This window comes from Curvibacter gracilis ATCC BAA-807 (genome assembly GCF_000518645.1).
Taxonomy (GTDB): Bacteria; Pseudomonadota; Gammaproteobacteria; order Burkholderiales; family Burkholderiaceae_C; genus Curvibacter; species Curvibacter gracilis.
In genome coordinates this window covers 1-225,191 of record NZ_JADZ01000004.1, presented here as the reverse complement: position 1 = coordinate 225,191, position 225,191 = coordinate 1, and the positions used below count along the sequence as shown (strand labels likewise).

Sequence of the window (225,191 nt, the reverse complement as noted above, 5' to 3'; positions counted from 1 at the left end):
CCATGCCATTCGAATACCAGAACGCCTCGCGCCAGTTCGAGCAGTTCATGATCGATGCGCGCGACTGCGCCGGTTTGGCCACCACCAACATGAGCTGGAACATGGTCATCGGTGTGCTGCACACCTTTCGCAGCCGCTTGCCGGTAGAGCAAGCGTTGGCGTTTGCCGACGCCTTGCCGCCGGTGCTGCGTGCCCTCTTTGTGGAGCACTGGGATGTGAGCCAGCCGGTGCGCTCGTTTGGCACGCCGGAGGAACTGCTCGACGAAGTGCGCTCCGTGCGGCGGCAACACAACTTTGCGCCGCCTCACGCCATCCGGGCCGTGGCTGAAGCCCTCCGAAAGAACATGGACCCCGAGGTGCACCAGCGCGCCATGAGCAAGCTGGCGCCGGCTGCACAAGCCTATTGGGGCTATCAGTCTTCCTGTTGAGCCGGGCCACAGGTCGAACTGCTCGCACCCCACGCCCACCGAGGGAGTGAAAGGCATGGTCTGGATACGCTTCAGCCAACCCATTCAATTGCCAAAAGAGACATTAATTAATTTTCAAAATCTCTTTTGTTGCCATTTTAGGAATAGCCAATTGCCTGGAAAGCCGTTTTTCTGATCAGTCGATCTCTCTAAACTTCGGCCACGCGCTCCATCCGGCTCTGGGCCGGAGACGAGCGCTGCGCCCATCCCGCCCACTGTGGTCTCGAGACTTGGGCGCCAGAACCCCAGCCCGCCCCATCCAACGCTCGCCTCATGAATCGTCTGCTCAGCATGCAGGTCTTCTGCCGTGTGGTCGACTGCCAAGGCTTTGCCTCGGCGGCCCGTACCCTCGACATGTCGCCGCCCGTGGTCACCCGCCTGATCTCTGACCTGGAAACCCATCTTTCGGCGCGCCTGCTCAACCGATCCACCTCCCGCAAACTGGTGCTGACCGAGGCCGGCCGCATCTACCTCGACCAGGTGCGCCGCATCCTGGCCGACATCGAAGAAGCCGAGGCCTCCGTGCAGTCGGCCACGCAGCGGGTGGGAGGCCGGCTCAAGGTGCTGGCGCCGCCCTCGCTGGCCACCTACGAGCTGGTGCGACTCATCCGCAGCTTCAAACAAATCCACCCCAAGGTGACGATCGAGCTGACGACCAACGCCCAAGCCGAAACCCTGGACGAAGATTTCGATGTCTGCCTGGTGATGAGCCATGCGCGACCCCTGAACGGCGACTTTGTGGCCCGGCGCCTGGCGCACTCGCAGCTGGTGCTGTGCGGCTCACCAGACTACCTGAAGGCCCAGGGCCGCCCGCAGCATCCCAAGGACCTGATGAACCACGCACTGGTGACCCTGCCCTTTGTGCACGACCTGACCTTTCGCCGCCCCCCCGCCAGTGCCCGGGACAGCCAGCCCGATGACAGCTATGCCATGGCCTTCACGCAAGTCGCGCTCAGCACCACCCAGCTGGAGACGGCCCGCTCGGCCGCGCTGCAAGGCCTGGGACTGGTGGTCTTGCCGTCCTTTGTGGCGGCCCCGGCCTGCGCCAGCGGCGAGTTGCAAAGCGTGCTCACCGACTGGCGTCTGCCGGCCCTGAGCATCCATGCCGCGATCCCGACGCGCGAGCATGTACCGGCCAAGACCAAGGCCTTTCTGGACCACCTGGCGCAGGCTTTTCCCGACAGTGAAAAGGACCCCTGGCTGACCCGCTGTACCGCCAACGCCGATTGACCCGCCACAGCGGCGTGCTGACGCCGCTGCCCCACGAAAGAACCCATGACAATGCCCAGCGGGCGGGAATGGCTGTTTTCCGTCAAAACCTTTGCGGCCTCGATGCTGGCGCTGTACATCGCGCTGGCGCTGGGCATGCCCAGGCCCTACTGGGCCATGGCCACGGTGTATGTGGTGTCGCACCCGCTGACGGGCGCCACCCCGTCCAAGGGCGTTTACCGGGCTGGCGGCACCCTGCTGGGCGCCAGCGCCGCGGTGCTGCTGGTGCCCTGGCTGGTGAACCAGCCGGTGCTGCTCAGTGCAGTGGTGTCGCTGTGGACGGGCAGCCTGCTGTACCTGTCCCAACTGGACCGCACGCCCCGCAACTACCTCTACATGCTGGCCGCCTACACGCTGCCCATGATCGCCTTTGGCGCCGTGGGCTCGCCGGCCGAGGTGTTCAATATCGCCGTGGCCCGCACCCAGGAAATTCTGCTGGCCATTGCCTGCGCCAGCACGGTGGCCGCCCTGGTGTTCCCGGGCCGAGTGGCCCCGGTGCTGGACCAGCGCATGGGCGTGTGGTTGCGCGACGCTGCGGCCTGGGCCACCGAAGCCTTGCAACCTGGCCAGGTGCCGGGCGCCAGCCGCCACCAGTTGGCTACCGACATCCTGGCCCTGGACCAGTTCATCGGCCAATTGGCCTATGACACCGCCAGCGTGGACGTGGTGCGCCATGCCCGCGAGCTGCGCTGGCGCCTGAGCCTGCTGCTGCCCATGCTGTCGTCACTGCAGGCCGCGCTGGCCGAGCTTCGCCAACTCCCGCAAGGCCTGCCGGCGGGGCTTGAGCAAGCCCTGGCGCAGGTCGCCGACTGGATGCAAAACCTTGACGCCCAGGCGGCCCCCCTCACTGGGCTCCATTGGCAAAACCCCGATGGGAGTGGCCCGGCCGGCTCTGATTGGCCGGCGGTGTTGACGCAACACACGCTGGCCCGGCTACACACCCTGGTCTGCCTGTGGCAAGACTGTCTGGCACTGCGCCAACGCATCGCCCGCAACAACCATGGCCGCACCGGCTTGGATGACTGGGCACCGGCCTACCGCCGCCAGCACCTGGACAGCCAGGCCCGCCATGTGGACCACGGCATGGTGGTGTTCTCAGCCCTGTCGGCCTCGGCGCTGAGCTTTGTGCTGTGCCTGCTGTGGATCGAAACCGGCTGGCAGCAGGGCGCCAGCGCGGTGATCATGGGCACCATCACGGCCTGCTTCTTTGCCGCCCAGGATGAACCGGCCCGGGCCCAACGCGGCTTTTTTGGCTGGACCTGCGTGGGCATGCTGCTGACCAGTGTGCTGCTGTTCTACGTGATCCCGGCCACCCATGATTTCGAAACCCTGGTGCTGGTCCTGGCCTTGCCCTTCCTACCCCTGGGCACGCTGGCCTTGCGCCCCAGCTTTGCCCCCATGGCGATGACCTTGACCGTCTGCACCGCCTCGTTTCTGGGCCTGTCGGGTGCCTACGACGCCAATTTCGCAGACTTTGTGAACAGCAACCTGGCCGGCATCGCGGGGGCCTTCGGCGCGCTGGTGTGGACGCTGCTGACCCGACCCTTTGGCACCGGCCTGGCCCTGCGCCGCCTGGTGCGCAGCCTCTGGCGCGATCTGGTGCGCCACGCCTGGGGCCGCCATCAGACCGAACACGCCGCGCTGGGTGCCATGGGCGATCTCATGCTGGATCGCCTGAGCCTGCTGCTGCCGCGCCTGGCCGCCAGCGCCCATGACCGGGTCACCGATGGCTTCAGTGAGTTGCGGGTGGGCTTCAGCGTGCTGGACCTGCAAGGCAGCGGCGCGCCCGCCAGCCCGGTTGGGCAACCCTTGCGCCGGGTGCTGGGGGCCGTGGCCGCCCACTACCGGGCGCGCCTGAACCAGACCCCCCACCCCCACGCGGCACAGGCCCTGGGCCAGCGCATCGACCGGGCCCTGCACACGCTGGCCAGGCAGGACAGCCCGCAGGCCCGGCAGGCCCGCCATGCGCTGGCCGAGTTGCGCATCACGCTGTGCCCTGGCCGGCCGGCACCCGCACGGGCCCTGGTCACGCCCGAACCCACACGGAGCCCCACTGCATGAATGCCGAAATCGACCTGTACGGGGTGTTTGTCCCCAGCGTGCTGCTGCTGGCCGTGCTGGCCCTGGGCCTGACCGCTGGGCTGCGCCTGGGGCTGGCGCGACTGGGCTTGTACCGGCTGGTATGGCACCGCTCACTTTTCAACTTCTGCCTGTTCGTGGTCGTGTTGTCGGCCTGCGTCCAAGGCAGCATCTGGTGGAGACCCTGATCCCATGACACCCTTGCCCCTCTTGCACACCCTGAAGCACCGAGCCATCCCGGTGGCGCTGACCCTGCTGATGGCTGCCGCCGCGGCCAAGACCGGCCAACACCTCTGGACCTATTACAACGACGCCCCCTGGACCCGCGACGGCCACCTGCGGGCCGATGCCGTGCAGGTGGCGCCCGATGTGTCGGGCCTGCTGACCGAGGTGCTGGTGCACGACAACCAGGCCGTGCACCGGGGCGAGCTGCTGATGGTGGTGGACCGCGCCCGCCACGAACTGGCGGTGCGCCAGGCCGAAGCCGCCTGGCGCGCGCAGCGTGCCGTGGTGGCCCAGGCCCGCCTGGAGGCCGAGCGCAACCACCGCCTGAGCGACCTGGTGGCACGTGAAAGCCAGGAACAGGGCGACGCCCGGCTGGAACAGGCCGAGGCCCAGTTGGCCAGCACCGAGGCCGCCCTGGCGCTGGCCCGGCTCAACCTGGCCCGCACCCGCATCACCAGCCCGGTGGATGGCTTTGTGAACGACCGGGCGCCCCGCGTAGGCGACTACGTGAGCACCGGCCGACCCGTGCTGTCGGTGCTGGACCGAGCCTCGTTCCACGTTGACGGCTACTTTGAAGAAACCAAGCTCGACCACATCCACCTGCAGCAGCCGGTGGAGATCCGCATCATGGGCAGCGCGCTGCGCCTGCGGGGCCACGTGCAAAGCATGGCCGCCGGCATCGAAGACCGCGACCGCAGCAATGGCGCCAGCCTGCTGCCCAACGTCAACCCCACCTTCAACTGGGTGCGGCTGGCCCAGCGCATCCCCGTGCGCGTGGCGCTGGACGAAGTGCCGCCCAACTTCCACCTGATCGCCGGGCGCACGGCCACGGTGTCGGTGCTCGATGAAGCGCCCGCCGCCCATGGGGCTGAACCCAGCACGGGAGGACACTCATGATCAGGCAAGCTGGCACCGTCGCTGCCACCGCGACCCCTCAACGCTGGCGCCAGAGGGCCCTGGTGCTGGCCTGCGCCAGCGCCCTGGCCGCCTGTTCGCCCCTGCCGGCCACCCCGCCGCTGGCCGACCAGGCCGTGGCACGGCAAGCCTTAGCCCAGGCCGGCTTCGAGCAGGCTCATGGCCCGGCGGTCTCACTGGGGCCGGTGCCCGATCACTGGTGGCAGCTGTATGCCGACCCTGCGCTGGACAGCCTGGTGCAGCAGGCCTTGCAGGCCAACACCGGCTTGCGCGAGGCCCGGGCCCACCTGCAGCGCGCCCAGGCCGTGGTGCAGGCGGTGGAGGCCGAGGCGGGCCCTCATGCCAGCATCGAGGCCGCAGGCAAACGCGCCCAGGAGGCCGGCGAAACCTTCTTGCTGAAAGAAAAGCTGCCGGTGATGAACGAGGGCAACCTGGGCTTCAGCGTTTCCTACCAGATCGACTTGTTCGGCCAGCTGGCCCGGGCCGAAGAGACCGCCCAAGCCAGCCAGCAGGCCACGGCGGCCGCGCTGGATGTGGTGCGCGTGAGTGTGGCCGCCGCCACCGTGCGCGCCTATGTGCAGGGCTGCTCGGCCACCCGCGAGTTGCACCGCGCCGAGGCCGCCCTGGCCGTGCAGCGGCGCCGGCTTGAGTTGGCGCGGCGCCTGGCCGAGGCCGGCCGCAGCCCCCGCACCGCGGTGCAGGCCGCCCAGGCCCAGACCCTGGCCTTGCAGGCCCAGCTGCCGGCTTATGCCACGGCCCAGGATGCGGCCCACTACCAACTGGCAGCCCTGCTGGGACTGCCCCCCCAGGCCCTGAGCCGCGAGCGCACCCATTGCGAGGCCTCGCCAAAACTCGCACAGCCGCTGCCGGTGGGCGACGGTGCCGCCCTGCTGCAACGCCGCCCCGATGTGCGTGAGGCCGAACGCCAACTGGCGGCCGCCACGGCGCGCATCGGCGTGGCCACGGCCGCGCTCTACCCCAGCATCCACCTGGGCGCCTCGGCGGGCCTGAGCGGGGTGTTGGGTGACCTGGGCAACGCTTCCACCGCGCGCTGGGGCCTGGGCCCGCTGATCAGTTGGCAGATCCCGGACAATGCAGCACGTGCGCGCGTGCAGGCCTCGAAAGCCGATGCCCAGGCCGCCCTGGCGCACTTCGACGGTGTGGTGCTGAACGCGCTGCGCGAAACCGAAACCGCCCTGAGCCACTATGTGCATGACCTGGACGAGCAAGCCCGCTTGGCACAGGCCCGCGAGCAGGCCGATCAGGTGGCCCAGGACAACCATCGGCTTTATGAGAGTGGCCGCGCACCCTTGCTCAGCCAGCTGGAGGCGCAAGGCGCGCTGAGCCGCCTGGACCAACAAGTGGCCCAAAGCCAGGGCCAGACTGCGCGGGATGAAGTCGCCCTGTTCCTCGCCCTGGGCGGCGGGTGGCAGCAACAGGCTACCCCACCCGGCAGCGCGCACTGAGCCAGCGGCTGGCGCATGCTGGCGCGGCAGACAACGCGCCCCCCCTCAGCCCACGCCAGCCCGCCCCCATCCACACCAGCGCTGCGGCCCCCACGCAAAAAAGCCCCGCCACACTGAAGTGACGGGGTCAACGCAATGGAGAAAAACCGCTGGGGTGTCAGGCGCTCACGCGCCCGGCATCAGAAACGGTGCTGCAGGCCGAAGGCCACACCGGTGTTGTTGCTTTTGCCGCTGGCGGTCTGGGCCGCCGTCACGCCATTGGCCTTGGTGTAGTCGAGTTCGGCGTACACATCGGTGCGCTTGCTGAGGGTGTAGCGGGCGCGGGCCACGTAGGTGTCGTAGCGGTTGGACGACAGGCCGTCGGCCGAGTACTTGGTGTTGTAGTAGGCACCCACCACCTTCACCAGGTCGCTCACGTTGAAGGTTACGCCCACATCGGCCACCTGGGCCTTGAGGCCGGTGGTGCTGGCACTGGCCCCATTCAGGAACTTGTACAGCGAGGTGCTGGCGCTCGAACTGGTCAGGATCGAGGTGTTGCTGTTGGCAAAGTTGGCGTCGGCCTGCATCTGGGTGTAGCCGGCGGTCACGCGCAGGCCATTGAACAGGTAGTTGCCGCCCAGGGTCCAGGTGGTCTGATTGCGGCCGGCCACGTCGCGCAGGCGGTCGTAGGCGGCGCCCACTTGCACCGGGTTCACGTCGTACTTGAGCATGGCCTGCACCGACGAGTTGGCGGCCGTCGAGCCCGCCACGTTGCCGAACGAATAGGCCAGGCCCAGCGAGGTGCCGGCGATCACCGGGCTCTGGTACTTGACCATGTTGTCACGGCGCGAGGTGTCCAGGCTGCCGCCCACCAGGGTGCCCAGGGGGTTGACGGTGGTGGCGGCCACCGCGGCGTACTGCTTGTTGTTGGTCAGCTCCTGGCCCAGCGGGTCGTTGATGTAGCCGGCCTGCAAGTCGTAGTTGAAGGTGGTGTTGCGGCCCAGGTCAATGCGGCCCCATTGGTTTTCCAGGCCGACGATGGCACGGCGATCAAAGATGTTGCTGCTGCTGGAGGTGGCGCCATTGGCGGTGTTGAAGCCCGACTCGAGGTTGAAGTTGGCGCGCAGGCCGCCCCCCAGGTCTTCCGTGCCCTTGAAGCCGAAGCGCGAGGTGTTCAGCACGCCCGAGGAGAGCTGGGTTTGCGAGCCGGTGGCACCGGTGCTGGACTTGACGGCAGCGCTGTCGGTGCGCACGCCCGCATCAATCAGGCCGTACAACTGAAGGCTGGAGCCCGATTCGGCATGGGCGGCCAGGGAGCCGGTCAGTGCGCTCAGCGCAGCCAGGGCGATCAGGGATTTTTTCATCTTGGTCATGGGATGGAGGTGGAGAAATGAGAAGGACTCGACGCAACGGTGGCGCGTGCTCAGAAGCTGGCTTCACCGTGCGGCAACAAGCCGGCCCGGTTGGCGGCGGCCGCTGCAGCACGCACGTCCTGCCGGCTCACAGCCGACTTGACGGCGGGCAGACCCTGGGACATCGGGTCCACATCGGCCCCATGGCGGGCGGCTTGCACGGCCTCGGTGCGCACTTCGACCCGGCTGCGCTGCGCCACGCTGGGGGCGCTCAACTGGTCTCGGTAGGTGTCAGCTTCGCCTGCGGCAAAGCTGCTGGAAGCGGCGAGGGTGGCAACGGCCATCAAGGCGGCAGAGAAAAGTGTGCGGGGCATGGCGAGGTTCCTTGAATGAGGTTTCAGGCCGGGGCTTGGCCCGGCGGGTCGGGGAAGGCACAGCGTGCCTGCGTGTCCGATGCGTGACTTTAGACCGCCATGATCAGCAATAAAACACGTTTTTCAGGAATTGGTAATTTCTAATTCAGAAACAAATACGACACGCGCCGGTGCCGAAGGCCAGCCCCGGCGGGTTCATCCCGCACCGTCACTTGTTTCGTTTTTGGAAATTTCCAATTTCTATTTGACTGCTTTTATTGTCATTTCAGGAAGAATAAAGTTCAGCCATCGACGAACCAGACCGCAGGCCAGCCGCCACGGCAGGTTCACCGAATGCCGGCTGCAAAGGCACCCGACAAGCTCTCTTGATCACCCCTGAAAGGACACCAAAATGAACCGCTCCCTCATCGCCATGGCCCTGTTGACCGCCAGTGCCGCCCTGACTGCCACCCCCAGCTTTGCCACCGGCGAAGCCGACACCTACAAGGAGCAATTCGCACCCGTGGTGTCGCAGCGCAGCCGCGCCGAGGTCAATGCCGAAGCCGTGGCCGCCGCCCAGCTGAAGATCGCTGACCCCAGCCTGCTGGAAATGTCGCGCGTGCAGCCCCTGCTGAAGTCGACACTGACCCGCGCCGAAGTCAGTGCCGAGGCCGCCCGCGCCAACCGCCTGGGCCTGATCCCGCACGGCGAACTGACTTACTGATCAGTAGGCCCTGGCAGACCGTGGCGAGCTGAGGTCAGCGATCTGCAAACAGCTCGATCAGCAACTGCCGCAACCACAGATTGGCGGGGTCGCGGTTGAAGCGCCCGTGCCAGAACAGATTGATGGCAATGTCGGGCAGGCGCACCGGATGCGGTGAACTGACCAGCCCGAAGGGCTGTTCGCAGCGCAGCGCAAAGCGCTGCGGCACGGTGGCGATCAGATCGGTGCTTTGCAGGATGTGGCCGACCGCGATGAAGTGCGGCACCACCAGGCGCATGCGCCGCTGGATGCCGGCGCGCTCCAGCTGCCCATCGACCTCGCCATGCCCCGTGTGGGCGGCCACCACCCCCACGTGCTCCAGCTCGCAGAACTGCTTCAGGCTCATGGGCACACGCGCCGTGGGGTGGCCCTGGCGGAACATGCAGACGTAGCGATGGCGAAACAGCCGGCGCTGAAAAAACCCGCCCTGCAGCTGCGGCAGCAGGCCCAGGGCCAGATCGACCCGGCCCTGGGCCATGTCCTCTTTCAGATCACCCGTGTGCGGGCGCAAGGTGCTGATGCGCAGGTGCGGGGCACGCTGGGCCAGGGCCTCCATCAGCGGCGGCATGAAGTACATCTCGCCGATGTCGGTCATGGCCAGGTGAAAGGTGCGGGTGCTGCCGAGCGGGTCAAAGGCATCGCGCGTGGCCAGCGCCCCCTGCAGTGTGTTCAAGGCCTGGGCCACCGGCTCAGCCAGGTGCAGCGCATAGGGCGTGGGCGACATGCCATGCGAGGTGCGGGTGAACAGCTCGTCGCCCAGGCCGGCGCGCAGGCGCTTGAGGGCATTGCTGACCGCGGGCTGGGTCAGGCCCAGATGCTCGGCCGCGGCCGAGACGCTGCGGTCCAGCAGCAACTGGTGGAACACCACCAGCAGGTTCAGGTCGAGGTGGCGCAGGTCCATGGTGGGCGGGGGTTGCGGGTGGGGTTGCGGGCAGGTGGTGCGGGTGGAGGTTGGCCCCAGGTACCCCGAACTTAGCAGCAGTCGCGTCTCAACGCACCGGCGCGGCCGGAAGCCAGCGAAACACCGTCGCGCCCATCAGCAGCAGCGCCGCAATGCACACCAGAACCCCCGCATAGGGGTCGCCCCCCAAGGCGGTGGACCACGAGGCAGCAAAGCCGCTCAGGCTTTGCACGATGGCCACCCCCAGAAACATGGACATGGTGAACACCGACATGGCACGCCCGGCAAACTCGGCGCCATAGGACGCGCGCACGTTGGCGTATTGCAGAACACCGGCCCCCGACAGCACGGCCATGGCCACCATGCCACCCACACCAACCCAGGCAGAGGGAACAAAGGCCATCGCCCCGGACACCGCGGCCATGAGCGTCACGGCGCACACGATCCACTGGCGCCGCCGCGCCGGACCCGGATCAAAATGCCCGAACACGGCGGGGGTGAACAGCGATATCAAGGACACCAGCAAGGCGACGTTGCCTGTCTGCAGCAAGGTCATGGCGTGGCGGTGCATCAGCATGGGCCCCAACCACAGGCCACGCAGCGTGAGGAATGAGGCGTAATTGACCCCCGCCAGGGCCAAGATGCCCCAGGTCTGGGGCAGCAGGAAAATGACGCCAAAGCCCCGCAGGGCGCTGACCAGGGTTTCTGGGCGCTGCTGGGTGGCGGCCAGTCCCTCGTGCAGTTGGCGATAGACCAGCACCCAGGAAATGCAGGCCAGCCCGGTCAGCACGGCAAAGCCCCCACGCCAGGAACTGGCGTGGATGAGCCAGGCCAAGGGGGTTCCCGTGAGGATCAGCCCCAGCCCCCCCAAGCCCATGGCCGTGCCCGAGACGGCGGCAAAGCGCTTCACCGGAAAGCGCCTGCCGATGAACAGCGTGCACACCACAAAGGCCGGCGAGCAGCCCATGCCGATCAGGGCCTGCCCCAGCACCAACACGGAGAAGTTAGGGGCCAATGCAGAGATGAGGGCCCCCAGGATGGCCAGCGGAAAAGTGCACAGCCAGGTGCGGCGCAGCCCGTAAAAGTCGAGCGCAATCCCGACCGCAAACTGGGTCAGTCCGAAGGCGAACGCAAAAGTGGCGGCAAAAAGGCCCAGGTCCTGCGAGGACAGTGCGAACTCCTGCTGCAGACCGGTCGCCATCATGGCCGTGACCGTGCGAAAGGCCTGGCTCAGCGCGAAGGCACTGACCAGGGTCAACAGGGTCATCCAGGGCAGGGCGGTGTCGGATTCAGCGGGAGATCCGGTGGGTGGCTCAGCAGGTGGCTTGGTGGGGGTCGGGTTCAACGCGGACATCGTTTTTCTGATCGGGTGCAGGTCCATCACCCGTCGGCTGCGCGCCATGCCGGGGATGTGGGCTGCATTTTGACTTGGCACGGACCGCCACAATGTCGCGCAGGTTCGGAGGCCGATCGCCGCACAAAGGCGGGCCGACCCCCCTTCGCTGGTGTCGAGCACCCGTCAGGGCCAGAACAAGACCAGACACTGGCGACTGCCTTGGAGGGTTGGCGTCGCGTGAAGCCAGCCCGGGCTTGATGGGCTCTGTTATTCACATCCGTGATTCGATCTATGCATCTGGCTGCATGGACTGATATCACCCCGCTGCGCAGAATGGCACCACACAAGAGACAAGCCTGCCCACCCGCAGGCCAAGCACCATGAGCCAACCCCAAAGCGCTGCGACGCCCGCCTGGCCGGGCCCCGACACCAGCCGCATCCCCTTCTGGGCCTACACCCGGCCCGACCTCTATCAGCGTGAGTTGGAGCGCCTGTTCTACCAAGGCCACTGGTGCTATGTGGGGCTGGAGGCCGAGATCCCGCAGCCGGGCGACTTCAGGCGTTCGGTGATCGGCGAGCGCTCGGTGATCATGGTGCGCGACGCGGACGGCGGCATCAACGTGGTCGAGAACGTGTGCGCCCACCGCGGCATGCGCTTTTGCCGCGAGCGCCACGGCAAGGCTCAGGATTTTCTGTGCCCCTACCACCAGTGGAACTACAGCCTCAAGGGCGATCTGCAAGGGGTGCCGTTTCGCCGCGGCGTGAAGCAGGACGGCCAGGTGCAGGGCGGCATGCCCAAAGACTTCAAGCCCGAGGAGCACGGCCTGACGCGGCTCAAGGTGGCGTGCCGCGGCGGGGTGGTGTTTGCCTCGTTCGATCACGCGGTGGAGTCGCTGGAGGACTACCTGGGCCCCAACATCCTGCCCTGGTTCGACCGCGTGTTCAGCGGCCGGCCGCTGAAGATCCTGGGCTACCGGCGCCAGCGCATTCCGGGCAACTGGAAGCTGATGCAGGAGAACATCAAAGACCCCTACCACCCTGGGCTGCTGCACACCTGGTTCTCCACCTTCGGGCTCTGGCGGGCCGACAACAAGTCGGCGCTGAAGATGGACGCCCACCACCGGCATGCCGCCATGATCTCGACCCGGGGCCAGGGCGGGCAGCCCGCAGCCGCGGCAGCCGAGGTGGTGGCCGGCGTGGACAGCTTCAAGGCCAGCATGCAGCTGAACGACCCGCGCCTGCTCGACATCGTGCCCGAGCCCTGGTGGGGCGGGCCCACCGCGGTGATGACCACCGTGTTCCCCAGCCTGATCATCCAGCAGCAGGTCAACAGCGTGTCGATGCGGCACATCCAGCCGCATGGCACAGGCTCCTTCGATTTTGTGTGGACGCATTTCGGCTTCGAGGACGACAGCCCCGAGATGACGCAGCGCCGCCTCACCCAGGCCAATCTGTTCGGCCCGGCGGGCTTTGTGTCGGCCGACGACGGCGAGGTGATCGAATGGTCGCAGCAAGGCTTCGAGCAGAAGCCCGAGCACCGCACCCTGGTGGAGATGGGGGGGCGCGACATGGCCGACAGCGAGCACATGGTGACCGAGACCCTGATCCGCGGCATGTACGCCTACTGGCGCCAGGTGATGGAAGAGTGAGTGAGGAATGCGCCCCATGCAAGCCCTTGATTTCGACACCTTCCAGCAGCTACTGGCCCTGCACACCGACTACGCCCTGGCCTGTGACTCGGCCGACTGGGAGCGCTGGCCCGATTTCTTCACCGAAGACGGCAGCTACCGCCTGCAGCCGCGCGAAAACCACGAGCAGGGCCTGCCCCTGTGCCTGCTGGCCCTGGAGAGCCAGGCCATGATGCGCGACCGGGTGTATGGCGTGAAAGAGACCCTCTACCACGACCCCTACTACCAGCGCCACATCGTGGGCCTGCCCCGGGTGCTGCGCAGCGAGACCGGGCCGGATGGCCGCGTGAGCGCGCTGCACACCCAGGCCAATTACGCCGTGTTCCGCACCAAGCTTGACGGCGAATCGACCGTGTTCAACGTCGGCGTGTACCACGACCACATGGTGAGCACCCCCGCTGGCCTGAAGCTGCGCGCGCGCCTGTGCGTGTACGACAGCGAAATGATCGCCAACTCACTCATCTACCCCATCTGAGAAGCCCCATGACAAGCCTGATGACAAGCGCCATGACAGGCCCCTGGACCGACGCCCTGGCCCGAGACGATGTGTTCGAAGGCGAAGTGCTGGGCGTGCGCATCGCCGGGCGCGACATCGCCCTCTACGAGTGCGAGGGCGAGGTGTACGCCAGCGACAACCTGTGCACCCACGGTGCCGCCCGCCTCAGCGACGGCTTTCTGGAAGGGCGTGAGATCGAATGCCCCCTGCACCAGGGCCGCTTCGACATCTGCACCGGCCAGGCCCTGTGCGCGCCCCTGACGCAAAACCTGCGCACCTACCCGGTGCGCATCGAAGGCGATCGGGTGTGGCTGATGCTGGAGTGATCGCTGCCCGCCTCAGCGCCCCAGCAACGCCGCCCCCAGCCCCAGCACAAGCAGCGCCAGCAGCAGGCTGAGCACCTTCCAGAACACCACCGGGTTGCGCTCGATGAGGGGGGCCGCGCGGGCCGTCTGGTAATGCGCTGCGGGCTGGTGCAGGTCATGCACGAACTCGGACAAGGCCTCCTGGCGCCGCGCGGGTTGCGGGTGCATAGCGCGGCGCAGCACGGCATCGAGCCAGGGCGGCAGATCGGGGCGCAGTTCGCGCACCGACACATAGCGCAGCGTGCGCAGATCGGCGCTGGAGCGCAGGCGCGTGACCTGAAGGCCATAGGGCAGTTGGCCGGTGAGCATCTGGTAGGTGACCACGGCCAGCGAGAACAGCTCGGACTGCACGCTGCCCGTGCCACCCACAAAGTACTCGGGCGCGCTGTACTGCAAAGAGCCCATCAGGGCTTCGGGGCGGCCGTCGGCCTGCCCCTCGGTGAGGCCGGCCACATGGGTGGAGGCAAAGTCGATGATCTTGAGCGTGCCGCCAGCGGCGATCATGAAGTTCTCGGGCCGCAGGTCCTGATGCAGCATCTCCTTGCGGTGAAAAGCCTGCAGTCCCGCTGCCGCCTGCTCGACCAGGCGGCGCACCTCACCCAGATCGGGCCGTGGGTGGTCACGCATCCACTGCGCCAGGGTCTGGCCTTCCACGTACTCCAGGGCCACGAACAGGTGCTCACGCCGACGTTCGGCAGCAAAGGCCTTGACCACATGCGGGCTGTCCAGGCGGCGGGCAATCCACTCCTCCAGCACAAAGCGGTCCAGGTAATCGGCGTTGTCGCGCAGGTCCACCGAGGGCAGCTTGAGCGCCACACACTGGCCACTCGTCTCGTCCTGCGCCAGAAACACATGGCTGCGCGAGCTGGTGTGCAAGGCCCGCAGCAGCAGGTAACCCTCGAAGTGCATGCGGGCCTGCAAGGGCGGCGGCAAGCGCAGGTCCTCGCGTTGGGCCAGCAGGCGTGGGGCCGCGGCCAGGGGCAGCTCATCCACCCGCACGATCTGCACGGTGAGGTTGTCCTGGCTGCCGCGTGCCAGGGCCAGCGCCACCAGGGCCGCCGCAGCGGCATCCAGGTCGCTGGGGTGGGCGGCCAGGGCCTCATGCACGGCTGCAGCGTCCAGGTACTCGTAGGCGCCATCGGTGGCCAGCAGGTAGACCTCGCCCGGCTCGGCATCCCATTGGCGGTGGTCGATCTCGACCGCGGGGCCCGTGCCCAGGGCACGGCCCAGGCAGGTCTGGCCCGAGGACACGCGCACCCGGTGGTCCTCGCTGAGCTGCTCCAGGGCCTGCGGGTGCAGGCGGTACACCCGGGCATCGCCCACATGCAGCAGGTGCACCTGGGTCTCCTTGAAGACCAGGGCGCTGAAGGTGCAGACGTAGCCGCGGTCGAGGTCAAAGCGCGCATCGCTGCGCTGGGTCTGGGCATGCAGCCACGAGTTGCTGGCGCTCAGCACGCACTGGGCCGAACGCCGCACCGACCAGGCCTCGGAGGTGCAGTAGTAGTCTTCCAGAAAGCCACGCACCGCAGCCGCGCTGGCCACCTGGCTGACCGCGCTGCTGCTGATGCCATCGGCCAGCGCCAGGGCGATGCCCTTGCTGTCCAGCAGGGCGGGCGGTGGCACCACGGCGCCATGGAAGTCCTGGTTGACGGGCTTGCGGCCCGCCTCGGAGTGCTGACCCAGCGTGAGGCGCAGACGCGTGCTCATGGGGCAAGGCTGCTTCAGGCGCGCTTGGGGGCCGTCTTGTAGTGGGTGGAGTACAGGGTGGCCCCCACAAAGGTCAGGCCACCCAGCGCGTTGCCCAGCACGGTGGGGATCTCGTTCCAGATCAGGTAGTCCATGATCGTGAAATGCCCACCCAGCATCAGGCCCGAGGGGAACAGGAACATGTTCACGATGGAGTGTTCGAAGCCCATGTAGAAGAACACCAGGATGGGCATCCACATGCCGATGACCTTGCCCGACACGCTGGTGGACATCATGGCCGCCACCACGCCGGTGGAGACCATCCAGTTGCACATCACCCCGCGGATGAACAGGGTCAGCATGCCGGCAGCGCCGTGGGCCGCATAGCCCACGGTGCGACCCTCACCGATCGAACCGATCTTCTGCCCGATGGCATTGGGCGCCTCGGAAAAGCCGAAGGTGAAGATGATGGCCATGAAGACGGCCACCGTGAGCGCGCCGGCAAAGTTGCCCACAAAGACCAGGCCCCAGTTGCGCATCACGCCGCCCCAGGTGGCCCCGGGACGACGGTCGAACACGGCCAGCGGCGCCAGCGTGAAGACGCCCGTCAACAGATCGAAGCCCATCAGGTAGAGCATGCAAAAGCCGACCGGGAACAGCAGCGCCCCAATCAGGGGGTTGCCGGTGTTGACGTTGACACTGACCGCGAAGGCCGCGGCCAGGGCCAGGATGGCACCGGCCATGTAGGACCGGATCAGCGTGTCGCGGGTGGACATCAAGAGCTTGGATTCGCCAGCGTCGACCATCTTGGTGACGAATTCGGCAGGAGCGAGGTAGGCCATGGCACTTCCTTGAAAAGCAGTGTGAAAGCGGGATCGAAGGCGCGGAAAAAAAATGGCGTCGCCGTGGGATCACCGATCAGGGTCGGGATTCACGGGACGCCATCATCCGCGGGGTCTGGGCTCACACCCGGCCGGGGCCGGTGTGGCGGGATCAAGCCGCCATTAGCTTGCTCATGCAAGGACAAGCAGTTTTTGTGCCTGCAGTTCGGTCCACAAGAGGTGCCCAATGCACCGCCTTGGTGCCGCATGGTCGTTGAGGGGGCAGCACCGCCCTCACGCCTTCACCAGGGCGGTGAAGTCCGACCATTGCTCGATGCGGAAGGCTCGGATGTCGCGCACCGATTTCGGAAACCAGGGCTTGGCCTTCAGCGCCTGAATGGCCAGAAAAAGTTCTGCCATGTCTTCGTTGTCGGTCACGTACAGACTGCCTTGCACGCGACGAAAGCCCAGCTCGATCAGAACGGATCCAATGTCGGTATATGCCTGTGTCACCCCTTTGGGGTGGTGCTTCTCTGTGTCGGCCACCACCAGATCGAAGGCCAGTGCGTACATCAGTGCGCATCCGGGTCATTGCGCAAGCGCGTCCATCGATAGGCCACCTTCTCGCCTGTTTCAACCAGCGTGACCTCTACCATCCAATCCCCGTCGTCCAGGGGATTCAAAGCCTGCCCGACTTCGTACTGAGGCCCCAAAAGGCCGAAACTCTTGATCTTGCCCACCGGGACGGCGGGCGGTGCAACAACAGCGTGCATGACAGTGCTCCCGTGGAGAAATCCACCAAGATCATAGGTGAACCCGGTGCAACGGCAACATCACAAAGGTTTCCAAGTGGTCGCCGCTAGGCTGTGCTCAAGGCCGCACACCACGCTGCGCCGGTGCCACCATGTCGGGCAGGCTGAGCGTGGCTTCGGCCACGTCGAGCAGGCGGCGGTTGTGGTCCATGGAGGCTTTTTGCAGGGCGCGGAAGGCGGCCTCTTCGGTGAGGCCCAGGCGGGCCATCAGGGCCCCCTTGGCGCGCTCGATGATCTTGCGCTCGTGCAGGGCACGGCGCGCCGCATCGAGCTCGACCTCCATGCGCGCCAGCCGCTCAGACTGGGCCTGCAGCAGGCCGGCCAGCGAGGCGGCCGAGCCGGGGTCGGCCGCGCCCGCGCCGGCCTCAGGGATGGCGGGCTGGGCCAGGCCACTGGGCTGAAAGAAGCGGTCCGCCTCGTGGGCACGCGGCGGCGGGTTGTCGCGCAACTGGCGCAACAGGCCGGCCGAATCCTGCAAGTCGCTCTGGGCGCGCTGGATCTGGCTCTCGCAGGCCTGGTGCAGGCAGTCGAGCAAGCCCTGTTGCAGTTGCCACAGCTGGGCGATGCGCTCGCTGGCCACCTCGAACCAGGTCTCGCTGAGAGAGGGCTCCAGGGCGGCGCCGTCGCGGGCCATGCACAGGCTGCGGCGCAGGCGCTCGAGCATGGCCGTGTTGGGGCTGAGCTGCAGTTGCTGCCAGCGCTGGCGCAGCTCGGGCTCGGCAAACTCTTCGAACAGGCGCAGGCTGCGCTCCTGCGCGTCAATCAGGTGCACCAGGCGTTGCTGCTGCTCGTCGCGGCACAGGCCCGAGGCAAACAGCTGCGCTCCCACGGCCCGCTCCTGGCCGGCCGTCTCCTTGCCCTGCACCAGGTGCACAAAGGCCACCAGCAGGCGCGACACCTCGGGGTAGGGGGCCGCATCGGCCATGTAGAACACCAGCTCCAGCAGCCCGGCAATCAGGCGGCTGTAGGCGCCCACGGCATCGCTGGCGCTGAAGGCCCGGCGCTCGATCTGGTAGCGCAGCGCGGCCAGGGCCTCCAGGTCGAGCAGGGCCCAGGCCATCAGCGACAGCAGGCGTGCCGAGGCGCCCTGCTCGGGCGCCATCTGGGCTTCGACCTGGGCGCGCAGCAGGGCCTCCAGGGGTTGGGTGACAGCGCAGGCGGCCTCGCGCTCGGCGCCGAAGCGCGCGCCCTCCGAGGCCAGAAACACGCTGCTGGCCCCGCGCTCGCGCTGCAGGGCGTCGATCAACTGGCCGACGATGCCAGCCAGCTGGACACGGGCCTCCAGGTGGCGCAGGGCCTCGATCTCGAGTTGCTTGGCTCGCAGGACGAGCTGAGAAACGGACTGGTGCATGGAGCCATATTGTGTTGCCAAAACAGGGGGCTCGACAGGGTTCATCTCAGCTTTGTGGGGCTTGAACAAGGTCACGCTCAGGCCGCGGCCAGCAGCACCCGGTCCTGCTCCACGCGCACGGCATAGGCACGCACCGACAGGGCCGGGTCTTCCAGGCACTCGCCGTTGCGCAGATCGAAGTGCTGCTTGTACAGCGGCGAGGCCACCACGGTGCGCTCGCCCAGGCTGCCCACCAGGCCGCGCGACATCACGCTGGCATGCGACACCGGGTCGATGTTGTCGATCGCATACAGCGCGTTGTGGCCCACGCGGAAGATGGCCACATGGTGGCGCCCCAGGCGGGCACACACGCCGGTGTTGGGCAGGATGTCGTCCACCGCGCAGACGGCGGTCCAGTTCAGGGTTTCGGTGTTCATGGCTGAGGATCTCCAGTTCAAGGGTGGGCCCACATCAGGCCGGTGTGCCGGTACGCTCTTCAGCGCGGGCGGGCCGGATCTGGCCGCGCTCCTCGACGAACACGATGTGCTCGTCGGGCTGATCGCTGTTCACGAAAGAGCGGAAACGCTGGCGCGTGGCCGGGTCGGTCACGGCGGCCTTCCATTCGCAGGCATAGGTGTCGACCACCTGCTGCATCTGGGCTTCGAGTTCGGCGCCCAGGCCCAGGCTGTCTTGCAACAGCACGTCTTTCAGGTAGGCCAGGCCGCCCTCCAGGCTTTCGCGCCAGGTGCTGGTGCGCTGCAGGCGGTCGGCGGTGCGCACATAGAACATCAGAAAGCGGTCGATGGTGCGGATCAGCTCGTCCTGGCTCAGGTCGGAGGCCAGCAGCTCGGCGTGGCGCGGCTTCATGCCGCCGTTGCCGCACACATACAGGTTCCAGCCCTTGTCGGTGGCGATGACGCCCACGTCCTTGCCCTGGGCCTCGGCGCATTCGCGGGTGCAGCCCGAGACACCGAACTTGATCTTGTGCGGCGAGCGCAAGCCCTTGTAGCGGTTCTCCAGCAGCACGGCCAGGCCCACGCTGTCGCCCACGCCATAGCGGCACCAAGTGGAGCCGACGCAGCTTTTCACGGTGCGCAGCGACTTGCCGTAGGCATGGCCCGACTCGAAGCCGGCGGCGATCAGCTCCTCCCAGATGGCGGGCAGTTGCTCCACCCGGGCGCCGAACAGGTCGACCCGCTGGCCGCCGGTGATCTTGGTGTACAGGCCGTACTTCTTGGCCACCTGCCCCACGGCGATCAGGCCGTCGGGCGTGACCTCGCCGGCCGGCATGCGCGGCACCACCGAGTAAGAGCCGTCTTTCTGGATGTTGCCCAGGTAGTAATCGTTGCTGTCTTGCAGGCTGGCCAGGTCTTTCTTGAGCACGAACTCGTTCCAGCACGAGGCCAGCATGTTGGCCGCCGCGGGCTTGCAGATGTCGCAGCCCAGGCCCTTGCCGTGGGCCGCCAGCAGCTCGTCAAAGCTGCGGATCTTGCCGACACGGATCAGGTGGTAGATCTCCTGGCGCGAGTAGGCAAAGTGTTCGCACAGGTGGTTGTTCACAGCCAGGCCCTGCTTCTTCATCTCCAGCTTCATGACCTGGGTGGCCAGGGGCACGCAGCCGCCGCAGGTGGCGCCGGCCTTGGTGCAGGCCTTGAGCTCGCCGATGCTGGTCACGCCGCCGGCCACGGCGTCGCAGATCTGGGCCTTGGTCACGCTGTTGCACGAGCAGATCTGGGCGCTGGCGGGCAGCGCGTCCGGGCCCAGGCCGGGCTTGGCCTGGCCCTCGCTGCTGGGCAGGATCAGGAACTCGGGGTTCTTGGGCAGTTCGATGCCGTTCAGGGCCATCTGCAGCAAGGTGCCGTACTCATCGGCATTGCCCACCAGCACCGCGCCCAGCAGGCGCTTGCCGTCTTCGCTGATGACGATCTTCTTGTAGACCTGGGCGATCTCGTCGCTGAACTGGAAGCTGCGGCTGCCCGGGGTCTTGCCGTGGGCGTCACCGATGCTGGCCACATCCACACCCATCAGCTTGAGCTTGGTGCTCATGTCGGCACCCACAAAGGCCACATCGTCCTGCCCGGCCAGGTGGCGGGCGGCCACGCGGGCCATGTCGTAGCCCGGGGCCACCAGGCCGAAGGTCTGGCCGTTCCAGGCGGCGCACTCGCCGATGGCGTAGATGTCCAGATCGCTGGTGCGGCACTCGCTGTCGATCTCGATGCCGCCACGCGGCCCCAGGTTGAGGCCGCTGGCACGGGCCAGCTCGTCACGCGGGCGAATGCCGGCGGAGAACACGATCATGTCGGCTTCGAGGTGGCTGCCATCGGCAAACACCATGCGGTGGCGCGCCGTCTCGCCGTCGATGATCTGCAGCGTGTTCTTCTGCGTGTGCACCTGCAGGCCCAGGGCCTCGATCTTGTGGCGCAGCACGCGGCCACCGCCCTCGTCGACCTGCACGGCCATCAGGCGCGGGGCAAACTCGACCACATGGGTCTGCAGGCCCAGGTCGCGCAAGGCCTTGGCACACTCCAGGCCCAGCAGGCCGCCACCCACCACCACCCCGCTTCGGGCCCGGGCACCGCACTCGGTCATGGCCTCCAGGTCTTCGATGGTGCGGTAGACAAAGCAGTCGGCCCGGTCATGGCCCGGCACCGGGGGCACGAAGGGGCTGGAGCCGGTGGCCAGCACCAGCTTGTCATAGGCCAGCACCTGGCCATCGACCAGGGTCACGGTGCGGGCGTTGCGGTCGATGGAGGCAGCGCGTGCCGCCAGGCGCAGGCTGAAGCCGGTGCGCTCGAAAAAGCCGGGCTCGACCAGCGACAGATCCTGCGCCGACTTGCCGGCAAAGAACTCCGACAGGTGCACCCGGTCGTAAGCGGGGCGCGGCTCTTCGCACAGCACGGTGACCTGCGCACCCGGCAGGCCGGCTTCGGCCAGGCTCTCGAGAAATTTGTGGCCCACCATGCCATGTCCGACGACGATGATTTTCATGTTGCGTGCTCCTGAATGAAGTGCGCGGCGCGGCGCACCGGCGGGCCGGGCGTGAAGTGCCGAGCCTGCCATGGATGGAAAAATCAAAGGGGGTGTTGCCGTGTCGGTGCAGGCAGCCGGGGCATCAAGCTCAGGCTGCAACCGACACGTGTCCGCCGTCGTTAGCGGTGCAGAAAGGGCCGGCGGAGCGTCGATGCTGCCGGCCACGACAAGGCATAAGCAGCTTCCGTGCCTGGCCCAGCCCTGTCAGAACGGGGCAGGATCAGGCCTTTCAGGGCCTGCCGGCGCCATGGACGGGGGCCAGGCCGGCCCAGGCCGCACCAGTTCAGATCAGGTGGGCACCGTGGCGGTGCACGCCCTCAGTCCTCGCTGCCATCGGCCACCCGGCCGCCGCCCAGGGCCTTGGCGCGGTACATGGCCCGATCGGCGCAGGCGGTCAGGGCTTCGGCACTGCTGGCATCGCGCGGGTAGAGCGCCAGGCCCAGGCTGACGGACAGGGGCCAGAAGGCGGTACCGATGTCGCAGGGCAACATCAGTGCGGCCATCACCTTGTCGGCCAAGGCCAGGGCATCTTCCGGCTGGGCCAGTTCGGGCAGCAGCACCAGGAACTCATCGCCGCCATGGCGACATACGGTGTCCGACTGGCGCACGCAGGCGGCCAGCCGGGCCGCCACGGTCTTGAGCACGGTGTCGCCCGCGGCATGGCCATGGGCGTCATTGATCTGCTTGAAGCAGTCGATGTCGATGAAGAACAGGGCCAGCAAGGCGCTGTTGCGGGAGGCGTGTGCAATCGCCTGGGCCAGGCGGTCCTGCATCAGGGCGCGGTTGGGGATGCGGGTGAGTGCGTCGCGCTGGCTCTGCCGGGTCAGGGCCTGCAGCTCCGACAGGCTCAGCGCGGCCCGCGTCTGGGCTTGCAGGGCCGCCAGCACCAGGTGCTCGTTGGCCGCGAGCAACTGGGCCGCCTGGCGGGCATCGGCCAGGGCCTGGGGCATCTCGGCGTGCAGGGCGGCCACGCGCGCCTCCAGGCGCCGGGCATGGGCGGCCAGCAGGACCAGCGAGCGGGCGGTCGAGGGCCCTGGGCTGAGTCGGCGCGGCGGTGTCATGGCAGCATCCCGCCTTGTGCGTCCGCCGCAGGGGACCAGACCCCGCCGGACTGCATCGAGGCCCGCCACGGCAGCGGCCATTCGGCCAACCCCATCAACGACTCGCAGCACTGCGGCCCCAGCAGTTGCCAGGCCACGCCGCGCAGCACCGGCCGCAGGGCCCGGGTTTCGCCATCCACCGCCGCCAGCCACCAGGCCAGCACCTCGTCACTGGGCTGCGACTGGGTCAGCAGGCGTATCACCGAGCTGACCTCGGTGCCCACCTCGGTGCCCTGTTCCAGACACAAGGCCAGGCTGCGCTGCACCAGGGCCCGCGTACCACGGGGCCCGATCACCAGCCCCAGGCCGGTCAGCAACTCGCGCCAATGGGTGGCGCTGGCCAGCACCGGGTCGGTGCTCAAGCGCGGCCCTGCCAAGGGACGCTGCATGGAGCCTGGGCCCCTGCCGGTCGCACCCATGTCAGGGGGCCAGCGGCGCATCGCCGGCCGGGCTCAGGTAGATCTCCACCCGGCGGTTGGCCCGCCGGCCATCGGCCGTGTCGTTCGAGGCCGCCGGCTGGCTGTCGCCCCATGCGCGTGTGCCCAATCGGTCGGCGGCCACGCCCAGAGCGACCAGGCGCTGGCGCACCGCATCGGCCCGCCGCAGGGCCAGCGCCTGGTTGCTGCCGTGGCTGCCATGGCTATCGGTATGGCCTTCGATGGTGGCGCGCTCGGCCGGGTTGGCGTTCAGCACCAGCGCGATGCGCGCCAGCTCTTGTTGCCCCTCGGGTGACAAGGCCGAATGCCCGGGGGCAAACCAGCCCTCGCCCAGCTCCAGCATCCAGCCCCGTTCGGTGTGTTGCGAGGCAATGCCATGCAATTGCAGCTGCAAGGTGGCCAGGCGCACATCGCGCTGCGCTGCCGTGTCCATCGGCCTGTTCAAGCCAGGGTGGGGATGGGCCGGATCGCTGGCCGGGGCCCCCTGCAGGCGCTCGCTGCGGGCCAGCCCAGCCTGCGCACGCAGGCGCTCATGTTCGGCACGGGACGCATCGATGGCGGCCCCTGCCTGGGCGCTGGCCGCCGCCTCGCGGGCCAGGGTAAGGGTCTGCGCGGCCAGGTAGGCGGCATGGTTCAGTTCCACCGGCGTGGCACGCCCCGCGTCCACGCGGTCGGCCGTGTCCAGGGCGCGCTGCCGGGCCTGCTGGGCACGGGCCCAGGCCTCGGGGGCGCGGCGGGTCGAAGCCAGATCGGCCTCGGCCAGGGCGTAGCGCTGGTTCAGGGCCAGCAGGGCCGGGTTCTGGGCCGCGGCCCCCGGCTCGCGTGGGCCGGCGCAGGCGCTCAGCAGGCTGGCCGCCAACAGCGCCGATGCGGCACTGACATGCCTGTGGCGCCACTTCCAGCAGGGGGGGGTCATGGTTGGGCTCCCGCAGAGCGTCCGGCCCCCTGCAGGTTCAGGGTCAGGGCCCTGGCGGTGTTCTCTTCGCGGCGCAGGCGCACGCGCTGCGCATGGGCCTCGGCCACCTCGGCGTCCAGCTCGGCCTGCTCGGCCAGGCGTTGGGCCATGGCCGCATCCTGCACGCCCAGGGCCTGATGGGCCCGCTGCAGCTTCTCGCGGGCCAGGCCCAGTTCGATCGGGGCATCGGCCTGCACGGCGGGCTGGTCGGCCCGGCGCAGGGCGGCCTCGGCCCGGCTCCACTGGGCCTGGGCGGCTCCCAAGCCGCTGCAGGCAGCCAGACTGCAGGCCACAGGCCAGGCCAGCCATGACAAGGGACGCCAGGGGCGCCAGCGGGGCAGGCCAGAGCAGGGAGACAGCAGCCGCGACGGTGGCCGTGACAAGGACGGTGAAGGCATGGGGTCTCCTGGTGAGTAGGCACACGAAATGGGCAAACCGGGCCCGGTGGGCCATCGCAGGCAAAACGGCAACCAGGGCTGGCGCTCACGCCTCGCCCGCTGCGACCTGGGTCCGACCGGGTTCGCGCTCCATCAGTGTCGAGGCCCCCACGCCCGGGGTCTGTATGGCAACGCACAAGCGGCAGTGCCCGCCCTGCTTGTGTGGTGCAGCGCACCGACACAGCCCGCCGCTGGCCCGATGCTGGGCCGGTGCCCCTGGAGCCGCCCGCACCCCGTGCGGCCTGCGCCGCGTGCACCCGGCCATGCGCAGCCCGGCGTCCGCACGCCCCCAGGGGTCGAGGCGCCGGAACACGCGATGCCGGCCCCTCCTCCTGACCTTGAAAGACCTGAACCATGATCCTTCACCCCACTCTCACCACCAGCAGCCGCCGTCTGGGCCTGGCCTGCGCCTTCACCCTGAGCCTGCTGCTGGGCGCCTGCGCCGCCACGCAGCGCACCGAAGGCACGGGCGAATACGTGGACGACACCGCCATCACCGCCAAGGTGAAGGCGGCCATCTTCAACGACCCGACCCTGAAATCGGCCGAGATCAATGTCGAGACCTTCAAGGGCCGCGTGCAACTGAGCGGCTTCGTGAGTTCGCAAGGCAACGTCGACCGGGCTGTGCGCCTGGCCCGTGAAGTCAAGGGCGTGAACACCGTGAAGGACGACATGCGCCTGAAATGACCCCAGGCCCCCGGTGTGCGGGCCGGACCACCCGCGCCCGCGCACAGGTGCCTCCACGCCAGCGCCCATCCACCCGCCCACCTTTCATGACCGAACGGATTCCCCATGCAGGTCGACCCCGCTGTACCCCCCACTCCCGTGCCCGACCCCCCACTGGGTGAGGCCTTCTTCCACGAGCCCTCGGACACGGTGCGCTTTCAGGTGGCCCAGGCCGGCGCGGCGGTCCATGCCAGCGTCTCGCGCCAGGCGCTGCGTCACCACTTCGGAGCCGGCGAGAGCCAGGCCGATCTGTTGACCTGCTTCCAGGCGCACAGCCGGCAGATCCACGCCGTGGTGCTGCGCCGCCTTGGCGAAGGGGCACTCGAGCCCGTGATGCTGCGCGAGGCGCACTTCACCCTGCCCTGACGCGCCTCGGTGGCCCTCATCACCGTAGCTCACCCGCCCACCCACCGCATTCCCACCCCAGGAGCCCCCATGTCGCACAAACAAAACGGCAACAAAGAAGTCAAGAAGCCCAAGCAGGTGAAAAAGCCCGAGCCCCCACCGCCGGCCGTGGCCCCCGTGCCACCGCGCAAGAAATAGCCTGCTGCCCCGCTTCGTCTCCTTCTGGCGCCCCCGCGCGCACTGCCCATGCCCCCAACGCCTGCCTTTCTGCGCGCTCTGCTGCGCCACCTGCCCGGCCTGCCACACGCCGCCGCGCCGGCCCAGGCGATCTTTGCCGCCCCCCCCTTGCAGGCCGACCTGTTCAACAGCGAGCAGATGGAGCGGCACGGCAAAACCCTGGCGCAGCGCCACCGCGGCAGCCTGCACACCGGCCCCGACCTGCTGCTGGCGCGCCTGGCCGACAACGAAAAGGTGCTGGACCAGACCTACGCCCAGTTGCGCGAGGCGGTGGACGGCCAGAGCGCCGTCCCGCCCGCAGGCGAGTGGCTGCTGGACAACTTCTACCTGATCGAGGAGCAGATCCGCACCGCCAGGCTGCATTTCTCCAAGCGCTACAGCCGCGCCCTGCCCTTGCTGGGCAGCGGCCCCTCCAAGGGCTGCCCGCGGGTCTATGACATGGCGCTGGAAGCCATCTCGCATGGCGACGGCCGCCTCGATCTGGACGCCCTGCGCCGCCTGATCCAGGCCTACCAGGGGGTGGACCTGCTGCGCCTGGGCGAGCTGTGGGCCATCCCCATCATGCTGCGCCTGGCCATGCTGGAGAACCTGCGCCGTGTGGGCGAGCGCATCGCTGCCGACCTGAGCCAACGCAGCCGCGCCACGGCCTGGGCCGACCAGCTCAGCGCCGCCGCCCAGACCGACCCCAAGCACCTGATTCTGGTGGTGGCCGACATGGCCCGCACCGACCCGCCGCTGGCGGGCGCCTTCGTGGCCGAACTGGTGCGCCGCCTGCGCGGCCAGGGTGCCACCCTGGCCATGCCCCTGAACTGGATCGAGCTGCACCTGGCCGACAGCGGCCTGTCCATCGAACAGGTGGTGCAGGTCGAGACCCAGCACCAGGCCGCCAGCCAGCTGTCGATCAGCAACAGCATTGCCAGCCTGCGCCTGCTGGGCGCCACCGACTGGCGCGATTTCGTCGAAGCCATGAGCGCCGTGGAGCACACGCTGCAGGACGACCCCGGCGGCCTGTACGGCCGCATGGACTTTGCCACCCGCGACCGCTACCGCCACGCGGTCGAGCGCCTGGCCCGGCGCAGCCACCTCAGCGAGGTCGAGGTGGCCCGCCAGGCCGTCACCCTGGCCCGCCAGGCTGCAGCCCTGCCCGCCGAGCCAGGTCGGCCTGCGCCAGGTCGGCTCTCGCACGTGGGCTACTACCTGATCGACCAGGGCCTGCCGCAACTGCAGCAACTCAGCACGCCCCACCCGGGCCCCAACCCGAATGAAGCTGTGTCCAAGGCAGCGAGTCTCCCCTCCAGACTGCCCCTGCTGGCCCGCCCCAACGCCATGCTGGCCCTGTACCTGGGCAGCATCGCCGTGCTCACACTGCTCACCAGCGTGCACATGCTGGCCGGCACCCGGCTGGCCGCAGGCGGCCCCGTGCTGCTGATCCTGGCCAGCCTGGGCATGGCCCTGGGCTGCAGCCAGCTGGCCGTCACCATCGTCAACTGGTGCGCCACCCTGCTGGCGCGCCCCCAGCGGCTGCCCCGCATGGACTATGCCCACGGCATCCCTGCCGAATCGCACACGCTGGTGGTGGTGCCCTGCCTGCTGGGCTCCGAGGCGGGCGCCGACCGGCTGGCCGAATCGCTGGAGTTGCGCTTTCTGGCCAACACCGACCCCCAGCTGCACTTTGCCCTGCTCAGCGACCCGCCCGACGCCACGCAGCAGGAACTGCCCGCCGATGCCCCCGCCCTGGCCCGCCTGCGCCAGCGCATCGAGGCGCTGAACCTGCGCCATGGCCAGCCCGCACAGCCCCAGCCCTTTGGCCTGTTCCACCGCCCACGCTGCTGGAACCCCGCCGAGCCCGCCTGGATGGGCTTCGAGCGCAAGCGCGGCAAGCTGGCCGCGCTCAATGCCTGGCTGCTGGGCGGCGACGGGGGCGACTTCTCGCTCATCGTGGGCGACACCACCGCCCTGCGCGGCGTGCGCTACGTGATCACGCTGGACACCGACACCCAGCTGCCACGCGATGCGGCCCAGCGCCTGGTCAGCACCCTGGCCCACCCTCTGAACCAGGCCCAGTACGACCCGCTGGCCCAGCGTGTCACCCAGGGCTATGGCCTGCTGCAGCCCCGCATGGCCGCCACCCTGCCCAGCACCAACCGCAGCCGCTATGCACGCCTGTTCGGAGGGGACCAGGGCGTGAACCCCTACACCGGCGCCGCCTCGGACGTCTACCAGGACCTGTTCCAGGAAGGCTCCTACATCGGCAAGGGCATCTACGACGTGGCCGTGTTCGAGCAGGCCCTGAGCGGGCGCTTCCCCGACAACCGCATCCTGAGCCATGACCTGCTGGAGGGCTGCTACGCGCGCTGCGGCCTGGTCAGCGACGTGATCCTGTACGAAGACATGCCCGCCCTGTACCTGAGCGACGTGAAGCGCCGCCACCGCTGGATCCGGGGCGACTGGCAGGTGGCGGCCTGGGCCTGGGCCCGGGTGCCGCTGGCCCGCGGCGGACGCGGGTTGAACCCGCTGAGCCCCCTGTCGCAATGGAAGCTGCTCGACAACCTGCGCCGCAGCCTGGTGGCACCGGCCCTGCTGGGCCTGCTGCTGGCGGGCTGGGCCCTGCTGCCCCAGGCGGTGGGCTGGACCCTGGGCGTGCTGGGGATTCTGTTCTTCCCCGCGCTGGCCAATGCCGCGCTGCAGGCGGTGCGCAAGCCCGACGAGGCCACCGCCGACCAGCACGCCACGCTGATCTTCGAGGCCCTGCTGCAGCGCTGCCGGCAAGGCCTGTTCACCCTGGCCTGCCTGCCTTTCGAGGCCTGGTACAGCCTGGACGCCCTGCTGCGCACCCAGGTGCGCCTGCACCTGAGCCACCACGACCTGCTGGAATGGCAGGCCAGCCACGAGGCCCCAGCACCCGTGACCGGCGTCGCCACCCCGGCCGTGACGGCGCAGGCCCGCCCTCGCATCGCCTGGCGACCCACCTGGCAACCCATCTGGCAAGGCCTGTGGCCGGCCCCGGCCCTGGCCGTGTTGACCGCCACCGCCCTGGCCTTGTACCGGCCAGCCGCCCTGTGGGTGGCCGCCCCGGTGCTGCTGCTGTGGGCCCTGGCCCCGCTGGCCAACGCCTACCTGAATCGACCCCTGCGCGAGGAGCAGGCCCCCTTGAACCCGGCACAGGCCCGCTTTCTGGGCCGCCTGGCGCGCCGCACCTGGCACTTCTTCGAGACCTTTGTGACCGCCACCGAGCATTGGCTGCCGCCCGACAACCAGCAGGAGCAGCCCCAGGCCAAGCTGGCCCACCGCACCTCGCCCACCAACATCGGCCTGTCGCTGCTGGCCAACCTGGCGGCCAACGATTTCGGCTACCTGAGCACGGCCGGCCTGATCGAGCGCACCCGCAACGCCCTGGCCACCCTGCACACGCTGCCGCGCCACCAGGGCCACTTCTACAACTGGTACGACACCCTGAGCCTGCAACCGCTGCCACCGCTGTATGTGTCGTCGGTGGACAGCGGCAACCTGGCCGGCCACCTGCTGACCCTGCACGCCGGCCTGCTGGCCCTGGCCGAGGGCCCCTGCCTGAGCCCGCGCCTGCTCGACGGCCTGGGCGACACCCTGGGCGTGCTGCAGGAGCAGGCCGATGCCCATGCCCCAGCAGGCCCGCCCGCCCTGATCCAGGCCCTGCGCAACCTCCAGCAGCGCCTGGACCAGGCCCTGGCCGCCCAGGGTGCAGCCGGCGAAAGCGGATCCGACGCCGTGGCACCCGCCAGCCCTTCGACCCTGTTGACCAGCCTGCAGCGCCTGAGCGAGGCCTGCGTCTCGCTGCAGGCCCAATGCCTGGCCCCCGGGCCCGACAACCCGGCCCCTGACGCCAGCCACAGCCCCCACGCCGAGATGCACCACTGGGCCGGCGTGCTGCTGGCCCAGATCCAGGACGCGCGCCAGGAACTGCAGACCCTGCTGCCCTGGTGCAGCCAAGCCGACGCCCTGCTGCCGCACCGCCTGTTGAGCCTGCCCAGCCTGGGCGAGCTGGCCGAGCTGGGCGCGGCCTTCGCCACCAGCACCGACACCGCACGGGGCCCCTACCCCGGCAGCGCCGCCGCCATCGGCGCCCTGCCCGATGTGCGCGCCCTGGTGGGCCTGGCCAGCCAGCGGGCCCAGTTGCGCCAGGCCGAACTGCACGGGCTGGCCGCCCAGGTGCTGGCCCTGAGTCACATGCAATGGGCCTTTCTGAGCCACCCCACACGCCACCTGCTGGCCATCGGCTACGACGTGGAGCAGCACCGGCTGGACGAGGGCTGCTATGACCTGCTGGCCTCCGAGTCGCGCCTGGCCAGCTATGTGGCCATCGCCCAGGGCCAGCTCTCGCAAGAGCACTGGTTCGGCCTGGGTCGCCTGCTGACCTCGGTCGGGGGCCCGCCCATCCTGCTGTCCTGGAGCGGCTCGATGTTCGAGTACCTGATGCCGCTGCTGGTGATGCCCAGCCTGGCCAACAGCCTGCTCGACCAGACCTGCCTGTCGGCCGTGCAACGCCAGGTGGCCTACGGTGCCAGCCGAGGTGTGGCCTGGGGCATTTCCGAATCGGGCTACAACGCGGTGGATGCCAGCCTCAACTACCGCTACCGCGCCTTCGGCGTGCCGGGCACCGGCCTGAAGCGGGGCTTGGCCGAAGACCTGGTGGTGGCCCCCTACGCCACGGCCCTGGCCCTGCTGGTGAGCCCCCAGGCGGCCTGCCAGAACCTGCAACGCCTGGCCGGCATGGGCCTGAACACCCGCTACGGCCTGTACGAGGCGATCGATTTCACCGCCGCCCGCGTGCCCCGCGGCAAGACCAGCGCCACCGTGCAGTCCTTCATGGCGCATCACCAGGGCATGAGCCTGCTGGCCCTGGGGCACGCCTTGCTGGGCCAGCCCATGCAGCGCCGCTTCATGGCCGTGCCGGCCCTGCGCGCCAGCGCTCTGCTGCTGCACGAGCGCATTCCCAACCCGACCCGGCTGCAGCACGAAACCGCGGCCAGCAGCGCCACCCGCACACCCTCGACCGGGCCGGTGCTGCCCATGCGCATCATCACCGAGCCCGAACGCCAGGCCCCCGAGGTGCAACTGTTGTCCAACGGCCGCTACCACGTGATGCTGACCCACAACGGCGCCGGCTACAGCCGCTGGAAGGACCTGGCCGTGACCCGCTGGCGCGAAGACCCCACCCGCGACCCCTGGGGCCAGTTCTGCTACCTGCGCGATGTGGCCAGCGGCGAGTTCTGGTCGGTAGGGCACCAGCCGACCTGCCGGGAGCCCGGCAGCTACCAGGCGATCTTCTCGGAAGGCCGGGTGGAGTTCCGCCGCCGCGACCTGAACTACGACGTGCACGCCGAGATGGCCGTCTCGCCCGAGGACGACATCGAACTGCGCCGCCTGCACATCCGCAACAACGCCAGCGAGCGCCGCACCCTCGAAGTCACCAGCTATGCCGAGGTGGTGCTGGCCCCGGCCGGTGGCGACAGCCAGCACCCGGCCTTCAGCAAGCTGTTCGTGCAGACCGAGATCGTGCCGGCGCGCCAGGCCATCGTCTGCACGCGCCGACCGCGCGCCAGCGCCGAAGCCGCCGTGTGGCTGATGCACCTGGTGGTGGTGCACGGCGGCACCAGCTCGCAGACCAGCTTCGAGACCGACCGCCGCCGCTTCATCGGCCGCACCCGCAGCCTGCAGTCGCCCCAGGCCCTGAACAGCCACGCCCCGCTGTCGGGCAGCGCCGGTGCGGTGCTGGACCCGATCATGGCGATCCGCCACCGCATCACGCTGGAGCCGCAGCAGACCATCACCCTCGATATGGTCACCGGCATGGCCGACACCCGCGACCAGGCCATGGGGCTGATCGACAAATACCGCGACAAGCACCTGGCCGACCGGGTGTTCGACCTGGCCTGGACGCACAGCTGGGTGAACCTGCAGCAGATCAACGCCAGCGAAGCCGACGCCCAGCTCTATGGGCGGCTGGCCGGCGCCGTGCTGTATGCCCAGCCGGCGCTGCGCCCGCCGGCCGAGGTGCTGCTGCGCAACCAGCGGCGCCAGTCCGGGCTGTGGAGCTACGCCATCTCGGGCGACCTGCCCATCGTGCTGCTGCAGATCAGCGATGTGGCCCACATCGGCTTGGTGCAGCAGCTGGTGCGCGCCCATGCCTACTGGCGCCTCAAGGGCCTGACGGTGGACCTGATGATCTGGAACGAAGACCGTGCCGGCTACCGCCAGGTGCTGCAGGAGCAGATCCTGGGCCTGATCGCCTCGGGCCTGGAGGCCAACCTGGCCGAAAAATCGGGCGGCATCTTTGTGCGCGTGGGCGAGCACATCTCGCCCGAAGACCGGCACCTGTTCCTGAGTGTGGCGCGGGTGGTGCTGAGCGACACCGGGGGCACACTGGCGCAGCAGGTGGCCCCGCCACGCGGCAAGGAGCTGCGGCGCAGCAAGGCCCCGCGCCTGTTGAGCGCCAACCCGGGCCCCGATGAGCGCCAGGGAGACGGGCCCGCCGCTGTGGCGGGCCTGCAATTCGACAACGGCCTGGGCGGCTTCGCGGCCGATGGTCAGAGCTATGTGATCCGCCTGGGCAGACCGGGGCACCCGGGCACGACACCTGAACCCTGGGTCAACGTGATGGCCAACGAGCAGCTGGGCTGCGTGCTGTCGGAAAGCGGCGGCAGCTACACCTGGTTCCAGAACGCGCACGAATACCGCCTCACCCCCTGGAGCAACGACCCGGTGGGCGACAACTGCGGCGAGGCCCTGTACCTGCGCGACGAAGACAGCGGCCGCTACTGGTCGCCCACGCCGCTGCCCTGTGGTGGGGGCGGGGTCACGGTGGTGCACCACGGCTTTGGCCACAGCCGCTTCGAGCACGCGGCGCAGGGCATCCACAGCACGCTGAGCGTGCATGTGGACGCCACGCTGTCGCTCAAATGGTCGGTGCTGACACTGCACAACCGCAGTGCCCGGGTGCGGCGCCTGTCCGTCACCGGCTATGTGGAGTGGGTGCTGGGCGACCTGCCATCCCACACCGGCCAGCACCTGGTGACCGAGCGCGACCCCGCCACCGGGGCCCTGCTGGCGCACAACCCCTACAACAACGATTTTGCCGGGGTGCGGGTGTTCTTTGACGCCGGTGCTTCGGGCCTGCAGCCCGGCGTGAGCTGGAGCGGCGACCGCACCGAGTTTCTGGGGCGCCAGGGTTCCTGGCGCCAGCCGGCGGCCATGAACCAGGCCCAGCTGTCGCTGCGCCTGGGTGCGGGGCTGGACCCCTGCGCGGCGCTGCGCGTGCCCCTGGAACTGGCACCCGGCGAAAGCCGGCAGATCGTGTTCCGCCTGGGCGCCCTGCAGGGCCTGGGGCCCGAGGGGGTGGCCGGGCCACGGGACGCCGCAGCAGCTGAGGCCTCGTTGTGCGCCGTGGTACAGACCTGGGAGCGGGTGCTGCAGCCGGTGCAGGCGCACACCCCCGACCCGGGGCTGAACCTGTTGTTCAACGGCTGGCTGCTGTACCAGACGCTGTCGAGCCGGCTGTGGGGGCGCAGCGGCTTCTACCAATCTGGCGGCGCCTTCGGCTTTCGGGACCAGTTGCAGGACAGCATGGCGCTGGCCCACAGCCAACCCGCCCTGGCCCGGTCCCACCTGCTGCGGGCCGCGGCGCGCCAGTTCCAGGAGGGCGATGTGCAGCACTGGTGGCACCCGCCCACCGGCCGCGGCGTGCGCACCCGCTGCTCGGACGACTTTCTGTGGCTGCCCCAGGCGGTGAGCCACTACCTGCAATTGACCGGTGATGTGGGCGTGCTGGCCGAAACCCTGCCCTACCTGAAAGGCCGGCCGGTGCCGGGCGACGAAGAGGCCTATTACGACCTGCCCGAAGCCTCAGGCGAGAGTGGCAGCCTTTACCAGCACTGCTGCCGCGCGCTGGCGCACGGCCTGCGCTTGGGTGCCCACGGCCTGCCCCTGATGGGCTCGGGCGACTGGAACGACGGCATGAACCGGGTGGGCATCGAGGGGCGCGGCGAGAGTGTCTGGCTGGCCTTCTTCCTGCACGACACGCTGGGCAGGATGGCGGAGATGGCCGCACTGGCCACGGGCCAGGGCGACCCGGCCCAGGCCAGCACCTGGCGGGCCCAGGCCGCCACCCTGGCCGAGCAGACCGAGCAGCACGCCTGGGACGGCGACTGGTACCGGCGCGCCTACTTTGACGACGGCACGCCGCTGGGCTCGGCCAGCAACACCGAATGCCAGATCGACGCCGTGGCGCAGAGCTGGTCGGTGCTGGGTGGGGCCTCCACCCCCGCGCACCAGCGGGCCGCCATGCAGGCGGTGGGCCAGCGCCTGGTCAACCACCATTTTGGCTATGTGGCCCTGCTCGACCCCCCGTTCGACCACGGCGGCCTGGACCCGGGCTACATCAAGGGCTATGTGCCCGGCGTGCGCGAGAACGGCGGGCAGTACACCCATGCCGCCATCTGGTGCGCCATGGCCTATGCCCGGCTGGGGCAAGCCCAACAGGCCTGGGAGGTGTTCGACATGGTGAGCCCGCTGCGCCACACCGAAACCGCAGCGGCCGTGGCCCGCTACCAGGTGGAGCCCTATGCCGTGGCAGCCGACATCTATGGCGCACCCCCTCACCAAGGGCGTGGCGGCTGGACCTGGTACACCGGCTCGGCCGGCTGGGCCTACCGGCTGGTGCTGGAGTCGCTGCTGGGCGTGCAACTGGCCCGGGGCCGGCTGCAGCTGCGGCCCTGCCTGCGCCCGGGCTGGACCGGCTTCAAGCTTCAGTACCGGCGCCAGGGCACGTGCTACGACATCGAGGTGCAGGCCGTGCCCGAGAGGCCGGGCCTGCACGAGCTGTTTTGCGATGGCCTGCTGCAGGGCGCCGAGGGCATTGCCCTGCAGGCCGACCAGGGCGTGCGCCAGGTGCTGCTGCGCCTGGGGCCGGGGCCGGAAGAAAGCCTGCCGCCACCGGCCAGTACCGCCTGAAAGCCACGCAGCGCAACCGGCACGGTGCGCCAGCGCAACCGGCAAGGTGCGCCAGCGCACAGGCAGGCCGGCGCCCAGGGCACACACTGGCAGAAACCCCCTGGGGGTGAGGAGTTGAACATGAACCTGGGTGCCATCCTGCTGGTGATTCTGGTGCTGATGGTCGTGGGCGCCGTGCCCATCTGGCCGCACAGCCATGCCTGGGGCTACCTGCCCAGCGGGGGCCTGGGGCTGCTGCTGATCGTGCTGCTGATCCTGTGGCTGACGGGGCGGCTGTGAAACCCCACCCTCGGCCCGAACCGGCCCCCCGGCCACGCCCCGGTCAACGCAGCACGCTGTCGCTTCACACAAGCCAAGCCCACGACGACCCTGCCGTCAGCCAGCGCGCCAGCGGTCGGTTGGCGCCCACCCCGATACAGCATGAACACCCGGGAGAGGCGCGGCCCGGCAGCGAGCCGCGCCCTGGCAGCATGGCCGCCCAGCACCCCGACTTCAATCCCGAGGCCGCGCCACCACGCCGCTGAGCAGGCGCTGCCGGGCGCCCGCCGCAGCAACGGCCGGGTAACGGCCAGTTCAGCCCGCCCCGAAGCGGCTGGGGTCGGCCGTGAGGCGCAGCAGGATGTCGGCGTACCAGACGCAGTTGAGGCCCAGCGACTCGTCCTGCAGCAGATCCCGGTTGCCCATGTCCATGCGCGAGGAGTGCACGCCCAGCAGCCGCCAGGGCAAGGCCTGTTGCTCAGGGCTGGGGTGCTGGCGGCGCGACACCACCGGAGCGCCACTGGTGCCGCGGTGGGTGCGGGCATCCGTCAGGAAATAGCCCTTGCCCTGAAAGCGGATGCCGTAGGGCGAGGCCACCATGGCATAGCGCAGAACCGGCAGGTGGTGCACCGCATCGTGAAAGCCCAGCGGAAAGCCCACCACCACCAGGGGCTCGCCCACCGGCACTTCGGCAAAGTCGTGCACCAGGTGGGCCGGCGTGAAGGCCCGGATGACCACCGAGGCCGGCAGCTTGCGGCGCTCGATCTCCAGCACCGCGACATCGATGTCACCCCCGCCGTCATGGCCCTGACGCCACACGGCCTGGCCTTGCACATAAAGCGGGATGGAAAAGCCGGTGGACCGGGTCAGGTTGGTGCCGTCCAGGTGCAGTTCGATCTCCAGCCGATCGGGCACATGGCGGGTGGCCTGGTCGAACACCACATGGCGGCTGGTGACCAGGTACAGGCGCCCATCACGTTGAAAGTAGAAGCCGCTGGCCTGCGTGAGCCCACGTTCGCCGGCCAGGGTGGAGACCCGGGGCACGGAGAAGAACAGCGGGTCGACCGTGGGGCTGTGGGCCGTGGTCTCGTCCGGCGCAGGCGCCGGCAAAGACTCCGTGCCACGGCCGGCACTGGTCCAGCCCGAGGGCCCGCTCAGGGGAGGGGCGCCGTCAACAGACTCTGGCGCGCCGGAGGCGGGCACGGCCAAGGCCGTGTCAGAAGTGGTGGCCTGCATCATCGACGCGGCGAAAAGGCCAGGTGCCAAAGACGCGGCAGGGCCATCAGGCAACCCCCGGCCAGCACCGCCAGGGCCACGGCGGTGAGCGGGCGATCCTGGATCTGTCGCTGCACCTGGCGGCGCGCCTGCTCGGCCTGGCTGCGCAGCTCCCGCGCCGAATCGCGCAGCACACGCATCGGCTCGCCGGGTGGTACGGCGCTGGCGGCCAGCCAGGCCATGGCATGGGCCTCCTGGTCCTGCAGCAAGCCGTTCAGCGCATCGAGCGGGTGCGGAGCGGCGCGCACCGGGTGGTGGACCAGGGTGGGGTCGACATCGCCGGGGCCGGCGCCTTCATGGGCGCGGCCATCGCCGTCATGCAGGGGTTTGGAGTGGTTCATGGCAAGGTGTCCTGAGTGGCAGATCAAAGCGATCCAGGGCCCGGGCAGGGTGGCCCCCGCGCTGGGCGCCGGGCGCCATGGTCGGGCCAGCAGCCAGGGTGACACCGCCGGCTGGCGCTGTCGGTGCGATGGCAGACGCTGACAGCGGCCTGAAACAATATGTTCGCCAACGAACATATAAATCTCCCAAATGGCTCTACGCTGCGGTTGGGCACCACTGCGCGGGTGCCACATCCGGCCAACCCGCGCATCCAACCAAACCAACGGTGCCCGGGAGGAACACACATGACCCATGACCCACCTGCGCCTGCTGAATACAGGAAAAACCACCTTCTGGAGGCCATGGACACACCCGAATTCGCCCCTGTCCTGGCCCAGCTGGAGCCGGTGGATCTGCCCCTGGGCATGGTGCTGTACGAGTCGGGCGTGGCGATGAACTACGCCTACTTTCCCACCACCGCCATCATTTCGCTGTTGTATGTGATGGAAACCGGTGCCTCGGCCGAGATTGCCGTGGTGGGCAACGAGGGCATGGTGGGGGTGGCCCTGTTCATGGGCGGCAACTCCACACCCAGCCGGGCCGTGGTGCAAAGCGCCGGCAAGGGCCTGCGCCTGCGTGCCTCGACGCTGAAAAACGAGTTCGACCGGGCCGGGCCCTTTCTGCACCTGTTGCTGCGCTACACCCAGGCCTTGCTCACGCAGATGTCGCAGACCGCCGTGTGCAACCGCCACCACTCGCTGGACCAGCAGCTGTGCCGCTGGCTGCTGCTGAGCCTGGACCGCTTGAGCGGCCCCGACCTGATCATGACCCAGGAGCTGATCTCCAACATGCTGGGCGTGCGGCGCGAAGGCGTGACTGGAGCCGCGCTGCAGCTGCAGGCTGGGGGCCTGATCCGCTACGCCCGCGGTCACATCACGGTGCTGGACCGACCCGGCCTGGAGAAACGCACCTGTGAGTGCTACCAGGTGGTCAAGCGCGAATACGACCGCCTGCTGCCCAACCTGCCGGCACGCTGATCCCCACCCGGCCAGGCCAGGGCCGATCAGGGTTCGACAGCGCACAGACCCGACGCTGCGGCGGCGCCAAGCTGAGGGCTCGCACCCCAGCCCGCAACCCGCCAAAGGAAACCCATGGCCTTCTTGAACCTGGAGCACAGTGCCCGGGCCTACTACGCCGACCTGGTGTTCTATGGCGCCGCGTCCATGGGCCTGAGCCTGTGGCTGGCCTGGGCCGTGCCCCCGGCGCAGCGCCTGCCCGGCGTGCTGCTGTTTGCCCTTGGGGCCCTGATCTGGACCCTGCTGGAGTACCTGCTGCACCGCTTCGTGCTGCATGGCTTCGACCCGTTCCGGCGCTGGCACCAGATGCACCACGACCGGCCGGCAGCGCGCATCTGCAGCCCCACGGTGATCAGCGCCTCGGCCTTCGGGCTGTTGGTGCTGCTGCCCAGCCTGGCCTGGCTGCCCGCCTGGCAGGGCCTGCCCCTGGCCGCCGGTGTGCTGGCCGGGCTGTTCGTGTACTCGCTGGCCCACCATGCGCTGCACCACCACCGCCCGCAACGCCCCTGGGCCCGCCGCTACAAGCACTGGCACGCCAGCCACCACCAGCCGGGCCAACACCACCGCTTTGGCGTGACCACCTTCTTCTGGGACGGGGTGTGGGGCACGGCCGGCCCCGCCCTGGGCCCACTCAAGCGCCAGCCCGGTGCAAGCCCCCCCCGTGGCGCCCCGGCGGACACCTCCAAAACTTCACACCAAGGACCTTCACCATGACACCCGACAAAAACCTGCAAGCCGCCGTGGCCGCCGAATTGGCCGGCGACCCCTCCATCAACTCGGCCCACATCGGCGTGGGGGTGAACGAGGGCGTGGTCACCCTGAGCGGGGTGGTGGACAGCTTCTCCGAGAAATGGGAGGCCGAGCGCGCCGCCAAGCGCGTGCAGGGCGTGCGCGCCCTGGCCGTGGAACTGAAGGTGCAGCTGCAAAGCACGGCCGAGCGCAGCGACTCGGACCTGGCGCGGGCCGCCATCTCGGCCCTGCAATGGACGCGCCAGTTGCCCGCCAAGGCGCTGCATGTGCTGGTGGAAGACGGCAACATGACCTTGAGCGGCGTCGTGCACTGGGATTTCCAGCGTGAGGCGGCCCTGGCCACCGTGCGCCACCTGCAGGGCCTGCGCAGCCTGACTGACGAGATCGCGGTCAAGCCCCAGATCAACTGCTCGGCCGTGGTGGCCGACATCGAACGCGCCCTGCAGCGGCGCGCCCATGGCGACGCACGCCGCATCTCGGTGGCGGTGCAGGGCGCCACGGTCACCCTCAGCGGCGAAGTGGACAGCTGGGCCGAGCACGGCCTGGCCCTGCAGGCGGCCTGGAACACACCCGGTGTGCGCCATGTGCACGACGAACTGCGCTTTGACTGAAGCCCGGCCCGCAGCCCCCTCCCACAGGACACCTCATGAACGACCACCTTGCCCCCGGCTTCATCTTCGCCACGCACCAGGAGGCCGAGTCTGCCCTGCAGACCCTGGGGCGCGCCGGCATCGACCTCAAGACCCTGTCGCTGCTGGGCAAGGGCTACCACAGCGAAGAGCACCCCACCGGCTTCTACACCGTGGGCGACAAGATGAAGGCCTGGGGCGCCACAGGCGCTTTCTGGGGCGGTATCTGGAGCCTGTTGCTGGCCCCTGCCGTCTTCTTTCTGCCCGGCATCGGCGTGCTGGCCATGGCCGGCCCGGTGGTGCTGACCCTGGTCGGCGTGCTGGAGGGCGCCGCCCTGGTGGGTGGGCTGTCGGCCCTGGGCGCAGCGTTGACGCGACTGGGCGTGCCGGCCGACGCTCAGATCAAGTACGAGACCGCGCTCCAGGTCGACCAGTACGTGCTGGTGGTGCACGGCAGCCTGGAGGAAGTGGCCCGCGTGCGCGAATTGCTGACGCCGCCGAGCAACAGCAGCCATAGCCCGGTGGGCGCTGTGGGCGCTGTGGGCGCGATGGGCGCGATGGGCCCCATCGGCGCCACCCGCGCCGCCGCCTGAACCCTGGCCTGGCCCACAACGTGGCCCAGGGCACAGACAGAGTGCACAGCCCGGCCCATGCTGGGGTTCCGGGCCCAGGCGCCGGGCCGCCCCGCGGGGTGGCACGGGCAGGGCCTTCATCAACCCGAACAGGTGAAACACATGACTTTCCTCTCTCAAAAATCCCTGGCCCTGTCGGCCAGCACCCTGGTTCTGCTCAGCCTGGGCGCCTGCAGCGGCATGTCGGGCCGGCAACAGGACACCGCGGTCGGGGCCGGCGTGGGTGCCGTGGGCGGCGCCATCCTGACCGGGGGCAGCGGCATCGGCACGGTGGGCGGTGCAGCCGTGGGCGCGGTGATCGGCAATGAGGTCGGCAAGAACAAGCGCTGAACACGGACAGGCCGCCAAAAGCGGCCTGCCCTCCCCCCCCCACGGCAGCCTGGCTGCCCGGCTCACGGGGTCATGGCCACCCCCGGATACGAGGCCAGTGACTGGGCCAGCAAGGCGTGACCGACGCCACCCAGCGGCACGCGCAGGGTCAGAAAGTCATCCACCCATGCGGCCTGCAGCAGCTCGGCCAGCCCGGCCTCGTTGCCCCGTGTGGCCAGTTGGATGAAACACAGCGCTTCGCGCTGCCCCCGGTTTGACAAGGTCATGATGCGCAGATAGGCCACTGGGCCAAATGCAGCGCATACCTGCGCCAGCGTGGTGGCCAGGCTTTGCACATCGTCGCAATCGGCCAAGGTGGCTGCGATGGAATTCATACCCTCTTCTCCCTGCTGTTGACGATGGGGCAATTTGCAACAGCGCTGCCAGGGGGTCTGTGCGTCAACCCACACTGATCCGCTCACACGGCGCTTGGGGTGCCGCCGCACAGACGGCCACACGCCCTGGCCCCATGGTGAGGGCTGGACGTTGAGTGGACCCCGCCCTGCTCCTGCCTGAAAGGCTGATGCCGCGGGGCCCACCGACGCCACACCGACCTGATGCCCCGGTGCCCGGCCAACCAGCAGCCCCATCAAGGTTGCACCCCGCCAGCGCGCCCTGCGCTCCGCTGCGGGCTGCCTTCACAGGAGTTCCCCATGAACACGACACGCACTTTTCTGACCCTGACGCTGGCCACCGCCGCCCTGGCCCTGGCGGGCTGCTTCTCCGTGCCAGCCGGCCCCGCCGGCCCGGCAGGCGCCACCGGAGCGACAGGCTCGATGGGGCCGGTTGGCGCCTCGGGCAACACCGGTAACACCGGCTATACCGGCGCCACGGGTTACACCGGCGCCACCGGGGCCACAGGCGCCACCGGTGGGGCAGGGGCCACCGGCGCCATGGGTGGCACAGGCGCCACGGGCGATACCGGCAGCACCGGCAGCACGGGTGCCACCGGCGCCAAGGGCAACACCGGGGCCCGTGGCACCAGCGCGCCAGCCGATGGCGTGCTGTACGTGCCTGCGCGCTGAAAGCCCCACCGCGTGGCCCCGCCCGGGGCTGCGCGGAGCACTCCCCCTGCCCTGCCCCTTCACCTCAACTGCAAAGGCACTGCCATGACCGAATCCCTGCAAGCCCCGCTGGACCTGGGCGCCTTGCGCCAACGGGCCCGCCAACACCTGGAGCAAGGCGCCGTGACGGCCGGCTACCAGGCCGACCGCGAACAGCTGCTGCTGCAGCTCAATGCTGCGCTGGCCACCGAACTGGTGTGCGTGCTGCGCTACCGCTACCACCACTTCATGGCGCGCGGCATCCACGCCCAGGCGGTGGGTGCCGAGTTTCTGGCCCACGCCAATGAAGAGCTGGCCCATGCCGATCTGCTGGCCGAGCGCATCGTGCAGCTGGGCGGGCGCCCCGACTTTTCGCCCGCCACCCTGCTGGCGCGCAGCCACGCCGAGTACGTGCCCGGTGAGGGCCTGACCGACATGATCCGCGAAGACCTGGTGGCCGAGCGCATCGCCATCGACAGCTACCGCCACCTGATCGGTGCCCTGCACGGGCAGGACCCGACCACGCGCCGCCTGCTCGAAGGCATTCTGGCGGTGGAAGAAGAACACGCCGACGACCTGGCCGATCTGCTGCAGCACGCCCCACAGGCCGCGCTGGCGCCCGCGCGCCCAGCCCTGCTCGCGCTATGACAGACCGCCCCACCCTCTCAGGAGCCACGCCATGACCCTCGGAACCTTGATGCTGTTCATTCTGATCCTGCTGCTGCTGGGCGTGGTGCCGGCCTGGCCGCACAGCCGTGGCTGGGGCTATGCGCCCAGCGGCGGCGTGGGCCTGGTGCTGGTGGTCGTGCTGGTGTTGATGCTGCTTGGGCGCATCTGAGGCCCCTCAGCCAGCAGAGGCCCTCGGGGGCTCACAACAAGCGCGCCAGCCGGCGCGCGCCCCACTCCTTGAGCCGCCACGACAGCGGCCGTTGCTGCCATTGCGCCCAGGTGATGGGCGTGGCCGCCAGCAGATCGGTCTCGAAGGCCTGCTGCAGGGTGGCGGCAAACGCCTCGCCCAGCAGCACGGCATTGATCTCGTCATTGTCCAGTGCGCTGCGCCAGTCCAGGTTGCTGGAACCGACACAGGACCACAGACCATCGATGACAGCCGTCTTGGCGTGCAGCAGCACGCTGCGCATCTCGAACACCTCGACACCGGCCTGCAACAGCTCGGTGTATTCGGAGCGCCCAGCATGGAAGGCCAGGCCCGAATCGGATTGCCCCGGCAGGATCAGCTGCACCTGGACGCCGCGCGCCGCCGCGGTGGTGAGCGCGGCCATGAGCTGGTGATCCGGCACAAAGTAGGCCTGGGTGATCCGGATCTGCCGCTGCGCCTGGCCCAACGCCGCCAGCAGGCTCAGGTACATCAGGCTGTAGAGATCGTCGGGCGAGCTGGCGATGGCACGCACCACCTGCGGCCCCATCGGGGGCACGACCGGAAAGTAGTTGCGCGCGGCCAGCACCGGCCCACGCTGGCGCTGCCAGCTTTGCAGAAACAGGCGCTGGAACTCGGCCACGGCCGGACCTTCAATGAGGATGTCGGTGTCGCGCCAGGTCAGCGCGGGCACCGCGCCGTTTCCGCCACCGGCTTTGCCTCCTTGCTCGGCGCCCGAGGCTTTGCCCGGCCGGTGCCTGAGCCCACGCAGCGATGAGCCACTGGCATACACCCCGCTGATGTTGACGCCCCCCAGAATCGCCAGCCGGCCATCCACCACCAGCAGCTTGCGGTGGTCCCGGTGGTTGGGCGCCCACGGCGCCAGCGCCACCCAGGGCTGCAGCGGGTTGAACTCCAGCACCTGCACGCCGGCATCGCGCAGCCGCTCGAAGAAGGCCGGGTCGGTGCCCCAGGCGCCCACGCTGTCGTACATCAGATTGACCTGCACGCCCGCACGCTGGCGTGCCAACAACAGTTCGGCGAAGCGCTCGCCCACCGCGTCGTCGTCGAGGATGTAGGACTCGAGGTTGATGTGGTCCTGCGCCTGGGCGATGGCCTCGAACATGGCCTGGTAGGTGGCGGCCCCATCCTGCAGCAGACGGGCCCGATTGCCCAGCACCAGGGGCCGGCCCACGATCATCTGCTCTTGCGCAATGCGCTCGTCCAGCCCCGAGGCATCACCCCAGGTACCCTGCAGTCGCTGTACCAGGGCCGCGCTGCGCTGGGCCGACAGCTGGCCCCAGGCCGCCTGGAAATGCGGTGTGGCACTGGGCTGCACCTGCCAGCGCCACACCGGCAGCTGACCGCAAGCCGTCAGGGCCAGCACGCAGCCCGTCAGACACAGGACCTGTCGCAGCCGGGCGGCGGCGCATCGGCTCATGGCGTGGCGCCGAGGCGGCGCAGACGGGCCGGCCCCGAAGTCACCGGGCTGAATTCGGTCGCCCGCGCGGGACCCGGTGCCAGGGCACCTTCGCTGGCGCTGATGCGGGCTTGTTCCGCGGTGTCGTGCGGGTAGTGGGGGCCGGCGTAACGCCGTTGGTAGTCGGGCAATGGCGCGGCGGGGGGCGTGGTGCGCCGGTTCCAGCGCTGCCAACCCAGCGGCAAGGCCTGCCAGCCCTGGCCCCAGTGCTCGTCCCAGCGGGGCGCGGTGTCCGGCGGGCCGCCACGCAGTTCGTCGGGCGGACGGTGGTCATAGCGCAGGGGCACGCGCAGCAGGAACAAAGGCACCTCGTCACGCCACATCAGTTGCCAGGGCCCGCCGTACCACCGGCTGCGGTACCAGCGCTGGTCGCGGAAGAACCAGAACGCTCCCTCATAGAAGAAGTAATTGGCCCGCCCGCCAGGCTGGTAATACACCGGGTACCCCGGCACGGGTACCAGGCGGGGGTAGGCCGACAGGGTCAGGCCGATGCGCTCGCCAGCCAGCCACGCATCGGCTTCGGCCACCACCGGCTTGACCACAGGCAGCGGCCACTGGGCTTGCGCGGCGCACGCCAACGCTCCGCCCCACAAGGCCCAGGCAGCCCAGCGCGGCCTGACGCGCACGCCCACAAAGCCCTGAGATTCAGCGTTGTTCACCATCGTCGTCCCGCACCCCCTGGGCGCCCAGCCAGAAAAGGCAGGCCGCGGTGACGCCTTGCAGACGCCCGGCCAGCCACCAGCCCACCAGCCTGCGCCCCCTTGCAGCGTGTGTCGGTGCGGCGGAGCACGTGGAGAGGCGCCCGCAGCAGGCCGAAGAACCGCCATCCCGTCGCCTCTGTGCCCAGGCGCACAGACCGGCCGCCAAAGCGCAGCTCAGCATGGCTTGATGCCTGCCGGCCCGCCGTGGCCCATTTCAGGGCCCGGCGCTGGCGGGCACCCGTCTTGAAAGCCCCCATGGAACTCCACCCACACGACCTCGGACACCTGTTTCAGCAACTGGGCCTGCCGGCCGATCCAGCCGAGCGCGATGCCTTTGTCCGTACCCATCGATTGCCAACGGGGATGCGTCTTTCCGAAGCGCCGTTCTGGAACGCCTCACAGGCCGAATTTTTGAAGAAATCACTCGCCGATGACTCCAGCTGGAGCGCCCAGGCCGATGAATTGGCGGCGCTGCTCAGTGCCGAACCACCCGCTGACGAACAGGATTGACTCCCTGGGGCCGTGTGCGTGAACGCACTGACGCCTCCCAGAGCCGCCCCCACAGTGACACGCGGGCGGGCCCGACCCGCTCTGAACGATTTCAAGACGAACTCATCACGCGTCGACCCAGGAGAACCCCATGAACTTGCGCCCCGCCTTGCTGAGCCTGATGCTGGCCTGGGCCATGGCGGCCCGGGCCGCCGACCTGACCGACGCCAGCCATGGCCAGTTGCTGTACGACACCCATTGCATCAGCTGCCACGGCACCCAGGTGCATTGGCGCGGCCAACGCCTGGCGCACGACTGGCCCTCCCTGCGGGCGCAGGTACAGCGCTGGCAGAGCAACTCCGCCCTGGGCTGGCGCGAGGCCGATGTGCAGGATGTGGCGCGCTACCTCAGCGACACCATCTACCACTTCGAGCCTGGCGCCTCGGCGCAAGGGCTGACACCCGCACTGTCGCGACTGCAGGCCCTGCCATGACGCAGCCCCGGACAGCTGCCCCAGCTGCCCACCGCCCCCGCCGATCCTGGGGCGCGTGGCTGGCCGGGGTGCTGCTGGGTGTCCTGCAGGTCCCCTGGGCGCTGGCCGTGGACGTATTGCTCATTGGGCCGGTCTGGGCCTCGACCCAGCCCGCTGTGCGTCAGCACGCCGGTCTTCAACGATGGCCGCCAGCCCCACCTCTTTTGTCTCCACTTGCCTCATCCGAAAGAAACCCATGAAAACCGCATTGAATGTCTGGACCCTGGCCTGCGCGCTGGTCGCCGGCCTGGCCCTGAACCCCTTGCCCGCTCTGGCGCAGGACGCCTCGCCCAAGCCCATGATGCAGGGCGGGGGCCACCAAGAAGGCCACACCGGCCCCAGGCACGGGGCGGGCCCGGAGCATGGCGGCACCCGCCATGCCGGGGTGGAGCAGCACATCCAGACGCTGCAGCAGCGCCTGCGCATCACGGCCGCCCAGGCGCCGCAATGGGATGCCGTGGCACAGGCCATGCGCGAGTCGGCACGCGAACTTGACACCGCCATGGCACGCCGAGGGGCGCAGGTGCAGGCCGGGCCCGTGGCGGCCACCGACTCGCTGAAAGCCTATGCCCAGATGGCCCAGGTGCATGCTGACAGTGCCGGGCGTCTGGCCTCTGCGTTTGCGCCGCTGTACGCGGCCATGAGCGCCGAGCAGCAGAAACAGGCCGATGAGGTGTTTGCCCAGCGCATGCGACCAGGCCCCAGGTGAGCCGGCCCCATAACGTGATGACGATGCAAGGCGCCCCCATGAACCGCATTCCACCCCGCCACCTGGCCTCAGCACTGGCGTTGGGCTTGTTGCTGGCCTGCACCAGCCCCCTGGCCCAGGCCGAGCTGAGCATCAGCATCGGCCTGAACCCCTACGGCTACGTGCCCTACCCCGGCCCTGTGTCGGTCTACCCACCGGGCCCGGTGTACTACCCACCGCCAGTGATCTACCTGGGCAATGGCCGCTGGGGCCACGACGATGACGACGATCGCCGCCACCCAGGGGCTTGGCCGCCACCCCGGCCCAACCCCAACCACGGCCATGCCCAGCCGGGTGGCGGTGGCCCCCACGGCGGCGGTCGCAGGCACTGAGCCGGCCCGGCCGTGGCCTGCACTGAGCGTGCGCCAACGCACGGAAAGCGCCGGCCACCGGGCGCCATACTGGCCCATGAACACTCACCACCCAGCCGCCCCCCCAGCCGACGCGTTCGGCATGCATTCTTGCGGCAGCGCCCGCCCCACCCCGACAGGAGCCCGGCCATGACCTACCAAGGCGCCCGGGCCCAACCGGTGCTGGACGAAACCCACAAGGTGTTCGAACTGTCGGCCGCCCACTGGGATGCGCAGGACCAGATCAGCCATGTGCGCTGGGTGGAGGTGCATGCCGAATCGAACCTGGACGTGGGCGCTTCCAGCGTGGTGCCGGTGGCCGATGTGATCGACGCGCTGCACGATGGCGCTCGGGTGATGGCGGTGTTCTCAGCAGCGTCTGGCCTGCCACGCGGCTTGCAGTTCGAGGTGGTGGAACACCCGGACGGCCACGAGACCATTGCCCTGGCCTCCCACGCAGGCACCGAGACCCATGCCAGCCCCGGCTTGCACGCGCTGAGCAGCCTGAGCGCCACCGAGCTCGACACCCAGGCCGGGCCGGTGCCCACAGCCACGCCGCAGCCCACGCATGCGGTGTCGGAGGTGGCGCTGGACGCGGACGGGCGCGTCACCGCCGTGCGCTGGGGGATGGTCGATGTGCAGCGCAACGATTGGGCCGGCAACCAGCAGCACGCCGATGTGGCCCGCGTGGTGCGTGCCCTGCATGCGGGGCACGCGGTGTTTGCGCTGTTTCCGGCCACCCACGGGCATGTGCACGAGCGGGAGTTCAGGGTGGTCCACTATGGCAACGGCCTGCAGACCATTGCCTTGCACGGCCCCAGCACGCACGAGCGCGAGATCCACGACATGACCCATTTTGTCTGGCCCCTGCTGGCCCGGAACTGAAATACAAAGCCGGCTCCACCGCCACACCAAAGACCACCATGTGCTGTTGCCTTGCAGGGCCCCGACCGCTCCATGGCCCCGCCATGAGCGTTGGCGCAGGCCTTGGCTGCGGGGCCTGCGACCTGCTTGCGTTGACACGGCCAGAGGCCACGGATTTCAACCGTGCCCAAGCGCCGGGGGCGGGGCCGTTCGGGCCGCCCCGGCTGCTTGCTCTGGCCCGGGGGGCCGTCCTGTTCCGCCAGGGCGACGCCTGCCGCGCCGTGTACGCGGTGCGTGCGGGGGGGCTGAAGTCCGAGGTGGTGTCAGCCGACGGACGCCACCAGACCGTGGGTTTTCACCTGTGCGGTGAGTTGGTCGGCCTGGCAGCGCTGGGGCTGGGCCGCCAGATCGGTGAAGTGATGGCGCTGGAGGATTCACAGGTCTGTGTGCTGCCCCTGCGCCACCGCCCCGATCCGATGGCCTTGCCTGCGCTGCTGCAGCAGCGGCTGCTGGCCGAACTGGGCGAGGCCTTGCAGCAGGCCCACCAGTTGCAGATCCTGCTGGGCTGCAGCAGCGCCCAGGTCAGGCTGTGCAGCTTTGTGCTGGAGCTGAGCCGGCGCGCGCGCCTGCAAGGCCTGTCAGCCACCCGGCTGCGGCTGCCCATGACGCGCCATGACATCGGCAGCTACCTGGGTCTGACCGTGGAGACCGTGAGCCGCATGCTCTCGCGCCTGCACGATGCCCGGGTGCTGGAGGTGCATCGGCGCGAGCTGCGGGTGCTAGACGCGCCCACCCTGCAAAGCCTGAGCGCCACCCCCGAACGCGAACGGATGGCCGGCAGGCACCGGCCCCAGCACACCGTGCCGCCCGCCCTGCCCCGCTGGGAAGCGGGGCAGACCCGAGGCCCGGCGCGTGGCCTCGGCCCCGAAGCCGGCGTGTGATCAGGACGTAGCACTCAGCGCAGCACGTGCGGCAGCCCCCAGGCCACCCTCAGGACTTCAACACCCTGATGACCTCCTTCACAGCGGGCGAGGTTTCGCCGACGTGGTGCAAGGCCCCCAAAGGAGGCAGCGCGATCGATTGCCGCAAAGGCAGCTCGATCAGTTCGCCGCTTTCCAGCCAGGGTCCGGCAATCGACCTTGGCAAGGCGGCCAAGGTGTGGTCATCGCTGGTCACGGCCACCAGCAGCATGGCCGAGATGCTCTGGACAGGCGCCTGCTCGGGTGTGAAGCCGGCCTGATCGCAGGCCTGCATGAAGGCATTGAAATTGACCGACACCCCGATGGGCAGAGAAAAGGGATAGGCCGCCAGCGCATCCAGGCTCAGGCGCTGTTGTGGGTGCCGCGGGCGCGCCGGATGCCGGGGTGAGGCCACCACCGCGATCTCGTCGGCGCACAGTTCGGTGAACACCAGGCGACGGTCCAGCGCCGTGGCGGGCTTGCGCACCAGAGCGATCTGGGTCAGGCCCGAGTGCAAGGAGGCGGCCATGTCATCGGGCATGCCTTCGTGCAGATGCAAGCGCCAGTCGCGCAGGGCGGCGCGCAGGGCGGCTATGCGCGGACGCACCAGTTGCGAGAGTGCCGACGGTATGGCCCCGATGTGCAAAGGCCGGGCCACGCCCAGGGCGGAGGCCGCCAGGGCCTCGGCTGCGTAACTGACACTGCCCAGCATCTGACGCGACTGATAGGCCATGAAACGCCCGGCCTCGGTGGCCCGCAAGCCTTTGGCATGGCGCTCGAACAAGGCCACTTCGAGCATGTCTTCCAGCTCACGCAGCGCCTGACTGGCCGCCGGCTGGGTGATGCCCACCGCTTCGGCGGCTTCACGCAAGGTGGTGCTGCATTCAAGCGCTGCCAGCAGACGCAGATGGCGCAGGCGCAAGCGCCCGAGCATGCGTTCATTGAGCACATGGGCACTGGGGTTGGGTGGACGCGAAGCGGACATGAAACCTCATCCTGGACAAATCACGGGGGCCACGAGCGATAAGCAATGCTTATGCCGGCATGGTTTTCTGACTGGTTCGCCGCAGCCGGCCTGCTTAGACTGGCCTCAGCCAAAACCGGTACCAGCGTACCGCCCCTGAGAGTTTCACAGGGATGGCCGCAGACCTCTGCAAGCAAGAACTGGAGCCTCCATGGACGACACACCGATCACCCTGCCAGTGTACGAAGCCATCGTGGATGTGGCCCCTGTCATGGAGCTGGGTCATGGCCCGTTGGGACTGCGTCGCCTGGTCAACATCACAGGGGGCGAGTTTGAAGGTCCGCGTCTTCGCGGTCGTGTGTTGCCTGGCGGTGCCGACCGCCAACTGGTCCGGCCCGACGGGGTACGGCTGCTGGATGCCCTTTATGAAATGCAGACCGAGGACGGCACGGTGCTCACCGTGCACAACCGGGTCAAGGTGATCGAACGCCCCGGGCTGGGGCGTGAAGCCCTGTCGCATGTGGACATCACCGCTCCTGCCGGCCCACACGGCTGGCTCAACGAAGCCGTGCTGGTCGGGCGCGCATCGCCCTTGCTGGCCCATCGGCAAGCCGTGCGCATCTGCGTCTATCAGCTGCGCTGATTCACCCCGGCCTTGGCCCCTCATTTTTCACCCCCTGGAGTACCCCATGATCCGACGCTCAATGCTGCTCGCCCTGGCCCTGTTGTCCTGCCTGGGCCAAGCCCAGGCCGAGAATTCAGCCAGCAACGGCATCGTCACCCTATATGTGCCGTATCCGGCCGGTGGCACATCCGATGTGTTTGCCCGCGCGCTGGCCCCTGGCCTGGCGGCCCAATTGCAGCGCACCGTGGTGGTGGAGAACCTGTCCGGCGCCAGCGGCAGCATTGCGGTCAGCAAGGTGCTGAGCCGTGGCGCCACGGGCGATTCGCTTCTGCTGGGTTCGCCGACCGAGGCCATCCTGGCGCCAGCCACATTGAAGGCGGTGAAATACAACCCGAATGAGCTGCGTCTGGTGCACGTGCTCAGCAGGCCAACCCTGGGCGTCTATGTGCGGGCCGACCTGCCCGCCAACAACATCGACGAACTGGTGGCCTTGGCCAAGGCGGCCAAGGACAAGCCTTTGAGCTATGGCAGCGTTGGAATAGGCTCGGTGTACCACCTGGCAGGCGATGCCTTCGTGCAGGCGGCCGGGCTGAACCTGACCCATGTACCGTATCGGGGCGGCACCCCGCTGCTGCAGGATCTGATGGGTGGACAACTCGACATGGCCTTCTTCCCCGTCGATGGAAACCTCATCAAGATGGTGTCGGGGGGCAAGATGCGCATCATCGGCGTCACCGGGCCGGCACGCTCGCCCCTGGTGCCAGGGGCCGGTACCTTTGCAGAAAGCAAGACCCTGCCGCGCTTCAGCACCGTCGATGTCTGGGGCGGGGTGTTCGTGCCCAAAGCCACCCCCGAAGCCATGGTGCAAAGCCTGCACCGCGCAGCCCAGGAGGCCGTCAACCGACCCGAGGTGCGCAAGAGCCTGGAAACCGCCGCCGGAGTGCCACTGATGCCCCCGATGACGCTGGAGCAATTGACGGCGTTCTACAACAATGAGATTGCACAGTACCAGGACGCCACCCGTCGCGCCCGTCTGGAGGCCAACTGATGAACGCACAGCTGCTGCCACCCGCCCTGGACGAAATCCGGGCCCATGAAGACGAAATGGTGGCTTTGCGCCGCCAGATCCACGCCAACCCTGAACTGGGCTATGAAGAACTGACCACCAGTGATCTGGTGGCAGAGCGCCTGGCCCGCTGGGGCTGGGAGGTGCACCGGGGGCTCGGAGGCACCGGGGTGGTGGGCACCCTGAGAGCCGGCCAGAGCGGGCGCCGCATCGGCTTGCGCGCGGACATGGACGCCCTGCCCATGAACGAGACGTCAGGCCGCCCCTGGGCCAGCAAGGTGTTCGGCAAGATGCACGCATGCGGCCACGACGGGCACACGGCCATGCTGCTGTCGGCAGCCCGGCACCTGGCGGCCACGCGTCGCTTCGATGGCATCGTGCACGCGGTGTTCCAGCCTGCCGAGGAAGGCCTGGCCGGGGCACGCAAGATGTTGGAGGACGGGTTTCTGGACTTGTTTCCCTGCGACGCGATCTTTGGCATGCACAACGCACCCGGTCTGCCCGAAGGCCAGTTCATGGCGGTGCCGGGCTCTGCCATGGCCAGCGTGGACCACTGCATCATCAAGGTCGAGGGCGTCGGTGGTCACGGCGGTTTGCCACAGAGCACGGTCGATCCGATCGTGGCCGGCTCGGCCATCGTGATGGCCCTGCAGAGCATCGTGGCACGCAACGTGCCCCCGCTGCAAATGGGCATCGTGTCGGTCGGCGCCTTTCTGGCCGGTGGCGCCCCGAATGTGATCCCGGGCACGGCCGAACTTCGACTGACCGTGCGGGCCCTGCAGCCCGAGGTGCGCGATCTGCTGGAGCGGCGCATCACCGAAGTGGCCCAGGCGCAGGCAGCCACCTTTGGTGCACGGGCCGAGGTCCATTACCAGCGGCGCTACCCGGTGCTGCGCAACAGCCCCGAGCACACCCGCTTCTGCCTGGATCTGGTGCGGGATTGGCTGGGAGACGCAGGCCTGGTCGAGCAACCGGAGCCCGTCACGGCCAGTGAGGACTTTGCCTTCTTTCTGGAGAAAATCCCTGGCTGCTTCATCAACATCGGCAACGGTGTGGGGCAGCTCGGGGGCTGCTCGGTGCACAACACGGCGTACGACTTCAATGACCGGGTACTGTCCACAGGCGCCAGCTACTGGGTGAAGCTGGTGGAGCGCTGGCTGGCCCCGACGGCTTGAGCAACGGCCGGGCGGGCAATCCAGCGGGTGCTGCCCGATCGGAGGCAGGGGGACTTTCTTGAACTCGGCAGCATGCCGACCCTGTTCAGGTCAGCCTGCAGCGGCTGGCACAGACGGTGCGCCAGCCCACCGATTCAGGGCTTGAGCATGTGCTCGTAATCGCTGCGCTCCAGTGCGTAGCAGTCGCAGCTGGCGCGCTGCAGGCCGGGTCGGTCGAGCACCAGGATCTGGCCGCGGCTGTACTGGATCAGCCCCAGGTCCTGGAACAGGCCAGCCTGCTGGGTGACCCCGACGCGGCGCATGCCGAGGGCGGCGGCCATGGCCTCGTGGGTCATGCGCAGGTCGGCACTGCGCATGCGGTCCTGGCACATCAGCAGCAGGCGCGCCAGCCGTTGGGCCAGCGAGTGAAAACGCCCACAGGTCGCCATGAGCCCCATCTGCGACAGCTCGAAATACAGGTATTGGATGAACAGCCGGTTGAGCCCGCCATGGCGCAGCGTGAGCTGCTGCAGACGCAGAAGCTCGACACGCCAGGCCCGGCCTGGGCCGGTCACCACAGCATCAAAGGCGCAGGCCGACACGCCCAGCGCCTGACCGGCCCCCAGCATGCCCTCAAAGCCGATCAGGCCGATCTCGAAATGGCGCTGCCCCAGCGGTCGGGACAGCAGCGAGACCATGCAGTCGACGGGAAAATACACCCATTCCAGAGGCTGGCCGGCGTGACCAAGCTGCTGCAGTTCGGTCACCTCCACCAGCTCCGCGCCGGTCAGCAGGTTGTGGCGTGCGGCCTCATCCAATAGGGCAAGCAAGCGGTTGGCAAGGCGTAGATCGATGACGGACTCCGGGGGTGTGCCCGAAAGGGCTTTCTGATTGTGGGTAGTCATGGCTTTGGGATCCGTCTGGTAACGAACACGGACAAGGCCCAGCCCAGATGCGAACGGCCCTTTTTGTCACACCCGCTGCGCTGAGTGGAGTACTTTGGTCGGTTCATCCATCGTCCTGGCTGGCCACCGCCGCGCGGCCATGGCTGCATGCGCCCGGCAGACCGGTGTCCGTCCGGCGAGCAATGGCGCCGCCACGCCCACCGGACCGGCATGCACCGCTGCCGCCCCTAGCGCGACGCAGCATGCCGTTTTGTCACGTCACCCCATTCTGTGGAAATACCGGTCCCGATTCGCGCAGGGTACGCTGCCGCACAGAGACCACCGAATGACACCGGATGATCTGGGCAGCAGCGGTCGAGAGCAGGGTCATGCCGGCCCGCACACTCACACGTCAATCGCCGACGGCGCGGCCTGGCGGATCAGTTCAATGAAGCGACTCAGGCGCGCCGGAACCAGCCGGCTGTAGGGATAGACCAGGTACACCGGCAGGGGTGGGGCCTGCCACCCTGGCAACAGCCGCACCAGCCGGCCGGCAGCGATGTCTTCGTCCACCAGCCAGTGCGAGAAGATGCCCAGGCCCAGCCCGCGCAAGGCGGCGTTGCGCAGGGCGTACAGGCTGTCGGTGCTGAAGCGTGGGCGGATGGCAAAGCTGAACGATTCGCCCGTGGTGCGCTGGTTCAGCAGCACCTCGTTCTGGTAGAAGGTGCGCACCGCCATCCAGGGCAGGTCTGCCAACTCACGCGGGTGGCTGGGCGGCGCGGAGGCATCCACCCATTGGGGGGCGGCCACCACCACGCGCCGCACCTCACCCAGCTTGAGCGCCACCAGGTTGGGGTCTTCGACCGTGCCCACGTGGATGGCACAGTCCACCCCCTCGGCGATGAAGTCGGGCAGCCGGTCATGCAGCAGCCATTCGAGCGACACCCCGGGGTAGCGCGCCAGGTAGTCGGCCACCGGGCCGATCAGTTGCTGCTGGCCGAAGGCGTGCGGCGCCAGCACGCGCAACGTGCCCTGGGGCTGGGCCGCCTGGCCGCGCAGGCCCTCGTCCATGGCCTGCCAGGTCTCCAGCAGGCCCCGCGCCAGCATCAGGCAGCGCTCGCCGTCTTCGGTCAGCTTCATGGCGTGGGTGCTGCGCTGCAGCAGCTTGAGGCCCAGTTGCTGCTCCAGCGCCGTGAGACGGCGGCTGATGGTGGGCTGGGTGCTGCCCATCTGGCTGGCTGCCGCCGACAGGCTGCCCGCCTCGACGATGCGCACAAAGGTGTCGAACAGCTCGATGCGGTCGACCTGACGGCTGGCAGGCAGGGTGTTTTTCATACGCCAAGCGTATATCAATTGTTCAAATCGGGACACTACCAAGGCGGCAAGGGCTTCCCTACAGTTCAGCACATCGATCCTGACCGGAGAAACCCATGACTTCCATACCCAATGTGCATGAACCCGAACGCCAGACACCCGCTGCACCCGCGGTGCCCGCGCTGAGCCAGAAACACCTGGCCTTGCTGGCCGCAGGCGCGGGCTTCAGCGTGGCCTCGCTTTACTACAGCCAGCCGATTCTGGGCGTGCTGGGCGCCGACCTGCAGGCCAGCGCCAGCCGCATCGGCCTGGTGCCCACGCTGACGCAACTGGGCTATGCCCTGGGCATCCTGTTGCTGGCGCCGCTGGGCGACCGGCTGAACCGGCGCCGCCTGATCCTGACCAAGGCGCTGGCCCTGACCGCCGCCTTGCTGCTGAGCGCCTTCGCCCCCTCGGTGCCCTGGCTGCTGCTGGCCAGCCTGTTGATCGGCCTGTCAGCCACGGTGGCGCAGGACATCGTGCCGGCCGCCGCCATCCTGGCGCCCGAATCCAGCCGGGGCAAGGCGGTGGGCACGGTGATGACCGGGCTGCTGCTGGGCATTCTGCTGTCGCGGGTGGTGAGCGGCCTGCTGGCCGAGCAACTGGGCTGGCGCGCCGTGTACGGGGCGGCTGCGGCCTCGGTGGCGGTGCTGGCCGTGGCACTGTGGCGCGGCCTGCCCGACTTTGCCCCCACCACCCGGGTCTCGTACACCGCCCTGATCGGCTCGATGGGCCAGCTGTGGCAGCGCTACCCGGGGCTGCGCCACGCCGCGCTGGCCCAGGGCCTGCTGGCGGTGGGCTTCAGTGCCTTCTGGTCGACCCTGGCGGTGATGCTGCATGCCGAGCCCTTCCACCTGGGCAGCGGCGCGGCCGGTGCCTTTGGCCTGGCGGGCGTGGCCGGTGCCCTGGCCGCACCGCTGGCCGGCCGCATCTCGGACCGTCGCGGCCCCGAGCTGGTGACCCGCCTGGGTGCCGGCCTGAGTGCCCTCGCCTTCGCCAGCATGGCGGGCGCCGCCCTGCTGCCGCCGCAAGGCCAACTGGTGCTGATCGTGCTGAGTGCCGTGGCCTTCGACTTCGGCGTGCAGGCCACCCTGGTCGCCCACCAGACCCTGGTGTATGGCCTGGAGCCTGCAGCGCGCAGCCGGCTCAACGCCTTGCTGTTCGTGGGCATGTTCGTCGGCATGGCCACCGGCGCCTGGCTGGGCAGCCTGGCCCTGGCCCAATGGGGCTGGCTGGGGGTGGTGGGCCTGGCCACGGTGGCGGCGCTGGGGGCCCTGGCGGTAAGGCTGGCGGTCCGCCAGAGCACCGTGCCCGTGGCTACGCTGGCCCAAGGCCAGGGCTGAGCCCAGACCCGACGGGTAGGTGTCACCGCAGCTCACCGGCCCTCGCTACGCCGCACCCGCATCACGATGCGGTTCAGGCCCACCGGCGTCAAGGCCAGGTAGCGGGCCAGGTCTTTCTGGGGGATGCGGGCTTCCAGTTCGGGGTGGGCCGCACGGAACGCCCGGTAGCGCTGCTCGGGGTTCAGGGTGAGCAGTTCGCGTTCACGCTCTTCCTTGCGGGCTGCGAACACCAGGGTCAGGGCCTGCAGCACGCGCGCCCAGGCCAGGTGGCGATCGGCCAGATCGGTCAGCAGCGCATAAGGCAGGCGCTCCAGCACACTGGGCTCCAGGGCCTCGACCATGAAATGGGTGCGGCCACCGGCGGGCAAGGCGGCCAGGCTCGCAAAAAAGCGGCCCTCATGGGCAAAAGACTTGACCCACTCGTCGCCTTCATCGTTGAGGTAGCAGAGCTTGAGCAGGCCAGAGCGCACGGCGTACACATGGGGGTGCTCCACCCCTTGCGCAAAGACCACCTGCCCGGCCGGCACCCGGAGGCTGTGCAGGCTTTCGGCCACCTGATCCCACTCGGGCAAGCGGGTGCCTTGCGCCGGATGGAACAGCGATTCGAACACCGACGACGGCACAAACGTCCTTTCAGGGCTTAACCCGGGTTAATGCAGGCCAAGGGCGGGCGACCTACAGTGGCGCGGCCTCGGGGCCAGCGCAGCGGCACAAGACCCGCATCGCGCCGGACGCCAGCGCCCCCCCCACTTCTGGCACATACCAACGGACCTTTGAATCATGACGCCTGCCTACACCTACTTCATCTTCCTGCGCGCCACCCCGGCGTGGTTGCGCCTGAGCCGCAGCGAGCGCGACCGCCTGGCCCGGCAGCACCTGACGCCACTGCTCGGCGAGCCCGAACACCTGCGGATGCGCTTCTTCGACGCAGAGGCCTTCAGTGCGTTTTGCAGCGATGTGATGATGATCGAGACCGACGATCCAATGCGACATTACTTCTTCATGGAGGGTCTGCGCGACACGCCCCTCATCCATGCCCCCTATTTCGAGGTGTTGCAGATCGTACCGGCCTTGGAGGATGGGTTCCGGGCCTACGAAAAGCACAAGGGCCCGCAGACCGATGTCTCTCAGCCGCGCTGAAGCGCCGCCTCCAGCATTTCGATGAAAGCCCGGGTCTTGCTGGGCATCAGGCGCCGGCCCAGAAACACGGCCCAGGCGGGCTCGGGGGGCAGGCACCAGGCGCTCAGCACACGGCGCAGTTCACCGCTTCGCACACGGGCCTGGGCCATGGTGTCGGGCACGGCCACGATGCCGCAGGCGCCCACCGCCATCTCCAGCAGCAGGCCAGGGGCGTTGGCCACAAAGCTGCACGGGGGGGCGCCTTCCCAGCGGGTGTCGCCATGCAGCAGCGTCCAGCGGGCGGGCTCGAGGTTGCGCTTGAGCAGCAGCACGCTCTTGTGCTGGGCCAGGTCCTCAGGCGTCTGGGGGTCGCCATGCTCGGCCAGGTAGGCCGGTGCGGCGTACAGGCCGATCGACAGCGTGGCCAGGCGGCGCGCGGTGAGTGAGCCATCGTCCTGCAGCTCGCCAAAGCGCAGGGCCAGGTCAAAGCCCTCGCCCACCAGGTCGACCCGGCGGGGCGACAGGTCCAGCTCCAGCGTCACGGCGGGGTGCAGGGCCACAAAGGCAGCCAGCATGTCGCGCAGCAACAGTGTGGCCACCTCGGGGGGCATGGACACGCGCAGCCGCCCCGTGGGCTGCAGCTGGCGGTGTTCGCTCAGGGCGGTGACGGCGTCGACCTCGGCCGCCACCTGGCGGGCATGCTCCAGCAGCTGCAGGCCGAACTCGGTGAAGGTGGAGCGTCGGGTGGAGCGCGACATCAGGCGCTCACCCAGTTGCTCTTCCAGGTGGGCCACGCGGCGCGACACCGAGGACTTGGGCAGGCCCAGGCGCTCGGCCGCCTTGCTGAAGCTGCCCGCCTCGGCCACCCGGGCGTAGATCAGCAGATCGTTGGGGTTGAGGGATTCCATCGGCGGCGCGCGGGGGCAGGCCTCAGCCCGCGGTGGCAACGAGCGCCGACTCGATGTGGATCTCGCCACTGAGCAGGCGGTGGATGGGGCATTTGTCGGCGATCTCGAGCAGGCGCTGGCGATCGGCATCCGTCAGCGTGCCTTCGATGGCGATGCGCCGCTGCAGCTGATAACGCACGCGGCCATCGGCGGCCTTGTCTTCCACATGATCGACCGTGACCCGCAGGGCCGTCACCGCCAGCTGCCGGCGGCGGATGTACAGCTCCAGCGTCAGCGTGGTGCAGGCGGCCAGGGCCGAGTCGAGCAGGTCATGCGGATCGGGCGCCCGGTCTTGCGAGCCCAGGGTCTTGTCGATGTCCGAGTTCCACACGTGGCGGCCGTTGCTGAGGGTGGTGAGCGCGCCGTTGGCACGCTGCAGGGTGGCTTCGATGGTCATGGCGGGTCTCCGTTCGGTTCAGAAAATGGGCTGCTGTGGTGCTGCTTCAGGCGGCTTCAGGCGGCCTCAAGCCGCTTCCTCACCCAGGCGGCCGTCGCGGAAATCGTTCAGGGCCTGGTAGATCTCTTCCTTGCTGTTCATCACAAAGGGGCCGTACTGCACGATGGGCTCCTTCAGGGGCTGGCCGGCAATCAGCAGCACGCGGGCATCGGCCGTGGCCTCGATGACCACGCCATCGGCCTGGGCCTCGTTGCGCAGAATGGCCATGCGTTGCAGCGGCACGGCCTGGCCGGCCACCGCCACCTCGCCCCGGTACACATACACAAAGGCATTGTGCTGCGCCGGCAGAGCCTGCTCAAAGCGCGCGCCCTGAGGCAGGTGCAGGTCGAGGTACAGCGGCTGGGTGATGGGGCGCTGTACGGCACCTTGCACACCATGGCTGCTGCCCGCGATCACGGTCACCGCCACGCCTTCGGGGGTGACGAAGTGCGGCAGGTCGGCGGCCTGGAAATCGCGGTACCAGGGGGTGTTCATCTTTTCGCTGCTGTGCAGGTTGAGCCAGAGCTGAAAGCCCTCCATCACGCCCTCTTCCTGCTGCGGGATCTCGGAGTGGATCACGCCCTTGCCGGCCGTCATCCACTGCACGCCACCGTTTTGCAGCAGGCCTTCATGGCCGGCGCTGTCGCGGTGCAGCATGCGGCCGGCGATCATGTAGGTGACCGTTTCAAAGCCGCGGTGCGGGTGGTCGGGGAAGCCGGCGATGTAGTCGTTGGGGTTGTCGCTGCCAAAGGCATCGAGCATCAGGAAGGGGTCGAGCCGGTGCTGCAGCGGCTGGGTCAGCACCCGGCTGAGCTTGACGCCCGCCCCATCCGAGGTGGCCTGGCCGCGCACCAGTTGCTCGACGCTGCGCGATTGGGTGACCGGGGTGATCTGAACAGTGCTGGAGGACATGGTGGGCCTTTCGGTGGTGAAGGGTTGAATCGAAGACCTGACTTTATTGTTGCTCCATATTTTATGGAATAGCGTATTGAGCGCCTCTTTGTTGCTCATACGGAACAATGGCGCCGCCACTGACCCAGGCAGACCGGGCACCGGATTCTTTTCAGGCGCGTTCAGTGGGGAACAGCGGATGACGGCTCAAGCAATCGGTGCAGCGCGGCGGTCACCTCCTGAGCCTGCGCCTGCAGGCACTGCACCAGGGCCTGGGTTTCTGACATGGCCGGTCGGTACAAGGGGCGCAACAGGGTGATGCTGAAGGGGATGGAGAACGCCAGCCTGCGCAACACAAGCCCCGACCCCGCCATGGCCAGGGCGGTGAAGGGGTTGACGATGGCCAGCCCCAGACCTTGCTGCACCATGGCGCACACAGCCACTGCACTGTGGGTTTGCAGGTGCAATTGGCGCACCACGCCTTCCTCGGCAAAAAGCTGGTCTATTTGACGGCCGTAAGGGTCATCGGCAGCCAGACTGATGAACTGCTGGCCTGCAAAGTCCTGCAAACGCAGTACCGCTTGCGCAGCCAGCGGATGCCCGGCTGGCAACACAGCCACTTCATCCAGCGTCAGCAGCGGAAGGGCCTGCACACCCACCGGCGTACCGGGCTGCTCGCTCAGGCCCAGGTCAAAGCGCTGGGCGCTCATCCATTCCTCCAGCAACGGAGACTCTTGCGGGGTGATGGACACACGCAGATGGGGCTGCGCCTGAAGCAGCCGGGCCATGGCGCCAGGTAACAAAGCATGGGCGAGGGCCGGCAGGCACAGCACCGAAAGCTGTGCCTCCTGCGATTGCCCCAGGGCCACGGCCCGCTCCACGACGCGCTCCAGCCCCCGCCATGAGACTTGCACTTCGTCCCACAGCGCCAGAGCGCGGGCATTGGGGCGCAGACGGCCCTGCGAGCGTTCAAACAGTGGGTAGGCCAGCAAGTGCTCAAGTCGTGCCAATTCGCGGCTGACTGTGGGCTGAGAACTGCTGAGCAAAGCGGCAGCATGGGTCACGCTGCCAGCGGTCATCACCGCACGAAAGACTTCGATGTGTCGGTGGGTGATGAGGGCGCTGCGGGTGCTGGGCAGGTCGTTGCTGGAGGGCTGGATCATGCCAAGAGCATATCGAATGTGAATGCCTGATGGACAAATATCCATTGGACCGAATAGTCCCGCTTCGACAGAATTTCAGCGGTGCCTCGCCTTGACAGCAGGCCATGGCGTCCTTTTTCTGTTTCTCATTCTTTTTGAAGCCCCACATGTCCGCTCTCTTTACCCCCGCCCAGTTGTGGTCACTGGCCAAGCAGTTCGGTACACCGCTTTGGGTGTATGACGCCGCCACCATCGGCCAGCGCATTGCCCAGCTTTCCAACTTCGACACGGTGCGGTATGCACAAAAGGCCTGCTCCAACATCCACATCCTGAAGCTGATGCGCGGGCAAGGCGTCAAGGTCGATGCGGTTTCACGCGGCGAAATTCTGCGGGCCCTGGCTGCGGGGTTCAAGGCAGGCGGTGAGCGCTCAGAGATCGTGTTCACTGCCGACTTGTTCGATGCCGCCACGCTCGACTGCGTGGTAGAGCACGGCATTCCCGTCAACGCGGGCTCCATCGATATGCTGCACCAGTTGGGGCGTCGGTCCAAAGGGCACTCGGTGTGGCTGCGCATCAACCCCGGCTTTGGCCATGGTCATAGCAACAAGACCAACACAGGCGGCGAGCACAGCAAGCACGGCATTTGGCACACCGATGTGACATTGGCACTGCAAACCATTCGTGAGCAGGGTCTGACGCTGGCGGGTCTGCACATGCACATTGGCTCGGGCGTGGACTACAGCCACCTGTCCAAGGTGTGTGACGTCATGGTGGACTTGGTGCGACAGGTGCACTCCCAAGGGCATGACCTGCGTGCGATCTCGGCCGGCGGTGGGCTGTCCGTCCCCTATCGCGAAGGCGATCCCGTGATCGACACGCAGCATTACCACGGCATATGGGACAGGGCGCGTCAGCACGCCGAGACCCTCGTCGGCCATGCGCTGGGGCTGGAAATTGAGCCTGGCCGCTTCCTGGTGGCCGAATCAGGCGTGCTGCTGGGTGAAGTGTGTGCCACCAAAAAGGCGGGCAACAATCACTTTGTGTTGGTGGACATGGGGCTCAACGAACTGATGCGCCCCTCCATGTATGGCAGTTTCCATGCCATCAGCGTGCTGCGCCGGGATGGCAGCCATGGCCCCAGCCAACCCACGGTGGTGGCTGGCCCGCTGTGCGAGTCGGGCGACGTGTTCACTCAGGGCGATGGCGGCGTCGTATTGCCTCGCGACCTGCCGGCGGCGGAGGTGGGTGACCTGCTGGTGATACACGACACCGGGGCCTACGGCGCATCCATGTCATCCAACTACAACACCCGCCCGCTGGTTGCCGAAGTGCTTGTCAACGGCGCAGAGCCCCGCCTGATCAGGCGCCGCCAGACAGTGGATGAGTTGCTGGCGCTGGAATTGGGGCTGTAAAGCCAGCAGCCTGAGCGCCCAAACGCATCCCTGGTGACACGCTGGTCATCGGCTCGACCGAGCCCTCAATGGCAGCAGCCCCCACTGGCTGATGCGCCAGCAGCGAGCGGACCCGGCCCACCAGCGCGGCCCGGTTTGCCACGCGCAGTTTCTTGAAGGCATTGGCCAGATGGAAACGGACGGTCGGATACTCCAGCCCGAGCCGCCGCTGGATTTCCTTGTCGGAACACCCGCAGCTCACCAGCCAAGCCACCTGCGCCTCACGCCGGCTCAAGCGTCCCTCCCGCTGCAGCGTGGCTTCGGCACATTCGCCGTCGTCCGGCGTCGGTGGCTGGTCCTTGAGGCCCAGACGACTCAGCGCGGCGGTGATGGCGGGCTCCACCATCCGAAGAATGCTCAACTCACTGGTGTCGAAGTTTCCACGCTCCCGGTTGCGCCAGATGCGCACGTCGCCGACGCATTGGTCCTGGTCATAAAAGTAGACATTGACGCCCCAATACATGCGGTCGCGCAGCAGAAAGTCGTTGAAGAACTCGGTGCGAGACAGGTCGGTCTGGCACATGACCTGGGTGGCGACGGTCGGCTTGCGGCGCTGCATCATGGGGAAGGTCAACGGGTCCACGAACCGGAAGTGCTCGTCCCACGAACGCAGACTGTCATCCGACATGTTGAGCGCGGTGACGCGATCAAAGCGTTGCCGCCCGCCGTCCCACACCATCGACACGTAGGTGTCGGCACGCAACAGATCCAGCAGGGGCAGCGCCATGCGCGCGCGCAGCTCATCGCCGTCGGTGGCATCTGCGATCAGCTTCATGAGGTCGGCGAGCGCCCGGGTCTGGCCAGTGGAGAGGTGCATGCGGGAATCCAAGCAAGGTTCGTGCGCGAGGACCTGATGCTAAGGACGGCCCTGCAGTTTCCCCGTCCGGTCAGACCCTAGTTTTGGCGACCCACCAGGGGACCCCCTAGCGATTCCTATAGGTGAAGGCCAGACCGCCGCTTCGTAAATTGGGACCCATCACCACGGATGGATGACCCCATGCACGCATTTGACCTCCCTCTTCACGAACAACGACGACAGCTGGACGCCCAGACGGTGAGCAGCCAGGAACTCGCCGACATCTGCATTGCCAGGGCCGCTGCCAGCCAGGACATCAACGCCTGGGTGAGTTTCAACCCCCAAGCCCTGCGCGATGCGGCACGCGACGCCGATCTGCGCATCGCGGCCGGAGAACGGCTGCCACTGCTCGGCATCCCCATCGCCCTGAAAGACAACATCGAGGCCATCGGCTTCCCCTGTGGTGCCGGCACAACCGCACTGGCGGGCAAGATGCCGCAGGCAGACGCCGAGGTCGTGACCCGGCTGAAGGCCGCTGGCGCGCTCATCGCGGGCAAACTCGGCATGCACGAACTGGCCATGGGCATCAGCAGCCACAACGCTGTCACAGGTGCAGTCCGCAATCCCTGGGACCGCAGCCGCATCTCGGGAGGCAGCAGCGGGGGGTCGGGGGCCGCCGTAGCGGCCCACCTGGTGCCAGTGGCGCTGGGGACCGACACCGGCGGGTCGATCCGGATTCCCGCCGCGTTGTGCGGAGTCACCGGATTCCGCCCCACGGTGGGGCGGGTCTCGAATGTCGGCATTGCCCCGATCTCGGGCACCAGGGACACGGCCGGCCCGTTGGCCCCGACCGCGGCGGATTGCGCCCTGCTCGACGCCGTTCTGACCGGGGTGCCGATCATGCCAACACGCATCGATCTGAAAGGTGTGCGCATCGGCCTACCGCGTAAGGCGTTCTGGAGCGACCTGGAGCCCGGGGTGCAGAAGGCCTGCGAGGAGGCGTTGAAGGCGCTGAGCAAGGCAGGCGTCGAGTGGGTGGAGGTCGAGTTGCCACGCCTGACCGACCTGTGCGCAGCCGCGAGCTTCCCTATCGTCCTGCACGAATTCGTCCGCGACATGGGCATCTATCTGCAGGAGCGCAAGCGCGGCGTGACGCTCGAAGCGCTGATCGCCGATGTCGCCAGTCCCGATGTCCGCCATATCGTCGGCCCGCTACTGAGCAATGGTGCCATTGCGCCGGCTGTCTATCGGTCTGCGCTCACGGCACGAGCCGAACTGCAGGCGGTCTACGCCAGGGCTTTCGAAACAAACGGGGTGCAGGCCTTGGCGTTCCCGACGACAGCACGCACGGCCGCGCTCATTGGCGAAGACGAGACGGTCGAACTCAACGGCGTCCAGATCCCGACGTTCAGCGCCTTCATCCGCCAAACAGACCCGGGCAGCACGGCCTCACTGCCCGGCATCTCGCTGCCGGCCGGACTGTCCAACGGGCTGCCCGTGGGCTTGGCCCTCGACGGCCCCTTCGGGTCCGACCGGCAGTTGCTCGCCATCGCCGAGGCCGTGCAGGCAGCCCTGCCAGCCGCTGCTGCAACCCCCATCCCCAACTGAACCGGAGGAAACCTCATGGACCGTCGATCATTCCTGCAAAACACCTTGGCCGCCACCGCCGCCGGGATCGCCACCTCGTCATTCGCGGCCAACCCACTGAAGGTGGCCGTCATGATTCCTCAAAGCGGGCCGGCCGGGCTGTTTGGCCCGTCCTCCAAAGCCTGCGCCGACATGGCGGCCGCGGCGCTGAATGCCCGCGGGGGCATTCTTGGGAGGCCGCTTGAGCTGCTTTTTGGGGACGCCGGGCTCGCACCGGCCGAGTCCGCGCAAACCGCCTTGAAGCTGTGGAAAGGCCAGCGGGCCGAAGTCTTCATCGGCATGCACGACAGCGCGGTGCGCGGTGCGCTGGTCGGTCTGTTCAAAGGGCAGCTGCCCTATTTCTACACGCCGGTGTACGAAGGCGGCGAATGCGCCCGTGGCACCTACGTGAAAGGCGAGACCCCCCAACAGCAGCTCGAGCGTGTCATCCCCTGGCTGGCCACAGAGCGCAAGCCCACCAAGTGGTACCTGATCGGCAACGACTATGTCTGGGGCCGCAACACCAACGCAGCGGCCAAAAGGTACATCGAGAAGACGGGCGCCAAGGTGGTGGGCGACGAGTACCTGCCCTTCACGGTGGACAACTTCGACGCCAGCCTGGCCCGCGTCCGTGACAGCGGTGCGGATGCGGTGCTGGTCTCGCTCGTCGGGGGCTCCTCGGTCACCTTCAACAAGGCTTTCGCCAGCTTTGGCCTGGCCGACAAGGCCTTGCGCCTGGGTACCTTGATTGAAGAGAACACCCTGGCGGGCATCGGTCTGGGCAACGCCCGCAATCTGTACGCCAGCTCGGGCTACTTCGCCAACCTCGACACGCCGCCTGCCAAAGCCTTTGCCGCAGACTATGCCAAGCGCCTGGGCGCCAATGCGCCCGCACTGAACGGATTGGCCGAGTCGACCTACGAAGGCTTCCTGATGCTGGAAGCCCTGGCCAAGAAGGCAGGTAGCCTGGAGGTGGCCAAGATGGACGCGGTGTCCGAGGGCACCAGCTACAGCGGACCGCGCGGCACGGTGACGCTGCAGAACCGCCATGTCGAACAGGACATCCATGTGGCCGATGTCACCGACAAGGGCTTCCGGGTCATCAAGACCTTTGCCAAGGTCGGTGCAGGCCAGAGCTGCAAGGTGTGAACCATGGATGGCGCCACTGTCCTGCATGCTCTGAACCTGGCGTACGAGCTGGCCACGCTCGCACTCACCACGCTGGGCCTGGCCATCGTCTTCGGCTTGCTGGGGGTCATGAACATGGCCCACGGCGAGTTCGTGATGATTGGCGCCTACTCTGCGGTGACCGTACAAGCGTGGGGTCTGCCGCTCGTCACCGCGGTGCCCCTGGCCATGGGGGTTTGCGGGGTGCTTGGCTACGCGGTCGAACGGTGGCTGATCCGACCGCTCTACGCCCGGCCCTTCGATACGCTGCTGGCCACCTGGGCGCTGGCCATGCTGCTGCGCAAGCTGGTCGAGGCACTCTTCGGCCGCGGGTACCGCAACGTCGAATCGACGCTGACGCAGCCAGTCATGGTCCTGGGCTCGCCGTACCCGGTGTACCGCCTGGCCCTGATCGTCCTCACACTCATGGTGATGGCGGCTCTGTTTGTCTGGTATCGGCAAAGCGCGGCCGGATTGCGCGTGCGTGCGATGACGACGAACCCGGTCCTGGCCCAGGCGCTGGGCATACCGACCCGACGGCTCGCGTCGCAAGCTTTCGTGATCGGCGTGATGCTGGCCGGCCTCTCAGGGGTGCTGCTGGCCCCCCTGATCCGGATCGAGCCAGGGATCGGGGTGGACTATCTACTGGACGCCTTCTTCGTGCTGGTGGTGGGCGGACTGGGCACGCTGGGAGGCCTGTTCGGTGGTGTCGGCATCATCGGTGGCGCCCAGGCCATCACCAGCAGCATTGCGGGCCAGACCAGCGGATACGCGGTCGTGCTCATGCTTTCCATTGTCTTTTTGTGGTTGAAACCCGATGGCCTTTTTTCGCGACGCTAAACCAGCGGCTGCACTCGCAGTCGTGCTTACGGGCCTGCCCTTGGTCAGCAACGATTTCACGGCTTATCAGATCGCCTTGTTCCTGGTCTACGGCATGGCCGCCCAAGGGGTTGCGCTTTGCTGGGGCCGGCTCGGCTTTCTGTCGCTGGGGCATGCGCTGTTCTTCGGCTTGGGGGCCTACCTGTGCGGCGGGGTGCTGCGGGCGGCGAACAGCGAGGCCTTGTGGTACCTGATGCTGCCGTTGGCCCTCATCACCCCTGCGCTGCTGGCCTACCTGATCGCCCGCGTGGTGTTCGCGCGCAGCACACGAAGCGGACCCTACTTCTCGCTCATCAGCCTGGCCCTCACCATGCTGGGCTTCCTGGCGGCTCAGCAATGGAGTGGCCTGACTGGCGGCTTCAATGGCCTGTCCGACATCCCGGAACTTCCCGGCACCTCGCGCTACGAGACGCTTTACTGGGTGATTGCAGCATGCGCAGTCGCGTCGACGCTGGCACTGTCCCTGCTGGTGGCGCGCCCCATCGGGGTCATCTGGGAAGCCATTGCCCAGAACGAGGAAAGGCTGCAGTTGCTGGGCTACGCCACCGACCGGATCAAGGCCCGGGCCTTCGCGGGCTCGGCCCTGCTGACGGCGCTGGCCGGCGCCCTGTTTGCGGCTCACCAGGGCATCGTGACGCCTCAGTCCATGAGCTTCGTGCTGTCGACGGAACTGGTCATCTGGGCTGCAGTCGGGGGCAAGGCCAGCGCCATCGGGCCGCTGCTGGGCGCCACCATCATCGGCTATGCATCAGCCGAACTGCGGGAGCAGTTCCCGTACTGGGAGGCCGCCGTCGCGATGCTGTTCATCGCGGTCGTGCTCTTCCTTCCCAACGGGGTGGCCGGTCTGATGCGCCGTGGCCAAGTGCCACGGCGCGCGTTGGCCCGGAATGCACCAGACCTGCGCCGACCGCCTCCGCCATCGGTCTCACTCACCCTGGCCGGGGTCAGGACAGCGCAATCGGGAGTGTCCATCCTGGACGGGTTGTCACTTGCACTGCAGGGCCCAGGCATACGCAGCATCATCGGTCCGAATGGAGCAGGCAAGACATCGACATTCAATCTCATCACGGGACGGCTGCCGCTTCTGGGTGGCAGCGTCAGACTGAACGACGAAGAAATAGGCGACCAGCCGGCCTGGCGAGTGGCGCGCCACGGGATCGGGCGGAAGATGCAGGTCCCCTCCGTCTTCCCGGCACTGAGCGTGCGGGAAAACCTCGGGCTGGCGGTGTGGGCCGGTCGCGCCCAGGCAACGGACCTGCTGCGCCTGGCCACCCTGGGCTGGGAGACCGGCCTGCTGGCGGACATCCTGCATCAATTCCAAGTACTGAAAGAGCAACTGGACAGTCCGGCCGGTACCCTGGCGCAAGGGCACCGACAAGCCCTGGAACTGGCCATGACGCTGCTGCCAGAACCTCGCCTTGTCTTGCTCGACGAGCCCTGTGCCGGGCTTTCGCCGGCGGAGACCCAGCACATGATCAAAGCCATCAAAGCACTGGTGGAACGCATCGGGGCGGCGGCCCTTCTGATTGAACACGACATCTCGGCGGTGGAGGCCATGGGGGGCGAGGTCTATGTGTTGCACCAGGGCCGCCTGCTGCAGCAGGGGCCGTTGTCGCAGATACAGGCCAGCCCGGCCGTTCGAGCCATCTACGCCGGAGGCCGGAAATGAACCTGACCTTTACAAACATCGTTTGCGGTTATGGCGACACGCTGGTCGTGCGGGGCGTGTCCGGCCAGGTGCAGGCCGGGCGGGCGCTTGCCATCGTGGGTCGAAACGGGGTCGGCAAGAGCACCCTGTTGAAAGCCCTGGCCGGCCTGTTGCCACTGGCCCAGGGCCAATTGATCTGGGGTGGGCGGGACATCACTGGCAGTGCACTTCACACCCGGGTGGCACAAGGCATGGCCTACACGCCCCAGGACAACGTGGTGTTCGCCGACCTGAACGTGGCCGAGAATCTCTGGCTGCACCTCGACGATCGCGACGCCGACCGCTACACGGATCTGTTCGAGCAATTTCCCTTGCTGGCCCGACGGCTGAGCCAACGCTCGGGCTCATTGAGCGGCGGAGAACGCAAGCTGCTGGCGTTCTGCCGCACCCTGGGCCTGCGCCCGAAGCTGGCTTTGCTTGACGAACCCAGCGAGGGGGTTCAGCCCGAAAACATCGACCGCATGGCCCGATTGATCCAGCACCGCAAATCCACAGGTGCGAGCTTCATCATCGTCGAGCAGAACCTGGAATTCGTATCGGCCTTCGCCGACGATGTCATCGTGCTGGACCATGGCGAACAGGTACTTCAAGGGGCATTTGCCGAGCTGGGCCGCGAACGCATCGAGCGGCACCTGGTGGTCTAGCCTGGCAGCCCACCCGCATCCCGGCCCGTGTTTCGGCGCCTGCCGTCGGATCCCCCCGGGGCGGGTCGCCTCTATGCCGTCCGCGGCCCTCACCGCACTGGCCCCCTGTCGAACCGAATGAGCTGGGCACCGAACGTCTTCAAGTTGTCATACAAGTTCGGAAGAATCGCCAGCCTTCTGTCACTCCACCTCCATGGCGACCCTGAGCCTGAAATCGACCTGGGCATTGCGCCCCCTGATCCTCGCCCTGTCCACCACCACCTTGCTGATCGCATGCGGCGGCGGTGGCTCCGAGCTGAGCCTGCCCTTGCCGGCCGAACCGGTCGGGGTCGGTGCCGCGGACACGGCCCCGGTGCCTGCGGCCACGGCCTATGTCGACACAGGTGCCACCAACAGCCGCAGCAACCCCTGCAACGTGACGCTGGCCACCAATGCCGGTGCCCGGGTGCTGCAAGGCTTTCTGGACCTTTGGACGCCCAGCACCCTGCTCGTCGACGCCGGTGTGACCCTGGCGGCGGCCAATGGCTGCCCCGCCGTCACCGCGTCGACCTGGACCGGCATCCCGGGCGACAGCACCGACGGCACGGTCAAGAACAGCACGGTGCATGCCGGCAACATCAATTACGTCAAGACAGCCACCCAGAACCGCAGCACGGCACAGGCCCTGGCCGCCTACCTGGATGACCGCCGCAACAAGGGCTACAGCGTGAGCGATGGCCTGGGCCCGCTGACCAGCCTGTGGCGTCAAGGAGCCCAGCAGACCAGCACCATCGCCAGCGTCGATCCGACGCAGGCCGTGAGCCCGGCGGTGAGCGACAACGGCAACAACCTGGGCGTGGGCTCCAGCGCCAATGCCGACCTGGGCCTGGCGGTGGACTTCATCGGCGGCCTGGCCGATGGCTCCACCGAGCCGCCGAAGCGCTTCTACAAATACGCCCGCCCCTGGCGCTGGAGCAGTGACGTGAAGGTGGTGCCGGCCCTGGAATCGGCCAAGAGCAGCACGCCGGCCACCGATGGCGGCTTTCCCAGCGGGCACACCGCAGAGGCCTGGCGCGACACCCTGGCCATGGCCTACCTGGTGCCGCAGCGCTACCAGGAGCTGATCAGCCGCGCCATGGAAATGGGCGAGAACCGCATCCTGGCCGGCATGCATTCGCCACTGGACGTGATGGGCGGCCGGGTGCACGCCACCGCGGTGGTGGCCTACAACCTGGCCAACGTGGCCTACTACACCAGCGCCGTGAAGAGCGCAGCCTACAACCAGGCCCAGGCCTACCTGCGCAGCAAGACCGGCAGCGCCGACTTCAACGCGCTCAACACCTACGCCCACACCGCCAAGACCACCGACAGCAGCAGCGCCGACTACGACCGTTTTGCCAGCTACAGCAGCAACCGCGCCAGCTACTTCCAACGCCTGACCTATGGATTCAGCCAGATCAATGCGGCCGGCCAGACCAGCACCGTGCCCAAAGGCGCCGAAGTGCTGCTGGAAACCCGCCTGCCCTACCTGTCGGCCGACCAGCGTCGCGTGGTGCTGAAAAGCACCGCCCTCGATTCGGGCTACCCGCTGGGCAATGACGGCGAAGGCTGGGGCCGCCTGAACCTGTTTGCTGCGGCGGATGGCTACGGCAACTTCAATGGCGATGTGGCCGTGACCATGGATGCCAGCCTGGGCGGCTTCAACGCCCTGGACAGCTGGCGCAACAACATCGCCGGCAAGGGCATGCTCAGCAAGCTGGGCAGCGGCAGCCTGCGCCTGACCGGCGCCAACAGCTACAGCGGTGGCACGGTGCTGAGCGCCGGCACGCTGGGCGCTGATTCAACCGCCGCGCTCGGCACTGGCGACGTGTTTGTGAAGGGCGGCACGCTGGAGTGCACGGCCGCCGGGGCGCTGGCCATCGGCGGTGCCTACAGCCAGTCGGCGGGCACGCTGGGCCTGGTGATGAAGTCGGCCTCGCAAGGGGTGCTGAACATCCAGGGCAATGCGGTGATCAAGGGCGGCGATCTGAAGATCAGCTTCTCGGGCTACACCCCCGCCGTCGGCACCACGCTGACCGTGCTCACGGCCGGTGCCCGCTCGGGCCAGTTCAGCAGCGTGAGCGTGGCTGGCTTCAGCAAGGTCACGCCGCTGTACCAGGGCAACAGCGTGCAGATCCGCCTGGACGGCGTTTGAGCCACGGCGGCGCTGAGCGCAACTGAATCGCGTCTGGGCCGAGCCCGCGAGCGCTGGCCCCGGCCCGTGACCCGCCCCTGACCTGCCTCTGATCCGCCCCGCTTCGGCGGATCTGATCCGGCACAGGCCGGGGCGGCGTTTCCATACTCGGCGGCATGCAAACGACGACGCCCTTCATCTCGGCCCCCAGCCCCTCACCCCAAAACGACCTGGACCACCTGCGCCGCCTGGACCTGTTCAGGTGTGCCGTGCCCGCCCGTTATGGCGGCCTGGGTGGGGCGGCCCATGAGTTGGCCGAACGGATGAGCGAGCTGTGCCAACACTCGATGTCGGCGGCCCTGCTGTTCTGGGGGCAGCGCATGGCCATCGAGTTTCTGCTGCAGTCGGCCAATGGTGCGCTGCGCGAATACCTGCTGCCCGACTTGCTGAGCGGCGAGCGTGCCGCCACCGTGCCCCTGCCCATGGGCCTGCACCGGCTGCAGGCACAGGACACGGGCCGGGGCTGGCAGTTGAGCGGCCAGGGCCTGCAGGCCGTGAACGCGCCGCCCCAGGGCTTCTCCTTCGTGGCCCCGGTGCAGATGGGCCCAAGCGCAGGTTGGTGCCTGCTGCGCAGCGAGGAAGACGGCTTTGACGTGCACACCGCCTCGGCCTCGCCATCGCCATCGCGGGCCTGGACGGCCCGCATCGACCTTCGCCAGGTCTTTTTCCGCGAAGACGAATGGTTGGGTGACAGCACCCTGGAGAGGGCCGTGCACCCCGTGCGCATGGCCCTGGGCCGCGTGGCCGAGCACCTGCAGCAGCATGTGGAGCTGATCTGAAGGCCAGGGCGAGGTGCCTCCAACGCCCTGCCCTGGCGGCCGCGATCAGGCAGCCAACGCCTCGTGCTCGCGGCCCTGCGTTGCCGCATCGGCCCCCGCTTCACGGCTTGCAATCACATCGGCCAGGTACTGCGCGTCTTCGGCAATGCCCAGGAAGCGGCCCGAGCCCCAGGTGTTGAGCCAGGGCAGGCCCAGGAAGTACAGGCCCGGCACGGGCGACACGCCGCGCTCGTACTTCGGGTGGCCGCGGCCATCGAAGGCGGGCAGCTCGATCCAGCGGTAGTCGGGGCGAAAGCCGATGGCCCAGATGATGGTGGTGATGCCGGCGGCCTCGGCGTCCAACGCCAGCACCTCTTGCTCGGGGCGCCAGGCCTTGACGAAATCGGGCTCGACCGGGGCGTCGATGCCCTGGGCCGCAATGTAGCGATCGATGTCCCTGCGGATGCCCACGTAGACCTCATCGGCATCGTCCAGGTTTTTTTCCAGATCGGGCAGGAAGCGCAGCGTGCTGCCTTCGATGTCGGCCATGCTGCCGTACAGCTTGACGCCTTCCAGGGCAAACTTGCGCAGATCGATTTCATGGCCGCCGTCGCGCCCGGTCATGTAGTGGTTGGTGCGCTCGCGGGCCTTCTCGCCCAGGGGGTGGCGATCCACCGTCAGCTCATACACGCCCATGTCCATCAGCCAAGCGGTGGACTCGCGCCCCCGGTACACCCGTGGCGAGCGGGGTGCCGGGCCCACGCACAGGTGCACCTTGCGGCCCGCCAGGTGCAGGTCTTCCATCAGCTGCACGCCCGACTGGCCCGTGCCCACCACCAGCACCTCGCCCTCGGGCAACTGCTCGGGGTTGCGGTAATCGACCGAATGGATCTGCTTGATGTGCTTGGGCAGGCGCTCGGCGTAGGCCGGGATGATGGGCAGGTCATACCCACCGGTAGCGACGATGACGTGGCGGGTGTGGAAGTCGCCGGCGCTGGTCGCCACCAGCAGGTCACCACTCTTTTGTCGGCTGACGTGGTTCACGCTGACCCCCTCCACCACCGGCGGGCGGGTCTTGAGCGCAAAGGCCTGCACGTACTCGACGATCTGATCCTTGAGCATGAAGCCTTCGGGGTCCTCGCCCGCATAGGGGAAGTCGGGCAGGCGGCACTGCCAGTTGGGGGTGACCAGGCAGAAGGTGTCCCAACGGTCCTTGGCCCAGGCGTGGGCGACGAACTTCTTCTCGAGCACGATGTGCTCGATGCCTTGCTGCTGAAGGTAGTAGCTGACCGACAGGCCGGCCTGGCCGCCACCGACCACCACCACGGGGTAGTCTTTTTTGTTGAGCAGGTGGTCCTGGTTCTTGAAGAGGGTGGACATGGGTGGTTACTCCTTGGAAAAATCAACGGGATCCGGGGGTGAAGGCCAGCACCTGCACGCGGGGCGCAGCGTCTGACTCGAAGGCCTGGGCACGGTGTTTGATCTGGCCCAGCTGGTCGATGGCGCTGGAGCAGAAGTAGCCGTACTTCTGCTGCACGCGCTCGGAGGCCTCGCTCAAGGCCGCATCGCAGCGGGCCACGAAATCGCCCAGCGCGTAGTCCGCACCCACTGCCAGGTGGTCGGTAATGACCAGCGAGGGGGAGTAGCAGCGCTCCTGGGCGCCGTCGGGCCATTTCACGGTGAAATACATTTCAGGCATGGGAATCTCCTCAGCAAAAAGACGGTTGGGAAAGCAGTCGGCAAGGCTGTGCCAAAGCCGCATACAGGGCGATATGGGCCCGGGCGGCGGCGGCCCAATCAAAGCGGCGCGCCAGCGCCAGGCCCCGCTCACGCAGCGCCTGGGCCGTGCCCTGGAACAGCACCTGCATCAGGGCCTCGGTCATGGAGGGCGGTGAGTACGGGTCCACCCACAAGGCGTCGTCAGGCCCCAGAAAATCGGTGAAGGGCTCCTGCCGGGAGACGATGACGGGCACCCCGCTGGCCATGGCCTCGACGATGGCCAGGCCAAAACCTTCCAGCAGCGATGGAAACAACAGCGCCGTGGCCAGCCGGTACAGGGCGGGCATGTCGGCATCGGCCAGCACGCCGCTCAGCACCACGGGCTGGCCGGGCCCGGCCTGCAGGCCGGCCTGGGCCAGAACCTGCTCAAAGCGCTGCCGGTAGGGGCCGTGGTCCAGCAGGCTGGCGCCGCCGGCAATCAGCAACTGGGCCTCAGGAACACGGGCTCGCAGCTGCACAAAGGCCTGCAGGGCGCCCACGGTGTTCTTGCGCGCCTCGATGCCGCCCACCATCAGGTAGACCGGGCCGGTGCCCAGGCCCAGGCGCCGGGCCAGATTGAGATCCCTGTCGGCATCGGTGGCCTGCGGCACGGGGCTGAAGCGGCGCAGATCCACCCCGTTGTGGATGACCTGGGCCTCGCGCCCAAAGCGCTCGCGCAACTTGGGTGCCCACGATTCGCTGACGCAGACCAGGCGGTCGGCCTGGCGGATGCTCTGCTCCTCCCAGGCATCCACCACCGGGTCGCCAAAGCCGGCATCCACATGGTGCACCGTGCGCACATAGGCCCCGACCTGCCCCTGGCGGCGCAGCGCCAGCAAGGCGTTGGCGCCAATGCCATCGTGGGCATGGAACACATCGAAGTCAGGCCGCCCGGCTTCCGAAAGGCCCTGCACAAAGCTGTGGATGCGGGCCTGAACCACCTCGCGCAGGCCGGGGCCCGAGGCCGGCACGGGCAGGATGCGCACGGCGGCCCGGCTGCTCCGAAACAGGGGCTGGCCGGGCAAACCGGGGGCATGCACCGTCACCGCATGGCCCTGGGCGCAGAGCGCGTCGGCCAGCTCCAGACAGTGGACCACCCCGCCGCGCGGGTTGGTGGAATGGGTGAGCAGGGCAATGCGCAGCGGATCTGCCCTCATGCAGGCGCTCATGCCAGGCTCCCGAGCTCAAGGCCCCGTGCCGGTGTGCCCTGAATGAAAGGCTGCTCGGCCAGGTTCCACAACAAGGCCCATTCAGGGCCCTGCTGCACGATCAGCTGCCGCGCGGCCTTGACCTCGCCCACCGCGGCACAGGCCAGGCCCCGCGCCTCGAAGCGCTGCCGCACGGCCGCCACATGCTCGGGCCGCACACTGAGGATGAAGCCATAGCTGGGGAACGCGGTCAGCCAGCGCAGCAGGGGCACGCCCGCGGGCCGGGGGATGGCATCCAGATCGACGATGGCCCCCACGCCCGAGCACTCCAGCAGCATCAGGGCCGTGCCCAGGGTGCCGGCCATGCTGATGTCCTTGGCGGCCTCGCACAGGCCCGCCTCGGCGATCTCGGGCAGCAGCTCCAGGTCGGCACGCAGGCGCTCGGCGGGCGCCTCGGTGGAGGCGTTCCAGTACGGAAACGGCTCCTGCCACTGGCCGCGCAGGTCCACCGCCATCAGCAGTTGATCGCCCGGGCGGGCCAGGAAGCTGCTGAGCAGCTTGTTGGCGTGGCCGAGGATGGAGACCGCCAGCTGAGGCCGTTCGGAGCGCAGGTTGCTGTGCCCGCCCACGATGGGCACGCCATAGCGTTGCGAGGCGGCCGCCATGCCGGCCAGCATCTTCTGGGTCTCGGCGCCCGCCCCCTGCCCCCACAGCGCGTTGACCACCGCCGTGGGCCGGCCGCCCATGGCGTAGATGTCGCTGATGTTGACCATCACGCTGCTGTAACCGGCAAACCAGGGCATGCGGGTGATGAAGTCTTCCACCAGCCCCTCAATGGCCAGCAGTTGGTAGCCGCCTTGGCCATCGGGCAGTGCGGCACAGTCGTCACCCAGGGGCACGGCCTGGTCCATCTGGCCCACACCCTGCACAAAGAGATCGTCAAAGCAGTTCACCACGGCGCTGATATCGCGCTTGTGGGCAAAACCGCGGCTGTCGCGCAGCGCGGCCACCAGCTCGGGCAAGGCACTCATGATTGACCTCCGGCTTCGACAAAAAAGCCCATCAGGGGGTCGTGGCAAGGTGGGTAGTGCGCCAGGTCGGCCTGCATCAGGTGGTGCTCGCGGCCATGGGCCAGGGAGGTGTCCAGCGAGCGCCAGTGCAGCTTCTCGAACAGGGGCACGTTCTGCACCTGCACGTGGGCCAGAAAGGTTTCGCAGCCCAGGCCATGGGCGGTGCAGACCGCCAAGCGGATCAGCTGGGCGCCCAGCCTGGCCTGACGGCGCATGGAGCGTTGCACCGCCAGCCGTGAGCCCCACCACAGGCCCGGCGAGGCTTCGTGGATGCGCACGGTGCCCAGCACGCTGCTGTGGGCCTGCTGCACGTCATAGGCGGCAGCGATCAACAGGCGGGCCTGCAGGTCGATGTCGTCACGGTCGCTGCCCGTGAAGATGCCCTGCTCGTCGCAGAACACGGCGCGGCGCAGGGCCATGGCCTGCGCGATCTCTTCGTCGAGCACGGCCTGGCGCACATGGAAGGCCGGCCAGGCGGGAGCCGGGGCCCGTGCCCCGGCGGGGTGGGTGGATGGGGGGGTGATCAGGCTGCTCATGGGGCCTCCGCAGGTGCTCTGCTTTGTTCCGGTTCAGGACTCGGTTCAGGACTCGTAGACCGACATCGACGAACAGGCGCCGCATTTGCCGCAGCCCGCCTTGATGTCGCTGGAGCGCAGCCCGGCCTCGCGCACGATGTGGCCCAGGGGCTCGAGCACCGAGCGCATGAACTCGGGGCTGGGCGCGGGGTGGCTCTCCAGCGGGGTGCCGCTGATGGGCACAAAGGGCACCACGAAGGGGTAGACCCCCAGCGCGGCCAGGCGGGCGCTCATGTCCAGGATGGCCTCGCGGCTGTCGCCGAGGCCGGCCAGGATGTAGCTGCTGACCTGGCCCCGGCCGAAGACCTGCACCGCGGCCTCGAAGGCGCTCAGGTAGCGCGCGATCGGCACCGAGGCCTTGCCCGGCATGATGCGTTCGCGCACGGCGGGCGTGACCACCTCCAGGTGCATGCCCAGGGTGTCGATGCCGGCCGCCTTCATGCGGGCGAACCAGGCGTCGTCATCGGGCGGCTCGCACTGCCCCTGGATGGGCAGGTCGACCGCGGCCTTGATGGCCCGGGCACTGTCGCACAGGATGGCCGCGCCCCGGTCGGTGGCGTTCGGCGTGCCCGTGGTCAGCACCATGTGCTTCACACCGTCGAGCAGCACCGCCATGCGGGCCACCTCGGCCAGTTGCTGGGGCGTCTTGTGCGCGATGGTGCGGCCTGCCGCCAGCGACTGGCCGATGGAGCAGAACTGGCAGGTCTTCTTGCGGCTTTCATAGCGGATGCAGGTCTGCAGCACGGTGGTGGCCAACACGTCGGCGCCGTGCAGGGTGGCGATGTGCGAGTAGGGCACGCCGTCCAGGGTCTGCAGCCCATAGAAGCGTGGCTGCCTCGGGAAGCTGACGCTGGCAATCGGGATCGCATCGCGGGTGATCACGCTGCGGCCCTGGGCATCGGGGGCCTGGGCCACAAAGGGCGAAGACCAGGCCGTGGAGGTGTGCACGGGCACCATGATGGTGTGGCCATCCACCGTCACGGCCTTGTGGTCGGACGGGCCGGCACCGCCGCGCCGGCTGGCCACGCCGGCCGTGGTGTCGACCAGGCGCAGGCCCAGCGACTGCAGCTCACTCATCAGGTGCCGGGTGTCCGGCGCGGGCATCAAGGCGGCTTGAGGGCTCATGGTGGATCACTCCTGAACAAGGGTGGAAACGGGCGCGGGATCGGCGACTGGCGCAGCGGCGGTTGCCGAAGCGGCGGGCTGGGCACCCGGCATCTCGAAATGGGTCTGGGCCGGGCGCCGGTTGATGGCCAGGCTCAGCAACTCGGGGCGGGCGTAGTGGCCCACCGAATCCATCATTCGCTTGCGCTTGGTGACCAGGGCCAGGTCCAGATCGGCAATCACCATGCCCTCGCCCTCGGTCAGGGGTTCGGCCAGGTACTTGCCTTCGGGCGAGACGATGGCGGTGTGGCAGCCGCCGCGCAGCGCGCGTTGCAGGCTCACATCCGGGGTCACGGACTCGATCTGGGCATCGGTCAGCCAGCCGGTGGCGTTGACCACGAAGCAGCCCGACTCGAGCGCGTGGTGGCGGATGGTCACGCCCATCTGATCGGCAAAGATGGGGCCCACCAGCGAGCCCGGGAACTGGGCGCAGTGGATCTCTTCGTGCTCGGTCATCAGCGCGTAGCGGGCCAGCGGGTTGTAGTGCTCCCAGCAGGCCAGGGCACCGACGCGGCCCACGGCCGTGTCGACCACGCGCAGGCCCTGCGCATCGCCCTGCCCCCAGACCATGCGCTCGTGGTAGGTGGGGGTGATCTTGCGGCGCTTGAGCTTCAGGGCACCATCGGCATCGAAGATCAGCTGCGTGTTGTACAGGCTGCCATGGTCGCGTTCATTCACCCCCAGCACCACCACCACACCGCGGGCCCGAGCCCGCTCGGCCACGGCCTGGGTCACCGGGCCGGGCACCACCACGGCACGCTCGTAGAGCTGCAGATGGGGCGCGCCCTGCTGGCAAGGCGGCAGGACGAACGAAAAATAGGGGTAGTACGGAACAAAGGTTTCGGGGAACACCACCAGCTCGGCGCCCTTGCGGGCGGCCTCATCGATGGCATTGCAGACCCGGTCCAGCGTTCCGGTGGGGGTCTCCAGATCGGGTGCGATCTGGACAGCGGCGGCACGGACGATTCGAGCTTGGGTCATGGTGATGTTCCCCACTCGACTCAGACGGTCCAGGTGTCGATGATCAAGGCACCCTCTTTGCGGTGCAGCAGCTTGATGTCGAGCACATCCAGCGGGCTGATGGGGCGGATGCCCGGGATCAGCGAGCCTTCGCCATGGCCGTACAAGGCCTGCAGCGCGAAGCGGCAGGCATAGACCTTGCCACCTTCGGCCATGAACTTGATCAGCTGGTTGTTGTGGTTTTGATGGCCGGGGAAGGCCTCGTCGCCCAGGGTGGGAAAGCCGCGTTGCAGGCCCAGGGTGACACCGGGGCCATACAGCAGCACCGAGGTCTCGAAGCCCTTGCGCAACAGGCGGGTGGCCTGCAGCAGGTTGACGAAGCCGATCGAGCCTTCGAAGGCGACGGTGTGGAAGGTGACCAGGGCTTTCTCGCCCGGGGCGGCCTTCACATCTTCAAAGACTTTCTCTTCGTAGTCGACAAGGAAATCGCCTTTCTGGTGGGCGGGTTGGGTGACTTTAGGCATGTGGCTGCTCCATGAAGGGTTGGTGGGTAGACACCGGGCTGAATGCCCCGTGTCTGCCTTCTTCATTGCAGGCCACATGCCCGTTTGGGCCTGGCCGATGCGATCAATCTGCGATCAAGCGCCTGGGCCTTGCCCCCGGGGCCAGCGAAAAAATGGCACCCGGCATCCTGGCCAGCCACAGCCGCCTGAAAGCCCCGGAAAAGCCTTGATTTACCGTGCGATCAATGCACTCCATCATTGGCCGGCCCGGCACCAAAGGCGATCAGCCGGCCTGCCCGGGCAGCCGCTTTGGTGCGGCCTGGGCGCGCGATGGCTCGGCCCGCGTGGCATGCTTGATGCAATCAATCCGGCAGCCCACCCCACCCATCCGAAAGCCCCCCATGCCCATCAACGCCACCCGCTGGCGCAAGCGCCTGAGCCAGGACAGCCGACCGGCCTACCTGATGATGGCCGAGCTGATTGCCGAAGACATCCAGCGCGGCGAGCTCAGCACCCGCGAGCGCATGCCGACCCTGCGTGAGCTGGCCCAGTTGCTGAAGCTGAACTACACCACCGTGGCCCGCGGCTACAGCGAAGCCAAGCGGCGTGGCCTGATCGATTCGCACGTGGGCATCGGCACGGTGGTGCGTGGCCGCATCCCGGGCCTGCCCCTGCGCTCGGGCAGCAGCGCCGAGATGACCATGAACCTGCCGCCCGAGCCCCAGGCCCATGCCCTGGTGCAACAGATGCAGCAGCAGGCCGGCGAGGCCCTGGCCAATGGCGGCCCCCATGGCTACTACGAACTGATGCGCTACCAGGACTTTGGTGGCAGCAACGAGGCCCGCGATGCGGGCGCCCTGTGGTTGCGCAGCCATGTGCCGCAATGCAGCGCCAGCCAGGTGCTGGTGGGGCCGGGCATCCACGGCGTGCTGCTGGCCCTGATCACCCTGCTGTGCCGGCCCGGCGAGGTGCTCTGCGTCGAAGCCCTGGCCTACCCCGGCATGAAGGTGATTGCCGCCCAACTGGGCGTGAAGCTGCAGGCCTTGGCCATGGACGACGAGGGCGTGAGTGCCGAGGACTTCGAGCACGCCTGCAAGACCATGCAGCCCCGCGCCCTGGTCTGCAACCCCAACATCCACAACCCCACCACCGTGAGCATGAGCCTGCAGCGGCGCCGCGAGATCGCCGACATCGCCACCCGCTACAGCGTGCCGCTGATCGAGGACGACGCCTACGGCAAGCTGCAGTCCAAGCCCCTGCCCACCCTGCTGAGCCTGGCCCCCGATCTGACCTACTACATTGCCGGCTTATCCAAGAGCCTGGGCGCGGGGCTGCGCATGTCTTATGTGTGCACCCCCAACCCGCGCCTGCTGCAGCGCACGGCGGGCGCCCTGCGCGCCACCACGGTCATGAGCTCACCCTTCACCGCCGCCCTGGTCACACGCTGGATCCAGACCGGTGCGGCGCCGGCCATGCTGGCCGCCATCCGGGAGGAATCCACCGCGCGCCAGCACCTGGCCCAGCGTTACCTGGCCGAGCACGGTGCGCAGGCCGACCCGCAAGGCTTTCATGTCTGGCTGCCGCTGCGCGAAGACTGGAACCCGATCGAGGTGGCCACCAGCCTGCGGGCCCAGGGCATCGCCTGCGTGGCCAGCGCGGCCTTCTCGACCGATGCCGACCCACCACCCGCGCTGCGCCTGTGCCTGGGTGGCTCGATCGGTCGCGAGGACCTGCAGCACGCGCTGCGGCTGCTGTCGTCCGTGCTGGACCAGGCCCTGCCGCCGGCCTCGGTCTGAAGCGAGGCAATTCGAGGGGATTCGAGGCGTTCAGGTGGTGCAAGGCAGCTGAATGCCCTTGGCCGTGCGCCGGGCAGGGCCAGGTGTTTCGGTCATCGACCGGCTTTTTGATGGCACCAATGTAGATCTGGACGGACACATAATGTTGATTTAGACGGAGAATCAATGTCGTTTTGGACGGTATATTAATGTTGGTTTGGACGGTACCATGATGCATAATCAGACGCATCTCCCAACCCCCACCTGGATGCGATGCCCACACCACCGGAGCTGATCCACCGTCACTTGACTGCGCAAGTCAGCGTTGCGCTGCAGGATACGCCAGCCGTGTTGGTGAACGGCCCCCGCCAATGCGGAAAAACCACCTTGGTCAGGCAGTTTGCACAAGGGAGACCGCCTCTGTCCCCAGATGATCCGGTGCTGCAGAACCCGCCAGAACGGATGACCTACCTCACGCTGGACGATCCTGCGGTTTTGGAGGCCGCGCGGGTCGACCCGGTGGGGCTGCTGCGCCAACTTGACCGGGCCATCATTGACGAAGTGCAGCGTGCGCCCGAGTTGCTTCTTGCGCTCAAGCTGTCCATCGACCAAGACCGCCGCCCCGGTCGGTTTCTGCTCACGGGTTCCGCCAACCTGCTGGCCCTGCCCTCGATTGCCGACAGTTTGGCAGGCCGCATGGAGGTGCATACCCTGCTGCCTCTGTCACAAAGTGAGTTGCAGGGGCGACAGAGCGACTTCCTGCGTCGCGCGCAGGCGCATGACTGGCCCCTCTCGCACCCCAGCTGGGTGGCACCTGAAGTGAATGGGCAGCGTGACATGGTTTTGAACGTCCTGGCTGGGGGGTATCCCGAAATGCGCTCTCGCGCCACCCCTGCGCGGCGCAGCGCATGGGCCAAGGCCTATATCCAGGCCCTGGTGGAGCGGGACGTGCAGGACATTGCCCAGCTCGAGCATCTGAGCCACATCCCTCGTTTGCTGGAGGTGGCGGCAGCCCACTGTGGCCAGCTCTTCAATGCGACGCAAATCGGCGCTCAGCTCTCGATGGACGCACGCACGGTGGAGAAATACCTCGGAATTCTCGAAAAGCTGTTTCTGGTGCAGCGCTTGCCTGCCTGGGGCCGCAATGAGCTGGTGCGCCTGATCAAGACGCCGAAACTGCATTTTCTGGATGCGGGCCTCCAAGCGGCCCTGATGCGACTGACCCCCGCCATGCTCAGCAAGCACCGGGAGCGCTGGGGCGCGGTTCTGGAAACCTGGGTGTACGCCGAGCTGCGCAAGAACCTGGCCTTGAACGACGACCCCTGGTACCTCGCCCACTACCGCGACAAGGACCAGGTGGAGGTGGATTTCGTTCTGGAGTCTCCCCTGCGCGAGGTGCTTGGCATCGAGGTCAAGGCCGCAGCCACCGTGTCTGCCGCCGATTTCAAGGGGCTTCGGCGGCTCAAGGAGCACACGGGCCGTGACTTCATCGCCGGCATCGTGCTCTATGACGGGGACAAGGCGCTTTCCTTTGGCGAAGGGATGTGGGCCGTCCCGTTGGCCGCGCTGTAGGCACCCCGGTCTGAGCGGTGTGCCGAGCCGCACCGGATAGAGCCGCAGAGGGGCTCAGGCCGGCGCATAAAGGCCTTGGGCCACCTCCATCAGATGCGTCTTCAAGCTCTGCAGCGCCGGGTCGCGCAGGCTGCTGCTGCGCCAGGCCAGTTCGATGGAATAGCGGGGCAGCTCGATCGGGCAAGGCAGGCACACCAGAATGCCCAGCGCCGCCAGGGCCCGGGCCGCGTGCTCGGGCAGGGTGGCCAGGGCCGTGCTGCCGCGCAGCAGGTGGGGCAAGGCGGCAAAGTGGCTGGTGGAGGCCTCGATGTGCCGGCTCAAGCCCTGGGCGGCCAAGGCCTCGTCCACCACCCCCACAAAGCCGCCCGATGAGATCAGCAGGTGCGGGCGGCGCAGGTAGTCCTCCAGCCCCAGGGGCCCGGCCGGGGCCTGTGCAGGGTCCATCACGCAGGCATAACGGCCGGTGCCCAGCACCTGGCGCGCCAGGGTGCGTGAGCTGCCCGTGCCGGCGCCCAGGCTGAGGTCGATGCGCCGGTCCATCAGCATGTCGGCGGCCAGGCCGCTGTGGGTCTGGCGCAGCACCAGACGCAGGCCGGGTGCTGCCTGCTGAAGGCGGTCGATGAGCCTGCGCCCCAAGGCCATCTCGTGGTCGTCCGACAGGCCCAGCACCACGGTGCGCCCGGCCAGGCTGGTGCCCCCGGGCTGGGCCAGGGCCAGGCTTTGCCGCAGCTTTTGCAGGGCATCGGCGATCAGGGGGCGCAGTTCCTCGGCCTTGGGGGTGGGGCGCAGGCCGCGGCCGGTGCGCTCGAACAAGGGGTCGCCATACAGGGCGCGCAGCCGGCCCAGCGCTGCGCTGACGGCCGATTGCGTGACCCCCAGCCGGATGGCGGCCCGGCCGGCCGTGCCCTCCTCGTGCAAGGCCTGCAACACCTTGAGCAGGTTCAGGTCGACGCTGTCGATATTCATGTCGTTCATATCAGCTTGTCTGATCATCGGTTGATTGATGATCGCCAAAGGCCGAGGATGACGCAATCACCTTGTTGTTTCGAAAGCGAGTTCACATGACCCGATCCACTGTTGCCGCGCTGCAAATCGGCGCCCACCCCGAGGGCAAGGCCGCCACCCTGGCGCAGATCCTGTCGCATGAGGATGCCATCCGCGCCGCCGGCGCCAGCCTGGTGGTGATGCCCGAGGCCTTGCTGGGCGGCTACCCCAAGGGCGAGGGCTTCGGCACCTACCTGGGCTACCGCCTGCCCGAAGGACGGGAGGCCTTCGAGCGCTACTACAACAACGCCATCGATGTGCCCGGCCCCGAGACCGAGGCGCTGGCCGGCCTGGCCGAACGCTGCCAGGCCCACATCGTGATCGGCGTGATCGAGCGCGCAGGCAACACCTTGTACTGCACCGCCCTGTTCTTCGCCCCTGAAGGGGGGCTGGTGGCCAAGCACCGCAAGCTCATGCCCACGGGCACCGAGCGGCTGATCTGGGGCCAGGGCGATGGTTCCACCCTGCCGGTGCTGGACACGCCCGCCGGCCGCGTCGGCGCCGTGATCTGCTGGGAGAACCACATGCCCCTGCTGCGCACCGCCATGTACGCCAAGGGCGTGCAGATCTGGTGCGCCCCCACCGTGGACGCGCGCGACATCTGGCAGTCGTCGATGCGCCACATCGCCCACGAGGGGCGTTGCTTTGTGATCAGCGCCTGCCAGGTGCAGCCCTCACCCCAGGCCCTGGGCGTGAACGCCCCGCACTGGGACCCCGAACTGCCCCTGATCGGCGGCAACAGCATGATCGTGGGCCCCCTGGGCGATGTGTTGGCCGGCCCGCTCAAGCACGAAACCGGCTTGCTGGTGGCCCAGATCGACACCGCCGAGCTGACCCGTGCCCGCTACGACTTCGATGTGGTGGGCCACTATGCACGGCCGGACGTGTTCTCGCTGACGGTGGACGAGCGCCCGCGGCAGAGTGTGGTGTTCAAGGCTTGAGGCTGTCGATGGATCAGGTCAAAAATGGGCTCAGCTGTTTTGCCGCCGGTACAAGGATGGTGACACCCCATGCCAGCGCTTGAAGGCCTGGGAAAAGCTCGACAGGTCTGCATAGCCCAGCCGTTCGGCAATGGCCGAGATCGACAGCGATCCGTCGCCCAGCAATTGGGCCGCTTCGTTGGACTGCGCTGACGCCATGAGGGCCCGAAACGTGGTGCCCTCGCCACGCAGGCGGCGCCTCAGGGTGCGTTGGCTGGTGCTGGTGATGTCGGCCAGGCGGCTGATGGTGGGGCGCTCGTGCTGTGGCGTACTGGCCATCACCTGGCGCACCAGGGTGGCGGTGCCGGCGCGCACCCTGCGGCGTTCGAGCAACTGGGTGCACATCTCGTCGCACATGGCGGCAGAGGTGGGGTTGGCGCTGGGCAGCTTGAGCGCCAGCCACGCCGCGTCGAACGCCAGACCGTAGCCGGTCGCCCCATAGGTCAGGGGCGCCCCACCCAGGGCGGTGAGGCTGGCCGAGGGCCGAAACGCCCGCCCCCGCCCGGCGGGCAGCTCGATGCGGCGCAGCGAAAAGTGGGGGCCGCCCAATTCGCACATCAGCGTGGCGGCAGCGGCCAGGTCTCGCTCCACCAGGAAGCGGCTCAAGCCGGTGCCCAGCTCGGGGGGACGCAATCGCAGCCAGCAGGTGTCGGCCTTGGTCCCCGGCTGGAGGCCCTCCTCGATGACCGAGTAGGCATAGGTGAGCTGCACAAAGCGCAGCGCACGCGACAGGGCCTCGCCCAGGGTCGCGCTGCACACCAGGCCGTAGCCCCACAGCCCGAAGGTGGAAAAGCGGTAGCACTGCCCCACCTCCAACCCCAGCCCGGGTGGGTGGCGCAACAGGCGCAACAGGTTCTCGACCACCTTCAACTCCTGGGTGGCTGCGAGCTCGGTGTTGGGGTCGTCGAGTTGGCTGGGGGAGATCTTGCTGCCCGCCAGCAACTCATGCGCTGAAAGCCCCCGATGCTGGCCGAAGTCGAGCAGCAATCGAACACTTGCCGGCCCGCGGGCGAAGTTCCAGAAGCTCATCAGGTGTTTCCCGTAGCCAGTTGCCAATGGCCGAAATAATAAAGTTTCTGGCCGAAGGAAGCATGGGCATTTGCCGGGTTGACGCCGAACATGGCGCCACCTTGGAGGCACATCGAAGCCCCATGGGCACGCCGCACCGCCAACAACAAAGCCCCCGGAGACACACCATGACCTCGCCTGACAGCCGCAGCACGCCCCCTCTTTCCGCCCTCATCATCGGCACCGGCTTTGCCGGCCTGGGGATGGCCATCGCCCTGCGCAAGGCGGGGATCCACGACTTTCTGATCGTGGAGAAGTCTCAGGACGTGGGCGGCGTGTGGCGTGACAACGCCTACCCAGGTGCGGCCTGCGATGTGCCCTCGCACCTGTACTCGTTCTCTTTCGAGCCCAACCCCCATTGGTCACGCGTGTTCGCGCCCCAGGCCGAGATCCATGCCTATCTGCGGCACTGCGCCACCCGGTACGAGCTGCATCCACACATCCGCTTTGGCTGCGAAGTAGCCTCGGCCACCTATGACGAAGGGGCTTGCCTGTGGCGGGTCACCCTGACCGATGGCCGGGTCTTCGACTGCACATGGCTCATCAGCGGCACCGGCCAGCTGAGCCGCCCGGCCCTGCCGGCGCTGGAGGGCATGGCGAGCTTCAAGGGGCCCAGCTTTCACTCAGCGCACTGGGACCACGCCGTGTCGCTGGCGGGCCGACGCGTGGCCGTGGTGGGCACGGGGGCCTCGGCCATCCAGTTCGTGCCGGCCATCGCGCCACAGGCAGGCAGCTTGCATGTGTTCCAGCGCTCACCGGCGTACATGATGCCCAGGCCGGACCGGCCCTACAGCCCCCTCGAAAAGCAGTTGTTCCGCCTGCTTCCCGGAGCGGCAGCGTTGCACCGGGCCTGGATCTACCTGAAGTACGAGTCGCGGGCCCTGGCGTTCACGCGCTTCAAGGGCTTGATGAAGGGGGCCGTGGGCGCGCCCTTCCAGCGCATGCTGATGGCCCAGGTGCCTCAGGCCGATCTGCGCCAGCAACTGACGCCTGACTACCCCATCGGGTGCAAACGCATCCTGCTGAGCAGCGAGTACCTGGCCACCATGGCCCGACCCAACGTCAAGCTGCACACCACAGGCATCCGGCGCGTGCACCCGGACAGCATCGAGACCCTGGACGGCCAGCGCCACCCGGTCGATGTGATCGTGTACGGCACCGGCTTTGCCGCGACCCAGTTCCTGTCGCCCATGCGCATCACCGGCAAGGCCGGCCTGGACCTGAACGAGGCCTGGCGCGACGGCGCGGCGGCCTACCTGGGGATGACGGTGGCCGGGTTCCCCAACTTCTTCATGCTGTATGGGCCCAACACCAACCTGGGCCACAACTCGATCGTCTACATGATCGAGAGCCAGATCGCCCATGTGATGCGCTGCATCCGCGCCGCGCGGCGTGTGGGGGCCGCCGCCATCGAGGTGGATGCCCGCCGCTACCGCGCGCATGCCCTGCAGATGCGGGAGGCCCTGCGTCGCACGGTGTGGAACGGCTGCACCACCTGGTACACCGATGCCAACGGCCACAGCACCACCAACTGGCCCGGCTTCACCTTCACCTACCGCTGGCAGACGCGCCATTCCAGCCTGGGGGCCTACCGCTTCGAACGGCCACGCGGCCCCGGCCTGGGTGTGGCCGTGGCGCCCCCGCAAAGCGCTGTCGAAAGCCTCCAGGCCCACTTGCTGCGGAAGTTCTTGCAGCTCAGCTTCCGCACCCTGATCGGCCCGCCTTTTGGGCCCAAGGTGCAGCGCGGCGTGGTGGCCCTGTTGTCGCCCCTCATGCCGGGCGTGGGTGGGGTGCTGAGCGAGCGGCACACCTTGGGCGGGGTACCCACCCAGGTGTTGGCGCCCCAAAGGGATGACAGGGGCACCGCAGTGCTGTACCTGCACGGCGGGGCCTTTTGCCTGGGCGGCCCGACAAGCCACCGCAGTATCACCACCCGCCTGGCACGCGATGGCGGCTTCACCGTTCATGTGCCGGACTATCGCCTGGCGCCTGAGCATCCCCACCCTGCCCCGCTCGAGGACGCGCTTGCCGCTTACGAGGGCTTGCTTCAGCAGGGTTGGCCGGCCCAGCGCATCGTGCTGGCGGGCGACTCGGCCGGCGGTGCCCTGGCGCTGTCACTGGCACAGGCCTTGAAGCAACGCGGCCAACCGCTGCCTGCGGCCATGCTGCTCATCTCGCCCGTGGTCGACGCCACGCTGGCCACCGCCAAGGCGGCCGCCCCGCACGTGCACGACCCCATGCTGAGAATGGGCTGGCTGGAACAGGGCTTGCGCTGGCATGGCGCGCCCCCCGCGGCGCCGAGCGTGGACGACCTGGCCGGGCTGCCGCCCCTGCTGCTGCAGGTCGGCGATCAGGAACTGCTGTTGGCGGATGCCGAACTGCTGGCCAGGCGCGCCCAAGCCGCTGGCGTGGCGTGCACCCTGGAGGTCTACCAGGGGCGCTGGCATGTGTTCCATCTGCAGGCCGCCTACCTGGCTTCTGCACGGGCCGCCTTGCAGAGCATGATCCGGTTTGCCCAGGCCCATGACCAGGCGTGCTGAGCCAGCAACCCTTTGGCGGGGGACGCTTTGGAGGCGAAGGCCGAGGTCGTGAGCCCTGCCGCGATCAAGCGCTGGCCAGCAGCTGACTGAGCCCCTGCTGCTGCAGGGTCTGGTAGAGCGATAGCGCCTGTTGGGTGGCGTTGAGGGTGGTGCTGGCGGGGGTGGTCGAAGTGGAATCCGATGAGGAGTCCGACCCCGACGACGTGCTGCTGCCCGCATCGCTGCGGCCAGCCAGGCCCAGATCGCTCAGCGAGCGCTGGTTCTGGTACTGGGTGGAGAGATCGGCTAGGCTGCTCAGCAAGCTGCCGGAATCGACCCCCAGCGAGCCGAGCAAGGTGGAGGTGCCCGCCAGATCGGTGTTCTGCACGGACAGGTTGGTGCTGTTGGACAGGCCCAGCGCCGCGCTGGCCACGTCTGCCAGCGCCTGGCCGCCACTGTTGCTGCCCTGGCCCGAAGCCTGGAGAGCCAGCGCATCGAGCTGTTGCAGGGCCTGCGGCAGATCCGCCCCCGCGCCGGTGGCGCTGCCCAGCAAGGTGGCGTTGTCTTGCAAAGCCAGGGCCTGGTCGGAAATCTGCACCACCGTGCTGGACGTGCCGCCAGACGTGGCCGAGCCGCCCGAAGCGGCGGTGCTGCCGCTGTTGGCTTTGGCCAAGGTCAGCAAGCCCGACTGGTACAGGGACTGCAGGTAGGGCAGCTGGCTGGTGGCGCTTGAAGAGGCTGACGACAGGGTCGTGGTGGCGTGCAAAAGACCGGCCTGCGCCAGGGCAGCACAGGTGGCTTGTTCAGCCTAGCCGAGCGGGCCAGCGTTTTCCAGCAACTTTACGCAAACCAAGGCCGCCGCCTTCAACCGCGGCTCAAACCCGCGAGCGATCGAGCGAATGCGTGCGGTGCCTGCACCGATCTGCCGGGGCCGCTCACGAAGCGGCTACTTTCTGCGAGATCTCAAAAACCTGTTGATGAACTTGCCCAAGGCGACCCCACCAAGCGCGAGCAGGGCCGTGATCAGGACCACGGTCATGGCGCTGACCCTCCTGGTCTTTGGCCGGGGTTTGGACGCCTCCTCCTCTGGAAACAGTTGGGATGGAATGGTGTCTGGATGCACTGTTCAGCCTTCCGATGCGTCACGTGCCGTGCTGGGCTTGAGCCACTGGGCAACGTTGATAAAACGAAGACTCCCTGGGTGAAATACGACGGCACGCCTTCCGCACAAAGGAGTGCATGCGTGCCGGGTTTATAGCGCATCGGCAGCTGGTCAGCACCTGGTCAGTAAACGAAAAGTAACGTATCGGCTACAAACCCTGTCGGCCCCCTCTGCCATGAAATTGCCCGCTCAACCCCTGTTCAGCGATTCGGACATTGCCCGCGAAACACGCTCTGGCGAGCTGGCCCCGCTGGAAATTCATGGGCGATACACGGCGCATGGCGTGGGGCCTGGGCAGCGCCGAACCCAAGCCCAAGCGGGCCTGCGGGCGCGGGTGAAGCGGCTCTGGCAGCGCTTGACCCAGGGCTCGACCCAGCGCTCGACCCAGGGATTGACCCACGACTCGACCCAGGGCTTGCCCTGAAGCCCCCCACCCCAGCCAAACCAATCCCAAGGAGACACGATGCATAAACTGCACTACAGCCTCTTGCTCACCCTGCCCCTGATGGCCTGTGCCGTCCAGACTGTTCCAGCCCAGCCGGCGCCTCAGTTCACGCGGGTGCAGTACCGCGCCGAGCACCCGGCCTACCTGCATGCCCTGAGCGATCTTCGCGCAGCGCGCTGGTTGCTTTCGCACCGCCCGGGCGACTTGCGGGTGACGGTGGATGAGGAAGCCGCGGTTGACCGCATCAACGAAGGCATCAACGAGATCAAGCGTGCCGCCTTCGATGACGGCAAGAACCTGGACGACCATCCCCCCGTGGACCAACGCCTGGACGGTCGTGGGCGACTGAACCGGGCCATGGAGCTGCTGCGCAAGGCGCGCAATGACATCGCCCGTGAAGAAGACTATGCCGATGTCCGTGGGCTGCGCGATCGCGCCATCCGCCATATCGATGAGGCCATCCATGCCACCGATCTGGCCCTGCGTGACGCCAGCCGCAGCCTGTAAAAGCAGGCGCCAGCCGGCCCCCTCGGCATCGATTCATGAAAGGAACAGCCATGCTGACTGATCACGAAACCCCGTCGGTGGCCGACGCAGGCCGTTTGCCGCCGGCCCCCCCGGGGGCGCACCCCGAACGCCGCATGGGCGCGCTGGCCGGATCGGCTGCCCTGCTGGCAAGCCTGACGGCCTGCGGCGGTGGTGAGGGGCCTGCAGGGCTGGTGAACTCGGCCGTTGGCAGCAAAAGCGCGGCGGTGGACGCGGCGACTGCGGGCACCAGCGTGAGCGATGCGGGCCGGTTCCTGAGCCAGGCCACCTTGGGTTACAGCCGTGCCGACCTGAACGCGCTCATGGCCAGCAACTATGCCGACTGGATCACGGCACAGTTCAATGCACCGACCAGTCAGGGCCACTGTGACTGGCTCAAGGCCAACGGCTATGCCGACACCAGCTTCATCAACAGCACCGCCGGGCTGGACAACAGCCTGTGGCGCAAATTCATCAGCTCGGCCGATCCGCTGCGGCAACGCATGGTGTTGGCTCTGTCTGAGATCTGCGTGGTGTCGGTGCTGGGCGTCAATGCGCAGTGGCGGCAGTTTTCGGTGGGCCACTACCTGGACATCCTGGAGGCCCATGCCTTTGGCAACTACCGCCAGTTGCTGCAACAGATCACCCTGAGCCCGGCCATGGGCTACTACCTGACCTACCGGGGCAACCTCAAGGCCAACCCGACGACGGGCAGCGAACCCGATGAGAACTATGCCCGCGAACTGATGCAGCTCTTCACCATCGGCTTGTATCAACTCAACGCCGACGGCAGCATCAAAACCGGCAGCAACGGTGCCGGCCTGGAGACCTACCACCAAGCCGATGTCAGCGGGCTGGCCCGGGTATTCACGGGCTGGAACGTGGATGTCTCGGGCCTGACAGCGCCTTACCCACCGGACTACCAGATGCGCGAAATGGTGAACCGCGCCAGCAATTACGAAACAGGGAGCAAGGTCTTTTTGGGCACCACCATCGCGGCCGGCACCCCTGCCCTGGATGCACTCAACACGGCGCTGGACACCCTGTTCAACCACCCCAACCTGCCGCCCTTCATAGGCCGGCAATTGATCCAGCGCCTGGTGACCAGCAACCCCAGTGCGGCCTATGTCTCACGGGTTGCCGCTGCCTTCGCCAACAATGGCGCTGGCGTCCGGGGTGATCTGAAAGCGGTGCTGCGGGCGATCCTGTTGGACACCGAAGCGCGCGATGCCAAACTGGCGGCCAGCCCCAGCTATGGCAAGTTGCGCGAGCCTGTGGTCCGGTTCCTGAACTGGGCACGCGCTTACAACGCCACCTCACCCTCTGGCAAATGGGCCATCGGCGACACCTCGGACCCGGCCACCCGACTGGGCCAGAGCCCCATGCGTTCGGGCTCGGTGTTCAACTTCTTCCGCCCTGGCTATGTTCCGCCTGGGACCGCGTTGGCCAGCCAGAGCCTGTTCGGGCCAGAGTTCCAGATCACCAACGAATCCTCCGTCGCAGGCTATGTGAACTGGATGCAGCGCGTGGTGGCCGGCAGCGGTGCCGGCGATCTGAGTGCCGACTACAGCACCTTGCTGCCCCTGGCCAGCGACCCCTTGGCCCTGCTCACGGAGATCAACCAGGTGCTGGCAGGCAGCCAGGTGTCGGCGGCCACCTTGAACCTGATCCAGAGCGCGGTTGCCACCATCCCTGCGGCCACGTCGGCAGGGCAACTCAGGCGTGTCGAAGCGGCCCTGACCCTGGTGTTGGCCAGCCCCGAGTACATCACTCAAAAGTGAGGACGCCATGCATCACTTCCCGAACATCCAGCCCGACAATGCCTCACGCCGGGCGTTCTTGAAACGCGGCGCCGCCCTGTCTTTGGCGGGCAGCGCCACGCCCTTCGCACTGAGCCTGGCCGCCATGGGCGAAGCGGCGGCGGCCAACGCGACTGACTACAAGGCCCTGGTCTGCGTCTTCCTGTACGGGGGCAACGACTACGCCAACACCTTGGTGCCCTATGACGCACCCAGCTACGCCGCCCAGCTTCAGTACCGCAGCAACCTGGCCATTGACCGCAACAGCCTGACCCCCTTGCTGCTGAACCCCGCAACCGCCCTGCCCGATGGCCGGCAATACGCGCTGGCGCCTGGCCTGGATCCGCTGCTGCCCCTGTTCAACGCCGGAAAAATGGGCGTGCTGCTCAATGTGGGCACCCTGGTACAGCCCACCACCAAGGCCCAATACAGCGCCGGCTCGGTGCCCCTGCCGCCCAAGCTTTTCTCGCACAACGACCAGCAGTCGTTCTGGCAGTCGGAGTCACCCGAGGGGGCCGCCTCGGGCTGGGGCGGCCGCATCGGAGACCTGTTTGCCGCTGGCAATGGCAACGCAACGTTCACGGCAATCAGTGTCGCAGGCAATGCGGTCTACCTCTCGGGCAAGACGGCCGTGCAATACCAGATGACCCCCACCGGCTCGGTGCCTGTGGCCGGCTTGCAGTCGCCCCTGTTCGGCTCTGCCGCCTGCAGCAGTGCCTTGAACCAACTCATGACCGCCACCCGAGTCAATCTGTTTGAAAACGAATATGCCCGCGTCAGTGCCCGCTCCATTTCAGCCAACACCCAGGTCAGTTCGGCCCTGAGCAGCGTGAGCCTGACCACACCGTTCCCCACCAACAACAACCTCGGGGACCAACTCAAGATGGTGGCCCGGCTGATTGCCGCCCGATCCAGCCTCGGAGCCAAGAGGCAGGTGTTTTTCGTCTCCATCAGTGGCTTTGATACCCACGACAGCCTGCTTGCCGTCCACCCCGGCTTGATGAAAACCGTGGGCGATGCGATGGGCGCCTTTCACCAAGCCACCGTCGAGCTGGGGGTGTCAAGCCAGGTGACGGCCTTCACGGCCTCCGACTTCGGCCGGACCCTGGTCAGCAACAACGATGGATCGGACCATGGCTGGGGCAGCATGCACTTCGTGGTGGGCGATGCGGTCAAGGGGCAGCGCTTTGTCGGCACCGCCCCCGTGATCGCCAACAACGGCCCCGACGATGTGGGCCAGGGCCGGCTGCTGCCATCGACCGCCGTTGACCAGTACGCCGCCACCTTGGCGACCTGGTTCGGTGTGTCCGCCACCGACCTGGCCAGCGTTCTGCCCAACATCGCCCACTACAGCACCCGCGACCTGGGCTTCATGGCTGTGTGACGGGACTGGGCTTGAAGCCTGCGCAGTGAGCTGCTACTCCGGCCACTGCTCCTTCACCTTCAGCACCTCGGGCAGCAGTTCGATGAACAACTGCACCAGCGCCGGATCGAAGTGCCGGCCGGCCTCGTTCTGCAGCAGCTCGATGGCCCGCTCCACCGGCCAGGCCGCCTTGTAGGGGCGCGCGTTGGTCAGGGCATCGAACACATCAGCAATCGCCACGATGCGCCCCTCCAGGGCGATGTCCTCCCCTTGCAGGCCATGCGGGTAGCCGCTGCCGTCCCACTTCTCGTGGTGGCTCAGGGCCACACGGCGGGCCATCTGCAGCAGGCTGGAGGCGTGCTCGCCGATGATGGCTGCGCCCATCTCGGGGTGGCGACGCATGATCTGCCACTGCTCGGCATCGAGCGGCCCGTTCTTGAGCAGCACCGCATCGGGGATGCCGATCTTGCCCACATCGTGCATGGCTGCGGCGTGCAGCAACTCGTCCGCGTCTTCCGGCGTGAAGCCCAGGGCCAGGGCCATGAGGCGGGCGTAATGGCTCATGCGGATCACGTGGCGGCCGGTCTCGTTGTCTTTGTACTCGGCCGCGCGCCCCAGGCGCTGCACGATCTCGAGCCGGCTTTGCTTGAGGTCTTCCACCCGCACCAGGGACAGGTGGGTGCGCACCCGGGCCCGCACGATGGGCGGGCTGACCGGCTTGGTGACATAGTCGACCGCGCCGGCCTCGAAGCCTTCGGCCTCATGGCTTTCGTCGGCCAGCGCCGTGACAAAGATCACCGGGATGGCGGCGGTGCCGGGCTGGGCCTTGAGCTGGCGGCACACCTCCAGGCCGCTCAGCCCAGGCATCATCACATCGAGCAGGATCAGCTGGGGCTGCTCTTGCGCCGCCAGCTGCAGGGCTTTTTCGCCGTCGCGGGCGAACAGCAGGCGGTAGTCGGCCTGCAGGATCTGCTTGAGCACCTGCAGGTTGGTGGGCTCGTCGTCCACCAGCAGCAGGCGGGGGCGGCGATCGGGCAAGGGGCAGGCTGAGTTCATGGCTGGGCTCCGGGTTCGGAGAGGGGCTGTTGCTGCAGCAAGGCCTCGACCAGGCCCAGGGCCCGGTCGAAGTCAAAGCTGTCCACCGCGGCCTGCAAGGCCTCACAGGTGTCGGCGCTCACGGCAGCGCACACGCGCCGCAGGGTCTCTTCGGCCAGTTCGCCGCGTTGCAGGTGTTGTTGCAGGGTGCGCAGATCGTCAGCTTTCAAGGCGGTTGCAGCGGGCTGCGAGGCAGCTGCCGTGACCGAGGCCTGGGGCAGGCGATCGAGCAACGCCTGCATCTCGGCGCGCAGGGCAGCCCAGTGTGCATGGGGCTGAGCCGCAACGCCCTGCTCCAGTTCGGCGGCCAGGGCCTGCAGCCGGGGCAGGGCCAGGTTGGCCGCGGCGCCATGCAGGCGGTGTGCGGTGGCCCGCTGGGCTGGTTCATCGCCGGGTGGGCCCTCAGGGGGCAGGCCCTGCAGGGCCTCGGTCAGAAACTGTCGGATGCGGGTCTGCAGGGTCTGCACATCGCCCCACATCTCGGCGCCACGCACCCAGTCCACGCCTTCGTTCCGGTCAGGGCTGGCATCGGTGCCGCCATTCGACGACGGCCCCCCCTCCAAGCTGGCAGCGTGGACCAACCCGGTGACGCGCGCGATCTCGGCCAGCAGGCGTGGCAGCTCGACCGGCTTCACGGCAAAGCCGTTCATGCCCGCGTCCTGGGTGGCGCGCCGGTCTTCCTCCAGCACGCTGGCGGTGAGGGCCACCACAGGCACGGGGGGGCGCCCGGTCTGGCGCTCCCACTGGCGCAGGCGCCGGGTGGCGGCGAGGCCATCGAGCAAGGGCATCTGCACGTCCATGAGGATCACATCAAAGGCCTGGCTTTGCGCCAGGGCCAGCGCCTGTTCGCCGTCGGAGGCGGTGGCCAATTGATGCCCCAGACGGCCCAGGCGCAGGGTGAGCAGCTCCAGGTTCTGGGCCACGTCGTCAGCCACCAGGATGCGCAGCGGCGGCAGACTCAGGCCGGCGGCCGCATCGGCCGCATCGGCCGCTTGCGCCGGCGGCTGGCCCAGCGGCAGTGGCACCTGCACGGTGAAGGTGCTGCCCTGCCCCAGCGCGCTGCTGACGCTGATCTCGCCCCCCATGAGTTGCACCAGCTGGCGGGCAATGGTGGTGCCCAGGCCGGTGCCGCCAAAGCGGCGGGTCATGGAAGCGTCGGCCTGCGAGAAGGGATCAAAAATGCGCTCCAGCCGGTCGGCCGGGATGCCGATGCCCGTGTCGACCACGTCCACGCGCAGGGTCTGGCCCTGGTGGCGCACCACCAGGCGCACCTGGCCCTGCTCGGTGAACTTGATGGCGTTGCCCAGCAGGTTGAGCAGCACCTGCTGCAGGCGCAGCGCATCGCCCAGAAAGAACTCCGGCAGCTCGTCGGGGTAATCGAGGGCCAGGCCCAGACCTTTGGCGGCCGCCCCCAGGCGCAGCGTGGCCAGCAGGTCACGGCACAGCTCGCGCAAGGAGAAATCGCGCGGCTCCAGCACCACCGAACCGTGCTCCATCTTGGCGGTGTCGAGGATGTCGTTGAGCAGCCCCAGCAGGGACCGCGCCGAGCGGTTGATGGTGTTGAGGTGCTGGCGCTGTGCCTCGCTGAGTTCGGACTCGAGCACCACCTCGGTGAAGCCGATGATGGCGTTCATGGGCGTGCGGATCTCGTGGCTCATGTTGGCCAGGAAGGTGCTCTTGCTGGCAGCCGCCTGCTCGGCCTTGTCCTTGGCCAGGCGCAGGTCCAGCTCCATGGCGTGGCGCTCGCTCAGGTCGTTGACGAACTTGATGATGCGCCGTGGCGCCCCGTCGGCATCCAGGATGGGGTTGTAGGTGGCGTGGATCCAGATGTCCTTGCGGTGCTTGCCCAGGCGGTGGTATTCGCCACTGCGGAACTCGCCCCGCCGCAGGGCCTGCCAATGGGCCTGGTACTCGGTGCTGTCCACCTCTTCGGGCAGGCACAGCAGGCGGTGGTGCTGCCCGATCAATTCGTGCGACTCATAGCCCACCAGCTGCAGAAATTTGTCACTGGCGCTGAGGATGCGGCCATCCAGGTCGAACTCGATCACCACCAGAGCCCGGTTGATGGCCTGCACCACGCTTTCGAAGTCGGCATTGCGCAGCTTGGCCTCGGTGATGTCCATCAGGATGCCGTCCACCCAACGCTGGCGGCCTTGCGCATCGCGCACGGCGGCCGAGGTTTCGGACACCCAGTGCTCCGCGCCGCCGCGGCTCAGCACCCGGTACTCCAGAGCGCATGCCCCCGTCCCGGCCAAGGCCTGCTGGCGCAGGCGCTGCACCCGCTCGCGGTCGGCGGGGTGGATCAGGCTCTCCAGTGTCACCTCGCCTGCGGTGAAGGCAGTCACCGGCCAACCTGTCACCCCCTCGGCGGCATCGCTGATGAACACCAGCTCGCCCCAGCCCTTGTCGCGCCGGTAGGCACAGCGGAAGGTGACACCGGGGATGTTGGCAATCAGGCTGCGGTGCTGATGCTCGCTCTCGGCCAGCGCGTTCTCGATGCGCTGGCGCTCGGTGAGGTCGGTCACAAAGGCCACCCAGAGCGACTCTTCGGCGTCGGCGGCCTGGCCCAGGGCCAGCCGGATGGGCAGCAGGCGGCCATCCAGGCGCTGGGCCGTCAGTTCTCGCACGCCCGGCACCAGCCCCGGATGGGTCTGGCCCTCGGCCTGATCACCATCGCCATGCAGGTCGGGCAGCAGCAGCTTGATGGAGCGGCCCGTGAGCTGGGCCGCAGGCGCACCAAAGATCTGCTCGGCCGCCGGGTTGAGCGCCAGGATCACCCCTTGGGGGTTCATGCTGATCACGCCATCCGCCGCCGTGCTCAGGATGGCCTGCAGCCGCGCCTGGCTGCGCGCCAGGTGCCGGTAGACCTGACGGTAGCGCAGCGCTGCATTGACCGCCGCCGTCATGGCGCAAATCAGCAGGGTGATGAGGGCGATGGTGAGCGCCAGGCTGCTGTTTCTGCCCAGATCGGCCACAAAGCCGGGCTCTTCCTGCCCCACAAAGCGGGCTGCCGCCATGGCGGTGTAGTGCATGCCCGAAATCGCCAGGCCCATGACCATGCCGCCCAGTGCCACGGCCTGCCCCGCTGTCAGCCGGCGGCGCCGCGCCAGCTCAAAACGGATCCACAGCGCCAGCACCGCCAACGCCACGGCCACACCCAGCGAGGCCGCAAACCACAGCGGGTCGTAACGCAGCACCGGAGCCATCTCGAGCGCGGCCATGCCGCCGTAATGCATCAGGCCGATGCCCACCCCCACCAAGGCCCCACCCAGCAGCAGTTGCCCTCGCTGGACCTGGCGCCGCGACAGCACCCAAAGCGCCACATAAGAAGCCCCCAGGCTGGGCAGCATCGAGCCGATGGTGATGGCCGGCGAGTAGCGCACCGTGGTGCACAGCTGGAAGGCCAGCATGCCGATGAAGTGCATGGCCCACACCCCGGCGCCCAAAGACAAGGCCCCCGTGCCCAAGGCAATGCGCGCCAGCCCCAACTGGCTGCTGCGCCGCGCAATGCCCGCCAATTGCAAGGCCATGGCCGACGCCAGCATGGCCACCAGCACCGACAGCAACACCAGCCAGGGCTCGTGCTGACCTTGCAAAATACCCGCGTCGGCCGGGCCAAGGTAGAAAAAGGACGAAAGCAAAGCGGGCCCGTTACAAATTCAATTGTTCCATTTTGGCAAATTGCGATGGGTCTGTGGGCCCTGGGGGCACTGCCTTTGAAACCTGGCGATCAATAGCCTGACAGCTGCGGAGGGCAAGACCCGGGGGCCGGACAGCGTGGCCTTGCTGCGTCCTGAAGGGACCGAGGATGGGTAACGGCAGACAGCGGGGTCTCACTGTTCTCTGGCCATTCATGTCAGGCTGGCGGCGGCGGTCGTTAACCCCTCGCCCAGCCCGCCGCCTTCATTTGGCGAATGGCACTGCCATGGGGGCTCGCGCTCGCCGGCCTCTCAGGACATTCGTACTGGTATCGGCCTGTGAATCGACCTGATGGCCGTGACCTGCGGCCTTCTCGATGATCGAGACCACCGCATCCGGATGACTCAACATCGACATGTGGCTGGAGCCCACGCTCTGGGTGGTCGCCCCGATGGCCTTGGCGATGTTGTGCTGCACCGAAGGCGGCAAGGCCTTGTCGTTTTCGGTCAGCAGGTACCAGCTGGGCTTGTTGCGCCACGCGGCCTGGCTGAGCTTGTCGGCCATGGCGCGCACGGCCAGGGGCTGCTGGGTGGCGGCCTGCACGGCGGCCTGGGCAGGTGGCACATCACCGGCCATGACCTGGCGGTAGGCCACGGGGTCGTCAAGCCAGAGCAGGCCGTCCTTGTCGGGCACCATGTCCGGCATGGGCGCAGCGAGGCGGCCCAGCAGGTCGGCCGCAGATTCACCGGCGTCAGGGACCAGGGCCGACAGGTACACCACGCCCTCGACGTTGGGTGCCGTGCCCGCTTCGGTCACCACAGCCCCACCCCAGGAGTGGCCGACCAGGATCACGCCGCCAGGCTGTCTTTCGAGAACACGCCGCGTGGCAGCCACATCGTCAGCCAATGAGGTCAGCGGATTCTGCACCGCGGTCACGTGGTAGCCCTTGCGCTGCAGGCGTGTGATCACGGGCGACCAACTGGAGCCATCGGCAAACGCGCCATGCACGAGCACGATGTTGCGCACCGCCGGCACGCGGTCCTGTGCGTTCGCTGCCTGCGTGGCCAGAGCGGCCACCAGCAAGGCCAGCGCGCAGCCCAGCCGGCGCAAAAGGTGATGTCGATGGAACATGTTGCCCCCGGTCATTGAACGGCCTTGGCGCCCGGCGCCCAGTCCGATGGGAAGGCTTCGCTGCGCAGGGCCGCTTCGAAGCCTTGGACGCGGGGCTCCACCACCTGGTGCACCACAAATGAATCCAGCGCGAGCATGCGGTTGAGTTCTTCGCGGCTGTCGCTGCGCGCCAGCACGAATCCGCCGGTGCGGTCTTCCAGAGGTCCGGCAACAAGGATCTTGCCGGCCCGCGTCTGCTGGGCAAGCCACACACGGTGCGTATCGAGGTGCGCATTCACCTCTTCGATGGGGCGAAGGTAGTTCAGAGTGACAAGGTAGAGCATGTGTTTCTCCTGTGCTTGGTAGGGGGGCAGGCCGAGGCTCAAACGCGCGCGATGCCCGCAATGGTGGCGATGGCGGCATGCGCCGCGCGCAGCGATTGCGCCCTGGCGTCCGGGCCCCTCGAAAGGTTCTCGGCGCGCACAAATTCAATCTGGGTGATGCCGATGAAGTTGAAGACGGTCCGGAGGTAGTCCTCTTGAAAATCCATGCCCATGGCAGGCCCGGAGGAATACGCGCCACCGCGCGTCGATGCCACGATCACGCGCTTGCCCTGGGTCAGGCCCACAGGGCCCGTGGCGGTGTACTGGAAGGTGCGCCCAGGCTGCACGACGCGGTCGATCCAGGCCTTCAACTGGCTGGCCACTGAAAAGTTGTACATCGGCGCGCCCACGACGATGACGTCGCTGGCCAGCAACTCGGCGACCAGCGCCTCCGAGCGGGCATGTTCTGCGCTCACGTCCTGTGACACAGGGCTGCCCGGAACCGGCCTGAAGCCCGCTGCGATGGCCCCATCCAGATGAGGAATCGCTTCGGCGACGAGATCACGGTAGATCACCCGGGAAGCCGGGTGCTCGGCTTGGAGTCTTTGGACGACGCTGGCGCTCAATGCGCGCGAGGCGGAGGCATCCGTCAGGATGCTGGAGTCGATGTGAAGGATTTGCATGGTGGTACCTCAGAAAAACAGGCGGGTGGTGGAAATCACAACAGGGCTCACGGTTTGGCCGGGTAGGCCAAGGGCAGGTAGATGTCGAGCAGCGCTGCACCGCCCAGGTCGGGGTAGGCCTGCAGCAGTTGGGCCTTGTAGTCAGCCCCACCGGTTGCCGATCGGCGAATGCGATCGACGGTGTCGAGATAGGCCAGGTTCCGGCCAATGACCTGCCTGTCAGTCGGCTGCCCGTGGCCGACCAGGAAGGTGGTGTAGCCGCTCTCGGCCTGCAATCCGGTCAGCGCCTTGCGCCAGCCCTCGGTGCTGCCGGGCAGCCACAGATGCACGCCGTTGTAGAGCAGGTCCTGGGCGATGTAGATGCCGAGTTCGGGCAATTTGATCACCAGCGATTCGGCGGCTTCGTGGTCCTGCAGCGTGGCGAATTCGAGGGCGACCCCGTCCACCACCTCACGCCCAGCATGGGCATCGCGGGTGGGCAAGACCAGGTGTTGCGCCACCATCTTCGGGCCCAGCTTGGCGGTCCATTTGGCAATCTGCTCAGGGCCGTCCTTCTCAATATGCTGCCTGACGCCCGGCAGCGCATAGACGGTCACATCAGGGAACGCGTCGCCCATGCCCAGGTAATGGTCCGGGTGTTCATGCGAGATGTAAAAGCGCGTGACTGGCTTGCCCAGTTGGGTGGTGTAGGCCTTGAGGTCGGCCGCAAAAGGAGCAAAGAACTGCCCGTCGACGACAAACAGCTGGCTTTTGAACTCGATGATGTGGCTGGTGACGGAGAACACCGAGCTTGGCGCCACCAGGGTGTGCACGGTCACATCCGGCGTTGACTTGACGACCTGCACAAGGGCACGGGGTCGCTCATTGTCCTGCGCGTGAGCAGGAGCGGACCCGACGATGGCGGCGGTCGATAAGGACGCGATGAGAAGGCCGAGGGCCAGCAGTTTTTTCATGATGGTATGAGCAGAGTGGGTTCGGCCGCTAGGTTCCGCGAATCGGCGATTTGTGTCCAAGACGAAATGTGCGAGAGTTGAGACCTTCAAGGACTCAACCATGCTTGACCTGCGCCAACTCCGCTACTTCATCGCCGTCGCCGAAACCGAGAACGTCGGACGCGCCGCCGAGACGCTTCACATCTCGCAGTCGCCCCTGAGCCGTCAGATCAAGCAGCTGGAAGACCAACTCGGCGTGCTGCTGTTCGAACGCAGCAAGAAGCGCCTGCATCTGACCCAGGAGGGGCAGGACTTCCTGATGGAGGCGCGCGCCTTGATGAACCAAGCCTTGCGGCTCGAAGCCTTTGGCCGTCGCCTGGGGGCCGGTGCCGCAGGGCGCCTGGCGATTGCTTACGTCGAAGGGGCCATGCACGCCAACGTGCTGAGCCCGGCGTTGCAACGGTTCAGGCGCAGCAACCCGAAAGTCGCGCTGTCATTGCTGGCTTCAGGCACCGGCGAGCAGTTTGAGCGCCTGCGCCAGCGCACCCTGGACCTCGGCCTGGTCTATCGGGCCCCTGAAGAGGCGCCCGACCTGAGCAGCGCCGTGGTGATCGACGAGCCGCTGGTGCTGGCCCTGCACAAGGACGATCCGCTGCGCAAGGCCAAGGCCATCCAGCCAGCGCAACTGCATCAACGGCCCTGGATCGCCGTGGTGCGCCAGCCGGTTGACACCGTGCGGGCCAGCTTGCTGTCGGGGCTCCAACGGTCTGGATTCACGCCCGACATCGCCTATGAGGCCTCGGATCCCCTGTCATCGCTGCAACTGGTTGGGGCGGGTCTTGGGCTGGCGGTGGTGCAGGCCAGCCTGGCCACCTCTGCCGCGACACCCGATGTCATCTTCCGCGAGCTGCCGTGGCTGGATCTGCGGGTCAGCGTCCACCTGGTCTGGCGCACGGATGACCAACGGCCGCTGGTGGCCCAATTTCGCAAGGCCGTGCTCGGAGTCAACGCCCGCGCGGGCCTGCTCCACAAGACGGGGTGAGCGGATGCGCTGGCCGTTGGATCCTGCGGCTTTGCACCAAGCCGGCAAGGCCCGTCGATGCAACGCCGCCACCAGGAAGATCAGGCTGCGGTGGATTGCCGTGCCACCACCCTGAAGCCCACGTCCACCCGGGTTTCTGGTGGCCGCTTGCCCCCGCAACGGTCCAGCAGCATCTGAGCCGCCTGGCGTCCGATCAAGGCGCCCTCCACCCGCACCGAGGTGAGTGAGGGGAAGAGGTGTTCCGCAAAGTCGGCATCGCCAAAACCGCACACAGCCAGGTCTTGCGGTATCCGCAGGCCCCTGGCCGCCGCCTCGACCATGACGCCCTGAGCCAGGGCATCCGAGCTGCAATACACCGCTTGCAGGCGCGGCTCTTGCGCCAGCAGGCCTGCCAGGGCTTGGCGGCCGTGGGCCAGACTGCTCGGTGCCGGGTTGACCACTGTGGGCACCGCGTGGCCCACGCGCTCCAGAAACCCGGCCAGGCGGCTCTGTGCCCGGTCGTCGTCGCCTGTGGCCACGGCCAGGCGGGTCAGCCCCCGGGCCAGCAAATGCTCGGCCACCGCCCGCCCCACCTGCTCATGCGAGAAGCCCACCACCATGTCCACCGGGTCGGGCATCAGGTCCCAGGTCTCCACCACGGGCACACCGACGGCACGCAGTTGCCGGCGCGCAGCGGCCGAGCTCAGTTTGCCGATGACGACAAAGCCATCCGGCCGCCGCGCCATCATGGTGGTGATGAGCTTGTCCTCCCGCGCGTGGTCGTAGCCCATCTGGCCCAGGATCAGTTGGTAGCCCTGCTCATCCAGTGCCTCGGTCAAGGCCCGCACGGTGGGCAGGAACTGAGGCACCGAGATGATGGGCACCAGGCCCACCACCGTCATGCTGCGCCTGGACTTCAGGCCGCCGGCGAGCAGGTTGGGGATGTAGCCGGTAGCCGCAACCGCTTGGCGAACCTTCTCCAGCGTTGCGGGTGACACCCGCTCGGGCGTGTTCAAGGCCCGGGACACGGTCATGAACGACACCCCGGCCACCTGGGCGACGTCGTGCAAGGTGTTGGCTTTGGGGGGCTGCGCTAGGGACATGGGCCAATGATCAGGGAAAACCACAGCCCTCCGAAGCGGTGTTAACGATAACATTGCGTTTGGATGGCCGTCGCCATCTTATTTTTTCTGCTTTTTGTTAACGTTAACAAGCACCATGAATTCACGTATCACCGAACTGCAGGTCTCGTCCTGCTACCTCCCCTTGGCCCAACCCATCAGCGACGCCAAGGTGCTGACCGGGCGGCAAAAGCCGATGACCGAAGTGGCCATGCTGTTTGTCGAGATGCAAACCGCCGATGGCCAGCGGGGTCTGGGCCTGAGTTACGCCAAACGGGCCGGTGGGCCCGGCCAGTTTGCCCATGCCTGCGAGGTGGCCCCGGCGCTGCTGGGCGAAGATGCCAACGACATCGGCAAACTGTGGGACAAGCTTTGCTGGGCCGGCGCTTCGGTGGGGCGCAGCGGCATGGCCACCCAGGCCATCGGGGCGTTTGATGTGGCCTTGTGGGACATCAAGGCCCGCCGGGCGAATCTGCCGCTCGCCAAGCTGCTGGGTGCCTACCGCGATTCGGTGCCCTGCTACAACACCTCAGGCGGCTTTTTGCACACCCCGACCGAACAGCTGCTGCTCAATGCCGCCGCCTCCATCGAGCGGGGCATCGGCGGGATCAAGCTCAAGGTCGGCCAACCCGATGGCAAGTTGGACCTGGCGCGTCTGAACGCCGTGCGCTCGCACCTGGGCGACGGTGTGGCCATCATGGTGGACGCCAACCAGCAATGGGACCGCCCGACCGCCCAACGCATGTGCCGTGCGTTCGAGCCCTTCAACCTGGTCTGGATCGAAGAGCCCCTGGACGCCTACGACCACGAAGGCCACGCAGCACTGGCACAGACCTTCGACACGCCGATCGCCACCGGCGAAATGCTCACCAGCGCGGCCGAGCACATGGACCTGATCCGGCACCGTGCGGCCGACTACCTGATGCCCGACGCCCCCCGGCTGGGCGGCATCACGCCTTACCTCAAAGTGGCCGCCCAGGCCGACCACGCCGGCTTGCTGGTGGCGCCGCATTTCGCCATGGAGCTGCACATCCACCTGGCAGCGGCCTACCCCCGCGAAGGCTGGGTGGAGCACTTCGACTGGCTGGAGCCCCTGTTCAACGAACGCATCGAGATCAAGAACGGCCGGATGCTGGTGCCCACCCGCCCAGGCCTGGGCCTCTCGCTGAGTGGCCAGGCCCGCCACTGGACGCGCCAACAGGCTACGTTCACGGCCTGAGGCCGCGCACCAGCGCCCCCATTCAAGGAGACAACATGAAAACACTGATGGCCGCAATCGCCCTGGTCTGCAGCACCTTGCTGGCCCATGCCCAGGCTCAGACGCAGCCCTGGCCCAACGCCAAGCCCGTCACCCTGATCGTGCCCTTCCCGCCGGGCGGCACGACCGACTCCCTGGCCCGCACGCTGGCCAGCCGCTTGCCCGCCAAATTGGGTGGCGGCACCTTTGTGGTACAGAACACCGCCGGGGCCGGGGGTGCCCTGGGGGCTGCCGCCGCCAAGCGCGCCACGCCCGATGGCTACACGGTGCTGGTGAGCTCGCTGGGGCCGCTGGTGATCGGCCCCCACCTGAAAACCGCCCAGGGCTACGACCCCTTGAAAGACTTTGACTACGTGACCGTGGCCGTGCAGGCCCCCAATGTGCTGGCCGTGCAAAGTGCCTCGGTCTACAAGACCGTGCCCCAGTTGCTGGAGCGCATGCGCGCCCAGCCAGGCAAGCTGACGTTTGCATCGGCCGGCAACGGCACCAGCGACCACCTCACGGCCGAGCTGTTCTGGCTCGAAACCAAGACCACCGGCCTGCACATCCCCTACAAGGGCGGTGTGCCCGCCATGCAGGACCTGCTGGGCGGGCAGGTGGACGCGTCGTTCATGAACATCAACACCGCGCTGCCGCACCTGCGCGCTGGCAAGCTGCGCGCCATGGCCGTCACCAGCAGCAAGCGCTCGACGCTGCTGCCCGACGTGCCCACGATGGAAGAGCTGGGCTACAAGGGGGCCACGGTCTATTCATGGCAAGCGGTGGCGCTGCCCAAAGGGGTGCCTGCCGAGCTGCGCACCCGTTTGCACGAGGCCGTGGTGTCGATCCTGAACGAGCCGGCCGTCAGACAGCCCCTGCTGGAGGTGGGCTTTGAGCTGGTCGGCAACACACCTGAGCAGTTCACCGAGTTTCAGGCGCGCGAGTATGGGCGCTGGAAGCAGGTCATTGAACTTGGGAAGATCAGCGCCGATTGAGAACTGAGCTCACGCCTGTGTTCGGGCTGTACGCACAGGCCTGGGATCGACTTGAAGCCAGGGCGGAGGCGGAGAGTTGCGCGATCAGAGCCTCGCGCGCACTTGGGGCCCATAGCGTGCCTAAGCAGCCCTCACACCACACGATCTGGCTTAAGAGACACCCTTGGCTTTCCAAGCCCCTGCTGCCCAAGTTCAAGGTCTTGCTCGGGCGAACACAGGCCTGACGCCTTGATCTGGCCTTACCCACCCCGCCCAGGCGGCTGACGTTCATGCAGCGACGGCCATACGCCTCCCCCACTCCGGTCGGGCCACTCTGATGCCGACTTGGCCGATCAGCCCCGCACCAAGGCTGGGCGCGGCTGCACCGCTTTCCGCATATCGACATCGGAAACCGTGCTAACGCGGTAGACCGGGGCTTTCTAGAATTTCCGAGTGCATCTCTGCGGCTGGCTTGCTGGCTTGCTATGCGCCCGTTCTCCTTGGCTTTCCCTCTCCCCTCACGCCTCCAAACGGGCCTGCCCGCAGGCCTGACACCATGAGCTTCACATCCCCCGCACCCACCGAACCCTCGACCCTTGCCGACCCGCGCCTGCGCATTGCCATTGACGTGGGCGGCACCTTCACCGATCTGGTGCTGCTGCACGGCGCGAACAAGCTGACCACCAAACTGCTGACGACGCCGGGCGCGCCCGAAGACGCGGTGCTGGAAGGCATTGGCGAGCTGCTGGCCCAGGCCGGCCAGCCCTGGCAGGCGGTGGATCTGCTGATCCTGGGCACCACACTGGCCACCAATGCGCTGATCGAGCGCAAGGGCGCCCGCACCGCGCTGATCACCACCGAGGGCTTTCGCGATCTGGTGGAGATCGGGCTGGAAGACCGTTTTGCGCAGTACGACGTGTTTCTGCAAAAACCGGCGCCTCTGGTGCCGCGCCAGTGGCGCCACGGCGTGACCGAGCGCTCGGATGCCAGCGGCCGCACCATCACCCCGCTGGACGAGGCCCAGGTGGTGGCGCTGGCCCAGCGGCTACAGGCCGATGGCATCGAGAGCGTGGCGGTGTGTTTTCTGCACGGCTATGCCCACCCCGCGCACGAGCGCCGCGTGCGTGAGTTGCTGCAGCAGCATGCGCCGGACCTGTGGGTGTCGCTGGCCAGCGATGTGTGCCCCGAGATCCGCGAGTACGAGCGCCTGTCCACGGTGTGCGCCAACGCCTATGTGCAGCCCCAGGTGGCGGGCTACCTGCGCCGGCTGCAGCAGCGGCTGCAAGAGCGCGGGCTGCGGCAAGAGCCGTTTCTGATCACCTCGGGCGGCGCCATCACCACGCTGGCCACGGGTGTGGCCGAGCCGGTGCGACTGGTCGAATCAGGCCCGGCCGGCGGGGCCGTGCTGGCCCGCCAGGTGGCCGAGCAACTGGGGGCACGCCGTGCGCTGTCGTTTGACATGGGCGGCACCACGGCCAAGATCTGCTACATCGACGACTACCAGCCCCAGATCAGCCGCAGCTTCGAGTTTGGCCGCGTGCACCGGCACCTGAAGGGCTCGGGCCTGCCGATCCGCATCCCGGTGATCGAGATGGTGGAGATCGGGGCTGGCGGTGGCTCGGTGGCGCGCATCAACCACCTGGGCGTGGTGCAGGTGGGCCCCGACAGCGCGGGCTCCAGCCCCGGCCCGGCCGCCTATGGCCTGGGCGGCAGCCACCCCACGGTGACCGATGCCCACGCCGCCCTGGGCCACATCGACCCGGCCCGCTTTGCCGTGGGCAAGGTGCAGTTGCAGCCCGAGCTGGCCCGCCAGGCCTTGCAGGCCGATGTGGCCGCGCCCGCCGGCCTGGCCCTGGAGCAGGCGGCCCAGGCCGTGCTGGACGTGGTGAGCGAGAACATGGCCAATGCCGCGCGGGTGCACGCCAGCGAGCTGGGCAAGGTGGCCGACGAGAGCACGCTGATCGCCTTTGGCGGCGCCGCGCCCCTGCATGCGGCCGCGCTGGCGCGCAAGCTGGGCATTGAGCGGGTGGTGATCCCCAACTCGGCCGGCGTGGGCTCGGCGCTGGGCTTTTTGTGGGCCCCCGTGGCCTACCAGGCGGTGCGCACCCTGCACCAGCGCCTGCGCCAGATCGACCATGCCGCCGTGCAGGCCCTGCTGGATGCACTGCGCGAGCACGCTCAGGCCGTGGTGCGCGCTGCCGCGCCGGGCTCGGCCCTGCGGGTGCAGGGCCAGGCCTACATGCGCTATGCCGGCCAGGGCCACGAGATTGCGATCGAACTGCCCGAGGGCCGGTTTGACACCGCGGCCAGCGCCACGCTGCTGCAACGCTTCGAGACCCGTTACACCGAGCTGTATGGCCGCCACCTGCCCCACATTGCGGTCGAGGTGGTGAGCTGGACGGTGTCGGTCGAGGCCGCCGACCGCCCCCGCCTGCAGGCCGATGCCCTGCCGCCCGACCGGGGCGCGGCGCAGCCCAGCGGCACGCGCCAGGTGTACGACGCCGAGCAAGACCAATGGGCGGCCGTGCCGGTGTTCGAGCGGCGCCAACTGCAGCCCGGCCTGTGGCTGAACGGCCCCGCCCTGGTGGTGGAAGACGAGACCACCACCCGGGTGATCGCCGGCTTTCAGGCCCGCCTGAGCGAGCAAGGTGCCCTGGTGCTGACCGACACCCTGGCCTCGGCAAAAGACGTGCAGGACGTACAGGGCAGCGCAGCATGAGCGCCCACGGCACCAGCGGCCAGCCCGGGCCCTTGAAGCAGGCCCAAGCCCTGCAGTGGCAGCAGCAGCTGGTGTGGAGCCGGCTGCTGGCGGTGGTGGAGGAGCAGGCCCAGACCCTGATCCGCACGGCCTTTGGCACCCCCACGCGTGAGGCCGGCGACCTGTCGGCCGGTGTTTTTCTGCCCGACGGGCGCATGGTGGCCCAGGCGGTGACCGGCACGCCCGGCCATGTGAACTCGATGGCCGATTCGGTGCTGCACTTTCTGCAGGCCTTCCCGGCCGATCAGATGGCCGAGGGCGATGTGTTCATCACCAACGACCCCTGGAAGGGCACAGGCCACTTGTTCGATGTGGTCATGGTCACGCCGGTGTTCCACCTGGGGCGGTTGGTGGCGCTGTTCGCGTCGACCGTGCACGTGGTGGACATCGGCGGCCTGGGCGCCGGGCCCGATGCGCTGGAGATTTTTCATGAAGGGCTGTTTCTGCCCATCCTGCGCTTCATCACCCGGGGGCGCATCGAAGACTCGGTGCTGGCCATCGTGCGCGCCAACGTGCGCGAACCCGACCAGGTGGAGGGCGACCTGCACGCGCTGGTGGCCTGCAACGAGGTGGGCGCGCGGCGCCTGCAGGCCCTGCTGCGCGAGTTTGGCCTGAGCGATCTGCAGGCCCATGGCGAAGCCATCATCGAGCGCTCGGCCCAGGCCATGCGCAGCGCCCTGGCCGACTGGCCGCAAGGCACCTGGCAGCACGCGATGACGGTGGACGGCTACGACCACCCGCTGCACCTGCAGGTGGCCGTGACCATCGGCCCCGAGGGCATCGCTGTGGACTACGCCGGCAGTGCGGGCACGGTGGCGCGCGGCATCAACGTGCCCAAGGCCTACACCGATGCCTACACCTCGTTCGGCATCCGCTGCCTGATCGGGGCCGATGTGCCCAACAACACCGGCTCGCTGGCCGCCATCCGCGTCAGTGCCCCGGTGGGCAGCATCCTGAACGCCCAGCCCCCGGCCGCCGTGGCCGTGCGCGCCGCCATCGGGCAGTTGCTGCCCGACCTGGTGTTTGGCGCGCTGCGCCAGGCCCGGCCCGACCGGGTGCCGGCCGAGGGGGCCTCGTCGCTGTGGAACATCCGCCTGGTGGGTGGCCAGGCGATCGAGGGCGGCCCCAACGAGGCGCTGCTGCGCTCGCAGCGCTTCGGCATCACCAGCTTCAGCACCGGCGGCACCGGGGCGCGCCCGGGGCTGGATGGCCTGTCGGCCACGGCCTACCCCAGCGGGGTGCGCAATGTGTCGCTGGAGATCCTGGAGAGCCAGGCCCCGGTGTTGTTCCGTCGCAAGGAGTTTCGGCCGGATTCGGGTGGCCGCGGCCGCACCCGGGGCGGCCTGGGCCAGATCATCGAGGTGCAGCACGCGCGCAACGAACCCATGCTGCTGGCCGCCACCTGGGACCGCGTGCACTACCCGCCACGCGGCGCCCTGGGCGGCGAAGACGGCGCGCCCGGCAAGGCCTGGCTCAAGCCCAGCGGCCAGCCCCTGCGCGGCAAAGGCCGCCAGCTGATCCCGGCCGGCCAGGTGCTGGTGGTCGAGACCCCCGGCGGCGCCGGCCTGGGCCCGGCCAGCGAGCGCAGCCCGCAGGCCCTGCAGGCCGACCTGGCTGCGGGGCTGGTCAGCGCGGCGGGCGCGCCCGCCCAGCCCCCAGTCCACGCCGATCCCCACTCCGATCCCCATACCGAAAGCCTCGCCCCATGAGTCAACCCAGCCCGCAGCACACCCTGCGCTACCAACTGGCCTGGAACCGCCTGCTCTCGGTGGTCGAAGAACAGGCCCAGGTGCTGATCCACACCGCCTTCGGCACCCCCACGCGTGAGGCCGGCGACCTGTCGGCCGGCGTGTTCCTGCCCGATGGGCGCATGGTGGCCCAGGCCGTCACCGGCACGCCCGGCCATGTGAACTCGATGGCCGAGGCGGTGAAGCACTTCATCCACGCGTTTCCGCCCGCGCAGATGCAGGACGGCGACGTGTACCTGACCAACGACCCCTGGAAGGGCACGGGCCACCTGTTCGACATGACCATGGTCACGCCGGTGTTCGAGGGCGGCCGCCTGCTGGCGCTGTTTGCTTCCACCCTGCATGTGGTGGACATCGGCGGCCTGGGCTCCAGCCCCGACGGGCTGGAGATCTACCACGAGGGCCTGTTCCTGCCCATCCTGAAGTTCATCCGCCAGGGCGAGATCGACCCTGCGGTGCGCGCCATCATCCGCGCCAATGTGCGCGACCCCGAGCAGGTCGAGGGCGACCTGTTTGCCCTGGTGGCCTGCAACGAGGTGGGCGGGCGCCGGCTGCGCGCCCTGCTGCGCGAGTTCCGCCTGGACGACCTGCAGGGCCTGGGCGAAGACCTGATCCGCCGCTCGGCCCACGCCATGCAGGTGGCCCTGCGCGACTGGCCGCACGGCACCTGGCACAACACCCTGGTGTCGGACGGCTACGACGCACCCATCACCCTGCAGGTGGCCGTCACGCTGCATGACCAGGGCATTGAGGTGGATTACAGCGGCACCTCGCCCAGCGTGGCGCGCGGCATCAACGTGCCCAAGGCCTACACCGATGCCTACACCTCGTTCGGCATCCGCTGCCTGATCGGGGCCGACGTGCCCAACAACGCCGGCTCGCTGGCGCCCATCCGCGTCAGCGCGCCACCGGGCTCGATCCTGAACGCGCTGCACCCGGCGGCCGTCACGGCGCGCCATGTGATCGGCCAGTTGCTGCCCGATGCGGTGTTTGGCGCGCTGCGCCAGGCCCGGCCAGACCGGGTGCCGGCCGAGGGGGCCTCGTCGCTGTGGAACCTGCAGCTCACCGGGGGCGACAGCCTGGCTGGCGCCAGCGCCGCCGACAACGCGGCCCTGCTGCGCGGGCCGCGCTTCAACGCCATCAGCTTCAGCACCGGCGGCACCGGCGCACGCCCCGGGCTGGACGGCCTGTCGGCCACGGCCTACCCCAGCGGGGTGCGCAATGTGTCGTTGGAGATCCTGGAAAGCTCGGCCCCGATCCGCTTCCTGCGCAAAGAGTACCGGCCCGACTCGGGCGGGCGCGGCCAGCAGCGCGGCGGCCTGGGCCAGCTGATCGAGGTGCGCCACGCGCAAGACGATGCCGCCCTGGTGATTGCCGCCGCCTTCGACCGCGTGGACCACCCCGCCGTTGGCGCCTTGGGCGGCCTGCCGGGCGCGGCCGGCGAGCTGCACCTGGGCTCGGGCCAGCGCCTGCGCGCCAAGGGCCGCCAGGTGGTGCCCGCGGGCGACACGCTGCGCGTGGGCACGCCAGGCGGAGGTGGCCTGGGCCAGCCAGCCCAACGCCCGGCCGAGCAGCTGGCTGCCGACATCCGCCAGGGTCTGGTCACGCACTGGCCCGAGCTGCCAACACCACAAACACCACAGACGGCGCCCACCAAGACGGTCTGAGGGCCTATCGGCCGCAGCACGCCAGCCTCTTCCACCCACCTTTTCATCTGGACCTTGCCATGCCTCATTTCATCCCACGCCGCACTCCCCGGCCCGCCACCCGCGCGGCCATTGCCGCCCTGCTGCTCAGCCTGCAGCTGTGCGCCCAGGCCGCGCCGCCCCAGCACGAGGGCACGCTGACCCTGCTGCTGCCCAGTGAGCCCACTTCGCTGGTCACCATCAACAACGTGGCCACGCCCATTCTCAGCGTGAGCGCCAAGGTGACCGAGGGCCTGCTGAAGTACGACTACGACGTGAACCCCCAACCCCAGCTGGCCACCAAGTGGGTGATCAGCCGTGACGGCCTGAGCTACACCTTCACCCTGCGCCAGGGCGTGAAGTGGCACGATGGCAAAGACTTCACCTCGGCCGACGTGGCCTATTCGATCGAGCTGCTCAAGAAGATCCATCCGCGCGGGCGCAACACCTTTGCCAACCTCAGCGAGATCGAGACGCCCGACAAGCACACCGTGGTGCTGCGCCTGTCCAAGCCCGCGCCCTACCTGATCCGCGCCCTGGTGGCCACCGAAACCCCGATCGTGCCGCGCCACATCTACGAAGGCACCGACCCGGCCAGCAACCCCAACAACACGGCGCCCATCGGCACCGGCCCGTTCCGCTTCAAGGAGTGGGTGCGCGGCAGCCACATCGTGTATGAGCGCAATGCCGATTACTGGGACAAGCCCAAGCCCTTCGTCGACCAACTGGTGGTGCGGGTGGTCAACGACCCGGCCGCGGCCAGCGTGGCCTTCGAGACCAACACGGTCGATCTGGGCTACCGCACCCCGGTGCCCCTGGCCGACCTGGAACGCCTCAAGCAGCTCAAGACCTTGCGCTTCGAGACCAAGGGCAACAGTTACTCGCACAACGTGACCCGGCTCGAGTTCAACCTCGACAACGAGTACTTCAAACGCCCCGAGGTGCGCCAGGCCGTGGCCCATGCGGTGGACCGCAACGTGATCCTGAAGGTGGTCAACTACGGTTACGGCAAGGTCAGCTATTCGCCCATCGCCCCGGGCCTGAAGGCCTACCACGACCCGGCGCCCACGCCCTACCCCTACGACCTGAAAAAGGCCAACGCCCTGCTAGACGCCGCCGGCCTGCCGCGCGGCGCGGGCGGCGTGCGCTTCGCCGTGCCGCTGGATTTCAACCCCATCGCCAGCGACGGCGCCCGCCTGGCAGACTACCTGCGCACCGCGCTGGCCCGGATCGGCATCGCGGTGACGGTGCGGGCCCAAGACCCGTCGTCCTTCATCAAGCGCATCTACACCGAGCGCGACTTTGCCTTCACCACCAATGGCGCCAGCAACCTGTTCGACCCCACCGTGGGCGTGCAGCGCCTGTACTGGTCGAAGAACTTCATCAAGGGTGTGCCCTTCTCGAACGGCACCCATTACAACAACCCCGTGGTCGACAAACTGCTGGAAGACGCCGCCATCGAGAACGACCCGGTGCGCCGCGTCAAGCTGTTCAAAGACTTCCAGGACACCGTGGCCCGCGACGTGCCCGACCTGAACCTGTTCCAGCCCGAGTTCATCACCATCGCCCACCAGCGCGTGCACGAGCATTCGGTGACCGCCGACGGCGTGGAAGGCAACCTGGCCGACGCCTGGGTAGACCCCAAGTAAAGGGCGGGCCCCCGGGGGTGAACAACACCGGGGACCTGATCAGTTGCCTTGCAGGCCTGAGGTCAACAAAAAGGGCGCCCCAACGGGGCGCCCTTTTGATTGGGAGCTGACAAACCTTCCATCAGCGGTTGGGCTGCGGCGTCAGGCGCAAGTAGGGGCGCACGGCCTTGAAGCCCTTCGGGAAGCGCTGGGCGATCTCGGCCGGGTCTTGCAGGCTGGGGATGATCACCACATCGTCGCCATCGCGCCAGTTGGCGGGTGTGGCCACCTTGTGGCTGTCGGTCAGCTGCAGCGAATCGATCACGCGCAGGATCTCGTCAAAGTTGCGCCCCGTGCTGGCCGGGTAGGTCAGCGTGGTGCGGATCACCTTCTTGGGGTCGATGATGAACACGCTGCGCACCGTGGCATTGGCCAGCGAGTTGGGGTGGATCATGTCGTACAGCGTGGCCACCGTGCGGTCGGCATCGGCCAGGATGGGGAAGTTGACCGTGGTGTTCTGGGTGTCGTTGATGTCGGCCACCCACTGCTGGTGCTTGTCCAGCGGGTCCACGCTCACCGCGATGGGCTTCACGCCACGCTTGGCGAACTCGCCCGACAGGGCTGCCGTCTTGCCCAGCTCGGTGGTGCACACCGGCGTGAAATCGGCCGGGTGCGAGAACAGCACCACCCACGAGTCGCCAGCCCAGCTGTGAAACTGGATCGGCCCCGCGGTGGAGTCCTGGGTGAAATCGGGGGCGGTATCGCCAAGGCGCAAGGTGCTCATATTCCGGGCTCCGTGAGGGGATGACAAGAAAGAAGAGAAGGTGGATCCCATTGTGGGAACACCCGCGCAGGCGGGAAACGAAGAAAAGTGTGCTTGCTTATGTGGGGGGTGGCAGGTGGCATTCGACAAAGGCAATCCGGTCCCACAGCGCGGGGCGCAAAAGCCTGTATGGCTCAGACTGGAACGAACAGTCTGAGGGGTTCGAGCCGAGCACAGCCCTCAGCCGGCTGGCACAGGCGTCAAACCCAGGAAGTGATCCAGTATGTGGAAGTGGTCGTCGTGGAAGCGGTCTTCCAGATCGGGCAATTGCGCCATGCTCAGCCAAGTCGCGGCCTGTGCATCGTCGTCGGCTTGCACTTCAGGCAGGGCGCGCTCCCCCAGGTCGAAGAAGAAGGCGTGGGTGATGGTGCGACCGCGTTGGCTGCGGTCGGGGTGGTCAAACACCGCACGGGCTTTCAGCGCGTGCTGCATGGTGGAATCCAGCAGCCTCAGTCGCGTCTCTTCACGCAGCTCGCGCAGGGCTGACTGGTACGTGGTTTCGCGCTGTTCGATGAACCCGCCCGGCAGAGCCCACAGGCCCGCACCCGGTGCCTGCGCCCGCTGGATGAGCAGCACATGATTGGCGCATTTGACAACCGCATCCACCGTGACGAAAACAGGCGGGTATGGTGCGGTGACCCAAGCCGCCTTGTAGCGCTGCAGCATCTCCCACTCCTTCGCCAGCTCTGCGAAATGGGGCAGCGCGGCCCAGGCCTGCAAGAAAGCCAGCGTGGTGTCGGGCACGGTCTCAGCCAGTGCAGCCAACGTGGCTTCAACCCGCTTGCCGGCGTGGCCGAAGTAGGCGTCTCGGATGTGCGTGCCGTCAACGGCATGCTGGCGAGGCGCTGCCATCAGGGCCCAGCCATCGAAGTGGTTCAGATAGTCGCTTGTCGCGTCCTTGGCATGGCCGACCAAGGCAATGCGGGCGCGATGGCCTGGGCACAGCCCCTCAGCCAGGCCATGGACGCCCGCCTGGACGTCGCGCACCCACCTGGCTTCATCGTAGTGATCGCGCACCGGCAGGAAGCTGACGCGTTCTTGATCGGCTGCACCGAGCGTCAGCCGGATGACGTCGGCACGTTCACGCCAGGTGAAGGGGTTTTTGGGCGTGCGCGCCTGAAAGGCCGAACCGATCACCACCGCCACATGCCGCGCCTGCGCCAGCGCCAGCTGGAGCAAGGCCTGGTGGCCCCGGTGAAAGGGCTGGAATCGGCCGATGAGAACGGCCAGGTCTTGGGCTTGAGTCATAGGGCACCTCCCGGGGCTCTTCGTTTCACAGGTGTTGAGCGGCAATTGGCATCTGCCGACCCGAGCCGAAGGCCTTGGCCCGCACACGGATGATGGGTGGGGCCTGGCGCCGCTTGTATTCGCTGCGGGCCACCATCCGGCGTACGCGTTCAATCAACATGGCACCTTCGCGGGTACGCCGAAGGCCTTCGACCAGGGTACGGGCTTGTTCGTACTCATGGGGCGCCAGGCGCTCGCCCTCCACCACGTACTTCAGGATGGGGTCGAGCACGGGGTAAGGCGGCAGGCTGTCGGAGTCTTTTTGGCCCGGTGCGAGTTCGGCCGAGGGCTCTTTGTCGATGATGGCCTGCGGGATGAGCCCGTGCCCGTTCACCTCGTTCATGTGACTTGCCAGCGCAAACACCTCTGTCTTGTACAGGTCGCCGATGAGGCCCAGGCCGCCATTGGTGTCGCCGTACAGCGTGCAGTAGCCCACCGAGATTTCGGATTTGTTGCCCGTGGTGAGCAACAGGTGGCCGAAGCTGTTCGAGTGGGCCATCAACACGGTTCCGCGGATGCGGGCCTGCAGGTTCTCCAGGGCCAGGCCCGCCAGCCCCTGGCCGTAGGTGGCCTCGTATTGCCGGCTGTGGGCCCGCACCGTATCAATAATGGGGTGGGTGAACAGTTCGATCCCCAGGTTGCGGCACAGCGAGACCGAGTCATCGACCGAGCCGGCCGAAGAATACTGCGACGGCATGGTGACTGCAGCGACGTTGGCAGCGCCCAGCGCGTCTACGGCGAGCGCCAGCGTGAGCGCGCTGTCGATGCCCCCCGACGAGCCCACCACCGCTTGCTTGAAGCCGCAGCGGCGGGCGTAGTCGCGCAGGCCCAGCACGATCTGCGCGCGATAGAAGGCCATGGTGCTCAGGCCCTCGCGCAAGACCCGGGGCGGAAGCTCGCCTTGCAGGGTCAGAAAGCGGCCCTGTTCAAAACGCAAGGTGGTGATGTCTTCCTCGAAGCGCCGGGCCTCGAAGACCACTCCGGCTTGGGGTTCGACCGCGAACGAGGCACCATCGAACACGATCTGGTCCTGGCCACCCACCTGGTTGACGTAGAGCAGCGGCAGGCCGTGGCGTTTGCAGGCCTTGGCGAACACTTGTTGTCGCAGTTCGCGCTTGCCGATGTCGGATGGGCTGGCGTTGATCGACACGACCAGGTCAGGCGCGGCGTCGCTCATGCGTTGGAAAGGGTTGACCTCGTAGTCCTGACCGTGGTCGTTCCAGCCATCCTCACATACCATGAAGCCGACGCGCGCCTGGCCCACGCGCAGCACGGGGGCCACATCAGGGCCGGGCTCGAAGTGACGGCGCTCGTCGAGGATGTTGTAGGTCGGTAGCAACTGCTTGCTGTAGCTCAGCACGACCTCGCCCGCCTGGATCGCCAGCAAGGCGTTGCTCAGCCGCTTGCCGGTGCCGTTTCGCGGCATGGGGGCCCCGATCACGTACACCAGTTGCCGGATCTGGCGCGAGGCCTGCTTGATCGCCTCCAACCCCCGGGCAACACGTTCGAGAAAGGCCGGATCGTCGAGCAGGTCGCCGGGGTAGTAACCCGTGAGCGACAACTCGGGGAACACGATCATGTCGGAGCCATCCGTCCAGGCCCGTTGGGCGGCCTGGGTCATGCGGGTCACGTTGCCGTCGATATCACCCACCGTCGGGTTGAGTTGAGCCAGTGTGATCTTCAGCATGGTCAGCCTTTCACATTGAAAACCTGGCGCAGGTAGGCCAGAAAGGTTTCGTTCCGACACAGGGTCTTGCCCGGGGAGTCGGACAGTTTGGCCACCGACTGGCCATTGGCTTGCGTGAGTTTCATCACGATGTTGAGCGGCTGGAGGCCGACATCGTTGCTGAGGTTCGTGCCGATGCCAAAGCCCAACTGAATGCGGTCAGCGAAGTGGCGATAGATGTGCAAAGCCGTGGGCACGTCGAGCCCATCCGAAAAGACCAGGCGCTTGGGGCGGGGATCGATGCGCAGCTTGGCATAGTGAGCCAACGCCCGTTCGCCCCACTCGATGGGGTCACCGGAGTCGTGACGAAGGCCGTCGAAGAGTTTGGCGAAATAGAGATCGAAATCCGCCAGGAAGGCGTCCATGCCGACGACGTCGGTCAGGGCCACGCCCAGGTCTCCACGGTATTCCTGCACCCAATCCTCCAGGGCAGCCCGTTGAAAATCACGCAAACGCACCCCCAGGGCTTGATAGGTCTGCAGGTACTCGTGCGCCATGGTGCCGATGGCAACCAGACCCAGGTCCTTGGCCAGGAGGACGTTCGATGTGCCCTTGAAGTACTCCGGCACGCTTTGCTTCAACTGGCTGACCACCTCGCGCTGCCAGACCCCACTGAAGCGCCGGCGCACGCCGAAGTCAAAAAACTCGAAAGGATTGGCGCGCGTGGGCTCCGAGCCGAATTGCTTGAGCAGTCTGATCTTGTCGGCCAGCCGGCGGCGTCCTTCGGCCTGGGCTGAAGGGGCATCGAAACGACGGAAGTACAGCTCATTCACAATGGCCAGCACGTAGATCTCGAAGCCCATGACATGGACTTGCGGCCCCCGGGCCACGATTTCGAGTGTGGGGCCCCGGGTCTTGACCTCGATGAAGTCGCGCTGAAAGCGGAAGATCCGCATGAAGTCCACGAAGTCTGACTTCATGTACCGCAGGCTGCCCAGGTAGGCCAGCTCATCGGCCTTGAAGCTGAGGCTGCAAAGGTGGTCCAGTTCAGCGTTGACCTCGTCCGCCAGCTCCGCCAGTGCAAAGGCGCTCTCATTGCGGCACACAAAGGTGTATTCGGCCTGGGTTTGTGGGTGCCTGTGCAGCATGGCCTGCCACATGGTGAACTTGTAGAGATCGGTCTCCAGGAGACTGCTGATGACGGCGCTCATGAGGGGCTTTCTATTGAGAGTGCGGATTCCACGGTCGCCCAGGGTTGGGCCCGTGCGCGGCGGTCAGGCATTGGCCAGCAAGCGAGGCAAGACCTCCTCGCTGGTGGCCAGATGCACGCCTTGGGCAGCCATGGCGGCGAAAAATCCCGCCGCTTGCTGTTCAAAGCCGCTCACAGGGCTCATGCAGTCGGTGAGCAGGACCACCTTGCTCAACTGCCGGCTGGGCAGCTTGTCCACCATGTGTTCGGTGCTGGCCTTGACGCAGTGGCTGCTGGCTTCGCCGGCAATCAGGAGCACATCGGCCTGATCCAGTTGCCAGATCAGCTTCTGATTCAGCAAGGTTTCCGGATCGTCCGGATCGGGCACTTCGGCCTGCAGGGCGCTGTAGTGCTCGGTCCACGGATTGGCGCCTTTGTAGACCTGCCTGACGATGCTGAGCTGCTCTTCCTCCCACAGGTTGCAGGCGGCCTGCACACCCGCATGGATGTTGTGCCCCCAGGTGCCGATCTCACAATGAATCGGCCAGACCATCAACGTATACCGGCCCTGCGCTTGCAGTTCATCCAGGTAGCGGATGACACGGGGCAGCGCAGCCGCCATGCGGGGGCGGTAAACGCCATCTCGAACTTGGCGGGCTGTGATCGTGGTAAAGGGGGCGACAGGTGAGCCATCCGCCTGCATCCAGAACGGGGGGTGCGCCACATCGACCCTGTGGTGAGAGTCCAGCGTCACGATGATGTCCGAGATACCGCTTTTCCCGGCACGGATCAACGCGGCCAGTCGTTGCATGTCGGCATGCGCGCCAGCAACAGGCAACGCCGGCCCGACGCGGCGCTCCGTCATTGGGGCTGAGAACTGCCAGCTCTCCGGCAGGTCGCAGAAGTCGTTTTGCGGATCGATGATCAGCAGCTGAATCCGTTGTTTCATGTGAGCCTCCGCTCGTGTTGTCGGGAGCAACTCTACATGACTTAGTTTTATTGTGCAACTAACTATCAAGCAGAGTTGCTCAGGTATCGCGGCATGAAGGGATTCGACTTGGTAAGCTACTTCGTTGCTGGAATGAACAAAGACAAGCGAGCAGGCAAGCCCATGGCCAAGAATGCAATTGATTCCGACTTTCCACCCATCATCTGTACCGTTGATGTGGTGCTGCTCACCCTCAAGGATGAAGCCTTGCATGTGGCTCTTTTCGAGCGCCGCAACGCCCCCTGCGCAGGAAAGCTGGCGCTGCCGGGTGGCTACATCCATCCACAGGAGGACAAGACGGCCTGGGATGCGGCGGCCCGGGTGTTGAAGGAAAAGACGGCTATCGTCAGCCCCTATCTGGAGCAACTGGCCACGTATTCCGGCGCAGACCGAGACCCGAGGGGGTGGTCGGTATCGATCGTCTACTACGCGCTGGTGCCCGCCGAAGTGCTGGATGTGCCCCCCAACGGGATGGTCTTGGCGCCAGTCAGTCGACTGCCCAAGCTGCCGTTTGACCACAAGAGCATCGTCGAACTGGCGGTTGCCCGCATTCGCTCCAAGAGCCAATACTCCTCACTGCCGGTCTACCTGTGCGAAGACCAGGTGACCCTGCCGCGCCTGCAGGCTGTCTACGAGGCGGTCTTGGGCGAGGCCATCAACAAGGTGAGCTTCAGGCGCAAGATGGACGAACTGGGGATTCTGGAACCCATCGAAGGCGCCATGGAGACGGGCGCGGCGCATCGTCCCGCCCAGGTGTACCGGCTGCGAAAGGAGTACCGGCGGGCTTTGTCGCTCGTGGTGCGTGGCATCAACTCCTGACAGACCACGCACCAGGCGCATGAGACCTCCAGGTTGATGACGCGACGGCGCCGCAACCCGCGGGCCACACGCATGTTTGCTAGCATGCTCGCCATGCGTGCCCCCTCCCGATCCATGCCCCCTGTCCACACCAGGCCCAAGACCTGGCGGGCAAAGGCGGGCATTGGCGGCGTTGCAGCGATCTTCTTGTCTGCCATGGGCTATTTGGCGGTGGCCCATCCCTTGGCCACGGCACTGGGCATGCTGTTGCTCACGCTGTGCGTGAAGAATGCAACTGAGCGTGAAAAGCACAAAAGGTGGGCCCTGGCCCGGTCTCGCACAGGCGAATCGATCTGCCAATTTGCCCGCTCCTTCAACGCCCGCGCCACGGACACCTGGGTCATCCGCGCGGTGTACGAAGAGACGCAGGCTGTGCTGGTCCATGACGGAGCCCGGGTTCCGCTGCGGGCATCAGACCGACTCGTGGACATCGGCATCGACGCCGATGAGCTCGACATGCATCTCGCCCCCCGCATTGCCGCCAGGGCGTGCCGATCACTTGACAACACAGCGTCCAACCCGTTCTTTGGCAAGGTCAAGACCTTGAGCGACCTGGTGATGTTCTTCGATGCCCAGCCGACGCGAGCCGCCGAGCTTTGCCGGTGAATCTCGGCTGGATCTTGCACCGCTGCGGCTCAGGCCCAAAACGCTGAGACCCAGGCCCGACCCTTGGCACGGCCCCTGAGCCGCCAAAGCCCTTCCCCCGTCACAGCTCAGCCAACACGCCACTCAACGGTCACACGCAGCCCCTGCCCGCCATCACCTTCTGCCAGCCACACCCGGGCGCCCAGCAGCCGGGCGGCCTCGTGCACGATCGCCAACCCCAGGCCCGAGCCCGGGCCAGCCCCCTGTCCTCGGAAGAAGCGCTCGAAGGCCCGCTCGCGTTCCTCCGCTGGCATGCCTGGGCCGTTGTCCTGCACCGTGATTCGATACTGCCCCGCCTGCTGTGTGAGATGCAGTTCCACCTGCGAACCCGGCGGACAGTGGTTGAGGGCATTGCGCAGCAGGTTGTCGAGGATGGAGTGCAGGGCCGGCACCAGCACCGTGGCCTGGCATTGATCCGGCGACTCCAGGGCCATCTCGATGTTGCGGGCATCGGCCAGTGGCGTGAGGTCGATCAGGTGCTGGCGGCACAGCGCCACCAGATCGATGGTCTGGGTGGGTCGGGCGATGTCCGGGGACTCCAGCCCGGCCAGGGTCAGCAGTTGCTCCACCAGATGCGATGTGCGCTGCACACCCCGCGCAATGCCCTGCCGGGCCAGCTCCGCCGCAGCGGCATCGGGCGCAGTGGCCAGGGCATGGGCCTGGGCGGCGAGCACAGCCAGCGGGGTGCGCAGTTCATGCGCGGTGTCGTGCGTCAGGCGGCGCTCATGCTCCAGGTGCCGGCGCGCACGCGCCAGCAGGCCATCGATGGCACCGACGATGGGCTGAAGCTCGGCATAGCGCAGGTCGAGTTGCAGGGGCGTCAGCGTGGCCGCATCGCGCTGCGCCAGGGCTGACACCAGCCGGCGCAGCGGTGCCAGCCCGGAGCGCACAGCCCACCACAGCGGCAGCAGCAGCAAGGGGATGGCCACGAAGACATCGGGCACCAGGGTGCCCCCTAGCCAGCGCAACAGCACGGCATCCTGCACCACCGGCTCCAGCAAGATGACTCGCCAGCGGCCGGTCTCGTGCAGGTAGGGCCAGTAGGCCCGCTGCGGCATTTGCAGTTCGGATTGCCGAAGCTGCTGCAGCGACAGTACCGGCAGGTCCTTGAGCTGCGCGGACGCATAGATCAGCCGCCCGTCAGAGGTCTGAAGTTCGAACGCCAGGTCTTCGATGTCGGGCAGTCCGGCAGCACGCCGTGACCGGTTGAATTGCAGCTCGGTGGCGCGCACGATGGCTGCGGCCAGCGTGGCATCGGCGTCGGCCAGTGCCTCACCCAGGCCCTCGGCTGCCGACCTTTGGGCCACGCGATCCGAGACGTGCCAGCGAAACGCCAGATAGTCCTTGGCGACCAGGGCCGCCACGACCAGCACCACGGCGGCGAGCAGCACCCCCAACAGGCGCCCTTGCAATGACGACGGCGGCCTCTTCATGGCCGGAGCTGGTAGCCCACGCCGCGCACGGTGCGGATGCGCTCGGCGCCGATCTTGCGGCGCAGGTTCGACAGGTGCACCTCGACGGTGGCCGCATCCACCGGCTCGCCCAGGGGTTCCAGCAACTGCCCCAGCAGTTGCTTGGGCACCACCGTGCTGCTGTCCTTGGCCAGGGCCAGCAGCAATTGGAATTCACGTGCAGACAAGGGCAGCAACTCGCCCTTCAGCCAGGCTTGGTGCGAGCGCGGCGACACTGCCAGTTCGCCCAGCTCCCACACCTCGCTGGCCTGCTGGCGATGGCGACGGTGCACGGCCCGCACGCGCGACAACAGCTCGGGAATTTCGAAGGGCTTGACGAGGTAGTCGTCGGCCCCTTCGTCCAGGCCCTCGAGTCGGTCCGTCAGCGCGGACCGCGCGGTGATGACGATCACCGGCGTGGTGATGCGCTTCATGCGCCAGTGGCGCAACAGGTCCAGCCCTTCCTGACCGGCCAGGGCGCGGTCCAGCAAGACCAGGTCGACCTCGGGCCCCATGGCGGCGCGGGCGTCGGCGGCGCGCCGCACCCATTGCGCGCTCACGCCCTCGGCCCGCAAGGCCGCCAGCAGGGCCGGGCCCAGATCAAGATCGTCTTCGACCAGGAGGATGTGCATGGCCGGGATTCTAGGGGGCCAATCTTGGGGAAACCCAAAGCGAGCGGGTCGCGCCTGCGGCGAGCCCTCCAAGCCGGAATTTGGCTTCTCTTTGGCTTGGTCTGCGCACACTGGCGGCCATCGCAACTTCAAGGCCTTCGCATGTCGACTCACGCCACTTGTTCACCTTTGCGCCGCCGTTCGGTGCTGCAACTTCTGCTGTCCGGCAGCCTGGGCCTTGGGCTGGAGCTTGGCCTGACGGGATGCGGCGGGGGCGCCGACAGTTCGGATCAGAGCCGACTCGCCGCCCTGCTCAAGGCCCAGGCTGACGCCGGGGTCGCTTCAGGCCTGGTCGGCATGGTGCTGGGCCAGGTGAGCGGCAAGGCCGGCAGCGTGGCCGTGGCCGTGTCAGGCAAGCGGCGTCAAGGCCAGAATGCCTCGGTGGAATCGCAAGACCGCTTCGCCATCGGCTCAAACACCAAGGCCATGACCAGTGCGGCCATTGTCGCGTTGGCCGAGCGCGGCGGCCCGGCCCTGTCCATGACCCTGCCGCAGGCCTTTCCGACCTGGGCTGGGGAGATCCACCCGGCCTACGCGCAGGTGACCCTGGCCGATCTGCTGCACCACCGCGGTGGCGTGCCGGCCTTCAACGGCAGCGGCCAGGAAGAGAACGCCTTCATCGCGGCGGTCAGCGCCGACACCCGCCCCCTGCCCGACACCCCGGTGGGCCGTCGCAGCTATTTCGCACGCTGGCTGCTGGCCCAGGCGCCTGCAGACGGTGTCGTGCCGGGGCGCGACTTCCACTACTCCAACGCAGGTTACGTGCTGGCAGCCGCCATCGTGGAAGCGCGCACGGGCAGGGCCTTCGAGGCCGTGTTTGACGAAGTGCTGGTGCAGCCCCTGGCCCTGCAAGGGGTTTGGCGATCCTGGGTGCCCAAGCCCACCGACCTGCTGTGGGGGCATGAGGGCCCCGCCGGGGCCCTGGCCGTGGTCGAGGCCACACCGGACAGCCTGGCCACCCAGGACTGGCTGGACATCATCGCCCCCGCCGGCAACTGGGCCTGCACGGGTGAGGCCTACGCGCAGTGGCTGCGCTGGCATGTGCAGGCGCTGCAGGGGGAGCGCACGCCGCTGCCGCAGGTCTATGTGCGCGACCTGCGCGCAGCCTCTGATGGCCGCTATGTCTGGGGCTGGCAGGCCGTGGCCACACCGAAGCGGCTGCTGCTGACCCACACCGGCCACGTGACCGGCTTCATGGCCGAGGTGGCACTCGACCGGGCTGGCGAGTTTGCCCTGTTCGGCCTGAGCAACACGGGCTACTTCGCCAAAGATGGCAGCAGTTGGGTGCTGGCCCGCATCGATCAGACGCTCGGCGAGGTGCTGAAGCAGCAATCGATGGCGCTGTGAGCGCCTGACGTCCAGTAGGATTTGCGCATGTCTCGGACCCTGCCTTCTGCCCTGCGCGGCTTCGGCCGCTCCAGCTGGATGGCCGCGCTTTTGCTGGTGGTGTCTTGTGCCTCACCGCCCAAAGCCGGCCTTGCTCCGGGCTCCACGGCCGCGTCTGCCGCCCCCAGCGAGCCGTTGCCGCAGTTGGCCCGGCAACACCATGTGTGCGCCGCAGCGGTGGCGGTGATCCGGCAGCGCGAACTTCAATCTGTCACGACGGCGTCGGGTTGCGGCCCTGCGCTGCAGGTGGCGCCTGACAGCGTGTTCCAGGCCGCATCACTGAGCAAACCAGTGTTCGCCTATGCGGTGCTGAAGCTCGTGCAACAAGGGCGGCTGGCGCTGGACGCGCCCGTGCTGCAGTACCTGCCCCAAGGCTATCGGCATGCCTTCAATCCACTGCACCCTGAGTTGGCCGCCCAAAGCGATGTCGTGACCGACCCGCGACTGGGTGCCGTGACCGTGCGCATGCTGTTGCAGCACACGGCCGGGCTGCCCAACTGGGCCTCGGGCCCGCTGCGCTTTGAAGGCACGCCGGGCCAGCGCTGGTCCTATTCCGGAGAGGGCTATGTGCTGCTGCAGCGGGCGGTTGAAAGCGTGATGCAACGCCCGCTGGACGAAGTGATGCAAGCGCTGGTCTTCACCCCGCTGGGCATGGGCCTGAGCAGCTACCGCTGGACACCCCAGGTCGGCGACCACTTGTTGCCAGGCACCAAAGCCAATGGGGAGCCGCGCAAGCAGGTACTCATGAACCAGCCGGTGGCAGCGTACAGCCTCTACACCACCGTGGATGACTATGCCCGCTTTGTGGTCGCCTGGTTGCGCGATCCGGCGCTCCAGGCGATGACAGCAGAGTCGCCCGTAGACGTCGACGCGGGCTTGAACCTGGCTTGGGGCTTGGGCTGGGGCCTGGAGACCTCGGTAGACGGCACCCGGTTCTGGCAGTGGGGCAACAACCCGGGCTACCGCGCGTTTGTGCTCGCCGTACCGGCCTCGGGCGATGCCCTGGTTCTTCTGACCAACAGCGACGCCGGGCTGAAACTGGTCGAACCGCTGGTGCGGAGCTACTTGCCAGGAGAGTACAAGGTCTTGCGCTCGTCTTTCTTGTCGGCAGGCGTGTTGGATACGCTTTGTGAGGTCTTGCGGGTGTGCCTTTGACAAGCCTCGGTGGACTGACGTTCGCCAAAACCGGCGACCACCCTTGTCAAGGTTGCCCGTGAAAAGCCGCCACGTCGTCGGGCAGGGTCACCCAGGGCAGGCGCCGCTGCGTCCAGATCTGCCGCATGGGCGAGCCGAGTTCGTGCCGCTGATTGAGCGTGCCAACGCGCAATGAATACGCCGTGGGCGCTTCGGCCGCGCAGGCATAGACCGGGGTGCCGCAGTGGCCACAAAACGCCAGCACCCGTCGGGCACCGCTGGCGGCCGTCTTGATGTAGGTGTTGGGCGTGCCACGGAGCAGGCGAAAGCTCGCGGCAGGTGCTGAAATATTGGCCCGAAAGGCCGAGCCCGAGTGGATCTGGCAGTCGTTGCAATGGCAGACCGAGATGCTGCCTTCCTGCACTTCAGCCTCGTAGGCAATGGCGCCGCAATGGCATTGGCCGTCAACTTTCAATTGATTTCTCCTGAGGGGCCGATGAGGCTCAAGCCCCCATTTTGCGACGCCACAGAACCAGACCCTGCCCCCACACCCTTTGTCGAGGGCCGCCTCAGAAAGCCACCCTGTAAGTGACCCGCACCGAGCGCGGCTCGCCCGGATGCACCACCCGGCCATTGACCGCCGCGGCCTCGCCGGGCAGCTGCGAGGCGTAGTAGTACTGGATGTCGTCCACCTTGCGGTTGAAGAGGTTGAAGACATCCACCGTCAGGCTGGCGGGGCGGCGGCTGAGGTCCAGCAGATCGCGGGTCACGCGCAGGTTGAAGGTGGAGGCGGGGGTGCTGCGCACCGAGTTGTCCTCGACCAGTGCGCCGCTGCCCAGGTAGCGCCACTGCAGGCTGGCCGACCAGGGGCCGATGGCCTTGACCGTGGCGGCGATCGAGGCCACCGAGTCCACCGCATTGGGGATGCGCTCGCCATTGGCAAAGCGCGCATGGGTGAGCGCCAGATCGGCGTCCAGCAAGAAGTGGGGGCTGGGGGTCCAGCGGTTGTTGAACTCGATGCCGTGGCGGCGGCTGGCGCCACTGGCCTCGGTGCTGCCGGCATCGCCCACATAGACCAGCTCAGAGTCTGAGTTCAGGCGCCAGAACGCCACCGAGCTTTGCAGGTTGGCGATGGCCTCGGTGCGCACGCCCAACTCCCAGCCACGGGCTGCCACCAGGCCGGGCACGGCCTGCACCGGGTCGCCGGTCCTGGGGTCGACCTTGGCCGTGGTGCCACGGGCGTCGTTGCTGTGAAAGCCCTTGCCAGTGTTGAAGAAGAATTCGGTCTGGGCCCAGGGGCCGGCCACCAGGGTGAGCTTGGGCGACAGCTGGCTGGCGCGGGCGCTGCCCGAGTTGGCCGGGTTGCTCAGGCTGTTGACGGCAAAGCGCGCCGTGTCGCCCCGCCAGCCCACCACGCTGCGCAGCCAGGGTGTCAGTTGCACGGTGCTCTGGCCGAACACGCCAAGCAGCGTTTCGCGCACATCGTCGAGCCGGGTGGTGGAGAGGATCTGGCGCGCCTGGGTGTCAAACAAGCCCACATGGATCCGGTCGTTGCGCAGTTGCACGCCCACTTCCGTGCGCGCGTCCAAGCCGGCAAGCGTGTGGTTCCAAGCCCTGGAGGCCTGGCCGCCGAACACGTTTCGGTCGTCCTGCTGCGAGAACTGATCGCCTGTGGCGGGGCGGTCCATGGCGTAGGTGAAGTTGGAGAACAGCTTGAGCGAATACTTCATCGCGTAGGCCGAGACCCGGGTCTCGCCTGTGCGGTCACGGTCGTGCCATTCGCCCGACAGGCTGTAACGCGAGGTGCTGCCGCCGTCGGTGGGGTCCACCGAGTCGTAGCGGCCAAATGGTCGGCCGTTGTAGGTGCCGGCATCGATCAGGCGCTGGGGCACCTGATCGGTGGAGTTCCAGCGGGCTTCATACGCCATCAGGCTCAGCGTGCTGCCACGCTCGCGCGTGCCCTGGGTCAGGCGCAGCACCGCGTTCTGGCGGTGCAGGCCCTCAGGCACGGTCCAGGGCCCGTTGTTGCCCATCCACTCCACCGCGCCCAGCAGCGTCAGGTCGTCACGCAGCTGAATGGTGTCGGCCGCCAACCCGCGCCGGTAGCCGTTCTGGCCCACCGAGACCTGGGCAAACGGGGCGTCCAGCCGGGTCTTGTAAAGGATGTCGGCCGCACCGGCAGCGGCAAAGTCGCCATGGGTGGCAAAGTACGGGCCCTTGCGGTACTCGATGCGCTCGACCAGCTCGGGGATCAGAAAGTTCAGGTCCGAGTAGCCCTGGCCGTGCCCATGGGTGGGCATGTTGACGGGCATGCCGTCCACGCGGGTGGCGAAATCGGTGCCGTGGTCCAGGTTGAAGCCGCGCAGAAAGTACTGGTTGGCCTTGCCGTCGCCCGAGTGCTGGGTGACGATCAAGCCGGGCACAAACTCCAGCACCTCACCCGGGCGCAGCGCGGGCCGGCTGGCCAGCAGCTCGGATCGGATCACCCCTTGCGAGGCGGCATCGCTGCTGCCGACCGAGTTGTCGTAGTGGCGGCCTGTGATGGTGATCGGTGCCAGGCTGGGGGGCTGGGGGGCCGCCGAGGCCTCGCTGTCGAGTGCAGGCGCAGCTTGGGCTGGTGCGGCTGGCTGGGCCTGCGCGGCAGAACAGGCCCAGGCCACCGCCAGAGCCAGGGTCGTGTGGCGCAGCTGCGCCTTTCCCTGAAGACGGCTCATGCCCGTCCGTGCCTTCACACCCTGCCTGATTTGCATCTGCACGTGCGCCATGCGGGTCACGGCGCGTGCTGCCGGGCTGGCGGGCGGCGCGCCGCCAGGGCCCGCGCCAGCAGGTAGCTGGCGGCCAGGCTCAGCACCAGCAAGGCGCCAAAGGCCAGTTCCTTGCCGTCGCTCCAGGCCTCGAAGGCCGGCGACACCAGGCGGCTGATGCCCAGGGCCGCCACCAGCAGGCTCACGCCGGCCACGGCCACCCCCATGACCCGCGAGGCCAGGGCCGCGATCTCGTCGGCACGGGCGATCAGCCGGGCAATCCACCAGCCGTTCAAGCCATCGGTGACCAGCATGCCCAGCACAAACAGCAAGCCCAGCGTCACCGACGGGATCACGCCACCAAACTGGGCGCCCGTGGCGGCAAACATCACCGACTGCGTGACCGTGTCGAACGACAAGGCAAACAAGGCGCCGACCGCCGCCACGCCCAAGGGGCTGCGCGCCTGCGCCAACCGCCCCAGGAAACGCCCCTTCAACGACACCAGGGGCACGGTCTTGCCCGGCGTGGCCGTCAGCACCGCATGCAGATTGATGGCGCCGATGGCCAGCAAAAAGGTGATCGACACCCAGGCCCCCAGGGCATCCAACCAGGCCGGGGGCGTCCAGCGCTCGGTCACCGAGCCCACCACGATGGCGATAGCCAGCACAATGGCGCCATGGCCCGCCGAAAACAGGGCCCCGCAATAACGCGCCACCCCGGCCCTGCGCTGCTGGTTCAGGCGGGTCAGGCCGTCGATGGCGGCCAGGTGGTCGGCGTCAAAGCCATGGCGCATGCCAAGCAGGAAGATGAGCGCACACAAGGCGCCCCAGTCGGTGGGTAGGTCATGCATGACAGCAACCGGGTGGAGTGGATTGGGGTTGGCAGGGTTTGTATGATAAATCCAGAAATGATCATACAAAATCCGTGCCATGCCATCTGCAGACAGGCAGGCACCCCAGAAAGCGGCCTGGGCCGCTAGCGCACCGGCCTGGTGCCTGCACCCACCACGGGCACCAGGTGCTCATGCCCGTGGGCGTGGTGTGCCGCCAGCGGCACGATGTGCAGCGCCCCGTGACTGACGCCCGCCTGGGTGGTGACCGATTTTGCAAAGGCCTGCACCAGCCGGGTCTGGCCGCGCAGGATCACCACCTCCACACAATGATCGTGGTCCAGGTGGGCATGGGTGGTCGAGATGGTGAGCTCGTGGTGCTCGTGCTGGAGGTCGGTCAAGCGCAGGGCCAATTGCCGCTGGTGGTGGTTGTACACATAGCTCAGCGTGGCCACGCACAAACCGTCGGGGTTGTCCTGCTGCCGGGCCTTGCCCAGATCGGCCCTCAAAAGATCGCGAAAGGCCTCGGACCGGTTCTCATAGCCCCGCTCGCTGACGATGGCGTCAAACGCATCGGCGAGGTCGTCGTCCAGGGACATGGTCAAGCGCTTCATGGGGGCTCCTGTGCAAACATCCATCCTCATCCAAGGGCACGGATGAGAGCGCCGACAGTTTAGAACGGGTTGACACCCCGGGCCCGGCAAAACGCCATGCCCCACACACCCATCCTGGCACTCACCGCCCCACCACCCGCTGCACACCCAGCAACACCAGCGCACCACCGGCCACCCCATTGATGGCGCGCTCCAGCCGCAAATAGCGCTGCCGCAGCGCTGGCAAGCCGAACACCACGGTGATGCCCAGATGCCAGCCCAGCGACATCAGCAAGACCGTCAGCACCACCAGCGCCTGGAACCAGGCGGGTGCCGCCTCCGGCAGCAAGGTGGCGAAGGCGCTGGTCCAGAACACGGCGCCTTTGGGGTTGGTGAGCCCGGTCATCAAGCCCACCCGGTAGGCCACTGCAGCCGTCGACGTGGCCACCAGCGGCACCGGGCCGGGTCGATGTACACCGGCCCGCAGGCTGAATGCAGACCGCAACAAGCCGGCCCCGTACCAGACCAGGTAGGCAGCCCCCAGCAGGCGCACGGCCGCTGCCACCAGGGTGGTGACTGAGCAGCAGGGCCGACAGGCCCGCCATCGACAAGACCACCCACAGCACCGAACCCGTCACCAGGCCCAGCACGGTCCAGCGCGCATCGCGTTGTCGCCCCTCGAGCGAGAGCTGGCTGAGGATGAAGAAATTGGGCCCGGGGCTGGCCAGCACGGCCAGGTACACCGCGGCAAGCAGCAGGAGTGAAGATGCGTAAGTCATGGCAGCACAGGTGGTTGGTGCATTAGAGCAAAAAGCACCTGCCGACGCCCGGACCCGTGCCGCCAGCAGATATTCATATGCGCAAATCGGCCTACCCTTGCGCGACCCTGCGGCCGAGAATCCGCGGCATCGAACTCCCTGCCGCTGTGCGGCCGCCTGCCGTGTCCTACCTGATCTCGCTGCTCGACAAAAGCCCGGTACCCGAAGGTGCCTCCGCTGCCCAGGCGCTGGCGCACACCGTGGCGCAGGCCGAACGTGCCGAGGTACTGGGCTACCACCGCTTCTGGGTGGCCGAGCACCATGGCAGCACCGGCCTGGCCGGGGCCGCCCCCGAGGTGCTGGTGGCCCACATCCTGGCGCGCACCTCGCGCATCCGGGTGGGCTCGGGCGGGGTGATGCTGCAGCACTACAGCCCCTACAAGGTGGCCGAGACCTTCCGCGTGCTGGCCGCCCTGGCCCCAGGCCGGGTGGACCTCGGCATTGGCAAGGCGCCCGGCGGACTGCCGCTGTCCACCCGGGCGCTGCAAAGCCGGCACGATGCACGCCACCCGGCCAGCTTCGAATCGCTGCTGCTGGAGCTGGACGGCTGGCTGCGGGATGTGCCACCCCCCGAGGGCCCGCCCGACAAGGCCTGGATCACGCCGCAGCTCGCCACGCCCCCGCAACAGGTCTTGCTGGGCGCCAGCCCCGGCAGCGCGGCCCTGGCCGCCGAGCTGGGCTGGGACTTCTGCTATGCCGGGCACTTCAATGGCGACACCGACAACATCGAACGCAGCATCGAGGCCTACCACCGCGTGCGCGGCCGGGTGCCTTCGCTGGCCCTGTATGCTTTTGCCGCCCCTGAGGCGGCCCAGGCGGTGCAACAGGTGGGAGAACTGCGCATCCACAAGCTGCACCTGCCGGGCGGCCTGAGCTTCAACCTGCCCACGCCCGAAGCCGCAGCCGAGTTTGCGCGCCAGGCCGGGGTGGGTGACTACCGCATCGAAGAGACCCGCCCGCATGTGATCGCGGGCGATGCCGAACAGGTCCACGCCGAGCTGGAGCGCCTGCACCAACGCTTCGGCATCCCCGAATTCGTGATCGACACCCCGGTGCCCGCCTTTGCGGCGCGCCGCCGCTCGATCGAACTGCTGGCCGAGGCCTTGCACGCCGTCGCGGCCTGAAGCGCCCCCCACCGAAGCCCATCACCCGACAGGAGCCGCCATGAGCAACTCACCAGCCCAGCCAGGCCACCGGCCACCCATCATCTTCGGCCTGATGCTGCAAGGTGCAGGCGGCCACATGAACGCCTGGAAGCACCCCTCGGGCCCGGCGGATGCCAGCGTCAACCTGAACTTCTACATCGACACCACCCGCCGTGCCGAGGCGGCCGGCATCGCCTTTGCGTTCGTCGCCGATGGCTTGTTCATCAACGCCAAGTCAATCCCCCACTTTCTCAATCGCTTCGAACCCATCTCCATCCTGTCAGCACTGGCCACCGTCACCTCCAAGATCGGCCTGGCGGGAACTGTGTCCACCTCGTACAGCGAACCCTTCACCGTGGCGCGGCAGTTCGCCTCGCTCGACCTCATCAGCGGGGGGCGAGCAGGCTGGAACGTGGTCACCACCCCTCTGGAAGGCACGGCCGCCAACTATGGCCGCGCCCACCCCGAGCACGCGCTGCGCTACCAGATCGCCGACGAATACCTGCAGGTGACCCAGGGCTTGTGGGACAGCTGGGACGACGACGCCGTGGTGCGCAATCGCGAGACCGGCCAGTTCTTTGACCCCGACAAGCTGCACACGCTGAATCACAAGGGCCGCTTCTTCGAGGTGGCCGGGCCACTCAACATCGGGCGTTCGCCCCAGGGCCAGCCGGTGATCTTCCAGGCCGGCTCCTCGCCCGCGGGCATCGGCCTGGCCGGCAAGTACGCCGACGCGGTGTTCACCCATTCGCCCTCGGTCGAGGAGACACGCCAGTTCCTGCGCCAGGTGAAGGACAGCGCCATCGCACAGGGCCGGCAGGGCAGCGATGTGAAGGTGTTCCCTGGCATCGGTCCGGTGGTGGGCGCCACCGAGGCGCAGGCCGAGGCCAAGTACCGCGCGATCCGCGAGCTGCTCAACATTGACGAAGCCCTGGCCTACCTCGGCCGCTTCTTTGATCACCACGATTTCAGCCAATACCCGCTGGACGAACCCTTTCCTGAGCTGGGCGAGATCGGGCGCAACAGCTTCCAGTCGACCACTGACCGCATCAAGCTCGAAGCCCGCCGACGTGGCCAGACCCTGCGCGAGGTGGCACTGGAAGTGGCCACGCCGCGCTCGCGCTTCGTGGGCACGGGCGAGCAGGTGGCCGACGAGATCATCCGCTGGGTGGACGAGGGTGCGGCCGACGGCTTCATCCTGGGCTTTCCGCTGCTGGCCCAGGGGCTGGAGGATTTCATCACCCATGTGATCCCGATTCTGGAGGCACGCGGGCGCTACCAGCGTGAATTGAGCGGCCACACCCTGCGCGACCACCTGGGCCTGCCCCGCAAACCCAGCCGCTACGCCAACGGCGCGCTGGATGGCGCGGCCGCCGATGCCACACTGGCCCACGCGGCCTGAGCGCCCGACAGGATCCGAGCACTTCAAGCTGGCCATGCCTGACGCCTTTCTGTACACCAGCCCCGACGACGCGCGGGCCCGTCCCCTGGTTGAAGCCCTGACCTGGGAATACGACAGCCGCTACGGCAATCTGTTCGATGAAGAGGGCGTGCCCCCTGAAATGGAACGCTACCCGGCCAGCGACTTTGCCGTGCCCCATGGCAATTTTGTCTTGCTGATGCGCGACGGCGTGGCCATCGGGGGCGGTGCGTTCAAGCGCTTTGACGCCGAGACCGCCGAGTTCAAACGCATCTGGACCCGGGCCGACCTGCGCCGCCAGGGGCTGGCCCGGCGCATCCTGATCGAGCTGGAGGCCCAGGCCGCGCGCCAGCACTATCGGCGCATCTACCTCACCACCGGCTGCCGCCAGCCCGAGGCCGTGGGCCTGTACCTGGGTTGGGGTTACACAGCGCTGTACGACCGCAGCATCGACCCCGAGATCCACCGCACCCTGCCTTTCGAGAAATGGCTGCCGACGCCCCCGGCCTCGGTGGCCCAGCCCGAGGCCCTGGCCTCGGCCGCCTGATCTCCGGCCACCCCACTGCCCACCCACTGCCCACCCACTGCCTATTCCGGCCCCTCACCATGTCTGCCACCTTGCCCTTGCCCGGCGCCAAACCGGCCACCGGCTCCACCCCACCCGCCGAGGCCTCGACGCCCCCAGATGCCGGCACACCAGCGTCCGGCGATTTTTCGCACTACCGCGTGGTCCCGGCGCGCTACACCGCGCGCTGGATCGGTACTGCGCTGGCTGCGGTGCTGCTGCTGGCGCTGGGCCAGTCGGTGCTTGGCAACCCACGCTGGGGCTGGGGGGTTTTCGCCGAATGGTTTCTGGCCGAGCCGGTGCTGGTGGGCCTGGGTCGCACCCTGCTGTTGACGGCGCTGGGCGCGCTGTTCGGCTTTGCGCTGGGCGGGCTGCTGGCGGCGGCCCGCGTCTCGCGCTCGCACCTGCTGGCCAGCCTGGCCTGGGGCTACACCTGGGTGTTCCGCTCCATCCCGCTGATCGTGCTGCTGTTGATCCTGAACAACCTGGGCTACCTGTACGAAAACGTGTGGCTGGGCGTGCCTTACACCGACATCACTTTCTTCAGCTACCCCACCACCCAACTGATCAGCCCCTTTGCTGCCGCTGTGCTGGGGCTGACCCTGAACCAGGCCGCGTTCTCGTCTGAGATCATCCGCGGCGGCATTCTGTCGGTGGACCGCGGCCAACTCGAGGCCGCCGCCGCCCTGGGCCTGCCACGGCGTCGCCAGGCCTTGCGCATCGTGCTGCCGCAAGCCATGCGCAGCATCCTGCCCACGGCCTTCAACGACATCATTGGCCTGGCCAAGGGCACCTCCAATGTCTACATCCTGGCGCTGCCCGAGTTGTTCTACACCATCCAGGTCATCTACCGGCGCAACCTTGAAGTGGTGCCCCTGCTGATGGTGGCCACCGTGTGGTACCTGGTGATCCTGTCAGTGCTGTCGCTGGTGCAGGCCCAACTGGAGCGGCGCTACGCCCGTGGGGCACTGCGTGAGGCCGTGCCTTCGCTGTGGCAACGCTGGCTGCGGCGTGCCAGCCGGCCCCAGGCACAGCCCCAAGTCACCACGCCCCTTGCCTGCCCCTGCACCCCGGCGGCCACGGCGGGCTGGCTGGCCAGCCCGCAACGCGGTGGCGAGATCACGGTGCGCGGGGTGCACAAGCACTACGGCGCCCTGCAGGTGCTGCAAGACGTGAACCTGCACCTGCCGGCGAGCAGCGTCACGGTCATCATCGGGCCTTCGGGCTCGGGCAAATCCACCCTGCTGCGCAGCCTGAACCACCTGGAGCGGGTGGACGAGGGCTTCATCGCCATCGATGGCGAGTTGATCGGCTACCGCCAGCAAGGCCATACCCTGTATGAGCTGAAAGAAAAAGACATCCTGCGCCGCCGCGTCGATGTGGGCATGGTCTTCCAGTCTTTCAACCTGTTCCCGCATTTGAGCGTGCTGGAGAACCTGACCGAGGCCCCGCGCGCCGTGCTGGGCCTGCCCGAAACACAGGCGCACACCCTGGCCCTGGAACTGTTGCAGCGGGTGGGTCTGGCCGACAAGGCCCATGCCTACCCGCGCCAGCTCAGCGGGGGCCAGCAACAGCGTGTGGCGATCGCCCGGGCTCTGGCGCTCAGCCCCAAGGTGCTGCTGTTCGACGAGCCCACGTCGGCCCTCGACCCCGAACTGGTGAAAGAGGTGCTCGATGTGATCCAGGAACTGGCCCGCTCGGGCACCACCCTGGTGGTGGTGACCCACGAGATCGGCTTCGCCCGCGAGGTGGCCGACACGGTGGTCTTCATGGAGCAAGGGCGGGTGCTGGAGGCCGGTCCGCCCGCCCAGGTGCTGTCGGCGCCCCAGCACCCCCGTACCCGAGCATTCCTGGCCCAGGTGCTGTGAGCACCCTGCCCTGAAAGAGTCTTTCATGCCCATCTCTGCCCTGCCTGAACAAGCTGCCGCCATCGCGCCTGACGCCTCGCTGTCTGAGCGCCTGCTGCGATCCACCCGCCTCTCGCCAACCCTGGCGCTGCGCCTCACCCAATGGGGCCTGCTGGCGCTGTTCCTGACCGCGGCTGCCTGCCACCACGGCTGAGTGGCCTCCCGCACGTATCGATGCACGCAAGCCCGCCTGATTTTTCTGCCCCAAGGACCCTACGCACCATGATCTCCCGACGCCATGCCACGCTGCTGCTCACCCTGGCCCTGAGCGCCCTCACCCTGGCCAGCCCCAGCGCTGTTGCCGCTGGTGCCGCCGATGCCTTTGACTTCAGCCCCCAGCAGGCCGCCCGCGTGCGCGCCGACAAGAACCCGGCGGCCATCGCTTTGCTGCCCAAGAACTTCAAATGGGCCCAGGAGGGCACACTGACCGTGGGCATCCATCCGTTTGCGCCCCCCATCGCCACCTACGCCACCGATGCGCGCACCCCGGTGGGCTTCGACCCCGACTATGCCCAGCTGGTGGCCGACGCCCTGGGCCTGAAGCTGCAACTGGTGCCCGTGGCCTGGGCCGACTGGCCGCTGGGCCTGCAATCGGGCAAGTACGACGCGGTCATCTCCAACGTGGGCGTGACCGAGCAGCGCAAGGAGAAGTTCGACTTCAACACCTACCGGCTGGGTCTGCACGGCTTCTTCGTCAAGACCGACAGCCCCATCAAGTCGCTGCGCGAGCCCAAGGACGTGGCCGGTCTGCGCATCATCACCGGCTCGGGCACCATCCAGGAGCGCATCCTGCTGGAGTGGAACCGCCAGAACCTGGCCCAGGGCCTGAAGGCGCTCGACCTGCAGTACTACGACGACGATGCCGCCGCCACCGTGGCCCTGCTGTCGGGCCGGGCCGATGCCAACTTCAACCCCCACGCACCGCAGGCCTACAAGGCCGCCCTCGACGGCAAGACCCGGCTGGCTGGCACCGTCAATGCGGGTTGGCCGCTGAAGGCCGACGTGGCCATCACCACCCGCAAGGGCAGCGGCCTGGTCGAGGCCCTGGCTGCGGCCACCAATGGCCTGATCCGCAGCGGCCGCTACGGCCAGGCCCTGGCGCGCTGGAGCCTGCAGACCGAGGCGGTGGAAAAGTCCGAGGTCAACCCACCGGGCCTGCCCAAGTTCTGAGCACCATGCCTGTGCGCATCGACCGCATTGCCTTCCTGACTCCCGGCAACTACGACGAGGCCAACCCTGCCCAGGGTCTTGAAGAGGCCTTGCAACTGCTGGCCACCGGCGAGGCCCAGGGCTGGAACGGGGCCTGGGTGCGCCAGCGGCACCTGGAGCGCGGCGTCTCCTCTGCCAGCACCTTTCTGGCCGCGGCCACACAACGCACCCAGCGCATCGAGCTGGGTGCGGCCGTGATCCAGATGGGCTACGAGAACCCTTTTCGGCTGGCCGAAGACCTGGCCACGGTGGACGTGCTGTCGCACGGGCGCCTGCAGGTGGGCCTGAGTGCGGGCGCACCGCCGCTGGGCGCTCTGCTGGGCGAGCGCCTTTTTGACGCCGACCCAGCGCAGATTGACTTCTCGCACCAGCGCGTGCTGCGGCTGCGGCACAACCTCAGCGGTGATTGGATAGGCGACGACGGTGATCGGATCGAATCGCCGGCCGGTGCCCAGCGCCCCCGCCTGCAGCCGCAGTCGCCCGGGCTGGTGAATCGGCTCTGGTATGGCGGCGGCTCGCTGCGTTCGGCCGAATGGGCCGGGCGCCATGGCTTTCACCTGCTGATCGGCAACCTCAACCAGGGCGAACAGAGCGACGATTTCTGGGCTGTGCAGGCCCGGCAGCTGGGCCTTTTCCGTCAGCATTGGCAGGCCACCCAGGGGCCGGTGGCTCCCCGCGTGGCGCTGGGCCGGGTGATCGTGCCCTGGGACAGCGCCACCCCAGCCACACGCCGCCGCTACCAGGCCTTTGCCGACAGTCGCCACGCACGCACGCTGGCGCCACAAGGCCCGCGCCGCACCCTGTTTGCCCCAGACCTGGTGGGCAGCGCCGATGCCATCCTGCAGCAGTTGCAGCGCGACCCCATCGTGGCCCAGGTCAGCGAACTGCGGCTGGAGCTGCCCTATGACCTGCCCGCGCAAGACTACGCGCAGATCCTGCACGACTTTGTGCACCTGATTGCCCCTGAACTGGGTTGGCGGCCCGCAGGCGCCTTGGCCGCCCCCAGCTTGAGCACCGCCCTGCTCTGAGCGCGGACAGACCGCCGCCGTGCTGCCCGCAAGGCCCTTCTTTTTTGTTCTATCGAGCCTTGTTTTTGTTCGTTCGCGAGGGACAGGCCGAACCGTATCGTCCAGGGCATTTGTTGCGACAGATCAACACGCCGCAATGCACTTCTGATCTACCGCCCCGGCGCCTATGCCTTCCCTTGTTGCTGCCCTCATGACCCACCACCGCCCCGCCCTGTCGTCTCTGACGGCCCTGCCCACCTTGTCTCTGCTGGCCCTGCTGGCCGCCCATGGCACTGCCTGGTCCAACGAAGCCGGCGTGGCCGGCGGCCAACTGACCTGGGGCGTGACCACCGAACCCGCCTGCTTCAACCCGCATCGCTCGTCGCAGCAAAACGCCTTTCTGGTGATCCGCAACTACATCGACTCGCTGGTGGGCAAGCGCAGCGATGGCGTTTTTGTGCCCTGGCTGGCCAAATCGTGGAGCGTGTCCGGCAATGGCAAGGAATACACCTTCCAGCTGCGCGAAGACGTGCGCTTTCACGACGGTGAACGCTTCAATGCCGAGGCCGTGAAGGCCAACTTCGACTTCATCCGCAACCCCAAGAGCAGTGCCGCGGCCGCCTCCTTCCTGGAGTTCTACCTGCGCACCGAGGTGGTGGGCCCCTACACCGCCAAGGTCGTGCTGTCGCAGCCCGACTCGGCCTTTCTCGAATCGGTGTCCAGCGTCAAGCTGGGCTTTCTGTCACCCAAGACCCTGGCGGCCGAGGCCGATCTGTGCTCGGGCGGGCCGGGCCTGGTGGGCACCGGGCCCTTCATCTTCGATCAGTACCAGCGTGGCCAGTCGGTGAGCTTTCGCAAGAACCCGGCCTACCAGTGGGCGCCCGCCTTTGCCCAGCACACCGGCCCGGCCTACCTGGACCGCGTGACCTACCGCTTCCTGCCCGAATACGCGGTGCGCACCGGTGCACTGAGCTCTGGCCAGGTGGACCTCATCGAGGGCGTGCAGCCCACCGACATCAGTGCCTTCAAGGATGTACCCGGCTTCAAGCTGCTGACCGGTCCCTCGTCGCAGACTTCATTCACCTTGAACATCAACTACCGCCGCGGGGTGGCCACCGACATCCGGGTGCGCCGCGCACTGCGCGACGGCTTTGACGTCGACGCCCTGGTCAAGAGCATCTACCTGGGCACGGTGCCCCGGGCCTGGTCCAACATCGGACCCGACAACTCGGGCTACAACCCGCGCCTGGCCGGCACCTGGGGCCACCGCGTCGCCGAGGCCAACAAGCTGCTCGATGAGGCCGGCTGGACGGGCCGCGATGCCCAGGGCTACCGCACCAAGGACGGCAAGCGCCTGAGCATCGAGGTGGGCTACCCACAACCCTATGTGCGCGACAACCGCGACCTGTTGATCCAGGGTATCCAGGCAGCCCTGCGCAAGAACATCGGGCTGGACCTGAACCTGCGCATCGTGAACAACGGCGAGTGGACCAAATCGCTGGCTGACGCCAGCTGGTCGATCTACCCCAACACGTTGAACCCGGCCGATGCTGCCCTGGAGCTGCGCGATGTGCTGGGCGACACCGGCTTTCTGTACACCAAGACCGTGCCGGACGCCGGCAAGGTCGACACCGAGCTGACCGGCCTGATCAACGAAGCCCGCTTGCAAAGCGACCTGAAAAAACGCCAGGCGCTGCTCGACAAGATCCAGCAGATCGCAGTGGACCGGGCCTACATCGTGCCGCTGTTCGCCCCCCACTATGTGGTGGCCGCCAAGCGCCAGGTCGAGGGCATCAGCTTCGAGGCCCAACTCGACTCGCCCTCCAACTCGCACGACCTGTGGCTGCGCAAATAAGCCATCCTGGCCCTTGCAGCACCTCTTTGCCAACATGCAATCCACCCACCCTGTGCTGAAAGCCGCCCTGCTGCGCCTGGGCAGCGCCCTGCTGGTGATGTGGCTGGCCGCCAGCGCCACCTTTGTGGCGCTGCATTCGCTGCCGGGCCGCATCCAGGACATCCTGGCCGGCGACCTGGAGCTGCCCGGCCTGAAAGAGGCCATCAGTGCCGAATGGGGCCTGGACCGCAGCCTGCCCGTGCAATACCTGGATTTCATCGTGCGCATCGCGCACGGCGACTTCGGCAGCTCGTATGTGATGCGCCAGCCCGTCAGCAGCATCATCGGTTCACAGGTGCTGCCCACGGTCACCCTGGCTTTGCTGGCCGGCGCACTGGCCGCGCTGATCGCCCTCACCTTGGCCACCCTGACCGCAGGGCGCCCCGGCCCGGCACGGCGTCTGGCCGCCACGCTGGAGCTGGGCAGCGCCTCGGTGCCGGTGTTCTGGCTGGGCATTCTGCTGTTGATGGCGTTCTCGTTTCGGCTGCCCTGGTTCCCGGTCTCGGGGGATGAGGGCTGGCGGGCCCTGGTGCTTCCCACCGTCACCCTGGCCCTGCCCACCGCCGGCATCCTGACCCAGGTGCTGCGCGAAGCCATGGAAAAGGCCCTGGAACAGCCCTTCGTGACCACCGTGCGTGCCCGCGGCCTGGGCGAGCTGGCGGTGCGCCTGCGCCATGTGCTGCGCCACGCCCTGCTGCCCGCCGTCACGCTGGGCGGCTGGCTGGTGGGCAACCTGCTGGGCGGTGCGGTGATCACCGAGAAGGTGTTCGGCCGCCCCGGCCTGGGCACCGTCACCCTCAACGCAGTGCTGTCGCAGGACGTGCCCGTGGTGCTGGCCGTGGTGCTGCTGGCCGCCTTTGTCTATGTGCTGGTCTCCACCGCCCTCGACTTGCTCTACCTGGCGATCGACCCCCGACTGCAAACACCATGAGCACCTTGCCTGCAGATTCCGTGCCCGCGACCACGGGCGAGAACGCGAACCGATTTTCAGCGGCCTCCTCTGTGCGCACCCTGGCCCACTGGCCCTGGGGTGCCGTGCTGGCCGCAGTCTTCATCGCCGTGCTGGCGGGCGTCACGGCCTTCCCGCAAAGCCTGAGCAGCGATGACCCGCTGTCGGGCGACATCACCCAAGGCCTGCTGGCGCCCGGGCCCGAGCACTCGTTCGGCACCGACCAGCTCGGCCGCGATGTGTTCACCCGCGTGGTCCATGGGGCCCGGTATTCGCTGCTGATCGGGCTGGCCGCCATGGCCATCAGCGTCAGCGTCGGGGTCCTGCTGGGTGTGGCCAGCGGCCTGGGCGGCCGCTGGCGCGACGAAGGCATCAGCCGCCTGTTCGACGTGTTGTCGGCCTTCCCCGCCGTGCTGCTGGCCCTGCTGGTGGTCACCTTCCTGGGCCCGGGGCTGTTCAACATCGCACTGGCCATCGGCATCGCGGGCATCCCCAAGTTCGGCCGCGTGGTGCGCAGCCAGACCCTGCTGGTGCGCCGCGCCGACTATGTGACGCAAGCCGTCATCTACGGGCGCAGCCGCCTCGACACCCTGCTGCGCCACCTGCTGCCCAATGTGCTGGTGGCCGTGCCTGTCATTGCCACCATCAATGTGGGCAGCGCCATCATTGCCGTTTCGGGCCTGAGCTTTCTGGGTCTGGGCCCTCAGCCGCCCACGCCCGAGTGGGGCGTGATGCTGGCCGAAGGACGCGGCATCCTGCGGGTTGCCTGGTGGGCCGGCCTGTTCCCGGGCCTGGCCATCACCACCTCGGTGCTGGCCTTCTCGGTGCTGGGCCAGCACCTGCAACGCCGCTTCGAGGGCCGCCAATGAGCCACGATCCCCACTGGCTGGTCGATGTGGCCGGCCTGCAGATCAGCACCGGTCGGCGCGACCAGGAGACCCGGCTCGTGCAGAACCTCAGCCTGCAGATTGCCGCTGGCGAATGTGTGGCCCTGGTGGGCGAATCGGGCTCGGGCAAAAGCCTGAGCGCACGCGCCCTGCTGGGCCTTGCGGGCGAGGGCTTGCTGGTGCAGGCCGAACGCCTGCAACTGGCTGGCGAAAACGCCCTGAACTTCAGCCCCCGACAGTGGCGCCAGCGCCGCGGCACCCTGGCCGGGCTGGTGATGCAGGATGCGCTGGTCTCGCTGGACCCGCTGCGCACCATCGGGCAGGAGGTCGAAGAAACCCTGCTGCGCCACCACCTGCTGCCCAACCGCGCCGCGGTGCGCGTGCGGACCCTGCAGGCCCTGCAAGAGGCCGGCATGGACCACCCCGAGCAGCGCGCCAGCCAATATGCCCACCAGCTCTCGGGAGGCTTGCGCCAGCGCGCCCTGATCGCGGCCGCCATGGCGGCCCGCCCGCGCCTGCTGATCGCGGACGAACCCACCACGGCCCTGGATGCGACCGTGCAAGCCCAGGTGCTGGAGCTGCTGGCCCAACGCGTGCAGGAGGGCATCGGCCTGCTGCTGATCAGCCACGACCTGGCCCTGGTGGCCCGCATGGCTCAGCGCGTGATCGTGCTGCGCCACGGCCAGGTGGTGGATGCCGGCCCCACCGACCAGGTGCTCAGCCGCCCCCGCCACGCCTACACCCGCCAACTGCTGGCATCGGTGCCCTCGGCCGCCTCGCGCGGACACTGGCTGGCCAGCGCGCGCGCCGAGGAATGGCCCGATGGGCGGGTGCTCATCCAACGCACGGCCCTGCCAAGCCGAAGCGCCGGCCCGGCTGGACAGGCTGCGGCGCCATCACAGACTTCAGAGACCTCGCAAGAGCCCTTGATCCGTGTGCAGCAGGTCAGCAAGCACTTTGGCAGCGGCGCCCAGCAGCACAGCGCGCTGCAGGAGGTGTCGTTTGATCTGCAGCGCGGCGAGGTGCTGGGCATCGTGGGCGAGTCGGGCTCGGGCAAGAGCACCTGCGCCCGCATCCTGCTGGGCCTGCAGGAGCCCGACAGCGGGCAGGTGCTGTTGCAGGGACTGCCCTGGAGCGGCGTGGCCGAACCCCAGCGCCGCGCCCTGCGCCCCCAGCTGCAATACATTCCACAAGACCCGCTGAGCTCGTTCGATCCGCGCTACGACGTGGCCCGCATCGTGGCAGAGAACCTGCCGCCGCAGGACAAACCAGCCCGCCAACGCCGCCTGGCCCAACTGCTTGACCAGGTGGGCCTGCCTGCTGCCGTGCTGGCGCGGCATCCGCGCAGCCTGTCGGGGGGACAGCGCCAACGCGTGGCGATTGCCCGCGCCCTGGCTGCCCAGCCCGCGGCCATCGTGTGCGACGAGCCCGTGTCGGCGCTCGACATCCATGTGCAGGCCCAGGTGCTGGACCTGCTGACCGAGCTGCGCCTGCGCCTGGGCACGGCGCTGGTGTTCATATCGCACGACCTGGGCGTGGTGCAGCACATCAGCGACCGGGTGCTGGTCTTCCATCAGGGGCGCATCGTCGAGCAGGGCGAGGCCTCGGCCCTGTTCGCCGCTCCCAGCCACCCCTACACCCGGAGCCTGCTCGCAGCAGCGCAGCACGGCCACCCTCAGGCGCCCGTTGCACTGCAGCGTGCCGCCTGAAGCGCCCGTGCGGTGCGGGGTCTGCAAGAGCACCTCACCCCCGCATAAGCACAGACGGAAATCTCAATTGACCCTGGCCGGGCCACGGCGTGAACATGGTCGTCAACCTGTTCAACCCCAACGATGACCGCGCCCGTCCGCGGCCCGCACACCATGTCACACATCGACCCCTCCCTGGACGCTGCCGCCCTGCAAACCCTGCGCTGGATCGGCGCTCCGCCCGACAACTGGGTCAGCCCGCACCCGGGCATCGACCACGATGTCACGGTGGTGGGCTCGGGGCACACCGGCAGTACCTTTGCCTTTGCGCTGCAGCGCGCCGGCATCCGCAAGCTCAACGTGATCGATGCCGCGGCTGACGAGGCCGGCGCCGGTCTGTGGCGCCACCGCGCCCGCATGCAGCAACTGCGCACACCCAAGAACCTGGTGGGCCCTGAACTGGGCTTGCCTGCATTGGGCTTTCAGGCGTGGTACGAGGCGCGCCACGGCGAGGCCGCCTTTGCCGCGCTCGACCGCATCCCGCGCCTCGAATGGCCGCTGTACCTGAGCTGGTTCCGCGAGATCACTGGCTTGCAGGTGCGCTACCAGACCCGGCTGCTGCGCATCGAACCCGTGCCCGCCCAGGGCCTGGTGCCCGAGCACCTGCGCCTGCACCTGGAGGTGGCCGGCCAGCCCCGCACCGAGACCACGCGCAAGCTGATCCTGGGCAATGGCGTGGCCGGCAGCGGTGGCCCGAACGTGCCGACCGTGGTGGCGGCCCTGCCGCGCAAGCTGTGGGCCCACACCTCCGACCTGATCGACTTCAATGCCCTGCGCAACCGCCGCGTGGCCGTGATCGGTGGGGCCGCCTCGGCCTTTGACGCCGCCGGCGTGGCCCTGGAACAGGGCGCCGCCGAGGTGCGCCTGTTTGCCCGGCGCGAGCACCTGGCCGCCCTGCCCGTGCTGCGTGCCCGTGGCTACCCCGGCGCCTACGACAACTACCCACTGCTGCCCGATGCGGTGCGCTGGACCCAGGCCCTGCGCTACCAGCAGGCCGGCTCGACCGCACCGGCCGACTCGATCCAGCGCGTGCTCAAGCACCCGCAGTTCCATCTGCACCTGGGCGTGACCTGGCAGGCCGCCCAGGCCCATGAGGGCGTGGTGCGTGCCGAGGTGGGCGGTGAACGCTTCGACTTCGACTATGTGATTGCCGGCACCGGCTTCCACGCCGACCTGGCCCTGCGCCCCGAGCTGGCCAGCCTGGCCCCACTGGCCGCCCAATGGCGCGACCGCTATCAGCCGCCAGCCCACGAGCGCCATGAGGGCCTGGCCAGCCACCCCTACCTGGGCCTGGGCAGCGAGCTGCAGGAGAAGGTGCCCGGCACCGCCCCCTGGCTGCAGCACATCCACATCTACAACCCGGGCGGCTTTGTGAGCAGCGGCCTGCCCCTGGGCGACGTGCCCAGCCTGCGCCGCGACGTGCCGCGCGTGGTGCGCCACATCAGCCAGTCGCTGTTCCTGAGCGACTGGCCCCTGCACGAGCAGCGCTTCAATGCCCCGGTGCCACCCGACTTCACCGAGGCGCTGTACGCGCAGGCGCTCTGGCGGGGTCCTGAGGCTGCGACCGCCGCCACTGAACTCGCAGCAGCGCAAGCCTGAGGCCACGGCGCCTGCCTTGCCCTGCCCAATAATTAAGCAGGGCAAGGCAAGCCCTTTCAAATCAATGGCTTAGCACCGCTTTGCAGGCCAAGGGCACGGCTTGTCCACAGCTTTGTCCAGGGATTGCAGGGAGAAGTCGGCACCGGGCGGGGCCGCCTGCCTTGCCTGCCACCCGCCCCGCCCCCGCATGTGCATATCTGCTTTTCTTCCTTGGTGGGCCATGGGGCGGCCCCTAGCATCCCCTTCGATTCCAACCATCCACAACCCGGCTGCCGCAAGCGGCCAATGACAAGGGTCGCCATGTCCGCCGTACTCCGCCCCACCGACACCGAGACAACCCCCGTCCGCCTGGACTCGAACAACCTGGGCACGCTGCACATCACTCCGCTGGACGCGCCACTGGGGGCCCGGGTCAGTGGCATCGACCTGCGCGATCGGCCCACTGCAGCCCAGGTGCTGGCCCTGAAGGCGGCGCTGCGGCGCCACCACATACTGGTGTTCTCTGGCCAGTCGCCCAGCGATCAGCAGTACCTCGACTTCACGCTGCATTTCGGCACCGTGTTCACGCCCCCGCGCAACGCGCCGGTGCTGGGCTCGGACCCGTATGGCAACACGCCCGACGTGGTGCGCGTGTCCAACGTGGACGACGGCCTGCTGGGCAACCACGAGCTGCCGGCCCACGCCGACCACCACTGGACACCCCAGCCCTCGGCCGGCTCGCTGCTGCTGGCCCTGGAGGTGCCCACCCAGGGGGGCGACACCACCTGGCGCAACCTGGCCCTGGCCTACGACACGCTGGACGAGGCCACCCGCCGCGAGATCGACGGCCTGCAGCTGATCACCTACAACCCCTTCTTGCGCTCCAAGAAGCCGCTGCCCGGCGGCAAGGTCAACTACCGCACACCCGACATCGAACCCGTGACGCCCTGGGTGGCCCACCCGCTGGTGCGCACCCACCCCGACAGCGGCCGCCGTGCCCTGTTCCTGGGTGAAGGCACCGAGGTGGAGCTGGTGGGCTACGAGCCCCAGGCCGGCGCGGCCCTGATCGCACGCCTGCGCGCCCACCTGCTGCAGGATCGCTTTGCCTACACCCACCGCTGGCAGGTGGGCGACGTGGTGTATTGGGACAACCAGATCACGCTGCACGGCCGCACCGAATTCGACCCGGCCCAGCGCCGCGTGCTCAAACGCATCAGCCTGTCGGGCAGCACCCCGTTCTGAAGCCCCGCACCGTGCCCCGCGAGCTGCTGCTCAACGCCTTCGACATGAATACCGTGGGCCACCTGGCCCACGGCCTGTGGCGGCACCCGCGCGACCAGGCCCGGCGTTACACCGACATCCACTACTGGCAGTCGCTGGCCCAGACGCTGGAGCGCGGGCTGTTCGACGGCCTGTTCCTGGCCGATGCAGTCGGCCTGTACGACGTCTATGGCGGTGGCCCTGAGGCGGCGCTGGAGGCCGGTGTGCAGGTGCCGGCCAACGACCCGGCGGTGCTGGTGCCTGCCATGGCGGCGGTCACGCAACACCTGGGCTTTGGCATCACCGCCAACCTGAGCCACGAGCCCCCCTACCTGTTTGCCCGGCGCATGTCCACCCTGGACCACCTGAGCCAGGGGCGCCTGGGCTGGAACATCGTCACGGGCTTTCTCGACAGCACGGCCCGTGCCCACGGCCAGCCCAGCCAGACCCGACACGACGAGCGCTACGACCGGGCCGACGACTACATGGCGCTGGTCTACCAGCTGTGGGAAGGCAGCTGGGCCGACGATGCGGTGCTGGCCGACCCGGCCAGCGGCCAGTACACGCGGCCCGAACGGGTGCGCACCGTGCGCCACCAAGGGCCCTACTACCAGCTGGAGGCCATCCACCTCAGCGAGCCTTCACCCCAGCGCACGCCTTTGCTGTTCCAGGCCGGGGCATCGGCCCGCGGGCTGCGCTTTGCCGCCCGTCATGCCGAGGCGCTGTTTCTGCCCAACCAGGGGCTGCAGGGCACGGCCCAACTGGTGCAGCAGCTCGCGGGCTCGCTGCAGGCCGAGGGCCGCCCGCGCGACAGCTACCGCCTGCTCACCTCGCTGGAGGTGGTGGTGGGGCGCGATGCCGACGAGGCCCGTGACAAGTACGCCGACTACGCCCGCCATGCCCGCCCCCAGGCCGCCCTGGTGCAGTTGGCCAGCGCCACCGGGATCGACTTCTCGCGCTACGCGCCCGACGAGCCGATCCGCCCGGACAGCCTGGGTGAGGGCATCCAGTCCATCGTGCGTTCGCTGGCGCAAAGCGCGGGCCATGGGCCCGACGGCGCCGTGACGGTGCGGGAACTGCTGGCCCAGATGCCCCTGGGTGGCCGCATCAACCCCATCGTGGGCTCGCCCGATGAGGTGGCCGCCGCCTTGCTGCACTGGGCCGACCACACCGGGGTGGACGGCTTCAACCTGGTGCGCACCGTGACCCCCGAATGCTTTGTCGACTTCATCGACCTGGTGGTGCCTCGCCTGCAGGCCCTGGGCCGCTACAAGACCGCCTATGCCCCCGGCACCCTGCGCGAAAAGCTGACTGGCCACGGGCCCCACCTGCCCGCCGCCCACCCTGGCGCCCAGGCGCGCCAGGCCACGGCCTGCCCCCCTCATGCCGGCCGACCCGCACCGCGTCCCTGACCTCTCTCTTCACCTCACCCAAGCCCACCACCGTGTCCACCACCATTGCTCAGCCCAGCCCCTCAGAAACCGGCGTTGCCGTGATCCGTGACGACGCCCACGCCCTGGCCGTGGCCCGCGAACTGGCCGCGGAACTGGCCCCCGGCGCGGCCGCACGCGACCGCGAACGCCGCCTGCCCTGGGCCGAGGTGGAGCGTTTTTCGCAGAGCGGGCTGTGGGGCATCACGGTGCCACGCAGCCACGGCGGGGCCGAGGTGTCGCACACCACGCTGGCCGAGGTCACAGCCCTGATCTCCGAGGCCGACCCGGCGCTGGGCCAGATCCCGCAGAACCATTTCTGCCTGGTGGATGCGGTGCGCCTGATCGGCAATGCCGAGCAGCAGCGCTTCTTTTTTGCCCAGGTGCTGGCCGGCCAACGGCTGGGCAATGCGGTGTCGGAGACCGGTACTGCCAACAGCAAGGTGGTCACCACCCGCGTCAGCCGCGGGCCGGACGGCCAGCTTCGCCTGAACGGCCGCAAGGCCTACAGCACCGGCGCCCTGTTGGCCCACTGGGTGCCCGTGGCGGCCCTGGACGACGATGACCGCGCTGTGCTGGCCTATGTGCCACGTCACGCCCCGGGCCTGCAGGTGGCTGACGACTGGACCGGCTTCGGCCAGCGCACCACCGCCAGCGGCAGCGTGACGGCCGAGCAGGTGCTGATCGAGCCGCTGCAACTGTTCGAACGGCACCGCCTGTTCGAGCCGCCGACCATCCACGGCCCTTATGCCCAGTTGCTGCACGCGGCCATCGACCTGGGCATTGCCCGCGCGGCACTGGCCGACCTGCGCCACTGGGTGCGCGAGCGCGCCCGCCCCTGGGCTGACAGCGGTGTGGCCCAGGCCAGCCAGGACCCACTGAGCCTGCACCGCATCGGCGAGCTGGTGATCCGGCTGCACGCGGCCGAGCTGATGCTGGAGCGCGGCGGTCAACGGCTGGACCGGGCCAAGGCCCTTGAAGGCAGCGCCGACAGCGCCCAGGCGGTGACCGAGGCCTCGATCGCCGTGGCCGAAGCCAAGGTGCTCAGCACCACCTTGTCGCTGGACGCCAGCAGCACCCTCATCGAGCTGGGCGGCACCCAATCCACGCTGGAAGAGCACAACCTGGACCGCCACTGGCGCAACGCCCGCACCCACACCGTGCACGACCCCATCCGCTGGAAATACCACGTGGTCGGCGACCACTGGCTCAACGGCAGCACGCCCCGGCGTCACGCCTCGCTGTGAACCCCCTCCAACGCCCCATCAGAGAATCCACCATGCAAAGACGATCCTTTCTGCACACCGGCGGCAGCGCCGGCCTGCTCCTGACCTCGCTGGGCGCCAGCCCCCTGGCCCTGGCCCAAAGCCGCACCGACAGCGTGCGTGTGCTGGCCGAAGGCACGCCCAATTCGCGCGACCCGCACGGTGAGGGCGTGAGCCGCGAATCGCTGGGCACCTTCACCAATGTGTACGACCGCCTGATCCAGTTCGAACGCACCCGCCTGCCCTCGGGCGTGTACCGTTACGACCACACGCGCTTTCGCGGCGAGCTGGCCGAATCCTGGGACAGCTCGGCCGACGGACGCGTGCTGACCTTCAAGCTGCGCCGCGATGCCCAGTTCCACGACGGCACGCCCGTCACCGCCGAGGCCGTGAAGTGGTCGCTCGACCGTGCCGTCAGCCTGCCCGCCTCGAAGCGCCAGCTGGCCACCGGCTCGCTGACCCAGCCCAGCCAGTTCACCGTGCTGGACCCCCACACCCTGCGCATCACGCTGGAGCGGGCCGACCGCTATACCCTGCCCAACCTGGCCCTCACCTTTGCCTCGGTGCTGAACGCCGAGCTGGTGCGCAAGCACGCCACGGCGGCCGACCCCTGGGGCACCGAATGGGTGAAGAACAACGCGGCCGGCGGCGGCGCCTACCAGATCGAAAGCTGGACACCGGGCCAGCAGATCGTCTACGCCCGCTTTGACAAATGGAAGAGCGGCGCGCTGCCGCAGATCCGGCGTGCCGTGTTCCAGGTGGTGCCGGCCGCGGCCACGCGCAGCGCCGCGCTGCAACGCGGCGACGCCGACATCGCCCTGCAACTGCCCCCGCGCGAGATCGACACCCTGGTGGAACAGGGCAAGGTGTTCGCCACCTTGATCCCGGTCACCAACACCTTCCGCTTTGTGGCCTTCAACACCCGCGCCAAGCCCTTTGACGATGTGCGCGTGCGCCAGGCCGTGGCCTACGCCCTGCCCTACACCAACCTGTTCCGCGGGGCCAGCCTGGGCCACGGGGCGGCCCTGTTCGGCGGCCCCGGTGGTGAGCCCAGGCAGGCCCATTTCCCCCAGCCCTACCCCTACGACACCCAGCTGCAGAAGGCCCGCCAATTGCTGGCCGAGGCCGGCCTGGCGCAGGGCTTCAAGACCAGCTTCAGCTACAGCGTGGGCGACGCCACCATCTCGGAGCCTGCCGCGCTGCTGATCCAGGAGGCCCTGGCCAAGGTGGGCATCGAGATCAGCATCGAGAAGGTGCCCGCTGCCCAGTGGGGCACCTTGCAGACCGAAAAGAAGCTGCCTTTCTTCATCGACACCTCGTCGGCCTGGTTCAATGAGCCGGACTACTTCTTCCGCATCTTCTTCCAGGGCGACTGGCGCTGGAACTTCGGCTCGTTCGACAACGCCGAGCTGGCACGGCTGCTAGAGCAGGCCCGCTGGGAAACCAGCAAACCCAAGTACGACGCCCTGATCAAGCGCGCCATCCAGATCGCCTGGCGCGAGCTGCCCATCCTGCCGCTGTGGCTGCCCACTTTCGAACTGGCCAGCGCCCCCGATCTGAAAGACTTCACCTACTACATCCATGGCCAGGTGGATTTCCGCACCCTGGTGCGCGGCAACGCCGGCAAAACCTGATGCCCTGCCCTGAGCCCCTCGCCCCCGAACGGCCGACGTGCACCCCACCATGCTGAGCGCGCCTTCCGTGCTTTCTGTTCTCTCCGTTCTTGGGCGCCGTGCCCTGCAGGCCGTGCCGGTGCTGCTGGGCGCCGCCCTGTTCACCTTTGTGCTGACCCGGGTGCTGCCCGGCGACCCAGCGGCCTTTCTGGCCTCAGGGCCCGGCGCCGGGCCCGAGGCGGTCGAGGCCATCCGCCATCAGCTGGGGCTGGACCGGCCGCTGCACGAGCAACTGGGCCGCTACCTGCTGGAGCTGGCCCGGGGCGACTGGGGTCAATCATTCACCACCGGGCAGCCGGTGCTCCAGGACCTGATGCAGCGCCTGCCGGCCTCACTGGAGCTGACCCTGCTGGCCTTTGCTCTGACCCTGCTGCTGGGCCTGTCGCTGGGCACCGCTGCGGCGCTGCGCCCAGGCTCGTGGCGCGACCACCTGTGCCGCGCCTGCTGCAGCATGGGCAGCTGCCTGCCGGCCTTTGTGGGCGGGCTGTGCCTGATCCAGCTGTTCTATGTGCAGCTGGGCTGGGTGCCTGAACCCATCGGCCGCTTCGACATGGTGCGGGTGCCGCCACCGCCTTGCACGGGCTTTCTGCTGATCGACACCCTGCTGGCCGGTGATCTGGCCGGCTGGCGCGTGGCCGCCGGCCACCTGCTGCTGCCGGCACTGGCCATGGCCTTATTCTCGCTGGCGCCCCTGGCCCGGGTGACGCGGGCCAGCCTGCTCACGGTGTTGGAAAGCGAGCCGCTGCGCACCGCCACCGCGCTGGGCCTGCCGCGGCGCCAGATCGTGCTGCAGTACGCCCTGCACAACGCGCTGCTGCCCATCATCACCACCCTGGGTCTGGTGTTCTCGTACATGCTGGGGGCCAATGTGGTGATCGAGAAGCTGTTTGCCTGGCCCGGCATCGGCAGCTACGCGCTGGACGCGCTGATGGCCGCCGACCATGCGCCGGTGCAGGGCTTTGTGCTGCTGGTGGCCGCCCTGTTCGTGGCCGTGAACCTGGGCATCGACCTGCTGTATGGCGTGGTCGACCCACGCACCCGACACCTGCAATGAGCCCACGCCCCAAGAGACTTCCCCAGGGAACCGCCACCCCGGCGGGTTTCAAGCTTCGCCTTGCCCTGCCCTGGCTGCCGCTGGCCGCCCTGCTGGCACTGGCCGTGGCCGGCCCCGCGCTGGCGCCCCAGGACCCCTTGCACACCGCGGTGGAGCAGGCCTTGCAAGCGCCCTCGGCCCAGCACTGGTTCGGCACCGATGTGCTGGGGCGTGACCTGTTCAGCCGTGTGCTGGCGGCCACCCGGCTCGATGTGCTGATGGCCTTGGGCGCCGTCAGCGCCTCAGCCACGGTGGGCACCTTGCTGGGCGCAGCCTCGGGCTTTGTGGGCGGGCGGCTGGACCGCTGGATGGGCCGCCTGGTGGATGTGTTGATGGCCTTCCCGCTGTTCGTGGTGGCGCTGGCCCTGGTGGCGGCCCTGGGCAACTCGGTCAGCAGTGTGGTGTGGGCCACCGCGGTGATCAACCTGCCTTTCTACCTGCGCCTGGCCCGTGCCGAAGTGGCCTCTCGGCGCGACGCGCCCTGGGTACAGGCCGCCCGCCTGGCCGGCTTGAGTGAATCCCGCGTGCTGCTGCAGGTGCTGCTGCCCAGTCTGTGGCCGGTGCTGGCGGTGCAGGTGTCGTTGAACCTCGGCTGGGCCATCCTGAACGGGGCCGGGCTGTCGTTTCTGGGCCTGGGGGTGCGACCGCCCACGCCCGAATGGGGCGTGCTGGTGAGCGAAGGGGCGCAGCACATCCTGAGCGGGCAATGGTGGCCTGCCCTGTTCCCGGGCCTGGCCCTGTTTGCGGCCATCTTCAGCTTCAGCCTGGCCGGCGACGCCTGCCGCGACCTGCTGGACCCCCGTCAACGATCATGAGCGTCAACCTGCACCCCGCCATCCACCCTGCGGTCAACCCGCCCTCCAGCCCCTTGCTGGAGGTGCACGACCTGAGCATTGGCTTTGCCACGGGCCCGGCCGACAGATCCGGCCGCCCCGCGCTGGCCACGGTCGAACGACTGAGCCTGCAATTGCAGCCCGGCCAGACCCTGGGCCTGGTGGGCGAGAGCGGATCGGGCAAATCGCTGTTGGCGCTGGCCGTGATGGGCCTGCTGCCGCCCACGGCCCGCATCCTGGGCGGCCGCCTGCGGGTGGCCGGGCAAGACCTGCTGAACGCCACGCCGGCCCAGTGGCAGCACTTGCGTCGCCACACCCTGGCCATGGTGTTCCAGAACCCGCGCCAGGCCTTGAACCCGGTGCGGCCCATCGGCCTGCAGCTGCAGGACGCCCTGCAAAGCCGCGCCCCCTTGAGCCGAGCCCAGGCGCAGGCCCAGGCCCTGGCACTGCTGGAGCAGGTGGATATCGACCAGGCCCCGGCCCGCCTCAAGGCCTATCCGCATGAGCTGTCGGGTGGCATGTGCCAGCGCGTGCTGCTGGCCCTGGCCCTGAGCCGCGAACCCCGTCTGCTGCTGGCCGACGAACCCACCACCGGGCTGGACATCACCACCCAGGCCGCCATCCTGAAGCTGCTGACCCGGCTGGCCAGTGAGCGCCACATGGCCACCCTGCTCATCACCCACAACCTGGCCATGGCGCGCCAGCATTGCAGCTACCTGGCGGTGATGCACGCGGGCCAACTGGTGGAGACCGGGCCTGCCGCCCAGGTGCTGCAGCACCCGCTGCACCCTTACACCCGCGGCCTGCGCGCCGCCACGCCCCAGCGCGGCCTGGCCCTGGGCGATCTGCAGGCCATGCCCGGCAGCCTGCCCGACCTGGGCCGCGCCGACCTGCCGGCCTGCCGTTTTGCCGAGCGCTGCCTGCAGGTGCAGACGCGTTGCGACACCCAGGCCCCCGAGTGGCGCCCCCAGGCCTCAGCCCCCTCGGGAGCCCTTCATCAAGCGGCCTGCTGGAGCCTGAACTGATGGCCTTGCTGGAAGTGGAATCGCTGGTGAAGACCTACCCCCTGCCCGCGGCCCCGGGGCAGCGGGCCGGGCGGGATCGGGCCGTGCTGCGCGCAGTGGACGGTGTCTCGCTGCGCATCGAGGCCGGCCAGGCCCTGGGCCTGGTGGGCGAATCGGGTTCGGGCAAATCGACCACCGCCGCGCTGGTGGCTCGTCTGGCCGACCCCGACAGCGGGCAGATCCGGCTGGACGGCGAAGACCTGGCCCGGGTGCCGGCACGCCGCGCCGCACGCGCGCCCTGGCGCGCGCAGGTGCAGCTGGTGTTCCAGGATGCGGCCGGCAGCCTGAACCCACGCCACACCGCGCAGGAGGCAATCGCGCAGCCACTGCAACACCTGGCCGGTCTGTCAGGCCAGGCGCTGCAGCGGCGGGTGCTGGAGGCCGCGGCCCTCGCGCAGCTGCCCGAGGCCCTGCTGCAGCGCCTGCCGCACCAGCTCTCGGGTGGGCAGGCAGCCCGCGTGGGGCTGGCGCGCGCCATCGGGGTACGGCCCCGCCTGCTGATCCTGGATGAGCCCACCAGCGCACTCGATGTGTCGGTGCAGATGGGCCTGTTGCAACGGCTGGACGCCTTGCGCCGCGAACTGGGCCTGAGCCTGCTGTTCGTCTCGCACGATCTGGAGGTGGTGCGCCTGCTGTGCCAGCAGGTGGCGGTGATGCGGCGCGGCCGCATCGTCGAGAGCGGCGTCACCGAGCAGGTGATGGAGGCACCGCGCCACCCCTACACGGCGCAGCTGATGGCGGCCTTGGGTGAGCTGGACGGCGCCGATTGACCGGCCATCCCGACTCGGCCCCCAGCCACTCCGGGCCCTGCAAAAGCCGCATCAGCTTATCTGAATTGCGTCGTTCTCAGGCGGGTTTGCTCTTTTTATGCTAGCGCCACTGCATTGACACACGGTGCCGCATGAGGGCATGCAGATGTGTCGACAGTGATCCAAACCAAGACTCTCTGGAGAACACAACAATGCGTCTGAGCGCTTTCATTTCCACCGCCATCCTGGCGACCACCACCTTGCTGAGCTCGGTGGCACACGCCGACCAACTGGCCGACATCCGCAAGAAGGGCGAGATCGTGATCGGCGTGCTGGGCATTGACGAACCCAACAGCTTCGTCGACCCCAAGACCCGCGAATTCATCGGCTATGAAATCGACCTGGCCCAGGCCATTGCCAAGAAGATCGGCGTGAAGCCGGTGTTCAAGCAAGTGGCGGTGGCTGCGCGCATTCCTGAGCTGCAGCAAGGCCATGTGGACATCCTGGCCGCCTCGCTGACGCACAACAAAGAGCGCGAGTCGCAGATCGACTTCTCGCTGACCACCTTCGTGACCGGCTCCAAGGTGCTGGTCAAGAAGAGCAGCGGCATCAACAACGTGGCCGAACTGGCCGGCAAGAAGGTCGTGACCGTCAAGGGCGGCACGCAAGAGCCCAACCTGCGCCGCGCCGTGCCCACCGCCGACGTGGTGACGTTCGAGAGCACGCAACAGGCCTTCCAGGCCCTGCAACAAGGCAAGGGCGTGGGCTATGTGAACGACGAAGCCTCGCTGATCGCCGACCACGCCAAGCTGGGCGCCGCCGGCAAGGACTACCAGATCCTGCCGCAGAACCTGAACGTCGAGCCCCTGGCCATCGGCATCAAGAAGGGCGAAGCCGGCGTGAAGTCGGCCATCGACGACACCCTGCGTGAACTCGAAAAGAGCGGCGAAGCCGAAAAGCTGTTCTTCAAGTGGTACGGCCCGGACACCCGCCTGAAGTTCCAGAAGCGCAACTTCAAGATCGATTCGGACAAGGTGGAAAGCTGAAGCCTTTCAGCACACACCCTGAACTGAACTGCTGCCGACCTGTGTGACAGCAGGCTCACGGGGCAGGCGCCCAGGCGCCTGCCCCGTTGCTACATGGGTTCTCGCACTTTCATCCCCTGCACATGACTTTTTTCCATTTCAGGCCATGCCATCCTTTGACCTGCAACTTCTGACCACCGGGCCCTACCACGAGATGCTGCTCGCCGGTCTGCTGCTGTCGCTGCAGCTGCTGGGCGTCACCCTGGTGCTGGCCCTGCCCCTGGCCGTGCTGATCGCCCTGGCCCGCCTGGCCAGCTTTGCGCCCCTGCGCTGGGCCGCCACCGCCCTGGTCGAGGGCATCCGCAACGTGCCCCTGCTGGCCCACATGCTGTTCTGGTACTTCGGCGCCCCCGAGTTCCTGCCCGATCCAGCCAAGGAATGGTTGTACAACCACAATTTCGAGGCCATCGCCGCCGTGGTGGCCCTGCTGCTGTACACCGCGGCCTTCATGTCGGAGGACATCCGCAGCGGCATCCGCGCCATCCCGGCGGTGCAGCTGGAGGCTGCGCGCGCGCTGGGCCTGGGCTTTCTGGGTGCGATGCGCCTGGTGGTGCTGCCGCAGGCGCTGCGCATCACCGTGCCGCCCCTGCTGTCGCAGACCTTGAACCTCTGGAAGAACACCAGCATCGCCACCGTCATCGGCACGGCCGAGCTGATGTACCAGGCCGGCAAGGTGGAGACCGCCACCTTCCGCAGCTTCGAGGCCTTTGCCTTTGCCACCGCCAGCTACCTCAGCGTGTCGCTGTTGATCACCGGCCTGGCGCTGGCCTACCACCACCGCTTTCCGACGAGGACCGCATGAGCTTTCTCGAGATGGTGGATACCTACTGGCTGTACTTTCTGGTCGGCCGCTACCCCGAGGGCCCGCTCGGTGGCCTGGCGCTGACCGTGTTGCTGGCCGTGAGCGGCCTGGTGCTGGCCCTGCCCGCCGGCCTGCTGCTGGGCCTGGGCCGGGTCAGCCCCTGGCCCTGGCTGCGCTGGCCCGTGACGGCGCTGGTGTTCGTGGTGCGGGGCACACCGCTGTTGATGGTGGTGTTCTGGGCCTACTTCTTCCTGCCCAGCGTGACCGGGCACAAGACCGACCAGTTCAGCACCATGCTGATCGCCCTGGCGATCTTCGACGGCGCCTACCTGGCCGAGATCGTGCGCGCCGGCATCCAGGCCTTGCCCAAGGGCCAGTTCGAGGCTTCGCGCTCGCTGGGCCTGAGCTACCTGGGCGCCATGCGCCTGGTCATCCTGCCGCAGGCGCTGCGCCACATGCTGCCCTCGCTGGTCAATCAACTGGTGTCGAGCATCAAGGAGACCTCGCTGGGCTACATCATCGGCCTGAGCGAGGTGTCGTTCATCGCCACCCAGATCAACACCCTGGTGTTCACCCTGCCGCTGCAGATCTACTGCCTGCTGGGCCTCACCTATTTTGTCTTGTGCTTCGGCCTGTCACGGCTGGCCTTTGTGCTGGAGCGCCGCCTGGCGGCACCGGCCCAGGGCGCGGCGCAGAAAGCCTCTTCATGATCGAATTCAAGAACGTCAACAAATGGTTCGGCGCCTACCAGGCGCTGGTCGATGTCAACGAACACATTACCCGTGGCGAGGTGGTGGTGGTATGCGGGCCTTCGGGCTCGGGCAAATCCACCCTGATCCGCACGCTGAACCGCCTCGAGCCCATCCAGCAGGGTGAGATCCACCTGGAGGGGCAGAACATCCACCGCGCAGGCCTGGACGTGAACCAGTTCCGCTCGGGCATCGGCTTTGTGTTCCAGCAGTTCAACCTGTTCCCGCACCTGACGGCGCTGCAGAACTGCACCCTGGCCCCGGTGCACCTGGGCCGGCTGAAACCGGCCGAGGCCCGCGAGCAGGCCCTGGCCCTGCTGGAGCGCGTGGGCCTGCGCCACAAGGCCGATGCCTACCCAGGCCAGCTGTCGGGCGGGCAGCAGCAGCGTGTGGCGATCGCCCGCGCCCTGGCCATGCGCCCCCCCGTGATGCTGTTTGACGAACCCACCAGCGCCCTCGACCCCGAGATGGTGGGCGAGGTGCTGCAGGTGATGCGCGACCTGGCACGCGACGGGATGACCATGCTGGTGGTGACCCACGAAATGGGCTTTGCCCGCGAGGTGGCCGACCGCGTGCTGTTCATGGACGCCGGCCAGGTGCTGGAGCGGGCCACGCCTGAGGCCTTCTTCAGCCAGCCCCAGCACCCACGGGCACGCCAGTTCGTGGCCGATATCCGGGGGTTTGGCACCGTGCCGGCCGCACCCGCTGCGGCTGCCGCCTGAACCCAGGGCCGCCAGCGGCGGCCTTTTTTTTGAAGCGCCGAAGGCCGAGCCCCGCTGTTGAGATTCGGTTGACGCTGAGCTGTTCTGATTGCGTTCTGAATTCATCAACGGGCCTAGGGGCTCCATGCGCGAGTGCCCGGGAATATCTCCTGTGAAAGGTCGGCTTTCGGGTGGTCACACCCCGAAGGTGCGCAGCCTGGTCAATACCGCCGGAGGCTTCTCCTACCCGCGATTCAAGCCTCTCGCCTCACGTTTTCACCTCCGGTTAGGATGGCTGATAGCGGCCGGGAGCGGCCTGTTGACCTCCATACGATCCGTTCTGCTCGTGCTTCAACAGTCTAAACAGGCCATTCCTTGCAAACCTATACTGCAAAACACTTCCAGGGGAAATCAGTGTCCGAAATATCCCGCATGGTCCTGTTTATTCTGCTGGTCTTGCGGGATACATCACTTTATGCGTCATGGGCTTCAAATTAGGGCCGGGCGGCCTGGCGATGCCGATCGCCTCGCTGTCTTGGCAACCCAGGTCTGGCTGCACACCTACTGCACCAACGGCGTCAACACCGAGGTTGCCCAGTACGTCCTGTCAGAACTCACGGTTGAGCGGTTTGCCGTGCGCCTGACTGAACCTCAGTCCCACATCCTCGTTGGCGAGTTCCAGGAGTGGCTCGTGGGCTTTGCCGCTGTTAGGTTTGGTGCCTCGTGTCCGTCCATTGCCAAGTCGACAGTTGAGCTACAAACGCTCTATGTTCAAGAGCACTTTATTGGTCAGGGCATCGGCAGGTCACTGCTCGAAGCCGCAGAAGCCAAGGCACGCGAGAAAGCCGCCGCCCCGCTGTGGCTGTCGGTCAATGCTCAAAATGCCCAAGCCATCGCCTTCTATGCTCGCCAGGGTTACAACAGGGTTGGAACCACCTACTTCGTCTTGGGCGAAGGTCGCCATGAAAACCACGTACTCATCGGCGGTGACGCGTAGGCACCGGGCACGATGTCTGAGAACGGCCAGAAGCAGCCCCTGACAAAGTCACCCGACATGACCATCTCGATAGATCGCTCTCAATGGTGTCGCCGAAGTCAACGCACGACGGGGCACTACGACGAGGATGCAACGGAATATGAGGGCATACGTTGTAAGTGCAGGCTGTGCACTCGCTCCTTTGTCTTCACCGCAGAAGAACAGAAAAACGCTTACGAAGTCGAGAAGCGATTCGTCTGGTATTTGCCAAAGCACTGCGAAGAATGTGCGTCACCTCGATAGCCAATAGAACGGCCCACTAAGGCATCCAGTCGGATATGGACACAGAGATTGGGGGGGCGTTGAACCCCGTTTCTTGCTGACCTGAGCTTCCGCTCAGGGCCCAGAGCGGCCAGCCGGCGACGCCCATAGCGGTCATGATTTCAGGTGAAATAGTCGTGAAAGACCGCCATTTCACAGTTCGCGACAAGCGCTCGATAAGGGAAAACTGCCCAAGGCGCCTCAACTCGCAAGTCCGACAAGCGGGCCAGAATAGAGCCTCGCATCGCTGGCTTCACGGCCTGGCGCCAGTCGAGCACCTGCCCCCAGGTCGAAGTTCCATTCAGGTGAACTGAAAACGCGGGAGTGCGCACGGATTCGACATATCTTTCGGGAAACAAGCGCTTGTAGGCTTCGATGTTGTACAGCCAAGAGATGCCCATGACGACGGTCGCATGGCGCTCTTGGCGACGGATGTGCTCGAACATCATTCGAAGTTCGCTCAACCTGGCCTCAACGTTCGCTGATGCCAGCGGACTGGCTTCGACGCTCTCTGGGGGAACGAAGTGCAGCCGGAGAATTCCTGATGTGTTCGGTGGGTCGTACGAGAAACAACCGAAGGCTGGACCCTGGCTGACCACGGGTCTGTCAGCGTAGAGCTTCGAACACATAGATAGAACAGCATCGTCTCTGTCTGTGGCTGATTGGTCGACGCAAGCGAGAAAAGTTCGCCAAGGGCCTTCCCCGTTCGGTCCGGTCAAACCAAATCGACGTCGCAGGTTGGTGCAGCGGTCTATCGCTTCACTTAAAGCCACGCGGGATTTGGATGCGTACTGCTTCGAGAACGCAAGTTGAAGGGAAAAATAGTCTTCGAACACGGCAGTCGAAAGTGAGCGTTAGTGGCTGGCTCGTGGTGCAATACACCGTCAGGTGGGGGCTGCTTCTGGCCGGATTCTGCCCGACGTCGGAGGGTGCTGGTGGGTCCGGAGCCGATATAGCGCGGCGCGGGAAGTTGCCATCCGCGGTTCTAGCTGGAGGACGCTTGGATTTCGTACCGCGCATACGAAGCGCTTCCTTTCCGAATGATGCTATGAAGCGTGAAGCCAAAGCCCTCGTAGAGGTTCCTCAAGCCTTCACGGTCTGCCATACAGTCGAGTCGAAGGTGAGCACGTCCAGCTCGCTCGGCCAAAATTCGTGCGTAAGACAGTAATTCGGTGGATACGCCGAGTTTTGCCCATTCTCGGCGTACAGCCAGCTTGTGAACGAAAGCAGAACTCCCCGCCCGTACGTCCGGCCAGAAATAGGCATCCTCCAATTCAAACTTCACAACACCAGCCAACTGCAGGCCATCTCGGGCGACGTGAAACAGCCCTGCGCCTACGTCTCGTAGAACACGCTCCGGACCGATTTCGGTTGCTGACCAGAGACTTTTGCCATCCCTGGCCAGCCATTGCTCTGCCTCAAGCAGAACACACACGATTCCGGGCACGTCCAACGGCTGCGCTTGCTCAATATTCATAAATGGTGGTGCGGATAGGCTGAAGCTTGGAAATTCTGCGCTGCGCTCGACTGACCGCCACCCTGAGCGGTCATTGAGCCTGCTCCAAATCGGTCATTGAGATGCGATAGATCCATGATGCAAATAGACCAGAGAAACGGTTAACGGCCCCCAAGTGCATGGCTCAGGAACTCAAGCATTCGAGGCCATGAATCTTGTCTCGCACGTGCAGTCCCCTCTGGCGTTCCACCCATGTCCATTTCTTCGCCCGATACCGGATGCTTCGACTTGAGCATGGTCGTTGGGCCGTTTGGCCAAGCGATGCTGTGTCCCGCATCTGCGTAAGCCAGATGCTTGACCAGATAGCGAAATCCGAGTCGTTTCAAGCGCTCGACAGCGAACTCCGTCAGTCCGGTAGACGGCCAAACCTTGTCGTCGACGCCACTAATCATCAGCACAGGTCCGTTGATGTTCTCCACCCGGATTGATGCCCTGTTCGCATACGCGGCATCCTTCAAGGGGATGAAGTACCAATCGAAACTACCTTCTCGTGCGTTGCCGGTTGCGAGCGCCTCGTCCCACTGCTCATAGGTCAGCGTCCTAGCGTAAGGAAGCTCCTGCCCACGTGAAGTCCAGGCTCCATGTCCGCTTTCAGCGGTACGCAGGCCAGAGAATGCCGCTGGGCACATACGCGACGACGGCCCGTATTTCAGGGAACGTCGCACCGAGAAGCAAGGCCAACTCTCCGCCTCGCGACACACCGATTGCCGCGATCTGGTCGGCCGCGATGCCAGGCTGTTCTTTCAGCCAGTCCAAGGCCGTGCCGAAGTATTCGAGCGGAATGCGGTCGAGCGTAGGCGGCAGGCCTTCGGCGCCGAAGTATGCGAGGGCTAGGGCAGCGTAGCCCCGTGATGCCAGCAGCGCCGCCGCCTCCTGGGACCAGGCCAATCCCCCGCCGGAACCACCGACCACAAGGACTGCGCTCTGGGGGCCGGGTCGATTGGGTTCAAACATCTTGCCGACGAGGCCCCTTTCTCGGACCTCCCTCGACAAAACCCGTTCGTCCATGTAGACACGCCTGATAGCTTGAGAGATTGGCGGCGCGCCGTCGTTCGTTTCTGCGGTAAGCGTTGCCGTGAGCGGGTCCATGCTCTGGCCCTCGTAGCCTTTGGCGAGCTCGGAAGACACTGGGGCGCGGGACCAGAAGAGCCCCATCGGGTCGACGCCCGTGTATGAGCCGGAAACAGGCGCTTGAGTGCTCAGGTCCACGACACCGTAGGAGTCTGCGAGGAAGACCGCCTCGGACCGCCACACAACATCACTAAAGCAACTCCACAGCTTCAGGTTCATCCGTTCGCCGGCACGAAGCCCCAGCACCCGGATCTGGAGCATCTCGTCCACAAGACATTGACGAGGCAGTGTGTCGAACTTCATGAAGTAGAGCTTGGGAGGACTGGTTTGGACGATTCTGGCCCTGATAGTTGTCAGTGAGCACGCGTCTGGCTTTGCTCAGTGGACGGCCAACAAGGAACGACTGCTCCTGGCCCCATTCTGCCCCCGCATCTCCCCGCCCGGCCAGCCTCCAGGCCTGAGCACCTTTCGCATGGGTGGGCCCTCGATACCAAACACCAGGGCCGCAGAGCCATCAGCCACGAATCCACTGCGGCGGTAAACGCTTCTGCTGTGCGCGTGCTCTGTGCGCGCAGTGCCTTGAAAACCGCCCGAGCCGCGTGACCTTCAAGGGCGGCAGGCAACGCCTTGCCCGCTTCAGGGCAGACACACCACCGCCCGGGCCGCCTCAGGCGGCGCGAGGCAGGGGCTGGGCTTCGGTGTCGGCATCGCGGGGTGCGGCCCCCGCCTCGCCATGCCGCAAGGCCTTCAGGATGCGCCGCTTGAGGCGGCCGTAGTCGGGTTCGGCCACCAGGTCTTCGAAGGTGCGCGGGCGCTCGAAGGGCACGGCCAGGTCTTCCTCGATGCGCCCCGGGCGGGTGGACATGATCAGCACCCGGTCGGCCAGGAACAGGGCCTCGTCCACATCGTGGGTCACGAAGAGCACGGTGGTGCGCTCTTGCTGCCAGATGCGGGTGAGCAGTTCTTGCATGGCCAGCCGGGTCTGGGCATCGAGGGCGCCGAAGGGCTCGTCCATCAGCAGGATCTCGGGCTGCAGGATCCAGGCCCGGGCCAGGGCGGCGCGTTGGCGCATGCCACCTGAGAGCTGCCACGGAAAGTGCGCGCCAAAGTCGGCCAGGCCCACCTGCGCCAGCAGGCGTCGGGTTTCGGCCTGCAGACGATCGCGTGGCCAGCCGGCCATGCGTGGGCCGAAGGCCACGTTGTCGGCCACCGACAACCAGGGGAACAGCGTGGGCTGCTGAAACACCATGCCGCGCTCGGCGCCCGGCCCGGTGATGGGGCGGCCATCGAGCTGCACCCGGCCCTGGTCGGCCCGCTCGAAGCCCGACAGCAGGTTCAACACCGTTGATTTGCCGCAGCCCGATGGGCCCAGCAGGCAGACGAATTCGCCCGCCGCCAGCGACAGCGACACCTGGTCGAGCACCAGGTGCCCGGCACCCTGGCCGCTTGGGCCGGCAAAGCGCTTGCTGACCCCCTGCAAGGAGATGCGGGCAGAAGCCGGGGCGGCCGATGAATCAGAGCGAAGTTTGTTCATGCGTCACGCCCCGCCCAAGGCACCAGGCGCCGCTGCGCGAGCAGCAGCAGGGCATCGAAAAGGTAGCCGGTGAGGCCCAGCAGCACGATGCCCAGCAAGACCACATCGGTGCGCAGGTAGGTGCCGGCATTGATGACCATCCAGCCCAGGCCCGCATTGGCGGCCACCATCTCGGCCGCGATCAGCGAAGTCCAGCCGATGCCCACCGACAGGCGCACGCTGGTGAAGATGCCGGGCAGCGCATCGGGCAGCAGCACGTGGCTGAACACCTGGCGCGGCGAGGCGCCCAGGGTCTGGGCGGCGCGGATGCGGGCCTGGCTCACGCCCTGGGCCGCTGCTGCAGCACCCACCACGATGCTGAGAAAGCTGGAGATGAAGATCAGAAAGAACTTGGCCCCCTCGCCAATGCCAAACCAGACGATGACCAGCGGGATCAGCGCGATCTTGGGCAGGGGGCGCAGAAACTGCACAAAGGGGTCGAACACGGCGGCCAGCGTGGGCCAGCGGCCCATGCCCAGGCCCAGGGGCACGCCCACGGCGATGGCCACCACAAAGGCGGCCACGGCCCGCCCGGCACTGATGGCCACGTGCTGCCACAACGGGGTCTGGCGGTAGCCGCTTTGCAGCAGCTCTTGCGCCGCCACCCAGATCTCACTGGGCGGGGGCAGCAGCAGCGGATCGATCCAGCGCAGGCTGCCCGACAGCTGCCACAGCGTCAGCACCAGGGCCACGGCGGCCAGGCTGATGCGGGCCTTGGGGCCCGGCCAGGCACGGCCGACAGCCAGGCGCCAGCCTGCCCGATGACGGGTGCGGCCGGCCTGCTCGGGCAAGGCAGGCCCAGCGGACAGTGATTCCAGGCTCACTTGCCGGCCGCAGCGCGCTGCAGGTACTGGGTGTTGAGGTAGGGCGCGTAGCTGTCCGGGATGTCGCCACGGCGCACTTCGCCGATCTCGGCCAGGAAGTTGGCCGTGTCCTTGTAGGCCCGGGCGATGCGCGAGTTGGCCTTGCTGGCGTCATGGCCGATGTAGGCCGGGGTCAGCTGCTCGGCCAGCGAGGGGTATTGCAGGCCGGCGAGCGTGCTGCGGGCCGTCTCCAGCGGGATGTCGAGGTGCTTGGCGATGGCTGCGGCCGAGCCTTCGGGGTCTTTCTTGTACTGGTCGACCTTGTCCTGGAACACGCGCAGGAACTTCACCACCAGCTCGGGGTACTTGTCGGCGAACTCCTTGCGCACCACGAAGTTGTTGAAGATCAGCACGCCGTCTTTCTGCAGGTCACGGGTGGCGAAGATCTCCTTGCCGCCACCGGCCTCCAGCTCCTGGGTGAAGGGGCCCCAGACATAGGCGGCATCGATGTCGCCGCGCTTCCAGGCCGACACGATCTCGGCCGGCTTGAGCGTGACCGTGCGGATCTTGCTGCGGTCGACCTTGGCCAGCTTCACCGCCACCTCGAAGGCGTACTGCGCGGTCGAGTTGGCCGGGTAGGCCACGGCGCGGCCTTCCAGGTCCTTCAGGCTGGCAATGCCCTGGCGGGCGATCAGGCGTTCGCTGGTGGCGATCACTTCGGGCACGCCGATCACCTCGATCGGCAGCTTGCGGGCGATGCCGGCCGCGGCCGGGCTGGAGCCGAAGCGGGCGATGTCGATCTCTTTGGCGGCAAACAGGGTCAGCACGTCGGCGCCCGAGGCAAAGGGCACCCACTTGACCCGGGCGCCGAAGGCCTTGTCGAAGGCGCCGTCGATCTTGCCCAGAATCCACACCCGCGGCCCGCCTGCATAGGCAAAGCGCACCTCATCGGGCACCGCCTCGGCATGGGCGGCCGCACCGGACAAGGCGGTGCAGGCCAGCAGCAGGGACAGGACTTGGCGGAACAGCTGACGACGCATGGGCGGGCTCACTCGGTAAGGGTTGAAAGGAGCGCCAGTCTAGGGAGCCCGCCCTCAGCCACCAAGCCGGTTTTTCCGATATGCATATGAGCCGCCACAAGGCCCGGCACGCCGCTGTGGCAAGGCCCTCAGCCCAGGCCCAGCAGCGCTGCCGCGTTGCCGTACAGCAGCCGGTCGAGCACCGAGGGTTTGAAGCCCAGCGCCAGAAAGTCGTCCACGGTCTGGCCGATGGGCCGGAAGGGGTAGGACGAGCCGAACAGCAGCTGGTCGCCCAGAAAGCCGTTGGCGGCCTCGACATAGGCCTGGCTGCCGGGCTGGAACAGGTACATGTCGGGCACCAGAAACACGTTGTCGTAGCGGAAGGCCACACCGATGGCCTGCTGCACCTGGGGCCAATAGCCGTGGTAGACCACCAAGGGCAGGCGCGGAAAGGCCTGGGCCACGCGGGCCAGCGGGGCCGGGTCGTTGTAGCGCAGATCGGGGGTGGTGGGCCCGCTCATGAGAAACACGGGCACCCCCAGCTGCTGGGCCAGCTCGTAGACCGGAAAGTACACCGGGTCGTCCGGGTGGCGTGCGGGCTCGCCAAAGCCGGGCTCCAGGTCGATACCGGCCAGGCCCAGGCTGCGCACGGCGCGCTCCACCTCGGCCAGGGCAGCCTCGCTGCCTTGCAGCACCGGGTCCACCGCGCCGATGCCGATCAGCTCGGGGTGGCCGTGCACGATGCCGTGGATGGTGTCGTTGGGCAGGTGCTGCCCGGGCGTGTGGCGCCCGACCACCACCGCATGGGCCAGGCCGGCGTCGCGCACCTCGTCCAGAAAGCCCTGGGGGGTGCGCGAGCGCACGAAATGCGCATCGTCGCCCCGGGTGCCGACGCGGCGGTTGAGCCAGCGCGCCAAATCCTCGCCCGGCGAACCCGGGGTCTTGCCGAAGAAATCATGCAGGTAGGCGGGGCGGCAACGCATGTCGATGACGCGGTGGCCGCTGGCGTGCACGCGGGTGGCGCTCTGGATGGTGCTCTGGTTGGCTGATGCTGGGGTCATGCCGCACTCCCGACAGGCTGAGGGGCTTGGGCGCCAGACAAGGCCTCGCCCTGGGCACGGTTGTCAAAAACGCCCCCGGTCACAGCCTGGTCCCGCAGGGTGACAGGTGCCTTGCCGGGCAACAGCGGAAACACCAGCTCGGCAAAGCGGATCGCCTCTTCGAGGTGGGGGTAGCCCGACAGCACAAAGCTGTCCACGCCCAGGTCGGCGTACTCCTGCAGGCGCGCCAGCACCTCTTGCGGGTTGCCCACCAGGGCGGTGCCCGCACCGCCACGCACCAGGCCCACGCCGGCCCAGAGGTTGGGGCCCACCACCAGCCGGTCACGGCGCCCGCCGTGCAGCTCGGCCATGCGGCGCTGGCCCACCGAGTCCATGCTGGCGTAGTTGCGCTGGGCGGCGGCGATGTCTTCATCACTCAGGTGGCTGATCAGGCGGTCGGCCGCGGCCCAGGCCTCGGCGCTGGTCTCGCGCACGATGACGTGCAGGCGCACGCCAAAGCGCACCGTGCGGCCATGGCGCGCGGCCCGCTCGCGCACGTCGGCGATTTTCTCGGCCACGGCAGCCGGTGGCTCGCCCCAGGTGAGGTAGGCGTCCACGTGCTTGGCCGCCAGTTCGTGGGCTGCCGGCGACGAGCCGCCGAAGTACAGCGCCGGGTGCGGCTGGCTGACGGGCGCATGGAAGTTGCGGGCGCCGCGCACACGCAGGTAGCGGCCTTCGAAGTCGACCTGCTCACCCTGCAGCACGCGGCGCCAGATGGTGAGGAACTCGTCGCCTGCGGCGTAGCGGGCGTCGTGGTCATAGAAGATGCCGTCGGCCTCCAGCTCGGCCGCGTCGCCGCCGGGCACCACGTTGAGCAGCAGCCGGCCCGGGCCCAGAGCCTGGTCCAGCGAGGCGGCCTGACGGGCCGAGGCGGTGGGGTTGCCCAGCGAGGTGCGCAGGGCCACCAGCAGCTTGATGCGCTGGGTCACGGGGGCCAGGCCGGCGGCCACCACCCAGGGGTCCAGGCAGGAGCTGCCGGTGGGGATCAGCAGGCCGTCGTAGCCCAGGTTCTCGGCCGTGACCGCGATCTGGCGCAGGTAGGCCGCCGTGGGCGCGCGCCCGAAATCGGATTTGCCCAGATAGCGGGTGTCGCCCGAGGTGGGCAGGAACCAGAAGATGTTCAAACTCATGTGAAGTCCTTGGAGGAATCGTCATCGGATTCCGAGGTTTTGCGCGGCGCCCCCACCTCACCCAGGCGGATGAGGCGGGCCCGCACGATGTTGCGGCTCACGCCCAGCACGCGGGCGGCGTCGCTCTGGCTGTAATGGCAGTAGCGGAAGACCTCGCGGAACAGCGCGTCCTCGACCACCTGGTAGACGTCGAGCACACCGGTCTCGCACAGCTGGCGTATCGCGGCTTGCAGCCGCGAGGCCTCCTGCTGGCGCTCCACCAACTCGGGGATGTGGGGCTGCGGCAGCGCATGCAAAGGTGCCTGCAATGGTGCCGGGGTGGTGGCCTGCAAGGGTGCCGGGGTGGGCTCGGGCGCTGGGGCGTGGCTGCGGTTGGCCAGGCGCAGGCTGCCGGCATCGAGCTCGCGCCCTTCGCTGAGGAGCAGGGTGCGGTGGATCACGTTTTCCAGCTCGCGCACATTGCCGCTCCAGGCGCACTCGACCAGCAGCCGTTCGGCCTCAGGGCTCAGGGCCACCCGCGGGTAGCCCAGGCGTCGGCTGTAGTGGTCGATGAAGTAGCGCGCCAGGGGCACGATGTCGCCCGGCCGTTCCTTGAGCGTGAGCACATTGAGGCTGACCACGTTGAGGCGGTAGTACAGGTCCTTGCGGAAGCGCTTTTGCGCCACCAGCTCCTGCAGGTCGACGGTGGTGGCGGCCAGGATGCGCAGGTCGACCGGAATCGGCTTGCGCCCGCCCAGGCGCACGATCTCGCGCTCCTGCAGCACGCGCAGCAGCTTGTTCTGCACCGACAGCGGCAGGTCGTTGACCTCGTCAAGGAAGATGGTGCCGCCGTGCGCCTCTTCGAACCAGCCGGGCTGCGAGCCGAAGGCGCCGGCAAAGGCGCCGTTCTCATGGCCGAACAGCTCGGCATCCACCAGCGCATCGGAGAAGGCACCACAGCTCACCACCACGAAGGGGCCGTGGCGGCGCGGGCTGCGGCTGTGGATGCGGCGGGCGATCAGCTCCTTGCCGGTGCCGGTCTCGCCCGTGATCAGCACGCTGGCGTCGCTGGGCGCCACCTGCTCGACCTCGGCCAGCAAGGCCTTGGAGCGCGGGTCTTCGAAGATCCAGTCGACCACATCGTGGTCACTGCTGGGGCTGCCCTGAGGTGGGGGCCAGACGGGAAGGGTTGCCATGGCTGCGCTCGCTCAGGAATAGAAAGAGGGCTGGGGCAGATCGCCGTTGAGCACCCAGTCGCCGATCTCCTGCAGCTTGTAGTCCACCGGGTCATGCAGGGTCTGCACGCGCAGGTTGCGCCAGAAGCGGTCAAAGCGCAGCGCACCATGGGTGGCACGCGCACCCGTGGTCTCGAACAGGCGGCTGGCCACCTCCAGGCCCACCCGGGTCGAGGCCACCTTGGCTGTGGCCACGGCGATCGCCACCCGGCCACGGCCCGCGGCATCGAGGGCATCGCCCTGCTCCCAGGCCTCGTCGAACACGGCGACGGCATGCCGGGCGAGCAGGCGCACGCTCTCCAGCCCGACCTGGAACTCACCGTAATGGGCCAGGGTGTAGGGGTCTTTGCTGGCGCGTGCCGCCGGTGACTTGAACCAGGCTCGCGACTCATTGAGCGTGTAGTGGCGTGCCTCGGCAAACGCCCCCTCGGCCAGGCCCAGGAACATGTGCACGAAGATCAGCTGCGCCAGCAGCGGGCGCAGGGCCGAGCGTGGCGTGGACAGCGGCCCGGGCTGCAGCAGCAGTTCGTTTTCTTCCACCCGCACCTTCTCGAACAGGGCGCTGCCGCTGTCGGTCTGGCGCTGGCCGAAACTGTTCCAGTCGTCGTTGAGGGTGATGCCGGCGCGCGCGGTGGGAATGGCCGCAATCAGCAGCTTGCGGCTTTGCTCGTCCAGCCCCGAGGCGACCAGGATCTCGGAGTCGAGCGCGCCCGAACAGAAGCTCTTCTTGCCCGAAAACTCGACCCAATGGCCGAAGCGGCGCACCGTGGTGCGATCGTCCAGGGGGTTGAGCGCATTGCCCCAGAACCAGTTGTTGCGCGCGGTCTGCTCGTACCAGGGCTCCCATTGGTCGGGGCGGGAAAACAGGCGCACCGTGGCCAGCAGCAGGTGGTGAAAGCCATACACATGGGCGATCGAGCTGTCCACCTGGGCGAACTGGCGCACCGTGTCCAGCACGCTGGCCCAGTTGGCGCCCTGGCCGCCATAGGCCTTGGGAATGGACAGCGACAACAGCCCGCTGCGGCGCAGCTCATCGCGCTCGGCCTTGGGCGTGCCGCCGCGGGCGTCGCGCTCGACGGCGGTCTCGGCAAACAGCTTGGCCAGGGACTGGACGAGGACATCGGTGGGCAGGGCCACGGAGGAGGATTGGGACATGATGCGTTGTTGAATTCACTGAAAAAAGCCGACCCCCAGCCGCGCGCTGCGGGGTCCGGCTGGAAGTTGCGGCACGGCAGGTCTGGCCGGGTTCATGCCGCCTCGGCCTGGGCTACACCCTGGCCGAAATAGAAATGCTGGATGTCCTGGCGCTGGCGCAGGTCCTGGGCCAGCCCGCTCAGCACGGTGTTGCCGGCATCGAGCACGGTGGCGCTGTCGGCGTACTGCAGGGCCACGGCCGAGTTCTGCTCGGCCACCAAAATGCTCAGGCCCTCGCTCTGGTTGAGTCGGCGCAGCTGGCGGAAGATGTCCTGCACCACCAGGGGCGCCAGGCCCATGGAGGGCTCATCGAGCACCAGCAGGCGGGGCCGCGCCAGCAGGGCGCGCCCGATCACGGCCATCTGCTGCTCGCCGCCCGAGGTGAGGCCCGCCGGGTTGCGCCGCAGGGCCTTGAGCTTGGGGAAGATCGCATACACCTTCTCGAGGTCGGCCGCGATCTCGGAAGATCGCGCCCCCCGCCCCAGCGCGCCGGTGATGAGGTTCTCCTCGATCGACAGGCTGGGGAAACAATGCCGCCCCTCCAGCACCTGGACCAGGCCCTGGCGCACCAGTTGCGAGGGGCTCAGCCCCGACACGTCGCGGCCATCGAAATGGATGCGACCTGCCGTGACCTGGCCGCGCTGGGCGGGCAACAGGTTCGACACCGCCTTCAGCGTGGTGGATTTGCCGGCACCATTGGCCCCGAGCAAGGCATGGATCTCGCCGGCACGCACGGACAGGCTGACATCGTGCAGGGCCACGATGGCGTTCTGGTAGGTCACCTCGACCGAGGCGATGCTGAGCAGCGGTGTCGAATCACTCATGCTCGTCCCTTTCAGGCCGCCTTGACGGGCTCGGACGGGGAGGCCTTGGCCGGGCCGGCGCCGATCTGCCAGACATAGGGCGGCTCGGTGCCGTTGATGCGCCAGTCACCGATGATGCGGGCCTTGTAGATCACCGGGTTGTGCGAGGCCACGGTGCGGGCGTTGCGCCAGTGGCGGTCCAGCGACTTGCTGCTGCTGGCCGCCGAGGCGCCCAGGGCATTGAAGAACTGGGTGGCTGCGCGCAGCACCAGGTCGGAGATCACCACCTGGCCCTGGGCCGACTCCAGCTCGGCCTCGATGTTGGCCTGGCGCTCGGCCTCGGCGTCGCCGGCCCAGTGCGTGTCATAGGCACGCTGGGCGGCAAAGGCGGCGCGCACGGCGGTGGCTTCGGCGGCATAGGCCGCTGCGGCCACTTCGCCGACCACCTGCTGCACCTGCACGTCTTGTGCCACCGAGGGGGCATTGCCGGTGCTGAAGATGCGGCGGCGGTCGCGCACCTGCTGCGCGGCGTCGCGGGTGATGGCGTGGGCAATGCCGGCCAGGGTGGAGAGGTGGAACAGCTGGTAGAAGGCCGTCTGGTACTTAAAGCGGCTGGCGAAGGGGAAGATGTTTTCTTCGTCCACATCGGCGTTCTCGTAGATCGAGGTGCCGCTGCCGGTGGTGCGCTGGCCGAAGCCGTCCCAGTCGTCCTTGTGGGTGACGCCGGGCTGGCGCGCCCGCACCGCCGCGATGACGTCGAGGTTGTCGCCGTCACGGCGGGCATACAGATCGACCCAGTCGGCAAAGATGCTGCCGGTGCTGTAGAACTTGCGCCCGTTGACCACCCAGCGCCCGTCCTTCTGCGAGACCCGGGTGATGACGTCGCCGATGGCGACGTCGCCCACCTCGGTCCATGCATTGCCGGCCAGGTCGCCGGCCGCAAAGCGGCGCAGCCAAACCTCGTTGGCTGCGTCACGCGGTGCGTTGAGCCGGTCCTCCACGAAGGCAAAGTGCCCGCGCAGCGCCTGGGTGATGTTGGAGTCGGCCTCCGACAGCTCCACCAGGATCTGGAACAGCTGGGGCAGCGTGGCGCCGTCGCCGCCAAAGGCCACCGGCACGCGCAAGGCGCCGAAGCGCGCCTCCTTGAGCCAGCGGATGGGCTCGGCGCCCAGTTCGCGCTGCTGCTCGCGCTGCAGCGCGGTGGCACGGATGCGGTCGAAGATGGGGCGGTACTTGGCAGCAATGGCCTCGTACTCGGCGCCCAGGATGCTGGGGGTGTGAGGGGTCTGGGTGGTCTGTGTCATGAGGTCACCTGTGAGGTCAGTCGTCGATGCTCTTGCGAACCTTGAGGTTCTTTTCCTTGGCGTAGGCCAGGGAAGACTTTTCGATGATGGGGCGCAGCAGCTTCCAATCCGGGGCGATCCAGTCGGACACCACCTTCCACTTGCTGCCATCCCACTGCTGGAAAGCCACCAGGCCGTCGCCCTCGTGGTTGTCCCAGCTCACGTTGATGGAATGGAACAGGCCCTTGGCACCCAGGGCCGCGGCACGGGCCTGGTCGATCTTGAGGTTCTCCAGGCCCCAGCGCACTTCGTCGCCGGTGAGGGTGCGCTTGCCGAACTTGGCCTGGGCGATGCGGATCGCCTCCACGTTCAGGATGCCGTTGAGCACACCCAGGTTGTGGTAGACGCTGCCGATGCGCTTGTGGTCCTGCAGATTGCCCTTGCCTTGCTCATACAGCTGCTTGGTGATGTCCTGGATCACCGGGTACTGGGCGCCGGCGGCCACGGTGGTGATGGCCACATAGCCCTTGGCGGCATCGCCCGCCGGGATCACGTCCTCTTCGGAGTTGGACCAGACGTTGCCCACGATGTGGTCGGCCGGGAAGCCCACCTTCTGCGCAGTCTTGAGCGCCACCGGGTTCATCACGCCCCAGCCACGCAGCACCACGTAGTCGGGCTTGGCACGGCGGATGGACAGCCACTGCGACTGCTGCTCGTTGCCCGGGTGGGGCACCTCGATCTGCTGCACGGTGAAGCCGTACTTCTTGGCCAGCAGCTCATAGATCGGGATGGTCTCCTTGCCGTAGGGCGAGCCGTGGTACAGCACCACGATCTTCTTGCCCTTGAGCTTGTCCAGGCTGCCTTCCTTGGAGCCGATGTAGTTCACGATGCCCGAGGTCTCGCTGTAGGGGTTGAGCAGCAGCGGGAAGATGTACTTGAACACGCGGCCGTCGGTGGTGTCGGTGCGGCCGTGGTTGATGGTGATCAGGGGCACCTTGTCGGCCGTGACACGGTCGAGCAGGGCGTAGGCGATGCCCACCGACAGCGGGTTCCAGGTGGCAATGCCCGGGTGGGTCTTGAGGCGCTCATAGACCTCGACGCCGCGCTCCACCTCGTACTGGGTTTCGCCCTCTTCCCAGGTGAGCTTGACGCCGCCCACACCGCCTTCGCGGGTGTTGACCAGGTTGAGGTAGTCGATGAAGCCACCGAAGAAGCCCGTGCCGCCTGCCGCATAGGGGCCGACGCGGTAGCTCTGCAAGGGGAAGAACTGCTCTTGTTGCTGGGCCTGCACCTGCGTGACGGCGCCCAGCGCCAGCGCGCCTGCGAGCAGCGCCAACTTGAGGGATTTGCGGATGGACATGAGAAAGAAACTCCTTGGGTTGGATGAAGAAAACAGGAAAGGGTTGAAGGCAGAGGGTGCTTGGTGCGGCGGGCTCATGAAGTGGCCTGGGCCGGGGCCCGGGTGCGCCGCGCCAGCAGGCGCCCGGTGCGGGCCAGGGCGCGGCTCCACAAGGCCACCAGGCCCTGGGGTTCGGCGATCAGAAAGCCGACGATGGCCAGGCCCAGCACGATGCGCTGGCTCAGGTCCAGCACGCCGGAGTCGAACCAGCCGCCGAACAGGAACTGCCCCAGACGCGACAGCAGCAGCGGGAACACCACGATGAGGGCCGCGCCCAGGAAGGCGCCCCGGATGGTGGACAGGCCGCCGATGATGATGATGAACAGGATCTGGAACGAGCGGTCGAGGTTGAAGCCCGCGGGTTCCACCGTGCGCAGGTAGACAAAGCCCCACAGCACGCCCGCCACGCCGATCACGAAGGACGAGATCGCAAAGGCCAGCAGCTTGGTGCGCAACACCGGCACGCCGGTGACGCGGGCGGCCAGCTCGTTGTCGCGGATGGCGATGAAGTGGTGCCCGGTGGGGGTGTGCACCAGCCGCCAGACCAGGGCCGTCAACACGCTGACGATGGACAGGGCAAACACGTAGCGCAGCACCGGCGTATCGAACGCCAGGCCGGCCACGACCAGGCGGGGTGCATCGATCACGCCCGAGGCATTGTTGTTGCTGAACCAGCCGAACTTGGTGAGGGCCCATTGCACGAAGAACTGGGCCGCCAGGGTGGACACCGCGAGGTAGAAGCCGCGCAGCCGCAGGCTGGGCAGGCCGAAGGCCACCCCGACCAGCGTGGCAACCAGACCGGCCAGCACCACACTGACCAGCAGGGGCAGGCCGGGCAGGCGCAGGTTGAAGTTGTAGGCCGCGAAGGCGCCCACCGCCATGAAGGCAGCCGAGCCCAGCGAGAGCTGGCCTGCATAGCCCGTGAGCAGGTTGAGGCCGACCGCCGCCAGCGACAGCGCCAGGAAGGGGATCAGGATGGCGTCAAACCAGTAGTCGGTGGCCAGCCAGGGGATCAGACCGTAGGCGATGATCAGCCCGGCCAGCGGCGTGGCCCACACAGGCCAGCGCGGCAGGCTGGACAGCGTGCCGGGCAGCACACGGCCCACCGGGCTGGAGGCGACAGAGGAAGAAACGGCGGTATTCATGAATCAAGCCCTTTCCACCAGGCGTTGGCCGAACAGGCCGCCCGGTTTGACCAGCAGGAAGGCCAGTGCGGCCACATAGGCAAACCAGCCCTCGATGCCGCCGCCCACAAAGGGGCCCAGGTAGACCTCGGCCAGCTTTTCCAGCGCGCCCACGATCAGGCCGCCCACGATGGCGCCCAGGATGGAATCGAAGCCACCCAGCACCAGCACCGGCAAGGCCTTGAGCACCACCAGCGAGAGCGAGAACTGAACCCCCAGCCGAGCCCCCCAGAGCAGACCGGCCACCAGCGCGATCACGCCGGCCGCAGCCCACACCGCCGCCCAGATGCGGGGCAGGCGCAGCCCCACGGCCAGGGCGGCAAAGGTGTCGTCGGCCACCGCACGGAAGCCCAGGCCGATGTGGGTGTAGCGGAAGAAGGCCGACAACAGGCCCACCATCACCGCTGCGGTGCCCGCCGCGAACAGGTCGAAACTGGACACCAGCACGCCCGCGAACTCGAGTGGCTCGTCGGCAATGCCCAGCTTGAGCTCGTGCACCTGGGTGCCCCAAAGCAGTTGGGCCACCCCTTCGATGACATAGGACAGGCCCAACGTGGCCATGAACAGCGTGATGGGCGGTTGGTTGACCAGCGGGCGCAGCACGGTCCGTTCGATCAGCAGGCCCAGCAGCAGCATCACGACAAATGTGATCAGCAAGGCCGCTGCGATGGGCAGGCCGCGTTCGGTCAGGCTGACAAAAGTCAGCGCAGCGAACAGCAGCTGGGCGCCCTGGGCAAAGTTGAGCACGCCCGAGGTCTTGTAGATCAGCACAAAGCCGATGGCCACCAGCGAATACATCACGCCCGACAGCAGGCCGCCGATCAGCACTTCGACGAAAAAGGAGAAGTCAAAGCCGTCCATCACGCAGCCTCCGCCAGGGGCAGTTCGGAGGCCGGGGCCTCGGCTTCGTCGCCTTCATGGGCCACGCCCAGGTAGGCGTCGATCACGGCGGGGTCGGCACTGACCTCGGCCGGCGTGCCGTCGGCGATCTTGCGGCCGTAGTCCAGCACCGCCACGCGGTCGGACAGGCCGAGCACGATGCCGATGTCATGCTCGATCAGCACGATGGTGGTGCCCCATTTGTCACGGGCGGCGCGGATCAGCTGGGCCATGTGGGCCTTTTCGCTCACGGTCATGCCGGCCAGGGGCTCGTCGAGCAGCAGCAGTTGCGGCCGGGCCACCAGGGCACGGGCCAGCTCGACCCGCTTTTGCTGGCCATAGGACAAGGTGCCGGCCAGGCGCTGCTGGATCTCGCCCAGGCCGAAGAAGTCGATCACCTCGGCGGCGCGCTCGCGCGCATCGAGCAGCTCGCGGCGCGCCCGCCCGATGCCCAGCACCTGCTCGGCCACGGTGGAGCGGGTGTGCTCCACGCGGCCCAGGGCGATGTTGTCGCGCACGCTGAGGCCGCGGAACAGGGCCAGGTTCTGGAAGGTGCGCGCCACGCCCAGCTGGGCCAGGCGCGCGGTGGGCACGTGGGCGTAGGCATGCCCCGCCAGCCAGACCTGGCCCCGGCTGGGCCGGTACAGGCCGCTGATCACATTGACCAGCGAACTCTTGCCGGCGCCGTTGGGGCCGATGATGGCGCGGATCTCGCCCGCCGCCACGCTCAGGTCTATACCGTGCAGGGCGTGGATGCCGCCAAAGGACAGGTCGATGCCTTGCAGCTCAAGCACCGGGCCCGCCCCATGGGGCGGCCGTTCAGGGGTCAGGGGGGCGCTGGACATGGTGTGCCTCAGTGCAAGGGCTCAAGCCCAGGATGCGGCCGGGCCGCTGGCGTCGGCGACGCTCTCTTTGCCGACGTAGTGACGGCGCCAATGCGTGGCCGGGTGGGACTCGCGGGTCTTGCCGTCTTTGTCGCCCAGCAGCTTCTCGCGCAGCGTGCCCTGTGCATAGGCGGTCTGCACGCGACCCCGCTTGCGCAATTCAGGCACCACGAAATCGATGAAGTCGGTGGTCGAGGCGGGGGTGATGGCGTAGGCCAGGTTGAAGCCATCGACACCGCCGACATCCACCCAGCGCTCCAGCTCGTCGGCCACCTTTTGCGGGCCACCGACCAGCACCGGGCCCAGGCCGCCGATGGAGCGCTGGCGGATCACCTCGCGCACGGTCCATTCCTTGCCGTCGGCCGCCAGGGATTCGAGCGTGGTGCGCAGGCTGTCGTTCTCCACCGCCTTCAGGGGCGTGTCGGGGTCGAGCGAGGCAAAGTCCAGGCCGGTCCAGCCGCCGTACAAGGCCATCATCCCGGTGGGGCTGGCGTAAGAGAGGTACTCCTCGTGCTTGCGCTGCGCGGCCTCGTCGGTGGGCCCGGTGATGACGGTCAGCAGCGTGAAGATCTTGAGCGCATCCGGCTCGCGCCCGGCGGCGGCCACCTCGGCCCGGATCTTGTCGGTCAGCACCCGGGCCGATTCCGGGCTGGTGGCCAGGATGAACATGGCCTCGGCATGGCGGGCGGCAAAGGCCCGGCCGGCCGTGGAGGCGCCGGCCTGGAAGATCACGGGTGTGCGCTGCGGCGAGGGCTCGGTCAGGTGGAAGCCCGGCACCTTGTAGTACTTGCCTTCGTGCTTGATGGGGTGCACCTTGGTGGGGTCGGTGAAGATGCCACGCTCCTTGTCGCGCAGCACCGAGCCCTCTTCCCAGCTGCCTTCCCACAGCTTGTAGATGACCTCCATGTACTCCTCGGCCAGGTCATAGCGCTCGTCATGGGGAATCTGCTTGTCCAGGCCGATGTTGCGTGCCGCCGAATCCAGGTAGGACGACACCACGTTCCAGGCCACCCGGCCCTTGGTCAGGTGGTCCAGGGTGGACAGGCGTCGGGCCAGCAGGTAGGGGTGTTCGAAAGTGACTGCCGCCGTGATGCCGAAGCCCACATGCTGGGTGACGGCCGCCATGGCGGAGATGGCGCCAAACGGGTCGTTCACCGGCACCTGGGCCGCGTCCTGCAGGGCGCCCTCTGCCGAGCCGCGGTACACGTCATAGACGCCCACCACGTCGGCGATGAACAGGGCGTCGAAGACGCCACGTTCAAGCTCGATGGCCAGGTTGGTCCAGTACTCCAGATCGTTGTAGCGCGAAGCCTGGCTGGAAGGGTGGCGCCAGGTGCCGGCTGCCTGGTGGCCGACGCAGGTCATGTCAAAGGCGTTCAGGATGATGCGTTTCTTGGCTGTGGTCATGGGAAGAGCCTGTTGAAAATGGAAAAGGTCAGGAGCGGGTTCGCCCGGGTGATGGGGGCCTGCGCGTCACGCCGCCAGAGCGCTGGAGGGCGCACCGGCCCCCGTGGTGCTGGCGGCCGGCACGGTGATCAAAGGGATGACGCGCGCCACAGCGAGCGCGATGCGTTCGCGCAGTGCGGCGCTGGAGACCTCGTAGCCCGTGAAATCCTGCTCACTGGCGTAGACGCCCAGGGGGGCGGTGCGCGCCTGGAAGAAGCTGAACAGGGGGCGCAGCTGGTGATCGATGACCAGGGAATGGCGGTCGCTGCCGCCGGTGGCCGCCAGCAGCACCGGCACGTCGATCAGCGCGTCCTGCTGGACCAGATCGAACAGGTGCTTGAACAGACCGGTGTAGGAGCCGCGGTACACCGGGCTGGCCACGATCAGCAGATCGGCCGATTCGATGGCTTGCAGCTCGGCCTCGACGGCCTCAGGCAACTGGCTGCGGTACAGGGCCGGGCCCAGTTGGGCGGCCAGCTTGCCGACCTCGATGAGGTGCAGGTCGATGGGCACCTGGTCCACCAGCGCGGCGATCAATTGCTCGACCAGCACCAGCGTTCTGGATGGACGCTGAACGCTGCCCGATACCGTGACGACTTTGATTTTCCGACTCATTTCATGGCCCCTAGTTGGTAGGTATTCAAGTGATACGCGCCAGGGTTGACACAACCAGTTGGGCGCTCCCGTCTTGATGACCACGTCAGTTTCGAGGCATTAACTCGGGCCTATCCATCGAAATCATCCAATCCATAGACGATTTTCGAAATAGCGACAAGTCATTGTTTTTATTGTGTTTTTTATTTTTTGATAAAAAATTACCGATTAATTGCAACTTACCAAATGCAATCCCTGAAAAATCGGTTGTAAATAAAAAGACAAATTGCTGAATCGCTGTTGGCTGAGCAACGCGCTCATGACCCCGGCATGCCCCCTGGTTGAACAGAGCGCACAACCTTGCGCCCCTCCTGGCCACCCAAAGCCCATGAAAAAAGGCCCCGCGGGCATTGCCCGCGAGGCCTTGCGTGCTGAAAAAACCCAGCCCAGCGTCAGAACTCTGGACCGCCAAAGCCGCCTGCGCCACCGGCCGGGGCCGGGGCAGCGCTGTCGTCCTTCGGGGCCTCGGCCACGATGGCTTCGGTGGTCAGGATCAGGCTGGCCACCGAGGCTGCGTTTTGCAAGGCGGTGCGGGTGACCTTGGCCGGGTCGAGCACGCCCTGCTCCACCAGATCGCCGTAGGTGCCGTTGGCGGCGTTGTAGCCGTGGTTGCCTTCGCCCTTGAGCACGGTGGCCACCACCACGCTGGCTTCTTCGCCGGCGTTGGTGACGATCTGGCGCAGCGGCTCCTCGATGGCGCGCAGCACCAGCTTGATGCCGGCTTCCTGCTCGGCGTTGTCACCCTTGAGCGCACCGGCCTTGAGCACGGCCTGCTTGGCACGCAGCAGGGCCACACCGCCGCCAGGCACCACGCCCTCTTCAACGGCCGCACGGGTGGCGTGCAGAGCGTCTTCGACGCGGGCCTTCTTTTCCTTCAGTTCGACCTCGGTGGCGGCACCGACCTTGATCACGGCCACGCCGCCGGCCAGCTTGGCCACGCGCTCTTGCAGCTTTTCGCGGTCGTAGTCGCTGGTGGCTTCGTCGATCTGCACGCGGATCTGCTTCACGCGGGCTTCGATGTCGGCCGCGGCGCCGGCGCCGTCGATGACGGTGGTGTTCTCCTTGCCCACCTCGACGCGTTGGGCCTGGCCCAGATCGGCCAGGGTGACCTTCTCCAGCGTCAGGCCCACCTCTTCGGCAATCACCTTGCCGCCCGTGAGGATGGCAATGTCTTCAAGGATGGCCTTGCGGCGGTCACCAAAGCCCGGTGCCTTGACGGCCACCACCTTGAGGATGCCGCGGATCGAATTGACCACCAGCGTGGCCAGGGCTTCGCCTTCGACCTCTTCGGCAATGATCAGCAGCGGGCGGCCGGCCTTGGCCACGGCTTCGAGCGTGGGCAGCAGGTCGCGGATGTTGCTGATCTTCTTGTCGAACAGCAGGATGAAGGGCTGCTCCAGCACCGCCACCTGGCGCTCCTGGTTGTTGATGAAGTAGGGCGAGAGGTAGCCACGGTCGAACTGCAGGCCTTCGACCACGTCGAGCTCGTTGTTGAGCGACTTGCCGTCTTCGACGGTGATCACGCCTTCCTTGCCCACCTTGTCGATGGCGTCGGCAATGATCTGGCCCACATCCCAATCGGAGTTGGCCGAGATGGCGCCCACCTGGGCGATCTCGCGGCTGGTGGTGGTGGGCTTGGCCTGGGCCTTGATCTCGGCCACCAGGGCCAGCACGGCCTTGTCGATGCCGCGCTTGAGGTCGGCCGGGTTGAGGCCGGCGGCAACGTACTTGAAGCCTTCGCGCACGATGGCCTGGGCCAGCACGGTGGCGGTGGTGGTGCCGTCACCGGCGTTGTCGCTGGTGCGCGAGGCCACTTCCTTCACCAGCTGAGCGCCGATGTTCTCGTACTTGTCCTTGAGTTCGATCTCTTTGGCCACCGAGACACCGTCCTTGGTCACGGTGGGGGCGCCGAAGCTGCGCTCGAGCACCACGTTGCGGCCCTTGGGGCCCAGGGTGACCTTGACCGCGTCGGCCAGGACGTTGACACCGCGGACGATCTTGGCGCGTGCGTCGTCGCCAAACAGAACCAGTTTTGCTGCCATGTTGAATTTGCTCCGGAATGTGGGATGGGTTGAATGAGGTTCAGGGTGGTGGGCGGGCTCAGGCTTCGATGACGCCGAGGATGTCTTCCTCGCGCAGCACCAGCACTTCGTCGCCACCGAGCTTCACGGTCTGGCCGGCGTACTTGCCGAACAGCACACGGTCGCCCTTCTTGACGTCGGGCAGCACGCGTTCGCCCTGCTCGTTGCGGCGGCCCGGGCCCACGGCCAGGACTTCGCCCTGCTCGGGCTTTTCGCCGGCCGAGTCGGGGATCACGATGCCGCTGGCAGTGCGGGTCTCGGGCTCGCTGCGCTTGATGATGATGCGGTCATGCAAGGGACGGATGGTGGACATGCAGAGGCCTCCTGAAGAATCCAGGGCCGGTCACGGCACCCCCAACCATTGGTGGCACTCGCCGGCCTGTGCTGCTGATTCTTGATGCGCGGGAGCGCGCCGGCTACGAAGCAAAAGGCGGATGCTTGTTCGCAAAATGCAGATGGACCTGCTTGCAGAGCAAGCCATCCCGGCTTGGATGGCCAGGCCGCCCGCTTCAGGCGGCCCCATGCCTTGTTGGTTAGGATGCATGCGCACCCGCCCCGACCACCCATTCCATGAAAGGCTTCAAGATGAACTTCGGCATCCTGGTTTTCGACGACGTGGAAGAACTCGACTTTGTGGGCCCGTGGGAGATGCTCACCATGTGGAGCAAGGTGGCCGAAGGCCCCTCGCCCTGCCTGATCGTGGCGCAGAACCCCGGGCCGGTGCGCTGTGCCAAGGGCCTGTCGATCAACCCGCATGTGTCGTTTGCCGACTGCCCGCCGCTGGACTGCTTGCTGGTGCCCGGTGGCCAGGGTACGCGCCGCGAGGTGAGCAACCCGGTGCTGCTCGATTTTGTGGCCGCCCAGGCCCGCCACGCGCAGGCCATGTTGTCGGTGTGCACCGGCTCGTTCGTGCTGCATGCGGCCGGCCTGTTGTCGGGCAAGAAGGCCACCACCCACTGGGCTTCGCTGGACCGCCTGCGGGCACTGGGCGATGTGACGGTGCTGGAAGAGCGCTACGTGCAGGATGGCACGGTGTGGACATCGTCGGGCGTATCGGCCGGGATCGACCTGATGCTGGCCTACATCGCCAGCACGGCGGGTGACGAGGTGGCCGGCCAGGTGCAATTGGCGGCCGAGTACTACCCCGCCAGCGTGCGCTATGGCAGCGCCGAGCTGCAGGCCCGGGGGCCGGCCTACCTGCGCCCCAAGGCCTGAGGGCGCCCTCCCCCCCCGTCCACGACCCGTCCAACATCGGCCCCACATCGGCCCACTATCAGCCCAAGGTCGGCCGTCAACTCTGCAAGCTGACGGGCTCGACATCGACCTTGCCGGCGCGCAGCCAGGCCTCCAGCGCGCGCGCGGGCATGGGGCGGGCAAAGAAGTAGCCCTGCATGTGGAGGCAACCCTGGCGCAGCAGGAACTCGCGCTGCTCGGCGGTCTCGACGCCTTCGGCGATCACTTCCTTGTGCAGGCTGCCGGCGATGCCGATGATGGCCCGGGTGATGGCCGCGTCGTCGGCACTGCCCGGCAGGTCGCGGACAAAGGACTGGTCGATCTTGATCTTGTCAAAGGGCAGTCGCTTCAGGTAGCCGAGGCTGGAGTAGCCCGTGCCGAAGTCGTCCACCGACAGCTTGACCCCGAGCCCGCGCAACTGGGCCAGCAATTCGATGATGCGCTCGGTGTTGTGGATGAAGGCACTCTCGGTGATCTCAAGCTCAAGCCACCGGGCCTCCAGGCCTGACTCCTGCAAGGCCCTGGCCACCTGGTCGACCAGGTTTTGCTGTCGGAACTGCACCGCCGAGAGATTGACGGCCACCACCCTCGGCGCCAGCCCCTGGTCCATCCAGGCACGGGCCTGGCGGCAGGCCTCGCGCAGCACCCATTCCCCGATGGGGTTGATGAGGTAGGCCTCCTCGGCGATCGGGATGAAACGCGCCGGGGAGATCGGCCCTTGCTCGGGGTGGTTCCATCGGATCAGGGCTTCCAGGCCCAGCAGTTCACCGCTGGCCCCATCGACCTGGGGCTGGTAGTGCAGCTCGAACTCCTGGTTGCGGATGGCCTGGCGCAGGCTGTTTTCCAGGGCCACACGGACCATGATGTGGGCGTTCATCTCCGCGGTGAAGAATTGATAGGCCCCGCCACCAGCGGCCTTGGCCTGGTACATGGCCGTGTCGGCGTTCTTGAGCAGGGAGCCGATGTCCACCCCGTCGCCAGGGTAGGTGCTGATGCCGATGCTCACCCCGACCTGCAGCTCATGCCGGCCCACCTGGAAGGGCTTGGACACCACCTCGATCAGGCGCTGCGCGATCTGGGCCACCTGGGCCGGCCCGGTGGCCTGCTGCAGCAGCACGATGAACTCATCACCGCCCTGGCGGCTGACCGTGTCGCGGGCATCCAGGTTGGCCCGCAAGCGTTGTGCCACCTGCTTGAGCAGCTCATCGCCCACGTCATGGCCCAAGGTGTCGTTGATGTTCTTGAAGTGATCCAGGTCGAGAAACATCAGCGCAATGCCGGCCTGCTCGCCAACGGTGAGCGCCAGGGCCTGCGTCAGGCGCTGATGCAGTTGGGTCCGGTTGGGCAGGGCCGTCAGCGCATCGTGCGCGGCCAGGTCGCGGATGCGCTCCTCGTCCCGACGGATCTGGGTGATGTCCCGGGCCACGCCGGCCACACCGACCAATTGCCCGCTGGAGTCAAGCACCGGGGTGGAGATGTGTTCATAGCTGCGCCGGCTGCCGTCGGCGATGTCCTGCACCGATTCGCGGCGGCGCTGCTGCAGGCTGTTGAGGGTTTCGGCCTCCTGCCGGGACATCTCAGCGGCCACCTCGGCCGGCCAGATCTCTGCGACGGAGCGGCCGACGATCGCCTCCTCGGCCCGTCCGCTGGCGCGGCAGTAGGACTGGTTCACGGCAATCATGCGGCTGTTGCGGTCCGAGAGCCAGGCGGGGTCGGGCAGGCTGTCGAGCAGGGCCCGCGTGCGGTGCACCGTGGTTTCGTAGGCTTCCGTCATCCCCCGGGCCAGTCGCCGGGCTTCGTCATAGGTCCGCAGCCAGACCAGCACCCAGCCGAGCAGCACCAGGGCGAGAATCACCGCACTCAAGGCGGCCCAGAACACCTGGCGGTACCAGTTCGCCATGAACTCGGCGTGCTCCCACCCCACCAGCACATACAAGGGGTGGCTGCCGATCTTGCGCAGCGAAAACAGGCGCTCGACCCCGTCCACCGCTGAAGGCGCCGAGTAGATGGCTTCTGTGCGCCGCTCGGCGATCAGGCTTCGCAGCGCGGGGCTGCCGATGGGTTGGCCCAGGCGCTCTGGCGCTTCCGGAAAGCGGGCCACCAGGCGCATCTGGTCATCGAGCAAGGCCACGGTGCGGCCCGGCCCCAGCTTCAGGCCCTGGTAGAAATCCTGAAAATGATCGGCCCGAACCGCAGCCTGGACCAGTCCTGCAAACCGGCCTTCACGGTCATCGATGCGCCGGCTGAGGGTGATCACCCAGTTGTGGGTGATGCGGGCAAAGATCGGATCGGAGATCACCAGTTGCCCGCTGGGATCGGCCTGGTTCCTCAAAAAATAGTCACGGTCACGGATGCTGGCAGAGAACAGGGTACCGGCGGCGTCATAGATGAAGGCCCCCTCGGCATTGGCCACCCGCAGGCTCTGCGACTCGGTGATCAAGCCCAGGTACTTGGCCAGGGCGGCGTTGATGGCCCGGGGGTCGTTGCGCTCTGCCTGCAGGCTCTCGCCCAGACGGAGCTGGGTGGCCAGCAACACGGTGTCGATCTTCTGCACCGTGGCGGCGGCGTGGCTCTCCAGCACCTTGGCCAGGTTTTCCTGGCTGTGCTGAGCCAGTTCGAACTCACGATCATGCGATTGCTTGAGCCCCCAGGACATCAGGCCGATGTAGGTCAGCAGGGCCAACACCCCGAGCGCCACCATGCCGCCGCGGCGCCAGCGTTCGGCTGGCAGCTGTGCATCTGGAGGGCGACGGTGAAGGATGTTCTCTAGAAGAGCCACTGTTGGGTACCGTTGGGCCTGGATGGTGTGTTCTCAGACCCCGGCTGTCAAACGCAGCCCTCGGCTGACCGAGGCGCACGCTGCCGGACGCGGTGATGGACCTCAGAGGTTCAGGGTAGCCGGATATTGTGGCCGCGAATTGACCCACATCAAGACAGAACCAGGGGCAAGACACCCGGCTGGCGGGGCATGGAGGCTGCCTCACTTTTGAGCAGCCCAAACCAAGCCCTTTCAAATCAAGCACTTACGAGCACTTTGCAGCTGCAGGGCACGGCTTGTCCACAGCTTTATCCCAAGAATCCTGGGAGAAGTGCGGAGGCTTGACCGGGGTGGTGCCGCGCCACCCCCGGCATGCGTCCAGACGCGGGGCTGCTCAGCCCCGGCGGGCCCGGGCGTCCAGGCTCCAGGCGCCCGCCCCTTGGGCTGCCAGCACCAGCAGCCCGCCGACCACGGCGATGTTCTTGAAGAACAGCAACTGGGTCACATAGGCCTGCTCAGGGGCCACGCTCCAGAACGGGTGGAAGAAGAAGCTCGCGGCCAGGGTGAACAGCCCCAGCACCAGGGCGGCCCAGCGGGTGCCCCAGCCGGCCAGCAAGGCCAGGCTGCCCACGATCTCGACCGTCAGCGCCAGCGCGGCCCCCACGCTGGGCAGGGGCAGGCCAGCCGAACTGATGTAGCCCACGGTGCCGGCAAAGCCGGTCAGCTTGCCGATGCCAGCGGGTAGAAAGAGCACCGCCAGCAGCACGCGACCGGCGAGGTTGAGAGCGTTTTGCAGCGGGGTTTGATCAAGGTGGGTGCGGGACATGGTGTTTCTCCTGAAAGGGTTTACGTCAATGGCCGCCGGTGGATTGCACTCTTTTGCACGACGCCCACTCGGCATGGACGAACTGTATTGACGATCGGAAACAAGATAAACACATGTTTCACCAATGATTTGTCTCTGTTTCAGAGTCAATCGCTCCAAGATCGATGAAGGCAAGCACCCGTCACACCGCCATTGGGAGCTTGACTGCACGTTGATCGAGCAAGCCAATCACCACAACTCCAACCCGGGTATAGGGCCAAGTTGTCAGACAAATCCTCTTTAATGGGCGAATCAGTCTCCATTTATCAAAGAGAGAGAAAACTACATGGGATCCATTCAATTCAATCAGGTCAAAGTAGCCACCCGGCTGGCACTGGGCTTTGGTGCATTGCTGATCAGCCTGGTGCTGGTGGGGGCGCTGGCCCTGAGCAAGTTCTCGCTGCTGACCACCGAGCTGGACACCCTGATCAACAACCGCCTGGTCAAGGTCGGCCAGTTCACCGAGTTGAAAGACAAGCTGCAGTCAATTGCCCGCATCACCCGCACGGTGGCCCTGATCGAAGACGTGAAAGATGCGCAGGCCCAGGCCGACAGAATCCCACCCTTGCGGGCACGCAGCCTGGAGCTGCTGGCACAGCTCGACAAGACGCTGCTGCGGCCCAACGCCATTGAGCTGCTGAAGATCATCCAGAACAACCGCGAGGCCTACGACGCCGACATCGATGCCGCCATCAAGCTGGGCCTGACCGGCAAGCCCGAAGACGCCAAGGCCGCGACCGAGATCCTGCTGACCAAGGTGGCGCCTCGCCAGGACCTGATCTTCAAGGCGCTGGACGATTCGGTGGCCATGCAACAGGAACTGGCCCGAACCGCAGGGGCCGATGCCACGGCGGCCGTCTCATCGGGCACTGCCTGGGTGCTGGGCATCACCGGCATCGCCATCGTGCTGGGGCTGGTGCTGGCCTGGACGATTGCACGCAGCATCACCCGCGCCCTGGGTGCCGAGCCCGACGAGGTGTCGCAGGCCGTGACGCGCGTGGCAGACGGCGACCTGAGCTTCAACGTGGCGCTGCGCCCGGGCGACACCCACAGCATCATGGCGGCGGTGCAGCGCATGCAGACCAGCCTGGTGCAGGTGGTGAGCACCGTGCGCCAGGGCAGCGAGGCCGTGGCAGCCGCCAGCGCCCAGATCGCCTCGGGCAACCGCGATCTGTCGGGCCGCACCGAAGAACAGGCCAGTGCCCTCGAAGAGACTGCCGCCTCGATGGAGGAGTTGGGCTCCACCGTCACCCACAACGCCGGGAACGCTCGCCAGGCCAACCAGCTGGCACAGGCCGCCGCCGGTGTGGCCAGCCAGGGTGGTGCCGTGGTGGCCGAGGTGGTGGACACCATGAAGGGCATCAACGACAGCTCGCGCAAGATCGCCGACATCATCGGCGTGATCGACGGCATTGCCTTCCAGACCAACATCCTGGCCCTGAACGCGGCCGTGGAAGCCGCCCGGGCCGGTGAACAGGGCCGCGGCTTTGCCGTGGTGGCCGGCGAGGTGCGCACCCTGGCCGGGCGCAGCGCCGAGGCCTCGAAAGAGATCCGGCGCCTGATCCAGGACAGCGTCGAGCGGGTGGAGTCCGGCTCGGCCCTGGTGGACCGGGCCGGCGCCACCATGAGCGAAGTGGTGGGCAGCATCCAGCGCGTGAGCGACATCATGGCCGAGATCTCGGCCGGCAGCGCCGAACAGGCCCAGGGCGTGAACCAGATCGGCGAGGCCGTCACCCAGATGGACCAGACCACACAGCAGAATGCGGCGCTGGTCGAAGAGATGTCGGCCGCCGCCGACAGCCTGCGCGGCCAGGCCAACGACCTGGTGCAGGCCGTGGCGGTGTTCAAGCTCGCGGCCGGCAGCGGCGCTGCCCCGCAACGTGCGCCCACCCCACCACGGGCCCTGCCCGCCGCACAAGCATCCAAGGCACTGGGTCAGCGCCCTGCTCCGAAACAGGTGGCCAGTGCCCCCAAGGCACCAGGCGCCAGCCAACCCCAGGCACTGGCGATGGCCCCCAAGGCCCCGACCAGCCGGCCTGCCCCGGCAGACGACAACTGGGAAAGCTTCTGAGTGCGCCGCGTCATCCATCGTGCCCGAGCAACAGCCCCCGAGGGGGCTGCCCAGTCGGCAAAAGGGTGACAACACACAGCCTGCGAGAAGCCCTTTGATGGTCTCTCAAGCGTTCAGGAGGCTGAAGGCCTGCAGCCAACGAGCCACATGATCAAATGCCGCAGCGGCAGCCACGGGGTGGTAGGCTGCCGTGGTGCCTTTGACCACTTCAGGATCGGCGTAGCTGAACGGGCGACCCGAGCGCTGAAATTTCAACTGGCCCGGCGCCGTTTCCATGACGCTGCAGGCGCGCAGAGATTGCGCCTCCGGAGCCTGCACGGGGGGGGTGAACCCCTGCCAATCAAACACGTGATGGGCGCCAGCATGTGCCACCAAATCCACACGATGCCCGTGGGCCTGCAGGCGCTGCACATATGCGCGGCTTGCGGCGATGGGATTGAAGTCATCGGCCTCGCCGTGGTGGATCAGAACCGGGGCATCGGCCAGGTCTTCGTCTTCCAGGTAGTGAAAGCAGCAGTTCGGGTAGAAGGCGATATGGCCGGCAAACTTGAACTGCTGCCCCAGGTGTCTTTTCTGGAATCGACGCATGGCGGCATACAAGGCAGCCTGCCCTCCACGAGAAAACCCCATGAGCACAATGCGCTCGGGGTCCACCAATGGATGTGTGCTCAGGGTTTCCAAAGCCCGATAGGCGTCTAGAACCCCCACCAGGCGCCCGAGTTCACCTTGCTGATCCCGCACGCTCTGCAAGCCACGGCCACTGAAGCTGTCCACCAGAAAGGTCGCCCAGCCCCATTGATGCAGGCGCAAGGCCCAGGCATCGACGTAGGCGATGGGCCCACCCGACCCATGCAACAGGATCACGAGTGGTACCCTGCCCTGCCCTGTTGCAGGCACGCGCAAAACCCCTGCGATCATGGCCGGCGTCCCTGTCTCTGCGCGCAAGAACTCGGTGTCTTGCATGGTAAAACTTGAAAAAGGAATGACCTCGGTGCGGCCAACTGGAGTCATGGGCTTGCTCGGCATGTTTGTGCCCACGAAGTTAGGGCCAAACGGCAGCCAAGTCGAATGACCTGTTGTCTCGGGCACTTGAGCGCGAGCTCATGCCGAGGCCTGTTGGGCCCCAAAGCGCGCCTGGCCCTTCAAATCGATGAAAGCTCTGGATGAACACGTCGCGAGACCCCATGGACCGTTTTTTCAACGCCACCTTGCGCATGAATCACCTGCGCACCCTGGCTGCTCTTTGCCGATTGGGGCAGGTGCGAAAGGTGGCCGAATTTTTTCATGTCACCCAGTCGGCGATCTCCAAGCAAATTGCCGACATCGAGGACGGGCTGGGCGAAGCGATCCTGCGTCGCGAGGGAAACGCGGCGGTGCTCACCCCCATCGGACTGCGGCTGGCGCACCGGGCGATCGACATCCTCGAGCGGCTCGAATCGACGCGAAAGGAAATATCGGCGTTGCGTGTCGGCATGACGGGTCGGTTTGTGCTGGGCAGCGTTGCCACCGCGACAGCCTGGCCTGTGCCCCAAGCCATCGCCTTGCTGAAGGCACGAGCCCCCAACCTGGCCTTCTGTCTGGAGGAGGACACCGCCAACCAACTGCTTGAACGGCTGCAGGAGCGCGAGATCGACCTCGCCGTGGTGCGCATGTGGCAGCCCATCACGCGCAAAGGGCTGTCCAGCCGGGTGCTGATGGACGAGGCCATGGTGCTTGCCGTGGGGTGTACCCATGAGCTTGCGCAGATCCCCGAGCTGAGCTGGTCCGACTTGATGCGTTTCGATTGGATCGTCCCCAAGTCGGGGTCGGCGGCGCACGGGGCCTTGACGGCTTTGCTTGCCAGCCATGAACAGAGCTTTCCCGCTGCGGCCATCGAATCGACCTCTGTGCTGTTCAACCTGACCTTGCTGGCCGAGGGTCGTTTGATCGGACTCTTTCCGCAACAGATGGCGCAGCAATGGGTGGCTGAGGGGAAGATCGCCGTCTTGCCACTCGACACGGCGGGCTTGCTATCTGAAACCCGCGTGTTCTGGCGAAGTGATGAAGAAGATGCCACACGGAGCCTGGTGCTCGAATGCTTGATCGAGGCCAGTGGCCGCGCCGCCCCTGCCTCGTCCATGCTCCTCTGAGCGGGGTGGGTGCGGGCTGAGCACATGAGCGCAAGCTCACATGGACAAGAATTCAATTCAGTTGCGTGCCTGGACCCGGGTCAGTATCTTTTGCCGAAACCAATATCGACGGAGACTCCCCTTGAACACCACGCCCTCAGCTTTGCAACGTCGCCAGATTGTGGCCGCCACCCTGAGCATGGCGCTGCCCTGGCCTGTGCTGGCAGCCGGCTTCCCGAGCAAGATCATCACGATGGTCGTCCCCTACCCCGCAGGGGGTTCCACCGACACGCTGGGGCGCCTGCTGGCCCATGCACTGGGTCAGAATCTGAAGCAGACCGTCATCATCGACAACAAGGGCGGCGCAGGCACCGCGATTGGCGCCGCAGCCGTGGCCCAGGCGCCCGCTGACGGCTACACCTTGCTGCTGTCGTCGAACACCACGTTCACGATCAACCCAGGCCTGAAAGGCCGCCTGCCCTACGACCCGATCAAAAGCTTTGAGGCCATCGGTCTGATCGGCAGCTCACCCCTGGTGCTGTTGGCCAACCCGTCGCTGCCCTTCAACAACGTCAAGGATCTGGTGGCCTACGCCAAGAGCCATCCGGGCAAACTGAGCTACGCCTCATTCGGCAACGGCACCAGCTCACACTTTGCGGGCGAGATGTTCAAACTGATGACAGGGGTGGACATCGTTCACGTGCCCTACAAAGGCAGCGCACCCGCGATGCAGGACCTGATCGGTGGCCAGGTCGAATTGAGCTTCGATATCAATGTGGCTGCACGGCCCCATGTTGAATCGGGCAAGGTCAAGGCGCTGGCCGTCACATCGCGCAAACGCACCCCCTCCTTGCCACAAGTGCCGACCATGGCCGAATCGGGTTATCCAGACTATGAGATGGTGCCCTGGCTGGCCTTGGTGGGCCCGCGCGGTTTGCCCCCAGAAGCCCGCCAGGCACTGAGCAATGCCTTGGCAGACGTTCTGGCTCAGCCTGCCGTGCGGGTTGAATTGGAGAAGATCGGGATCGACATCGCATTTGCGCGCGGCTCAGCCTACGAGGCCAAAGTCAGTCAGGAACTGCCGCTGGTGCGCGCCTATGCGCAAAAAGCCAAGATCAGCGTGGACTGAATCAGCACGTGTGACGACCACGCCATCAGCGGCGCAGCGCCGGATCCCAATGCTCCACGATTTTTCCATCCCGGATCCGGAACATGTCAAACCAGGTGGTCTCATAACGTTGGGTGGCGTCTTTCGGATCCGGATACTCCCTGCCAAAAGTCAGGATGACCAAATCACGCTCGGCAACCATCGAGATCAAGGGCGCCTGGATGCTTGGCAAGATGGTTTGAGGCTTCTTGATTTTCGAGAAAAAATCGACAAAAGCCCTTCTGCCGCTTTGGACATTGGGATTATGTTGAATATATTCATCTGAAAGATAGCGCTCCGCCAACTCCATGTGACCCCCTTCAAAAACCTCACGCCAAAAATCAAAAACCAGGCGCTTGTTGGCTTCAAGCTGACTGTCACTGCTGCTGAGGAGCTTTAACTGCTCAGCGGCGGGTACAAATGCCATTTCGGCATGAACCACGCTGGAAAGAGGTGCCGCCAGGGCTGCCAGAAAGGTCAGATGGATGATGGGTTTGAACAGGGTGCGCATTGGAATTGAATAAGATGTCGATTGAAAATCCAGCCTGTCATTCTTCAATACATCCGACTTCGATTCAATCATTTTTCTGAAGCGCTCTGAAGTCTGACTTCAGAATATCGGCATGCATTTCACACTTCGTCAAACGGAGGCTTTTCTGGCTGTGGCTGCCGTGGGCAGCTTCACCCGAGCCTCAGAATTGCTGCACCTGTCCCCATCCGCTGTGAGCCAGCTCATCAATGAGCTGGAGACCGCGCTGGGATACACCGTGTTTGATCGGACGACCCGGCGCGTCGACCTTTCCGCTGCGGGTCGGGCCTTCATGCCATCTGCCGAGGCACTGTGTCGCCAGTTTTCATTGACGAAAATGGCCGCCTTGGACATCAAGAACCAGGCCAGCGGCCTGGTCCGTGTGGCGGCCCCCATGGTTGTTGCCTGCGTCATGCTGCCCAGGCTGATGGCGCAATATGCCCGCATACAACCGAACGTGGTGCTGCGACTGGTCGACTGCCCCGTGGAAGAGTTGGTGCTCAAGGTGGCCAATCGGGAGGTGGATCTGGCGATCGGGCCCGACCGGCCTGTCGGGCCCGAGGTCGAACGGGTGGAGTTGTACCCTAGCCCCTGGGTGGCATGGTGTGCGCCATGGCATCCGTTCGCACGACGCGCCTCGCTGTCCTGGAGCGACCTGGCATCGGAAAACCTGGTGGCCGCGGGGCGCGACTATGAAATTCACCTGAACTCCATCTTTCGGCAACTGCCTGTGCCGTTGCGGGCCACGCCATCGCAAGTGGTGAACAACGTGTCAAGCGCACTGGGGCTGGCCGCGGCAGGCCTTTGCTACACGATCACACCCAGCTATGTCGAGGCCTTGGCCTTGCCGCTGGGCCTGGTGATGCGCGAGATCACCTCGCCCATCGTGCTGCGCGAGATGTCGCTGTTCCAGCCTGCCGACCGCACCTTGTCCCCAGCGGCAGCGGGGTTTGGTGAGCACATCATTTCGGCCCTCTCGGGCCCCAGGCCCAGTGCCTGATGGGCGTCACTGGGCCGCATGGGTTTAGCGCATGAGGCAAGGCCTGGCGCTTGCGCTGAAAAGCAGACAACTCAGAATCGTCGGAGAAAATCATCGCCAATGCGAACCGATGGACCGCGGGTCATCTGGAACCAGCGCACCGCAGCATCTTGCATCTGACGCATTTCTGAGCTCGACAACCTGATCCCATGGATTCTCAGTGCGTCGTCAAGATCGGCCGTCAACTCGCCCCAAGCGACTTGGGCCATGAGAATTCGACGCAGTGCCACCCGCCAGTGCCCCCTGGCCAGACTTTGGCGTGCCATGTGCTCAAGCCACTCGAGGCTAGATGGATGGTGTGGCCGTGCCCCATGCCCAGCCTCTGGGAGGCTGGGCATTTTTCCATTCGCTGTCGCCCATCGCGTCTGCACATGGGGTGTTCGACCAAGAACTGTCATCGATCCAGGACTTTTCTGTCTGTCACCGGGCTGCCGGGTGTCACCCTGGGCAGACACCCGAAATGGCCCTCAAGATGCGATTCAGGGTGCCGGTGCATGGGCCGCTTCAAGCACCCCACGGCGAATCTGGTCTTTTTCCATCGATACGAACAAGGCCTTGAAGTTGCCTTCGCCAAAGCCATCACGGTAGTCGCCCTTGCGCTGGATGAATTCAAAGAACACGGGCCCGAGCATGGGCTGTGAAAAGATCTGCAGCAGCAGGCGGGGGGTGCCGCCTTCAGTGCTGCCATCCAGCAAGATCCCTCGGGCCTGCAGGTCTCCAACGGCCTGGCCATGACCGGGCAGACGCTTCTCCAGGTTGTCGTAGTAAATCTCGTTGGGCGCGGTCAGCAGGGGAATGCCGGCCATTTGCAACTGGTCAATCGAGTCCAGCAGGTTGTCCGTCAGCAAGGCGATGTGCTGAATCCCCTCGCCGTTGAATTGCATCAGGAATTCTTCAATCTGCCCCCCGCCCTGGCGTGACTCTTCATTCAGCGGGATGCGAATGAGGCCGTCCGGCGCGGTCATGGCCTTGGACGTCAGGCCCGTGTACTCGCCTGAGATGTCGAAGTAGCGGATTTCACGGAAATTGAAGAGCTTCGAATAGAAGTCGGCCCAATAGGCCATGCGACCCCGGTACACGTTGTGCGTGAGGTGGTCCACCACCTGGAAGCCATGGCCCGTGGGGTGCGGGTCCACACCGGGCAGAAACTCAAAGTCAATATCGTAGATGGACCTGCCCTCCTCGAAGCGATCGATCAGGTACAGCGGCGCCCCCCCGATGCCCTTGATGGCCGGCAAACGAAGCTCCATCGGGCCGGTCGGAATCTCAACCGGCTGAGCCCCCAAGGCCAGCGCGCGCTTGTACGCCTTGTGCGCATCACGCACCCGAAACGCCAGCCCACAGGCTGAAGGGCCATGCTCGCTGGCAAAGAAGGCCGCATGACCCGGCTCATGGTTGACGATGAAGTTGATCTGCCCCTGGCGGTAGAGCACCACATTCTTTGAGCGGTGCCGAGCGACCAGCGAAAAACCGAGTTTCTCGAACATGGGTTCCAGAATGCCGGGCTGGGGCGCTGCGAACTCGACAAACTCAAAGCCGCACAGGCCCATCGGGTTGATCGTCTCGTCTTGGTCTTGATCTGTCATGGTCTTCTCCTGAAAAATGAAGGGGGCTCCGGGTGAGCCGGCCCTGTGTCAAAGGGGGGGTCGATGTCTTATTTGTCTGCGGCAAACACCCGTCCGGGATTGAGAATGCCCTGGGGGTCCAACATGGCTTTGAGGCGACGCATCAACGAGATCTCTGCCGGCGAGCGGCTGTGATGCAGGAAGTCACGCTTGACGACGCCAATCCCGTGTTCCGCCGAGATGCTGCCTTCGAACGCCCCAATGCAGCGATAGACCAGGTTCTCTGCATGCTCCAGATCGGCATGGTTGGCGTAGGGTCCGCTGATCAGGTGCAGATTGCCGTCACCCAAATGCCCAAAGAACAGGTGTTGCTGATCCGGGTGGGCCGCAGACAACTCCACTTGCAGGCGTTCGACCAACTCGTTCATGCGCGTGATGGCCACGCTCACATCAAAGGTGGCGCAGGGCCTGACCAGCGAGAGCAACTCGCTCACGCCTTCTCGTATGCCCCAAAGCTCCTCATGCTGCGCGCCGGTCTGGGCCACCACCGCATCGACCACCAGCCCGGCCTCGATGGCCTGCTCAAGAAAGGCCTCCATGGACTGACTGGCGCCAGACCGGGCGTCTGCCACCGACTCCACCAGAACATAGACCGGATGCCTGTCACTCAGTGGCGATTTGCTGCGCTTGGCCTGCAGACTGGCCTCAAAGTAGCCCTGCCACATCACTTCAAAGGCGCTGAGGCCCAACAGGCTGACCTTTGCATGGCGCAGCAGGTGCAGTGCGGCATCAAAGCTGGGCACGCCACACAGCACCGTGCACTGCTCGGACTGCTGTGGCGCCAGCGCCAGAGACAGGCGGGTGATCACCCCCAGCGTGCCCTCACTGCCGATGAACAGCTGCTTCAGGTCGAAGCCGGCATTGTTCTTGATCACGCGGTCGAGCATGGTGAGCACGGTGCCATCGGGCATCACCACCTCCAGCCCCAGTATCAGGTTGCGCATCATGCCGTAGCGCAGCACCCGGCTGCCGCCGGCATTGGTGGCTGCGTTGCCGCCCAACTGGCACGAACCACGGGCCCCCAGGTCGAGCGGAAAGGCCCAGCCCTGCTCAGCGCAGCTTTGCTGCAGCTTCTCCAGCGTGACGCCGGCCTGCACAAGCACCGTTCCCGCGACCGAATCCAGGTCTTCAATGGTGTCCAGCCGGGCAAGCGACAGCGCGATCTCGCCTTCCATCGGGTTGGCCCCTCCGGCCAGTCCGGTCAGCCCGCCTTGGACCGCCACCGGACAGCCGAACTCGTGGCAGATGCGCAGCGCAGCAGCCACTTGCGCCGTGTCAGCCGGCAACAGCAAGGCCCGTGGAGGGGCGGCGCTGGCATCGCTCCAGTCGTGGGTCTGCCGAAGCTGCAGGCGTTCACCGGTGAGAACGCCGGAGACACCGAGCGCATCGGTCAGGCGGTCAATGATGTTGGGAGGGTTCATGATTCAGCCGTGAAGTTGATGGACTTGACGATCGGGCCCCAGCGCTCGTAATCCGTCTTGAGTCGCGCCGCCAGCTCCGCAGCGCTTGAAGAAGCCGCTTGCAAGCCCATGGCGGCCAGGCCGTCGACGATGTCAGGGCTGGCCAACGCAGGGCGCAATGCGGCATTGGCGCGCTGGACGACATCCGGCGCGGCGCCGGCGGGCAGAAACAAGCCAAACCACTCGGAAAACACCATGTCCTTCAAACCCTGCTCGGTGAGGGTGGGCACGTTTTTCACAAAGGGGTTGTGTGTGGCGCCACTCGTTGCCAATATGCGGCACTTGCCGCCTGCGAGGTGCGGCAGAAAGTCCCCGATCGGGCCCGACACGGCGGGCAGTTGGCCACCTATCATGTCCAGAATGGCAGGCTGGGTTCCACGGTAGGCAATGTGGGTCAATTCAACCCCCGCTTGCTTGCCGAGCAACACGCCAATGAAATGGGGCACCGACCCTGCCGCGGGTGAACCGAAGGCGATATGGTTGGTGGATTTGGCCCACGCCAGATATTGAGGCACTGTGGTGACTGAAGTCGGCACCGCCGGGCCCACGGCAAAGCCAAAATCAAACACACAGCCGATCGACACCGGGGACAAATCCTTCAAGGGTTCGTAGGGCAGCTTCTTGTAAATATGGGGGTAGATCCCCAGCATGGACATCGGCGTCTGCAGAATCACCGAGCCATCGCCAGGCAGACCCTTCATGGCCTGGATGGCGATCTGGCCGCCGGCACCTGTGCGGTTGTCGACGAACACCGAGCGTCCATAGCTGCCGGTCAAACGTGTCGCCAGGCGACGGCACAGGGTGTCCGAGGTGCCCCCAGCCGCAAATCCGGTGATGATCCGGACCGCATCGAGCGCACTGCCCTGGGCGCGGAGGAAGGCCCCCGGCAGCAGGGCTGTGGTCGCCGTCAGGGTCTTGAGAAAGCGGCGGCGCATGGGGGAGCGCGCGCCTGGCGTGCTGGGAATCGACATCTTTGTCTCCTTGGAATAATGAAACCTTGCCTTGCATTGGCTTCAGTGGCCGGATTTTGAAAGAAATCCAGCGGGAGAATCAGCACATTTTCTGAAAGACTTTGAAGACCGCCTTCAAAGTACCGATGCAGACCGCACCCGATTCAAAAACAGGCCTGTTTTCCAAAGTCGATTCATCGGATTCAAAAATAATGCTTCATCCGACGGCATGAAGAGCTCTTTCAACCCACCCAAAATGGAATTGCTTGAATGCCCGATTGAAACTGATCGAATAAAGCATATTCATGCTCGGCCCAAATCGCGTGATGGGGATGGCGCACCGAAGCCATGGGCCATGGCGCCAGGGCGCCAACCCCGTGGCCGGCCCAGCCCCGCAGGCACCGTGCCCGCGCAGTCTTGCCAAAACCGGATAACCCCCCGCCGCGCACCCGACCTATCTTCTGAGCCTGCGCCAGCCCCTCGGCTGAGCCTCTGAAGAAAGGACCGGTCTGCGCATGAAACCCTCCCGTCTGGCCCGCCTGGGTGCGGGCTGTCTGGCCACCTGCTTGGCTGCAGGCGCCCTGGCGGCGGATCTGCCGAACGAACGGCAGACCATCGCCAAGCTTGACCCCGACGCCACCCACCGCGTCTATCTGGCCGACTTGACCTTGAGCCATATTGCCGACAACCGTCTGCATGTGATCGATGGCCAGCGCATGCGCTACCTCAGTGCCATGAGCACCGGCTTTGCCGGCCAGGTGGCGCTGTCGCCCGACCGGCGCGAGCTGTATGTGGCCACCACCTACTACCCGCGCCTGTACCGCGGCCAGCGCAGCGATGTGGTGGAGGTGTACGGCACCGACGACCTGGTGTTCCGGCACGAGATCGAGATACCGCCCAAGCACGCCCAGGCCATGAACATCCGCGCCACGCTGGCCCCCAGCGCCGATGGCCGCTGGCTGCTGGTGCAGAACGCCACCCCCGCCAGCAGCGTGAGCGTGGTCGACCTGCAAGGGCGCAAGCTGGCCTCCGAGGTGCCCACCCCCGGCTGCTGGGGTGTGATCCCCTGGCCCGAGCAGCCCAACCGATTCTCGACCGTGTGCGGCGACGGCACCTTGGCCACCATCGAACTCGACGACGCCGGCCAGGCCCGCCCGCGCAGCGCCCCGGTGGCCTTTTTTGATGCCGACACCGACCCGGTGTTCATCCACTACGAGCGCAGCGGCAACACCCTGTACTTTGTGAGCTACGGCGGCCAGGTGCACCAACTGCAGCTGAAGCCCGAGGGCGTGCAGGTGCAGCCGGTGTGGTCGCTGCTGAGCGCGGCCGAGCAAAAAGCACGTTGGCGCCCCGGCGGCATGCAGCTGTTTGCCATCGACCCCGAGCGCCAGCGCCTGTTCGTGGGCATGCACGCCAAGGCGGTGGACGGCTCGCACAAGAACCCGGCCCAGCAGATCTGGGTGTTCGATCTGGAGCGGCAGGCCCGCGTGGCGCGCTGGCCCGGGCACAACGCGGTGTCCATGGTCTTCAGCCCGGCGGCCACGCCCCGGCTGTTTGTGCTCGATGGCGCAGGCAACCACCTGCTGGCGCTCGACCCGCGCAGCACCAGCGCCCAGCGCAGCACCACCCTGGGCCGGCTTGACGCCGTGGGCGAGACCCCGATCTACCTGGAGGTGCAGTGATGCTCGACACCGTCAACGCCGCCCTCCCCTGGCTGGACCCGGTGCTGTCGCACGCGGCAGCGGCCAGCCTGGCCCTGGTGCTGCTGTTCGGCGCACTGACCAAGCTGCGCGACCTGAGCGCCTTTGTGATGGCCACCGAGGCCTACGGCCTGCTGCCGCCCGTGCTGGTCAGCCCGGTGGCACATGCGCTGGCCTTGAGCGAAGCGGCGGCCGGCCTGCTGTTGCTGCCCGTCTCCACCCGTCCGCTGGGCGCCGCTCTGGCCCTGGGCGTGCTGGGGGTGGCCAGCAGCGCCGTGGCGCTGGCCCTGCGCCAGGGGCGCAGCATCGACTGCGGCTGCGGTGGCTACGGCAGCCGCGGCAGCGGCCTCACGCTGTCGGGCGCGCTGCTGTGGCGCAACGCCGCCCTGCTGGGCCTGGGCCTGGCCGCGCTGGCGCCGCTGGCCCCCCGCCCGGTGGGCTGGGCCGATGGCCTGGCTGCCTGCGCCGCCGCCCTGTTTGCCATCGGCCTGTATGCCGTCACCAACCAACTGTTGAGCAACCAACCCCGTCTTGCCGAATTGAGGAACAACCATGATTGAAACCCTGATCATCTCCAACGTGTTGGCCTGGTGCGCCGTGATCGCCCTGGTGGTGGTGGTGCTGGCCCTGTCGCGACAGGTGGGCATCCTGTACGAACGCATCGCCCCCATGGGCGCCCTGATGATGGATTCGGGTCCCGCCGTGGGCTCGCCAGCACCGCGCCTGAGCCTGCCGCAGCTGGGCGGCGGCACCCTGGAGCTGGGTGCCCCCGCAACGCACAGCACCTTGCTGTTCTTCCTGTCGCCCACCTGCCCGGTGTGCAAAAAGCTGCTGCCCATCGTCGAGCGCATCCGCCGCGACGAGGCGCCCTGGCTGCGCGTGGTGCTGGCCTCGGATGGCGAGCAACCCGAGCACGAGGTGTTCCGCCAGAAGGCTGGCCTGGGCCACTTCCCCTACGTGCTGTCGCACGAGCTGGGCATGACCCTGCGCATCGCCAAGCTGCCCTACGCGGTATTGATCGACAGCCAGGGCGTGTTGCGCGCCAAGGGCCTGGTGAACAGCCGCGAACAGCTCGACAGCCTGTTCACCGCCAGCGACCTGAAAGTGGCCTCGGTGCAGGATTTCATTGACCAGAAGCTGCTGCACAAGGAGGCCGCATGAGCCTGCTCGACTGGTTTGATCGCCTGGCAGAGCGGCGCAGCCGCCAACTGGCCAGCCACACCTCGCGGCGCAGTGCCCTGGTGCGAGTGAGCCGGGTGTTGGTGGCCAGCGCCTTCACGCTGCCCGTGTTGCCCTTTGACCGCAGCAGCCAGGCCCTGGCTGCCGAACACAATGCTGCCAGCAAGCGCAAAGGCCCGCCCACCGAAACCGATTGCGACTACTGGCGCTACTGCGGGGTGGATGGTTTTCTGTGCTCGTGCTGCGGTGGCAGCGCCACCAGCTGCCCACCGGGCACCACGCCCTCCAAGGTGGCCTGGGTGGGCACCTGCCACAACCCGGCCGACGGCAAGGACTACCTGATCAGCTACAACGACTGCTGCGGCCGGGGCGCCTGTGGCCGCTGCCTGTGCAACACCAACATCGGCGAGCGCCCAGGCTACCGCATGGGCCTGCACAACGACATCAACTGGTGCATGGCCAACGACAGCTCGGCCTTCCACTGCACCACCTCGATCATCGTCGGCGTGGCAGAGAAGGAGAGTTGAATGCGCTGGTTTCATTCCAAACGGACCACACTGGCCAAACTGGCCCTGCCCGCCACCCTGCTGGCCTGCACCCTGGGCACCGGCGCCCTGGCCGCCGACGGCCAGGCGGTCTACCAGCAGGTGTGCGTGGCCTGCCACCAGGCCGGGGCGGTGGGCGCGCCGGGCCTGGCGCCGTCACTGGTCGGCGCGGTGGCGGCACGGGCCGGGCAGCCGGCCATGCGCCAATACCTGGCGCTGGTGCTCACCCACGGGCTGCAAGGCCGCATCGTGTCGGAAGGCCAGACCTTCAACAGCGTGATGCCGGCACAAACCCAGCTGTCTGACGAAGAACTGGCCGCGGCCCTGAGCCATGTCGTGCGAGACCTGGCCGGCCGGGCCGCCGTGCCCGCCTTCACTGCGGCCGACCTGGCCCAGGCCCGGGCCAGCACGGTCAGCCCCAAGGCCCTGAGGGCGCAACGCGATGCGGCACTGGCGCCCTGATCCCCTGCCAGGTGTCACCCGGCTGGCCAGCGCACTGCTGCTGGGCACCGCGGCCCTGCTGGCCACGGTGCCCGCCTCAGCTGCACAGCCTGCGTCAGCCGGCACCCCCGCGCTGAACTACCGCCTGCACTGCATGGGCTGCCACCTGGACGACGGGAGCGGCATGCCGCAGCGCGGCATCCCCAGCATGAAAGGCGTGTTGGGCCATTTTTTGCGCCTGCCCCAGGGCCGCGCCCTGATCGTGCAGGTGCCGGGCGTGATGAACACCCCCCTCAATGACCGCCAGGTGGCCCAGCTGATGAACTGGATGCTGGGCCAATGGGCCGGCGACAGCCTGCCCCCCGGTACCCCGCCCTACTCGGAGGCCGAAGTGCGACAACTGCGCAGCCACCGGCCCAGCGATGTGGCGCGTACACGGGGCGATGTGGTGCAGCAGCTGCGGCAGATGGGGTATGTGATCGAGTGAATGCGGCCGGAGGTGACCAGGTCGCGACTACCATGCGATAACAGGAGAAACCGCGATGATCAAAGTCAGTGTCATGTATCCGTACGTAGCAGGTGCGCGATTCGATCATGCTTACTACCGCGAGAAGCACATGCCCATGATGAAACAGCGACTCGGCGCCGCATGCCTGTACTACACGGTAGACAAGGGTATCGCAGGTAGTGCTGCAGGCACTGACCCGATTTACGTGGCCAAATGCGACTTCATCTGCACCTCTATCGAAGCTTTCCAGGCAGCCCGAGACTCTCACGCACAGGAGATCAGGGCAGACATCGCCAATTACACGGACATACAGCCCGCTCTGCAAATCAGTGAGGTGGTGGTGGAGCGTTCGGACATCTGACCCAGGGTCGACGGCATAGAGATTCCTCCCTTGATGCACTGAAGCTCAGTGGTAACTGGCCCTGCGTCTGCTTTGTGGTGTTGAGTTCTCGAGAACGATCAACAAAAAGCGGGCCCCAAGCAGACTCCGCTGAGACCGAACACTCCGAGTTATCACCTCAGTCAATCTGCTCTCGGGTTTTCAGGGCGGTATCTGGCGGTTCTGGGTTCTGAACAGCGCGTCGACAACTGCGTCATCATCTCTTACCTGGGTCCGCGAGCAAGCGAGTAAGGCTGCAAGCAGGTTCGATCGACGGAAGCTGCTGATGCGAATCACTTGACCTGCCTCCTCAACCGGCTCCGCATCAAAGTCAACATCACTCAGGTTTAAATCCAGCAGCCTTCAGAAGTTCGCTGCCCTGCGAGATTTCCGAGCCGATATAGCGCTGGAACTGCTCAGGGGTCTCGGTGACAGGCTCGATGCCCAAGGCGCTGAACCCACCCGAGCGGCCGATCTCGGCCACCGCGGCATTGATCGCCTTGTTCAAGGCCAAGACCCGCTCAGCTGCGGTGCCACGGGGCGCCCAGACGCCGTACCACGAGGCGTAGGCGTACCGGGCCAGACCGCTCTCGGCCATGGTGGGCACCTCAGGGGCCAATGCGCTGCGTTTGCTCGAAGTGACTGCAATCGGCCGCACCTTGCCCGACTTGGCCAAGGGCAACAAGGAAATCATGGAATCCAACAGCAGGTTCACATGCCCACCGGCCACATCCACCAGGGCCGGTTGCGTTCCCTTGTAGGCCACATAGGTGAAGTTGACCTGCCCCATGCGGGCCAACAACAGCGTCGCCAGGTGACTGGGGGCGCCGGAGGCGGGGATGCCGGCCGTCCACCCCTCCGGCTTGGCGCGAGCAGCCGCCAACACGTCTGACAGCTTTCTGGCTTCCAGCTCAGGTGCAATCACCAGCATCAGGGGGGCTTCGCCGACCCGGGCGATCGGCGCAAAGTCGGTCTGTGGGTCGTAGGGTGGGTTCTTCAGCACCTGGCGCGCATAGATGTGGGTGGCGGCCGAAAACAGCAGGGTGTAGCCATCGGCGGGCGAGGTCTGGACGTACTTGCCCCCCAGGGTGCCACTGGCGCCGGCGCGGTTCTCGACAATGACCGGCAGGCCCAGCTGCTTGCCGAGTTGGTGGGCCAGCAGCCGGGCCGCCGAATCCACACCACCACCGGCGGCAAACGGCACAACGATGCGCAATAGGCGATCGGGCTCCGGAAAAGCAGCCGCCTGGGCCACGATCGGGCTGGCCAGGGCCGCCAAGGCGCCCAACACCTGTCTTCTCGATGTCTTCATCTCTGTCTCCATATTCTTGTCACGCTATCAGTTCAAGCCGCTTGTTCACACCGGTCTGGGCCGGGTGCGGCGCCTGGCCATCACGTCGAGGGTGCTTTCGAGCACCTCGCGATCCAGCCCTCGGGTGATGAACACCAGGCGGGTGCTGTGGTCTTCAGAAGGCCAGGCCGGCAGGGTTTCGGGGGGGTGGAACAGGTGTTGCACGGCATGGACCACCATGGGGGTGTCGGGCGACTGCGCGACCTGAACCAGGCCCTTGAAGCGCAACAGCTTCTCGCCTTGCGACGCCACCACCAGATCCAGCCACTGGGCAAAGCCATCCAGGTCCAGCGGCTCATGGCGCACCAGCACAAAGCTCTGCACATCCGCCAGGTGGCCTGGCATGTCGCCCTCGCCCCCTACCGGGTGGTAGAAATTGGGGTTGACTGATGCAGCGGGATCGGGCCCCACCGCCAACAGGCGCTGGCGCAAGATCTCAAGCAAGGGGGCCAGGTCAGAGCGGCCCGCCTGACGCACGCGCGCCGCCGGATTGAGCTGGGCCAGGCATTGCAGCAAGGGGGCTGTGGCGCCCGGATCGGCCAGCAAGTCGAGCTTGGTGAGCCACACCTCGTCGGCGGCCGCCAACTGGGCCAGGGCCTCGGGATGCCGCTCCAGGCTTTGCAGGCCCAGCACGGCATCGACGGTGCAGAGCACGGTGCCCAATCGGTAGCGCTGTTGCAGCAAGGGGTCCATCATCAGGGTGCGCAGGATGGGCCCGGGCTCCGCCAGGCCGCTGGTCTCGATCACCACGCGATGGATCGCCTGGCCGGGGCGGTCCAGCAAGGTGCCGAGCGCTTTCACCAGGTCACCCCGCACGGCACAGCAGAGGCAGCCATTGGGCAGCAACACCACATCGTCGGCCGAGGCGGCCGTGAGCAGCTCATGGTCCAGGCCGGTTTCGCCGAACTCATTGACGATGACGGCCGTTCCCGCCAGATCGGCCGACGACAGCAGCCGGTTCAGCAGCGTGGTCTTGCCACTGCCCAGGAAGCCTGTGAGCACGCTGACCGGCACCCGGGGCCCCGAAGGCTGAGGCTGTGCCTGGGCTTGCAACAAGGCCGAGAAATGACCGCTCATGTTCCGGCCCCCCCGCCATGCAGCGCCTTGAACGAGGTCAGCGTCTTTTCGACACGAGGCAGCACCCAGTCGCACACCGGTGCGGGCAGCATGCCCTCGCTGGCTTGCTGCAGCAGCAACAGCAGGGGTGAAGGCGGCCAACCTGCCGCCTGCTGGCTGCGGAAGTACGCAGCCACCACGGGCAGATCGCTGCGCAGCGCGGCGTCCTCGAGGTAGTCGACGATGTCGAGCTCGAAATCCTCCAGGCGCAGGCTGATGCCCCCCGCCCCGCAGCCGCAGGACATCCCCAAGGCCACGTGACGGATCGACAGCTCGCTCCACAGGCTGACCAGCCTGGCCGCCTGCAGGGGCTGCTCTTCGGCCATGGCGAGGCTCACTGGCCGGCCCAGGCCACGGGGTCGCTGGCCGCCACCTGGCCAGCTGGCTGCGCGCGCAAGGCGCGGGTGGCCTCGGCATCGACCTGGCCATGCGCATCCAGCGCCACCCGGTAGACCTGGCGCGCCACTTCGGCACTCACATAGCCTTCGCGCACGTCCTCGGCCACGCTTTCCAGATCCCGCTCCAGGGGGTTGCCGAAGCCGCCACCACCGCCTGACAGCATCTTGTAGGCGTCGCCACGCTCCAGGCGCACGTTGAAGATCTTGGCATTGGGGTGGTCGGTCTTCCACTCGCCCTTGTGGCGCACGGCCAGCCCGTTGCCCATGGCGTCGCCGCCACCGTCCAGCCCCCAGGGCTTGCAATGCACACGGTCGATGCGGGTGGTGACGGTGAAGGGCGACAGCGCCTGCACCACCATCTCGGCCCCCAGGCCGCCCCGGTACTGGCCGGCACCACCCGAGTCGCGCCGGATCTCGTACTTCTCGACCAGCACCGGGTACTTGGCCTCCAGCTGTTCGGTCGGGCTGTTGTGGGTGTCCCCGTCATTGATGCAGACCGTGACCGAGACGCCGTCTTCCTTGCTCTTGGCGCCCCAGCCGCCGCCCAGCGGGCCGATGCCGACAATGAACAGGCGCCCATCTTCAGGGCTGATGCCATGGATGTTGGGGAACACCAGATCGGCATGGTGGCCGGCAATCGAGCGATGCGGAATGGCCGGGGCCAGTGCCTTGAAGATGGTGTCGATCACCGTCATCGGGAAGGTCATCCAGACCCGCATCGGGTACGGGCGCTCCGCGCTGATGACCGTGCCCATCGGCATGATGACCTTGAGCGGGCGGAACGAGCCATCGTTGACCGGGTAATCCGTGGGCGTGGTCAAGCACTTGTAGGCCACCTGGGCACAGGCGATGCCGGTGGTGAAGCCCGAGTTGTAGAAGCCGCGCACCTGCTTGCTGACGTCCGACAGGTCCACCGTCATCTCGTCGCCAGACACCGTCACCTTGACGCGGATCGGAATGCGCTTGCCGATCTCCAGGCCATCGTCGTCCATGAAGGATTCGGCCTCGTAGACACCATCGGGGATCGACAAGGTGTTCTGGCGGGCCACGGCCTCGCTGGAATCCATGATCTGGGCAATCGCACCGTTCACGGCGCTGGCGCCATAACGTTGCAACAGCTCCACATAGCGGCGCTCGCCCGTGGTGATGGCCGTGATCTGGGCTCGCAGGTCCCCCAATGCCCGCTCAGCCAGGCGCACGTTCATGGCGATGATGTCCACCAGGTCCTGGTTGACCACGCCTTCGCGCTGGTACTTCATGATGGGGATCTGGATCCCCTCACTGAAGATATCGGTGGTCACATTGCCCAGGGTGCCGCCCACATCCAGCCAATGCGCCATGCAGCAGGTGAAGCCCTCCAGCCTGCCCTCGTGGAACACCGGCATGGTGAACGTGAAGTGGTTCAGGTGACTGCCCGTGGTGTAGGCGTCGTTGGTCACCAGGATGTCGCCGGGCCGGATGTTCTCGTAACCGAAGTGCCTGATTTTGGCCTTCACGGTCTCGGACATCCCGCGGATGAACATCGGCAGACCCAGCCCGATCGAGACGGTATCGCCCTCCTTGGTGAACAGGCCGACCGTGAAATCCAGCGCCTCGTAGATGATGAGGTTGTAGGCGGTGCGGGTGAGGTTGGTCTTCATCTCCTCCGTCACGGCATACAGGCCGTTGCGGATGATTTCGACGGTGACCGGGTCCACGGTCTTGAGCTCAGCTGTGGTGTTCATGTCCGATCACTCCCAATCTCGATTTGCAGGTTTCCAAGTTCGTCGACGCGCAGCGCGTCGCCCGGCTGCACCACGGTGGTGGAGGCGTGCTCTTCGATCAGGGCCGGGCCCACGATCTCATTGCCCGCCAGCAGGCGATCGCGCAGGTACACCGGCGTGTCGGCCCAACCCGAAGACCGGAAGTAGACCGGCTTGGTGGCCCGCACCGCCGCGGGCTCGGGCCGTGCCGTGCCTTGCGCCACGCTGTGCTTGGGCGGCTTTTTCATCGTGCCCAGCACGGTCACGCGCAGGCTCACCAGGTCGGCAGGCTCCTGAGGGGCCGAGGTGCCGTAGCGCACCTGGTGGAGCTGATCGAACTGCTGCTTGATGGCCGCGCGATCCTTGCCCTCGAAGAAGGCCAGCGGCAGGTCCACCGTCACGGCATGCTCCTGACCCACATAGCGCATGTCGGCGGCACGTTCGATCACCACGCCATCGGCCTGCACCCCGGACTGGGCCAGCGCGGCGCGCCCTTCGTCTTCCATCTTCTGGTAGGCAGCCTCGATCTCGTCGAAGGAGACATCGTTGAGCTTGCGGAACACCGAGCGCACATAGTCGTAGCGCAGGTCGGAGAACAACATGCCGTAGGCCGAGAAGTAGCCCGGGGCATAGGGGATCAGGACCTTGCGGATGCCGATCTCGCGGGCAATCGCCGAGGCGTGCAAGGGGCCCGCGCCGCCGTAGACCACCATGGTGAAGCTGCCCGCATCCAGGCCGCGCTCGGTCGTCACGGCCTTCACGGCATGCGACATCTGGGTCACGGCGATCTGCAGAATGCCGTCGGCGGCCTTGGTCGCATCCAGCCCCAGGGGGGTGGCAATGCGCTCGCGCATCTGGCGCTGGCAGCCTTCCAGGTCCAGCTTGAGCTCACCGCCGAGGAAGTTGTCCGCGTCGAGGCGGCCCAGCACCAGGTTGGCGTCGGTCACCGTGGGCTCGGTGCCCCCACGCCCATAGGCCACGGGGCCGGGAATCGACCCTGCGCTTTGCGGGCCCACCCGCAGGGCGTTGCCGGTTTCGACACGGGCAATCGAGCCGCCGCCCGTGCCCACCTCATGGATGTCCATCATCGGGATCTGGATCGGCAGGGCGCGCTCGTAGCCACCGATCAAGGCCGAGCCCGTGGTCAGGGGGCGGCCCTCGCTGATGACACCGGCCTTGGCCGTGGTGCCGCCCATGTCGAAGGCAATGACGTCGCCCATGCCCAGCTGGGCGCAGATGGCCTGGGCACCGATCACCCCGGCGGCCGGCCCCGACTCGAGCATGCGCACGCAGCCCACCTTGGCGTGCTCCACCGGGAACAGCCCGCCGGTGGATTGCACGATGTAGAAATCGCCCTTGAAGCCCTGCTCGCCCAGGTGGTTTTCAAGCTGGCCCAGGTACTCGGACACGCGGGGGCCGACGTAGGCATTGGCCACGGCGGTCGAGACCCGCTCGAACTCGCGGTACTCCTGGCTCAGCTCATGCGAGGCGCAGACAAAGGCGCCCGGCAGCTCTTCTTGCAGGATCTGCTTCACGCGCTGCTCATGGGCCGGGTTGCGGTAGCTGTGCAGCAAGAGGACAGCCACCGCTTCGATGCCTTCGCCCTTGAGATCGCGCGCCAGCTCACGCACGGCGGCCTCGTCCAGCGGCTTGTGGATGCTGCCGTCGGCGCGCAGGCGCTCGGCCACCTCGAAGCGCAGCGAGCGCTTGACCAGAGGCTGGTGCTTGTTGAAGAACAGGTTGTAGGCGTCGGGGCGATTGACGCGGCCGATCTCATAGATGTCGCGAAAGCCTTCGGTGATCAGCAGCGCCGTCTTGGCGCCATTGCGTTCCAGCAGGGTGTTGATGGCGATGGTGGAGCCGTGCAGAAACAGGTGACCATCGCGCCAGTCGATCTTGGCGCTGTCGATCGTGGCCTGGATGCCGGTGACCAGCTCGCCGTGGGTGGATAAGGCCTTGCCGAACAAGAGGCGGCCACTGGCTTCGTCAAAGGCGGCCATGTCGGTGAAGGTGCCACCGATGTCGACGGCAATGCGCAATTGGGGTTTTTGTGTCATGGGGTCTCCAGTTCAGCGGGCAGAGCGGTCGGTGCCAATGCGGTTGCGCAGCACGCCCAGACCGGTGATCTCCACCTCGACCACATCGCCCTCCTTCATGTAGAGCGGGGGTTCGCGCCGATCGCCCACACCGCCCGGCGTGCCGGTGGCGATCACGTCACCCGGCGACAGCGGCGTGAAACGCGAGACGTAGGCCACGATGGTGGGGATGTCGAAAATCAGGTCGGCCAGGCTGGCGTTCTGCACCACCTGCCCGTTGAGGCGGGTCTGCAGGCTGAGCTTCGTGACGTCGGGCACTTCGTCACGCGTCAGCAGGTACGGGCCCAGCGGGCCGGTGCCCGGAAAGTTCTTGCCCGGCGTGAATTGATGGGTGTGGCGCTGCCAGTCGCGCACGCTCACGTCGTTGAAGCAGGTGTAGCCGGCGATGTGCTCGAACGCGTCTTCTGCCGCGATGTGGCGACCGCCCTTGCCAATCACAAAGGCCAGCTCGCCCTCCCAGTCAAAGCGCTCGGAGAACTCGGGGCGCAGCACCTCGTCGCCGTGGGCTGCCAGGGAGTCGGCAAAGCGCAGAAACAGCGAGGGGTGCTCGCTGTCGGGGCGCTTGGTCTCGGCCACGTGGGTCTTGTAGTTGAGGCCCACGCAGATGACCTTGCCCGGCGCCGGGATCACGGCTTGCGCCTGCACCTGGGCTGGGTCCACCCGTTGGCCACCGCTTTGCAGCGCCGCCTGCAGTTCGGGCAAGGCGTTTGCGGCCAGCACGGCCTTCAGATCAGGGTAGCGGGCCAGAAAGTCGGCCGAAGGGGCCACATAGGCCTCACCTTGAACCAGGCCATACAGGGCCTGGCCGTCTTGAATAAAGCTCACGAGTTTCACGGGGTCTCCTTGCGGTACATCGATGACGGCCGACTGTAGGATTCACCGTGAAATCCAGATAGATGCAATTTATGTCTTTCAGATATCTCTATCAGGTGATGGCTTTAGACTCACCCTTGATCGCAGAATCGAGCCAGACACCGACCCGCCCAGGGCTCACGCAGGCCCCGGCCCTTCAAGCCATGGACCAGCGTCCGGGCCCCCACAGCAGGCAAGGGACTCACCGATGAACATCCAGGACTTTCGCCTCTTCCTTGAAGTGGTCGAGGCCGGCAGCCTGACCAAGGTGGCGGCACAGCGCCACACCGCCCAGTCGTACATCAGCCGCCAGGTCAGCGAGCTTGAAAAGCAATGCGGCGGCGCCTTGTTCCGCCGCACCGGGCGGGGGGTGGTGCTGACCGAATTCGGGGAGTCGGTGGAGCGCCGCGTGCGCATCTGGATCCGCGACAGCGAGGAGATGTTTGCCGACTTCCAGCAGCTGTCCCGCGTACCGATGGGGGATGTGAAGATCGGCATCCTGCCGTCGGCGGCCCACCCGCTGATGACTCAGGTGTTCAGCGAATTGCGCCGGTCTTTCCCGCAGATCCGCCTGAACGTGCGTGAGGGCCAGGGTGGCGAACTGGACGCCATGCTCGACACGGGGGCCGTGGACATGGCCATCCTGTTCCGCTATGAGCCGCCCCGTGGCCAGGAAGAGATCCTGCTGGCCACGGCAGACACCTACCTGGTGTCACGGCCCGGACTGCCTCTGACGCAGGCGGGCACGATCCCGTTCCAGCAACTCAACGGCTTGCCGCTGGTGCTTCCCAGGCGACCCTCCCACTGGCGCTCCATCCTCGATGAATCGGCCCGCAGCCAGGGCTTTTCCTTGCAGGCCGAGATCGAGGCCGACTCGCTGCGCATGCAAAAAGAAATCCTGGCCGAGAACCATGCGCTGTACGCCCTGCTCGGGCCGTTTGCGGTGCAGGAGGAACTGCGCTCAGGCAAATTGCAGGCAGCCAAGATCATCGACCCCGACCTGAAGCGCTACGTCACTCTGGCGCTGCCCAAACAGGGGCAGTTGACCCAGGCGCTGCGCGTGGTCTCGAAGATCATCAGGGACAAGGGCGCCGTGCTGGCCTACAACCAGAACGCGGCCGACCCTGGCTGAGGCGCGACAGAGCCAGCAAAAAAAAGCGGCCCGATCTCGACAGATCGGGCCGAACCGGCCCGGGGGCCGTGGGCCGCGCCCGCCCCCGCTCGCATGAAACCCTGGTGCCGGTCACAGAACCGGCCCTGGCAAGCTCAGAATGAATGCCGGATGCCGAAGTCCATGCCGGTCCAGGTCGCGTTGGCCACCCCTGTCACACCGCCGCCGCTGAGTGCCGCCCCGTTGCGGTTGCGGATCTGCGAATACGTGCCATACACGGCCGTTCGCTTGGACAACTCGTGCACATAGCCCACCGCCAGTTGCTGGGCCGAACGCCCCGAGGCCGAGTTGTCAGAGATCTTGGAAAGCGACACCGGGATATAACCCGTGGCCACCTTGACCTGGGCTCCCAGCATCCAGCCGTTGGACCGGTTGGGGCCGGCCACGGCATTCTTGCGGTCCACAAAATAGAGCGCCGAGGCGGTCACCGGCCCGATCACATAGCTGGCCCCCACATTGCTGGCACTGACTGCGCCATTGGCCAGCGCCGTGCGCCCCGAGGCCACGGCCACATGGAGGGCATCGCGGGCATAGCCGAGGCGAATGCCCTGGTAGTTGCCGTTGTCAGGCGTGGTCGACGTCGAGGGCGTGTTGTTCACCGCCTTCATCAACTCGCCGTAGACGCCGTTGAGCTCTGGCAGAAAGTAGCCCACCGAGTTGGAGGCCCGCACCGCCGTCTGCACCGTCGCCACCTGGGTCAGCGCGCTCTGGGCGGTGTTGATGATGCCGCCCGCACCGGCAGTGCCGAAGGGGTCGAACACGATCAGGTTCCAGTAGCTGGGCACAAAGCCGCGCCCCAGCCGCACCTCACCCCAGTCTCGCGAGATCAGGCTGAGCGAAGCACGACGGTTGAACACCAGCCCGCCCGCCGTGCCCGCCGTGGCGTTGTCGGTGCTGGCCGCCCCACCGATGCCGCTGGCCACATTGAGCCCGGCGTCCAGCACGAAGCCGGCCGACAGGCCACCCCCCAGGTCTTCCGTGCCGCGGATGCCCAGCCGGCTGTATTGGTTTCCGCCCGTCCCATAGACGCGGGTGATGCTGGCGCTGCCCTGCGAGGCGCGCTGCACCGTGGTGTCCAGCACGCCGTACAGCGTGACCGAACTCTGCGCGGATGCATCGAGCGCCAGGGCGCACAGCGCCATCGGGATTGCGATTTTTTTCAAGTGTGTCTCCTGTCTTTTGTGAACCTCTCCGGCCGGGAGCTGGGCATTTCAAACCCGCAAGGCCAGACCGAAGGACTCTAGGATCGACACAGACTTGCCGGTAGCGCTCCATCGGAGAAATCAGCCATCGCTGGGCAGGCATGGCTGGCGGGCAGTGCGACTGACTGGCGCCCCCCCCGATACGCCTACCCCCGCCGGGCAACGGCGCCGCCCCCCCGGCCACGGCCGCTCGCGGCCGGTGGGCTGGCTGCGCCCAGGTCTCGGGTCTCTTCGACCAGCCAGGTCTTGAACAGCTTGAGCGTGGGCGACTCGGCCTTGTGCTCCGGATAGGCCAGGTAATACGCCCGATCACTCGGGCAGACATGGTGGATCGGGATGATCAGCCGGCCAGAGTCGATGTCGCTGCCGAGGTCGTACTCGGGCACGAGGGCGACGCCCAGCCCCACAGCGGCCGCCTCCAGGGACATGAAGAACAGCTCGTAGCTGGGGCCGGCCAGCTCATTGCCCGGCAGGTGCCCGACCGACTCGAACCACTGACGCCAGGCATAAGGCCGGGTGCTTTGCTGCAGCAAGGGCAGTTGGGCCAGCTCCTGCGGCGTGAGTTGACGGCGCGGTGCAATCAACGCGGGGCTGCAGACCGGGATCAGGGCCTCCTGCATCAGGCACGTGGTGGTGGCGCCGGGCCAGTTGCCATCTCCGGCGTAGATGGCGGCATCGATGCGGGTGTCGTCAAACAGAAAAGGGCGTGTGCGGCTGCTGAGGTTGATGGTGATGTCGGGGTGCCGCTTCGAAAAGTCAGCCAACCGAGGGATCAGCCAACGGGTGCCAAAGGTTGGCACCACCGCCAGGTCCAGGCGCCCGCCCCGGCCTTGGCGTGCCATCAGGTCCAGGGTGTCGCGTTCCACATCGTCCAGGCGTTGCGTGACCTGGCGGTGATAGACCTCGCCCGCCTCGGTCAGCAGCACGCCTCGGCGGGTGCGGCGGAACAGCTTCACGCCCAGAAACTCCTCCAAGCCCCCGATCTGGCGGCAGATGGCGCTTTGCGTGAGGGCCAGTTCATTGGCCGCTTCGGTGAAGCTGGAGTGGCGTGCGGCGGCTTCAAAGGCGCTCAGGGCGCTGGTGCTGGGGATTTTTCTTCGCATGGCGCCATTGTCTTTCGGAGTGCAATAAACGCAAGACATAGTGAGAAGAAATCGTTTGAATGCGCATTTCTTACTGGATAAAGTCCGCCGAGCTGATTTAACAAATGAGTTGATTGCAGATCTAAGGGTTTTCCTCAGGCTGCTGGGCCTGGCAGGCAATCGAAGGGCTTGCTGGCTGTAACGGTTTTTCTTCGCCTTTGAAAGTCGACCATGAAACTTTTGTCGTTCAAGTACCAGGGTGTTGCCTCCTGGGGTGTGGTGATCGGTGAGCACATCGCAGACCTGGGCCGCGCGCACCCGCAGTACCCGACCCTGCAGTCCTACCTGGCGGCCGGCCGGCTGCCGCAGCTCAGCCAGGACGTGGCCTGGGTGAAGGCCGACATTGCGCTGGCGGCCATCGAGTACCTGCCCGTCATCGCCCAGCCCGAGAAGATCATCTGCGCCATCCGCAACTACCACGACCACCACAAAGAGGTGGTCGCAGCCGGCCTCGACCGCGAGCTGTCGAGCCACCCCCCGATCTTCCTGCGCACCTGGCGTTCACAGGTGGCCCACGGCCAACCCATCCTGCGTCCTGACTGCTCGGACTCGCTGGATTGGGAAGGCGAACTGGCCGTGGTGATCGGTCGCAGTGGGCGCAACATCCCCGAGGCGCAGGCGCATGAGTACGTGGCCGGCTACTCCATCTACAACGACGCCAGCATCCGCGAATGGCAGTTCCATGCCAAGGCGATTGCCGCGGGCAAGAACTTCGAATCGACTGGCGCCTTCGGCCCCTGGATGGTCACCGCCGATGAGATCGACCCGGCACGCCCACTCGAACTGAGCACACGCCTCAACGGCGAGCGCATGCAAAGCACGAACACCGGCAACATGATCTTCTCGGTCGCGCAGCAGATCGCCTATGCCTCCACCATCTTCACCCTGGTGCCAGGCGACGTGATCGTCACCGGCACACCGGGCGGGGTCGGCTGGAGCCGCAAGCCCCCACGCTTCATGGTGCCTGGCGATGTGGTCGAGGTCGAGATCGAAGGCATCGGGGTGCTGAGCAACCCCGTGGCACAGGCCAAGCAATAAGGCCCTGGCCCGCCCACATGGAGACAAACATGACATTGACGCGCAGACGCGCAGGCTTGGCGCTGGCGTCTGCCTGCCTGGCACCTGGCCTGGGGGCGAGCCGGAGCACCTGGGCCCAGGCACCCCGCTACCCCGATCGCCCGGTGAAGCTCTTGCATGGCTTTGGCGCTGGCGGCAACGCCGATGCGGTGGCCCGGATCCTGGCCACCGAGCTGGGCAAGAGCCTGGGCCAGGCCGTGGTGGTCGAACCCAAGCCGGGGGCCGGCGGCACCATCGCCGCCGGCACCGTGGCCAGCGCCCGCCCGGACGGCTACACCCTGCTGCTGGTCACAGGGGGCCATGCCATCGCGGGCGCACTGTACGACCGCCTGCCCTACGACACGCTGAAGTCTTTTCAGCCCGTGTCGGCCCTGACCACGTTTCCATTTTTGGTCGTGGCCCAGGCGGGCAGCAAGTACACAGGCTTGCAGGACGTCCTCAAGGCGGCCCGCGCCCGGGGCACCGAGCTGACCTATGGCTCAGCCGGCGTAGGCACCGGCCAGCACATGGCGGGCGCTCTGCTGGCCCAGCAGGCCGGCGTCAACATGGTTCATGTGCCCTACCGCGGCGAAAGCGCCGCCATGACCGGCTTGCTGGGTGGCGAGGTGGACCTGGTGCTGGTGGCACCCACGGCTGCCGTGCAGCACATCCGCTCCGGAAAGCTGCAGGCCCTGGCCACCACCGGGCCATCGCGCTGGCCGGGCATGCCCGAAGTGCGCACGGCCGCAGAACAGGGCGTGGCCCAGTTCGACGTGCGCTCCTGGACCGGCTTGCTGGCGCCTGCAGGTCTGCCCAAGCCCTTGCTGGATCGGCTGCAACTCGATGTGCGCAAGGCCTTGACCGACGAAGCCGTGCGGGCCCGGCTTGAAGAGATCACAGGTGGCGAGGTACGTGCCAGCCCCCCGGCCGAACTGCAGGCCACGATACAAGGCGACCTCAAGCGTTGGACCCAACTGGTCAAAGACGCCCACATACAAAAGGAATGAACATGAAAGTCACGCGCCCTACCCCCGCTCACTTCGGCATCTACGTCTACGACGTCGATCGAATGGTCGACTTCTACACCCGGGTCTTTCGCCTCACCATCACCGACGAAGGCATAGGCAAGAACTTCGGCAATCGGCTGGTCTTCATGAGCGCCACCGAGGATCAGCACCACCAGTTCGTGCTCTCGGGCGGTCGCTCGGCAGAGTCACCGGTGAGCACCATCATGCAGGCCTCGTTCATCGTGCCGGATCTGGCTGAACTGCGCTGGAACCGCGAGCAGGCACAGGCGCTCGGGGCCACCCAGATCCAACCCATGAACCATGGCAATGCCTGGTCGGTCTATTACTTCGACCCTGAAGGCAACCGGGTCGAGGTCTACATGGACACGCCCTACTACGTCAATCAGCCCTATGGCGTACCGCTGGATCTGAACAAGACCGAAGAAGCGCTGCTGAGCGAAACCCACGCCATGGTGCGCGACGACCCCAGCTTCATGCCTCTGGCCGAATGGCAGGAACGCTTCCGCCAGAAGGGCGTCGGAGCACGCGGATGAAAGGCAATTACATCGGCGGCCAATGGCTCGATGGCGTTCGGGCGGTGCCCAACGTCAACCCTTCGGATCTTCGCGATGTGATCGGAGAATTCGCCCAGGCAGACGCCGCCCAAGCCCGCGAGGCCGTGGCTGCGGCCTATGCCGCGGCACCGGTCTGGGGCCAATCCACCCCGCAACAACGCTTTGATGTGCTGGATCGGGTAGGTGCTGAGTTGCTGGCCCGCACCCAGGAGTTGGGCGATCTGCTGGCGCGCGAAGAAGGCAAGACACTGCCCGAGGCCATCGGCGAGGTGACCCGCGCCGGCCAGATATTCAAGTTCTTCGCGGGCGAGGCGCTGCGCCTGCGGGGTGACCTGCTCCCCTCGGTGCGCCCAGGCATCACCGTCGAGGTGACGCGAGAGCCGCTGGGCGTGGTGACGCTGATCACCCCTTGGAATTTTCCGATCGCCATACCGGCCTGGAAGATCGCCCCTGCCCTGGCCTTCGGCAACAGCGTGGTGTTCAAGCCGGCCGAACTGGTGCCTGCCAGTGCCTGGGCGCTGGCGGAGATCCTGTCGCGCAGCGGCCTGCCGAGTGGTGCATTCAACCTGGTCATGGGCCGCGGGGCCGAAGTGGGCGCAGCCCTGACCGAAGACCCCCGGGTTGCGGGTGTCAGCTTCACAGGCTCGCAAACCACCGGCCGGCGTATAGCGCAGTCCTGTGCTGCACATGGGATCAAATTCCAGCTCGAAATGGGTGGCAAGAACCCCCTGATCGTGCTGGACGATGCTGATCTATCGGTGGCCGTCAACTGCGCAGTGCAAGGCGCCTACTACTCAACGGGCCAACGTTGCACGGCCACCAGCCGGCTGATTGTCACTGACGGCATCCATGACCGCTTCGTCGCCGCAGTCGTTGAACGACTGACCCAGTTGAAGGTGGGTGACGCTCGCAGCCCCGGAGTCGACATCGGCCCTGTCGTCGACGAACGCCAACTGGCCATCGATATGGGATACGTCGCCTCGGCCAAGGCTGATGCCGCCACGCTGGCCTTTGGTGGCGAGCACCGACAGCACGACGATCAGGGCAGGCCCGGGTTCTTTCTGACCCCGGCACTTTTCACCGATACCCACGCAGAGATGCGGATCAACCGCGAAGAAGTCTTCGGACCGGTTGCCACCGTGTTGCGGGCGCGTGACCTTGAGCAGGCCCTTGCGCTGGCCAACGACACCGCCTTCGGCCTGTCCAGCGGTATCTGCACCACCAGCCTGCGCCACGCCAGCCAGTTCAAGCGCCATGCTCAGGCGGGCATGGTGATGGTCAACACCCCCACGGCCGGGGCCGACTACCACGTGCCCTTCGGCGGGCGCAAAGCCTCCAGCATGGGTGCTCGCGAGCAAGGCAGCTACGCCAGCGAGTTCTACACCACGGTCAAGACGGCCTACACCGCAGCCTGAGCCACCCGCCTCATGAATCAGACAAACCACCCATCCATGACCCAAGCCCATGACCAGGCCTTTCTGGCGGCGCGAACCTACGCCCGATTTCAGGACCGTGCAGTGCCGGAGGCACTGCTCCACCAGATCCACGAATTGGCCAAATGGGGCCCAACCTCCATGAACACACAGCCGGCTCGCTACGTCTTCGTGCACAGCCCAGAGGCCAAGGCGCGCCTACGACCTTGCATGGCCCCCGGCAACGTCGACAAGGTCGATTCGGCCCCTGTCACGGTGATCGTGGCGCAGGATTCAAGGTTCTTCGACCATTTGCCCACGCAATTCCCACACGCCCCACAAGCCGCACTGGGCTTTGCCAACGACCCGGCGCTCGCCCAGAGCACTGCCCTTCGCAACAGCAGTCTGCAGGGTGCCTATCTCATCATGGCCGCACGGCACCTGGGCCTGGACTGCGGGCCCATGAGCGGCTTCAACAACGCCGCGCTGGATCAGGAATTCTTCCCTGATGGACGATACCGCAGCAACTTCCTCATCAACCTGGGGTACGGCGACCGCGAGTCTCTGCGGCCCCGTGGCCCTCGCCTGCCATTCGAATCTGTGGCGACCGTTTTATAAGGGGAATTCCATGCCATTCATTGAAGTCAAGATCCTCGAAGGCGTCCTGCCCGAGCACAAGGTGCCCGAATTGATGGCGGCCCTCACCGAGGCGGTCGTCCATGTTGGGGGCGAAGGGTTCAGGCCCATGACCCGCTGCGTCGTCCAGGAGGTGCGCAGTGGCTGGTGGGCCGCGGCCGGCAAGCCCCTGAGCACCGAAGGCGCCCTGCAGAGTTTGCAGGCGGCCCAGCCGGCCTCGCCTCCCGGCCCGGCCTGACACGGGCCGGGCCCGGCGCGGCTCGGCCCCGGGCGCCCGCCCCCCCATTCAACCCAAGCGATCAAGCCGGTGTTGGCACCGGCTGGGGATCGTGCGCGCCTTTCACCAACAACAGGAGACAAAACCATGAACCCATCCACCCAACTCGCGCCCGCCTTGATGCTGGGCCTGATCGGGGCCTTGCCCTGGCAGGCTCAGGCGCAGACAGCGCCAGCTTCTGGCGTGCAGATTTTTGGCGTCATCGATGCCGCCGTTGGCAGCGTCACCAGTCCCTCGGGTGTCAATGCGCTCGACAAGCCCGTCAACAAGCAACTCAGTGGGGGCTTGTCGACGAGCAATTGGGGCTTGCGCGGCCAGGAAGACCTTGGCGAGGGTCGTCAAGCCATCTTCGAACTGTCCTCCTTCATCCGCAATGAATCGGGTGCGGCCGGCCGCAGTGATGCCTTGCCGGCGCCCGTCAATGTGGCCGCCGACCCGTACTTCTCGCGTGCAGCCTGGTTGGGGCTGAGCGACGCCAGGCTGGGACGGGTGCGCCTGGGCAACATCACCACATTGCTCTTCACCAACTCGGTCACCAGCAATGCTTTGGGCGACAGCACCACGTTTTCGCCCATCAACCTGCTGACCTTTGTCGGCTCGCCCCTGTCAGGCGGTACCGCATGGGCCAATTCGGTGGTGTACGACAGCCCGGTGCGCGCCGGGCTGTCGGGCTCGCTGGCCTACGCAGCCTCCCAGAACCTGGGCGGCCCCAACAGCGCCGCACGCCTGGCCTACGCCCAGGGCGCCTTCAACTCGTCGCTGGCCTGGCAGAGCGTGAACCGCAACCCGGTGACGTTCGCCGACGGCACCTCGTCCAATGACACCCGCGCCTGGCAATGGGCCGCCAGTTACGACTTCAGTCCGCTCAAGGTGTTTGGGCATCTGGGCCAAACCCAGAACCGGGGCACTGCCGCCGCTCCTCAGGCCGTGCGTTATCGGGTGTGGGACCTGAGCGCAAGCCTGCCCATCGGGGCAGGCCGATGGTTGGCGGGCTATGGGTCACGCACGACTGGCAACACCCCGACCGCCGTGGCCGCCACTGCCGCCGGCGGCAATGTGTCGCGCAAGGTGCTGACCCTGGGCTACGACCACTACCTGTCGGCGCGCACCGAGGTCTACGTGCTGGCCTCGCAAGACCAGACACGCACCCGCCAGCAGGCAGCCACGCCTGTGCTCGTCAATGCCACCGGGCATAGCTTCGCGGTGGGCATCCGGCATCGCTTCTGATCACCGCCCCCGCCAGCAGTCCCCGCGGCGTCCCAGGGCCGCAGGGGCGGCGCTCTTGTTCAACCTCATCCATCCCAGCCCATCCATGAGCACACTTCCACGTCAGCGCCGGCAGCTGCTGCAAACCATCATGGCCGCCCTGTTGGGCGGCACCCAGGCGGCCCACGCGCAGGGGGACCGGAGCATCCGCAAGCTCCTGGTCGGCTTTCCACCGGGAGGCACGGCCGACAGCCTGGCCCGGGCGCTGGCCAGCCAATCCCAAGACCCGGGCTCGGTCTACGTCGTCGACAACCGATCAGGCGCTGCAGGACAGCTGGCGGTGCAAGCCACGGTGCAGGCCGTGGCCGACGGCAGCAGCCTGCTGCTGACACCCTCGTCCGTGCTGACGCTGGCCCCGCTGCTGTACAAGACACCGCTCTTCAATGCCCAGCGAGACCTGGTGCCGCTGGCCTGCCTGGGCGACCACTGCTTTGCCCTGGCCGTGAACGGGGCCTCGGGCATCACCAGCCTGCAGGCTTTCGTCCAATGGGCGCGCGCCCACCCGGCCCAGGCCACCTACGCCACCCCCGGCCTGGGCAGTGCCCCCCACTTTCTGGGGGTGCAGATGGCCCGCGAGACCGGCTTGACGCTGACCCACGTGCCCTACCGCGGCGTGGCCCCCGGCCTGCAGGATCTGATGGCTGGGCAGGTGGCCTGCACCTTCAATCCGCTGCCCACGCTGCTGGACCTCCATCGCAGCGGCCGCATCCGCATCCTGGCCGTCACCAGCCCGGGCCGACTGCCGACCCTGCCCGACACCCCGAGCTTCACCGAAGCCGGCCTGGCCGCGCTGCAACTGGTCGAGTGGTACGGCCTGTTCGCTCCCGCTCGCACCCCGGCCGCGGTGCTCGGCCAGCTGGGCCAGAACATCCGCAACACCCTGCGCACCCCGGGCATGCTGGAGGCGGCCCGGCGCATGGAAATCAACCTGCGCCACGAAGACGCCGCCACCCTGGGCAAGATGGTCTTGCAGGACCAGGAGCGCTGGAAGGGGCTGGTGGCGGCCAGCGGGATCCAGTTGGATTGAGGCACCGAGCCGGAGCCGTTGCGCCCCGCCAAACCCACGACCAGCCCAAGGACCGAGGCCACATCGACTTTCAGGAGCGCATTCGCGACGATCAGCATCCTGCCTGAGGCGTTCGAACTGATGGTTGGTCGATACCGGGTTCTGCAACCCACCAGGCCCTCGCTGGCCGGTAGCGAACTGCATGCTTCACAGCCCGGTGGCTTTTTGCTCATCGGGCAATCCCGCTATGCAGGCGTGCGTCGGCGCCGCACACTGCGGGCGTGTCCATCAGCCAACTCCCCCCTGTTTCCGATCCACGTCGATGGAGCACGGACGCCGTGCCTGCCGCCCACCGACTGGACTACTGGGTGGCCGCGATTTCCGAGGGCTTTCTGGCCATGGAGGCCAGCGGCGACGCCCACCAGTTCCATGGCGAGCTGGTCTCGGCGCCGCTGGGCCCCGTGGGCGTGAACTGGGTGCAGGGCGCTGCTCAGCGGGTGTGGCGCACCCCGCGCGGCATCGCCCGCGGCGGCCAGCGGGTGGCCTATCTGCTGGGCAACCGCGACAGTGCTTGGCGCGTGGCGCAAGACGGTCGCGAAGCGCTGATGCGCCCGGGCGACTTCGTGTTGGTGGATGCGCGTCGGCCGTACCACTTCGATTTCCCGGCCGGGCCCAGCACCGTCTCGCTGGAATTGCCGCTGGACTGGCTGGCACGCTGGGTGGCCGAGCCCGAGGCCCATACTGCACGGCCTTTTCGCGCCGACAGCACAGGCTGGGGCGCGGCGCTTGCCGCATTCGCGCAGCCCTGGCGACCCAACATGGCCAGCGCGCCTCCGCTGCCCGCCGAACTGCTGGCCGACCAGCTCGGCGCTTTGTTCTCACTGGCCTGTGGCGACACGCCGCCAACACCGACGCCCGCCGGGCTGGCCGAACGTGCCAAGGGCGTGCTGCGTGACCGCCTGGCCGAGCCCGGCCTCACCGCCGCGCAGGTGGCGGCTGACCTTGGCTGCTCGGTGCGTAGCCTGCATCGCGCGCTGGCCGCGGCCCAGACCCCCTTTGCCCAGTTGCTCATGGCCGAGCGCCTTGCGGTGGCCCGGCAGATGCTCGCCAGCCCGGCCCTGCGCCACGTGAGCGCCAGCGAGATCGGCCGCCGGGTGGGCCTGTTGGATGCCTCGCACTTTGCGCGGCTGTGCCGCCGTCACCTCGGGCTTCTGCCCTCGGCCTTGCGGACCGAGCGCTGATCCGTCACCGCTGGGCCAAGAGCCCCCTGGCACGCAGCGGCCAGCCCCCTGGCACGCCAAGACCATCCGCGCCGGGGGTGGCCTGCCACGATCTGTGGCGCATGTTCAACAACCCTGGAGAGAACCCATGACCACCGACACCTATGTGCTGGTCCATGGCGCCTGGCACACCGGCGCCGAGCTTGAGGCCACCGCCCAGCGCCTGCGCACGCGCGGCCACACGGTGCACTGCCCCACGCTGGCCGGCAACCGCCCCGCAGACGACCGCCGCACCACCGGGCTGGAAGACGCCGCGCAATCGCTGGCGGCCTACCTGGACCAACACGAGCTGAGCGCCGTGTGCCTGGTGGGCCACAGCTACGGCGGCATGGTGATCTCACGCGTGGCCGATCTGCGGCCGAACCGCATCGCACGGCTGGTGTACGTCAATGCCTTTGTGCCGCAGCCCGGCGAGTGCCTGAACGACCTGGTGCCGCCCCACTACACCGCACTCTTTGACCAGGTGGCCGCCCAGAGCGGTGGCGCCGTGATGCTGCCCTTTCCGATCTGGCGCGAGGCCTTCATCAACGACGCCGATCTGGCGCTGGCGACAAGCGCCTTCGAACGCCTGAACCCACACCCGTACAAGACGTTTCAAGACCCCATCACGCTCAGCCAGCCCATGGCCGCCTGCCCGCTGCCCAAGAGCTATGTCAACTGCCGCATGGACACCGCACTGCCGCAGAGCCTGGGCTGGCACCCTCGGCTGTCAGAGCGGCTGGGCTTGTTTCGCTACATCGAGTGCAGCGGCAGCCATGAAGTGTGGTTCACCGACCCCGACGCAATCGCCTCGGCGATTGAACAGGCGGGGCGGGATTGACGGCCACAGTCGGTTGGCGGTTCGCTGGCTGCCCCACATCTCACAGTCGGTGGCACAAGACCGGGCTCGGTCAGGGGGCCGCCACGGGGGCCGCTTCGGGAGCCTCAGGGGCCCCTGGCGCATTCAATGCATCTGGCCCCTGCTGGGCATCCACCCCATCTTGGGCATCAGGGGCTTGAACAGGCCCCAGCGATGCCAGGATGGCGTCGCGGCTGGCCGTCAGGATTTCTTCGGCCAGCGGTGAATCGTCGGGGCAGGCCCGCGACATGATCAGGGCCCCCACCGCCGTCGACAACAGCTTGAGGGTGGCAGCGCGTGATGAGCGGGCCTGCTCGGGCTCGGCATCGTCGGCACTGCCCAGGCTCAGGGCTGCCACCAAACTCTCGATGCCCGCCGCAAACAAGGCTCGTACCTCGTCGGGCTGACGCGCTGCGTCCCCACCCAAGGCCGCCAGGGTGCAACCGGCGCCGCGGCTGTCGCGGTGCTGGCGCGACAGGTACTGCCTGACGAACTCTGCGGCGTCCACACCGTTGCCGGTCAGCGCCACCGTGCGAGCAATGCCGCAAGCCGTGGATTCGGCAATCAGGTCGGTCTTGGAGCCGAACTGCTTATAGAAGCCGCCATGGGTGAACCCCGCGGCGGCCATCAGATCGGCCACCCCCACGCCGTCATACCCCCGCTCACGAAACAGCTGAGACGCGGTTTCCACCACACGCGCCCGATTCGCCTGCGCCTGCGCTTTGGAGACTTTCATCGTGGGCCTGCCTTGGGGGGGTTCTGCATGGCGGCCATTCTATATTGATGTCGACCATCATCAAAATATTGACTTTTTAGATTACGGTCGTCATCATTGCTCCATGGCAGCCCTTTTCAGGCGCTGAACCATGACCGCCAACCCAACCCCGCCGGGCCAAAAACCACCCGGCCCTCTTTGCCAGGAGCCTTCGCACATGACCACCCCATCCGCTACCACCCTCCCCACCGTGCTCATCACCGGCGCCTCCAGCGGCATCGGCGCGGTCTATGCCGAACGCTTTGCCCAACGCGGCCACAACCTGGTTCTGGTCGCCCGCGACAAGCCCCGGCTCGATGTGCTGGCCGCCAAGCTGAGCGAGCGGCACCAGGTGGCCGTCGACGTGCTGCAGGCCGACCTCACCCAGCAGCCCGACCTGGCCCAGGTCGAAGCCCGCCTGCGCGACGACAACCGCATCGGCATCCTGATCAACAACGCGGGCATGGCGCAGACAGGCCACTTTCTGCAACAAGGCCCGCAAGACATCGAGCGGGTGATTGCCCTCAACACCACCGCCTTGACCCGCCTGGCCGCCGCCCTCGCCCCGCGCCTGGTGCAGGCTGGCACCGGCTCCATCGTGAACATCGGCTCGGTGGTAGGCCTGGCCCCCGAGCTGGCCATGACGCTGTATGGCGCCACCAAGGCCTTCGTGCTGTTCCTGTCGCAGGGGCTGAACGTGGAGCTGGCTGCCAAGGGGGTTTATGTGCAAGCCGTGCTGCCCGCAGCCACGCGCACCGAGATCTGGCAGCGTGCCGGCATTGACGTCAATACCCTGCCCGAGGTCATGGACGTGGACGAACTGGTGACCGCCGCCCTGATCGGCTACGACCGCCGCGAGCTGGTCACCATCCCGCCCCTGCATGTGGCCGAGCGCTGGGCTGCGCTGGACGGCGCCCGCCAAGGGCTGCTGTCTGACATCCGGCAGGCCCGCGCGGCCGAGCGCTACCAGCCCCAGGCCTGAGCACGCCGGCCCTTGTCCTCGTACTCGCCCCTGCCCCCACCACCTGGAACAGCGCCATGTCACACCCGCGATTGAAATCAAACCTCCAAGCACTGGCGCTGTCGGCCCTGCTGGCCACCACCAGCGTGATGGCGGCGCCGCAAGCACAAGCACAAGTGCTGCCCAGCCCGGCCACGCCAACCGCAGCCCGGCCGGCGCAGCAGCCCACGTGGAAGACCGTGCCCACGCAACAGATCACGGCCGGCGATGTGAGCTTTGCCTACCGTGAACTGGGCCAGCACAACGGCGGCACGCCCGTGCTGCTGCTCGCCCACCTCGCGGCCGTGCTCGACAACTGGGACCCGCGCATCGTCGACGGCCTGGCCGCCAGGCACCACGTCATTGCCTTCGACAACCGGGGCGTGGGTGCCTCCACCGGCGCCCCGGCCAACACCATCGAGCAGATGGCCGACGACGCCATCCGCTTCATCGAGGCCAAGGGCTTGCAGCAGGTCGATCTGTTCGGCTTCTCGATGGGCGGCATGATCTCGCAAGAGATCGCGCTGAAGGCACCGCAGCGGGTTCGCAAGATGATCCTGGCGGGCACGGGCCCTGCCGGGGGCCGGGGCATCAGCGCCGTGGCCGGTGTGGCCAACTACGATCTGATCCGGGCCACCCTCACCGGGCAAGACCCCAAGCAGTACCTGTTCTTCACGCGCAGCGCCAAAGGCATCGAGGCCGGCCAGGCCTTTCTGGCCCGCCTGCAAGAGCGCACCGAGCAGCGCGACGCCAACATCGCCATCGGGGCCTACGTGGCCCAGTTGCAGGCCCTGGCCGCCTGGGGCCAGAAGCGGCCGGCCGATCTCTCGGCCATCCAGCAGCCGGTGCTGGTGGCCAACGGTAACGACGACCGCATGGTGCCCAGCAGCAACTCGTACGACCTGGCCAAGCGGCTGCCCCATGCGCAATTGATCATCTACCCCGATGCCGGGCATCGGTGGCATTTTTCAGTACCACGAAGACTTCGTGCCCAAGGCTCTGGCCTTTCTGGCGAACTGAGGGCAGAGGCTTCATGACCCACCCCCACCCCAACCACCCCACCGAGCCCAACCGCATCGCGAGTGAGGCCGCGCCCCAGCCCACCTTCGGGGCCCCATCAGCCACCATGAAAGCCCTCACCTTCAAACGCTACGGCAAATCGCCCGACATCGGCTTCTCGCATGTGGCGCAACCCACGCTGCAGCCCGACGAGATCCTGGTTCAAGTTCACGCCGCCGCCCTGAACCCCATCGACAACATGGTGCCTACCGGCACATTCAAGCCCGTGCTGCATTTCGAGCTGCCCGCCATTCTGGGCAGCGATCTGGCCGGCGTGGTGGTCAAGGTGGGGCCCCGCGTGACCCGCTTCAAACCCGGTGACAAGGTGTATGCCAGCGTGTTCGACACGGGCAAAGGCAGCCTCGCCGAGTTGGCCGCCGTGCCCGAAAGCGCCGCAGCGCTCAAGCCACCCAATCTCGACTTTGTGCAGGCCGCGGCCATTCCCATGGTGGCGCTCACGGCCTGGCAGGCCTTGAAAGAGCGCATGAAGCTGCAAGCCGGCCAGAAGGTGTTCATCCCTGCGGGCTCAGGCGGCATCGGCACCCTGGCCATCCAGCTGGCCCACCACCTGGGCGCCCAGGTGGGCACCACTGTCAGCACGGGCAACGTCGAACTGGTTCGCAGCCTGGGCGCTGACGAAATCGTCGACTACAAAAAGCAGTCGTTCGAACAACTGCTGAGCGGCTACGACGCGGTGCTGGGCACCGTCAGGGGCGACGCGATCGAGAAGTCACTGAACATCCTGAAGCCCGGGGGCCGAATCGTCTCGCTCATCGGCCCCCTGGATGTGGCCTTTGCCAAGGCGAGAAAGCTCAACGTCATCCTGCAAATCATCTTCAGCCTGATGAGCCGCAAGATCCTGAAGCTGGCCCGCCAACGCGGTGTGGATTACGGCTTTCTGTTCGTGCGGCCCGATGGGCAGCAACTGGCAGAAATCGGAGCGCTCCTCGATGCCGGGCACATCCGGCCCGTGATCGACAAGGTGTTTGACTTTGACCAGGCCCAGGAGGCCTTGGCGTATCTGGCGCTTGGGCGGGCGAAGGGGAAGGTGGTGGTGAGGGTGAGGTGAGGGGCGGCGGCAGGGGTTTGCTGTCCGAGATGCGATCAATCATGCGGCGCTGCGTAAGGCGAGTCGAATGCACCTTACACAGCGCCTGGGCATTGATCAAATGAGTGCCACAGCCATAGCTTGGGTGTGGGTCAGCGGGTACTCCCCCGCGCAGCAGCACGCTCACCTCGCCACCATCAGCAACAGCCCATTGCGCGTGCTGCCCATGGCCCACTCAACCGCCGAAAGCGGCCCTCCACGGCAATTCACGACAGCCTCAATGCAGTACGGCCCCGCTGCCCCCCACGATGGCCAGCCATGGCCTCCAAGACCTCTCACGACAGCGGCTACAAGCAGTTGTTTTCGCACCCGCAGATGGTGCGCGACCTGCTGCTGGGCTTTGTGCCGGGCCCCTGGCTCAAGAACGCTCGTTTTGACACCCTGGAGCGCATCAACGCCAGCTATGTGAGTGAATCTGAACAGCACCGCCACAACGACATGGTGTGGCGCCTCAAGGTGGGCACCCGCTGGGTATGGGTCTATCTGCTGCTGGAGTTTCAGAGCAAGCCCGACAAGTGGATGGCCATGCGCATGATGGCCTACGTCAGCCTCTTCGCCCAAAGCCTGATCCAGCAAAAACAACTGCAGCACGGCAAGCTGCCGCCCCTCATCCCCCTGGTGCTTTACAACGGCCACGCCCGCTGGACGGCCCCTATTGATGTGAACCAGTGCTTCAGCCCCAGCCTGCCCGGCCTCGCCAGGTTTCGGCCCCGGCTGATGTACCACCTGATCGATGAGGCCCGGCTGCAGTTGTCACCCTCTGCCGAGGTGCGCAACCTGGTGGACGCCGTGTTTCAGCTCGAACGCAGCCCCGACCTCGATACCGTTGGTCGGCTAATCATGGCCCTCCGACTCGCTTTGCAGGCCCCAGGGCAAAATGAGCTGCAACGCACGCTCAACGCTTGGCTGCGCGAACAAATCAGCCGCAAGGCCCCACCCGAGCTCAGCGAAGGCGTCGCCAACACACTTGCCCAGATACCCGATCTGATGGAAGGAACCCCCATGCTCGCCGACACAATGGGCCGCCTATTCACAGAGGCGCTGCAAAAAGGAAAGAAACAAGGCCGCAAAGAAGGACGCCAGGAAGGACGACAGGAAGGACGACAAGAGGGGCGCGATGAAGGAGTGGCCTGGACGTTGACCCAGCTCATCGAACACCGCTTCGGCCCCATCCCTGAATGGGCCCTCGCCCGCATTCAATCGGCCCAGGCCAATCAACTGGCGAGTTGG

The 225,191-nt window shown here is 67.2% G+C and carries 207 protein-coding genes and 2 pseudogenes (1 of these 209 running past the window's edge); 112 read left to right on the top strand and 97 right to left on the bottom strand.

The genetic code is table 11. The annotated features are described in order from the left end of the window. The 6 genes from L880_RS0101060 to L880_RS0101035 all read left to right on the top strand — a co-directional run. Window positions 1-428 carry the 3' portion of a DUF2267 domain-containing protein gene (locus tag L880_RS0101060; RefSeq protein WP_027474078.1) on the top strand. It extends 4 nt beyond the left edge of the window, so the window shows 428 of its 432 coding nt (coding positions 5-432); the start codon falls outside the window, past its left edge; the stop codon is at window positions 426-428. Between the two features lie 312 nt (window positions 429-740). Continuing rightward, on the top strand, window positions 741-1,697 hold the full coding sequence (locus L880_RS0101055) for a LysR family transcriptional regulator (protein WP_027474077.1): 957 nt from the start codon (window positions 741-743) through the stop codon (window positions 1,695-1,697). 45 nt (window positions 1,698-1,742) lie between these two features. Beyond that, entirely contained in the window at window positions 1,743-3,797 is a 2,055-nt protein-coding gene (locus tag L880_RS31200) for an FUSC family protein (protein WP_051442936.1), read from the top strand. Next, entirely contained in the window at window positions 3,794-4,003 is a 210-nt protein-coding gene (locus L880_RS0101045) for a DUF1656 domain-containing protein (protein WP_019572251.1), read from the top strand. Before L880_RS31200 ends, L880_RS0101045 begins: the two co-directional genes overlap by 4 nt. Window positions 4,004-4,007: 4 nt before the next feature. Next, complete coding sequence (locus L880_RS0101040) at window positions 4,008-4,937, top strand: efflux RND transporter periplasmic adaptor subunit (protein WP_051442935.1); 930 nt, start codon at window positions 4,008-4,010, stop codon at window positions 4,935-4,937. Continuing rightward, entirely contained in the window at window positions 4,934-6,421 is a 1,488-nt protein-coding gene (locus L880_RS0101035; RefSeq protein ID WP_157462526.1) for an efflux transporter outer membrane subunit, read from the top strand. Before L880_RS0101040 ends, L880_RS0101035 begins: the two co-directional genes overlap by 4 nt. Before the next feature lie 179 nt (window positions 6,422-6,600). Here L880_RS0101035 and L880_RS34100 read toward each other — a convergent pair whose 3' ends face one another. Together L880_RS34100 and L880_RS0101025 are read right to left on the bottom strand one after the other, a co-directional pair. After that, complete coding sequence (locus tag L880_RS34100; protein ID WP_084460949.1) at window positions 6,601-7,764, bottom strand: porin; 1,164 nt, start codon at window positions 7,762-7,764, stop codon at window positions 6,601-6,603. 59 nt (window positions 7,765-7,823) lie between these two features. Further along, complete coding sequence (locus L880_RS0101025; RefSeq protein WP_027474074.1) at window positions 7,824-8,126, bottom strand: hypothetical protein; 303 nt, start codon at window positions 8,124-8,126, stop codon at window positions 7,824-7,826. 391 nt (window positions 8,127-8,517) lie between these two features. Here L880_RS0101025 and L880_RS31190 point away from each other — a divergent pair, with 391 nt between their 5' ends. Continuing rightward, window positions 8,518-8,829, top strand: a complete 312-nt coding sequence (locus tag L880_RS31190) for a DUF4148 domain-containing protein (RefSeq protein WP_043328054.1) — start codon at window positions 8,518-8,520, stop codon at window positions 8,827-8,829. A 34-nt stretch (window positions 8,830-8,863) separates the two neighbouring features. Here L880_RS31190 and L880_RS0101015 read toward each other — a convergent pair whose 3' ends face one another. Both L880_RS0101015 and L880_RS0101010 read right to left on the bottom strand, forming a co-directional pair. Beyond that, window positions 8,864-9,769, bottom strand: coding sequence for a LysR family transcriptional regulator (locus L880_RS0101015; protein ID WP_027474073.1), 906 nt, complete (start codon window positions 9,767-9,769; stop codon window positions 8,864-8,866). A gap of 88 nt (window positions 9,770-9,857) precedes the next feature. Beyond that, window positions 9,858-11,123 carry an MFS transporter gene (locus L880_RS0101010; RefSeq protein WP_245614856.1) on the bottom strand — a complete coding sequence of 422 codons (1,266 nt, stop codon included), beginning with the start codon at window positions 11,121-11,123 and terminating at the stop codon, window positions 9,858-9,860. A 362-nt stretch (window positions 11,124-11,485) separates the two neighbouring features. Between L880_RS0101010 and L880_RS0101005 the strand changes: the two genes are divergently transcribed. From L880_RS0101005 to L880_RS0100995, 3 genes are read left to right on the top strand one after another with little or no spacing between them, the layout of a single operon-like run. Then, complete coding sequence (locus tag L880_RS0101005; RefSeq protein WP_027474071.1) at window positions 11,486-12,754, top strand: aromatic ring-hydroxylating dioxygenase subunit alpha; 1,269 nt, start codon at window positions 11,486-11,488, stop codon at window positions 12,752-12,754. Window positions 12,755-12,770: 16 nt separating this feature from the next. Beyond that, window positions 12,771-13,268 (top strand): aromatic-ring-hydroxylating dioxygenase subunit beta, encoded by a 498-nt coding sequence (locus L880_RS0101000; protein ID WP_027474070.1) that lies wholly within the window; start codon window positions 12,771-12,773, stop codon window positions 13,266-13,268. Between the two features lie 32 nt (window positions 13,269-13,300). Then, the gene (locus tag L880_RS0100995) at window positions 13,301-13,615 is read left to right on the top strand and encodes a non-heme iron oxygenase ferredoxin subunit (protein WP_027474069.1); all 315 of its coding nucleotides are present in this window, start codon (window positions 13,301-13,303) and stop codon (window positions 13,613-13,615) included. A gap of 12 nt (window positions 13,616-13,627) precedes the next feature. Here the strand turns inward: L880_RS0100995 and L880_RS0100990 are convergent, their stop codons facing one another. The 11 genes from L880_RS0100990 to L880_RS31175 all read right to left on the bottom strand — a co-directional run bounded on the left by L880_RS0100990 (window position 13,628) and on the right by L880_RS31175 (window position 24,223). Further along, on the bottom strand, window positions 13,628-15,361 hold the full coding sequence (locus tag L880_RS0100990; protein ID WP_027474068.1) for a bifunctional protein-serine/threonine kinase/phosphatase: 1,734 nt from the start codon (window positions 15,359-15,361) through the stop codon (window positions 13,628-13,630). Between the two features lie 14 nt (window positions 15,362-15,375). Continuing rightward, window positions 15,376-16,182: a formate/nitrite transporter family protein gene (locus L880_RS0100985; protein WP_027474067.1), complete on the bottom strand. Its 807-nt coding sequence runs from the start codon at window positions 16,180-16,182 to the stop codon at window positions 15,376-15,378. A 273-nt stretch (window positions 16,183-16,455) separates the two neighbouring features. After that, complete coding sequence (locus L880_RS0100980) at window positions 16,456-16,734, bottom strand: virulence factor (protein ID WP_027474066.1); 279 nt, start codon at window positions 16,732-16,734, stop codon at window positions 16,456-16,458. Beyond that, window positions 16,734-16,934 (bottom strand): DUF5397 family protein, encoded by a 201-nt coding sequence (locus L880_RS0100975; RefSeq protein WP_027474065.1) that lies wholly within the window; start codon window positions 16,932-16,934, stop codon window positions 16,734-16,736. The genes L880_RS0100980 and L880_RS0100975 overlap by 1 nt, the downstream gene beginning before the upstream one ends. Before the next feature lie 97 nt (window positions 16,935-17,031). Further along, window positions 17,032-18,324, bottom strand: a complete 1,293-nt coding sequence (locus tag L880_RS0100970; RefSeq protein WP_027474064.1) for a nitrate- and nitrite sensing domain-containing protein — start codon at window positions 18,322-18,324, stop codon at window positions 17,032-17,034. Window positions 18,325-18,401: 77 nt separating this feature from the next. After that, window positions 18,402-18,740, bottom strand: a complete 339-nt coding sequence (gene nirD, locus L880_RS0100965; RefSeq protein WP_027474063.1) for a nitrite reductase small subunit NirD — start codon at window positions 18,738-18,740, stop codon at window positions 18,402-18,404. Between the two features lie 34 nt (window positions 18,741-18,774). Then, window positions 18,775-21,291, bottom strand: coding sequence for a nitrite reductase large subunit NirB (gene nirB, locus L880_RS0100960; protein ID WP_027474062.1), 2,517 nt, complete (start codon window positions 21,289-21,291; stop codon window positions 18,775-18,777). Between the two features lie 359 nt (window positions 21,292-21,650). Further along, complete coding sequence (locus L880_RS31185) at window positions 21,651-22,394, bottom strand: GGDEF domain-containing protein (protein WP_051442932.1); 744 nt, start codon at window positions 22,392-22,394, stop codon at window positions 21,651-21,653. Further along, window positions 22,391-22,822, bottom strand: coding sequence for a hypothetical protein (locus tag L880_RS0100950; RefSeq protein WP_157462525.1), 432 nt, complete (start codon window positions 22,820-22,822; stop codon window positions 22,391-22,393). The genes L880_RS31185 and L880_RS0100950 overlap by 4 nt, the downstream gene beginning before the upstream one ends. A 31-nt stretch (window positions 22,823-22,853) precedes the next feature. Continuing rightward, window positions 22,854-23,786, bottom strand: a complete 933-nt coding sequence (locus tag L880_RS34095) for an OmpA family protein (RefSeq protein WP_051442931.1) — start codon at window positions 23,784-23,786, stop codon at window positions 22,854-22,856. Next, entirely contained in the window at window positions 23,783-24,223 is a 441-nt protein-coding gene (locus tag L880_RS31175) for a DUF4398 domain-containing protein (RefSeq protein ID WP_084460878.1), read from the bottom strand. The genes L880_RS34095 and L880_RS31175 overlap by 4 nt, the downstream gene beginning before the upstream one ends. Window positions 24,224-24,616: 393 nt before the next feature. On the opposite strand from L880_RS31175, the gene L880_RS0100935 reads away from it, so the two are divergent. The 4 genes from L880_RS0100935 to L880_RS34725 all read left to right on the top strand — a co-directional run bounded on the left by L880_RS0100935 (window position 24,617) and on the right by L880_RS34725 (window position 34,834). Beyond that, on the top strand, window positions 24,617-24,949 hold the full coding sequence (locus L880_RS0100935; protein ID WP_043328050.1) for a BON domain-containing protein: 333 nt from the start codon (window positions 24,617-24,619) through the stop codon (window positions 24,947-24,949). Window positions 24,950-25,054: 105 nt separating this feature from the next. After that, window positions 25,055-25,354: a DUF1488 family protein gene (locus tag L880_RS0100930; RefSeq protein ID WP_051442929.1), complete on the top strand. Its 300-nt coding sequence runs from the start codon at window positions 25,055-25,057 to the stop codon at window positions 25,352-25,354. A gap of 225 nt (window positions 25,355-25,579) precedes the next feature. Further along, window positions 25,580-34,555 carry a glycoside hydrolase family 94 protein gene (locus L880_RS36595; protein WP_027474058.1) on the top strand — a complete coding sequence of 2,992 codons (8,976 nt, stop codon included), beginning with the start codon at window positions 25,580-25,582 and terminating at the stop codon, window positions 34,553-34,555. Between the two features lie 120 nt (window positions 34,556-34,675). Further along, on the top strand, window positions 34,676-34,834 hold the full coding sequence (locus L880_RS34725; RefSeq protein WP_043328048.1) for a DUF3309 family protein: 159 nt from the start codon (window positions 34,676-34,678) through the stop codon (window positions 34,832-34,834). A gap of 294 nt (window positions 34,835-35,128) precedes the next feature. On the opposite strand, the gene L880_RS0100910 is transcribed toward L880_RS34725, so the two are convergent. Together L880_RS0100910 and L880_RS0100905 are read right to left on the bottom strand one after the other, a co-directional pair. Then, complete coding sequence (locus L880_RS0100910; protein ID WP_211245260.1) at window positions 35,129-36,049, bottom strand: S1 family peptidase; 921 nt, start codon at window positions 36,047-36,049, stop codon at window positions 35,129-35,131. Further along, window positions 36,049-36,429 (bottom strand): hypothetical protein, encoded by a 381-nt coding sequence (locus tag L880_RS0100905; RefSeq protein WP_027474056.1) that lies wholly within the window; start codon window positions 36,427-36,429, stop codon window positions 36,049-36,051. The genes L880_RS0100910 and L880_RS0100905 overlap by 1 nt, the downstream gene beginning before the upstream one ends. 342 nt (window positions 36,430-36,771) lie before the next feature. Between L880_RS0100905 and L880_RS0100900 the strand changes: the two genes are divergently transcribed. From L880_RS0100900 to L880_RS0100880, 5 genes are all read left to right on the top strand, one after another. After that, a complete protein-coding gene (locus tag L880_RS0100900) occupies window positions 36,772-37,446 on the top strand; it encodes a Crp/Fnr family transcriptional regulator (RefSeq protein WP_043328046.1) in 675 nt (224 codons plus the stop codon). A 114-nt stretch (window positions 37,447-37,560) separates the two neighbouring features. Beyond that, window positions 37,561-38,199, top strand: a complete 639-nt coding sequence (locus L880_RS31165; protein WP_051442928.1) for a sterol desaturase family protein — start codon at window positions 37,561-37,563, stop codon at window positions 38,197-38,199. Next, a complete protein-coding gene (locus L880_RS0100890; protein WP_027474054.1) occupies window positions 38,196-38,846 on the top strand; it encodes a BON domain-containing protein in 651 nt (216 codons plus the stop codon). The genes L880_RS31165 and L880_RS0100890 overlap by 4 nt, the downstream gene beginning before the upstream one ends. Window positions 38,847-38,881: 35 nt before the next feature. Then, complete coding sequence (locus tag L880_RS0100885) at window positions 38,882-39,457, top strand: hypothetical protein (RefSeq protein ID WP_027474053.1); 576 nt, start codon at window positions 38,882-38,884, stop codon at window positions 39,455-39,457. Window positions 39,458-39,598: 141 nt separating this feature from the next. Further along, window positions 39,599-39,826, top strand: a complete 228-nt coding sequence (locus L880_RS0100880; RefSeq protein ID WP_027474052.1) for a glycine zipper 2TM domain-containing protein — start codon at window positions 39,599-39,601, stop codon at window positions 39,824-39,826. A 62-nt stretch (window positions 39,827-39,888) separates the two neighbouring features. Here the strand turns inward: L880_RS0100880 and L880_RS31160 are convergent, their stop codons facing one another. Then, entirely contained in the window at window positions 39,889-40,200 is a 312-nt protein-coding gene (locus tag L880_RS31160) for a hypothetical protein (RefSeq protein WP_043328044.1), read from the bottom strand. A gap of 318 nt (window positions 40,201-40,518) precedes the next feature. Between L880_RS31160 and L880_RS36590 the strand changes: the two genes are divergently transcribed. The 3 genes from L880_RS36590 to L880_RS34720 all read left to right on the top strand — a co-directional run bounded on the left by L880_RS36590 (window position 40,519) and on the right by L880_RS34720 (window position 41,746). Further along, complete coding sequence (locus L880_RS36590; RefSeq protein ID WP_043328042.1) at window positions 40,519-40,890, top strand: hypothetical protein; 372 nt, start codon at window positions 40,519-40,521, stop codon at window positions 40,888-40,890. Between the two features lie 84 nt (window positions 40,891-40,974). After that, window positions 40,975-41,556, top strand: a complete 582-nt coding sequence (locus L880_RS0100865) for a ferritin-like domain-containing protein (RefSeq protein ID WP_027474051.1) — start codon at window positions 40,975-40,977, stop codon at window positions 41,554-41,556. A 31-nt stretch (window positions 41,557-41,587) separates the two neighbouring features. Beyond that, window positions 41,588-41,746, top strand: coding sequence for a DUF3309 family protein (locus L880_RS34720; RefSeq protein WP_043328040.1), 159 nt, complete (start codon window positions 41,588-41,590; stop codon window positions 41,744-41,746). Between the two features lie 31 nt (window positions 41,747-41,777). On the opposite strand, the gene L880_RS0100855 is transcribed toward L880_RS34720, so the two are convergent. Next, on the bottom strand, window positions 41,778-43,223 hold the full coding sequence (locus tag L880_RS0100855; protein WP_245614854.1) for a phospholipase D-like domain-containing protein: 1,446 nt from the start codon (window positions 43,221-43,223) through the stop codon (window positions 41,778-41,780). Beyond that, window positions 43,220-43,921, bottom strand: a complete 702-nt coding sequence (locus L880_RS34090; protein ID WP_157462524.1) for a hypothetical protein — start codon at window positions 43,919-43,921, stop codon at window positions 43,220-43,222. The genes L880_RS0100855 and L880_RS34090 overlap by 4 nt, the downstream gene beginning before the upstream one ends. Before the next feature lie 285 nt (window positions 43,922-44,206). Here L880_RS34090 and L880_RS0100845 point away from each other — a divergent pair, with 285 nt between their 5' ends. The 6 genes from L880_RS0100845 (at window position 44,207) to L880_RS31125 (ending at window position 47,887) form a co-directional block, all read left to right on the top strand. Beyond that, complete coding sequence (locus L880_RS0100845; RefSeq protein ID WP_245614853.1) at window positions 44,207-44,473, top strand: DUF2789 family protein; 267 nt, start codon at window positions 44,207-44,209, stop codon at window positions 44,471-44,473. Between the two features lie 130 nt (window positions 44,474-44,603). After that, window positions 44,604-44,945, top strand: a complete 342-nt coding sequence (locus tag L880_RS0100840; RefSeq protein WP_027474048.1) for a c-type cytochrome — start codon at window positions 44,604-44,606, stop codon at window positions 44,943-44,945. Between the two features lie 235 nt (window positions 44,946-45,180). Next, a complete protein-coding gene (locus tag L880_RS34085; protein ID WP_169737706.1) occupies window positions 45,181-45,693 on the top strand; it encodes a Spy/CpxP family protein refolding chaperone in 513 nt (170 codons plus the stop codon). A 38-nt stretch (window positions 45,694-45,731) separates the two neighbouring features. Then, window positions 45,732-46,064 carry a hypothetical protein gene (locus L880_RS31135; protein WP_157462523.1) on the top strand — a complete coding sequence of 111 codons (333 nt, stop codon included), beginning with the start codon at window positions 45,732-45,734 and terminating at the stop codon, window positions 46,062-46,064. A 168-nt stretch (window positions 46,065-46,232) separates the two neighbouring features. Beyond that, complete coding sequence (locus L880_RS31130; protein ID WP_043328036.1) at window positions 46,233-46,967, top strand: hypothetical protein; 735 nt, start codon at window positions 46,233-46,235, stop codon at window positions 46,965-46,967. Window positions 46,968-47,050: 83 nt separating this feature from the next. Further along, entirely contained in the window at window positions 47,051-47,887 is an 837-nt protein-coding gene (locus tag L880_RS31125; RefSeq protein ID WP_051442925.1) for a helix-turn-helix domain-containing protein, read from the top strand. Between the two features lie 49 nt (window positions 47,888-47,936). Here L880_RS31125 and L880_RS0100815 read toward each other — a convergent pair whose 3' ends face one another. After that, window positions 47,937-48,890 (bottom strand): LysR family transcriptional regulator, encoded by a 954-nt coding sequence (locus L880_RS0100815; RefSeq protein WP_084460873.1) that lies wholly within the window; start codon window positions 48,888-48,890, stop codon window positions 47,937-47,939. Window positions 48,891-49,080: 190 nt separating this feature from the next. On the opposite strand from L880_RS0100815, the gene L880_RS31120 reads away from it, so the two are divergent. Genes L880_RS31120 through L880_RS0100800 form a run of 3 tightly spaced genes read left to right on the top strand, consistent with a single transcriptional unit; the run spans window position 49,081 to window position 51,735 of the window. Further along, window positions 49,081-49,512 carry a DUF3237 domain-containing protein gene (locus L880_RS31120; protein ID WP_051442924.1) on the top strand — a complete coding sequence of 144 codons (432 nt, stop codon included), beginning with the start codon at window positions 49,081-49,083 and terminating at the stop codon, window positions 49,510-49,512. A gap of 46 nt (window positions 49,513-49,558) precedes the next feature. Beyond that, window positions 49,559-50,542 (top strand): tripartite tricarboxylate transporter substrate binding protein, encoded by a 984-nt coding sequence (locus tag L880_RS31115; RefSeq protein WP_043328033.1) that lies wholly within the window; start codon window positions 49,559-49,561, stop codon window positions 50,540-50,542. Next, window positions 50,542-51,735: a M20 aminoacylase family protein gene (locus tag L880_RS0100800; protein ID WP_043328032.1), complete on the top strand. Its 1,194-nt coding sequence runs from the start codon at window positions 50,542-50,544 to the stop codon at window positions 51,733-51,735. Before L880_RS31115 ends, L880_RS0100800 begins: the two co-directional genes overlap by 1 nt. A gap of 134 nt (window positions 51,736-51,869) precedes the next feature. Here the strand turns inward: L880_RS0100800 and L880_RS0100795 are convergent, their stop codons facing one another. Next, window positions 51,870-52,619 carry a Crp/Fnr family transcriptional regulator gene (locus L880_RS0100795; RefSeq protein WP_027474045.1) on the bottom strand — a complete coding sequence of 250 codons (750 nt, stop codon included), beginning with the start codon at window positions 52,617-52,619 and terminating at the stop codon, window positions 51,870-51,872. A gap of 384 nt (window positions 52,620-53,003) precedes the next feature. Beyond that, entirely contained in the window at window positions 53,004-53,933 is a 930-nt protein-coding gene (locus L880_RS0100790) for a LysR family transcriptional regulator (RefSeq protein ID WP_027474044.1), read from the bottom strand. Between the two features lie 95 nt (window positions 53,934-54,028). Here L880_RS0100790 and L880_RS31110 point away from each other — a divergent pair, with 95 nt between their 5' ends. Beyond that, window positions 54,029-55,294: an MFS transporter gene (locus L880_RS31110; RefSeq protein WP_084460871.1), complete on the top strand. Its 1,266-nt coding sequence runs from the start codon at window positions 54,029-54,031 to the stop codon at window positions 55,292-55,294. Between the two features lie 32 nt (window positions 55,295-55,326). On the opposite strand, the gene L880_RS0100780 is transcribed toward L880_RS31110, so the two are convergent. After that, window positions 55,327-55,905: a Crp/Fnr family transcriptional regulator gene (locus L880_RS0100780; protein WP_027474043.1), complete on the bottom strand. Its 579-nt coding sequence runs from the start codon at window positions 55,903-55,905 to the stop codon at window positions 55,327-55,329. Between the two features lie 169 nt (window positions 55,906-56,074). On the opposite strand from L880_RS0100780, the gene L880_RS31105 reads away from it, so the two are divergent. Next, on the top strand, window positions 56,075-56,434 hold the full coding sequence (locus L880_RS31105) for a darcynin family protein (RefSeq protein ID WP_051442922.1): 360 nt from the start codon (window positions 56,075-56,077) through the stop codon (window positions 56,432-56,434). Here L880_RS31105 and L880_RS0100770 read toward each other — a convergent pair. The 4 genes from L880_RS0100770 to L880_RS0100755 all read right to left on the bottom strand — a co-directional run bounded on the left by L880_RS0100770 (window position 56,422) and on the right by L880_RS0100755 (window position 59,850). After that, entirely contained in the window at window positions 56,422-57,321 is a 900-nt protein-coding gene (locus L880_RS0100770; RefSeq protein WP_027474042.1) for a LysR family transcriptional regulator, read from the bottom strand. The two genes, L880_RS31105 and L880_RS0100770, sit on opposite strands and share 13 nt — an antisense overlap. A 22-nt stretch (window positions 57,322-57,343) precedes the next feature. Then, the gene (locus tag L880_RS0100765; RefSeq protein ID WP_027474041.1) at window positions 57,344-57,757 is read right to left on the bottom strand and encodes an OsmC family protein; all 414 of its coding nucleotides are present in this window, start codon (window positions 57,755-57,757) and stop codon (window positions 57,344-57,346) included. 66 nt (window positions 57,758-57,823) lie between these two features. Continuing rightward, window positions 57,824-58,708 carry a pirin family protein gene (locus L880_RS0100760; RefSeq protein WP_027474040.1) on the bottom strand — a complete coding sequence of 295 codons (885 nt, stop codon included), beginning with the start codon at window positions 58,706-58,708 and terminating at the stop codon, window positions 57,824-57,826. 161 nt (window positions 58,709-58,869) lie between these two features. Continuing rightward, window positions 58,870-59,850, bottom strand: a complete 981-nt coding sequence (locus L880_RS0100755) for a LysR family transcriptional regulator (RefSeq protein WP_027474039.1) — start codon at window positions 59,848-59,850, stop codon at window positions 58,870-58,872. A gap of 146 nt (window positions 59,851-59,996) precedes the next feature. On the opposite strand from L880_RS0100755, the gene lysA reads away from it, so the two are divergent. Beyond that, on the top strand, window positions 59,997-61,241 hold the full coding sequence (gene lysA, locus L880_RS0100750; RefSeq protein WP_027474038.1) for a diaminopimelate decarboxylase: 1,245 nt from the start codon (window positions 59,997-59,999) through the stop codon (window positions 61,239-61,241). Here lysA and L880_RS31100 read toward each other — a convergent pair. Next, window positions 61,189-62,097, bottom strand: coding sequence for a helix-turn-helix domain-containing protein (locus L880_RS31100; protein ID WP_043328026.1), 909 nt, complete (start codon window positions 62,095-62,097; stop codon window positions 61,189-61,191). The genes lysA and L880_RS31100 overlap by 53 nt on opposite strands. 180 nt (window positions 62,098-62,277) lie before the next feature. Between L880_RS31100 and iaaH the strand changes: the two genes are divergently transcribed. The 7 genes from iaaH to L880_RS0100710 all read left to right on the top strand — a co-directional run bounded on the left by iaaH (window position 62,278) and on the right by L880_RS0100710 (window position 71,091). Next, a complete protein-coding gene (gene iaaH, locus L880_RS31095) occupies window positions 62,278-63,684 on the top strand; it encodes an indoleacetamide hydrolase (protein WP_043328190.1) in 1,407 nt (468 codons plus the stop codon). Between the two features lie 15 nt (window positions 63,685-63,699). Beyond that, window positions 63,700-64,851: a substrate-binding domain-containing protein gene (locus L880_RS0100735; RefSeq protein WP_027474037.1), complete on the top strand. Its 1,152-nt coding sequence runs from the start codon at window positions 63,700-63,702 to the stop codon at window positions 64,849-64,851. Window positions 64,852-64,854: 3 nt separating this feature from the next. After that, entirely contained in the window at window positions 64,855-65,709 is an 855-nt protein-coding gene (locus L880_RS0100730; protein WP_027474036.1) for a branched-chain amino acid ABC transporter permease, read from the top strand. After that, window positions 65,687-67,417 carry a branched-chain amino acid ABC transporter ATP-binding protein/permease gene (locus tag L880_RS0100725; protein ID WP_027474035.1) on the top strand — a complete coding sequence of 577 codons (1,731 nt, stop codon included), beginning with the start codon at window positions 65,687-65,689 and terminating at the stop codon, window positions 67,415-67,417. The genes L880_RS0100730 and L880_RS0100725 overlap by 23 nt, the downstream gene beginning before the upstream one ends. Further along, the gene (locus L880_RS0100720; RefSeq protein ID WP_027474034.1) at window positions 67,414-68,100 is read left to right on the top strand and encodes an ABC transporter ATP-binding protein; all 687 of its coding nucleotides are present in this window, start codon (window positions 67,414-67,416) and stop codon (window positions 68,098-68,100) included. The genes L880_RS0100725 and L880_RS0100720 overlap by 4 nt, the downstream gene beginning before the upstream one ends. A gap of 193 nt (window positions 68,101-68,293) precedes the next feature. Further along, complete coding sequence (locus tag L880_RS0100715; protein WP_043328023.1) at window positions 68,294-70,273, top strand: acid phosphatase; 1,980 nt, start codon at window positions 68,294-68,296, stop codon at window positions 70,271-70,273. 155 nt (window positions 70,274-70,428) lie between these two features. Then, complete coding sequence (locus L880_RS0100710) at window positions 70,429-71,091, top strand: acyl-CoA dehydrogenase family protein (protein WP_027474032.1); 663 nt, start codon at window positions 70,429-70,431, stop codon at window positions 71,089-71,091. 45 nt (window positions 71,092-71,136) lie between these two features. Here L880_RS0100710 and L880_RS0100705 read toward each other — a convergent pair whose 3' ends face one another. From L880_RS0100705 to L880_RS0100670, 8 genes are read right to left on the bottom strand one after another with little or no spacing between them, the layout of a single operon-like run. Further along, complete coding sequence (locus L880_RS0100705; protein WP_027474031.1) at window positions 71,137-72,450, bottom strand: MSMEG_0569 family flavin-dependent oxidoreductase; 1,314 nt, start codon at window positions 72,448-72,450, stop codon at window positions 71,137-71,139. A gap of 22 nt (window positions 72,451-72,472) precedes the next feature. Beyond that, window positions 72,473-72,769 (bottom strand): MSMEG_0570 family nitrogen starvation response protein, encoded by a 297-nt coding sequence (locus L880_RS0100700; protein WP_027474030.1) that lies wholly within the window; start codon window positions 72,767-72,769, stop codon window positions 72,473-72,475. A 10-nt stretch (window positions 72,770-72,779) separates the two neighbouring features. Beyond that, window positions 72,780-73,985 (bottom strand): MSMEG_0565 family glycosyltransferase, encoded by a 1,206-nt coding sequence (locus tag L880_RS0100695; RefSeq protein ID WP_027474029.1) that lies wholly within the window; start codon window positions 73,983-73,985, stop codon window positions 72,780-72,782. A gap of 8 nt (window positions 73,986-73,993) precedes the next feature. After that, complete coding sequence (locus L880_RS0100690) at window positions 73,994-75,007, bottom strand: sll0787 family AIR synthase-like protein (protein WP_043328021.1); 1,014 nt, start codon at window positions 75,005-75,007, stop codon at window positions 73,994-73,996. Further along, window positions 75,004-75,582, bottom strand: coding sequence for an MSMEG_0567/Sll0786 family nitrogen starvation N-acetyltransferase (locus L880_RS0100685; protein ID WP_084460863.1), 579 nt, complete (start codon window positions 75,580-75,582; stop codon window positions 75,004-75,006). The genes L880_RS0100690 and L880_RS0100685 overlap by 4 nt, the downstream gene beginning before the upstream one ends. Before the next feature lie 45 nt (window positions 75,583-75,627). After that, a complete protein-coding gene (locus L880_RS0100680; protein WP_027474026.1) occupies window positions 75,628-76,698 on the bottom strand; it encodes an MSMEG_0568 family radical SAM protein in 1,071 nt (356 codons plus the stop codon). 54 nt (window positions 76,699-76,752) lie between these two features. Beyond that, window positions 76,753-77,766, bottom strand: coding sequence for a Nit6803 family nitrilase (locus L880_RS0100675; protein ID WP_043328185.1), 1,014 nt, complete (start codon window positions 77,764-77,766; stop codon window positions 76,753-76,755). A gap of 20 nt (window positions 77,767-77,786) precedes the next feature. After that, on the bottom strand, window positions 77,787-78,269 hold the full coding sequence (locus L880_RS0100670; RefSeq protein ID WP_027474024.1) for an MSMEG_0572/Sll0783 family nitrogen starvation response protein: 483 nt from the start codon (window positions 78,267-78,269) through the stop codon (window positions 77,787-77,789). Window positions 78,270-78,649: 380 nt separating this feature from the next. Here L880_RS0100670 and L880_RS0100660 point away from each other — a divergent pair, with 380 nt between their 5' ends. After that, on the top strand, window positions 78,650-80,044 hold the full coding sequence (locus L880_RS0100660) for an aminotransferase-like domain-containing protein (protein WP_027474023.1): 1,395 nt from the start codon (window positions 78,650-78,652) through the stop codon (window positions 80,042-80,044). 252 nt (window positions 80,045-80,296) lie between these two features. Further along, the gene (locus L880_RS0100655) at window positions 80,297-81,595 is read left to right on the top strand and encodes an ATP-binding protein (RefSeq protein ID WP_027474022.1); all 1,299 of its coding nucleotides are present in this window, start codon (window positions 80,297-80,299) and stop codon (window positions 81,593-81,595) included. A gap of 54 nt (window positions 81,596-81,649) precedes the next feature. Here L880_RS0100655 and L880_RS0100650 read toward each other — a convergent pair whose 3' ends face one another. Then, entirely contained in the window at window positions 81,650-82,570 is a 921-nt protein-coding gene (locus L880_RS0100650; protein WP_027474021.1) for a LysR family transcriptional regulator, read from the bottom strand. 86 nt (window positions 82,571-82,656) lie between these two features. Between L880_RS0100650 and L880_RS0100645 the strand changes: the two genes are divergently transcribed. Further along, window positions 82,657-83,580 (top strand): carbon-nitrogen hydrolase family protein, encoded by a 924-nt coding sequence (locus tag L880_RS0100645; RefSeq protein ID WP_019572197.1) that lies wholly within the window; start codon window positions 82,657-82,659, stop codon window positions 83,578-83,580. A gap of 30 nt (window positions 83,581-83,610) precedes the next feature. Here the strand turns inward: L880_RS0100645 and L880_RS0100640 are convergent, their stop codons facing one another. Continuing rightward, window positions 83,611-84,648: an AraC family transcriptional regulator gene (locus tag L880_RS0100640; protein ID WP_027474020.1), complete on the bottom strand. Its 1,038-nt coding sequence runs from the start codon at window positions 84,646-84,648 to the stop codon at window positions 83,611-83,613. 167 nt (window positions 84,649-84,815) lie between these two features. On the opposite strand from L880_RS0100640, the gene L880_RS0100635 reads away from it, so the two are divergent. Continuing rightward, window positions 84,816-87,227, top strand: a complete 2,412-nt coding sequence (locus L880_RS0100635) for a flavin-containing monooxygenase (RefSeq protein ID WP_027474019.1) — start codon at window positions 84,816-84,818, stop codon at window positions 87,225-87,227. Between the two features lie 64 nt (window positions 87,228-87,291). On the opposite strand, the gene L880_RS0100630 is transcribed toward L880_RS0100635, so the two are convergent. Continuing rightward, window positions 87,292-87,972, bottom strand: a complete 681-nt coding sequence (locus L880_RS0100630) for a hypothetical protein (protein ID WP_027474018.1) — start codon at window positions 87,970-87,972, stop codon at window positions 87,292-87,294. Window positions 87,973-88,543: 571 nt separating this feature from the next. On the opposite strand from L880_RS0100630, the gene L880_RS0100620 reads away from it, so the two are divergent. The 4 genes from L880_RS0100620 to L880_RS0100605 are packed head-to-tail and all read left to right on the top strand — an operon-like array spanning window position 88,544 to window position 92,521. Further along, window positions 88,544-88,792 carry a hypothetical protein gene (locus tag L880_RS0100620; RefSeq protein ID WP_157462521.1) on the top strand — a complete coding sequence of 83 codons (249 nt, stop codon included), beginning with the start codon at window positions 88,544-88,546 and terminating at the stop codon, window positions 88,790-88,792. Between the two features lie 39 nt (window positions 88,793-88,831). After that, window positions 88,832-89,320: a hypothetical protein gene (locus L880_RS31090; RefSeq protein ID WP_051442921.1), complete on the top strand. Its 489-nt coding sequence runs from the start codon at window positions 88,832-88,834 to the stop codon at window positions 89,318-89,320. A 50-nt stretch (window positions 89,321-89,370) separates the two neighbouring features. Then, window positions 89,371-91,119, top strand: a complete 1,749-nt coding sequence (locus L880_RS0100610; RefSeq protein ID WP_084460861.1) for a DUF1800 domain-containing protein — start codon at window positions 89,371-89,373, stop codon at window positions 91,117-91,119. Window positions 91,120-91,126: 7 nt separating this feature from the next. After that, window positions 91,127-92,521 (top strand): DUF1501 domain-containing protein, encoded by a 1,395-nt coding sequence (locus L880_RS0100605; RefSeq protein WP_027474015.1) that lies wholly within the window; start codon window positions 91,127-91,129, stop codon window positions 92,519-92,521. A gap of 33 nt (window positions 92,522-92,554) precedes the next feature. On the opposite strand, the gene L880_RS0100600 is transcribed toward L880_RS0100605, so the two are convergent. The 6 genes from L880_RS0100600 to L880_RS0100575 all read right to left on the bottom strand — a co-directional run bounded on the left by L880_RS0100600 (window position 92,555) and on the right by L880_RS0100575 (window position 100,303). Next, window positions 92,555-93,556, bottom strand: a complete 1,002-nt coding sequence (locus L880_RS0100600; protein ID WP_027474014.1) for a response regulator — start codon at window positions 93,554-93,556, stop codon at window positions 92,555-92,557. After that, complete coding sequence (locus L880_RS0100595) at window positions 93,553-97,236, bottom strand: MHYT domain-containing protein (RefSeq protein ID WP_027474013.1); 3,684 nt, start codon at window positions 97,234-97,236, stop codon at window positions 93,553-93,555. Before L880_RS0100595 ends, L880_RS0100600 begins: the two co-directional genes overlap by 4 nt. Before the next feature lie 262 nt (window positions 97,237-97,498). Next, entirely contained in the window at window positions 97,499-98,365 is an 867-nt protein-coding gene (locus tag L880_RS31085; protein ID WP_084460946.1) for an alpha/beta fold hydrolase, read from the bottom strand. 11 nt (window positions 98,366-98,376) lie between these two features. Then, window positions 98,377-98,688, bottom strand: a complete 312-nt coding sequence (locus tag L880_RS0100585) for a YciI family protein (protein WP_027474012.1) — start codon at window positions 98,686-98,688, stop codon at window positions 98,377-98,379. A gap of 38 nt (window positions 98,689-98,726) precedes the next feature. Then, window positions 98,727-99,350 carry an FMN-dependent NADH-azoreductase gene (locus L880_RS0100580; RefSeq protein WP_027474011.1) on the bottom strand — a complete coding sequence of 208 codons (624 nt, stop codon included), beginning with the start codon at window positions 99,348-99,350 and terminating at the stop codon, window positions 98,727-98,729. 47 nt (window positions 99,351-99,397) lie between these two features. Further along, window positions 99,398-100,303: an MBL fold metallo-hydrolase gene (locus L880_RS0100575; RefSeq protein WP_157462520.1), complete on the bottom strand. Its 906-nt coding sequence runs from the start codon at window positions 100,301-100,303 to the stop codon at window positions 99,398-99,400. A 100-nt stretch (window positions 100,304-100,403) separates the two neighbouring features. On the opposite strand from L880_RS0100575, the gene L880_RS31080 reads away from it, so the two are divergent. Continuing rightward, on the top strand, window positions 100,404-101,324 hold the full coding sequence (locus L880_RS31080) for a LysR family transcriptional regulator (RefSeq protein WP_051442920.1): 921 nt from the start codon (window positions 100,404-100,406) through the stop codon (window positions 101,322-101,324). 80 nt (window positions 101,325-101,404) lie between these two features. Here the strand turns inward: L880_RS31080 and L880_RS0100565 are convergent, their stop codons facing one another. Then, window positions 101,405-102,406: a LacI family DNA-binding transcriptional regulator gene (locus tag L880_RS0100565; RefSeq protein ID WP_027474009.1), complete on the bottom strand. Its 1,002-nt coding sequence runs from the start codon at window positions 102,404-102,406 to the stop codon at window positions 101,405-101,407. A gap of 115 nt (window positions 102,407-102,521) precedes the next feature. On the opposite strand from L880_RS0100565, the gene L880_RS0100560 reads away from it, so the two are divergent. From L880_RS0100560 to L880_RS0100530, 6 genes are all read left to right on the top strand, one after another. Continuing rightward, complete coding sequence (locus tag L880_RS0100560; RefSeq protein WP_027474008.1) at window positions 102,522-103,643, top strand: L-talarate/galactarate dehydratase; 1,122 nt, start codon at window positions 102,522-102,524, stop codon at window positions 103,641-103,643. 35 nt (window positions 103,644-103,678) lie between these two features. After that, a complete protein-coding gene (locus L880_RS0100555; protein ID WP_027474007.1) occupies window positions 103,679-104,656 on the top strand; it encodes a Bug family tripartite tricarboxylate transporter substrate binding protein in 978 nt (325 codons plus the stop codon). A gap of 535 nt (window positions 104,657-105,191) precedes the next feature. Continuing rightward, entirely contained in the window at window positions 105,192-107,354 is a 2,163-nt protein-coding gene (locus tag L880_RS0100545; protein WP_051442919.1) for a hydantoinase/oxoprolinase family protein, read from the top strand. Continuing rightward, complete coding sequence (locus tag L880_RS31075) at window positions 107,351-109,102, top strand: hydantoinase B/oxoprolinase family protein (RefSeq protein ID WP_084460859.1); 1,752 nt, start codon at window positions 107,351-107,353, stop codon at window positions 109,100-109,102. Before L880_RS0100545 ends, L880_RS31075 begins: the two co-directional genes overlap by 4 nt. Next, complete coding sequence (locus tag L880_RS31070) at window positions 109,099-110,808, top strand: hydantoinase B/oxoprolinase family protein (protein WP_051442918.1); 1,710 nt, start codon at window positions 109,099-109,101, stop codon at window positions 110,806-110,808. The genes L880_RS31075 and L880_RS31070 overlap by 4 nt, the downstream gene beginning before the upstream one ends. Window positions 110,809-110,867: 59 nt before the next feature. Next, window positions 110,868-112,475, top strand: a complete 1,608-nt coding sequence (locus L880_RS0100530; RefSeq protein WP_051442917.1) for an ABC transporter substrate-binding protein — start codon at window positions 110,868-110,870, stop codon at window positions 112,473-112,475. A 121-nt stretch (window positions 112,476-112,596) separates the two neighbouring features. On the opposite strand, the gene L880_RS0100525 is transcribed toward L880_RS0100530, so the two are convergent. The 5 genes from L880_RS0100525 to L880_RS0100505 all read right to left on the bottom strand — a co-directional run bounded on the left by L880_RS0100525 (window position 112,597) and on the right by L880_RS0100505 (window position 118,368). Beyond that, window positions 112,597-113,238, bottom strand: a complete 642-nt coding sequence (locus tag L880_RS0100525) for a peroxiredoxin (RefSeq protein ID WP_027474003.1) — start codon at window positions 113,236-113,238, stop codon at window positions 112,597-112,599. A 219-nt stretch (window positions 113,239-113,457) separates the two neighbouring features. Further along, entirely contained in the window at window positions 113,458-114,525 is a 1,068-nt protein-coding gene (locus L880_RS0100520) for a bifunctional nicotinamide-nucleotide adenylyltransferase/Nudix hydroxylase (protein ID WP_027474002.1), read from the bottom strand. A gap of 25 nt (window positions 114,526-114,550) precedes the next feature. Next, window positions 114,551-116,251: an NAD+ synthase gene (locus tag L880_RS0100515; protein WP_027474001.1), complete on the bottom strand. Its 1,701-nt coding sequence runs from the start codon at window positions 116,249-116,251 to the stop codon at window positions 114,551-114,553. 2 nt (window positions 116,252-116,253) lie between these two features. After that, the gene (gene pncB, locus L880_RS0100510; RefSeq protein ID WP_027474000.1) at window positions 116,254-117,441 is read right to left on the bottom strand and encodes a nicotinate phosphoribosyltransferase; all 1,188 of its coding nucleotides are present in this window, start codon (window positions 117,439-117,441) and stop codon (window positions 116,254-116,256) included. Window positions 117,442-117,504: 63 nt separating this feature from the next. Then, a complete protein-coding gene (locus L880_RS0100505) occupies window positions 117,505-118,368 on the bottom strand; it encodes a cysteine hydrolase family protein (protein WP_027473999.1) in 864 nt (287 codons plus the stop codon). Between the two features lie 162 nt (window positions 118,369-118,530). On the opposite strand from L880_RS0100505, the gene L880_RS0100500 reads away from it, so the two are divergent. Beyond that, complete coding sequence (locus tag L880_RS0100500) at window positions 118,531-119,226, top strand: NUDIX hydrolase (protein WP_027473998.1); 696 nt, start codon at window positions 118,531-118,533, stop codon at window positions 119,224-119,226. Between the two features lie 114 nt (window positions 119,227-119,340). Further along, window positions 119,341-119,871: a hypothetical protein gene (locus L880_RS0100495; protein ID WP_245614852.1), complete on the top strand. Its 531-nt coding sequence runs from the start codon at window positions 119,341-119,343 to the stop codon at window positions 119,869-119,871. Between the two features lie 107 nt (window positions 119,872-119,978). On the opposite strand, the gene L880_RS0100490 is transcribed toward L880_RS0100495, so the two are convergent. Further along, complete coding sequence (locus tag L880_RS0100490; protein WP_027473996.1) at window positions 119,979-121,343, bottom strand: sensor histidine kinase; 1,365 nt, start codon at window positions 121,341-121,343, stop codon at window positions 119,979-119,981. Next, a complete protein-coding gene (locus L880_RS0100485; RefSeq protein WP_027473995.1) occupies window positions 121,340-121,993 on the bottom strand; it encodes a response regulator in 654 nt (217 codons plus the stop codon). The genes L880_RS0100490 and L880_RS0100485 overlap by 4 nt, the downstream gene beginning before the upstream one ends. A gap of 141 nt (window positions 121,994-122,134) precedes the next feature. Here L880_RS0100485 and L880_RS0100480 point away from each other — a divergent pair, with 141 nt between their 5' ends. Both L880_RS0100480 and L880_RS31065 read left to right on the top strand, forming a co-directional pair. After that, window positions 122,135-123,379: a serine hydrolase domain-containing protein gene (locus L880_RS0100480; protein WP_084460857.1), complete on the top strand. Its 1,245-nt coding sequence runs from the start codon at window positions 122,135-122,137 to the stop codon at window positions 123,377-123,379. Between the two features lie 27 nt (window positions 123,380-123,406). Beyond that, window positions 123,407-124,573, top strand: coding sequence for a serine hydrolase domain-containing protein (locus L880_RS31065; protein ID WP_051442915.1), 1,167 nt, complete (start codon window positions 123,407-123,409; stop codon window positions 124,571-124,573). Between the two features lie 46 nt (window positions 124,574-124,619). Here the strand turns inward: L880_RS31065 and L880_RS0100470 are convergent, their stop codons facing one another. The 6 genes and pseudogenes from L880_RS0100470 to L880_RS36775 form a co-directional block, all read right to left on the bottom strand. Further along, window positions 124,620-125,027 (bottom strand): GFA family protein, encoded by a 408-nt coding sequence (locus tag L880_RS0100470; protein ID WP_019577714.1) that lies wholly within the window; start codon window positions 125,025-125,027, stop codon window positions 124,620-124,622. A 94-nt stretch (window positions 125,028-125,121) separates the two neighbouring features. Further along, complete coding sequence (locus tag L880_RS0100465; RefSeq protein ID WP_051442914.1) at window positions 125,122-127,266, bottom strand: TonB-dependent receptor; 2,145 nt, start codon at window positions 127,264-127,266, stop codon at window positions 125,122-125,124. Window positions 127,267-127,322: 56 nt separating this feature from the next. After that, window positions 127,323-128,147, bottom strand: coding sequence for a HoxN/HupN/NixA family nickel/cobalt transporter (locus L880_RS0100460; RefSeq protein ID WP_027473992.1), 825 nt, complete (start codon window positions 128,145-128,147; stop codon window positions 127,323-127,325). A gap of 125 nt (window positions 128,148-128,272) precedes the next feature. After that, window positions 128,273-128,740, bottom strand: coding sequence for a nickel-responsive transcriptional regulator NikR (nikR, locus tag L880_RS0100455; protein WP_027473991.1), 468 nt, complete (start codon window positions 128,738-128,740; stop codon window positions 128,273-128,275). A 121-nt stretch (window positions 128,741-128,861) separates the two neighbouring features. Next, window positions 128,862-129,284 carry a LysE family transporter gene (locus L880_RS31060; protein ID WP_051442913.1) on the bottom strand — a complete coding sequence of 141 codons (423 nt, stop codon included), beginning with the start codon at window positions 129,282-129,284 and terminating at the stop codon, window positions 128,862-128,864. A 25-nt stretch (window positions 129,285-129,309) separates the two neighbouring features. Then, window positions 129,310-129,498, bottom strand: a pseudogene (locus L880_RS36775) (LysE family transporter); the annotation flags it as partial. Between the two features lie 161 nt (window positions 129,499-129,659). Here L880_RS36775 and L880_RS0100445 point away from each other — a divergent pair. The 25 genes from L880_RS0100445 to L880_RS35380 all read left to right on the top strand — a co-directional run bounded on the left by L880_RS0100445 (window position 129,660) and on the right by L880_RS35380 (window position 157,547). Next, a complete protein-coding gene (locus L880_RS0100445; RefSeq protein WP_027473990.1) occupies window positions 129,660-130,661 on the top strand; it encodes an LLM class flavin-dependent oxidoreductase in 1,002 nt (333 codons plus the stop codon). 40 nt (window positions 130,662-130,701) lie between these two features. Beyond that, the gene (locus L880_RS0100440; protein WP_027473989.1) at window positions 130,702-132,084 is read left to right on the top strand and encodes an LLM class flavin-dependent oxidoreductase; all 1,383 of its coding nucleotides are present in this window, start codon (window positions 130,702-130,704) and stop codon (window positions 132,082-132,084) included. 34 nt (window positions 132,085-132,118) lie between these two features. Further along, a complete protein-coding gene (locus tag L880_RS0100435) occupies window positions 132,119-132,649 on the top strand; it encodes a GNAT family N-acetyltransferase (RefSeq protein WP_027473988.1) in 531 nt (176 codons plus the stop codon). A gap of 59 nt (window positions 132,650-132,708) precedes the next feature. Next, window positions 132,709-134,535: an amino acid ABC transporter permease/ATP-binding protein gene (locus tag L880_RS36585; protein ID WP_084460944.1), complete on the top strand. Its 1,827-nt coding sequence runs from the start codon at window positions 132,709-132,711 to the stop codon at window positions 134,533-134,535. A gap of 25 nt (window positions 134,536-134,560) precedes the next feature. Then, window positions 134,561-134,728: a hypothetical protein gene (locus L880_RS35385; RefSeq protein WP_157462519.1), complete on the top strand. Its 168-nt coding sequence runs from the start codon at window positions 134,561-134,563 to the stop codon at window positions 134,726-134,728. Window positions 134,729-134,796: 68 nt separating this feature from the next. Next, complete coding sequence (locus L880_RS0100415; protein WP_051442912.1) at window positions 134,797-135,744, top strand: ABC transporter substrate-binding protein; 948 nt, start codon at window positions 134,797-134,799, stop codon at window positions 135,742-135,744. A 5-nt stretch (window positions 135,745-135,749) separates the two neighbouring features. Further along, entirely contained in the window at window positions 135,750-136,811 is a 1,062-nt protein-coding gene (locus tag L880_RS0100410; RefSeq protein ID WP_027473985.1) for an LLM class flavin-dependent oxidoreductase, read from the top strand. 190 nt (window positions 136,812-137,001) lie between these two features. Then, window positions 137,002-138,645 carry an ABC transporter substrate-binding protein gene (locus L880_RS0100405; RefSeq protein ID WP_043328015.1) on the top strand — a complete coding sequence of 548 codons (1,644 nt, stop codon included), beginning with the start codon at window positions 137,002-137,004 and terminating at the stop codon, window positions 138,643-138,645. Window positions 138,646-138,679: 34 nt separating this feature from the next. Continuing rightward, window positions 138,680-139,615: an ABC transporter permease gene (locus tag L880_RS0100400; RefSeq protein ID WP_245614851.1), complete on the top strand. Its 936-nt coding sequence runs from the start codon at window positions 138,680-138,682 to the stop codon at window positions 139,613-139,615. Further along, a complete protein-coding gene (locus L880_RS31050; RefSeq protein ID WP_084460853.1) occupies window positions 139,612-140,502 on the top strand; it encodes an ABC transporter permease in 891 nt (296 codons plus the stop codon). Before L880_RS0100400 ends, L880_RS31050 begins: the two co-directional genes overlap by 4 nt. Continuing rightward, complete coding sequence (locus L880_RS31045; protein ID WP_051442911.1) at window positions 140,499-142,229, top strand: dipeptide ABC transporter ATP-binding protein; 1,731 nt, start codon at window positions 140,499-140,501, stop codon at window positions 142,227-142,229. The genes L880_RS31050 and L880_RS31045 overlap by 4 nt, the downstream gene beginning before the upstream one ends. 153 nt (window positions 142,230-142,382) lie before the next feature. Further along, window positions 142,383-143,867: a SidA/IucD/PvdA family monooxygenase gene (locus L880_RS0100385; RefSeq protein ID WP_043328161.1), complete on the top strand. Its 1,485-nt coding sequence runs from the start codon at window positions 142,383-142,385 to the stop codon at window positions 143,865-143,867. A 300-nt stretch (window positions 143,868-144,167) separates the two neighbouring features. Continuing rightward, a complete protein-coding gene (locus L880_RS0100380) occupies window positions 144,168-145,088 on the top strand; it encodes a TauD/TfdA dioxygenase family protein (RefSeq protein ID WP_084460851.1) in 921 nt (306 codons plus the stop codon). 11 nt (window positions 145,089-145,099) lie between these two features. After that, window positions 145,100-146,518, top strand: coding sequence for an LLM class flavin-dependent oxidoreductase (locus L880_RS0100375; protein WP_027473980.1), 1,419 nt, complete (start codon window positions 145,100-145,102; stop codon window positions 146,516-146,518). Window positions 146,519-146,550: 32 nt separating this feature from the next. Continuing rightward, window positions 146,551-147,783: an SfnB family sulfur acquisition oxidoreductase gene (locus L880_RS0100370; RefSeq protein WP_027473979.1), complete on the top strand. Its 1,233-nt coding sequence runs from the start codon at window positions 146,551-146,553 to the stop codon at window positions 147,781-147,783. A gap of 32 nt (window positions 147,784-147,815) precedes the next feature. Beyond that, complete coding sequence (locus L880_RS0100365) at window positions 147,816-149,435, top strand: ABC transporter substrate-binding protein (RefSeq protein WP_027473978.1); 1,620 nt, start codon at window positions 147,816-147,818, stop codon at window positions 149,433-149,435. 67 nt (window positions 149,436-149,502) lie between these two features. Next, complete coding sequence (locus L880_RS0100360; RefSeq protein WP_027473977.1) at window positions 149,503-150,528, top strand: ABC transporter permease; 1,026 nt, start codon at window positions 149,503-149,505, stop codon at window positions 150,526-150,528. Beyond that, the gene (locus L880_RS31040) at window positions 150,525-151,382 is read left to right on the top strand and encodes an ABC transporter permease (protein ID WP_157462518.1); all 858 of its coding nucleotides are present in this window, start codon (window positions 150,525-150,527) and stop codon (window positions 151,380-151,382) included. Before L880_RS0100360 ends, L880_RS31040 begins: the two co-directional genes overlap by 4 nt. After that, window positions 151,379-152,425: an ABC transporter ATP-binding protein gene (locus L880_RS36135; protein WP_051442910.1), complete on the top strand. Its 1,047-nt coding sequence runs from the start codon at window positions 151,379-151,381 to the stop codon at window positions 152,423-152,425. The genes L880_RS31040 and L880_RS36135 overlap by 4 nt, the downstream gene beginning before the upstream one ends. Beyond that, window positions 152,425-153,234, top strand: a complete 810-nt coding sequence (locus tag L880_RS36130) for an ABC transporter ATP-binding protein (protein WP_051442909.1) — start codon at window positions 152,425-152,427, stop codon at window positions 153,232-153,234. The genes L880_RS36135 and L880_RS36130 overlap by 1 nt, the downstream gene beginning before the upstream one ends. A 191-nt stretch (window positions 153,235-153,425) precedes the next feature. Next, the gene (locus L880_RS0100340) at window positions 153,426-154,259 is read left to right on the top strand and encodes an ABC transporter substrate-binding protein (RefSeq protein ID WP_027473975.1); all 834 of its coding nucleotides are present in this window, start codon (window positions 153,426-153,428) and stop codon (window positions 154,257-154,259) included. Between the two features lie 145 nt (window positions 154,260-154,404). Then, window positions 154,405-155,100 (top strand): amino acid ABC transporter permease, encoded by a 696-nt coding sequence (locus tag L880_RS0100335; protein ID WP_027473974.1) that lies wholly within the window; start codon window positions 154,405-154,407, stop codon window positions 155,098-155,100. After that, entirely contained in the window at window positions 155,097-155,810 is a 714-nt protein-coding gene (locus L880_RS0100330) for an amino acid ABC transporter permease (RefSeq protein WP_027473973.1), read from the top strand. Before L880_RS0100335 ends, L880_RS0100330 begins: the two co-directional genes overlap by 4 nt. Further along, window positions 155,807-156,571, top strand: a complete 765-nt coding sequence (locus L880_RS0100325; RefSeq protein WP_027473972.1) for an amino acid ABC transporter ATP-binding protein — start codon at window positions 155,807-155,809, stop codon at window positions 156,569-156,571. Before L880_RS0100330 ends, L880_RS0100325 begins: the two co-directional genes overlap by 4 nt. Before the next feature lie 514 nt (window positions 156,572-157,085). Further along, window positions 157,086-157,547, top strand: a complete 462-nt coding sequence (locus tag L880_RS35380) for a GNAT family N-acetyltransferase (protein ID WP_245614850.1) — start codon at window positions 157,086-157,088, stop codon at window positions 157,545-157,547. Window positions 157,548-157,969: 422 nt separating this feature from the next. On the opposite strand, the gene L880_RS34080 is transcribed toward L880_RS35380, so the two are convergent. The 21 genes from L880_RS34080 to L880_RS0100225 form a co-directional block, all read right to left on the bottom strand. Next, window positions 157,970-158,296, bottom strand: a complete 327-nt coding sequence (locus L880_RS34080) for a hypothetical protein (protein ID WP_019572788.1) — start codon at window positions 158,294-158,296, stop codon at window positions 157,970-157,972. Between the two features lie 536 nt (window positions 158,297-158,832). Continuing rightward, entirely contained in the window at window positions 158,833-159,324 is a 492-nt protein-coding gene (locus tag L880_RS34700) for a GNAT family N-acetyltransferase (protein ID WP_084460848.1), read from the bottom strand. A 140-nt stretch (window positions 159,325-159,464) separates the two neighbouring features. Beyond that, entirely contained in the window at window positions 159,465-159,992 is a 528-nt protein-coding gene (locus tag L880_RS36770) for an acyl-CoA thioester hydrolase/BAAT C-terminal domain-containing protein (protein ID WP_084460847.1), read from the bottom strand. Beyond that, window positions 159,955-160,737 (bottom strand): acyl-CoA thioesterase/bile acid-CoA:amino acid N-acyltransferase family protein, encoded by a 783-nt coding sequence (locus L880_RS31030; RefSeq protein WP_084460845.1) that lies wholly within the window; start codon window positions 160,735-160,737, stop codon window positions 159,955-159,957. The genes L880_RS36770 and L880_RS31030 overlap by 38 nt, the downstream gene beginning before the upstream one ends. Before the next feature lie 364 nt (window positions 160,738-161,101). Continuing rightward, on the bottom strand, window positions 161,102-161,968 hold the full coding sequence (locus L880_RS31025; RefSeq protein ID WP_051442906.1) for an ABC transporter ATP-binding protein: 867 nt from the start codon (window positions 161,966-161,968) through the stop codon (window positions 161,102-161,104). After that, complete coding sequence (locus L880_RS0100300; RefSeq protein WP_245614849.1) at window positions 161,965-162,831, bottom strand: ABC transporter permease; 867 nt, start codon at window positions 162,829-162,831, stop codon at window positions 161,965-161,967. Before L880_RS0100300 ends, L880_RS31025 begins: the two co-directional genes overlap by 4 nt. After that, complete coding sequence (locus L880_RS0100295) at window positions 162,828-163,850, bottom strand: taurine ABC transporter substrate-binding protein (RefSeq protein ID WP_027473968.1); 1,023 nt, start codon at window positions 163,848-163,850, stop codon at window positions 162,828-162,830. The genes L880_RS0100300 and L880_RS0100295 overlap by 4 nt, the downstream gene beginning before the upstream one ends. Window positions 163,851-163,978: 128 nt before the next feature. After that, on the bottom strand, window positions 163,979-164,890 hold the full coding sequence (locus tag L880_RS0100290; protein ID WP_084460843.1) for an amidohydrolase family protein: 912 nt from the start codon (window positions 164,888-164,890) through the stop codon (window positions 163,979-163,981). After that, window positions 164,887-166,059 carry an FMNH2-dependent alkanesulfonate monooxygenase gene (gene ssuD / locus L880_RS0100285; protein WP_027473966.1) on the bottom strand — a complete coding sequence of 391 codons (1,173 nt, stop codon included), beginning with the start codon at window positions 166,057-166,059 and terminating at the stop codon, window positions 164,887-164,889. Before ssuD ends, L880_RS0100290 begins: the two co-directional genes overlap by 4 nt. Further along, a complete protein-coding gene (locus L880_RS0100280) occupies window positions 166,056-167,234 on the bottom strand; it encodes a sigma-54 interaction domain-containing protein (protein ID WP_027473965.1) in 1,179 nt (392 codons plus the stop codon). The genes ssuD and L880_RS0100280 overlap by 4 nt, the downstream gene beginning before the upstream one ends. Before the next feature lie 12 nt (window positions 167,235-167,246). After that, window positions 167,247-168,428, bottom strand: coding sequence for an acyl-CoA dehydrogenase family protein (locus L880_RS0100275; protein ID WP_027473964.1), 1,182 nt, complete (start codon window positions 168,426-168,428; stop codon window positions 167,247-167,249). A gap of 92 nt (window positions 168,429-168,520) precedes the next feature. Continuing rightward, entirely contained in the window at window positions 168,521-169,291 is a 771-nt protein-coding gene (locus tag L880_RS0100270) for an ABC transporter ATP-binding protein (protein WP_027473963.1), read from the bottom strand. Window positions 169,292-169,302: 11 nt separating this feature from the next. After that, a complete protein-coding gene (locus L880_RS0100265; protein ID WP_027473962.1) occupies window positions 169,303-170,574 on the bottom strand; it encodes an acyl-CoA dehydrogenase family protein in 1,272 nt (423 codons plus the stop codon). Window positions 170,575-170,590: 16 nt separating this feature from the next. Further along, window positions 170,591-171,913, bottom strand: coding sequence for an ABC transporter substrate-binding protein (locus tag L880_RS0100260; protein ID WP_027473961.1), 1,323 nt, complete (start codon window positions 171,911-171,913; stop codon window positions 170,591-170,593). Window positions 171,914-171,987: 74 nt separating this feature from the next. Next, entirely contained in the window at window positions 171,988-173,097 is a 1,110-nt protein-coding gene (locus L880_RS0100255; RefSeq protein ID WP_084460841.1) for a branched-chain amino acid ABC transporter permease, read from the bottom strand. Window positions 173,098-173,100: 3 nt separating this feature from the next. Beyond that, complete coding sequence (locus L880_RS0100250) at window positions 173,101-173,997, bottom strand: branched-chain amino acid ABC transporter permease (protein ID WP_027473959.1); 897 nt, start codon at window positions 173,995-173,997, stop codon at window positions 173,101-173,103. Further along, window positions 173,997-174,860: an ABC transporter ATP-binding protein gene (locus L880_RS31020; RefSeq protein WP_084460839.1), complete on the bottom strand. Its 864-nt coding sequence runs from the start codon at window positions 174,858-174,860 to the stop codon at window positions 173,997-173,999. The genes L880_RS0100250 and L880_RS31020 overlap by 1 nt, the downstream gene beginning before the upstream one ends. A gap of 21 nt (window positions 174,861-174,881) precedes the next feature. Then, entirely contained in the window at window positions 174,882-176,306 is a 1,425-nt protein-coding gene (locus L880_RS0100240; RefSeq protein WP_027473958.1) for an LLM class flavin-dependent oxidoreductase, read from the bottom strand. 66 nt (window positions 176,307-176,372) lie between these two features. Continuing rightward, window positions 176,373-176,960: an FMN reductase gene (gene msuE / locus L880_RS0100235; protein WP_027473957.1), complete on the bottom strand. Its 588-nt coding sequence runs from the start codon at window positions 176,958-176,960 to the stop codon at window positions 176,373-176,375. 431 nt (window positions 176,961-177,391) lie between these two features. Beyond that, window positions 177,392-179,041: a chaperonin GroEL gene (gene groL, locus L880_RS0100230; RefSeq protein ID WP_027473956.1), complete on the bottom strand. Its 1,650-nt coding sequence runs from the start codon at window positions 179,039-179,041 to the stop codon at window positions 177,392-177,394. 58 nt (window positions 179,042-179,099) lie between these two features. Beyond that, window positions 179,100-179,393, bottom strand: a complete 294-nt coding sequence (locus L880_RS0100225; RefSeq protein WP_027473955.1) for a co-chaperone GroES — start codon at window positions 179,391-179,393, stop codon at window positions 179,100-179,102. 257 nt (window positions 179,394-179,650) lie between these two features. Between L880_RS0100225 and L880_RS0100220 the strand changes: the two genes are divergently transcribed. Then, window positions 179,651-180,295 (top strand): DJ-1/PfpI family protein, encoded by a 645-nt coding sequence (locus L880_RS0100220; RefSeq protein ID WP_245614848.1) that lies wholly within the window; start codon window positions 179,651-179,653, stop codon window positions 180,293-180,295. 76 nt (window positions 180,296-180,371) lie between these two features. Here L880_RS0100220 and L880_RS0100215 read toward each other — a convergent pair whose 3' ends face one another. After that, window positions 180,372-183,014 (bottom strand): bifunctional diguanylate cyclase/phosphodiesterase, encoded by a 2,643-nt coding sequence (locus L880_RS0100215; RefSeq protein WP_027473953.1) that lies wholly within the window; start codon window positions 183,012-183,014, stop codon window positions 180,372-180,374. 451 nt (window positions 183,015-183,465) lie between these two features. Continuing rightward, on the bottom strand, window positions 183,466-183,897 hold the full coding sequence (locus L880_RS0100210; RefSeq protein ID WP_027473952.1) for a DoxX family protein: 432 nt from the start codon (window positions 183,895-183,897) through the stop codon (window positions 183,466-183,468). 325 nt (window positions 183,898-184,222) lie between these two features. On the opposite strand from L880_RS0100210, the gene L880_RS0100205 reads away from it, so the two are divergent. Then, window positions 184,223-186,007 carry a methyl-accepting chemotaxis protein gene (locus L880_RS0100205; RefSeq protein ID WP_027473951.1) on the top strand — a complete coding sequence of 595 codons (1,785 nt, stop codon included), beginning with the start codon at window positions 184,223-184,225 and terminating at the stop codon, window positions 186,005-186,007. A gap of 105 nt (window positions 186,008-186,112) precedes the next feature. Here L880_RS0100205 and L880_RS31015 read toward each other — a convergent pair whose 3' ends face one another. Continuing rightward, the gene (locus L880_RS31015; protein WP_084460838.1) at window positions 186,113-187,033 is read right to left on the bottom strand and encodes a dienelactone hydrolase family protein; all 921 of its coding nucleotides are present in this window, start codon (window positions 187,031-187,033) and stop codon (window positions 186,113-186,115) included. 158 nt (window positions 187,034-187,191) lie between these two features. On the opposite strand from L880_RS31015, the gene L880_RS0100195 reads away from it, so the two are divergent. Both L880_RS0100195 and L880_RS0100190 read left to right on the top strand, forming a co-directional pair. Beyond that, complete coding sequence (locus tag L880_RS0100195) at window positions 187,192-188,136, top strand: LysR family transcriptional regulator (protein WP_027473950.1); 945 nt, start codon at window positions 187,192-187,194, stop codon at window positions 188,134-188,136. 121 nt (window positions 188,137-188,257) lie between these two features. Beyond that, window positions 188,258-189,244 carry a Bug family tripartite tricarboxylate transporter substrate binding protein gene (locus L880_RS0100190; RefSeq protein ID WP_245614847.1) on the top strand — a complete coding sequence of 329 codons (987 nt, stop codon included), beginning with the start codon at window positions 188,258-188,260 and terminating at the stop codon, window positions 189,242-189,244. Between the two features lie 25 nt (window positions 189,245-189,269). Here the strand turns inward: L880_RS0100190 and L880_RS0100185 are convergent, their stop codons facing one another. Further along, complete coding sequence (locus L880_RS0100185) at window positions 189,270-189,845, bottom strand: nuclear transport factor 2 family protein (RefSeq protein WP_245614846.1); 576 nt, start codon at window positions 189,843-189,845, stop codon at window positions 189,270-189,272. A gap of 40 nt (window positions 189,846-189,885) precedes the next feature. Here L880_RS0100185 and L880_RS0100180 point away from each other — a divergent pair, with 40 nt between their 5' ends. Continuing rightward, entirely contained in the window at window positions 189,886-190,791 is a 906-nt protein-coding gene (locus L880_RS0100180) for a LysR family transcriptional regulator (RefSeq protein WP_043328008.1), read from the top strand. 518 nt (window positions 190,792-191,309) lie between these two features. Here the strand turns inward: L880_RS0100180 and hppD are convergent. The 3 genes from hppD to L880_RS0100160 form a co-directional block, all read right to left on the bottom strand. Beyond that, a complete protein-coding gene (hppD, locus tag L880_RS0100170; protein ID WP_027473945.1) occupies window positions 191,310-192,416 on the bottom strand; it encodes a 4-hydroxyphenylpyruvate dioxygenase in 1,107 nt (368 codons plus the stop codon). A gap of 68 nt (window positions 192,417-192,484) precedes the next feature. Then, the gene (locus L880_RS0100165; protein ID WP_043328006.1) at window positions 192,485-193,876 is read right to left on the bottom strand and encodes an FAD-binding oxidoreductase; all 1,392 of its coding nucleotides are present in this window, start codon (window positions 193,874-193,876) and stop codon (window positions 192,485-192,487) included. Then, window positions 193,873-194,850: a Bug family tripartite tricarboxylate transporter substrate binding protein gene (locus L880_RS0100160; protein ID WP_043328004.1), complete on the bottom strand. Its 978-nt coding sequence runs from the start codon at window positions 194,848-194,850 to the stop codon at window positions 193,873-193,875. Before L880_RS0100160 ends, L880_RS0100165 begins: the two co-directional genes overlap by 4 nt. Before the next feature lie 530 nt (window positions 194,851-195,380). On the opposite strand from L880_RS0100160, the gene L880_RS0100155 reads away from it, so the two are divergent. From L880_RS0100155 to L880_RS0100125, 7 genes are read left to right on the top strand one after another with little or no spacing between them, the layout of a single operon-like run. Continuing rightward, window positions 195,381-196,547, top strand: a complete 1,167-nt coding sequence (locus L880_RS0100155; protein WP_027473942.1) for an amine dehydrogenase large subunit — start codon at window positions 195,381-195,383, stop codon at window positions 196,545-196,547. Beyond that, on the top strand, window positions 196,547-197,125 hold the full coding sequence (locus L880_RS0100150) for a MauE/DoxX family redox-associated membrane protein (protein ID WP_051442904.1): 579 nt from the start codon (window positions 196,547-196,549) through the stop codon (window positions 197,123-197,125). Before L880_RS0100155 ends, L880_RS0100150 begins: the two co-directional genes overlap by 1 nt. Next, window positions 197,121-197,726: a methylamine dehydrogenase accessory protein MauD gene (mauD, locus tag L880_RS0100145; RefSeq protein ID WP_027473940.1), complete on the top strand. Its 606-nt coding sequence runs from the start codon at window positions 197,121-197,123 to the stop codon at window positions 197,724-197,726. The genes L880_RS0100150 and mauD overlap by 5 nt, the downstream gene beginning before the upstream one ends. Then, on the top strand, window positions 197,723-198,271 hold the full coding sequence (locus L880_RS0100140) for a methylamine dehydrogenase light chain (protein ID WP_019577691.1): 549 nt from the start codon (window positions 197,723-197,725) through the stop codon (window positions 198,269-198,271). The genes mauD and L880_RS0100140 overlap by 4 nt, the downstream gene beginning before the upstream one ends. Further along, window positions 198,272-198,751, top strand: a complete 480-nt coding sequence (locus L880_RS0100135) for a c-type cytochrome (RefSeq protein ID WP_051442903.1) — start codon at window positions 198,272-198,274, stop codon at window positions 198,749-198,751. After that, window positions 198,732-199,217: a hypothetical protein gene (locus tag L880_RS0100130; RefSeq protein WP_051442902.1), complete on the top strand. Its 486-nt coding sequence runs from the start codon at window positions 198,732-198,734 to the stop codon at window positions 199,215-199,217. Before L880_RS0100135 ends, L880_RS0100130 begins: the two co-directional genes overlap by 20 nt. 55 nt (window positions 199,218-199,272) lie before the next feature. Continuing rightward, window positions 199,273-199,599 (top strand): EthD family reductase, encoded by a 327-nt coding sequence (locus L880_RS0100125; RefSeq protein WP_027473937.1) that lies wholly within the window; start codon window positions 199,273-199,275, stop codon window positions 199,597-199,599. Window positions 199,600-199,954: 355 nt separating this feature from the next. On the opposite strand, the gene L880_RS0100120 is transcribed toward L880_RS0100125, so the two are convergent. The 6 genes from L880_RS0100120 to L880_RS0100095 are packed head-to-tail and all read right to left on the bottom strand — an operon-like array spanning window position 199,955 to window position 207,154. Further along, a complete protein-coding gene (locus L880_RS0100120) occupies window positions 199,955-200,929 on the bottom strand; it encodes a Bug family tripartite tricarboxylate transporter substrate binding protein (protein WP_027473936.1) in 975 nt (324 codons plus the stop codon). Window positions 200,930-200,974: 45 nt separating this feature from the next. Then, entirely contained in the window at window positions 200,975-202,045 is a 1,071-nt protein-coding gene (locus tag L880_RS0100115) for a CobW family GTP-binding protein (RefSeq protein WP_027473935.1), read from the bottom strand. After that, window positions 202,042-202,410 (bottom strand): hypothetical protein, encoded by a 369-nt coding sequence (locus L880_RS0100110; protein ID WP_027473934.1) that lies wholly within the window; start codon window positions 202,408-202,410, stop codon window positions 202,042-202,044. Before L880_RS0100110 ends, L880_RS0100115 begins: the two co-directional genes overlap by 4 nt. An 8-nt stretch (window positions 202,411-202,418) precedes the next feature. Continuing rightward, a complete protein-coding gene (locus L880_RS0100105) occupies window positions 202,419-204,206 on the bottom strand; it encodes a hydantoinase B/oxoprolinase family protein (protein WP_027473933.1) in 1,788 nt (595 codons plus the stop codon). Beyond that, the gene (locus L880_RS0100100; protein WP_027473932.1) at window positions 204,203-206,281 is read right to left on the bottom strand and encodes a hydantoinase/oxoprolinase family protein; all 2,079 of its coding nucleotides are present in this window, start codon (window positions 206,279-206,281) and stop codon (window positions 204,203-204,205) included. Before L880_RS0100100 ends, L880_RS0100105 begins: the two co-directional genes overlap by 4 nt. 12 nt (window positions 206,282-206,293) lie before the next feature. Beyond that, entirely contained in the window at window positions 206,294-207,154 is an 861-nt protein-coding gene (locus L880_RS0100095) for a fumarylacetoacetate hydrolase family protein (protein ID WP_027473931.1), read from the bottom strand. Window positions 207,155-207,380: 226 nt separating this feature from the next. On the opposite strand from L880_RS0100095, the gene L880_RS0100090 reads away from it, so the two are divergent. Then, window positions 207,381-208,304: a LysR family transcriptional regulator gene (locus L880_RS0100090; protein ID WP_027473930.1), complete on the top strand. Its 924-nt coding sequence runs from the start codon at window positions 207,381-207,383 to the stop codon at window positions 208,302-208,304. Window positions 208,305-208,438: 134 nt separating this feature from the next. On the opposite strand, the gene L880_RS0100085 is transcribed toward L880_RS0100090, so the two are convergent. Together L880_RS0100085 and gcvA are read right to left on the bottom strand one after the other, a co-directional pair. After that, window positions 208,439-209,506: a porin gene (locus L880_RS0100085; protein ID WP_027473929.1), complete on the bottom strand. Its 1,068-nt coding sequence runs from the start codon at window positions 209,504-209,506 to the stop codon at window positions 208,439-208,441. Between the two features lie 185 nt (window positions 209,507-209,691). Further along, the gene (gene gcvA, locus L880_RS31010) at window positions 209,692-210,648 is read right to left on the bottom strand and encodes a transcriptional regulator GcvA (protein WP_043327999.1); all 957 of its coding nucleotides are present in this window, start codon (window positions 210,646-210,648) and stop codon (window positions 209,692-209,694) included. Window positions 210,649-210,858: 210 nt separating this feature from the next. Between gcvA and L880_RS0100075 the strand changes: the two genes are divergently transcribed. From L880_RS0100075 to L880_RS0100030, 10 genes are all read left to right on the top strand, one after another. After that, complete coding sequence (locus L880_RS0100075) at window positions 210,859-211,725, top strand: fumarylacetoacetate hydrolase family protein (RefSeq protein ID WP_019577455.1); 867 nt, start codon at window positions 210,859-210,861, stop codon at window positions 211,723-211,725. A 29-nt stretch (window positions 211,726-211,754) separates the two neighbouring features. After that, window positions 211,755-212,750, top strand: a complete 996-nt coding sequence (locus tag L880_RS0100070; protein ID WP_043327995.1) for a tripartite tricarboxylate transporter substrate binding protein — start codon at window positions 211,755-211,757, stop codon at window positions 212,748-212,750. A gap of 2 nt (window positions 212,751-212,752) precedes the next feature. Next, complete coding sequence (locus L880_RS0100065; RefSeq protein ID WP_027473927.1) at window positions 212,753-213,304, top strand: VOC family protein; 552 nt, start codon at window positions 212,753-212,755, stop codon at window positions 213,302-213,304. Next, window positions 213,301-214,740 carry an aldehyde dehydrogenase family protein gene (locus L880_RS0100060; protein ID WP_027473926.1) on the top strand — a complete coding sequence of 480 codons (1,440 nt, stop codon included), beginning with the start codon at window positions 213,301-213,303 and terminating at the stop codon, window positions 214,738-214,740. The genes L880_RS0100065 and L880_RS0100060 overlap by 4 nt, the downstream gene beginning before the upstream one ends. Before the next feature lie 36 nt (window positions 214,741-214,776). Further along, window positions 214,777-215,355, top strand: coding sequence for a malonic semialdehyde reductase (locus L880_RS0100055; protein ID WP_027473925.1), 579 nt, complete (start codon window positions 214,777-214,779; stop codon window positions 215,353-215,355). Between the two features lie 10 nt (window positions 215,356-215,365). Continuing rightward, window positions 215,366-215,611, top strand: coding sequence for a tautomerase family protein (locus L880_RS0100050; RefSeq protein ID WP_027473924.1), 246 nt, complete (start codon window positions 215,366-215,368; stop codon window positions 215,609-215,611). Between the two features lie 126 nt (window positions 215,612-215,737). Further along, entirely contained in the window at window positions 215,738-216,877 is a 1,140-nt protein-coding gene (locus tag L880_RS0100045; RefSeq protein WP_027473923.1) for a porin, read from the top strand. An 85-nt stretch (window positions 216,878-216,962) separates the two neighbouring features. After that, a complete protein-coding gene (locus L880_RS31005; RefSeq protein ID WP_051442900.1) occupies window positions 216,963-217,943 on the top strand; it encodes a tripartite tricarboxylate transporter substrate-binding protein in 981 nt (326 codons plus the stop codon). Window positions 217,944-218,260: 317 nt separating this feature from the next. After that, entirely contained in the window at window positions 218,261-219,163 is a 903-nt protein-coding gene (locus tag L880_RS31000; RefSeq protein WP_245614845.1) for a helix-turn-helix domain-containing protein, read from the top strand. A 127-nt stretch (window positions 219,164-219,290) separates the two neighbouring features. After that, the gene (locus L880_RS0100030) at window positions 219,291-220,022 is read left to right on the top strand and encodes an alpha/beta hydrolase (protein ID WP_027473922.1); all 732 of its coding nucleotides are present in this window, start codon (window positions 219,291-219,293) and stop codon (window positions 220,020-220,022) included. A gap of 70 nt (window positions 220,023-220,092) precedes the next feature. Here L880_RS0100030 and L880_RS30995 read toward each other — a convergent pair whose 3' ends face one another. Then, the gene (locus L880_RS30995) at window positions 220,093-220,776 is read right to left on the bottom strand and encodes a TetR/AcrR family transcriptional regulator (RefSeq protein WP_043327992.1); all 684 of its coding nucleotides are present in this window, start codon (window positions 220,774-220,776) and stop codon (window positions 220,093-220,095) included. A gap of 196 nt (window positions 220,777-220,972) precedes the next feature. Here L880_RS30995 and L880_RS0100020 point away from each other — a divergent pair, with 196 nt between their 5' ends. The 4 genes and pseudogenes from L880_RS0100020 to L880_RS0100005 all read left to right on the top strand — a co-directional run. Further along, the gene (locus tag L880_RS0100020) at window positions 220,973-221,776 is read left to right on the top strand and encodes an SDR family NAD(P)-dependent oxidoreductase (RefSeq protein ID WP_027473921.1); all 804 of its coding nucleotides are present in this window, start codon (window positions 220,973-220,975) and stop codon (window positions 221,774-221,776) included. A gap of 71 nt (window positions 221,777-221,847) precedes the next feature. Beyond that, window positions 221,848-222,814 (top strand): annotated as a pseudogene (locus L880_RS30990) (alpha/beta fold hydrolase). Window positions 222,815-222,920: 106 nt separating this feature from the next. Continuing rightward, complete coding sequence (locus tag L880_RS0100010) at window positions 222,921-223,922, top strand: NADP-dependent oxidoreductase (RefSeq protein WP_027473920.1); 1,002 nt, start codon at window positions 222,921-222,923, stop codon at window positions 223,920-223,922. Between the two features lie 297 nt (window positions 223,923-224,219). Then, a partial coding sequence (locus L880_RS0100005) for an Rpn family recombination-promoting nuclease/putative transposase (RefSeq protein ID WP_027473919.1) occupies window positions 224,220-225,191 on the top strand: 972 nt, incomplete at its 3' end.

Excerpts from the sequence above, each read along its gene's own strand:
- L880_RS0100505 (WP_027473999.1), bottom strand. The coding sequence starts at position 118,368 with ATGAAACAACGGATTCAGCTGCTGATCATCGATCCGCAAAACGACTTC.
- L880_RS31160 (WP_043328044.1), bottom strand. The coding sequence starts at position 40,200 with ATGAATTCCATCGCAGCCACCTTGGCCGATTGCGACGATGTGCAAAGC.
- L880_RS31025 (WP_051442906.1), bottom strand. The coding sequence starts at position 161,968 with ATGAACAAACTTCGCTCTGATTCATCGGCCGCCCCGGCTTCTGCCCGC.
- L880_RS0100140 (WP_019577691.1), top strand. The coding sequence starts at position 197,723 with ATGAGCCTGCTCGACTGGTTTGATCGCCTGGCAGAGCGGCGCAGCCGC.
- L880_RS31070 (WP_051442918.1), top strand. The coding sequence starts at position 109,099 with ATGAGTCAACCCAGCCCGCAGCACACCCTGCGCTACCAACTGGCCTGG.
- L880_RS0100295 (WP_027473968.1), bottom strand. The coding sequence starts at position 163,850 with ATGCGTCGTCAGCTGTTCCGCCAAGTCCTGTCCCTGCTGCTGGCCTGC.
- L880_RS0100010 (WP_027473920.1), top strand. The coding sequence starts at position 222,921 with ATGAAAGCCCTCACCTTCAAACGCTACGGCAAATCGCCCGACATCGGC.
- L880_RS0100265 (WP_027473962.1), bottom strand. The coding sequence starts at position 170,574 with ATGACACAGACCACCCAGACCCCTCACACCCCCAGCATCCTGGGCGCC.
- L880_RS34100 (WP_084460949.1), bottom strand. The coding sequence starts at position 7,764 with ATGAAAAAATCCCTGATCGCCCTGGCTGCGCTGAGCGCACTGACCGGC.
- L880_RS0100880 (WP_027474052.1), top strand. The coding sequence starts at position 39,599 with ATGACTTTCCTCTCTCAAAAATCCCTGGCCCTGTCGGCCAGCACCCTG.
- L880_RS0100760 (WP_027474040.1), bottom strand. The coding sequence starts at position 58,708 with ATGTCCTCCAGCACTGTTCAGATCACCCCGGTCACCCAATCGCGCAGC.
- L880_RS0100155 (WP_027473942.1), top strand. The coding sequence starts at position 195,381 with ATGAAACCCTCCCGTCTGGCCCGCCTGGGTGCGGGCTGTCTGGCCACC.
- L880_RS0101015 (WP_027474073.1), bottom strand. The coding sequence starts at position 9,769 with ATGGACCTGCGCCACCTCGACCTGAACCTGCTGGTGGTGTTCCACCAG.
- L880_RS0100030 (WP_027473922.1), top strand. The coding sequence starts at position 219,291 with ATGACCACCGACACCTATGTGCTGGTCCATGGCGCCTGGCACACCGGC.
- L880_RS0100405 (WP_043328015.1), top strand. The coding sequence starts at position 137,002 with ATGACCCACCACCGCCCCGCCCTGTCGTCTCTGACGGCCCTGCCCACC.
- L880_RS0101045 (WP_019572251.1), top strand. The coding sequence starts at position 3,794 with ATGAATGCCGAAATCGACCTGTACGGGGTGTTTGTCCCCAGCGTGCTG.
- L880_RS0100165 (WP_043328006.1), bottom strand. The coding sequence starts at position 193,876 with ATGAACCCTCCCAACATCATTGACCGCCTGACCGATGCGCTCGGTGTC.
- nirB (WP_027474062.1), bottom strand. The coding sequence starts at position 21,291 with ATGAAAATCATCGTCGTCGGACATGGCATGGTGGGCCACAAATTTCTC.
- L880_RS0100160 (WP_043328004.1), bottom strand. The coding sequence starts at position 194,850 with ATGCGCCGCCGCTTTCTCAAGACCCTGACGGCGACCACAGCCCTGCTG.
- L880_RS0100105 (WP_027473933.1), bottom strand. The coding sequence starts at position 204,206 with ATGAACACCACAGCTGAGCTCAAGACCGTGGACCCGGTCACCGTCGAA.
- L880_RS0100675 (WP_043328185.1), bottom strand. The coding sequence starts at position 77,766 with ATGACCCAAGCTCGAATCGTCCGTGCCGCCGCTGTCCAGATCGCACCC.
- L880_RS31050 (WP_084460853.1), top strand. The coding sequence starts at position 139,612 with ATGAGCACCTTGCCTGCAGATTCCGTGCCCGCGACCACGGGCGAGAAC.
- L880_RS36595 (WP_027474058.1), top strand. The coding sequence starts at position 25,580 with ATGCCCCCAACGCCTGCCTTTCTGCGCGCTCTGCTGCGCCACCTGCCC.
- lysA (WP_027474038.1), top strand. The coding sequence starts at position 59,997 with ATGTCCGCTCTCTTTACCCCCGCCCAGTTGTGGTCACTGGCCAAGCAG.
- hppD (WP_027473945.1), bottom strand. The coding sequence starts at position 192,416 with ATGACAGATCAAGACCAAGACGAGACGATCAACCCGATGGGCCTGTGC.
- L880_RS0100580 (WP_027474011.1), bottom strand. The coding sequence starts at position 99,350 with ATGCAAATCCTTCACATCGACTCCAGCATCCTGACGGATGCCTCCGCC.
- L880_RS0100020 (WP_027473921.1), top strand. The coding sequence starts at position 220,973 with ATGACCACCCCATCCGCTACCACCCTCCCCACCGTGCTCATCACCGGC.
- L880_RS0100900 (WP_043328046.1), top strand. The coding sequence starts at position 36,772 with ATGGACACACCCGAATTCGCCCCTGTCCTGGCCCAGCTGGAGCCGGTG.
- L880_RS0100735 (WP_027474037.1), top strand. The coding sequence starts at position 63,700 with ATGGACCGTCGATCATTCCTGCAAAACACCTTGGCCGCCACCGCCGCC.
- L880_RS0100950 (WP_157462525.1), bottom strand. The coding sequence starts at position 22,822 with ATGCAGCGTCCCTTGGCAGGGCCGCGCTTGAGCACCGACCCGGTGCTG.
- L880_RS34080 (WP_019572788.1), bottom strand. The coding sequence starts at position 158,296 with ATGATGTTCGAGCACATCCGTCGCCAAGAGCGCCATGCGACCGTCGTC.
- L880_RS0100795 (WP_027474045.1), bottom strand. The coding sequence starts at position 52,619 with ATGACTACCCACAATCAGAAAGCCCTTTCGGGCACACCCCCGGAGTCC.
- L880_RS31080 (WP_051442920.1), top strand. The coding sequence starts at position 100,404 with ATGCTTGACCTGCGCCAACTCCGCTACTTCATCGCCGTCGCCGAAACC.
- L880_RS34725 (WP_043328048.1), top strand. The coding sequence starts at position 34,676 with ATGAACCTGGGTGCCATCCTGCTGGTGATTCTGGTGCTGATGGTCGTG.
- L880_RS0100645 (WP_019572197.1), top strand. The coding sequence starts at position 82,657 with ATGACCCGATCCACTGTTGCCGCGCTGCAAATCGGCGCCCACCCCGAG.
- ssuD (WP_027473966.1), bottom strand. The coding sequence starts at position 166,059 with ATGAGTTTGAACATCTTCTGGTTCCTGCCCACCTCGGGCGACACCCGC.
- L880_RS0101040 (WP_051442935.1), top strand. The coding sequence starts at position 4,008 with ATGACACCCTTGCCCCTCTTGCACACCCTGAAGCACCGAGCCATCCCG.
- nirD (WP_027474063.1), bottom strand. The coding sequence starts at position 18,740 with ATGAACACCGAAACCCTGAACTGGACCGCCGTCTGCGCGGTGGACGAC.
- L880_RS0100990 (WP_027474068.1), bottom strand. The coding sequence starts at position 15,361 with ATGAGCACGCGTCTGCGCCTCACGCTGGGTCAGCACTCCGAGGCGGGC.
- L880_RS0100585 (WP_027474012.1), bottom strand. The coding sequence starts at position 98,688 with ATGCTCTACCTTGTCACTCTGAACTACCTTCGCCCCATCGAAGAGGTG.
- L880_RS31190 (WP_043328054.1), top strand. The coding sequence starts at position 8,518 with ATGAACCGCTCCCTCATCGCCATGGCCCTGTTGACCGCCAGTGCCGCC.
- L880_RS0100075 (WP_019577455.1), top strand. The coding sequence starts at position 210,859 with ATGAAACTTTTGTCGTTCAAGTACCAGGGTGTTGCCTCCTGGGGTGTG.
- L880_RS0100115 (WP_027473935.1), bottom strand. The coding sequence starts at position 202,045 with ATGAGCGGTCATTTCTCGGCCTTGTTGCAAGCCCAGGCACAGCCTCAG.
- L880_RS35385 (WP_157462519.1), top strand. The coding sequence starts at position 134,561 with ATGCCCATCTCTGCCCTGCCTGAACAAGCTGCCGCCATCGCGCCTGAC.
- L880_RS0100110 (WP_027473934.1), bottom strand. The coding sequence starts at position 202,410 with ATGGCCGAAGAGCAGCCCCTGCAGGCGGCCAGGCTGGTCAGCCTGTGG.
- L880_RS0100135 (WP_051442903.1), top strand. The coding sequence starts at position 198,272 with ATGCGCTGGTTTCATTCCAAACGGACCACACTGGCCAAACTGGCCCTG.
- L880_RS36770 (WP_084460847.1), bottom strand. The coding sequence starts at position 159,992 with ATGTGCCCAGCGGCATTCTCTGGCCTGCGTACCGCTGAAAGCGGACAT.
- L880_RS0100725 (WP_027474035.1), top strand. The coding sequence starts at position 65,687 with ATGGCCTTTTTTCGCGACGCTAAACCAGCGGCTGCACTCGCAGTCGTG.
- L880_RS0100670 (WP_027474024.1), bottom strand. The coding sequence starts at position 78,269 with ATGCCTAAAGTCACCCAACCCGCCCACCAGAAAGGCGATTTCCTTGTC.
- L880_RS30995 (WP_043327992.1), bottom strand. The coding sequence starts at position 220,776 with ATGAAAGTCTCCAAAGCGCAGGCGCAGGCGAATCGGGCGCGTGTGGTG.
- L880_RS0100660 (WP_027474023.1), top strand. The coding sequence starts at position 78,650 with ATGCCCATCAACGCCACCCGCTGGCGCAAGCGCCTGAGCCAGGACAGC.
- L880_RS0100515 (WP_027474001.1), bottom strand. The coding sequence starts at position 116,251 with ATGCTGAAGATCACACTGGCTCAACTCAACCCGACGGTGGGTGATATC.
- L880_RS0100710 (WP_027474032.1), top strand. The coding sequence starts at position 70,429 with ATGCAAACGACGACGCCCTTCATCTCGGCCCCCAGCCCCTCACCCCAA.
- L880_RS31110 (WP_084460871.1), top strand. The coding sequence starts at position 54,029 with ATGACTTCCATACCCAATGTGCATGAACCCGAACGCCAGACACCCGCT.
- L880_RS0100565 (WP_027474009.1), bottom strand. The coding sequence starts at position 102,406 with ATGTCCCTAGCGCAGCCCCCCAAAGCCAACACCTTGCACGACGTCGCC.
- L880_RS0101035 (WP_157462526.1), top strand. The coding sequence starts at position 4,934 with ATGATCAGGCAAGCTGGCACCGTCGCTGCCACCGCGACCCCTCAACGC.
- L880_RS0100150 (WP_051442904.1), top strand. The coding sequence starts at position 196,547 with ATGCTCGACACCGTCAACGCCGCCCTCCCCTGGCTGGACCCGGTGCTG.
- L880_RS31065 (WP_051442915.1), top strand. The coding sequence starts at position 123,407 with ATGTCTCGGACCCTGCCTTCTGCCCTGCGCGGCTTCGGCCGCTCCAGC.
- L880_RS0100560 (WP_027474008.1), top strand. The coding sequence starts at position 102,522 with ATGAATTCACGTATCACCGAACTGCAGGTCTCGTCCTGCTACCTCCCC.
- L880_RS0100655 (WP_027474022.1), top strand. The coding sequence starts at position 80,297 with ATGCCCACACCACCGGAGCTGATCCACCGTCACTTGACTGCGCAAGTC.
- L880_RS0100855 (WP_245614854.1), bottom strand. The coding sequence starts at position 43,223 with ATGAGCCGATGCGCCGCCGCCCGGCTGCGACAGGTCCTGTGTCTGACG.
- L880_RS0100610 (WP_084460861.1), top strand. The coding sequence starts at position 89,371 with ATGCTGACTGATCACGAAACCCCGTCGGTGGCCGACGCAGGCCGTTTG.
- L880_RS0100685 (WP_084460863.1), bottom strand. The coding sequence starts at position 75,582 with ATGAGCAGCCTGATCACCCCCCCATCCACCCACCCCGCCGGGGCACGG.
- pncB (WP_027474000.1), bottom strand. The coding sequence starts at position 117,441 with ATGAGCGCCGTCATCAGCAGTCTCCTGGAGACCGATCTCTACAAGTTC.
- L880_RS0100635 (WP_027474019.1), top strand. The coding sequence starts at position 84,816 with ATGACCTCGCCTGACAGCCGCAGCACGCCCCCTCTTTCCGCCCTCATC.
- L880_RS0100410 (WP_027473985.1), top strand. The coding sequence starts at position 135,750 with ATGCCTGTGCGCATCGACCGCATTGCCTTCCTGACTCCCGGCAACTAC.
- L880_RS0100935 (WP_043328050.1), top strand. The coding sequence starts at position 24,617 with ATGATCCTTCACCCCACTCTCACCACCAGCAGCCGCCGTCTGGGCCTG.
- L880_RS0100280 (WP_027473965.1), bottom strand. The coding sequence starts at position 167,234 with ATGGCAACCCTTCCCGTCTGGCCCCCACCTCAGGGCAGCCCCAGCAGT.
- L880_RS0100250 (WP_027473959.1), bottom strand. The coding sequence starts at position 173,997 with ATGGACGGCTTTGACTTCTCCTTTTTCGTCGAAGTGCTGATCGGCGGC.
- L880_RS0100530 (WP_051442917.1), top strand. The coding sequence starts at position 110,868 with ATGCCTCATTTCATCCCACGCCGCACTCCCCGGCCCGCCACCCGCGCG.
- L880_RS0100055 (WP_027473925.1), top strand. The coding sequence starts at position 214,777 with ATGACCCAAGCCCATGACCAGGCCTTTCTGGCGGCGCGAACCTACGCC.
- L880_RS31015 (WP_084460838.1), bottom strand. The coding sequence starts at position 187,033 with ATGCCGAGCAAGCCCATGACTCCAGTTGGCCGCACCGAGGTCATTCCT.
- L880_RS34720 (WP_043328040.1), top strand. The coding sequence starts at position 41,588 with ATGACCCTCGGAACCTTGATGCTGTTCATTCTGATCCTGCTGCTGCTG.
- L880_RS0100205 (WP_027473951.1), top strand. The coding sequence starts at position 184,223 with ATGGGATCCATTCAATTCAATCAGGTCAAAGTAGCCACCCGGCTGGCA.
- L880_RS0100180 (WP_043328008.1), top strand. The coding sequence starts at position 189,886 with ATGCATTTCACACTTCGTCAAACGGAGGCTTTTCTGGCTGTGGCTGCC.
- L880_RS31130 (WP_043328036.1), top strand. The coding sequence starts at position 46,233 with ATGACCTACCAAGGCGCCCGGGCCCAACCGGTGCTGGACGAAACCCAC.
- L880_RS31100 (WP_043328026.1), bottom strand. The coding sequence starts at position 62,097 with ATGCACCTCTCCACTGGCCAGACCCGGGCGCTCGCCGACCTCATGAAG.
- L880_RS0100730 (WP_027474036.1), top strand. The coding sequence starts at position 64,855 with ATGGATGGCGCCACTGTCCTGCATGCTCTGAACCTGGCGTACGAGCTG.
- L880_RS0100980 (WP_027474066.1), bottom strand. The coding sequence starts at position 16,734 with ATGTACGCACTGGCCTTCGATCTGGTGGTGGCCGACACAGAGAAGCAC.
- L880_RS0100690 (WP_043328021.1), bottom strand. The coding sequence starts at position 75,007 with ATGAGTGCCTTGCCCGAGCTGGTGGCCGCGCTGCGCGACAGCCGCGGT.
- L880_RS0100220 (WP_245614848.1), top strand. The coding sequence starts at position 179,651 with ATGAAAGGCTTCAAGATGAACTTCGGCATCCTGGTTTTCGACGACGTG.
- L880_RS0100100 (WP_027473932.1), bottom strand. The coding sequence starts at position 206,281 with ATGACACAAAAACCCCAATTGCGCATTGCCGTCGACATCGGTGGCACC.
- L880_RS0100650 (WP_027474021.1), bottom strand. The coding sequence starts at position 82,570 with ATGAACGACATGAATATCGACAGCGTCGACCTGAACCTGCTCAAGGTG.
- L880_RS0100495 (WP_245614852.1), top strand. The coding sequence starts at position 119,341 with ATGCCCCCTGTCCACACCAGGCCCAAGACCTGGCGGGCAAAGGCGGGC.
- L880_RS0100045 (WP_027473923.1), top strand. The coding sequence starts at position 215,738 with ATGAACCCATCCACCCAACTCGCGCCCGCCTTGATGCTGGGCCTGATC.
- L880_RS36590 (WP_043328042.1), top strand. The coding sequence starts at position 40,519 with ATGAACACGACACGCACTTTTCTGACCCTGACGCTGGCCACCGCCGCC.
- L880_RS31020 (WP_084460839.1), bottom strand. The coding sequence starts at position 174,860 with ATGTCCAGCGCCCCCCTGACCCCTGAACGGCCGCCCCATGGGGCGGGC.
- L880_RS0100365 (WP_027473978.1), top strand. The coding sequence starts at position 147,816 with ATGCAAAGACGATCCTTTCTGCACACCGGCGGCAGCGCCGGCCTGCTC.
- L880_RS0100680 (WP_027474026.1), bottom strand. The coding sequence starts at position 76,698 with ATGAGTGAGCTGCAGTCGCTGGGCCTGCGCCTGGTCGACACCACGGCC.
- msuE (WP_027473957.1), bottom strand. The coding sequence starts at position 176,960 with ATGAGTCGGAAAATCAAAGTCGTCACGGTATCGGGCAGCGTTCAGCGT.
- L880_RS0101010 (WP_245614856.1), bottom strand. The coding sequence starts at position 11,123 with ATGTCCGCGTTGAACCCGACCCCCACCAAGCCACCTGCTGAGCCACCC.
- L880_RS31175 (WP_084460878.1), bottom strand. The coding sequence starts at position 24,223 with ATGCCTTCACCGTCCTTGTCACGGCCACCGTCGCGGCTGCTGTCTCCC.
- L880_RS0100770 (WP_027474042.1), bottom strand. The coding sequence starts at position 57,321 with ATGGAATCCCTCAACCCCAACGATCTGCTGATCTACGCCCGGGTGGCC.
- L880_RS0100720 (WP_027474034.1), top strand. The coding sequence starts at position 67,414 with ATGAACCTGACCTTTACAAACATCGTTTGCGGTTATGGCGACACGCTG.
- L880_RS0100130 (WP_051442902.1), top strand. The coding sequence starts at position 198,732 with ATGCGGCACTGGCGCCCTGATCCCCTGCCAGGTGTCACCCGGCTGGCC.
- L880_RS0100465 (WP_051442914.1), bottom strand. The coding sequence starts at position 127,266 with ATGAGCCGTCTTCAGGGAAAGGCGCAGCTGCGCCACACGACCCTGGCT.
- L880_RS0100290 (WP_084460843.1), bottom strand. The coding sequence starts at position 164,890 with ATGACCCCAGCATCAGCCAACCAGAGCACCATCCAGAGCGCCACCCGC.
- L880_RS36130 (WP_051442909.1), top strand. The coding sequence starts at position 152,425 with ATGGCCTTGCTGGAAGTGGAATCGCTGGTGAAGACCTACCCCCTGCCC.
- L880_RS31045 (WP_051442911.1), top strand. The coding sequence starts at position 140,499 with ATGAGCCACGATCCCCACTGGCTGGTCGATGTGGCCGGCCTGCAGATC.
- L880_RS0100605 (WP_027474015.1), top strand. The coding sequence starts at position 91,127 with ATGCATCACTTCCCGAACATCCAGCCCGACAATGCCTCACGCCGGGCG.
- L880_RS0100975 (WP_027474065.1), bottom strand. The coding sequence starts at position 16,934 with ATGCACGCTGTTGTTGCACCGCCCGCCGTCCCGGTGGGCAAGATCAAG.
- L880_RS0100070 (WP_043327995.1), top strand. The coding sequence starts at position 211,755 with ATGACATTGACGCGCAGACGCGCAGGCTTGGCGCTGGCGTCTGCCTGC.
- L880_RS0100270 (WP_027473963.1), bottom strand. The coding sequence starts at position 169,291 with ATGAGTGATTCGACACCGCTGCTCAGCATCGCCTCGGTCGAGGTGACC.
- L880_RS0100385 (WP_043328161.1), top strand. The coding sequence starts at position 142,383 with ATGTCACACATCGACCCCTCCCTGGACGCTGCCGCCCTGCAAACCCTG.
- L880_RS31165 (WP_051442928.1), top strand. The coding sequence starts at position 37,561 with ATGGCCTTCTTGAACCTGGAGCACAGTGCCCGGGCCTACTACGCCGAC.
- L880_RS0100890 (WP_027474054.1), top strand. The coding sequence starts at position 38,196 with ATGACACCCGACAAAAACCTGCAAGCCGCCGTGGCCGCCGAATTGGCC.
- L880_RS34700 (WP_084460848.1), bottom strand. The coding sequence starts at position 159,324 with ATGAATATTGAGCAAGCGCAGCCGTTGGACGTGCCCGGAATCGTGTGT.
- L880_RS0100765 (WP_027474041.1), bottom strand. The coding sequence starts at position 57,757 with ATGACCATCGAAGCCACCCTGCAGCGTGCCAACGGCGCGCTCACCACC.
- L880_RS0100215 (WP_027473953.1), bottom strand. The coding sequence starts at position 183,014 with ATGGTGGCGCTCGGGGTGTTGGCCCTGCTGACCTACATCGGCCTGATG.
- L880_RS0100240 (WP_027473958.1), bottom strand. The coding sequence starts at position 176,306 with ATGACCACAGCCAAGAAACGCATCATCCTGAACGCCTTTGACATGACC.
- L880_RS0100800 (WP_043328032.1), top strand. The coding sequence starts at position 50,542 with ATGAACGCACAGCTGCTGCCACCCGCCCTGGACGAAATCCGGGCCCAT.
- L880_RS31005 (WP_051442900.1), top strand. The coding sequence starts at position 216,963 with ATGAGCACACTTCCACGTCAGCGCCGGCAGCTGCTGCAAACCATCATG.
- L880_RS0100435 (WP_027473988.1), top strand. The coding sequence starts at position 132,119 with ATGCCTGACGCCTTTCTGTACACCAGCCCCGACGACGCGCGGGCCCGT.
- L880_RS0100415 (WP_051442912.1), top strand. The coding sequence starts at position 134,797 with ATGATCTCCCGACGCCATGCCACGCTGCTGCTCACCCTGGCCCTGAGC.
- L880_RS0100715 (WP_043328023.1), top strand. The coding sequence starts at position 68,294 with ATGGCGACCCTGAGCCTGAAATCGACCTGGGCATTGCGCCCCCTGATC.
- L880_RS0100885 (WP_027474053.1), top strand. The coding sequence starts at position 38,882 with ATGAACGACCACCTTGCCCCCGGCTTCATCTTCGCCACGCACCAGGAG.
- L880_RS0100930 (WP_051442929.1), top strand. The coding sequence starts at position 25,055 with ATGCAGGTCGACCCCGCTGTACCCCCCACTCCCGTGCCCGACCCCCCA.
- L880_RS0100985 (WP_027474067.1), bottom strand. The coding sequence starts at position 16,182 with ATGGCCTACCTCGCTCCTGCCGAATTCGTCACCAAGATGGTCGACGCT.
- L880_RS31120 (WP_051442924.1), top strand. The coding sequence starts at position 49,081 with ATGGACGACACACCGATCACCCTGCCAGTGTACGAAGCCATCGTGGAT.
- L880_RS0100260 (WP_027473961.1), bottom strand. The coding sequence starts at position 171,913 with ATGTCCATCCGCAAATCCCTCAAGTTGGCGCTGCTCGCAGGCGCGCTG.
- L880_RS31200 (WP_051442936.1), top strand. The coding sequence starts at position 1,743 with ATGACAATGCCCAGCGGGCGGGAATGGCTGTTTTCCGTCAAAACCTTT.
- L880_RS0100060 (WP_027473926.1), top strand. The coding sequence starts at position 213,301 with ATGAAAGGCAATTACATCGGCGGCCAATGGCTCGATGGCGTTCGGGCG.
- L880_RS0100400 (WP_245614851.1), top strand. The coding sequence starts at position 138,680 with ATGCAATCCACCCACCCTGTGCTGAAAGCCGCCCTGCTGCGCCTGGGC.
- groL (WP_027473956.1), bottom strand. The coding sequence starts at position 179,041 with ATGGCAGCAAAACTGGTTCTGTTTGGCGACGACGCACGCGCCAAGATC.
- L880_RS0100275 (WP_027473964.1), bottom strand. The coding sequence starts at position 168,428 with ATGTCCCAATCCTCCTCCGTGGCCCTGCCCACCGATGTCCTCGTCCAG.
- L880_RS0100910 (WP_211245260.1), bottom strand. The coding sequence starts at position 36,049 with ATGCAGGCCACCACTTCTGACACGGCCTTGGCCGTGCCCGCCTCCGGC.
- L880_RS0100555 (WP_027474007.1), top strand. The coding sequence starts at position 103,679 with ATGAAAACACTGATGGCCGCAATCGCCCTGGTCTGCAGCACCTTGCTG.
- L880_RS31185 (WP_051442932.1), bottom strand. The coding sequence starts at position 22,394 with ATGACACCGCCGCGCCGACTCAGCCCAGGGCCCTCGACCGCCCGCTCG.
- L880_RS0100380 (WP_084460851.1), top strand. The coding sequence starts at position 144,168 with ATGTCCGCCGTACTCCGCCCCACCGACACCGAGACAACCCCCGTCCGC.
- L880_RS0100225 (WP_027473955.1), bottom strand. The coding sequence starts at position 179,393 with ATGTCCACCATCCGTCCCTTGCATGACCGCATCATCATCAAGCGCAGC.
- L880_RS0100995 (WP_027474069.1), top strand. The coding sequence starts at position 13,301 with ATGACAGGCCCCTGGACCGACGCCCTGGCCCGAGACGATGTGTTCGAA.
- L880_RS36135 (WP_051442910.1), top strand. The coding sequence starts at position 151,379 with ATGAGCGTCAACCTGCACCCCGCCATCCACCCTGCGGTCAACCCGCCC.
- L880_RS34085 (WP_169737706.1), top strand. The coding sequence starts at position 45,181 with ATGAAAACCGCATTGAATGTCTGGACCCTGGCCTGCGCGCTGGTCGCC.
- L880_RS0100330 (WP_027473973.1), top strand. The coding sequence starts at position 155,097 with ATGAGCTTTCTCGAGATGGTGGATACCTACTGGCTGTACTTTCTGGTC.
- L880_RS0100210 (WP_027473952.1), bottom strand. The coding sequence starts at position 183,897 with ATGTCCCGCACCCACCTTGATCAAACCCCGCTGCAAAACGCTCTCAAC.
- L880_RS0100460 (WP_027473992.1), bottom strand. The coding sequence starts at position 128,147 with ATGCATGACCTACCCACCGACTGGGGCGCCTTGTGTGCGCTCATCTTC.
- L880_RS34095 (WP_051442931.1), bottom strand. The coding sequence starts at position 23,786 with ATGACCCCCCCCTGCTGGAAGTGGCGCCACAGGCATGTCAGTGCCGCA.
- L880_RS0100050 (WP_027473924.1), top strand. The coding sequence starts at position 215,366 with ATGCCATTCATTGAAGTCAAGATCCTCGAAGGCGTCCTGCCCGAGCAC.
- L880_RS0100640 (WP_027474020.1), bottom strand. The coding sequence starts at position 84,648 with ATGAGCTTCTGGAACTTCGCCCGCGGGCCGGCAAGTGTTCGATTGCTG.
- L880_RS36585 (WP_084460944.1), top strand. The coding sequence starts at position 132,709 with ATGTCTGCCACCTTGCCCTTGCCCGGCGCCAAACCGGCCACCGGCTCC.
- L880_RS0100480 (WP_084460857.1), top strand. The coding sequence starts at position 122,135 with ATGTCGACTCACGCCACTTGTTCACCTTTGCGCCGCCGTTCGGTGCTG.
- L880_RS31075 (WP_084460859.1), top strand. The coding sequence starts at position 107,351 with ATGAGCGCCCACGGCACCAGCGGCCAGCCCGGGCCCTTGAAGCAGGCC.
- L880_RS0100185 (WP_245614846.1), bottom strand. The coding sequence starts at position 189,845 with ATGATTGAATCGAAGTCGGATGTATTGAAGAATGACAGGCTGGATTTT.
- L880_RS0100620 (WP_157462521.1), top strand. The coding sequence starts at position 88,544 with ATGAAATTGCCCGCTCAACCCCTGTTCAGCGATTCGGACATTGCCCGC.
- L880_RS0100335 (WP_027473974.1), top strand. The coding sequence starts at position 154,405 with ATGCCATCCTTTGACCTGCAACTTCTGACCACCGGGCCCTACCACGAG.
- L880_RS0100340 (WP_027473975.1), top strand. The coding sequence starts at position 153,426 with ATGCGTCTGAGCGCTTTCATTTCCACCGCCATCCTGGCGACCACCACC.
- gcvA (WP_043327999.1), bottom strand. The coding sequence starts at position 210,648 with ATGCGAAGAAAAATCCCCAGCACCAGCGCCCTGAGCGCCTTTGAAGCC.
- L880_RS0100255 (WP_084460841.1), bottom strand. The coding sequence starts at position 173,097 with ATGAATACCGCCGTTTCTTCCTCTGTCGCCTCCAGCCCGGTGGGCCGT.
- nikR (WP_027473991.1), bottom strand. The coding sequence starts at position 128,740 with ATGAAGCGCTTGACCATGTCCCTGGACGACGACCTCGCCGATGCGTTT.
- L880_RS0100440 (WP_027473989.1), top strand. The coding sequence starts at position 130,702 with ATGAGCAACTCACCAGCCCAGCCAGGCCACCGGCCACCCATCATCTTC.
- L880_RS31115 (WP_043328033.1), top strand. The coding sequence starts at position 49,559 with ATGATCCGACGCTCAATGCTGCTCGCCCTGGCCCTGTTGTCCTGCCTG.
- L880_RS0100695 (WP_027474029.1), bottom strand. The coding sequence starts at position 73,985 with ATGAGGGCAGATCCGCTGCGCATTGCCCTGCTCACCCATTCCACCAAC.
- L880_RS0100065 (WP_027473927.1), top strand. The coding sequence starts at position 212,753 with ATGAAAGTCACGCGCCCTACCCCCGCTCACTTCGGCATCTACGTCTAC.
- L880_RS0100790 (WP_027474044.1), bottom strand. The coding sequence starts at position 53,933 with ATGAAAAACACCCTGCCTGCCAGCCGTCAGGTCGACCGCATCGAGCTG.
- L880_RS0100125 (WP_027473937.1), top strand. The coding sequence starts at position 199,273 with ATGATCAAAGTCAGTGTCATGTATCCGTACGTAGCAGGTGCGCGATTC.
- L880_RS0100840 (WP_027474048.1), top strand. The coding sequence starts at position 44,604 with ATGAACTTGCGCCCCGCCTTGCTGAGCCTGATGCTGGCCTGGGCCATG.
- L880_RS0100195 (WP_027473950.1), top strand. The coding sequence starts at position 187,192 with ATGGACCGTTTTTTCAACGCCACCTTGCGCATGAATCACCTGCGCACC.
- L880_RS31125 (WP_051442925.1), top strand. The coding sequence starts at position 47,051 with ATGAGCGTTGGCGCAGGCCTTGGCTGCGGGGCCTGCGACCTGCTTGCG.
- L880_RS0100090 (WP_027473930.1), top strand. The coding sequence starts at position 207,381 with ATGAACATCCAGGACTTTCGCCTCTTCCTTGAAGTGGTCGAGGCCGGC.
- L880_RS0101055 (WP_027474077.1), top strand. The coding sequence starts at position 741 with ATGAATCGTCTGCTCAGCATGCAGGTCTTCTGCCGTGTGGTCGACTGC.
- L880_RS0100705 (WP_027474031.1), bottom strand. The coding sequence starts at position 72,450 with ATGTCCACCCTCTTCAAGAACCAGGACCACCTGCTCAACAAAAAAGAC.
- L880_RS0100525 (WP_027474003.1), bottom strand. The coding sequence starts at position 113,238 with ATGAGCACCTTGCGCCTTGGCGATACCGCCCCCGATTTCACCCAGGAC.
- L880_RS0100520 (WP_027474002.1), bottom strand. The coding sequence starts at position 114,525 with ATGACTCAAGCCCAAGACCTGGCCGTTCTCATCGGCCGATTCCAGCCC.
- L880_RS0100500 (WP_027473998.1), top strand. The coding sequence starts at position 118,531 with ATGGCCAAGAATGCAATTGATTCCGACTTTCCACCCATCATCTGTACC.
- L880_RS0101000 (WP_027474070.1), top strand. The coding sequence starts at position 12,771 with ATGCAAGCCCTTGATTTCGACACCTTCCAGCAGCTACTGGCCCTGCAC.
- L880_RS0101025 (WP_027474074.1), bottom strand. The coding sequence starts at position 8,126 with ATGCCCCGCACACTTTTCTCTGCCGCCTTGATGGCCGTTGCCACCCTC.
- L880_RS0100545 (WP_051442919.1), top strand. The coding sequence starts at position 105,192 with ATGAGCTTCACATCCCCCGCACCCACCGAACCCTCGACCCTTGCCGAC.
- L880_RS0100700 (WP_027474030.1), bottom strand. The coding sequence starts at position 72,769 with ATGCCTGAAATGTATTTCACCGTGAAATGGCCCGACGGCGCCCAGGAG.
- iaaH (WP_043328190.1), top strand. The coding sequence starts at position 62,278 with ATGCACGCATTTGACCTCCCTCTTCACGAACAACGACGACAGCTGGAC.
- L880_RS0100755 (WP_027474039.1), bottom strand. The coding sequence starts at position 59,850 with ATGATCCAGCCCTCCAGCAACGACCTGCCCAGCACCCGCAGCGCCCTC.
- L880_RS0100815 (WP_084460873.1), bottom strand. The coding sequence starts at position 48,890 with ATGTCCGCTTCGCGTCCACCCAACCCCAGTGCCCATGTGCTCAATGAA.
- L880_RS0100865 (WP_027474051.1), top strand. The coding sequence starts at position 40,975 with ATGACCGAATCCCTGCAAGCCCCGCTGGACCTGGGCGCCTTGCGCCAA.
- L880_RS0100120 (WP_027473936.1), bottom strand. The coding sequence starts at position 200,929 with ATGAAGACATCGAGAAGACAGGTGTTGGGCGCCTTGGCGGCCCTGGCC.
- L880_RS31085 (WP_084460946.1), bottom strand. The coding sequence starts at position 98,365 with ATGTTCCATCGACATCACCTTTTGCGCCGGCTGGGCTGCGCGCTGGCC.
- L880_RS31105 (WP_051442922.1), top strand. The coding sequence starts at position 56,075 with ATGACGCCTGCCTACACCTACTTCATCTTCCTGCGCGCCACCCCGGCG.
- L880_RS31030 (WP_084460845.1), bottom strand. The coding sequence starts at position 160,737 with ATGAAGTTCGACACACTGCCTCGTCAATGTCTTGTGGACGAGATGCTC.
- L880_RS0101005 (WP_027474071.1), top strand. The coding sequence starts at position 11,486 with ATGAGCCAACCCCAAAGCGCTGCGACGCCCGCCTGGCCGGGCCCCGAC.
- L880_RS0100490 (WP_027473996.1), bottom strand. The coding sequence starts at position 121,343 with ATGAAGAGGCCGCCGTCGTCATTGCAAGGGCGCCTGTTGGGGGTGCTG.
- L880_RS31040 (WP_157462518.1), top strand. The coding sequence starts at position 150,525 with ATGAGCCCACGCCCCAAGAGACTTCCCCAGGGAACCGCCACCCCGGCG.
- L880_RS0100905 (WP_027474056.1), bottom strand. The coding sequence starts at position 36,429 with ATGAACCACTCCAAACCCCTGCATGACGGCGATGGCCGCGCCCATGAA.
- L880_RS0100485 (WP_027473995.1), bottom strand. The coding sequence starts at position 121,993 with ATGCACATCCTCCTGGTCGAAGACGATCTTGATCTGGGCCCGGCCCTG.
- L880_RS0100600 (WP_027474014.1), bottom strand. The coding sequence starts at position 93,556 with ATGAACTCAGCCTGCCCCTTGCCCGATCGCCGCCCCCGCCTGCTGCTG.
- L880_RS0100325 (WP_027473972.1), top strand. The coding sequence starts at position 155,807 with ATGATCGAATTCAAGAACGTCAACAAATGGTTCGGCGCCTACCAGGCG.
- L880_RS0100970 (WP_027474064.1), bottom strand. The coding sequence starts at position 18,324 with ATGCACCAGTCCGTTTCTCAGCTCGTCCTGCGAGCCAAGCAACTCGAG.
- L880_RS0100575 (WP_157462520.1), bottom strand. The coding sequence starts at position 100,303 with ATGAAAAAACTGCTGGCCCTCGGCCTTCTCATCGCGTCCTTATCGACC.
- L880_RS31090 (WP_051442921.1), top strand. The coding sequence starts at position 88,832 with ATGCATAAACTGCACTACAGCCTCTTGCTCACCCTGCCCCTGATGGCC.
- L880_RS31135 (WP_157462523.1), top strand. The coding sequence starts at position 45,732 with ATGAACCGCATTCCACCCCGCCACCTGGCCTCAGCACTGGCGTTGGGC.